A 230686-nucleotide genomic window follows, 5' to 3' on the forward strand; every position below is an offset into this window, starting at 1 on the left:
ACAGATGACGTAGTTATTACAGGGAAAAGTAATGATACGGGTGTCGTACGTGTAGTTGGGGTCTTGAATAAAAAAGAAATTGCCAATTTAAAAGATCACTTTAAAGATAAATACGGTTCTGAACCAAATGTAAGCACCGTTTCACCGACAGTAGGAAAAGAACTGGCGAAAAATGCAATGATGGCGATTGTAATTGCTTCAATCGGAATTATCATTTATGTAACGATTCGATTTGAATTTTACATGGCGCTTGCAGCCGTGCTTGCCCTGTTGCATGATGCGTTCTTTATCGTTACGGTCTTTAGTTTAACGAAGTTAGAGGTTGATTTAACGTTTATTGCTGCTGTCTTGACGATTGTTGGTTACTCAATTAACGATACGATCGTTACGTTTGACCGCATTCGTGAAAATATGCAGAAATTTAAATCCAAATCGTTTGACGATTTGGCGTTTATCGTAAATCTAAGTTTGCGTGAAACGTTTACTCGTTCAATGAACACCGTGTTAACAGTTGTAATTGCAGTTGTAGCACTTCTTCTATTCGGAAGTGAATCGATTCAAAACTTCTCAATTGCCCTGTTAGTAGGCTTAATCCTTGGTGCATATTCATCTGTGTTTATTGCTGCTCAGCTATGGCTTGTGTGGAAAGGAAAACAGTTGAAGCGTGAGGAACAAAAAGAAGTAGAAAGCAAGTAATTCAAAAACGTGCGAAGTGTTCGCACGTTTTTTTGTGCGTTAAAATTCAAGCCGTACTGTCAGAAAAATGTGCTTATTTTCTTTCGTTGCTCCATTTCATCCACTCTAGTATAATAATGTGGGTTAAGGGGTGAAGAGACATGTTACAGTCAAAAAAACGTTGGAATGTTCAAGAATGTGATGAACAACTTGTTAATGAATTTGTAGAAAACCTCAATATTACACCTCTAGTAGCTTCGTTATTACTTAATAGAGGCATGACAACAGTAGAAGCGGCACGTGAGTTTTTACACGTTGATGCACAAACGTTCCACGATCCGTTTTTATTGCACGATATGGACAAAGCAGTAGCTCGCATTCAGCAAGCAATTGATCATAATGAAAAAATTATGATCTATGGAGATTACGATGCTGACGGCGTCAGCAGCACCTCTGTTATGTTATCTGCTTTACAGCAGCTTGGCGCTGATGTTGATTTTTATATTCCTAATCGCTTTACAGAAGGTTATGGGCCGAATAAGGCGGCATTTGATAAAATAAGCGCAGGCGGCTATCAGCTGGTGATTACGGTAGACACAGGTATTTCGGCAGTCGAAGAAACTGCGTATGTACGTGAATTAAACTTTGATTTAATTATTACTGATCACCACGAGCCGGGGCCGGTTTTACCGGATGCTTATGCAATTATTCATCCAAAGCTGCCGGGAAGTACATATCCATTTAAAGAACTGGCAGGTGTAGGAGTGGCTTTTAAACTCGCTCATGCGCTGTTAGGGGAGCTTCCGGAACATTTGTTAGAACTAGCAGTAATTGGGACGATTGCTGACTTAGTTCCTTTAGTCGACGAAAACCGCTTAATTGCTCGCAAAGGTCTTGATTATCTCAAGCTCACGAAGCGCACCGGAATTGAAGCGCTGCTGAGCGTATGTGGAGTAAAACGTGAAGAAATTAATGAGGATACAATTGGATTTGCGATGGCTCCTCGCATTAATGCAGTAGGACGTCTTCAAGATGCCGATCCAGCTGTTCATTTACTTATGACGACAAATGCTGAAGAGGCAAAAGGTTTAGCTAAAGAAATTGATGCGTTAAACAAGGAAAGGCAGCAAATCGTAAACGATATTACAGAAGAAGCCGTTGAATTTGTTGAGAGTATGTATCCTCCGGATGAAAACAGCGTTCTTATTGTAGAGGGAGAAGGATGGAATGCAGGCGTTGTTGGAATTGTCGCTTCTAGGCTCGTAGAAAAATTCTATAGACCAACAATTGTACTAAGTATTGACTCTGAAAACCGTATTGCCAAAGGTTCAGCAAGAAGTATCGAAGGTTTTGACTTATTCGCGAACTTATCTAAGTGCCGTGACATTTTGCCGCATTTTGGAGGGCATCCAATGGCAGCCGGCATGACATTAAACAGCGATGATGTAGAAGAGCTGCGCAGACGTCTTAATGAACAAGCAAGCAACGTGTTAACCGAACAGGATTTTATTCCAATTACATCAGTTGATACAGTATGCACAACAGAGGAAATTACGCTGGAAAACATTGAACAAATGAGTGCGCTTGCTCCATTTGGTATGCATAACCCGAAGCCAAAAGTTCTCATTAAAGATGTTCATACAACATCTATGCGGAAAATTGGTGCTAATAAAAATCATTTAAAACTCGTATTTGAAGACAGCGGTGTATCGGTTGATGCAGTAGGATTTGGGTTAGGCTATATATTAGATGAAGTATCTCCTATAGCTAAAGTATCATTAGTAGGTGAACTATCTATTAATGAGTGGAATAATATGCGCAAGCCGCAGCTGATGGTGGAAGATATTTCTGTAGATGAATGGCAGATGTTTGATTATCGCAGTGCAGTTGATGTCAAACGTTTCTTTCAGCAGGTATTTACGGATCAAATGAAAGTTGTTGCTTTTCATGCTTCAACAATTGATAAATATAAGTCGCTGCTGCCGATGGAGCATGTTGTTCTTATTCAAGATGAAGAACAGGCAAAAGCATGTATGTTTGCAGGGGAACAGATCGTTTTATTAGATTTGCCTCCTTCACGGAAATGGCTTGAATGTTTGTTTGTCCAAGGTATCCCTTCTAGAATATACGCTATTTTCTTAACGGAAGAAGACCATTATTTTGATACAATCCCAACTCGCGATCATTTTAAATGGTTTTACGGCTTTTTAGCGAAAAAGGGTCCATTTGATTTAAAACGCTACAAAGAAGATTTAGCGATTCATAAGGGCTGGTCAAAAGAAACGATTGATTTTATGGCAAAGGTGTTTTTTGAGTTAGAATTTGTTACAATAAACAATGGCTTAATTTCGTTAGTGAAAAATTCTGCGAAACGTGATTTAATAGAATCTGCGACTTATCGCCAAAAGCAGCAGCAGATTGAAATAGAAAAAAACTTTATTTATACGTCATATGTACAGCTTAAAAATCAATTTCAAGATATTTTTAAGCGTTCGATTGAATGAGGAGGCAACATTAGAATGAATTTTAAAGATTATATTACAATTGTACCTGACTGGCCAAAACCAGGTATTACATTTAAAGATATCTCAACATTAATGGACAATGGTGATGCATACCGTGCCGCAACGGATGAGATTGTAAAATATGCGAATGATAAACAAGTTGATATTATTGTAGGGCCAGAAGCTCGCGGATTTATCGTTGGTTGTCCAGTAGCATATGCGTTAGGTATCGGTTTTGCACCTGTTCGTAAAGAAGGAAAATTACCGCGTGAAGTAATCAAAGTAGATTACGGTTTAGAATACGGTAAAGACGTATTAACGATTCACAAAGATGCAATTAAGCCAGGTCAGCGCGTGTTGATTACAGATGATTTATTAGCAACAGGCGGTACAATTGAAGCGACAATTAAGCTTGTCGAAGAATTAGGTGGAATTGTTGTTGGAGCTGCGTTCTTAATTGAACTTTCTTACCTTGACGGCCGTGACAAACTAGACGGTTACGATGTATTCACATTAATGACGTATTAAGAAGAACGATCACATAAAAAAGAGTACCTGATACAGGTGCTCTTTTTTCGTTAAAAAACGTTAATACGTAAAATGGAAATGATGTAAATTTGATAAATTAAACGCAAAGGCTTTACATCCTTGGATTTTTTCAAGATAATAGTTACAATATGAATTAAAAATGCTAGTTGATAAAAGGTGATTTCATGGCAAATGAGCAAGTCCTAACAGCGGAACAGGTCATTGACAATACGAAGCGATATTTAAATGAAGAAGACGTGGCTTTTGTACAAAAAGCATATGATTTTGCAAAAGAAGCTCACAAAGAACAATATCGCAAGTCGGGTGAACCATATATTATCCACCCGATTCAAGTCGCAGGAATTTTAGTTGATCTAGATATGGATCCAGCAACAATTGCAGCTGGATTTCTACATGATGTGGTTGAAGATACAGAGATAACACTAAAAGATTTAGAAAAAGCTTTTAATGAAGAAGTAGCAATGTTAGTAGACGGCGTAACGAAACTGGGAAAAATTAAATATAAGTCTAAAGAAGAGCAGCAGGCTGAAAATCACCGCAAGATGTTTGTAGCAATGGCTCAAGATATTCGAGTCATACTGATCAAACTTGCGGATCGTCTTCATAATATGCGTACGCTAAAGCATTTACCGCAGGAAAAACAGCGACGCATTTCAAATGAAACGCTTGAAATTTTTGCTCCTCTTGCTCATCGTCTTGGTATTTCAAAAATTAAGTGGGAGCTTGAAGATACAGCTTTACGTTACTTAAATCCTCAGCAATATTATCGCATTGTAAATTTGATGAAGAAAAAGCGTGCGGAACGCGAGCAGTATTTGGCTGAAGTTATTGATGAAGTTCGAGAGCAAGTAGATGAAGTGTCGATTAAAGTTGAAATTTCAGGACGTCCAAAACATATTTATTCCATCTATCGTAAAATGGCACTGCAAAACAAGCAGTTTAATGAAATTTACGATTTACTAGCTGTGCGCATTATTGTAAATAGCATTAAAGACTGCTATGCGGTGTTAGGAATTATTCACACGTGCTGGAAGCCAATGCCAGGACGTTTCAAAGATTATATTGCAATGCCAAAACAAAATATGTACCAGTCTCTTCATACGACGGTTATCGGACCAAAAGGTGATCCGTTAGAAGTTCAAATTCGAACGTTTGACATGCACCAAATTGCTGAGTATGGAATTGCTGCTCACTGGGCTTACAAAGAGGGAAAAACAGCTGAGCATGCTTCATTTGAAGAAAAGTTGACGTGGTTTAGAGAAATTTTAGAATTTCAAAATGACGCAAACGATGCAGAAGAGTTTATGGAATCTCTAAAAGTTGATTTGTTTTCTGACATGGTTTACATTTTTACGCCAAAAGGCGACGTCATTGAGCTTCCTTCGGGTTCTGTTCCAATTGATTTTTCCTATCGTATTCATTCTGAAATCGGAAATAAAACCATTGGAGCAAAAGTCAACGGCAAGATGGTTACGCTTGATTACCGTTTGAAAACGGGGGACATTATCGAAATTTTGACGTCTAAGCATTCGTATGGTCCAAGCAAGGACTGGTTAAAGCTTGCTCAAACGTCTCAAGCCAAAAATAAAATTCGCCAATTCTTTAAAAAGCAAAGCCGCGATGAAAATATTGAAAAAGGCAAAGAGCTGGTTGAAAAAGAAATTCGTCAAATGGAGTTTGACTTAAAAGAAGTATTAACAGCTGATAATATCAAACGAGTAGCGGAGAAGTTTAATTTCTCAAACGAAGATGATATGTATGCAGCTATTGGGTATAACGGATTAACTGCGGCTCAAGTAGCTAATCGTTTAACCGAGAAGTGGAGAAAGCAGCGCGATCAAGAACAAGAGATCCAAATTGATGATATTGCACGCGATACTGCGGCTAAGCGTGTTCGCCAGCATAAACGAAAAGATTCCGGGGTTATCGTACCGGGTGTAGAGAACATGCTGATTCGCTTGTCTAAATGCTGTAATCCAGTTCCTGGAGATGAGATTGTTGGTTTTATTACAAAGGGGCGAGGAGTATCTGTTCATAGAGCAGATTGTTTAAACGTTCACACAGATGATGCTGAAAGCCGCCTTATTCCTGTAGAGTGGGAAACACATATTAAAGAAGGCAAAGAGTTTAACGTGGAAATTGAAATTTCCGGATACGACCGCAGAGGCTTACTAAATGAAGTTCTGCAGGTTGTAAACGAGACTAAAACGAATATTTCAGCCGTTTCAGGAAAATCGGACCGAAACAAAATGGCTACGATTCATATGTCAATTTCTATTCATAACATCAGTCACCTTCATAAAGTGGTTGAGCGCATTAAGCAGCTTCGAGACATTTATTCAGTTCGCCGAATTATGCATTAAGAAAGGTCGTTATAGATGAGAGTAGTCGTACAAAGAGCAAAGAATGCAAAAGTAACTGTTGCAGGTGAGACGGTCGGTGAGATTAAGCACGGATATATGCTTTTAGTGGGCATTACCCATGACGATACTGAAGCTGATGCAGAGTATGTAGCGGATAAAATTGTGAATTTGCGAGTATTTGATGATGAGTCTGGCAAAATGAATTTGTCGCTTCTAGATGTAGAAGGAGAAATTTTATCGGTATCTCAATTTACGCTGTACGGAGATTGCCGAAAAGGCAGAAGACCAAACTTTATGGGAGCTGCTAGGCCAGATCATGCTGTAACGCTTTACAACTATTTTAATAAAGTATTATCAGAAAAAAATGTTCGAGTAGAAACCGGCGCATTTGGTGAAATGATGGACGTATCATTTACAAATGACGGACCGGTCACGCTTATTGTAGAAAGCAAAGAAAAAACGCAGGCTCACAGATGAGTCTGCGTTTTTTCTTTGCTTTGAAAGTAGTGATTTAATCCTTCAGCGATAGCGGACGTAATCATTTGCTGATAACTGATGGAATTAATATACGTTTCTTCCCGTTCGTTGCTTAAAAAGCCCAGTTCAATTAATGTACTCGGACGTGTATTTTCGCGAAGAACATAATAGTTTCCAAAACGTTCTCCTTTGTCTTTCAATTTTGCATGATTAATAAGGGACTGATGAATAGAATGTGTGAGTGGACTGTCCTGATGCTGATGGTAATAATACGTCATAAGGCCAGTTAGCTGTGAGCTGTTCGTACTGTTGTAGTGAATGCTTATAAAAGCATCTGCTTTAGTCGATTGCAGCGTGCGCTGTGAAAGTAGAAGGTACTCATCATGGGTGCGGGTTAAAATGACGTGTGCGCCTTCTTTTTGAAGTTTGTTTTGTAAAATAAGTGCTGTTCGGAGAGTGAGGTCTTTTTCATATGTGCCCTGTGTGCCGATGGCTCCTTTGTCTTTTCCTCCATGGCCTGCATCAATAATAATTGTTTTGCCCTTTAGGTGCCGCAAGCTTTTACTCAGCGTATAAACAGGCTCACGCTGCGCTACCTGCATGCTAGGCTGAACGCTGCGAAGCGCTACGGTTTTCGTGAATTTTTTAAATACCCATCCTTGAATATCCGGGCTTTCTACATAATACCAATCTCCTTGACGGTCTGAAACGGATAGTCTTGTATTCTTCGTCAATTTATTTGTAATTGAAAATGAACGTCCTGGACCGCTCCGTACATGAAGAGAGTCAGCTGTTACAATAATGGGTTGATGGACCGGTACATTTGGGCGCTCAAATGAGGAAGAGCACAGTAATAAAAGGATACTTGCAGCCAAAACAGATACAGACTTCATGTTTAGATGGCGAATAGATAGACCTCCTTTTTATAACAAAATAGAGTATTCGATGAAAATAAAAAAAATCCTTTCTCTTATGTAAAAACATCTTTTTTGGGCAATGCTAATAAAAGGATAAGTAAGTGTAGGCAGGGAGGAAGAAACGATGAAGTTTAGTGAAAAAGGTGAACAATCATTTCAGCAGGTAAATCCGGTATTTGGCATTCATTTTCATGATTTTATTGACAGAGAAAGTGAAGCTTCATCCCTTGAATTGGCTTCTGAATTTGGTTTAACGCTTCGAGATATTCAGAAACTAAGAAAACAATTAGACCGCTCTTAACATGAAAGGTGCTTGACAACTGCTCATTTCATTCGTAATATAGAAAGCAATTGCTAAATTAAAATGAATGTATAACATTTTTATATTGATAAGCCAAAGATCGAGAAAAGTAGTAAAGATGACACATGGCTAGAGAGGAAATGTCTTAGGCTGAAAGCATTTCTACATGATGACTTTATGAAAGAACACTCAGGAGGCTTCACTCTGAAAAGGGAAACTTAGTAGGAGATGAACGTGTTCGTGCGTTAACGAAATGAGTGGAAACATGTCATATGTTTCAATTAGGGTGGTACCACGTGAGATTAACTCTCGTCCCTACTATGGAAAAATAGTAGAGGCGAGAGTTTTTTTGTATTGTAAATTTTAAAAATAGGAGGCATATCACGTTATGTCAGTTCAAATACCTAGAGGCACACAAGATATTTTACCGGGCAAAGTAGAATATTGGCAGTTTGTTGAACAGCGAGCAAGAGAAATCTGCCGTGCGTTCAACTACCAAGAAATTCGTACACCAATGTTTGAACACACTGAATTATTTTTGCGCGGAGTGGGAGAAACAACAGATATCGTGCAAAAAGAAATGTACACATTTAAAGATCGAGGTGACCGCAGCTTAACGCTTCGTCCAGAAGGAACAGCTGCAGTTGGACGATCATTTGTTTCAAATAAGATGTTTGGAAATCCAACGCAGCCAACAAAGCTGTTTTATATTGGTCCTATGTTTCGCTATGAACGACCTCAAGCGGGACGTTTCCGTCAATTCGTTCAGTTTGGCGTAGAAGCATTAGGGGTAAATGATCCAGCTATTGATGCTGAAGTTCTTGCCCTGTTAATGAGCTTTTACCAATCGCTTGGATTGAAAAAATTAAAGTTGGTTGTTAACAGTTTAGGAGATACAGAAAGTCGTCAGGCTCACCGTCAAGCGCTTATTGACCACTTTGCACCTCGCATTGGAGAGTTTTGCAGCGACTGCCAAAGCAGATTGGAGAAAAATCCTCTTCGTATTTTAGACTGTAAAAAAGATCGTGACCATGAGCTGATGGCTACAGCGCCGTCTATTCTTGATTATTTAAACGACTATTCAAAAGAATATTTTGAAAAAGTACAGCAGTACTTAACTGATTTAGACATTGACTATGTTGTAGATCCGACGCTAGTACGCGGGTTAGATTATTATAATCACACAGCATTTGAACTAATGAGTGAAGCAGAAGGATTTGGCGCCATTACAACTCTTTGTGGCGGAGGCCGTTATAATGGGCTGATTCAAGAAATCGGCGGACCTGAAACACCGGGTATCGGATTCGCTTTAAGTATCGAACGCTTATTATCTGCATTGGAAGCAGAAGGAATTGAGCTTCCGGTAGAAACAGGCGTAGATTGCTATGTAGTAACCATGGGCGATGAAGCAAAAGAAAAATCCGTTTCAATTGTAAATACGCTTCGACGCGCAGGCTTTGTAGCCGATAAAGATTATCAAGATAAAAAAATGAAAGCTCAGTTCAAAGCAGCTGATCGTGTACAAGCAAAATTTGTTGTTGTTCTAGGTGACGATGAGCTAGCAAAACAAGTTGTAAACGTAAAGAATATGGAATCTGGCGAACAGCAAGAAGTATCAATTGATCAATTGGTCAGCTATTTGCAACAACAAGTATAAGGGGGAACCATGATGACAAAACGTTCATACTACTGTGGAGATGTAACAGAACAAGCAACTGGCGAAACAGTTCTATTAAAAGGATGGGTTCAAAAACGCCGTGATTTAGGGGGATTAATCTTTATTGATTTACGCGACCGCGGCGGAGTTGTACAGGTTGTATTTAATCCTGAAAAATCTGCTGAAGCGCTAAAAATTGCTGAAGATGTACGTAATGAATTCGTACTGGAAGTGCAAGGAACTGTTGTGGCTCGTGAAGAGGGAACCGTTAACCCGAACTTAAAAACAGGTAAAATTGAAGTTCACGCTGAGCAGATTACGGTATTAAACAAAGCCAAAACACCTCCTTTTGCTATTGCGGATCAAACGGAAGTATCAGAAGATGTTCGATTAAAATATCGTTATTTAGACCTTCGACGTTCTGAGATGTTTAACACGCTTAAAATGCGCAATGACATTACAAAAACAATTCGTGACTTCTTAGATCAAAATGACTTTTTAGATGTTGAAACACCTATTCTAACGAAAAGTACGCCAGAAGGCGCGCGTGATTATCTTGTGCCAAGCCGTGTGCACGAAGGGGAGTTTTATGCTCTTCCTCAATCGCCGCAAATCTTTAAGCAGCTGCTAATGGTAAGCGGAGTTGAGCGTTATTATCAAATTGCTCGCTGCTTCCGCGATGAAGACTTGCGTGCAGATCGTCAGCCTGAATTTACTCAAATCGATATTGAGACATCATTTTTATCTCAAGAGGACATCATGACAATGACGGAAGAAATGATGTCTAAAGTAATGAAGCGTGTAAAAGATTTAGATGTAACGACGCCTTTCCCGCGCATGTCATATGATGAAGCGATGAGTCGCTACGGTTCAGATAAGCCGGATACACGTTTTGAAATGGAGCTAGTCAACTTATCAGAGCTTGTGAAAGACTGCGGGTTCAAAGTATTTAGCGCAGCAGTTGAAAACGGCGGAGAAGTAAAAGCAATTAACGTAAAAGGTGCCGCTTCTAGCTATTCACGTAAAGATATCGATGCTCTAACAGAGTTCGTGAAAATTTACGGTGCTAAAGGGTTAGCATGGCTGAAAGTTGAAGCTGACGGCTTAAAAGGACCGATTGCAAAATTCTTCAATGAAGATGAGCAAAAGCAATTTGCTGAAGCTCTTCAAACGGAAGAAGGAGATTTACTTTTATTTGTAGCTGATAAAAAGTCAGTTGTAGCAGATGCACTTGGCGCTCTTCGTCTAAAGCTTGCAAAAGAACAAGGAATTATTGATGAAACGAAATTTAACTTCCTATGGGTAACAGATTGGCCTCTTCTTGAGCATGACGAAGAAGACAACCGTTACTACGCGGCTCATCATCCATTCACAATGCCAGTTCGTGAAGATTTACCAATGTTAGAAAGCGATCCTGGACAAGTCCGTGCACAAGCATATGACTTAGTATTGAATGGTTACGAACTTGGCGGAGGATCTTTACGTATTTACGAGCGTGATATTCAAGAAAAAATGTTTAAAACGCTTGGATTTACATTAGAAGAAGCATATGAGCAGTTCGGTTTCTTACTTGAAGCATTTGAATACGGTACTCCTCCTCACGGCGGAATTGCGTTAGGTCTTGACCGTTTGGTTATGCTTCTAGCAGGACGCACAAACTTGCGTGATACAATTGCCTTCCCTAAAACAGCAAGTGCAAGCTGTCTATTAACAAACGCACCTGGTGAAGTAAGTGAAGCGCAATTAGACGAGCTGCATTTGCAGGTAAAAAAGCAAAAAACAGAAGCGTAATCGATTGAACCGTCCGTTAAATCGAGCCTGTCACTGGAACGTGACAGGCTCGATTTTTTTGTTTTACTTATTAATTGCAAAGTGATTTTTTCTGTGATAAGATACTTTCAAGAACTAAATAGTCCTGATGTGTTCGTCCTTAATCCAGTTTTGACCGAACAATTTTTTGCTTGGGAGCTCGGAGTTTTTAACGAGCGTACATGCCTCATCTCGAGGACTTACAATGGTTAAAGCAGAGCACCCACCTGCCGAGAGCGGGTTCAAAACGAAGGCACTCGAGACGGCACGATCGGGACTAGCATACATATAAGAAATCCTCTATGTAATTATTTGCATAGAGTTTTTTTATGGATAAATAACGAATGCTCATGTTCGTTTTGCTAAAAATATGGTATAGTCAATTTCGTTGTTTATTTGAATTAATCATACACGTTGGTGTATTTAATAGAGGAGTGTTTTAACATGTTGCATCAGTTTTCGCGTAATGAGCTGGCGATAGGAAAAGAAGGGCTAGCTACTTTAAAAGGCAGCACAGTTGCTATTTTAGGGATAGGGGGAGTAGGGTCATTTTCTGCTGAGGCTTTGGCTAGGTCAGGAGTAGGGCGTTTAATTCTTGTAGATAAAGACGATGTTGATATTACCAATGTAAATCGTCAAATTCACGCGCTGCTTTCTACGGTAGGTCAGCCCAAGACAGAATTAATGAAAAAGCGTATTTTAGATATTAACCCAGACTGTGACGTCGTTTCTCTTCAAATGTTTTATACGGAAGAAACATATGAAGAGTTCTTTAGTTACAAACCGGACTTCGTAGTGGATGCATCCGATACGATTTCGTATAAAATTCATTTAATGAAAGAATGTTTAAAACGTGATATTCCAATTATTTCAAGTATGGGTGCTGCGAATAAAATGGATCCAACACGTTTTAAAATTGCAGACATTTCAAAGACACATACAGATCCAATTGCAAAAGTAGTTCGTACTCGTCTGCGTAAAGAAGGAATTCGCAAAGGAATTAACGTCGTTTTTTCTGATGAACGTCCAATCGTTATTCGCGAAGAAGTTCGCAAAGAAGTAGGAAACGATCAAGCGCAAATTCGCAAAGCGAAAATGCCTCCATCTTCTAATGCTTTTGTTCCATCTGTAGCAGGATTAATTATGGGCGGTCATGTTATCAATGAATTATTAAGTGATATTAAGATTCGCCGCGTAGGTGATGAATAAAAAGAAGGCTATCGCAGCCTTCTTTTTTTTATGGAAATATCTGTTCTATTTATGCTTTGAATGGAATCTTCTGTTTGATATGTATAAAAAGTACTAATAAATTGAAAAATATGGCTTGATGGTGAATTTACACTGTATTAAAAAAAGAGATTTATGTAAATTTATTTAACGCTTTATTTACATAAAATTTACGTTTTCGCTTTCTTTCTTTTGTTTCTTCTACAGCAATATTCAGAAAGTCTTATATATCAAGGGTTTTGATAGAAATAAGAAAAAATAAACCCCAAATAAGTAAGTTTACAGTAACTTAAAATTCACTTCATATAAAGACAACAATCTACTCGTATAATGTGTCTTGTACCTGTTGTTCGAGTACAAAGGACTAGTACTAATTACACATATATTTATTGGAGGGTAATGTAATGAAAACAAAGGGTTTTAAAGTAACATTAGCAGCTTTTTTAATGGTAGGAGCACTAGCAGCATGTGGTAAAGACGGAGCAAGCAACGACAGTGGTTCGGGCAGCAAAGAAGAAGTGTCAGGTACGTTAACAGCGGCGGGATCTACAGCTTTACAACCACTTGCAGAAGAAGCAGCGAATGGAATTACTGAAAAATATCCAAACCTTTCAGTAACGGTACAAGGTGGAGGTAGTGGAACTGGTGTTAACCAAGTAGCATCAGGAGCAGTTGACATTGGAAACTCTGACGTTCCAGCAGCCGATAAAATTGAAGATAAATCAAAAGCAGATAAACTTGTAGATACGAAAGTAGCGGGCATCGGGTTCGCACTTGTTGTAAATAAAGATGTAAAAGTAGAATCGTTAACAAAAGAGCAAATTCAAAAGATTTTCTCTGGCGAAATTAAAAACTGGAAAGAAGTTGGCGGAAACGACGAAAAAATTAACGTAATCAACCGTCCAGCATCATCTGGCACACGTGCTACATTCGAGAAAACATTAATGGGTGACGCAAAAGTAAATGACAGCGTTGGTACAGCTCAAGATTCAAACGGAGCGGTTGAGCAATCAGTAAACTCAACGCCAGGAGCAGTAAGTTACCTTGCTATGTCGTATTTAATTGGCGATAAAAAAGAAAGTTTAAAAATGCTTAATATTGACGGTGTAGAGCCAACAACAGAAAACATTGTTTCTAAAAAATATCCGTTTTGGTCTTATGAGTACATGATTACAAACGGTGAGCCAAAAGATGGTGCAAAAGAGTATATTGACTACGTAGCTGGTAAAGACTTTGCTAAGCAAGTAGAAGATATGGGATATATCCCAATGACTGAGTTCAAAAAATAAGAGTGTTTTTAAAAAGAATAGGGCTGACTAACACAGTCAGTCTTATTCTATTTGAATGTTAATAAAGTATATAGCGAATAAAAAGAAAAGCGAATATATACTGAATATGTAAGGAGACAGAGCGATGAAGGGGAAAAAATCCATTAATTATGTAAAAAGCGAATACATTGGCCGTACGCTTTCTACATTTTGCGGTATTTTAATTGTACTTGTTACGTTAGCTATTATCGTATTTATTTGTGAAAAAGGCATACAGTCATTTTTACAAAGTAATATATCAATCGGTGAAATGTTGACTTCAACAAAATGGAGCCCAAACAATAAAGAATACGGGGCACTTGTGTTTATTCTGGGTTCCATGCTTGTATCAATCGGAGCCGTTATTATAAGTGCTCCAATTGGAATTGCTATCGCCATTTTTAACAACTATATTTCGCCTAAATTTGGTTCAACGGTTTTACGACCGGTTTTAGAACTTTTAGTCGGAGTTCCTTCAGTGGTATACGGTCTTTTAGGGGTTACAATTTTAGTGCCGCTTCTTCGCGATAACTTCGGCGGAGTGGGCTTTAGTTTGATTGCCGGAATTATTGTCTTAAGCGTCATGATTCTTCCGACAATTGCAAGTATTGCTGACGATGCAATTCGAAGCGTAGCACCTGAATATTTAGAAGCTTCTTATGGACTAGGTTCAACAAGATGGCAGGCAATTAGCCGAGTCATTATTCCATCTGCTAAAACAGGTATTTTAACAGGTATCGTGTTAGGGCTTGCCCGCGCATTCGGAGAAGCGCTAGCTGTTCAAATGGTTATCGGAAACACGGTTAAGCTTCCTGAAAGCTTATATAGTCCAACGGCAACATTAACAGGTATTTTAACAATGGATATGTCTAATACGTTAAACGGAACGGCATGGAATAACGCATTGTGGACGTTAGCCATGATTTTACTGCTTATTTCTTTCGTGTTCATTTTAATTATCCGAGCAATTGGGAAACGAGGTGCTCATCAATGAGAAACAAAAATGCACGCACAGTAAATAATATATGGACAGGTATCTTTTATGGCATTGCCGCTCTAGTTGTGGCGCTATTAGTGTATTTAGTTGTTGAAATTATCGCTAAAGGCTGGGGATTTTGGGATCCGAACTTTTTATTTGGAAAGCCAAGCAATACGATGGCAGGAGGCGGTATCGGACCCCAGCTGTTTAACTCGTTCTACATGCTTGTTTTAACGCTGATCATTTCTATTCCTCTTGGTTTAGGAGCCGGAATTTACTTAGCGGAGTACGCGAAGCAAGGCCGTTTCTTAAATTTCGTCCGCTTATGTATTGAAACAATGGCGTCATTACCGTCCATTGTAGTTGGTTTATTTGGATTATTAATTTTTGTCACATTTTCCGGCTGGGGCTATACGCTTATCGGTGGAGCACTTGTGATTACAATTTTAAATTTACCGGGTTTAACGCGCGTATGTGAAAGTGCGATTGCATCTGTTCCTGCGAGTGTAAAAGAAGCAAGTTTAGGGTTGGGTGCGACTAAATGGCAAACAATTGTCAAAGTCGTCATTCCATCAGCGATTCAACAAATTATCACAGGTGTTATTTTAACAGCGGGACGAATCTTTGGAGAGGCAGCTGCGCTGATTTATACGGCTGGCTTAACGACGCCGATGTTAAATTCAAATGCTGACTTAACGAGTCCTGTAAACCCGTTTAATATTTTTCGACCAGCAGAGACGCTTGCCGTCCACATTTGGAAATTAAACTCTGAAGGAATTGTACCTGATGCAAGATTGATTGCAACAAAGTCAGCTGCTATTCTAATCATTATGGTTCTGTTGTTTAACATAGTCGCTCGTTTAGTCGCTAAACTTTTAGACAGCTACTTTAAAGGTTCAACAAAAATGAAAAAACGAAAAGACGTTAAAAGTGCAGCTTAATAGATAAAGACAAAAAAGAAAATGGCTTTGAAACTGAGCAACAGTTTCAGCCATTTTCTTTTTTTAATGTCTCTAAACGATTGAAAACTTTTGAAAAGTATTTTTCTTGTCCATTTTGTTTAGGATGAAAATATTGTTTGTTTTTGATGCGATCCGGTAAATACTGTTGAAGGACCCATCCGTTATCAAAATCATGCGGGTATTGATATTCAACGCCTCGGCCAAGGTTCTCTGCTCCTTTGTAATGAGCATCCTTCAAATGAGGGGGAACGTCGCCGGACAGCCCTTTTTTAATATCACTTATCGCTTCATCTAATGCTTTGTAAGCAGCGTTGGACTTCGGTGATAGGCAAAGCTCAATAACGGCGTTTGCAAGCGGGATACGTGCTTCTGGAAGTCCTAATCGCTCAGTTGCTTGAATAGCTGCGAGAGTTCTCATGCCGGCATCCGGATCAGCTAGTCCAATGTCTTCATAGGCAATGACTAAAAGGCGACGATTGATGCTGATCAAGTCTCCTGCTTCAATTAGCCGTCCCAAATAATGAAGAGCGGCATTTACGTCGCTGCCGCGAATCGATTTTTGAAAAGCAGATAATACATCATAGTGAGCGTCACCATTTTTATCATGTGAAAAATATTTTTGCTGCAGACATTCTTCTGCTGTTTGTAAGGTAATAACGATTTTACCATCGCTTTCACCTGTTGATAAAACAGCCAGTTCCAGAGCATTCAAAGCCGAGCGCACGTCGCCGCTACAGCTGTTGGCAAAGTGGTTCATGGCGTCATCTTCTACGATAATTTTTCTATCCCCAAATCCGTTGGATGAGTCGTTGAGTGCTCTTGTTAGCGCCATTTTGATATCATCTGGCGTAAGAGATTTTAATTCGAAGATTTGACATCTGCTTCGAATAGCAGGATTAATCGCGTGATAAGGATTGCTTGTTGTCGCTCCGATTAGAATGATCATGCCATTTTCTAAATAAGGAAGCAAAAAGTCTTGCTTGGCTTTGTCAAGGCGATGAACTTCATCTAACAGCAGAATTACTTTGCCTGACATTTTGGCTTCTTCGGCGACAATTTCCATATCTTTTTTATTGTTTACAACGGCATTCAACTGACGAAACGCCGTGTTGGTTGTTTTTGCAATAGCTGTGGCAATTGTTGTTTTTCCAACGCCTGGAGGTCCATATAAAATCATCGAGCTTAAGTGATTTGCTTTTACCATTCGATAAATCATTTTATCTTTGCCAACTAAATGCTGCTGTCCGATAACGTCATCTAAATGAGTCGGACGCATTCGAAATGCGAGAGGTTTTGTAGCCATGTTTTTCTCCTTTCTTTTCTTTCACTGTATCACAAGAGGTGAATAGGTGGTGGAAATTTATCTTATAGGCATAGTATGTTATAATATCAACAGTTACATTTGCAAGAAAGGCATATAGAGAAGTTCATATAGCTTAGTAAAAAACGACTCATCACAGCATTCAGTGACAACGTGAGGGTCTTATTTTTTTCATAAATAAAAAAAGTGTATTGAAGGAGTGTATCGTATGAAAATTTCAACAAAAGGACGCTACGGTTTAACGATTATGATTGAGCTTGCGAAGCGCTTTGGCGAAGGTCCTATCTCGCTTAAAACTATTGCTCAAACGCATGACTTATCTGAACATTATTTAGAGCAGCTTATTTCACCGCTGCGTAACGCTGGGCTTGTAAAAAGCGTGCGCGGAGCTTATGGAGGTTACATCTTAGCACATGAACCTGCTAACATTACTTCTGGCGATATTATTTCTGTTTTAGAAGGTCCTATTAGTCCTGTAGAAGGAATTGAAGATGAAGAGCCTGCAAAACGCGAGCTGTGGATTCGTATTCGAGATGCAGTTAAAGAAGTGCTAGATAGTACAACGCTTGAAGATTTAGCAAATCATTCTGATGATGATCAAGCGTCTTATATGTTTTATATTTAATAATGAGCTAGGAGGCGCTTATTTTGGAACGTATTTATGTTGATCATGCAGCAACGTCTCCAATACATCCGGCAGTCGTTGAGAAAATGACGACTTTTATGCATGAGTACTTTGGAAATCCATCTAGTATTCATCACTACGGGCGGGAAAGTCGACGCTATTTAGACGAAGCTCGCCAAACGATTGCAGCAAGTATTGGAGCACACGAAAATGAACTGATTTTTACAAGTGGTGGGACAGAAGCAGATAATATGGCACTGATCGGAGTAGCTCTTGCAAACCGCCATAAAGGAAATCATATTATTACCACGCAAATTGAACACCACGCTGTGCTTCATACGTGTGAATATTTAGAAACACAGGGCTTTGAAGTGACTTACTTACCAGTTAACGAGTACGGACAAGTATCTGTGGATGAAATAAAATCAGCCCTAACTGATCAAACAATTCTTGTGTCGGTGATGTTTGGAAATAATGAAGTAGGTGCTATTCAGCCAATTGGAGAAATTGGAGTTCTATTAAAAGAGCATGGAGCATATTTCCACACGGATGCAGTGCAAGCTTATGGATTAATTCCGTTAAATGTGCAACAATTAGGTGTCGATCTTTTATCCGTTTCTGCTCATAAAATTAACGGACCAAAAGGGATGGGCTTTTTATATGCAGCTGCTCACGTTTCACTGTCTCCTTTGCTATTTGGAGGAGAACAAGAGCGCAAACGACGAGCTGGAACTGAGAACATGACAAGTATTGTCGGGTTTGAAGAAGCTGTGAAAATTTCGCAACAAACGCTGCAAACACGTGCAGATGAATATAGAAGATACAAAAAAATAATGGTAGCTGTGTTGAAAGAAGAAGGTATTTCATTTGAAATTAACGGACATCTTGAAAATTCTCTGCCACATGTGTTAAATTTATCATTTCCAAAAACAAATGTTGAATCGATGCTCGTAAATTTAGACTTAGCAGGAATTGCGGCATCGAGCGGTTCAGCTTGCACAGCGGGAGCAATCGATCCTTCTCATGTGCTTGTAGCTATGTTTGGAAAAGGGTCTGAACGTTTAACAACTTCTATTCGATTTAGCTTTGGCTTAGGAAACTCAGCTGAGCAAATTGAAAAAACCGCACGTCAAACAGCAAACATCGTTAAGCGACTAACGATGTAAATAGCAGCCATCAGTAGGGTCTTCATCCCTCACTGATGGTTTGTGTCGTTTCTTTCGCTTTTTAGCGAACAATTTAATTAAAATGAAGAAAACGGAGGTGGCGAAGTTGACAAAATCACCTAAAGATACACGTGTAGTAGTCGGAATGAGCGGAGGCGTTGATTCATCTGTAGCAGCTCTTTTATTAAAACAACAAGGATACGATGTGATCGGAATCTTTATGAAAAACTGGGACGATACGGATGAAAACGGCGTTTGTACTGCGACTGAAGATTATAACGATGTTATTCGCGTATGTAATCAAATTGGTATTCCCTACTATGCAGTCAACTTTGAAAAACAATATTGGGATAAAGTATTTACCTACTTTTTAGATGAATATAAAGCAGGTCGTACACCGAATCCTGATGTAATGTGTAATAAGGAAATTAAATTCAAAGCCTTTTTAGAGCATGCAATGACGCTAGGAGCAGATTATCTAGCGACAGGACATTATGCACGCGTTGCGTACCGTGACGGGGAGTATAAAATGCTTCGAGGCGTAGATGGAAATAAAGATCAAACGTATTTCTTAAATCAATTAGGACAAGATCAGCTTTCCAAAGTAATGTTCCCAATTGGTGAAATTGAGAAATCAAAAGTGCGTGAAATTGCGAAAGAAGCAGGCCTTGCTACAGCAACGAAAAAAGACAGCACAGGTATTTGCTTTATTGGTGAACGCAACTTCAAAGAATTTTTAAGTCAGTATCTTCCTGCTCAGCCAGGTGTAATGCAAACGCTTGACGGCGAAGTGAAAGGCAAGCATGACGGTCTCATGTACTATACAATTGGCCAACGCCATGGTTTAGGTATTGGAGGCAGCGGTGAACCTTGGTTTGTAGTCGGAAAAGATTTAGAAAAAAATGTTTTGTACGTCGATCAAGGCTTTCACAATGAGTTGCTCTATTCTACATCTCTTACAGCAACCAATGTCAGCTGGGTAAGCGAACGTGACTGGTCGTCACCAATGACGTGCACAGCAAAATTCCGCTATCGTCAAACTGATTCAGCAGTAACCGTTGAAAAAGTCGATGATGATACAATTAAGGTTATTTTTGCTGAACCTGTTCGCGCAATTACGCCAGGTCAAGCAGTTGTGTTTTACAAAGATGATGAATGTCTTGGCGGAGCAACAATTGACAAAGTATTTCAAGAAGAAGAGCAAATCTGGTACGTATAATTCATATAAGCAAGAACGAAAAACCTCGGCCGTATATAGCTGAGGTTTTTCTATGATATACTTTACTTATTGGGTAAACTAATAACTTACATATTCTAGATTTTCATGATGTGAAAATCTCTTAAATCATAACTAAAACAGTGGAGTGAACGAAAAAATGACAGATAAAAACCAGCTAGGAATTCAGTATATGCAGGAAGGGAAATTTGAAGAGGCTGCTAAAACATTTTCAGAAGCAATTGAAGATAATCCAAAAGATCCAATTGTGTATGTGAATTTTGGCAATTTGTTAGCGGCTGTTAGTGAGATGGATCGTGCTTTGAAATTTTATGAACGTGCGATTGAATTAGATGAAGAAACGGCAACAGCGTATTACGGAGCAGGAAATATTTATTTTAATGCAGAGCAGCTTGAGCAGGCAAAGCACTACTTTGATTTAGCAATCAAAAAAGGCTTAGATTCATCCGATGCGTACTTTATGCTTGGTTTAACGCTGTTTCATATGGAAGAAATTCGTTTTGCGATGCCTTATCTTCAGCGAGCGGTAGAACTAAACGAACATGATGTAGAAGCAAAATTTCAGTACGGTCTTTGTTTAGCACAGCTCGAAATGGTAGATGAAGCGATTGCTGAATTTCTTAAGGTAGTCAATCAAGAGCCAGAACACGCCGATGCTTTTTATAATTTAGGCGTAGCGTATGCCATGAAAGATGACAAAGATAAGGCGATTGAGATGTTAGATGAAGCTTTAAACGTGCAGCCAGATCACGTAATGGCAGTAAATGCCAAACAAGTTCTGTCTACATTAGAACATTAAGAAAGCGGGTAAAGGAAGGATAACATGAACGAAGAACAAGTGAACCCTTCACAGCCAGAACGTCATTATATAAGCGGCACGTCGATTGTAACGGTCTTTCATAACGAAGAAAACTTATATAACGTTACGCGGATACGGATCAAAAAAACAAATTTAGAGATTGAAGATAAAGAAACGGTCGTTACAGGCTATTTTCCTAAGCTGAATGAAGATGAAGTATACACGTTTTACGGAGACTTCAAAGAGCATCCAAAGTTTGGTCTGCAGTTTCATGTTGAACAGTTTAAAAAAGAACTTCCGCAATCAAGGCAAGGGGTTGTTCAGTACCTGTCTAGCGATTTATTTCACGGAATCGGTAAAAAAACCGCTGAAAACATTGTGGACGCCCTAGGAGAACGCGCTATTTTTCGTATTTTGCAAAATGAGTCTGTGCTAAAAGAGGTTCCGAGGCTTTCAGCCGACAAGGCAGAAGCTTTAGTCACGCAGCTTCGTGAACATCAAGGGTTAGAAGAAGTAATGGTAAAGCTGACAGACCTCGGGTTTGGACCGCAGCTTTCGATGAAGATTTTCCAAGCGTACAAACAAGAAGCGCTTGAAATTGTTCAAAATAATCCTTATCAGCTCGTAGAAGATATTCAAGGTATTGGCTTTAGCAGAGCCGATGAACTTGGAAAGAGGCTTGGTATGGCAACCAATCATCCTGATCGTTTGCGTGCAGGTATTTTATATGTCATTGAGCAAGAATGCAATCAAATGGGACATGTATACGTCACGGCAGATCAGCTGTATGGAAAAACAGCAGAGCTTCTTCGAAAAAGCAGGCATGAGAATCTGTCTGAAATGGATCTTACAAGAGAAGTGGACGCATTAAAAGCAGACAAAAAGCTTATCATTCAAGACGAAAAAATTTATTTTCCTCCCCTTTTCTATGCTGAAAAAGGGCTGGTTAAAGCTATTCAAAAAATTATGGCTCAAACGCAGTACGAAGAGCAGTTTCCAGAATCAGAATTCTTATTGGCACTGGGTGAACTAGAAGAGCGATTAGACGTGCAATATGCACCTTCTCAGCGCAAGGGCATACAAACCGCTTTAATGTCTCCGATGCTTCTCTTAACAGGTGGACCAGGTACAGGGAAAACAACGGTTATTAAAGGAATAGTCGAACTCTATGCAGAACTTCACGGATGTTCGTTAAATCCAGGGGATTATAAAAAAGATGAAGCTTTTCCTGTTTTACTTGTGGCACCTACTGGACGCGCTGCTAAACGAATGAGCGAAGCGACGGGACTTCCGGCAGTTACAATTCACAGATTATTAAAATGGAACGGACAAGAAGGATTTGATCATAATGAGGAGAATCCAATTGACGGAAAATTACTGATTGTGGATGAAGTATCAATGGTAGATTTGTGGCTTGCTCATCAGCTGTTTAAATCTCTTCCTGCTAATTTACAGGTTATTTTAGTTGGAGACGAAGACCAGCTTCCTTCAGTAGGTCCGGGACAGGTGTTAAAAGATTTACTGAGTTCAGAAGTAGTTCCTACCGTCCGTCTGACAGATGTATACCGGCAAGCGGAAGGATCTTCAATTATTGATTTGGCTCATGAAATAAAAAAAGGAAAGCTTCCGGAAGACTTATCCAGGCAGCAAGGAGATCGTTCCTTTATTCGTTGTCAAGGACAGCACATCACGAACGTCGTGCAACAAGTTTGCGGGAATGCGTTAAAAAAAGGCTATACGGCTAAAGATATTCAAGTTCTAGCTCCTATGTATAAAGGTCCTGCAGGTATTGATAAGCTGAATGAAGTTCTTCAGGAATTATTCAACCCGGCTTCTGAGCAAAGAAGAGAGCTTAAGCACGGAGATATTACGTACCGAGTCGGAGATAAAGTGCTGCAGCTTGTAAATCAGCCGGATAGCAACGTATTTAACGGAGACATGGGAGAAATCGTCTCGGTTTTTTTTGCCAAAGAAAATACGGAAAAACAGGATATGCTGGTTATTTCATATGAAGGAAATGAAGTAACTTACACAAAGCAAGACTTTAATCAAATAACTCATGCATACTGCTGTTCCATTCATAAATCACAGGGAAGTGAATTTCCCATTGTTGTGCTTCCAATTGTTAAAAGCTATTACCGGATGCTGCGACGCAATTTACTTTATACCGCCGTTACGCGAAGCAAACAGTTTTTAATTTTATGCGGCGAAGACGAAGCGTTTCAGCTTGGAGTCAGCCGAAATGAAGACAGCGTCCGACAAACGAATTTACAGCCCTTGCTTCGAGAAAGCTTGGATAACGACATAGAAGATCCCGAAATTCCATTTATGAAAGATGCAAATATTGGGATGGAAAACGTTACGCCGTATGATTTCATGTAACCTTTCGCATGCTAACAAAGAGTTAAATAAACTCCTTTGTTGCCATCCTTCTTTGCTAATTGTCAGAAAATAAAGTATGGACATGGAAAGAAGTGGACATAATGCGTTTATATAAGTAGAACGTATAAAGAGGTGTCGACTTTGTTTAAATGTCCAAACTGTAAAAGTATTGACGTTGGCAAAATTGGTGTAAATCAGTATTACTGCTGGAATTGTTTTATTGAAATGACTATTTCAAAAGGACAAATTAATACTCACCAAGTAGAAGAAGATGGAACATTGAGCTCGCTTGATGATTTGTTCTCAGACGACGAGCGCACAATCAATTTCTAATTCTTTTTTACCGGGAGGAAGAGCAATGGGCAGAATCATTCCGTCAGTAGTCGCTTTCGGTCTTGGAGCTTATGCATTTAAAATGGCAGATGATCGAGAGATGTTTACAAAAAGAAATATGAAAAAAATGCGTAAACGTATGATGAAAGCTATTCACTAATAAAAAAAGCACTATTGCACTTAGCTGCAATAGTGCTTTTTTGCAGGCAGAAGAGACAACTGCATGTATAAACTCCTTTCTTTATCAAAAAATAGAAGAGAGGAGGAGTTTACGTTGAAAGATAGTTCATTCAAATGGTTCTATAGATTCGGACTGCTGTTATTAGCGCTGCTGTGCATATTAGTCTTTTTTAAAGTCCAGTTTTTATGGCTTCCTGTTATTTACATGTTTTTAAAAGCACTGCTGCCTTTTTTTATTGCAGCATTCATTACATATTTACTTCATCCGCTTATTGAAAAAACGCATGATAAAGGCGTGCCTCGTCCTCTAGCTATTTTACTGATCTACATCATCTTTTTTGGAGGAATTGGGTTTGGAGCCTATAAGTCGTACCCTATTTTTGTGGAACAAGTAAAAGATTTAAACGAACAGCTGCCGCATTTTACGAATACATATAGACATTGGGTAGAATCGATTCATGATCGTACAACTTCACTTCCAAACGGTGTACATGAGAAAATTGAAGGCAGCATTGATGATGTAGAGGCTACGCTCAACGTGTGGCTTACAAAAGTGGCGGAAGGATTAAAGTCATTGATTACCTCTTTTTTGATTTTAATCATTATTCCATTTATTGTTTTTTATATGCTGAAGGATTTTTCCTCTATTAAGAAAGCAACAGCTTATGTCACACCTAAAAAGTGGCACAAACCAGGCGAACGTTTTTTATCGGATGTGAATGAATCGCTCGGCAATTACATTAGAGGGCAATTTTTTGTTTGTCTCATTATTGGTGTGATTGCCACAGCAGCACTGTGGTTCTTTCATGTACCTTATGCACTTCTTTTAGGCTTCATTATTGGCGTAACGAATATCATTCCTTATTTTGGCCCGATTATTGGTGCGGTTCCAGCGGCTATTATTGCAGCCACAATCTCGATAAAGTTGGTTATTACCATTGTCATTATAATCTTTGTGCTGCAGTTTCTAGAGGGAAATGTGCTGTCTCCGCTTATCGTAGGAAAGAGTCTTCATATTCATCCTTTGTTTATCATGCTTGCGCTCCTTTTAGGAGGAGAATTTGGAGGAGTATTGGGTCTCATTTTGGCTGTGCCAATTTTAGCAGTCATTAAAATATCTATTTTGCATATCCGCTCTTATACGCTCAAACATTGACAAAGAGCGGTTAATTTGTCATAATATCGCCATAAGAAAACGCTACATATTTTAAACACAATGATGGATCGAGTACGTTGCACACTGGTTTTTAGAGAAGGGCTTCCTTGGCTGAAAGAAGCGCTAAACAAAGAGCAGCTGAACGCTAGTCCAGAGTGCAGGCTAAAACCTGCCGTGTCAGCAACGTTAACGCTATGAAGGTGATAAATGCTTTTGGCATTTATAATCAGGGTGGTACCGCGAGTTCAACTCTCGTCCCTGCTACAGGGATGAGAGTTTTTTTGTGTGCAAATAACTAGCAATTGCTTTTGTACACAGAGAAAATAGATGCTTTTATGTCATCATTTTTTTGTCTATAAATAAGAAGAGTATTAAAGGAGGACCAATCATGAAAAAACTGACGTCAGCACAAGTTCGTCAAATGTATTTAGATTTCTTTAAAGAAAAAGGCCATGATGTAGAACCAAGCGCATCTTTAGTTCCGCATGAAGATCCATCTTTATTATGGATTAACAGTGGAGTAGCTACATTAAAAAAATATTTTGATGGTCGTGTTATTCCTCAAAATCCGCGTATTTGTAACGCACAAAAATCCATTCGTACAAACGATATCGAGAACGTAGGTAAAACGGCTCGCCATCATACGTTTTTTGAAATGCTTGGTAATTTCTCTATCGGTGATTATTTCAAAGAAGAAGCCATCCAATGGGCATGGGAATTCTTAACGAGCGATAAATGGATTGGATTCGACGCAGATAAGCTATCTGTAACAGTTCACCCTGAAGATGAAGAAGCATTTAAGATTTGGAATGAAAAAATGGGCGTGCCTAAAGAGCGCATCATTCGTTTAGAAGGTAATTTCTGGGATATAGGAGAAGGTCCGAGTGGTCCAAATACAGAGATCTTTTATGATCGCGGAGAAGCATATGGAAATGACCTAAATGATCCGGAATTATATCCAGGTGGGGAAAATGAGCGTTATTTAGAAATTTGGAACCTTGTATTTTCTCAATTTAATCACAATCCTGATGGCACGTACACGCCGCTTCCAAAGAAAAACATCGATACGGGAATGGGCTTAGAGCGTATGGTTTCTGTTATTCAAGACGTGCAAACAAACTTTGATACAGATTTGTTTATGCCAATTATTGAAGCAACAGAAAACATTTCAGGTGCTAAATATCGTACAAATGATGAGCAAGATACGGCATTTAAAGTTATTGCTGACCATATTCGTACGGTAACATTTGCTGTAGGTGATGGTGCGCTTCCTTCAAATGAAGGCCGTGGGTATGTGCTGCGCCGTTTGTTACGCCGAGCAGTTCGCTATGCTAAAAAGTTAAACATTAATCGTCCGTTCATGTACGAGCTAGTGCCGGTAGTAGGGGAAATCATGGTTGATTTCTATCCGGAAGTAAAGGAAAAAACGGATTTTATCCAGCGCGTAGTAAAAAATGAAGAAGAGCGTTTTCACGAAACGTTAAATGACGGACTAGCTATTTTGGCAACCGTTATTAAAAAAGAAAAAGCGCAAAACAGTGATACGGTACAAGGCGAAGATGTTTTCCGTTTATATGACACGTATGGATTCCCTGTTGAATTAACGGAAGAATATGCAGAAGATGAGAACATGAAAATTGATCATGCAGGTTTTGAACGTGAAATGGAAGCACAGCGTGAGCGTGCGCGTGCTGCTCGTCAAGATTCTAGTTCTATGCAAGTTCAAGGCGGCGTACTTGGTGAAGTAACGGTTGCAAGTGAGTTTGTTGGCTATGATAAAAATGAAGTAGAAACAGTTGTTGAAGCAATTATTGTAGACGGTGAGCTTGTTGACCGCGCTGAAGCTGGAACAGAAGCGCAAGTCATCTTAAGCCACACGCCATTCTATGCAGAAAGCGGCGGTCAAATTGCGGACCAAGGTACGATTCAAAGTGCTGCAGGAACAGCGGAAGTAAAAGACGTTCAAAAAGCGCCAAACGGCCAAAATGTCCAAACGGTAGCTGTAACAAACGGTGAGCTTGTAAAAGGTGAAATATACACGGCGACGCTTGATGAAGAAAACCGCAGTGCGATTGTGAAAAATCATACGGCAACGCATTTATTGCATCAAGCATTAAAAGATACGTTAGGAACGCATGTTAATCAAGCGGGTTCTTTAGTAACAGCGGATCGCTTGCGCTTTGACTTCTCTCACTTTGGTCAAGTGACACAAGAAGAGCTTGAGAAAATTGAACAAATCGTTAATGAAAAGATTTGGGACAGCATCTCTGTACAAATTGAAAACAAAGCAATTGACGAAGCAAAAGCGATGGGTGCAATGGCGCTATTTGGTGAGAAATACGGAGATATCGTGCGCGTAGTACAAGTAGGCGACTACAGCTTAGAATTATGTGGTGGATGTCACGTGCCAAATACGTCTGTTATTGGTTTATTTAAAATTGTATCAGAATCGGGAATCGGTGCAGGTACTCGACGCATTGAAGCTGTAACTGGAAAAGCTGCCTATCAGTTAATGAACGATCAAGTAGGCTTACTAAAAGAAGCTGCGGCAAAAGTAAAATCCAACCCGCGTGATTTAGTAGGGCGCGTTGAAGGATTACTAGAAGAAATTCGTAATCTTCAGCGTGAAAATGATTCACTATCTACAAAGCTTGGCAATATTGAAGCTGGCAATCTCGTTGACCGAGTGCAAAACATTAATGGTGTGAATGTACTAGCAGCGAAAGTGAATGCAACGGATATGAATAACCTTCGCGCAATGGTTGATGATTTAAAACAAAAATTAGAATCCGCTGTGATCGTATTAGCTTCTCCACAAGGTGAAAAGGTAAATATTATTGCAGGTGTAACAAAAGATTTAATTGCTAAAGGCCATCATGCTGGCAAACTTGTTAAAGAAGTAGCGACGATTTGCGGTGGAGGCGGAGGCGGACGCCCTGACATGGCGCAAGCTGGAGGAAAAGACGCTAGCCAAATTGAAAAAGCACTTGGCACTGTAGAAGAATGGGTTAAATCCGTTTAATTCTCCCCTTTCTTGGTGTACAATATAAATAAGACTTAGCATAGTGCACAATGTGTTCACAAATTAAGAGAGTGAGGTGGGACCGTGAGTTCATTTGATAAAACCATGCAATTTAATTTTCAAGATGAGCCAGCTGAAACAAACGTACATGAAGTATTGTTTACGGTTTATGACGCACTGCAAGAAAAAGGCTACAACCCGATCAACCAAATCGTTGGGTATTTGTTATCAGGAGACCCTGCTTACATTCCTCGTCATAACGATGCGAGAAACACAATTCGCCAGTTAGAGCGAGACGAGCTCATTGAAGAACTTGTTAAATCTTATTTACAACAGCATCGAAAGGATTCATAAATGCGCGTATTAGGATTAGATGTAGGAACCAAAACAATTGGTGTGGCAGTTAGTGATGAAATGGGATGGACAGCGCAAGGAATTGAAACAATTAAAATTGCAGATGAGCAGATGGAGCAATCATATCCTCGTTTACAGCAGCTAATTGACGAATATTCCGTAGAGAAAATCGTAGTGGGTCTTCCTAAAAATATGAATGGTACGATTGGCCCTCGAGGCGAAGCGTGCATTGAGTTTGCTGACAACGTCAAAGAAAAACTTAACATTGAAACGATGATGTGGGACGAGCGCTTGTCGACGATGGCAGCAGAGCGAGTACTGCTGTCTGCCGATGTAAGCCGCAAGAAACGCAAAAAAGTAATCGATAAAATGGCAGCTGTTATGATTCTTCAAGGATACTTAGACAGCAAGCAGTAAGAAAAGCAGCAGGCTTTGCCTCAGCTGAAAAGTTATGAATTTCCCTTTTGCATATTCTTTTGTACGTAAAAGGGAAGTGAAATAACTGAACGGCTTGCTTTTCGCTGAAGAAAAAGTTAAGCTAAGAGCTTACAATATAAAATGAGGTGCAAACATGAGCGTAGAAGAAAATAAAATTACAATCGTCGATGAGAATGGAAATGAGCAGCTATGCGAAATTTTATTCACATTTGATTCTGATCAATATAACAAATCATATGTAATTTACTATCCAATCGGAGCAGACCAAGATGATGAAGAGGAAATTGAAATTCATGCATCTGCTTTCACACCAAGTGAAGATGGTCAAGACGGTGAGCTTCAACCGATTGAAACAGAAGAAGAGTGGGACATGGTTGAGGAAATGGTTAATACATTCCTTGACGAAGAAGGCGAATAATTATAGTGAAAAAGCTGATGACAATCGTTATCAGCTTTTTTTTACATAGCGGCTGTTCTTTTTAGATATAAAAAGGTTTTTCCTTGCATTCTTAGAGCAGATTGTATGATAATGACGAAAAATAAGATAAATTGTAGTATAATAATTCCTGCGTGTGAGAGTGCATTTTAATAAAAGAATTCATTGTTTGAACGGATGAAACTAGACTTTGGGCAGACAATAACATAAATCATGGAAAAATTTTAGAAGAGGCGAGAGTTTAAGGAAGCGATACCATCTCACACCTATAGGCGATACGAATGAATCGCAATCTCATGTCTCCTCTCTGTTCATACTTATAAAAAATCAAGAAGAAAAGAGGTGAAACTGGTTGTATCTTCTTTTACAGAAGTAGATTTAACCAGGAAGCTGCTTGTCGCAACAAACATTTTTACCACCTAATCGTTCAAGAAAAAAACGAGTTATTTTTATTACAATTATCGTACTTCTTTTACTAGTTGGCGGTGCATTTTTCTATGCTCAATCCCGCTTAACGCCCGTGGATCGAAACAGCAATAAAAAAGTAAATGTGACCATTCCACAAGGTTCTTCCGTCCAATCGATTGGTACGGTATTGAAAAAAGAAGATTTAATTAAAAGTAAAAGTGCATTTCGCTATTACGTAAAATTAACCCATGTGTCTGGATTTCAAGCTGGAACGTATTTATTTTCTCCTTCCATGAGTCTAGGGGAAATGGTTGAAAAAATGGAAAAAGGCGAGGTTTCAAAACAACCTGATATTCGTGTCACCATTCCAGAAGGACGCCAGCTTGTCGAAATTGCTGATATCATTGCTAAAAATACAAAGTTTACAAAAGACGAAGTCATGAAAAAGCTAGACGATAAGGCATTCGTCAATAAAATGAAAGAAAAATATCCAGATGTAGTAACGGATGAAGTGATGCAAAAAGATATTAAACATCCGCTAGAAGGTTATTTATATCCCGTTACGTATGATTTTTATGATAAAAATGTGTCGTTAGATGAAATATTGGATAAAATGGTAGGGAAAACAAATAATGTATTAGGTCAGTACAGTGGGCAAATGAAGAAGAAAAAATTCAGTGCACATAAATTGTTAACCATGTCTTCTCTCATTGAAGAGGAAGCGACTGCGAAAGTCGACCGAGAAAAAATTGCCAGCGTCTTTTATAATCGCCTTGAAAAAAACATGCCTCTTCAAACGGATCCAACCGTCTTATATGCCTTAGGAGAGCATAAAGACCGCGTGTTCTATAAGCATTTAGAAGTGGACTCTCCTTACAATACGTATAAAGTAAAAGGGTTGCCTCCAGGACCAATTGCCAGCTCTGGTTTAATGTCAATCAAAGCTGCGTTACATCCAGCCAATACAGATTATTTATACTTCTTGGCCACACCTGAAGGAAAAGTTATTTTTACCAAAACGTTAGAAGAACATAACAAAGAAAAAGCCAAGCATATTACAGGTAAAGAAAAGCAAAATACCGAAAAATAAGTGGAAATTTAAAATTGGGGAATCGCGATACTTCGCATTCCCCATCTTTTATGTTAAAATATATCGGGTTTACGTAAAAACGAAAAAAACTTATAATAGACTAGTTGTCTTACTATTTTGCAGTAATGAAACGTTATGAAAACATAATGTAAAATGTACTTCTGAGAACGGAGGAAGTGTTTTGCTTTTACAAAACGTAGAGCAGTATGTGGAAAAGCTTATTCCTAAGCGCCAGGAGCTTATTGAAGAAATGGAAGCTTATGCAAAAGAACATCACGTTCCGATTATGGAATTGATTGGTGTTGAAACGCTATTGCAAATTCTTCGTCTTCATCAGCCAAAACATATATTAGAAATTGGAACAGCGATTGCATATTCATCTATTCGAATGACCCATGCGCTTCCAGAGGCACGAGTGGTTACGGTAGAACGAAATGAAGAGCGTTACCAAAAAGCGCAAGAATTTATTGAACGGGCGGGAAAACAAGATAAAATTGTGTCGTTGTTTGGGGATGCACTAGAGCTTAGAGATGAAATTGAACGTCATGGTCCCTATGATGCAGTTTTTATTGATGCAGCTAAAGGTCAGTATCAGCGTTTTTTTGAACATTATGAGCCGATGCTATCTTCTAAAGGAATGATTATTTCGGATAACGTACTATTTAAAGGTCACGTAGCGACTGATTTGGCCGAAGTAGAAACACGTCGACGCCGTAGCTTAATTAAAAAAATTCAGGCATACAACACGTGGCTGATGAATCATCCCGATTATTATACAACTATTCTCCCTATTGGAGACGGAATCGCGATTAGTATTAAAAGAGGTGACCAAGAATGAAAAAACCAGAACTATTAGTGACACCAACTGCAGTTTCGGAAATCGAATCATTACTACAAGCTGGAGCAACAGCTGTTATGGTTGGTGAACAGCGCTACGGTTTGCGTTTAGCAGGTGAATTCAAACGTGAAGATATCGTAGAAGCTGTAAATATTGCTCATCAGCATAATGCAAAAGTCTACGTAGCGATGAACGGATTATTTCACAATGATAAAATAGCCGAACTAAATGAATATATTTTATTCTTAAAAGAAGCAAGCGTGGATGCGATTGTATTTGGAGATCCTGCTGTATTGATGGCAGTGCGTGAAACAGCTCCAGAAATGAAGATGCACTGGAGTACTGAAACAACGGGCACAAACTGGTATTCATGTAACTACTGGGGGCGTAAAGGAGCTAAGCGCGCAGTTCTTGCTCGTGAGCTAAGCATGGATAGCATCATTGATATCAAAGAAAAAGCCGAAGTAGAAATTGAAGTTCAGGTGCATGGCATGACGTGTATGTTCCAATCAAAACGTTCACTTCTTGGCAACTACTTTGAGTATCAAGGAAAAGTCATGGAAATTGAAAATCGTAAAGTAGAAAAAGATATGTTTTTACTTGATAATGAGCGAAACAATAAGTATCCAATTTTCGAAGATGAAAATGGAACGCACATTATGAGTCCAAATGATATGTGCATTATCGATGAGCTTTCCGAAATGATTGATGCTGAAGTAGATGTGTTCAAAATTGACGGCGTATTAAAGTCACCGCAATATATTTTAGAAGTAACAAAAAAATATCGTCAAGCGATTGATTTATGTGTAGATGACCGTGAAGAATACGAAAACGTTAAAGACGATTTGTTAGAAGAAATTGAAAGCTTGCAGCCAATTAACCGCCCGTTAGACACAGGGTTTTTCTTTAAAGAAACGGTATATTAAAAAGCATGCAAAGAAAGATAAACAAAGGAGGTACAAACGATGGCTGTTCAAATCGATACTGTAGTAGAAGGTAAACGAGTTATTACTAAGAAGCCTGAGTTGTTAGCTCCAGCCGGTAACCTTGAAAAATTAAAAGTTGCCGTACACTATGGAGCAGATGCTGTATTTATCGGAGGAAAAGAGTTTGGCCTTCGTTCAAATGCAGATAACTTTACATTTGAAGAAATGGCAGAAGGTGTTCAGTTTGCAAACAAATACGGCGCACGTATTTATGTTACAACAAACATTTTTGCTCACAATGAAAATATGGACGGACTTGAAGATTATTTAATGGGATTAGAGCGCGCTGGTGTTTCTGGAATCATCGTAGCTGATCCGTTAATTATCGAAACCTGTCGACGCGTTGCACCTAAGCTTGAAGTACATTTAAGTACGCAGCAATCACTTTCAAACTGGAAAGCCGTTCAGTTCTGGAAAGAAGAAGGATTAGAACGTGTTGTACTTGCTCGTGAAACGGGTGCTGAAGAAATGCGCGAAATGAAAGAAAAAGTGGATATTGAAATTGAAGCTTTTATTCACGGAGCGATGTGTATTGCTTATTCAGGCCGCTGCGTGCTAAGTAACCATATGACAGCGCGTGATTCAAACCGCGGAGGCTGCTGTCAATCATGCCGTTGGGACTATGATTTATTTAAAGTAGAAGACGGTAAAACGGAAACAGCTTTATTTGATGAGCAAGACGATCCGTTTGCAATGAGTCCAAAAGACTTAAATTTAATTCAATCTATCCCTCAAATGATTGAGCTGGGTATTGATAGCTTAAAAATTGAAGGACGTATGAAGTCGATTCACTATATCGCAACAGTGGTGAGCGTGTATCGCAAGGTGATTGACGCATACTGTGCAGATCCTGAGAATTTTGTGATTCAAAAAGAATGGCTTGATGAGCTAGACAAATGTGCAAACCGCGATACGGCTCCTGCCTTTTTTGAAGGGGTTCCTGGAGTAGATGAGCAAATGTTTGGCGTACACGGCAAGAAAACAAAATTTGATTTTGCTGGTTTAGTATTGAATTATGATGAAGAAACAAGCATCGTGACATTGCAACAGCGTAACTATTTTAAACCGGGAGAAGAAGTGGAATTTTTCGGTCCGGAAATTAAAAACTTTACGCAAAAAATAGATAAAATTTGGGACGAAGATGGCAATGAACTAGATGCTGCGCGTCATCCGCTGCAAATTGTGAAATTTAAAGTGGACCAACCTCTATTTTCATATAACATGATGCGAAAGGGGATTTAAATATAAAATGGGGAAAAAGCCCGTTGTAATCGGTATCGCTGGTGGATCCGGTTCTGGTAAAACAACTGTAACCAAAGCTATTTATGAGTATTTTAAAGGGCATTCTATTATGCTTCTTGAGCAAGACTATTATTATAAAGATCAAAGCGATGTACCGTTTGAACAGCGTTTGCAAACAAACTACGATCATCCTTTAGCATTTGATAATGATTTGCTGATTGAACACTTGCAAAACTTATTAAATTATGAGAGCATTGACAAACCGGTATATGATTACGCAATTCATACGCGCTCTGAAAAGGTAATTAGAGAAGAACCAAAAGATGTTATTATTTTAGAAGGTATTCTTGTACTAGAAGATCAGCGCTTGCGTAATTTAATGGATATCAAGCTATACGTAGATACAGATGCGGATCTTCGTATCATTCGTCGTATGCTTCGTGATATTAAAGAACGAGAGCGTACGCTTGAGTCAGTTGTTGATCAATACGTATCTGTCGTTCGCCCGATGCATAATCAGTTTGTTGAACCAACAAAACGTTATGCAGATATTATCATTCCTGAAGGCGGTCAAAACCACGTAGCGATTGACTTGATGGTCACTAAAATTCAAACAATTCTTGAACAAAATGCCATTTTATAATAACATAGCATAGATGCAGGAATTTTTTTGAAGACAATGCAGACATATTCTGCTAACTAAACACAAACATTATAAAGAATAGAGAAACGAGCAGCTTCTATTTTGAAGCTGTCATTTCTCTATTAACTGATTTTTCCACAGAGTGGAAAATTTTTTGTACATACAGAAATGGACTGTATACACTAGAGATTTTGAGTTCAAGAAGGAGTGAAGGGATTATGGCACAAGAAAAAGTATTTCCAATGACAGAAGAAGGAAAGCTAAAGCTAGAGCAAGAGCTAGAATATTTAAAAACAGTAAAACGTAAAGAAGTTGTAGAGCGTATCAAAATCGCCCGCAGTTTTGGAGATTTATCGGAGAACTCTGAGTACGATTCTGCAAAAGACGAGCAGGCTTTCGTAGAAGGCCGTATTACAACGCTTGAAAATATGATTCGCAATGCGAAAATTATTGAAGAAGATGTAGAAAACTCTTCTATTGTATCATTAGGTAAATCTGTAACATTTGTAGAGTTGCCAGATGGTGACGAAGAAACGTATACAATTGTAGGTAGTGCAGAAGCAGATCCGTTTGAAGGGAAAATTTCAAATGATTCGCCAATTGCTAAAAGTCTAATGGGCAAACAAATTGGAGATCAAGTAACTGTTCAAACTCCTGGTGGAGATATGTCAGTGAAAATTGTATCTGTTAAGTAAAACATATGGTTGGAAGCGTTCTACTGAATGCTCGTAATTAAAAAAGCTGACACGCGTCAGCTTTTTTTATATGATTTTAAAAAGCGGAGAGAATAGAAAAGATATGTAAGAAAGGAAAGATGAAAATGAAAGATATCGATTTTACTACAACAGCGCTTGTTTTAATTGATTTACAAAAAGGGATTGTTCCAATTGGAGGAGACGAAATTGTGGAGAAATCTGTTCAGCTTGTGAATCGTTTCCGCGAACAAAATGGATTTATTAGCTTTGTACGAGTAGATTTTCAAGATGGAAAAGATGCGTTGACGCCAGAAACGGATCAAAAGCCATCTGCTCCTCAAGAAAGACCTGCAGACTGGGCGGAATTCGATCCAAGACTTAATGTTCAAGAGAATGATTACATTGTGACAAAACGTCAGTGGGGAGCCTTTTTTGGGACAGATTTAGACCTTCAGCTTCGCCGAAGAGGAATTGATACAATTGTCCTTTGCGGAATTGCAACAAATATTGGTGTGGAAAGCACAGCTCGTGAAGCATTTCAGTATGGGTATAACCAAATTTTTATCACGGATGCCATGGCGACATTTACAAAAGAAGAGCATGAAGCAACTCTTTCTTACATCTTTCCGAAAATAGGAAAGCTAAGAACAACTCAACAATTTTTAACAGAAAATTAATAATAAAAACTTGCTGAATCAGCAAGTTTTTTTGTGAAATGAAAAAAAGAATGAATATTTCTTAAGATAATGGTTTTAAAAGTAATGGCAACGTCGACACTTGTAAAGAGTGAGGTGTAGTCATGAAAATAATTCACAAGCGAATTTATATTACTCTTATTTTTATTTTATTATTAATTAGTGGACTGGGAGCACGGCTTGTTCAACTCCAGCTTGTCAGCACAGAATCTTTTACTGACAAAAAGATTAACTTAATTGAAGGAAGCGTAAAACAGCGTACGCAGGAAATGGTGGTAGATGACGGGCGAGGGAAATTTGAAGATAAAAATGGACAGTCTTTAACATCTATCACGCATAATCGCTTAGTCCTGTTTCCATTTTTAGAAAAAATGAAGTGGCCTGTTCAGCAAGTAAGTGAAATCGTGGGAATGCAACCAAAGGAACTAACGAACAGACTAGCGAATGCTAAAACACCGGTTGTTATTACAAAAGAATTATCCCATGCACAAGTCGAAAAAATAAATGCATTAAAGGTACCTGGCGTATTTGGAATTCCTCTAAAAGATGAGCGTCCAGTTCCTCTTGCTGAACATTTAATCGGACTAGAGGCACAAAGCAAACAAATAATTGAAGAGAAGTATAGTGACAAATTGAAAAATGGAGCAATTAAATCAACTACGCCTGTAGGTATCTCAGGGATGCAGAGGGCTTTTGACGAGTTTTTGCTGCCTGAACAGGAGTCTAAGCTCCTTTATCATGTTGATCGCCTAGGTGGGCCTATGTTTGGCATCGATGTAAAATACACGGGTACAGCTAACCCTTATTATCCAGTCAGTGTGCGTACGACGCTTGATTTGTCTGCTCAGGAGCTGGTGGAGAATACATTAAATCATTATAAGTTAAAAGACGGAGGAGCTGTCTTAATTGATATAAAAAATAATAAAGTAATTGCGATGGCCAGCAGGCCTTCGATTAATAAGAAAGATCCATTTAAAAAGCAAAATGGTTCAGACAGCGTAGAAAATCGTTTGCTGACGCCACAAACTCCTGGATCTATATTTAAAACCGTAACAGCTGCTGCAGCGCTTGAACAAAATAAAATTCAGCCTTCTTTGACCTATAACTGCGATAAAAGTATTTATGGCAATAATGTAGAAGAAGATCATCAAAAAGGGCAGCTGACGTTTGAAGAAAGCTTCGCGCAAAGTTGTAATGCAACGTTTGCCCAGCTAGCAAAAGAAATGATAATATCTAATCCGAATATCCTTGAACAATATGCTGATAAGTTAGGGCTTATTCAGCCTGTAGGATGGACAGGTGATGTGTTCCACTTTGAACATTTTAAGCAGTTTTTAGGAGAAAAATCGGGAAGAGTTTGGACAAATACAAGAGAAAAAAAAGTACCAAATGCTGTAGCGCAAACGGCAATTGGGCAGCTTGATGTAAAAGTGACTCCGCTTGCAGTAGCAAATATGATGGCGACAATTGCACGTGGAGGAGAAAAGAAACAGGTAAAAGCTGTAGATGCGCTAGAGTATAAAAACAACACGTCATTGTATACGTTTAAAGAGCATGAGCTAAAAGGAGATACCATTAATAAAGCCACAGCTGCTTCTATGCAGCAGCTTTTAAAAGGTGTCGTACAGAGCGAAAAAGGAACAGGAAGAAGATTTCAAACGCTTCCTTATGAAGTGGCAGGAAAGTCAGGAACTGCTGAAATCAGTGTGAAAGACGATATCGTCAATAAATGGTTTGCCGGTTACTTTCCTGCAGATGATCCAAAATATGCAATGGTAGTAGTGGATTTAAATACAAAAAGTGCGATATCTCCCACAAACAGCGTATTTTATGATATTGTTAAAGGGATGTATGACTTAAATACACGTTAAAACAAGAAGAATTTGTAAAAAATATTACAAATATACTTCAAATAAATTTTGATGCTTCATGTATAAGAAAACACATGTTAGAATAAAGCATTATAAAAGTTGGAGGAAATTGTAGCAATGAATAACAATCGTTCTTCAAGACACGAAAACAAAGAAAAAAAAGTAAACCGATTATATAATCTGTTAATTGCTGTCGTAGCAGTTTTAATTGTATTTGTCGGTGGTACGATGATTCTTGGAAACAAGGATAAATCGGATAACCAAGCGGAAACAACTCAAAACAATCCGCAAACAAATGACCAAAAAACGGACAAGACGGCTAAAAAAGACGATGATTCTTCGAAAGATGATCAAGCAACAGATGATCAAGCAACGGACGATCAAAGTTCTGAAGATGACCAAAGCTCTGAAGATGATCAAGCAACAGATGAAGAATCAAACGAATCAGATTCACAGGCTGAAGTAGAGAAAAATCCAGAGCCTGGCGTGGCAGAACGCAAGGTAGATCCTTCATGGGATTCAGTAGGTACGTCACAAGATGCACCTGCAGCAACATATAAAAAAGGATCAACGGATTGGAACGAAATGCTAAAAGCTGTAGGCGAAGGGTCAGGCATTAGCCCAAGCAACATGACCGTATGGCGTTTAGGGAATAACGGTGGCGTAGGTAAAGCGGTAGCTACGGTTAGTCCTAAAGGCAACTCCTCAACAAAATACCGCGTTCAAATTGAATGGGTAGATGGAGAAGGCTGGAAGCCCGCAGTGGTAGACAAGCTTCAATAAGAAAAGCAGCGCGCTAGCGCTGCTTTTTTAATTTGAAATGAACAACTGCAGAGTACAGTTTTTTACCTTGTTCATAGTCCACAGACATTTGATGAGATACGCTGTGCACCTCAAGCAAAATCGCTTTATTTTGATCAATTTTTTCAGCAATTTGTTTCTCAAGTATTTTAACATCAGGCGCTTCAAAAAATTCTATTTTATCTTCAATCATTTCAAATTCAAAGTTCATCTTACGACCTCCTTACTTCATTACTATAGTATAGCAAATAGAAAGTTAAAAGCTTAAAATAATTTGTAAATGAAGAACAAACGATAGCTAAAAACATACTATATCCATAAGAATTATTAGTTATGAGGAGGCGTTTTTTATGGGTCTAGAGTTTTTAGATATCTTTGAAAAGTGGGCGAATGAGTATGATGCATCGGTAAGCGGGAAAGATGAACAGTATAGAGAAGTGTTTCGCAATTATAATGAAATCTTAGAATATGTAGCAGACCGTTCAATAGGGCATGTGATAGAATTTGGAACAGGGACTGGAAACTTAACAAAAAAACTGTTAGAAAAAGAACTGACTGTAGTAGGAATTGAACCTTCAGTACCAATGAGACAATTGGCACACCAGAAATTAGGGGCAGATGTTTTAGTCACACCAGGAGACTTTTTACAATTTGATACATCATTGTTTCCAGCAGAGAGCTTAGTTAGTACGTATGCTTTTCATCATTTAACAGATAAAGAAAAAGAAGAAGCTGTGATAAACTATGGAAAGTTACTTCAAACCGGTGGTAAAATAGTGTTTGCTGATACAATGTTTGAAACAGCGGATTCATTTGCTGATACCATTGTTCAGGCAAAACAAAAAGGATATACGCAACTAGCAGAAGATCTAGAGAGGGAATACTATACAACGATTCCCGTCTTAAAGCAAATCTTTGAAAGCAATGGTTTTCACATAACCTTTACACAATTTAATCACTTTGTGTGGGTATTGGAGGCAACGAAACAATAGTAGAAAGAGGTTTTAAAATGAAAGTAGCAATCATTGGAGCAATGGAAGAAGAAGTGACGATTTTACGCGATAAAATTGAAAATCGTCAAGAAACAGTAATCGCAGGATGTGAATACTCAACAGGAACAATTAGCGGTGTGGAGGTTGTATTATTAAAATCAGGTATTGGAAAAGTAAATGCTGCGTTATCTACAGCCATCTTACTAGAGAAGTTCAAACCTGATTACGTTATTAACACAGGATCAGCAGGCGGCTTCCATCCAGAGTTAAACGTAGGGGATGCGGTTATTTCAACAGAAGTTCGTCATCATGATGTAGATGTAACGGTATTCAACTATGAATACGGTCAAGTGCCAAACTTGCCTGCAGCTTTTAAAGCAGATGACAAACTAGTTCGTCTTGCTGAAGAAAGTGCTCTTGAAGTAACGGATATGAAAATTGTAAAAGGACTAATTGCTACAGGAGATTCGTTCATGAACGATCCTGTGCGCGTAGAGTTTGTTCGCTCTAAGTTTCCAGACCTGTATGCAGCTGAAATGGAAGCGGCGGCTGTTGCTCAAGTATGCTATCAATTTGGCGTACCGTTTGTTATTCTTCGTGCTCTTTCTGACATCGCCGGCAAAGAATCAAATGTTTCTTTTGAGCAATTTTTAGAAAAAGCAGCTGTTAATTCAACGAAATTAGTATTGAATTTTATTACAAAATTAAAATAAGCTGTTCGTAAAATATAGAGTTTGTTTTCGTCTACACTCTGCATCGTTTATCATAACATGGGGTGTAGACTATATTTTTACCTTAATTCCGACTTTATTTATAGGTTAAGTTATATTATTTGATAGCGAGGTGTTCAAGATTATGAAGGTAGCCAAAAACATTCATGAATTGATTGGAAACACACCTATGATTGAGATTACACAATTTGATTTACCTAGAGAAATCAGGATATTTGCTAAACTGGAATATGTTAATCCAGGAGGAAGTGTAAAAGATCGTTTAGGAAAAGAACTGATGCAAGAAGCTCTTAGCTCTGGAAGACTGAAGCGAGGCGGAACGGTGGTTGAGCCTACTGCTGGAAATACGGGGATTGGGCTGGCTTTAGCTGCTCTTCAGCACGAAATAAACGTCATACTATGTGTTCCAGAAAAATTCAGTATTGAAAAACAGCAGCTTATGAAGGCTTTGGGGGCAACTGTGGTTCAAACACCTACTGAAGCTGGTATGAAAGGTGCTATAAACAAGGCTCAAGAGCTGCTGCGTGAAATACCTGGTTCTTATTGTCCTCAGCAGTTTGCTAATCCGGCCAATCCTATGACTTATTACAAAACCTTAGGGCCAGAAATATATGAACAGCTTGATGGAAAAATCGACGTGTTTGTAGCTGGAGCAGGTACAGGTGGAACATTTATGGGTACAGCAAAATTTTTGAAAGAAAAAAATCCTTCTCTAAAAACAGTCATTGTGGAGCCAGAAGGTTCGATTTTAAACGGAGGGAAATCCGGCCCTCACTTAACTGAAGGAATTGGAATGGAGTTCATCCCTGATTATATGGAGCGGTCTTATTTTAATGCTATTCATACTGTTGAAGATGTTTATGCTTTTCAAAGAGTGAAAGAGCTGGCTTTAAAAGAAGGGTTACTAGTAGGGAGCTCTTCAGGAGCAGCCTTCGAAGCAGCCCTGCTCGAAGCAAAAAATGCAGAAAAAGGCGCTCATATCGTCACCATTTTTCCCGATAGCAGCGAACGGTACTTAAGTAAAAATATTTACAGTGGAGGAAGATAAGATGAAACGTAAAACACAATTAATTCATGGTGGAATTGTTGGCGATGAACAGACGGGTGCTGTCTCTGTTCCTATTTATCAAGTGAGCACTTATAAACAAGAGGGAGCTGGAAAACATACGGGATACGAATATTCGAGAACCGGTAACCCTACACGACACGCCTTAGAAGAACTTATCAAAGAAATTGAAGGAGGATATGCGGGGTTTGCGTTTGGATCTGGTATGGCAGCTACTACTGCTGTATTCATGCTGTTTAACAGCGGAGATCATGTGCTAATTACAGATGACGTATACGGAGGAACGTACCGAGTGATTACAAAAGTGCTGAGCCGTATTGGCATTGAAGCTACTTTTATTGATACAAGCGACATCGAAAATATTAAGAAAGAAATTCGCCCCAACACAAAAGCTATTTATATCGAGACTCCCACGAATCCTCTCCTAAAAATTACTGACTTGCAGCAGGCTTCTTCAGTAGCTAAACAGCATCATTTACTTACCATCGTTGATAACACATTCAGTACCCCGTATTGGCAAAACCCTATCGAAAAAGGTGCGGATATCGTTCTGCACAGTGCAACTAAGTATCTAGGCGGCCACAGTGACGTTGTAGCAGGGCTAGCTGTTGTGAATTCGCCTAAATTGGCAGAAGACCTTCATTTTATTCAAAATGCGACTGGAGGCATTTTAGGACCCCAAGATTCTTGGCTTTTGATGAGGGGGATTAAAACATTAGGAATACGAATGGAAGAACATGAATTCAACACTGGGAAAATAGTAGAATTTTTACTTGCTCATCCTGCTGTTACAAAAGTATATTATCCAGGATTAAAAACCCACCCAAACCACCTTATTGCTAAAAAGCAAGCAAGAGGTTTTGGGGGAATGGTTTCTTTTGATGTGGGAAGCGAAGAGAAAGCGGAACAAGTACTGAGCAAAGTGAAATATTTTACATTAGCAGAAAGTTTAGGAGCCATTGAAAGCCTTATTTCCATTCCTTCTAAAATGACTCATGCTTCTATACCGAGCGACCGACGTAAAGAGCTAGGAATTACAGATGGATTAATTCGTATTTCTGTAGGCCTTGAAGATGTAGAAGATTTAATTGAAGACTTAGAAGAGGCATTGAAATGATTATGGTAAAAATAGGATTTTTATAGACCTATAGATCTATGATAGAGTAGAGTTATAACATTCTACTGAGAAGGTGATTGTATGAAAGCTCAACACATCAAAGCAAAAATTGAAGATTACAGCCGCTTTATTTACGTCCTTCTAGCCGTAAGTACATTCTTGTACATTGGTGTTATGATTGGCCAAGGTGAAAAAAGTGATATACAGCTTGGAATAATGGAAGCGATCGTTATTCTTTTTGCCGCCCTTGCCTTTTATTTTAGTTATCAAACTAAAAAACTGAAAAAAGAACTAATGAAAGAAAAAGAATAATAGATGTAAAAAGGCGATTATACATCGTCTTTTTTTTATGAGGGTTGAAAAAATAAAAAAATTCCCTATTTTTCAAAAAAACAGTTTACTTTTTATGAGTCCGTGGATATAATTACCATTGTAAGGAAAATACTTTATTAAAAGGAGGTCGAGTCATATGTTAAGACGTTTATCAGTTATGGGTCATCCAGTTTCAACTATGTTCAAAAATCGTCTATATACGTATACTATTCGGCCGTGTTCCTGTATCAAGTAACTTTCTTACTTTGATCATTAAAACACGTTAATTCACCACAGGTGCGAATAGTAGCCCTGTGGTTTTTATTATTTTTCAGCCACAGGATGCTTATGCATTACTGTGGCTTTTTTGTGTATAAGGAGGTGATTGTAATGACACTGAACATTTTCTTTTTAACTATTACCATAAAGTCCCGTCAATACTCAGAGGCAGAAATTAAGCATGAACAGTATGTAAGACAATTAGAAGAAGAAATAAAAGACCGCAAGTATGAGTTTTATCGTCATTTCTAATTTGAACAGTGGAAAGGAGTGGATGAATGATGATTAATCAAAAAGGATATATCGTTGTATGGCTGCTTGTGGAGAAAGATTCCACCTAAATGATTAGTAGGGGGAGTAATGATGTGTTTGCTACGGATTATTATTTGGAAATTATTTTAAAAAAAGAGCGGAAAGAAGGATTAATTCTCCTTCTTTCCGCTCTTTTTTTTCTCTTTTTCGGCTCTGTAAAATTCGTGAAACATTTTCATCAGCGCTCGCTTTTCAATTCGCGAAACATAACTTCTTGAAATATTTAATTCTTTTGCAATTTCTCGCTGGGTTTTTTCATCCTGCAGATCCAAACCGAAGCGGCCAACAATTACTTCCTTTTCTCGATCATCGAGAATATCGATGTATTCTTTTATTTTTTCTAATTCCATATTTAGTTGAATCATATCAATTACATCGTCTGATTCTGATTTTAATACATCAATCAAACTGATTTCATTTCCTTCTTTATCCTGGCCAATTGGATCATGGAGCGACACATCTTTTTTTGTTTTTTTGAGCGCTCGCAAGTGCATCAATATTTCATTTTCAATACATCGTGCGGCATAAGTAGCTAATTTTGTTCCTTTTCCTTGCGAATAACTTTCGATTGCTTTAATTAAACCGATTGTCCCAATTGAAATTAAATCTTCCGCATCCTCTCCCGTGTTTTCAAACTTTTTAACAATATGCGCAACGAGCCGGAGATTGTGTTCAATAAGAAGGTTTCGCGCTTCTTGATCTCCTTGTTCCATTAAAGATAAATATCTCTTTTCTTCAGCAGCAGACAAGGGTTGAGGAAACGCATTGTTTTTTACGTAGGAAACAAGGAAAACCAATTCTTTAAAGAAATAGCCTAGTGCGGTAAATAATGCAGACATCTCTTCACCTCCATAAGGGGATATCAACCTGTGAGAGACTAACATTACACTATATGTAAAAAGAAGGATGTCTTTGCCTGTACGTTTAAAATTCCCCCGGGGACAAGAGAGTTTGAAAAAGTCCACAGATTTTTCTTTAGAGATAGTTACCAGCCTATACAGGGGAAAAGTATGTACATACGCTAGTAGTAGTTTATAGTGTAAGGAGGGAGAGTATGTACGGTTACGGAGGCTGCTGTTATCCTAATTATCCAGCTTACCCATGTGGAGGAGGCTTCGGCTGGGGACTTGGATTGTTGATTGTTCTGTTTGTCCTGTTATTAATTTTCGGAAGCTTCTATTGGTTTAGCTGCTGGTATTAAAAAAAACTCATGCATGCGCATGAGTTTTTTTAGATGACATATCCTACCGAATAGAACCATTCATTTTTAAGAATTCTTAAGGAATTTTCGCTTTGTTTCTTAAAGAAGATGATTTATTCTATAATTAAGAAAAGAAGCAAGACGATAATATTCCTCTATAAAAGTAAATAGAGCTCTATACTTTTTTTAGCTTGAAAGTACTAATCATCAAGCAAGCGAGTACGATAATTAAAAACATATAAAAGTGTGAAGGCAAATAAGGGACGCCTAAGTAGCTAAGAGTTAATAAACAACCTGCTGCGGTAATAGGGAGCCCTGTAAAATACCCAGTATTTTCTGTGATGTTAAAGCGGGCAAGACGAAGTGCTCCGCAAGCAATGTAACAGATGGTAACAATTGAACCTGCAGCACCAAAGTGAGATAAAATACTTTGATAAAGTAGTAGAGCTGGAGCGATGCCAAATGATATAATATCGCACATGGAGTCCAGTTGTTTTCCAAGTTCAGATTCAATTTGCAGCTTTCTGGCTACCATGCCGTCGAATCGGTCTGCTAACGCTGCTAAAAAAATTAGTAATAAACTTAAGTTCAATTCATTTTTCATGACAAATAAAATAGCAAAGCTTCCTAAACTTAAATTAACAATCGTTAAGGAGTTTGCCGCTTGGGATCTCAGCTTTTTAATTGTATGATCTAGATAGTCTAATAAAAACAATTTCCTCACTCCTTTAAAGGATGGAATGAACTAAAGGTAAAAATAATGGTAATTTCATTGTAGACGCAAACCTTATTCTAGTAAAGAACTATTCAGTATGTGGAGGTAAAATTATTGTTGCAGCACCTGTATCGAACGTTTATTGAGCTTACGAATCACCAAGGATCATCGAAGCTCATTCGAAAATTCACTTTCTCTAAATGGAGTCGGTTTGTTATACCCTCCTATACAAAAGTTTTTAAAGTAAATAAAGAAGAAATGGACAAGCCTCTGCATCACTATCAAAACTTACATGAGCTATTTATTCGCCGTTTGAAACCTTCTGCCCGTCCGGTCGATCAGCAGAAAGACAGCGTTGTCAGTCCTGTAGATGCAAAGATAGAAGCATATGGAGTCATTACGCCTCAAAAAGAAATGATTGTAAAAAACAAACCTTATTCTATACAGGAAATGGTTTCAAATGATCTCGTTCTTGAAAAATATATAGAGGGACAGTTTATTATCCTCTACCTTAGTCCGAAAGACTATCATCGCATTCACAGCCCTCTTAAAGCCCAAGTGGGGGATACGTGGACCGTTGGACAAAAGTCTTATCCAGTAAATTCATTAGGAATCAAATACGGGAAAGAACCGCTTGTGAAAAATTTCCGGAAGCTCACGGAGTTAACATTTGAAAATGGTCACATGCTGATGGTAAAAGTAGGAGCCATGTTTATCAACAGTATTGAAGCGGTTTCTAAAAAAGAAGTAGTCGAAAAAGGGGAAGAAATGGCTTACTTCACGTTTGGCTCGACTGTCATTTTATTATTTGAGAAGAACTCAATCACTTTTGCTTCTAATGTTTACTCAGGTTCTTACGTAAAATGTGGAGAACCAATTGCTCATTTGAAAAAATAGAGCCTATATAATAAAAGAGTAGATAGATAAATGAAGATGCAGCTTTCTTTTATTAAGAAGGCTCTTTTATTCGTTAAGAAGGAATTTGTATGCTAATCTTTAATGATCTTCTTTCAATTTCCTCTTCAATTAATTTTATAAAATCAGGGCTTAATTGCAGTTCAGTTGCTTTGCTGTATGATTCAATAAGCAGCTCATCTGATAATTTTCTCATAAGATTGCCGCCACCTCCTACTAAAATAAATATCCTAAAAAGTTATATTTAAATGCTAATAAATTCCTTATTTATAATCTAACATGAATCAAATAAAGGAACAATCGTTCTGTTATCCACAGCTTTCGGTGGATAAAATGTGGGTATGTTGTTTATAATTACCATTAATTGCTGAACTATAACAGAGGATAATGTGTATAACCTTATCCACATAATTGGGCTTATCAATTTTTGTCGAAAACTTTTAACGGAATTTGTTTACCACTTACCCTATTTGATAAGTAATAAACGTTTTCTGCACTATTTTTTATTTTAAGTTTGCAGTGGGTGAATATATCGTAAGCTCACGAACAAATGGAGTTTTACTACCTTTTGTCAATAACTTTCTGTATAAAGTTAAAGCATTCACAAGGCATATCCTTTATACTAAGAAAAGACCTGTTTTTGAAGAGAATAAAATTTTAGGTTGGAAAATAACAAGAAGTCGTTATAATGATAGACGGCGTTAATTTTAGTATGTAACTATATATTCGAGGTGCATGATACGTGTTGAAACTTTTTTTACCAAATGAACATGTGAAAAACGTGTTTCAAATTAAGCCAGACGATTTGAAAGAGCGCGGAATAAAAGGAATTATTACCGACTTAGATAACACGTTGGTGGAATGGGATCGCCCTGATGCCACTCCGGAATTAATTGAGTGGTTTCAGTTAATGAAAGATAGTGGAATTAAAATTACGATTGTATCGAATAATGTGGAGAAACGAGTCAAGCTGTTTTCAGATCCAGTTGGACTTCCATTTGTATATAAAGCACGCAAACCGATGCGTAAAGCATTTAGAAGAGCTCTTCGTGATATGGAGCTGCAAAAAGATGAGGTTGTAGTTATTGGTGACCAGCTTTTAACGGATGTATTAGGAGGAAATCGTCTCGGCGTATATACGGTTTTGGTTGTACCAGTTGCGCAAACAGATGGATTTGTAACGAAATTTAACCGTAAAATGGAACGAAGAATTCTAGGTTGGATGAAACGAAAAGGTATGATTAACTGGGAGGATTAAAACGTGAGTGAAGAAAAATTACAGTGCGTAGGATGCGGAGTGGAGATTCAAACAGAACGACCGGATGAACTTGGCTATGCTCCAAAATCAGCACTAGAAAAAGAAGCTATTATTTGCCAGCGATGCTTTCGCTTGAAGCATTATAATGAAGTACAAGATGTTTCCTTAACAGACGATGATTTTTTAAAAATCTTAAATGGAATTGGTCAAACGGACGGTTTAGTTGTAAAAGTTGTAGATATCTTTGACTTTAACGGCAGCTGGTTACCTGGTTTGCATCGATTTGTTGGAAATAACAAGGTTCTTTTAGTGGGAAATAAAGCGGATTTACTGCCAAAGTCTATAAAGAAAAATAAACTAATTCATTGGATGAAGCGAGAAGCGAAAGAGCTTGGGCTAAAATCAGTGGATGTGTTTCTCATGAGCGCGCAAAAAGGACAAGGAATTCGAGAAATTGCCGAAGCCATTGAACATTATCGCGAAGGTAAAGATGTATATGTTGTGGGATGTACAAACGTTGGTAAATCAACATTTATTAATGCCATTATTAAAGAAGTAACGGGAGAAAAAGATATTATTACCACATCTCAATATCCGGGCACAACGCTGGATATGATTGATATCCCGCTTGATAACGGCGCGTCTTTATATGATACGCCTGGTATTATTAATCACCATCAAATGGCTCACTATGTAGATAAACGAGACTTAAAGCTAATTTCTCCTAAAAAAGAAATAAAGCCGAAGGTTTATCAGCTAAATGAAGGGCAAACGTTATACTTTGGAGGACTGGCGCGCTTAGATTATGTACAGGGAGGCCGCAAGTCATTAACATGTTATGTATCGAACGATTTGCATATCCATCGTACGAAGCTTGAAAAAGCAGATGAGCTGTATGAAAAGCAAGCAGGTGAACTGCTTCAGCCGCCGCGCCCAGAGCAAATGGATGAGTTTCCTGAACTGGTTGCACATGAATTTACAATAAAAAATGAAAAAACGGATATTGTTTTTTCAGGGCTTGGCTGGGTGACGGTTAATGAGTCAGGTTCAAAAGTTGTGGCGCATGCACCAAAAGGAGTCGGCGTATTTGTGCGCGATTCTTTAATTTAAACAAAAAGGGGAAAAAATCTTGAGTACATTATATGGGCTAGTTGGTTATCCGCTTGGGCATTCACTATCGCCATTGATGCAAAATGACGCCTTTAAACGTCTGAATATGGATGCTCATTATGAAGCTTTTCCAATTGAACCTGTTCATTTTGAGTCAGCCATTGGAGAGCTAAAAGATAAAAACATTCAAGGATTTAATGTCACGATTCCTTATAAAGTTGATATTATGAAGCATTTGGATGAAGTCGATCCATTAGCAAAGGCAATTGGCGCTGTAAATACAGTTGTTAATCAAGATGGCCGTTATATTGGATACAATACCGACGGAGAGGGGTATGTGACGTCTTTACTCAAAGCAGTAGAAGGCAGCTTATCCCAAAAAAGAATTTTAATTATTGGAGCTGGAGGAGCTGCAAAAGCTATTTTTTATACAATTGCCGCTCAGCATGCTCCCGAGGTAATTGCGATATGCAATCGTACCGTCGAAAAAGCAGCTGTATTAGCTAACGAGCTGCCTTTTTCGACGAAAACGGCGGCGATGTCTATTTCTGATGCGGAAAAACAATTAGATACATTCGATATTATTATTAATACCACTTCAGTGGGAATGTATCCTAACGTTGATGAGCTGCCATTAGCACTTACTTTATTGCAAAAAGAAGCCGTAGTCAGCGATATTATTTACAACCCTTTAAAAACAAAGCTTTTAAAAGAGGCTGAAGCAAAAGGGGCAGGCACTCATAACGGTGTCGGTATGTTTGTACTGCAAGGTGCACTTGCATTTGAAAAGTGGACGAACGTCCGTCCTGACGAAGAGGCAATGGAACACATTGTTCTTTCAACACTAACTAAGAGATAAGATACAACGGAGGTTTTTATGTTAACAGGTAAACAAAAACGTTTTTTACGTTCAAAAGCACATCATTTAAATCCAATTTTCCAAGTAGGAAAAGGTGGAGTCAACGAAAATATGATTGGTCAAATTGCTGATGCATTAGAAGCAAGAGAATTATTAAAAGTAAGCATTCTGCAAAACTGTGACGAAGATCGTGACACGGTTGCTGCTCGATTAACAAAAGGAACAAAAGCAGAGCTTGTACAAGTGATTGGAAATACAATTGTATTATATAAAGAATCACGCGAAAATAAGCAGTTAATGCTTCCAAAAGTGAAATGAAATAGAGCGGGGAAACCCGCTCTATTTAAAAATGAAGTAAATTAAAGGAGTCGGGGATTGTTGAAGAGTATTGGAATTTTAGGTGGAACATTCAATCCGCCTCATTTGGGGCATTTAATGATGGCAAATGAGGTTTTGCATGCCTTGAAATTAGATGAGATATGGTTCATGCCGTCGTATATTCCACCTCATAAAACAATCAAAGAGCCTATTGAGCCATATCATCGTTTACAAATGCTAAAGCTAGCTATTGAAGAACATGATCAATTTACCCTGCAGCCGATTGAATTTGAGCGCAAAGAGCCTTCATATACATATGATACGATGAGAATACTAACGGAGAAGTATCCAACGTATCAGTTTCATTTCATCGTTGGTGCTGATATGGTAGAATATTTGCCGAAGTGGTATGAAATTGATGAATTAGTCAATTTGGTTACATTTGTAGGTGTAAAACGCCCGGGGTATACCATTACGTCCCCTTACCCGATAAAAGAAGTAGAAGTTCCGCAGTTTGATGTCTCCTCTTCCTTTATTCGCGAACGAGTAGTAAAGAAAGAAACCATTCGTTATTTTATACCTGCTGGTGTTAAACAATATATCGAGGAGAATCAATTATATGAATCGAACTGAGGCATTAGAAATCGTAAAGAAACAGTTAACAGAACGTCGTTATATTCATACTGTCGGGGTAATGGAAACAGCAATTGAATTAGCTAAGCGTTTTGAAGCAGACGAAAAAAAAGCAGAACTGGCTGCTATTTTTCATGACTATGCCAAGTTTCGTCCAAAGGAAGAGATGAAGCAAATTATTATTGATCAAAACATGAACCCTTCTTTATTGGAATACAATACCGAATTATGGCATGCTCCAGTAGGCGCGTTTTTAGTGAGAAATGAAGTAGGGATTACGGATAAGGAAGTATTGGATGCGATTGCTTACCATACATCCGGAAGACCTGGCATGACGTTACTTGAAAAAATTGTGTACGTTGCTGATTACATTGAACCCGGAAGGAGATTTCCAGGTGTTGATGAAGTGCGGGAGTTAGCTAAAATCGACTTAAATGCAGCACTTATTCAATCACTGAAAAACACCATTTCTTTTTTAATGACTAAACATCAGGCCGTTTATCCCGATACGATGATGACATATAATGATTTAATCTTAGGAGGTCAAACACATGACTGAACGTGAATTGCTATCTCTTGTTGTAGAAGCAGCAGACGATAAAAAAGCAATCGATATCGTAGCGTTAAATATGGAAGGAATCTCACTTGTGGCAGATTATTTTGTTATTTGTCACGGTAACTCAGATAAACAAGTGCAGGCAATTGCTCGTGAAATTAAAGAAAATGCACACGAACAAGGCATTTCTGTGAAGCGTTTAGAAGGATTTGAGCAGGCTAAGTGGGTTCTTGTTGATCTTGGAGATGTTGTGGTTCACATTTTCCATAAAGATGAGCGCGGATATTATAACTTAGAACGCTTATGGGGAGATGCACCATTTGTAAGTTCAGAAGAGCTACAGCTATGAGCAGGTACGGAGAATTTGCCTACGTATATGATCAGCTAATGGCAGACGTTCCGTATGACGATTGGGCTGAATTTTTTAATCAGCAGGTGGCAAAAGCGAAAACAAAGCCTGACAGTATATTAGACCTTGCCTGCGGCACGGGAGAACTCTCCGTTCGATTTGCACAAGAAGGTTTCTCCGTAGTAGGCGTTGATTTGTCTGATGATATGCTTATGGTAGCCCAGGAAAAGGCGACAGAAGCAGGGGTAACGCTATCTCTTTTTCAGCAAAACATGGCGGAACTTGAGTTATTGAAAGAGTTCGATTGTGTAGTAATCTTTTGTGATTCTTTGAACTATTTGCAAAGTGATAAAGAAGTTCAAGAAACCATTCAACGTGTATATAAGCACTTAAAACCAGGTGGGCTCTTTATATTTGATGTTCATTCAGTGCACAAGATGAAGGACGTATTTGGAAATCAATCTTTTTCTTACGTAGATGAAGACGTGTCATATATTTGGAACTGCACCTATGACGATACAGACATGCGCGTAGAGCATGATATTACGTTTTTTGCTTATGATGAAGAAATGGATGCATATCATCGCTTTGATGAGGTGCATGCTCAGCGCACTTGGTCGATTGACCATTATCAATCATGGCTGAGCGAAGCTGGTTTTATAAATATAGAAGTAAGTGCAGATTTCAAAATGAGTGAGCCTACTTCAAACAGTGAGCGCATCTTTTTCTCTGCGCAAAAAAAAGAAGCCGAGTAGAGGCTTCTTTTTTTGTTTCAAAGCAGGATTTCTACAGAAATTATGGAATAAGACTATCAAACTGATTGTGAACAAGCTCAATGTCTTCGTCAAATTTTTCATGTGTTTTTTGAAATACGTGCACAAACATCTCTCCGAGTTCAGCTTCTAAAACTTTAATACCTTCTCCGGTTACACCGCCTTTTACGCATACTTTATCCTGCAAGGTAGGAAGCGTAAATATTTCTTTTTCCAACAGTTTTCCCATTCCAATAATCATATCACTGGCCATGACGGTAGCTTCTTCTTCAGAAATATTTGTTTCTTGAACTGCTGCATCAATAAAGCGTTGAAGCAAAAAGCTGAAGAATGCAGGACCGCAGCTTACGATATCGGATGATACGCGCGTAATCGTTTGATCAATAGCCACAGGCTTTGACATAGATGAAAATAATTCATGTAAATAATTTTGGTAAAAAGGCGTACATCTTTCTCCAAACGTGAAAAGAGAAACACCTGCTAATGCCCGATTCGTAATGCTAGGGATAATTCTAGCTGCTTGACTCGGAACGAGGCGTTCGATTTGTTCTACGCTAATTGGACTGGTAATGGATACAATGCAGTGATCTTTCGTCAGAAGTGGTTCTAATTTTATTAAAAGGGGGTGAATATCCAATGGCTTAACACAAATAAAAATGACTTTGGATGCGTGAACAACTTCTTCAGCTGTATCAGCAACATGAATTTTTTTATGCTGCTGTTGAATCTTTTTGGCTCTTTTTTTTGTGCGATTCATAATAGTAATTTTAGAAGGACGTACGGCTTTTGATTCAATAAACGCATCAATTAATATTTTCCCCATGTTTCCTGTTCCGATAAACCCTATGTTCACTGATTCATTCCCTCCTTCAAAAGCCTTTTCTTCTAAACACTATGAAGACGTAATGGAATTTATGACGTTACTTCAAAATTCAAAGGAGTGTACAATTTGACTTTTTCAAAAAAACAATGGCTAATTGGGTGTATTTGCTTAGCAGTTAGCTTGGCTTTTTATATCTATCGCACAGGCGGAGAGAAACCGGAAAGTTCTCTTCAAACCTCAGATATGATAAAGGCAGAATCTTCTGCTGCAAAAAAAGAAGGAGAGTCGTCTGATCAAGTAATTTCGAGCCAAGATTCCCCGTTTGTTATGGTGGATATTAAAGGAGCTGTTCAGAAGCCTGGTGTATACCAGCTTCCGAAAGATGCAAGGGTAAAAGATGCTCTAGCACAAGCCGGAGGCGCTACGAAAGAAGCGGACTTAAGACAGCTCAATTTAGCTAGCAAGCTACAAGATGAAATGGCTGTTTACATCCCAGCTGCTGGAGAAGAAATCCCGCCTTCATCTCCAGTTTCTTCAATCTCTTCCTCAGGAACTTCAAATGATCAGCCCCTTGTTAATATCAATACAGCGAACACTGATGAACTACAAACGCTAAATGGTATTGGACCTTCAAAAGCGAGTGCCATCGTTTCATATCGAGAGGAAAATGGCTTGTTTCAAACAGTAGAGGATTTGGGGCAAGTATCAGGTGTTGGCGAGAAGTCGCTAGAAAAAATCAAAGCTCAAATTACGGTACAGTAGAGACTTATTGACGAAAAAGGAAAAGAAACGCTACACTATGAAAGAGACAAGTATAATTATAATTATTCAGTTTTAAATAAAAAGGTAGGGAATGAGATGAACCGGATTTCATGGGATCAATATTTTATGGCACAAAGCCATTTGCTAGCTTTAAGAAGCACTTGTGAACGTCTGGCTGTTGGGGCTACAGTGGTGCGTGATAAACGTATTATAGCTGGAGGATACAACGGCTCGATCAGCGGAGGTGTGCATTGTGCTGACGAAGGCTGTTATGTGATTGATGGACACTGTGTAAGAACTGTCCATGCAGAAGTGAATGCACTCTTGCAGTGTGCTAAGTTTGGTGTAAAAACAGAAGATGCGGAAGTATACGTCACGCATTTTCCTTGTTTAAACTGCTGTAAAGCCCTTATTCAAGCGGGAATTAAAACAGTATATTACGCTAATGATTACAAAAATCATCCGTATGCTGTTGAGTTATTTCAACAGGCGGGAGTGAAAACAGCAAAAGTTGAACTTGATGAAGCAATCATTGACTTAAAAAGTAAAGAGAAGCTTCAATTTGTGACGGATGTTCTCGCTCGTTTAGAAAAAAGCGGAGCGGACGAAGCAGAAGTGATGAATTTACAGCGTGAAGCTCTCGCTTTGTTTACGGAAAATTAAAGGTAAAAGAGGTTTTTTACTTGGTAACAGTAAGGAGCCTCTTTCTTTTAAGAAGAAAGGAGCTAAAGGTGAAAGGATATTATATTTACTGTGCTTTTAGCATGATGATAGCTTTATATGTATATGATAATCATTCCGCTGTAAGCCTGTTTTTGCTAATCGTGCTTTTCATTTTTCAATGGCTACAATGTCCGAGGAAAGTGGTTATTGCTTCTGCACTGTTGAGTGTTTTGTGCGTCTACCTATTAGCTGAGACAAATAAGCATAACAAAACGGTTCTTTTAGCTGAATCTTCTTCTTTTACAGGCGAAATTTCCTCTGTTCCGCATAGTGACGGCGACAAGCTTACTTTTAAGTTTACGGTTCAAAATGAAGAGGTCATGGCTTTTTATAAACTAAAAACGTTGGAAGAGAAACAGCAGCTCGAAAAGCTAACGATTCATCAAGTTTGTCAACTAGGGGGGCAATTAACTTCTCCTTCACCTGCTCGCAACCTTCATGCATTTGATTATCAGCAATATTTGTACCATCAGTCTATTCATTGGCAGCTTAACGTCAAGGGACTTGATTTGGTAAAATGTCAGCTCCCCACTTTAACTCCACTTACGTACCTTACCTTTATTCGTCAAAAAGGAATTAATTATATTCAACAAAATATGTCGGATCCAGGCGCTGGGTTTATGCAGGCACTAATTTATGGCGAGCGCACTGGCATCGAAGAAGAGAGTATCAAGCGCTATCAGCAATTTGGTTTAATCCACTTGCTTGCCATATCAGGTCTTCATGTTGGACTGCTGACAGCGATGTGTTTTTATTTGCTCATTCGGATTGGAATAACGCGCGAGCGAGCCATTACGCTTTTACTTTTGCTTCTTCCTGTATACATGGTTTTGGCCGGTGGCAGCGCTTCAGTTGTCCGAGCTGTTTTTATGAGTATGCTGATGCTTATATCGATAAAAATACAAAGAAAAATTCTTTTGGTTGATAGCATCAGCCTTGCTTTTATGGCCATGCTGCTTTTTAAGCCGTACTATTTATTTGACGTAGGATTTCAGCTTTCTTTTGCCGTTAGTTTTGCATTGATTTTATCGAGTCAGACGATTTTACCTCGTTTTCATTCTTCTTTCAGCCAGCTCATGGTTGTTTCAGCGATTGCACAAATCAGTTCACTTCCTTTATTGTTGTACTATTTTTATGGAGTATCTCTCCTCAGTTTGCCATTAAATATGGTTTTTGTACCGCTGTTTTCTCTTGTTATATTACCTCTTTGTTTGCTCATTCTTTTTGTTCGTATCCTCTTGCCGGGAGTGAGTGAACTGCTGGAGCAAATTCTTCATGTTCTTTTACTTTTTTGTGAAAAATTGCTTGGCTTTTTTGAGTGGATTCCCGCTGATTTTGTAACGGGAAAACCCCACATTGTGCTGTTTTTGGGCATGTACTTATGCATTTATGCTGTATTTGTGGCGGTCGAAGAAGGAGGATTTTTCGTTCGCTATATGTTTCTTCTCGTGGCATTGTTAGCCGCACAATGTATGTATCCTTATTTGAATCCAAAAGGAACGGTCACAATGGTCGATGTAGGACAAGGAGACTGCTTTATCATTGAGCTTCCTTATCGAAAAGGTGTGTATATGATCGATACGGGAGGAACCGTTTCATTTCCAAAAGAACCATGGCAAAAACGTCGTTCTTCTTTTGACGTGGGAGAAGATGTACTTGTTCCCTTTTTGCATTCAAAAGGAATAACAAGGGTAGATAAAATGATTATCACACACGGCGATTATGATCACGCAGGGGCGGCACAGCATTTATTTTCACAAGTGGCTGTCGGGGAGCTGGTGCTTGGGAAAAAAGCTGAATTAAATGACGTAGAGACTGGATTGGTGATCGCTGCTCAAAAACAAAGAGTGCCTGTTCAAATTGTTCAACAAGGAGATAGCTGGCAAGAAGGAGGTGTGTTATTTCAGATTATTTCTCCGACAGGTTTCGAAGAAACGAGCAACAACGGCTCAATTGTAATAGACGCTAAGTTAGGAAATTTAAGATGGCTATTCACCGGAGATTTAGAAAAGGAAGGAGAACAAAGAATATTGAAAGACTCTCTAAACCTTAAAGCAGATGTATTAAAAGTTGGGCATCATGGCAGTAAAACCTCAACTTCAGAAGAGTTTGTTCAACATTTAAATCCTAAAGTAGCGCTTGTTTCAGCGGGACAAAAAAATCGTTATGGTCATCCTCATCAAGAAATATTAGAGCTTCTGAAAAGCTGCGGAGTGTATATTTATCGAACGGATGAAGATGGTGGGGTAATGTATAAATTTACAAAAAAGTCAGGAACGTTTTCGCAGCAACTTCCATAGTCTATAGTAAGAAAAACGAACTAAAAAAGACTGCTAAGAAGCAGCCTTGAAGCAATTTTACGAACCCAAGTAGTGAATCACAGTTGCAATAACAAATAAGGCAGTGAAAAAGCCAAATGAAACACCAAATCCTACGGCAGAATCGACAGCGTCGTTGCGTTTACTTTGGACACTTTCTTCAAATTGGTTCATTAACACCCCTCCTGTTTACAGTATAATCTAACTTTTTTTAAAAATCTAGACAATTTAAAAGCGTTTTCACAAACTGACAACAGTTAACAACTATACTTTATAGACATGAGGAGAAAATAGAGATAAGGGTTTAATCATTAACAAATAAGTAACCTAGGGCTTATATTGTTAATGTTTATCATAAACTGAGGAATTGTCGTTTTAAGGCAATTCCTTTTGTATTGTTGCCAAAAACTCATAACACCTTTACGATAGAAATTGTATTTTGTTTATCAGTAACTATACATAATCAATATAGATGAATAAAAAAGAGGAGCGTATATACGTTGGCAGTTGATAGCTTAAAAAGTATTACCAAAAATAATATAGCCCCCGTTTACTTAATACACGGGGTCAATGCATTTATGAGTAAAAAGATTAGAGATAAAATCGTCGACTATACGTTAAATGAAGAAGATAAAGAATTTAACTTGTCACTATACGATTTAGAAGAAACATCGATTGATCAAGTTCTAGAAGATGCTGAAACGCTTCCTTTTTTAGGAGACAAGCGTGTAGTGGTTGCGAAAAATGCAGCATTTTTAACGGCTGAAAAATCGAAAGATAAAGTAGAGCATGATCTAGCAAAACTGCAGCAATATGTGGAGCAGCCCCCGTCTTTTTCAACGTTAATTCTACTAGCCCCTTATGAAAAGCTGGATGAAAGAAAAAAAATAACAAAATTATTAAAAAAACAAGCAGCTTACATTGAAGCGAACGAATTTGGTGAAAAAGAAATGAAGCAGTGGATTCATAATTTACTTTCAAAAGATGGAGTGAATATGGATGAAGATGCTGTGACGCTGCTTATTCAGCTTGTGGGTCTTAATGTAACACTTGTGACAAATGAAATTGAAAAAATGGTGTTATATGTTGGACAAGACGGAGTCATTACAAAAGAAGTTGTGCTTAAGCTTGTGGCAAAAACGCTTGAACAAAATGTATTTACGCTTATTGACGCTGTTATTCAGCGAAAGGTTTCTACTGCTTTAAATATGTATCAGGATTTACTGCGTAATAACGAAGAGCCTATTAAAATTTTATCTTTGTTAGCGACGCAGTTTCGTTTGATTTATCATACGAAGCAGCTGTCTAGTCAAGGGTACGGTCAGCAGCAAATTGCTCAAACGATTAAGGTTCATCCGTTTCGTGTGAAAATTGCTTTGCAGCAGAGCAGAAGTTTTGAGGAACAGCAGCTTAAAAAAATTTTAAAGGATTTAGCAGAGGCAGATTATGAAATGAAGACGGGGAAAATGGATAAAGCGCTTATTTTACAGCTGTTTTTATTAAAAAGAGCGCAATAAAAAAACGATCCTAATGGGATCGTTTTTGTCTCAATTATGCAGATAAACCGTTAAGTTTTACTGCTAAGCGAGATTTTTGACGAGCTGCAGCATTTTTGTGGATAATACCAGATTGTGCAGCTTTGTCTAATTTTTTAGAAGCAACAGCAAATGCTGCTTTTGCGTTATCTACATCGTTGTTTTCAACTAAAGCTTCAAAGTTTTTGATTGCAGTACGCATAGCTGATTTAGCTTGAATGTTATGAGCACGGCGAGCTTCAGTAGTTTTTACACGTTTGATAGCTGATTTAATGTTTGGCATCCGTTTCACCTCCCGAAATGATAACAATCGAGATTATATAGAACTCGACATTCTTCACAATAAGAACAAAAGATATTTTATCAAACACAAGGACAGAATGCAATAGCCTTGACAAGGAATTTTATATGACAGAGCTCTCTTTAAAAGCTTGTAGCTGATATTGCGCCCTTCCTTCCACTTTTCATTTCTTAAATGCATGAATCTGCCAGTCCTCGGTGACAATAATTTCAACAAAGATTGTCTAGGAGGTTAAGAAATGGAAAAAGAACTTGATTTAAGTCAATATAGCGTGCGCACGGATTTAGCTGTCGAAGCAAAAGACATAGCGTTAGAAAATCAGCCTAAACCGAATAACCAGTCAGAAATCAAAGGCGTAATTGTAAAAGAAAAAGAAGAACAAGGTGTCAAAATCTCAATGGTAGAAATTACGGAAGAGGGCGCAGAAGCAATCGGTAAGAAAAAAGGCCGATATGTAACCCTTGAATCGGTAGGCATTCGCGAGCAGGATACTGAAAAGCAAGAGGCCATGGAAGAAGTATTTGCTAAAGAGCTGAATTTTTTTATTAAAAGCCTCAACATTCCAGATGATGCTAGCTGTCTTGTAGTGGGTCTTGGAAACTTAAGTGTTACACCAGATGCGCTTGGACCAAAGGCAGTAGATAATTTGTTGATTACAAGACATTTGTTTGAGCTACAGCCTGAAAGCGTGCAAGATGGCTTTAGACCCGTTAGCGCCATTGTTCCGGGAGTAATGGGAATGACGGGTATTGAGACAAGTGATATTATCTTTGGCGTTGTAAAGAAAGTGAATCCAGATTTTATCATTGCAATCGATGCGCTTGCCGCTCGTTCGATTGAACGGGTAAATGCTACCATTCAAATTTCAGATTCAGGTATTCATCCGGGGTCTGGGGTTGGAAACAAGCGCAAAGAAATCAGTTATGAAACACTTGGCATTCCAGTTATTGCAATAGGTATTCCAACGGTAGTGGATGCTGTTTCCATTACAAGCGATACAATTGACTTTATCTTAAAACATTTCGGCCGAGAAATGAAAGAGCAGGGAAAGCCGTCTAAGTCGCTGCTTCCATCCGGTATGACGTTTGGAGAAAAAAAGAAGCTCACGGAGGATGACTTACCCAATGAAGAGCAGCGTCAAACGTATCTCGGTATGATTGGCACCCTTCCAGATGAAGAAAAAAGACGTCTTATTCATGAAGTGCTTGCACCTTTAGGCCATAATTTGATGGTTACGCCAAAAGAAGTGGATATGTTTATTGAAGATATGGCTAATGTAGTTGCAGGAGGACTTAACGCTGCTTTGCATCATGAAGTGGATCAAGAGAACTTTGGGGCATATACTCATTAATACGCTTTTAGGTGAATGAGTTCTTCACAATATAGTCATAATGGTTAGTACTACAGAAGATAAAGAAGTAAGGGGCCTAATAATATGATTAAATTTACTTTAAAATCAGTAGTGCTAACCATTTTTTTACTGTGCGTCGTATTTTTAGGGATGCAGACGGCTCAGCAAGGGTTGATTAAAATGAAGGGATATAATGATCCTTCGATTGAACATGTTATTAATGTGTCTAAAACATCAGATGGTCAGGTGGAAGCTGCTGTTTTAGGTTCAAAAAAAGTCGTGAACATTGATGAAAAACAGCAGTTTCTAGAAAAACGAAAGGCTTTTAACTTTTTCTCCTCGCTAGGTCAAAGTCTAGCGGAAGGCGTGAAAAGTACAATAGGAAAAGCTTTTAAGGCTATCCATCATCTTCTTAATTAAAAGCAGAATCTCTTTCTGCTTTTTTGTATGGAAAAATCCCCAATGGAATGCTTATTGAATGTTGACGAATGTGTTGTTATAATTTAATTTAGTGTATTTTGCCGATTTTCAGTAGGAGTGAAAAAAATATGGATAGAGAAGCAAGATTGAAACGACAATCGAAAATCAGAAACTTTTCGATTATTGCTCATATAGACCACGGTAAGTCAACATTAGCAGACCGTATTTTAGAAAAAACAAATGCGTTAACACAGCGAGAAATGAAAGCTCAGCTTTTAGATTCGATGGATTTAGAACGTGAACGTGGAATTACCATTAAATTAAATGCTGTGCAGCTTCAATACAAAGCAAAAGATGGAGAAGAGTATACTTTTCATCTAATTGATACACCGGGACACGTCGATTTTACATATGAAGTGTCGCGAAGTTTAGCCGCGTGTGAAGGTGCTATTCTAGTAGTAGATGCAGCTCAAGGTATTGAAGCTCAAACACTAGCAAACGTATATTTAGCGCTTGATAACAACCTTGAAATTTTACCTGTCATTAATAAGATTGACCTGCCGAGTGCAGAGCCAGAGCGAGTGCGTCAAGAAGTTGAAGACGTAATTGGGTTAGATGCGTCGGAAGCTGTATTAGCTTCAGCTAAAGCAGGAATTGGTATCGAAGAAATTTTAGAACAAATTGTTGAAAAAGTTCCTGCTCCTGAAGGGGATCCAGACGCACCGCTTCAAGCACTAATCTTTGATTCATTTTATGATGCATACCGAGGTGTAGTTGCATCTATTCGTATCGTACAAGGACGAGTAAAAGTAGGCGACAAAATTAAAATGATGGCAACAGGAAAAGAGTTTGAGGTAACGGAGCTAGGTGTGTTAACGCCAAAAGCCGTTGCTAAAGATGAACTTTCTGTTGGCGACGTAGGATTTTTAACAGCAGCTATTAAAAACGTTGGAGATACGCGAGTAGGGGACACGATTACTCTTGCTAAAAATGGAGCCAGTGAACCTCTTCCTGGTTATCGTCGTCTGAATCCAATGGTATACTGCGGACTGTATCCAATTGATACAGCGAAGTATAACGATCTTCGTGAAGCACTAGAAAAGTTAGAGCTAAATGACTCTGCACTTCAGTTTGAACCAGAGACGTCTCAGGCCTTAGGGTTTGGTTTCCGATGTGGATTCTTAGGGTTGCTTCACATGGAAATTATCCAAGAGCGTATTGAGCGCGAATTTAAAATTGATTTAATTACAACAGCTCCAAGCGTTATTTATGACGTGTATTTAACAGACGAGACTCATCTGTCTGTAGATAACCCGTCTAATATGCCGGACCCACAAAAGATTGAACGCGTAGAAGAACCGTATGTGAAAGCAACGATGATGGTACCAAACGATTATGTTGGTGCTGTGATGGAGCTTTGTCAGAAGAAGCGAGGCAACTTTATTGATATGCAGTACTTGGATGCTAATCGCGTGAGTATTGTATACGAAATTCCGCTAGCTGAAATTGTATATGATTTCTTTGATCAATTAAAATCAAATACAAAAGGCTACGCGTCGTTTGATTACGAACTTATCGGATATCAGCCTTCGAAGCTTGTGAAGATGGATATTCTTTTAAACGGCGAAACGGTCGATGCACTGTCCTTTATCGTGCACAGAGATTCAGCTTACGATCGTGGTAAAGTCATTGTAGAAAAGCTTAAAGAGCTTATTCCACGTCAACAGTTCGAAGTGCCGATTCAAGCGGCAATCGGTCAAAAAATTGTCGCGCGTTCAACAATTAAAGCCATTCGTAAAAACGTTTTAGCAAAATGTTACGGAGGAGACATCTCTCGTAAACGTAAACTTCTTGAAAAACAAAAAGAAGGTAAAAAACGTATGAAGCAGGTCGGTTCTGTTGAAGTACCGCAGGAAGCATTCATGGCTGTTCTTCGCATGGATGAAGATTAATAGCTGAAATTCTATTATTTAACATGTCAAATTAGTTTTGAAAATCAAGCTAATCTGATACGATAGTAAAGAGCTTTGAGCGCTGTAAATAAGTGTGAACGAACATAGATAAAAATACCGCAGAGAGACTCTGCGGTATTTTTATCATTTATAAATGTGATTGAGGTGGAAGTCCATGGTGAAGGCAGCATATCTGCACATCCCGTTTTGTCATCATATTTGTCACTATTGTGACTTTAATAAAGTGTTTTTCAAAAATCAGCCCGTTATGCCGTATTTGGAAAGCATGCGAGAAGAAATGAAACAAGCAGTTGAACATTATCCAACGACCAATTTAAACACGATATTCGTTGGGGGTGGGACGCCTACAGCCTTAGATGAACAGCAGCTAGAGTATTTTTTAGAATCCATTCGTATGTACCTCCCTTATGACGAAAAAGGTGAGTTTACATTTGAAGCGAATCCGAATGAATTGACAAAAGAAAAGCTTCAGCTTCTCCATGACTATGGCGTGAATCGTTTAAGCATTGGTGTACAAACGTTTAATGAAAGATTATTGGAGAAAATTGGACGTGTGCATTCAAATAGACAGGTATTTGATTGTGTTGAACAAGCGAGAAAGATTGGAATGTCGAATATAAGCTTAGACTTAATTTATAGCCTGCCGGAACAAACGGTAGCTGATTTTTCTTCTACGCTTCAAACGGCTTTTTCATTAGAGGTAGAGCATATGTCTGCCTATTCGTTGATTATTGAACCTAAAACGGTATTTTATAATTTAATGAATAAAGGAAAGCTACCCCTGCCTGCTCAAGAAGAAGAAGCAGCTATGTATGAGCTGCTTATGAAAGAAATGGACAAACAAGGTTTTCATCAATACGAAATCAGTAATTTCGCAAAGCCAGGCTACGAGAGTATTCATAATCTAACATATTGGAACAACGACGATTATTACGGAATTGGCGCAGGCGCACATAGCTATATAGACGGAATAAGACGAGCAAATATTGGACCATTAAAAAAGTACATTGATTCAGTCGAGCAAAAAGGAAATGCATATCTCAATGAAGTGAGCGTGACCGAGGCTGAAAAAATGGAAGAAGAAATGTTTTTGGGCCTTCGTAAAACGAAAGGAGTCTCAAAAGAGGAGTTTAAGAAAAAATTCAATCGAGAATTAAAAGATGTATTTGGAGAACCTATTCAAGAATACAAAGAGAAAGGACTTTTGGGTGAAGACAATAGCTCAGTCTTTTTAACACACAATGGTCGATTTTTGGGGAATGAAGTTTTTCAAGCCTTTATTGGGATAATCTAATATCAAATCGTTGACATCGCTATAGTGATTTGGTAATTTATTATTAGATTTAGCACTCAAAGTTTTAGAGTGCTAACAGAGGTGATGAAGCGTGCTTACTGATCGACAGTTATTAATTTTACAAGTCATTATTGATGATTTCATTCGATCTGCGCAGCCGGTAGGCTCTCGAACATTATCTAAGAAAGAAGAGTTTAATTTTAGTTCGGCTACGATTCGGAATGAGATGTCAGACCTAGAAGAACTTGGATTTATTGAAAAAACTCATACTTCTTCAGGGCGCGTTCCGTCTGAGAAAGGTTATCGTTATTATGTTGATCATCTAGTGTCCCCGCAGCACTTGAAAGCAAGCGACGTTTCCACGGTACGTTCGGTATTCGCTGAACGCATTGTAGAACTGGAGCAGCTCGTTCAAAAGTCAGCACAAATTTTATCTGATTTAACGAGTTTAACGTCTATTGTGCTAGGACCAAAAGCGGTCAGCCATAAGTTAAAACAGCTGCAGATTTTACCTTTAACGGCTCAATCAGCTGTTGCCATTATTGTGACCGATACAGGACACGTTGAAAGTCGGACGATTACGCTGCCGAGTAGTATTCAACCTTCCGATATTGAAAAAATGGTTAACATTTTAAACGAAAAGCTCATCGGCGTTCGCATTACTGATTTACATGATAAAATGTACAAAGAAGTAGCGACGCTCTTAAAAAGCCATATTCAAGGGTATGAGCAGACGATGGATATACTCAATGATGCATTAAAGCTCAACATGAATGGCAAATTAGTAGTTGGCGGCAAAACGAATATGTTTGCTCAGCCGGAATTTCATGACCTTAATAAAATTCGCGGGCTGTTTAATATTATTGAACATGAACAGCAGTTTTATAAGCTGTTAAGCCCAAATGAGGCTGGCATACATGTGAAAATTGGTCATGAAAATAAATTGAATGAAATGGTAGGGTGCAGCTTAATTACAGCTAGTTATTCCTTTGGTCACGAACAGCTTGGCACAATTGCTATACTGGGACCGACCCGCATGGAATATGCGCGTGTGATTAGTTTGCTTACACTGCTGTCATCAGATATGTCTCAAGTATTAACAAACTTGTATAAAGAATAAAGGAATCGGGTGGAATATATTACTTCCATCCTTTCCCTGTGATAAAATAAAAAACGTTGTTTAAAATGTGAAAATGTGTGTAAACATTTAAGGGAGGTGAATGAATTGTCAAACGAAAAGCAAGTAGAAGAACAAAACGAAGAAGTGGTTGAAGAAGTTCAAACAGACTCTGCTGAAGCAACTGAAGCTGAAGTGTCTGAGGAAGTAAACCCTCTTCAACAAGAAAATGATCAATTAAAGCAACAGCTTGAAGAAGAAGAGAATCGCTACTTACGTCTACAAGCTGATTTCGATAATTTCCGTCGTCGTTCACGTCTCGATGCAGAAGCTGCTCAAAAATACCGTGCTCAATCATTAGTTTCGGATATTTTACCAGCACTTGATAACTTTGAACGTGCATTACAAGTTAACACAGCAGACGAGCAAACTAAATCTGTGCTGCAAGGTGTAGAAATGGTATACCGTCAATTAGTAGAGGCACTTCAAAAAGAAGGTGTTGAAGCAATTGAATCAGTCGGGAAAACATTCGATCCATACGAGCATCAAGCAGTGATGCAAGTAGAAGACGATGAATACGAACCGAACACGGTAGTAGAAGAGCTTCAAAAAGGTTACAAATTAAAAGATAAAATCATCCGCCCTGCGATGGTTAAAGTGAATCAATAACACTACATATTATGAAGGAGGTCATTGTCAATGAGTAAGATCATTGGTATCGATTTAGGTACAACTAACTCTTGTGTCGCTGTATTAGAAGGCGGCGAACCAAAAGTAATTCCAAATCCAGAAGGAAACCGTACAACGCCATCAGTTGTGGCATTCAAAAACGGTGAGCGTCAAGTTGGGGAAGTAGCGAAACGTCAAGCTATTACAAACCCTAACACAATTATTTCAGTTAAACGTCATATGGGTACAGACCATAAGGTTGAAGCTGAAGGCAAGCAATACACGCCTCAAGAAATGTCAGCTATCATTCTTCAACATTTAAAAGGTTATGCTGAAGAGTATTTAGGTGAGCCTGTAACAAAAGCTGTTATCACAGTTCCTGCTTACTTTAATGATGCTGAGCGTCAAGCAACAAAAGATGCTGGTAAAATTGCTGGTTTAGAAGTAGAGCGTATTATTAACGAGCCTACTGCAGCAGCACTTGCATACGGATTAGAAAAAACAGATGAAGATCAAACAGTTTTAGTTTATGACCTTGGTGGCGGTACGTTTGACGTATCTATTCTAGAACTTGGCGACGGCGTATTTGAAGTTCGCGCAACTGCAGGTGACAACCGCCTTGGTGGTGACGACTTTGACCAAGTAATCATCGACTATTTAGTCGCTGAATTCAAAAAAGAAAACGGCGTGGATTTAAGCAAAGATAAAATGGCGCTTCAACGTTTAAAAGATGCGGCTGAAAAAGCGAAAAAAGATTTATCAGGCGTAACATCTACACAAATTTCTTTACCATTTATCACTGCTGGAGAAGCTGGTCCTCTTCACTTAGAGGTATCTTTATCACGTGCTAAATTTGACGAGTTATCAGCAGGCCTTGTAGAGCGTACAATGGCTCCTGTGCGTCAAGCTTTAAAAGATGCAGGCCTTTCTGCAAGCGAACTTGATAAAGTAATCTTAGTTGGTGGTTCAACTCGTATCCCAGCGGTACAAGATGCAATCAAAAAAGAAACTGGTCAAGATCCTCACAAAGGTGTAAACCCTGATGAAGTAGTTGCACTTGGTGCAGCAATTCAAGGTGGCGTATTAACTGGTGATGTAAAAGACGTTGTATTACTAGACGTAACGCCTTTATCACTAGGTATCGAAACAATGGGTGGCGTATTTACAAAGCTAATTGAGCGTAATACGACGATTCCAACAAGTAAATCACAAGTATTCTCAACGGCTGCAGATAGCCAAACAGCTGTAGATATTCATGTTCTTCAAGGTGAGCGTCCAATGTCTGCAGACAACAAAACGCTAGGTCGTTTCCAGTTAACTGATATTCCACCTGCACCACGCGGAGTACCTCAAATCGAAGTGTCATTCGATATTGACAAAAATGGTATCGTAAACGTTCGTGCAAAAGATTTAGGTACAAACAAAGAGCAAGCTATTACAATTAAATCTTCAACAGGTTTATCAGATGATGAAATCGATCGCATGGTAAAAGAAGCGGAAGAAAACGCAGATGCTGATAAGCAACGTAAAGAAGAAGTGGAACTACGCAATGAAGCAGATCAATTAGTGTTTACAACTGAAAAAACATTAAAAGATCTTGAAGGAAAAGTAGAAGAAGCTGAAGTAACAAAAGCTAACGAAGCAAAAGATGCTTTAAAAGCAGCGATTGAAAAGAATGACCTTGAAGAAATCAAAGCGAAAAAAGATGAACTTCAAGAAATCGTTCAAGCGTTAACTGTAAAATTGTATGAGCAAGCTCAACAAGCTCAGCAAGCAGGTGAACAAGGCGCTCAAAATGATGATGTTGTAGATGCAGAGTTTGAAGAAGTAAACGACGACAAAAAATAATGCATCTTGACGACTAACGTGAATGACGCCATGGTGCGATTCACATCTTTTTAAAAAGTCAAAGTCAAGCTTATTTCTTGGCTTTGACTTTTTTAACGTGGAAAAGCGAAAAGGAAAGTTTTTCACTTGGCTCTCTGCGTGCACGAGAGCAATAGAAAGTAACTTTTATGTTGCTATGGAATTATTAATAATGATACAATTACGTTTATGTGAAACGATTCGGGAGTGAGTATTGATGAGTAAGCGAGATTACTATGAAGTACTCGGTATCAGTAAGAGCGCTACAAAAGATGAAATAAAAAAAGCATACCGCAAGCTTTCTAAACAATATCATCCAGATATTAACAAAGCGGAAGATGCTGCTGACAAATTTAAAGAAGTAAAAGAAGCATATGAAGTATTGAGTGATGACCAAAAAAAAGCACAATACGATCAATTTGGTCATACTGATCCAAATCAAGGCTTTGGCGGCTTTGGTGGAGGCGGCTCAGACTTTGGCGGCTTCGGCTTTGAAGATATTTTCAGCTCGATCTTTGGTGGTGGTGGTCGCAGACGTGACCCTAATGCTCCGAGACAAGGTGCCGATTTACAATACACGATGACACTTTCTTTTGAAGAAGCTGTTTTCGGAAAAGAAACAACAATTGAAATTCCACGTGAAGAAACGTGTGAGACATGTCACGGTTCAGGTGCAAAACCTGGAACAAAAGTCGATACATGTTCGCACTGTAATGGTTCAGGTCAGTTAAACGTTGAACAAAACACGCCGTTTGGCCGCGTGGTAAATCGACGTGCGTGTCATCATTGTAATGGTACGGGAAAAATCATTAAAGACAAATGTGCAACGTGCCACGGTGACGGTAAAGTAACAAAACGACGTAAAATTAATGTTAAAATTCCAGCTGGTGTAGATGATGGTCAACAGCTGCGCGTAAGTGCTCAAGGAGAACCAGGGGTAAATGGTGGTCCTCCGGGAGATTTATACGTAGTGTTCCACGTGCGCACTCATGAATTCTTTGAACGTGATGGAGACGATATCTACTGCGAAATGCCTTTAACGTTTGCTCAGGCAGCGCTAGGTGATGAAGTAGAAGTACCAACTCTACACGGCAAGGTGAAGCTGAAGATTCCTGCTGGTACACAAACGGGAACGAAATTCCGTTTAAAAGGAAAAGGTGTGGCAAACGTACGAGGATATGGTCAAGGAGATCAGCATATTCACGTTCGAGTTGTAACTCCAACAAAAATATCAGAAAAACAAAAACAATTATTGCGTGAGTTCGCTGAACTGAGCGGTCAAGAAGCCGTTGATGAGCAGCATGATTCCTTTTTTGCAAAAGTAAAACGAGCAATTAAAGGAGAATAATTGTCTTTCATAGTAAACAGCGACAGGTTGGTAAAGGTACTTTGCCAACCTGTCATCTGTCATGTTCATATTTAAAATCCTATATTACTGAAGGCAGAAAGGATGAAGTTGGTAGCAATGAAATGGTCTGAAATTTGTATTCATACAGCGCAAGAAGCAATTGAACCCATCTCTCATATTTTACATGAATCAGGAGCTAGCGGGGTAGTCATTGAAGACCCTGCTGATTTAGTGAAGGACAGAGATACAACTTTTGGTGAAATCTACGATTTAAACGTAGAAGACTACCCAGAAGAAGGTGTAGTGATTAAAGCATATCTTCCAGTTAACAGCTTTTTAGCAGAAACTGTGGATGGTATCAAAAAAGAAATTAATGGACTGCTTGTTTACGACTTTGATTTAGGAGCTAACAAAGTTACGATCAGTGAAGTGAACGAGGAAGAGTGGGCCACTGCTTGGAAAAAATATTACCATCCCGTGAAAATTTCAGAGCGTTTTACGATTGTACCAACTTGGGAAAACTATGAAAAAGTAAGCACAGATGAATTGATTATCGAGCTTGATCCCGGAATGGCTTTTGGGACAGGTACGCATCCAACGACGGTTATGTCTCTTCAAGCATTGGAAAGAACAGTGAAAGCAGGAGATACTGTTATTGACGTGGGTACAGGTTCAGGAGTGCTAAGCATTGGCGCAGCTCTGTTAGGAGCAAGTAATGTACAAGCTCTAGACCTTGATGAAGTAGCCGTACGTTCTGCTGGCGAAAATATTGAACTGAATCAAGTTGGGAACGTCGTAACAGTAGGTCAAAACAACTTGTTGCAAGGTATAGAAGGACCGGTTGACATTGTTGTGGCGAATATTCTAGCTGAAGTAATCGTACGTTTTGTAGACGATGCTGCAAAGGTATTAAAGCCAGGAGGCATGTTCATTACATCAGGTATTATTAGTGCGAAAAAAGAAGATGTCAAAAAAGCGTTAACGGGAGCGGGCTTTGTTATTCAAGAAGTAACGCTTATGGAAGACTGGGTAGCAATTATTGCGCAAAAACAAGCTTAACAAGTGAGAAGGTGTCAAGATGCAACGTTATTTTCTTCCAAATGATCAATTTCAAGAGCAAAGTGTCATAGTGACCCAGGATGATGCCCATCATATCTCACGCGTCATGAGAATGAATGAAGGATCACAGTTTATTGCCTGTAATGAACAGGGGCAAGCTGCTTTGTGTGAAATTGAAAATATTTCCGCTAACGAAGTGAAAGCATCTATTATAGAATGGATAAGCGAAGAAAAAGAGCTTCCAGTCCATGTTACAATTGTGAACGGTCTGCCTAAAGGGGATAAGCTCGAGCTTATTATCCAAAAAGGGACAGAACTTGGGGCATATAAGTTTATCCCTTTTATTGCGGCTCGTTCAGTTGTTAAATGGGATGATAAAAAGAGTCAAAAAAAATTAGATCGCTGGAACAAGATTGCTAAAGAGGCTGCAGAACAATCTCATCGTACGATTGTACCAGCAGTAGAAGCCCCAATTTCTTTTAAAAAACTAGTAGAAATTAGCGGTGACTATACTCATAAAGTTGTAGCCTATGAAGAAAGAGCAAAGCAAGGAGAAACATCTCATCTGCACGCTGTTCTTTCGGCTTTAAAACCCGGTAATTCCGTGCTTGTGGTTGTAGGTCCAGAGGGTGGTTTGACCGAGCAGGAAGTAGAAGTATTAGAAGAAAATGAATTTACAATAAGCGGATTTGGTCCGCGAATTTTACGGGCAGAAACAGCTCCTTTATATGCGCTGTCTGCTATATCTTATCAAACTGAGTTAATGAGGTGACGATTATGTCAACAGTTGCTTTTCACACGCTAGGGTGTAAAGTAAATCACTATGAAACAGAAGCAATTTGGCAATTGTTCAAAGGCCAAGGCTATGAGCGTGTTGAATATGAACAAACTGCCGATGTATATGTAATTAATACATGTACGGTAACAAATACAGGAGATAAAAAAAGCCGTCAAGTTATTCGCAGAGCTGTGCGAAAAAATCCAGATGCGGTTATTTGTGTAACTGGGTGTTATGCTCAAACTTCGCCAGCTGAAATTATGGCCATTCCTGGTGTTGATATCGTAGTAGGTACACAAGATCGCGTTAAGATGCTTGATTATATTGAACAATTTAAAAAAGAGCGTCAACCGATTAACGGCGTAGGAAACATTATGAAAACACGCGTATATGAAGAGCTAGATGTACCGGCTTTTACAGACCGTACGCGTGCTTCGTTAAAGATTCAAGAAGGCTGTAACAACTTCTGTACATTCTGTATTATTCCATGGGCGCGCGGTTTAATGCGATCTCGTGATCCTAAAGAAGTAGTAGCACAAGCACAGCAGCTAGTAGATGCGGGCTATAAAGAAATCGTGTTAACAGGTATTCACACTGGCGGATACGGAGAAGACATGAAAGATTACAATCTTGCCCAGCTTCTTCGTGATTTAGAGTCTCAAGTAAAAGGATTAAAACGCATTCGTATTTCGTCAATTGAAGCAAGTCAAATTACAGACGAAGTGATTGAGGTACTAGATCAATCAGAAATGGTTGTACGTCATTTGCATATTCCTCTTCAATCAGGTTCAAATACGGTATTGAAGCGCATGCGTCGTAAGTATACAATGGAGTTCTTTGGTGAGCGCTTAAACCGTCTGAAAGAAGCTCTTCCTGGATTAGCGATTACATCAGATGTTATTGTTGGCTTCCCAGGTGAAACAGAAGAAGAGTTTATGGAGACGTACAACTTTATTAAAGAGCACGGTTTTTCAGAGCTTCACGTATTCCCGTATTCTAAACGTACAGGTACGCCAGCAGCTCGTATGACCGACCAAATTGATGAAGAAGTGAAAAATGAACGTGTGCATCGTTTAATCGAACTTTCAAATCAATTGGCAAAAGAATATGCTTCAACGTTTGAAGGAGAAGTACTAGAAGTAATTCCGGAAGAAAAATATAAAGAAGATCCTGAAAGTGGTTTATATGTAGGATATACTGATAACTACTTAAAGGTTGTGTTTAAAGCGTCTGAAGAAATGGTTGGAAAGCTTGTAAAAGTGAAAATTTCAAAAGCTGGATATCCTTATAATGAAGGTGAGTTTGTTCGCGTGCTAGATGAGGTTCATCTTCAAGATCAGGTGAAAATGAGTTCATAACACTTATTGGAAAGCTGCGTGTATACGCAGCTTTTTTCATACGTGTAAAAAAGCTGAACGAGTAATGTTTTATCAAGAAAGTTCATAAAATAAAGGGGGAATAACTGCATTACTTTATGTAAAGCGGTTGACCTTAAGGAATCATTATATTATAATTGCAAAAGACATGTCTAACATGTCATTTCATTATGATGTTAGTGGTTTTGTTCGGAGGGAGGGAATTAGAATGTCAAGAACAGTTGTTCGTAAAAACGAATCGCTTGAAGATGCTCTTCGTCGCTTCAAACGTTCAGTTTCAAAAACTGGTACGTTACAAGAAGCAAGAAAGCGCGAATTCTATGAAAAGCCTAGCGTAAAGCGTAAGAAGAAATCTGAAGCTGCTAGAAAACGCAAGTTCTAATAAGAGGGTGGATTTATGAGTCTTCTCGAGCGTTTAAATAGTGATATGAAACAAGCGATGAAAAACAAAGAGAAAGAGAAGCTTGGGGTCATTCGTATGGTCAAAGCATCTCTTCAAAACGAAGCCATTAAGTTAGGAACCGACCTAACTGAAGCAGACGAGTTGACGGTTATTTCTCGCGAATTCAAACAACGTAAAGACTCCCTCCATGAATTTGAGAAAGCAGGTCGTCAAGATCTTGTTGATAAAATTCATTCTGAATTAGCGGTTTTAGAAGTTTACGCTCCTAAACAGCTAACTGAAGAAGAGTTATCTGAAATTATTAAAACGACGATTGAAGAAACGCAGTCTTCCTCTAAAGCTGATATGGGGAAAGTTATGGGAGCGCTTATGCCGAAAGTAAAAGGCAAAGCGGATGGCTCTCTTGTTAATAAGCTTGTCCTTCAACACTTATCATAAAAAACACCTTACCTTGTGTAAGGTGTTTTTTATATGGATAATAATCGAACGTATGTTTTGTTTTTTCTGGTGCGAAGTATAAAATAGATAAATTTTAAAAAATTTGAAACTATTGTTAAAGTTATTCGTATATACAGATACATGCTCATACTATCTATGGAAGGAGGGAAGTGTATTCGGTGAAAACCTTATTTTCTTTCGTGTGCTTTCTTATCTTAGCCACTGGGTTATTCCCCACTATTAGCACCGCTGACGTGAAGCGCGTACACGTTATTCCTGTAAATAAAACGGTAGAAAATGGACTGCTTTCTTTTCTAAACAGATCCATTGAAGATGCGGAAAATGACGGTGCAGATTTGATTATATTGGACATAGATACTCCTGGAGGAGCTGTAGATGCAGCTTCTGAAATAGCTAAAAGCTTAACCTCAACACCTATTCCTACCGCTGCTTTTGTCGATAAAAAAGCATTATCAGCCGGAGCGTATATTGCACTTAACGCGGATCAAATTTATATGACACCCGGTTCTACAATGGGATCGGCAGCAGTGATTGACCAACACGGAAATGCCGCAGGAAAAAAAGCTCAGTCCTACTGGTTATCGGCTATGAAGAGCGCAGCAGAACAAAATAACCGAAACCCTAAATATGCAGAAGCGATGGCAAATACCAAGATGGTAATACCTGAGCTCAACTTAAAAGGAAACGAATTGTTGACGCTCACTCCGAAGCAAGCCGAGCAAGTTGGTTATTCAGAAGGGACTGTAAAAAATTTAGACGATCTCCTAAGCGTACTTGGCTATGAAGATGCTAAACTGACGTATGCAAAAATGAGTGTAAGTGAACAAATTGCTCGTTTTCTTACCCATCCGCTTGTTGTTCCCATTTTATTATCCATTGGTGCTTTAGGAATTGTAATTGAATTGTTTACGCCTTTATTTGGTATTGCGGGCTCTATTGGAATAGCTTCACTTCTTTTATTTTTCTATGGTCATATGGTAGCAGGATTAGCTGGCATGGAAGCGCTCGTTTTATTTATAGCAGGAATTATAATGCTTCTGTTAGAGATTGTAGTACCAGGCGGAGTTTTAGGACTACTAGGACTTGGAGCTATCATTTTAAGTTTTTTTATGTCAACAGATAATAATGTCGAAATGGGAATTTCTCTTGTAATTGCAATAGTGGTGGCACTGGGAGGTGCGTTTGTGATGATGAAATTTTTTAAAAGAAAGCTTACACCTTTCAAAAAAATGGTGCTTAATGATTCACTTAATACTGAATCTGGCTACGTGTCGAATCAAAATCGTTATGAATTAATAGGAAAACAAGGTAAAACAACAACACCGCTGCGTCCTTCAGGTACCGTGCTCATCGATGAAGAGTATGTGGATGTAGTCACTGAAGGCGGATATTTAGACAAAGATGTGTTAGTAAATATTATAAAAGTAGAGGGATCAAGGGTTGTGGTGCGGAAGCTTACAGAGCCTTTGAAAAAGGAGGACCTTAATTAATGGAAGTAGGTAGCGTATTGTTTTTTGTAGTTATTGGTCTAGCAATTATTGCTTTAGCTGTTTTTTTCACTTTTGTACCGATTATGCTATGGATTTCAGCATTAGCAGCAGGCGTTCGTATTAGTATTTTCACACTGGTCGGAATGAGACTTCGTCGAGTGATACCATCTCGCGTTGTGAACCCGTTAATTAAAGCAAGTAAAGCAGGTTTAGGTATTACCATTAATCAATTAGAAAGCCACTATTTAGCAGGCGGTAACGTTGACCGCGTGGTAAATGCGTTGATTGCAGCGCACAGAGCAAATATTGAGTTAACATTTGAGCGCGGAGCAGCTATCGACTTAGCGGGCCGTGATGTGCTAGAAGCTGTACAAATGAGCGTTAATCCAAAAGTTATTGAAACACCTTTTATTGCAGGGGTGGCTATGGATGGAATCGAAGTCAAAGCAAAAGCTCGAATTACTGTTCGTGCAAACATTGATCGACTAGTAGGGGGAGCTGGAGAAGAAACGATTATTGCCCGTGTTGGCGAGGGGATTGTTTCTACAATCGGTTCGCAAAAAGATCACAAAAAAGTATTGGAAAATCCCGATATGATTTCTCAAACGGTGTTAGGAAAAGGACTGGATTCAGGAACAGCGTTTGAAATCTTATCCATTGATATTGCTGACATCGATATTGGTAAAAATATTGGGGCAGTTCTTCAAACAGACCAAGCGGAAGCAGATAAAAATATTGCACAAGCAAAAGCCGAAGAACGTCGTGCTATGGCCGTTGCTCAAGAACAAGAAATGCGTGCAAAAGTAGAAGAAATGCGCGCAAAAGTAGTAGAAGCAGAAGCAGAAGTACCGTTAGCGATGGCAGAAGCACTGCGCTCTGGCAATATTGGCGTCATGGATTATATGAATATTCAAAACTTGACTGCTGATACGGATATGCGTGATTCAATTGGGAAAATGTCTAAAGAAGACGATGAGAAATAATGAATCAGCTTAACAAGGAGGTTTTCTCCTAATGAATATCGTTGAAACGCTTATTAAACTAATTATTAATAATGCTTTCATTTTTGTCATCATTGGAGGGATTATTTTTAACGTTGTGCAGCGTTTTATGGCTCAGTCAAAAGAGGAAGAACAGCAGCGTTCTAAAAGAGCTCCTATGCCTCCTGTAAACAATCCTTCAAGGCGGGAAAGACCTAGATATCGACCTGTCAAAGAAGAGCCGAAAACAGCTCGTATGGAGCCAGAAACTGTTCCTTCAGCAGAAACAAATCCTTTGCAAGAAAAATTGGAAGAGCTAAAAAATCGTTCGTATCATGAACCGTCTATTCAAAAGAAAATCACAGTTGACAAACCAAAAATTACGGGTGAGAAAAACGTTTTCAAGCCCATTTCTCGTAAAGAAGCTGTTCAAGGAGTGATATGGTCCGAAATTCTAGGGCCGCCAAAATCGAAACAACGTAAATATAAACGATAAATAGATGTGATACATTAACCCCCTTTCTCATAAACATGAGATGAAAGGGGGTTCTTTTTATGAGCAAAAAGTGGAGACACCAAATGAAAAGATGGATGACAAAAACAATGGAACTACCCGCTGATGTATTAATGGATCTTCCCCGTATTACGTTAGTTGGACAAATACACATTTATATTGAAAATCATAAAGGTTTATTAGCCTTTTCTGATACTGAAATACGCGTGTTACTAAAACAGGGACAAATGTTAATTCGAGGTGAAGGACTGGTCATTAAAGTAATACTGCCAGAAGAACTGGTTTTAGAAGGTAAAATCAATCAAGTTCTTTATTTAGAACAATAACACAAGGAGGAAAAAAATGAAGAATGGATGGACAAACTTTGTTATTGGTACCGTACGTATTCGAATTGTTGGAAAAGGAATTGAACGTTTTTTAAATAATTGTGTGAGACAACAGATTATGATTTCGAATGTCCATAAAGTTGACGGTCAGCTAGCGACAGCAACGATATTATTGAAAGATGTAAAGAAAATTCGTATACTAATTCGCAACGCAGACTGTAAAATTTATTTTATAAGAGGCAGAGGTTTTCCTTTTTTAACAAAACGAGTGATCAAAAATAGTGGGTTTGCTTTGGGTTTTCTTTCTTTTTTTATTATTCTTGGTTTGCTTTCCAACATGGTGTGGAAAGTGGAAATTAGCGGTGCAGAACCACAAACAGAACATCAAATGACTAAGCAGCTTGCCAAAATAGGTGTAAAAAGAGGGGAGTTTCAATTTCTGTTAGAGAGTCCTGAAAAAATTCAGCGCTATTTAACGGATAATATGAACAATATTACCTGGGTGGGAGTAGAAGTGCGCGGCACTTCTTATCACTTCCAAGTGGTTGAAAAAAATGAGCCCAAGCCTCAGCAAAAAACACCTTACCAACATTTAATTGCTAAAAAGAAAGCCATTATTACGAATTTGTTTGTCGAAAAAGGACAACCTTTAGTCAAGGTTAATGATTTTGTCAATGAAGGCGAGGTCCTAGTTTCCGGTATTATTGGAAACGAAAAAAATAAAAAAGTAGTAGCTGCTAAAGGGAAAGTCTATGGTGAAACATGGTATAAGTCTGAGGTGGAAGTGCCTTTAAAAACTGATTTTCAGGTATTAACGGGTAATGGATATACGAAGCACTATTTAGATTTTCAAGCTTTTAAAATGCCTCTTTGGGCTTTTAACAAAGAAAAATACGGCTCAAAGGTGACAGAAAAAGTGGAGCATCCACTCTATTTTTTTAAATGGAAATTACCTCTGTCGTATGAGAAAGTTGCTGTACGAGAAGAACAGAACTCGCAGCGCGTCTATTCTAAACAAGAGGCGGTGGAAAAAGCTTTGGAAATTGGTCGAAAAAAATTACTATCGACTTTAGGTGAGGATGCTAAAATAAAAGGTGAAAAAGTTTTGCACCAAGAACAGGACAATGGTAAAGTTAGATTATCAATACATTACCAAGTTATAGAAAATATTGCGAACACTCAACCAATTATTCAAGGAGATTGATGAATGTCAGAACAGCTAGTAACAATTAACGTACAACTTGATGATTCAAACGAAGCCATTTCATTATTTGGCGTACAAGATGCGAATTTAAAGCGAATTGAAGAAGAAATGCAGGTCTCTATCATTTCAAGAGGTGAGACTGTTGTAGTCTCCGGAAGTACAGAAAATGTTCAGCTAGTGGAAGAAATGCTTAAAAAGTTACTGAACATTATCCGAAAAAATATTTCCATATCTGAACGAGATGTTGTGTATGCGGTTCAATTAGCTAAGAAAAATTCTCTCGAGTTTTTTGAAGATGTATATGAAGAAGAGATTGGTAAAAATGTAAAAGGTAAGACTATTCGTGTTAAGACATTAGGACAAAGTCAATACATTTCGGCTATTAAGAAAAATGATTTGGTATTTGGAATTGGGCCTGCTGGTACCGGTAAAACGTATTTAGCCGTTGTCATGGCCGTTAATGCTCTTAAAAATGGTCACGTGCAGCGTATTATTTTAACACGTCCTGCTGTTGAAGCAGGTGAAAGTCTTGGCTTCTTGCCAGGAGATTTGAAAGAAAAAGTAGATCCGTACTTGCGGCCTCTGTACGATGCATTACATGATGTATTAGGAACAGAACATACGCAACGCCTAATCGAACGCGGAGTTATTGAAATAGCACCCCTTGCTTATATGCGAGGTCGTACACTAGATGATGCGTTTGTTATCTTAGACGAAGCGCAAAACACCACGATGGCGCAAATGAAGATGTTTTTAACACGACTAGGATTTGGGTCTAAAATGGTGATTACAGGAGATATTTCACAAATTGATTTACCAAAAGGAGCTCAGTCTGGTCTAGCGGCTGTCTCGAAAATCCTGACCAATGTTAAAGGTATTTCGTTTGTTCACCTAGAACAGTCAGATGTTGTGCGCCATCCACTTGTGGGACGCATCATTCAAGCGTACGAACAAGCTGACCAAAAGACCCTTTCTTAATAGGGTCTATTTTTTGTAAAAGGGGGTACGTTTGTGTCAACGTTTCGGATAATCAAGCAAACAATGGCACAGATCGAGCGATTACGGTTAATTCAAATTGGGTTATATGCCTTGTTAGGTGTAATGATGTTTGCGTCTATGTATAGCAATGTAAAGCCGCAGGAATTAGATCTCAGATTACTATCTATTTCCCCGCAAACCATTTACTCACCCGTTACCATTGAAGATAAAGAGAGCACAGAGAAAAAACGGGCAGAGGCAGAACAAGCCGTTGAAGATGTGTATACACAAAAAACAGAATACGCACAGAACCAAGTCGATCTTGTTGCATCTATTTTTGATGCGATGATGGAAGTTAATACAGAATATGAAAAAGAAGATCATGAAGATGACAGTATCGATGCCGTATTAAAAACCAAACAAAAAATGCTAGAGGACAAGCTTCCTGAAGACATTCAAAAAAACTTGCCAAAGGATACCATTAAGCAGCTGCTTCAGTCTTCTAACAGTGATTTATCGATTGCGAAAGATGCTGTAGTCACGGCCGTTCATCATGTGATGAAAGATCAAGTGAAGATTAGCGATGTAGAAGAGAAAAAAGATCAAGTAGAAAGTCAGCTTGTTTACACCAATGTCAGCAATTCCCTAAAGGATTCAATGAATGCAATTGCTAAATTCGCTATCATTCCAAATGTGATTTATGATCCACAAAAAACAGCTGAAAACCGTCAAGCAGCTGTGGAAAAAGTGGAGCCTGTCCGAATCAAACAAGGCCAGATTATTGTAGAAGAAAATCAGCTTATTAATCCTGATATATATCGTCAGCTCCAGCTCGCGGGATTGTTGAATAATAAAGGATCTATTCAGCCTTTTGCGGGGTTAGCTTTGCTGATTGTAATGATGATAGCGGGCCTCATTTACTATTTGCGTGAATTTCACACCAAGACATATCAGCCCTTGCTGTTGTATGTATTGGTAGCAACCATTACGATTGGCCTCATGAAAATCTTAAGCTTGTTTCAGCAAATTGATTTATCGGAAATTGGTTTCTTAGCTCCTGTTGCGGTGGGAGGTTTGCTGATTCGAATTTTAATGGATGAACGCATTGCTATTTTATCAAGCATTGTATTTGCTATTTGTGGAAGCATTATTTTTAATGGTGAATTGACAACCTCGTTTAATATGAACATTGGGATCTACTTTTTAATTAGCAATATTGCTGCTATTTTATTTTTAAGCAGGCAGCACAGACGTTCACGGATTTTGCAGGCAGGTCTATTTGTGGCTATGGTAAACGTAATTATCAGCTTTGCTATTATTTTTATTAAAAATGGCCAAATCGGCACTGTAGAGCTTGGCTATTACAGCATGATGTCAATTGCATCTGGTGTTATCGCTTCCGTTTTAACTATAGGTTTGCTTCCGTTTTTTGAAAGTGGATTTGGCATTTTATCTACGATGAAGCTGATTGAATTATCGAGTCCTAATCATCCGCTATTACGCAAAATCTTAATCGAAACACCTGGAACATACCATCACAGCGTAATGGTGGCAAACTTATCTGAAGCGGCGTGCGAAACGATAGGAGCTAACGGTTTATTAGCGAGAGTCGGGGCTTATTACCACGATATTGGTAAAACGAAGCGACCGCAGTATTTTATTGAAAATCAAATGAATATTACTAATCCGCATGATAAACTAAGTCCTAAGACTAGTAAAAATATTATAATCGCACATGCTACAGATGGAGCTACCATTTTGCGAAATCACAAGTTTCCAAAAGAGATTGTAGATATTGCAGAGCAGCATCACGGAACGACTCTGCTTAAGTTTTTCTATCATAAGGCACTTGAACAAACAGAAGAAAAAATTGATGAAAAAGAATATCGCTATCCTGGACCAAAGCCTCAGTCGAAAGAAGCAGCGGTTATTTGCATAGCTGATAGTGTAGAAGCAGCCGTAAGGTCAATGTCCAATCCGACTCCTGAAAAAATTGAGAACTTGGTGCGAAATATTATTAAAGATCGCTTGCAGGATGAGCAGCTTAGCGAGTGTAACGTAACGCTCAAGGAGCTAGAGTTAATTCGCCAAGCACTATGTGAAACTTTAAATGGGATTTTTCATTCCCGAATCGAATATCCAGAGATAAAAAAAGAGAAGGTGAAGGTATGAGTTTAGTTATTGATTTTATTGATGAAACAAACGAAGTAAGTGAAGAACAGCAAAAAGAGCTTGAAAAGCTGCTTGAAGCCGCTGCTATATATGAAAATCTGCAAGAGAATGCAGAAGTGTCCGTTACATTTGTGGATAATGATCGAATTCAAGAAATCAATCATCAATACCGCCATAAAAATCAGCCAACGGATGTAATATCGTTTGCGCTAGAAGAAATGGGCGAAGATGAAATGCAAATTATCGGAGATGAGTTGCCAAGAGTCCTAGGGGACATTGTCATTTCGATTCCAAAAGCTCATGAGCAAGCAGAAGAATACAATCACTCGTTTATGAGGGAGCTAGGATTCTTAACGGTTCACGGTTTCTTGCACTTGCTTGGATATGACCATGAAACATCAGAAGATGAAAAAGAGATGTTTACACGTCAAAAAGATATTTTAGAACAATATGGACTCTCGCGATAAAAAGTGGATAGCTAAAGTTGTCAGTAGCTTTGGTTATGCAATAGAAGGGTTTATCTATGTGTGTAAAACACAGAGAAATATGCAAATTCACGTAGTAGCTTCTTTCATCGTCCTTTTCTTAGGCGCCGTGCTGTCAATTACATCTGGTGAATGGATGGTTGTGCTGCTTCTGATTGCAGGCATGTTCAGCTTGGAGTTAATGAATACAGCAGTTGAAAAAGTTGTCGATTTAGTTTCTCCTGAATATCACATACTAGCAAAACACGCAAAAGATGCAGCCGCAGCCGCGGTGTTGGTCTATGCGTGTTTTGCTGTCCTTATAGGAGGAATTATTTTCTTAAAGTATTTGTTTTAAAAAGGATTCTTTTTGGTTCTTTACACCCCCGTGGTATAATAAAAAAGGACAAGTTAAAAGACATGTAGAAGCGCAAAAGGAGAGCGGATAAATGGATAAGACCGGACTGATTGATGAGGCAAAAAAAGCTCGTGAAATGGCTTATGTACCGTATTCAAAATTTAAAGTTGGTGCAGCTTTATTGACGAAAGATGGAAAGGTTTATCGCGGCTGCAATATTGAAAATGCAGCTTATAGCATGTGCAATTGTGCTGAGCGTACGGCTTTATTTAAAGCCTATTCAGAAGGAGATAAAGAGTATGCAGCACTTGCTGTAGTAGCTGATACTGATCGTCCTGTTTCTCCGTGTGGAGCATGCAGACAAGTAATCTCTGAGCTTTGTCCAAAAGAAATGAAAGTTATATTAACCAATTTAAAAAATGACATACAAGAATTAACTGTGGAAGAATTACTTCCAGGAGCATTTTCATCGGAGGATTTACATGAGTAATAATGAATTTAAGTCAGGTTTTGTTTCAATTATTGGAAGACCAAACGTAGGGAAATCAACTTTTTTGAACCGAGTAATTGGTCAAAAAATTGCGATTATGAGTGACAAACCGCAAACAACTAGAAATAAAATTCAGGGTGTGTACACGGAAGATCAGGCGCAGATTGTGTTTATTGATACACCAGGAATTCATAAACCTAAGCATAAATTAGGCGACTTTATGATGAAGGTAGCGCAAAATACGCTTAAAGAAGTAGATTTAATTTTATTTATGATTAACGCAACAGAAGGCTTAGGTCGAGGCGATGAATTTATTATCGAGCGTTTAAAGGATACAAAAACGCCTGTTTTCCTTGTGATTAATAAAATTGATGAAATTCATCCAGACGAATTGTTTTCAATTATCACGAATTATAAAGACTTATATCCTTTTGCTGAAATTGTGCCAATTTCAGCTTTACAAGGAAATAACGTGGAGCGTTTGCTTGATCAAATTAAGCAGCGATTGCCGGAAGGTCCGCAATATTATCCGGCAGATCAAGTAACAGATCACCCAGAGCGCTTTATTATTACGGAATTAATTCGTGAAAAAGTACTGCATGCAACGAGGGAAGAAATACCTCATTCTATTGCCGTTGTGATGGATTCTATGCAAAGACGAGATAATGGTGCTGTTTACGTGGGCGCTACAATTATCGTCGAAAGAGATTCACAAAAAGGCATCGTAATTGGAAAGCAAGGAAAGATGTTAAAAGAGGTAGGAAGAAAAGCAAGAGCAGACATTGAAGCCCTTTTAGGTTCAAAAGTATTTTTAGAACTATGGGTAAAAGTGCAAAAAGATTGGCGAAACCGAGCGTCGCATCTCCGTGACTTTGGATTTAGAGAAGACGAATATTAATCATTTGAGTTCTTGTTTGCGTCGATTTATATCCCTTCATAAAAGAAGGTAATTTGTAAAAAATTGTGTTACATGATTTTACGTCGGAAGGCTATTCTAAACATAAGGAATTGAAATATGTATCTGATCTTTATGGTTAGAAAGGTGGGAGTTCTATGTTGAATTTTACTTGGAACATTTTTTCACAAACAGGTAGCATTGATACTTATCTCATTTTTAAGGAACTTGAAAATGAAGTGAAAGAAAGACCCGAAACATATGAGGACAACAGCGAAAGTCTCAATTCTCCCTTGTCTTAGCCTTCTGTAAGATGGCGGTGATGATGATTGTTTAAAAAGTGTGAAGGAATTGTCATTCGAACGAATGATTACGGTGAATCAAATAAAATTGTCACCATTTATTCACGTGAACTCGGAAAAGTGGGTCTCATGGCAAGAGGGGCAAAAAAGCCCAGTAGTCGCTTAGCTTCCGTCACACAATTATTTACGTATGGATACTTTTTTATACAAGCAGGTTCAGGAATGGGTACTCTCCATCAAGGAGAAGTTATCTCATCTATGAGAAGCATACGCGAAGATATCTTCACAACAGCGTATGCTTCTTATATTCTTGAATTAACAGATAAAGCTACTGAGAACAATAAACCAAATCCATTTCTATTTGAACTGCTGCACCAAACCATTCATTATATGAACGAAGAGTATGATGCAGAGATCTTAACATTTATTTATGAAATGAAAATGTTAAACGTACTAGGTCTTCATCCTACATTAAATGAATGCGCAGTCTGCCACCAAGGTGAAGGAACATTTCATTTTTCCATTCGAGAAGGCGGGTTTATTTGTCATCGATGCTTAGAAAAAGATCCTTATCATTTGAAAATTAGTCCGATGACGGTTAAACTATTAAGGCTATTTTATTACATTGATTTAAAGCGATTAGGTTCTATTTCTGTTAAGCCCGAAACAAAAAAACAATTAAAGTTCGTAATTGATCAATATTACGAAGAATATTCAGGATTGTTTTTAAAAACAAAGCGGTTTTTGAATCAGATGGAGTCTTTAAAACAATCGCTGTCTGATGAGAAATAGAAAAGATAATCAGTGATATGCAAGGAATTGCTGTCGCTAGGGTGCCTCGTAGTGTGTAGGGGACACCCTTTTTACTGTGGAGCGAAGGGGTAGCTTCGCTTATTGTAAGCGTAATGCCTGCTTTTTTTGAGAAGCCGTGGTAAAATAAACGGCATTCTAAAAAGATAAAATGCTAAAATTAATAAGTTATAGCTTTTACTTTTGCTTAAAAAGTATATAATGTTTTATAAATAGTATGTCACATTTAATGATTAGGTGGTGAGTACAATCGAACTGAACAAACGACAAGAACAAATTTTGCAAATTGTCAAAGACGAAGGCCCTATTACAGGCGAGCATATTGCAGATCAGCTTAGCCTTACGCGGGCAACACTAAGACCGGACTTGGCTATTTTAACAATGGCTGGTTATTTAGAAGCGCGACCGCGCGTAGGTTACTTTTACACAGGTAAAACAGGAGCACAGCTTCTTACAGATAAAATAAAAAAAATACAGGTGCAAGAATATCAGTCTATCCCGGTGGTTGTGAACGAAAATGTGTCGGTATATGATGCTATTTGTACAATGTTTCTAGAAGACGTGGGGACCCTTTTTGTAGTGGATGAGAAATCCCAGCTAGTGGGGGTACTGTCGCGTAAAGATTTATTGCGCGCGAGTATCGGAAAGCAAGAGCTCACATCTATTCCTGTTCATATTATCATGACGAGAATGCCCAACATTACATATTGCTATCGCGAAGATTTGTTAATTGATATTGCTAAGATCTTAATTGAAAAACAGATTGATGCTATGCCCGTTATTAAAGAGGGAGACGGCAATTTTGAAGTGGTGGGACGCATTACCAAAACAAATATTACAAAATTACTAGTAGCATTAGCAAATGATGAAGTATTATAAGTGAAAAAGGATTAAAAAGGGGATGCACAAAATATGAACAACCCATGTCTTTATGTCATTTCGGATTCTGTAGGTGAGACAGCTGAACTAGTTGTAAAGGCTGCATCAAGTCAGTTCAATATGACAGACTTTGTAATTAAAAGAGTACCTTACGTAGAGGACATCGCAACACTTTCAGAAGTGGTTTCAGTAGCGAAGATGAACAACGCTATTATTGGCTTTACGCTAGTAAAGCCCGAAATGAGAGAATTTTTAATTCAAGAAGCGTCCAAGAACGGGGTAGAGGTATTTGATATTATTGGACCTTTAATTGATAAAATTCAATCTTCTTATCAACTTTCTCCTCGCTATGAGCCTGGAATGGCTAGAAAATTAGACGAAGATTATTTTAAGAAAGTAGAAGCAATTGAATTTGCAGTGAAATATGATGATGGGCGTGACCCGAGAGGCATTCTTAGAGCGGATATTGTATTAATCGGTGTATCAAGAACATCTAAAACACCTCTTTCTCAATTTTTAGCACACAAGCGTTTGAAAGTAGCCAATGTTCCGATTGTACCTGAGGTAGATCCACCAGAAGAGCTGTTTCACGTATCACCTGAGAAGTGTATAGGACTTACTATTAGTCCTGAAAAGTTAAACGATATTCGTAAAGAGCGTTTAAAGTCTCTTGGGCTAAACGATAAAGCAATTTATGCTAATATTGGCCGTATTAAAGAAGAACTTGAATTTTTCCAAGGGATTGTAGATAAGATTGGCTGTGAAGTGGTGGACGTATCCAACAGAGCCGTAGAAGAAACAGCTGGTATCATTCTCAATACCATCAAAAAGAAATAAACGATGGATCTCCTCTGTGCGTGACATAAAGGAGATTGCTTTCTTATGTTTGTATGCTGTAAGCCTAAGAAAATATCCCAAAGATGAATATGACAGAACTTTTAAAAACAAGTGACTTTGGTATAGAAAATATAGGTTGTTTATATTATAATAAAAAATTGTGATAAAAAAGAATAGTTTTAGGTTTAGACTTTGTTAAGAACGAATAAACTATTTATATAAAAGTCAAGTCAAAATCGAAAAAAGTATTCGACAAATGCCATCTACAGGAAATAACAAATTGTTAGAAGGAATCTCTGGAGGGATGTAGAATACAGAGTTATAGCAAAAGAAAAAGTAAAGTTTTTGTCGATGCTGATGCATGCCCTGTTAAAGCAGAAATCGTTGAACTTACACATACATATGACATCGATCTTGTGTTTGTTGCTTCCTATGCTCACATGCAAACAAATCCTACACCAGGAAAATGGGTCTATGTGGATGCAGAAAAGGAAGCCGCAGATTTATATATTTTAAATCACGCAGTCAAGCAGGATATTGTCGTAACTCAAGATACTGGCTTAGCAAGCATGTTAGTAAGTCGAGGGGTTTACGCACTGTCTCCTCGTGGAAAGTACTATAATGACGACGAAATGAATACGGTGCTTTTCTTTCGTTATGTTTCTGCAAAAGAGCGACGGTCAGGCCGTCATACTAAAGGCCCAAAGGCATTTAGTGAAGAAGATCGCCAGCATTTCATTCAAGCTTTTGAAAAAATGTTGTCGAAACTTGCAGGAATTTAGCACTTAGTGAAGAATATTATATGAAATACGGAGCTGTTACTATGGCAAATCGAATTCCTGATGAAGTAATCGACCGTATTCGGCATTCAGTAGATATTGTCGACGTCATAAGCGATTATGTACAACTAAAAAAACAAGGGCGCAATTATTTTGGACTCTGTCCGTTTCATGGGGAAAGCACACCGTCTTTTTCAGTATCGCCTGATAAACAAATTTATCATTGCTTTGGATGCGGTGCAGGAGGGAATTCATTTTCATTCATAATGGAATTAGAAGGACTGTCCTTCACGGAAGCAGCTCAGCAGCTTGCTGAAAAAGGAGATATTCCTTTCGAACATGAGATACATCCTCATGAAGAAGATAATCAAAAGCCTAGCAATAAAATGATTGAAGCACACGAGCTTTTAAAGAAATTTTACCATCATTTATTGGTAAATACAAAAGAAGGCCAAGATGCTTATGATTATTTAATAAATCGAGGGTTTTCACGAGAAATTATCGATGAATTTGAGATAGGTTTTGCTTTAGATTCGTGGGAATTTGTAAGTAAGTTCTTAACAAAACGTGGGTTTAATCCGCAAGAGATGGAACATGCAGGTTTAATCATTAAACGCAACCAAGATGAAACGTACTTTGATCGTTTTCGTGATCGAATTATGTTTCCTATTGCTGACTTGCAAGGCAAAACAATTGCATTTTCAGGGCGTCTACTAAAAGAGATAAAAGGGCAGCCTAAATATTTAAACAGTCCCGAAACTTCTATTTTTAACAAAAGTCGCACACTCTACAACTTTCACCGCGCTAAAAAACATATACGCAAAAATCAGCAGGTTATTTTATTTGAAGGATTTGCAGATGTTATTTCGGCTGTTAAAGCGGGGTGCCCGAACGCAATTGCAACAATGGGAACTGCCTTAACAGAAGAACAAGCCAAGATTATTCGCCGAAATGTAGAGTCCGTTATCATTTGCTATGATGCAGATTCTGCTGGAATTGAAGCAGCGCACAAAGCAACTGCTATCTTAACAAATGTGGGTTGTACCGTTAAGATTGCTGTGATGCCGGATGGTTATGACCCGGATGATTATATTAAAGAATACGGGGCAGAGAAGTTTCAAAATGATGTTATTAATAGCAGCTTGACCTTTATGGCATTTCAAATGAGGTATCTCCGCCGAAAACGAAATCTACAAAATGAATCTGAACGTATGCAATACATTGAAGACGTTTTGAAAGAAATAAGCCTCCTTACGAAAGCTGTAGAGCGAGATCATTATTTACGCCAATTGGCACAAGAGTTTTCCATTTCATTAGATGCGCTTAAAGAACAGCAGTATCAAGTGTATCGAACTGAAAAAAAGAAAAAGGATAATGATTCTCCAAATCGAAATAATATAAATAGACAACCAGTCGTAAAGAGAAGCTTATTACCGGCTTATCAAAATGCAGAACGTTTTTTGATCGCTCATATGTTGAAAGATAAGGATGTAGCATTTAGAATTCAAGACCGACTTCAAGGTCAGTTCAATGTCGAGGAACATCGTGCGCTTGTTCTATATTTGTATGCTTATTACGAGGAAGGACACGAGCCTAATCCGAGCGGATTTATCGAACGGTTGCCCGAGTCTTCGTTGTCTAGTCTAGCTTCAGAATTGGCGATGATGTCAATCAATGATGAATTGTCGGAGCAAGCTTTGAATGATTATATCCAAACGATATTGATTTACCCACAAAGAGTAGCGATAGAAAAAAAAGAAGCAGAAAAGCAAGAAGCAGAGCGTCAAAAAGATTATTTAAAAGCTGCGACAATAGCAATGGAAATTTTACAGTTAAAAAAAACGTTAAAATAAACGATATTGCGTATTAGTCCCACTTTTAGAAGGTTTTCCTTAAAATTTTGGAAGGAGGGGATCTGATGGCTGAAAAATCAGCTCAATCAAAACAACTTGATTCAGATTTAACAATTGAACAAGTAAAAGATCAATTGACCGAAATCGGAAAAAAACGTGGTGTGCTCACATACGAAGAAATTGCAGAGCGTATGGCGAACTTCGAAATTGAATCCGATCAAATGGATGAATATTATGAATACCTTGGAGAACAAGGTGTTGAAGTAATGAGTGAATCTGAAGCAAATGATGACGATGCCGATCCCGATATTCAAGAACTGTCAAAAGAAGAAGAGTTTGATTTAAATGATTTAAGTGTACCTCCTGGTGTGAAAATTAATGATCCAGTTCGTATGTACTTAAAAGAAATCGGACGCGTTGACTTATTGTCAGCAGAGGAAGAAATCAATTTAGCAAAACGTATTGAAGAAGGCGATGAAGAAGCGAAACGTCGTCTTGCTGAAGCAAACTTACGTCTTGTTGTAAGTATCGCTAAACGCTATGTCGGGCGCGGTATGCTGTTTCTTGATTTAATTCAAGAAGGAAACATGGGTCTTATTAAAGCGGTAGAAAAATTTGATTATCGCAAAGGTTATAAATTCAGTACGTATGCGACATGGTGGATTCGTCAAGCTATTACTCGTGCAATTGCTGACCAAGCAAGAACGATTCGTATTCCCGTTCATATGGTTGAAACGATTAACAAGCTAATTCGTGTTCAACGTCAGCTTCTACAAGATTTAGGTCGCGAACCATCTCCTGAAGAAATTGCAGAAGATATGGACTTAACACCAGAAAAAGTTCGTGAAATCTTAAAAATTGCTCAAGAGCCGGTTTCCCTTGAAACACCAATTGGTGAGGAAGATGATTCACATTTAGGTGACTTCATTGAAGACCAGGATGCAACATCACCTTCTGAACATGCTGCATATGAATTATTAAAAGAGCAGTTAGAAGACGTCCTTGATACGTTAACAGATCGCGAAGAAAATGTTCTTAGACTCCGCTTTGGTCTGGACGATGGACGTACGCGTACGCTTGAAGAAGTAGGGAAAGTATTTGGCGTAACGCGTGAGCGTATTCGTCAAATTGAAGCTAAAGCGCTTCGTAAGCTTCGTCACCCTAGCCGAAGCAAACGTTTAAAAGATTTCTTAGAATAGATAAAAGCGTAAATAACGCTTATGAGATAGCTTCTTTCCTAGAGGAAAGGGGCTATCTATTTTTTATGGAATAAATTTCATAAAAACGCATTTTGAAGAAGTATATTGATTTTTTTACCAACTTTTCTTCTTTCATATATTTTACTGAATTGTCCTTCGTTTTGCAAATGCTCCTTTATATTCTTTTGTTACAGAGCATAAGCTGTTCAAATTCCTTTTAAACATCCGAAAAATGGAATCGCTATCATTTTATTCATGCTTTGATTAGTACTTCTCTATTATAACATGAAAAAATTAAAACGTTTTAAAAGTTGAGAAAATTTACAAAAATGAATTATAATTAAATAATGTAAGCGTATACATTTTTTTTAGGGGGAATAAAAATGAATTTTGAATTAACCAATGAACAAAAGATGATTCAACGGACGCTCAGAGAGTTTTCAGAAGCGGAAGTAGCACCGAATGCACTAGAGCGCGATCGAAGTAAGCAATTTCCGCTTGATGTTTTTAAAAAGTTAAGTGAGCTTGGTGTAATGGGTCTTCCTTTTCCTGAAGAGTATGGAGGCGGAGGAGCAGATACGGTTAGTTTTGCTATTGTCGTAGAGGAATTAAGTAAAGCTTGTGGCTCTACAGGAATTACATACTCAGCTCATGTTTCGCTCGGGGGGGCACCTATTTACTTATTCGGAACAAAAGAGCAAAAAGAACAGTACCTACCTGCTTTATGCTCCGGGCAATCTTTTGGAGCGTTTGGTTTAACCGAACCGAACGCAGGAAGTGACGCGGGAGGAACCGAGACCGAAGCAGTGTTGAAGGATGGAACATTTATGATTAATGGAAGTAAATGCTATATTACGAATGCCAGCTATGCAAAATTTTTAGCTTTAACGGCTGTTACAAATCGTACAGAAGGTAAAAAAGAAATTTCAGCTATTATCGTGCCTACAGAAGCTCGAGGTTTTACTGTAATAGACAATTACGAGAAAATGGGTCTACATGCTTCAAATACAACTGAACTCGTTTTAGAGGATGTTGAAGTGCCTGAAGAGAATTTACTCGGTGTAAGAGGAGAAGGCTTTAAACAATTTCTAATGACGCTTGACGGGGGAAGAATTGGAATTGGCGCAATGGCCGTTGGAATCGCTCAAGCAGCCTATGAAAAAGCACTGTCATATGCGCAGGAAAGAAAGCAATTTGGTAAAGCTATTTCATCGTTTCAAGCGATTCAGTTTAAATTAGCTGATATGGCGATGAAAATTGAGTTAGCAAGAAATATGGTGTATAAAGCAGCGTGGTTAAAAGACCAAGGAAAGCCATTTACGAAAGAAGCTGCTATGTGTAAACTGTATGCTTCTGAAATTTGTATGGAAGTAGCCAGTCAAGCTGTTCAGATTCATGGAGGATACGGCTACATGAAGGAGTATCACGTGGAGCGGTATTTACGAGATGCCAAGCTTTTAGAAATTGGAGAAGGAACTTCAGAAATTCAGCGCTCGGTTATTGCAAGGCAAATTGGCTGTTAAGATACGCAATAAGAAATTAGTTAATTATGTAAATAAAACCCTTTCACTTATGAGCATTTTCAAGTAAAATAAAAGTGCTTATACTATTTTGTTATTTCTAGGGATGGGAATACATAAAGGGGGTATAGTGAGTGAAGCGAAATCCGCTAATACCATTTTTATTAATTGCGGTAATTGGGATTGCTTTAATGTTAACGCTTTCGTTCAACGGATTGAACAATGCAAAAGAAATCGCGGCTGAAAAAGAAGGCGGTGGCGCGGAACAGCAGGCTTCAGCTAAACCAGAAGAAATTTACCAAAAAACTTGTATTGGTTGTCACGGTGATCAGTATCAAGGTGGAGTAGGTCCTTCGTTAAAAGGAATTGGGAAAAAAGTTTCTCAAGACGAAATTGCAGATATTGTTGTAAACGGTAAAGGAAACATGCCGGCCGGGCTGGTTCCTCCGGAAAAAGCGAAGGAAATGGCTAAATGGGTATCAGAAATTAAATAGAGTTCAGAAACATGATTTTCTGGAAAGCCGCTCATTTATAAAGCAGGCTTTTTTTTTATGGTTTTTTATAAGCATTCAGCTAAAAGGAAAACATGAAGAGAAATAGGAATCATGCAGCTATCTATGTTAAAATAATGAACAGTAATCACATAGAGAATAGGTGACAAAATGAATGAATTAAACTTATCAACAAGACTTGAAGAAGTAGTAAAGTCGATTCCTTTGGGAGCAAAGATAGCAGACATTGGCTCAGATCATGCATACTTGCCGTGTTTTGCTTATTTAAATGGATATATTAGCGGTGCCGTAGCAGGAGAAATTACAGAAGGGCCTCTTCAATCTGCTATTCAGCAGGTGAAAAAAACAAGCTTAACAGACGTTATTGACGTTCGAAAAGGAAACGGCCTAGAAGTAATATCACCGAATGAAGTAGACTGTATTACAATCTGCGGAATGGGCGGAACGCTTATTACGATGATTTTAGAAGAAGGAAAGGCGAAACTAGAAGGAGTAAAAAGACTTGTACTTCAGCCGAATATTGGTTCACATCATATTCGCAGCTGGCTGATTCAACACAACTGGGAAATCATTGATGAAAAAATCATCGAAGAAGACGGTCGTATGTATGAAGTCATCGTCGCTGAACCTGGAAACGCCTTAGCTCCTTATAACGGTGAAGTGGAAGCCGGTGTGTTAATGGGCCCTATTTTAAAAGAAAAGCGCTCTTCTGCTTTTACGACAAAGTGGACGTATGAACTAAATCATCTTAAACAAATTGTCAGCCAAATGGAGCAGGCTCAGTCCGAGGAAAGCAAAGCAAAACTTCAAAAACTTACCCAAGACATCTCATTAATTGAGGAGGCGTTAAAATGAGTAAAATCCCTAACGGATTTCAAGTAATTGAAGCATTTGAATCATTTTCTCCCAAGCATTTAGCGGTTGAAGGAGATAAAATTGGTTTACAGATTGGAACGTTAAACAAGCCTGTAAAAAAAGTAATGGTAACGTTAGATGTTCTTGAAACGGTCGTAGACGAAGCGATTGAAAAACAAGTGGATTTAATTATTGCTCATCATCCTCCTATTTTTAGACCTCTAAAACAAGTGGTTACAGATCGTCCTGAAGGGCGTATTTTAGAGAAATGCATCAAACATGATATTGCTGTATATGCTGCTCATACAAACTTAGATATAGCTAAAGGTGGAGTAAATGACTTGTTGGCCGAAGCATTGGGGCTACAAGAGACAAAAGTGCTGGTTCCAACAACGTCTATTCAGCTGAAAAAGCTTGCTGTATTTGTTCCTTCAAATCATGCTGAAGCAGTGCGCACAGCTATTTGTGATGCGGGAGCTGGACATGTGGGTCTTTACAGCGACTGTACGTTTTCAACTGAAGGGGAAGGCACATTTAAACCTTCTTCAGAAGCCAATCCATACATTGGTTCAAAAGGAGAGTTAGAACGTGTAAATGAAACAAAAGTTGAAACTATTTTTGAAGCGGGTCAACAAAATAAAATTATTCGTGCCATGCTCAGTGCTCATCCTTACGAAGAAGTAGCCTATGACATTTATCCAGTGGAACAAACGGGCGAGCCGCTTGGACTTGGACGAATTGGTAAGTTAAAAGAAGAGATGACGTTAAAACAGTTTGCCGCTCATGTTAAACAAGCATTGGATGTGGACGGTGTTAGAGTAGTAGGGGCTATGGATGCCACAGTGAAAAAAGTAGCTGTTCTTGGTGGAGATGGAAACAAATATATTACAAACGCAAAATTTAGCGGAGCAGATGCCTATGTAACAGGTGATTTGTATTTCCACGTTGCGCATGATGCAATGGCAATGGGCTTAAACGTTGTAGATCCTGGTCATCATGTTGAAAAAGTTATGAGACAAGGTGTAACGCGTGTATTAAACAGTCTTTTTGATGCGAAAAACTTTGAGTGTGAAGTATTTGATTCAAAAGTAGACACAAACCCATTTACGTTTATGTAACAAAAAAAGAAGGTGTTGACGAATGTCAACACCTTCTTTTGCGTCTATTAAGACGATTTTTTTGTTCGAACTTTTGGTAAAATCTTTGAAAGAGGCACGCTTTTTTCACGTGTCCATGTTGTTTCATCTTCCGGATCAAACTGATCTAGAAAATTGATGACCTCTTTTGTGATTGGAGTAGGGGTAGATGCGCCTGCCGTAACAGCTACGGTTTTCGCGTTCATCAACCATTCGATCTGAAGTTCTGAGATGTCACCGATACGATATGCCTCAGTGCCGGCAATCTCCATTGATACTTGAGCTAAACGGTTTGAATTGTTACTTTTAGGATCTCCTACTACAATTGTAACATCTGCTTCACCTGCTTGCTCGGCTACAGCTTCTTGGCGAACTTGTGTAGCTAAACAAATTTCCTTGTGAACTTCAGCGTGCGGATATTTTTCTTTTACCTTTTCCATTACTTCTGCAACGTCCCACTGACTCATTGTTGTCTGATTTGTTACAATGATTTTCTCACGTTGAATATTTAAATGGGCTACGTCTTCTGCTTTTTCAATTAAATGAACGATATCTGGCGCGATACCAAGTGCACCTTCTGGCTCAGGATGATTTCGTTTTCCGATATAAATAACGTCATAGCCTTCTTTTTCTTTTTGGCGAATAAGGTCATGGGTTTTTGTAACATCCGGACATGTAGCATCGATTGTTGTTAAGCCTTTTTCTTTTGCTCGTTCTTTTACTTCTGGAGATACTCCGTGCGCAGTAAAAATAACGGTTCCTTCATTTATTTGGTCTAAGATTTCCAGGCGATTAGCACCGTCCAGTGTGATAATGCCGTCCTCTTCAAACGCATCTGTAACGTGTTTATTATGAACAATCATTCCTAAGATATAGATTGGTCGAGGCAATGATTTATCTAAAGCGGCGTTTCGTGCAATGACCATTGCGTCTACTACACCATAACAATAGCCGCGTGGTGCAATTTTAATAACTTTCATTTCAATTTCCTCCTCATCATAATCCTGACGAGCAATTCAACTCGCTTCTATTATATAAAAGAGGAAGGAAGAATACAAAGATATTCTTTTTTTGCTCACTGTATTTCCTTAAGGAATCAGCAGATTTATCAAATATAAAGTTTTGGTTTAGACACCCGATCTCTGGATGAATGTTCAATTTCTTCTTCAAAGAAATCCAGCTCATCATCGGATGAATCCGTGCTTTCTGCGCCTGCTGATAAAACCTTACTGTCTTTACTTTCATCCGTTTCAGAAACCTCTGTTCCTTCTGCTTCGAGTACTTCATCTGTGTCATCACTTGAGCGCAAGGCCTGATAGATTTTCCATAGAGAAGGAGCATTTTTGACAAGAGGTCCGTATTGTTGAATCATAGGTCCCATCGTTTCCGCTGCTTTTAGTACTCGCTGAACATTCCCCATCATGGAGCTCAAGTTAGCAGGGTTCGTTAATCCTTGCAAACCTCCAAGCAGGGAAGAAGAGTTAGTCGCTCCTGCAGCACCTTGGGCTCCTGAAAGTCCAGAAAACAAAGAACCTCGAGGAGCAGCTGCAGCCGCTTGTTGAAATGGTATGTTTCTATTTCCGCCTCTTCGGAATAGGCGAGTTAAGAAGTTACCTCCTCCACGGTTCAGGCCTTGCTGATTCGGGTAAAATGATTGTTGAGCATTTGTTTGCTGGGCAAAGTTACGAAACTGCTGTAATGGATTAAATTGGCCAAAGTTACCAGGTTGTTGCCCAAAGCCGTTTTGTGGTGGCATTCCTGGCATCATTCTTCTTTGCATACCGGGTGGAAATGGTGGTCTTCGCTGTAGCAAAGGACGCACCTCCTTTAGTAAAGTAGATTTTCTTTTACTATCGTATGCAACTCGCGATAAAATGTTTTTGAAACAGGTAATAAGTTTTAGTAATATGAATGAGAAGTAGTCACAGAAGGAAAAATCGATTATAATCATATATTGTGCCTTAAAAGATGAACGTGAATGTAAAAAAGGAGACTATTATGGAAAAAACAAACTTTGAACGTTTTGAGTTTCAACCATTTTTAATAGAAGCAATTAAACAATTAGGTTTTTATCAGCCTACAGAGATTCAGGAGCGCTTAATTCCTTCCGTTTTAAAAGGGGAAAGTGTAATTGGTCAGTCGCAAACAGGGACCGGCAAAACACACGCTTATTTATTGCCTTTACTTGAAAAGGTAGACCCTAAAAAAGAAGAAGTACAAGTTGTGATCACCGCTCCAACTCGTGAGCTTGCTTCTCAAATTTATCAAGAAGTATTAAAGCTAACAAAACACAGTGCTGAAGGAGAAGAAATTTCAGCAAAATGTTTTATCGGCGGTACAGATAAGCAGCGTACAATCGACAAATTAAAGAAGCAGCCTCAAGTTGTTGTAGGAACACCGGCTCGTTTGTTTGATTTAGTAAATGAAAAAGCGTTAGTTGTGTATACAACAAAGGCGTTAGTAGTAGACGAAGCTGATTTAATGCTTGATATGGGATTTTTAGAAGATGTGGACCGTTTGGCAAGCAACATGCCTGAAAAATTACAGATGCTTGTTTTTTCGGCAACTATTCCTGAAAAATTAAAGCCATTCTTAAAAAAATACATGGAAAATCCAAAATTTACGCATGTTTCGCCGAAGCAAGCAGCAGCAGCTAAATTAGAGCATGTATTAGTTCCACTGCGTCATCGTAACAAGTTTAAGCTGCTGCATGATATGCTTATTTCGTATAATCCTTATTTAGCTATCGTCTTTACAAATACAAAGAAAATGGCGGACGAAGTAGCAGATGACCTACTGTCTAAAGGCTTAAAGGTAGGAAGAATTCACGGAGACTTATCTCCTCGTGACCGTAAGAAAATGATGAAGCAAATTAATAATTTAGAATTTCAATACGTAGTAGCGACAGATTTAGCAGCTCGCGGTATTGATATTGAAGGAATTTCACACGTCATTAACTTTGAGCTTCCTTCAGATCTAGATTTCTACATTCACCGCGTAGGACGTACAGCTCGTGCCGGTCATTCTGGCATTGCTGCTACAATCTTCGATGTGGAAGATGAAGATGCAGTAAATAAGCTGGAGAAAATGGGAATCGAGTTTGTAAACAAAGATCTTCAAAAGCAAGAATGGGTTTCCATCGATGACCGTAACCGCCGTAAAAAGCGTGTGAAGAAAGCGGATGAAGTGGGAGAAGAGGCACATCGCTTTATTCAAAAGCCGAAGAAAGTAAAGCCTGGCTACAAGAAAAAACGTGCTCGTGAAATTACAAAGTATGTGCAAAAGAAAAAGCGTAGTGAAAGACGCAACAATCGTTAATCGCAATAGGTTAGAGGTGTAAAAAGGAATGTTGAAAATTGGTTCTCACGTATCGATGAGCGGCAAAAAGATGCTTTTAGGAGCAAGTGAAGAGGCAGCTTCTTACGGAGCAAATACGTTTATGATCTATACAGGCGCTCCACAAAATACTCGTCGCAAAAAGATTGAAGAGCTTAATATTGAAGCTGGTCTTTTGCATATGAAAGAGCATGGAATGACAGATATTGTTGTACATGCTCCCTATATCATTAATCTAGGAAATACAACAAAGCCCGAAACATTTGAGCTTGGAGTAGATTTCTTAACGTCTGAAATTCAGCGCACCCATGCTCTTGGCGCAAAGCAAATTGTTCTTCACCCAGGAGCTCACGTGGGTGCTGGAGCAGATGCCGGTATTCAGCAAATTATCAAAGGTCTAAACGAAGTGTTGACAGCTGATCAAGAAGTTCAAATTGCGCTTGAGACAATGGCTGGAAAAGGAACAGAGTGTGGAAGAAGCTTTGAAGAAATTGCCCAAATTATTGATGGCGTGACGCACAATGAAAAGCTCTCTGTTTGTTTTGACACATGTCACGTACATGATGCTGGTTATGATATCGTTCAAGACTTTGACGGTGTATTAAATGAATTTGACAAAACCGTAGGAATACAGCGAATTAAAGTGCTTCACATCAATGATAGTAAAAATGTATGCGGTGCTCGAAAAGACCGCCATGAAAATATTGGATTTGGTGAAATCGGATTTGGTGCACTGAATTATATTGTTCATCACCCAGCGTTTACAGAAGTTCCTAAAATTCTAGAAACTCCTTATGTAGGAGAAGATAAGAAAAATAAAAAAGCGCCATATCAGTTGGAAATTGATATGATTCGTGCACAAAGCTTTGATTCAGAGGTAAAACAAAAGCTTATGTAATTTCATATGTGGTTGAAAGAGGTCATGTCTATAGACATGACCTCTTCTTTTACATCAACTGCTGAAATAATTCATTCACTCGTCTGGCAGTTTCACGATCTGTTACTTGAGCAATTTGTTTGATTAAATTTCGGCGCTCTTCAAGGTTATAAATATTTACGGGCTGCTGTCTAATGACGGATACAAGGGTATGTGCCTGCTGATCTGTAATGGGGATGTTGTATTGTTTGCTATACTTTAAAAGCTCTTTCGGGGTAATGTTGTTTACTTTCTTATTGACAATCTGCTGTACAATTTTCATATGATTACCTCCTCGTCATATACAGTTTATGAATAAAAAAGAAAGATGTGACTATATTGTGTAATAAAACAACATTTTGAGTCGGATGAACTTACAGAGGCAAGAAAGCGAAGGAGTGAAACGGCTTAGTTTACAAATAAAAGACAATCCTGTATACTACATTAATGACTAAATCGTAATGATTCTGAGAAAGTAAATGGGTAACGGAGTATACGATAGAAACCGTGCCCTCTTTTGTATGGAGAAATATAAAAAAAAGAATGGTGAGGCGCATATGAATACACCTGATATCATTGAAATTGATCATTTATCATTTCAATATGATGGAGTGAATGTATTAGAAGATATAAGTTTTTCAATTCCGAAAGGAGCTTTTTTGGGTCTCGTTGGTCCAAATGGTTCTGGGAAATCAACGCTAATCAAATGTTTGCTTGGTTTGCAAAAACCATCTCAAGGTGCAATTCGTTTATTTGGAAAAGATCAGAGAAGGTTTAAAGAACGAAGTAAAATTGGATATGTATCGCAAAAAGCGAATAGTTTCAACAGCGGCTTTCCTGCTACCGTTTTTGAAGTGGTTTCCACGGGTCTTACTTCAAAATTAGGTTTGTTTCGCTTTATGAATGCTTCTCATAAACAAAAAGTGAAAGAAGCGGTAGAAGCAGTGGGGATGAGCGAATTTTTAAATCGAAACATAGGAGAACTATCCGGTGGTCAGCAGCAGCGAATTTTTATTGCACGCGCGCTTGTAAGTGAACCCGAGCTGTTAATTTTAGATGAGCCAACAGTCGGAGTGGATGCACAAAATGTGTACACTTTTTATGAGCTTCTTGAAAAGTTAAATAAGGAAAAAGGAATTACGCTCGTGCTTGTCACTCACGATATTGGCACTGTCTCAGAAAAAGTAACCCACGTTGCTTGTTTAAATAAATTTCTACACTTTCATGGGAATGCCAAAGAATTCGAACAGCTTTGTGAACATGACGTATCTATGTTTTATGGTCATAATGTTCATGTGTTAACCCATGATCATCATCATGGAGGGCAGCACGTATGATAAGCAGTTTATTTCAATTTGAGTTTTTACGAAATGCATTTTTAACCGGTATGATTATTGGCGTCTTAGCTCCTTTATTGGGCACGTTCATCGTAGTAAGACGTCTTTCTTTAATTGCAGACGCGTTAAGTCACGTGACGCTAGCGGGGATTTCTGCGAGCTTGCTTCTTAGTCAGAAAATAGGGTTTATGCAAGGAGTGAACCCCGTCTATTTAGGGATGGTATCTTCCGTTACAGGCGCTCTTTTCATTGAAAAACTTCGAAGCGTCTACAAGCATTACCAAGAGCTGGCCATTCCGATTATTTTATCGGGCGGAATTGGTATTAGTGCAATTTGTATCTCGCTAGCGGACGGTTTTAATAATGATTTAATGAATTATTTGTTTGGAAGCGTAAGTGCGGTGAGTCGTTCGGATCTTTGGACAGTTGTTGTTATAGCCGTATTTGTTATAGCTATTGTCTTTTTCTTATATAAAGAATTGTTTATTTTATCTTTTGACGAGGAGCACGCTTCTGCTTCTGGGATTAAATCGAAGTGGATGCACTTTTTATTTATTGTGATGGTTGCTCTTGTCATTGCTGTATCGATGCGTATCGTCGGTATCTTATTAGTGTCATCTCTTATGACTCTTCCTGTAGCAGCAAGCATTCGCTTAGCTAGAGGCTTTAAACAAACGATTTTGCTTTCGGTGATTTTTGGTGAAATATCTGTTTTAGGCGGATTATTTTCAGCGTACTACTTGGATTTAGCACCAGGCGGTACAATTGTTGTCATTGCTGTTGTTATTTTAATCATATCTATTATGATTAATAAAGGACGGAAGGGGAAACAAAAATGAATTTAACTGAAGCCATTCATTTATTAAAAGATCAAGGATATAAACATACAGGAAAACGTGAAGAAATGCTTGCCCTGTTTTCAAAATCAAATAAGTACTTAACGGCAAAAGATGTATTAGAATACATGAAGCCTGATTATCCTGGTCTGAGTTTTGATACAATCTACCGTAATTTATCATTGTTTGTGGAGTTAGGCGTACTTGAAATGACAGAGCTTTCGAGCGAAAAGCACTTTCGATTTAAATGTGCAACCGCCCATCATCATCACCACTTCATTTGTTTAGATTGTGGAAAAACAAAAGAAATTGAAGCTTGTCCGATGGAGTATGTAGACGAGGATTTGCGAGGATACAATATTACAGGCCATAAATTTGAAATTTACGGTCAATGTATAGAATGTAATCAATAAAAAAGAGAGGGCGTTATGCACCTCTCTTTTTATTTTTGCTGTTCTTTTAACCAGCTGGCTACCCACTGATCTGCTTCTAGCCAATTGTATACGCGAACCACTCCTTTTGGAACAGGTAAGCGATTATAAGGAGTATCAAATAAGATAACGGGGATATTGCATTCTTCACTGATTTCACAAGCATTATCATGTTTGTCTTCAAAAAAGATATCAACATCATATCGTTTTGCTGTCTCGACTTTAAAATGAGATCCGACTAACTCAATGTGATGAAACGATAGTTCATTTTTTTGAAACCATTCTTCCGTGACGTCCAATAGCTTATCGTGCCTTGCACTAATAAAGAATAATTCGTGCTTTTGATGCCATTTTTGCAAAACCGCTTTTGCATCGTCTGCAAGTGGAGAGGTTTCGTAAATAGAGCGTTCATTTGCTTTAAACCATTTCCCGAGTTCAGCAGGTGATACATTTACAAAAGGGCTGAAATCATATTCTGTAATGTCTTCAAGTGTTAAATTTAAGTTAAAGGCTTTATTTAAATGAGGAACAAAAGTTTCAGGAGAAGTAACAGTTCCATCAATGTCAATTCCAAACTTTTTCGTCAACTACGTGCACTCCTTTAATACGTTTATTCTACTTAGGTGCTTGATTATTCTTGTCTAGTGTAACATAAAGCCCAAACAGAAACAGTAATACTTTTTATACGCCTTTGGCAAAACGTAATGATCACTGCATGGCCTGGTGATTGCGTCTGTACCTATTTCTTGTAAGAGAGTGAGCAGCTGTATAAGATTGACACTTATAATTTTCCCTCGCATTCAGATACTATAAATGCTCCTTATTTACGAAAGCGAGGGATTAAGCATGGAGAATGAAGAACAAAGGCGTAGAAAAGATGTATATGAAGCTGATTTCATGGAAGAAACTGCAGCTGAAGTGGGCGTTCCTTACCGAGTAGGAGAGCCTCATGCAGAGCGTGAAGTTATAGATATTGATCGCAATCGCAATCATGAAGTCGCTGGACGAGGAGAAGGAACGGGATACGGTCGTTTCGCACTCGTGCTTTCGATTCTTTCACTATTCTTTTTACCAATTATTCTTGGTGCCGCTGGGATTATTCTAGGGTTTATCGCACGCAGAAAAGGAGCACTTACGCTAGGAGCATGGGCAATAGGGATCGGAGTTGTATCGATTATTGTCGGTACGTTTATATTACCGTTCTTTTCATAAAAAAAAAGCGAGGCGCATATGCGCCTCGCTTTTTTTGGGGTTATGATTTAGCTGCAGCTTTTTCAGCTTCTTGCTTTGCGTGATATTCAGCAGCAATTTTATCAATTTCTTTTTTTAGTTCCTCAACCATTGTTTCTTCAGGAACTTTGCGTACGATTTCGCCTTTGCGGAATAGTAGACCTTCACCGCGTGCTCCTGCAATCCCGATATCAGCTTCACGAGCTTCACCAGGACCGTTTACAGCGCAGCCAAGTACCGCTACTTTAATCGGTGCTTTTACAGTTGAAATATACTCTTCAACTTCATTAGCAATGCTAATTAAATCAATTTCAATACGTCCGCAAGTTGGGCAAGAAATAAGAGTTGCAGCATTGGAAGCTAAACCGAATGATTTTAGCAATTCGCGCGCAACTTTTACTTCTTCTACAGGATCCGCACTTAAAGAAATACGTAATGTATTTCCGATTCCTTTAGATAAAATAGCGCCAAGACCTGCTGCACTTTTTACAGTTCCTGCAAATAATGTACCCGATTCTGTAATTCCTAAGTGAAGAGGGTAGTCAAATGCTTGAGCAGCTTTTTCATAAGCTTCAATTGCCAAGTTAACATCCGATGCTTTCATTGACACGATGATGTCATGGAAATCAAGGTCTTCTAAAATTTTAATGTGATGAAGTGCACTTTCTACCATGCCATCTGCTGTCGGATAGCCGTATTTATCTAAAATACGTTTTTCAAGTGAACCAGCGTTAACTCCAATACGAATTGGAATATTTTTAGCTTTTGCAGCATTTACAACAGCTTCCACTTTTTCACGGCGACCTATATTACCAGGGTTGATACGGATTTTATCCGCTCCGCCTTCAATTGCTTTTAATGCTAAGCGGTAGTCAAAATGAATATCCACAACTAATGGAATGTTAATGCGTTTTTTAATTTCAGGGATTGCATCTGCTGCGCGCTCGTCTGGACAAGCAACACGAACAACTTGGCATCCTGCTTCTTCTAAACGTTTAATTTCTGCAACCGTTGCTTCAACATCATGTGTCTTAGTGGTTGTCATACTTTGAATAACTAACTCGTTGCTGCCTCCGATTGTTAAATCTCCAACTTTAACCGGGCGTGTTTTTGTACGATGTATAATTTCACTCACGTGATAATCTCTCCTTCAAAATGAAATCAAGAATTTGAATTCATTAATAGAATAACTCTTTATGAACAAAATAACTAGTAGAAAGTACTACCTTAGCTATTTTAACAATGACTATCCCATCTTGACAAGAAGAATGCTGTCATTACTTGTAAATAGGGAACTTATACGTTTTTCCAATTTGAATATCCTCAGGCGCTGTACCGTTATTTAACTTTTTGAAGTCTGTAATCATTTGGTTCATAGAAACCGGTATCGATTTTTTTGTAAGCTCCTCAATGACGGACAAAACTGTATCGCCTGGCTTAATTTTTATTTTTGTATAGGTGGAAGAAGAGCTGGCGGCTTTTGTTTCTGCAGGCTGCGCTTTGCTGACTTGAACTGCTTCAGTAGCAGTGGGAATGGTCCCGTATTTAATGTCGTAGTGACAAATATATCCGATAAAAGCGAAAGCGGCTAATGCACATAGCTTTTTCATTATGCTCCTCCTTCATTCTTTTGCTTATGTGTAAAGTCTATGCTTGTCTTACTTAAATATGATTGGAGAACGAAAATTGAAAGAAAAATTAATGATTGTTTCATTAGGCTTATTGCCTTTAATCATGGTGCTGGGAAATTCCATGCTCATTCCTCTGCTGCCAAGCATTCAAAAGTCACTTCATTTAAACGGAGTTCAAACCAGTTTGATACTGAGTGCATTTTCGATTCCAGCCGCATTGTGTATCCCTGCTGTAGGGATTTTATCAGACCGGTATGGGCGTAAAAAGTTAATCATATATTCACTCGTCATGATGATAATAGGTAGTGTCATCGCTGCTAGTAGTGCTTCATTCTCTTCTGGAAGCTTTGCTGTGTTGATGGCAGGCAGAGTCATTCAAGGGATTGGAGCTGCAGGTACTACAACGTTGGCAATGGCATTAACTGGAGATGTATTTACAGGGGAAAAAAGAGCAAAAGTCCTCGGGATTTTAGAAGTGTATAACGGAGTTGGAAAAGTGGTTGCACCGATAATTGGAGCATCGGCAGCACTCGTCGTATGGTATGCCGCGTTTTTTGTCTATCCTTTAGCTGCAGGTGCTGCTTTAGTAGGTATAGTGATGTATGTGAGAGAAGGGAAAATAGGTTCGGATTCAGTATCTGTTCAAGAATATTTAAAGAAAGCCATTGGGATTGTCTATGATAAAAGAAAATCGCTTTTTCCTTTATTCTTTGTCGGGGGATTAGGGTTGTTTTTATTATTTGGCATTTTATATTACTTATCTTTTCTAATAGAGGAAACGTATCATATAGACGGTTTTTTTAAAGGAACCGCTTTTTTATTTCCTCTTGGTGCGATGACGCTCGTTTCTTACTGAACCGGTCAACGCATCAAAACAGATCTAGAGCTCATGAAAAAATTAATGATAGTAGGGATAACTCTTTTATTCCTGATGTTTGGAGTATTAACGATTATTTATACGCTTCCTGTGCTGATGTTTTGTTTGACAGTCGCCTTTGGCGGCTTAGGATTTGTTCTTCCGTGTATTAATATGATGATTACTTCAGCGGCTTCAGACGAAGAAAGAGGGTTTATTGTATCAATTTATGGAACGGTGAGATTTTTAGGAGTAGCGTTGGGACCTGTTGTTTTTGAAGTGTGGATGCATGCTGAAAGGCTGATGTTTGTTTATAGCTTTATTCTGCTCACAGCAGGAGGTTTGTGGGTTTTGTATCAGTTGAAAATTCTTTCTTCTGCAATGGGAAGAAGAAAAGTTGTACCGAAATAAAGAGGCCGAGACTTAACTAAATCACTCCAACCACCAGCTAGAAGCAGCCGCATACATGAAACCTGCGTTCACCATATCAATAAAAAAATCCGAACGAGTTGGATTCTCTATCAAGAATCTAGATTCCTCGTTTGGATTTTCCTTCAACTAAAATACGTTTGTCCCAGCATCTTTATTAGGTTTTACCTTTTTTCTTATAGGAACCCTTGTGACGAGCAACAAGTAAATGAAGAATGTTCCTATCCAGTAAAGAGAGCTATGTAGTGCTAGAGACAAAGAAAAAGCTTCAAAAAGCGTATAAAGCAGTGTGAAGGCTACCGTACTATAAGCGCTCAGTGCCCATAGCTGCTTGAAAGGAAGCTGCTTTTTAGTAATGAGTCCAATCAGTTTTCCAAGATAAGCAAGGCAGGTAATAGAAAGGAAGTTTAGTCCAGATGTTAATACGTACAGTAAAAGCATAGCGATAGGGACAAGTATGTATAAAGAAAATTTTTGTTCGTGCAGCAAGTTTAGCAGTTCATTTTTATCTTTATGATGCCAGTTTAGCAACTCATATGAATACGTTTGTGTTTGTGAATTAGTCGTGATGTAAATTCCATCCTTTAAAAAACCAATTGCATGAGCAGGGGAATGAAACCGTTCAATAGACTGTGAGGGGTTTAAGATAAAAGCGGTACCGTTTGCTTTTTTTGTGAAAGGTTGACTTGACGTAAGCTGTGAGTTTGAAATAGAAAAAGAAGGAACAGATTTCGGAAGATCTGTAGTAGCGATATGATAGCCGTTTACAATCGTCAAAGTCATAAAGAAAAATGTAGGCAGCAAAGAAATAAATGTTAAAAACAGCACAAAGCCAATTGTTTTATTCGTATGCTCAAAGCGAAGCGACCTTATTTTTTTGAAGGAAGTAAAACTCCATGCCATCTTTTTCAGCATGCTCATTGTAAAGCCTCCTCTTATTGAAGATTCTGATTATACCTTATTTTATAGCGAAAATTTAAGGTTTACAATAGATTTTAGAAACCGTTACCAATTACAATGATGCGGTGGAGCGTTTTGTCACAAGCACATCTTATGCGTATATGTACAGGTTTTGCCGTTATTGTTTTTGGGGATATTACGGGCAGCTTCAGGACCGTGCTGTTAATATTGCAGAGGTACACTCGAAAATCATTATTTGAAGAGGTATTCGAAAGTAAAATAAAGGAAGGACTCGTCGTGCAAGGTCTTTCTTTATAGGAGTGATTATTGTATGATAAATAGTAATAATAAAAAGGATAGGTGCGGGCATGGCTATTTTATGTTGGGCATTAATTATCATTAGCTTTGTTGTATCGTTTGTTGGGTTGGTTTATCCCATCATCCCAAGCGTGCTATTTGTAGCTCTAGGATTTGTTATATACGGTTTATTTTATGATTTTAGCTCCTATAGCTGGTTATTTTGGGTGATACAAGGATTGTTAGTTGTCGCACTTTTTTTAGCAGACTATATAGCTAATATTATTGGTGTGAAAAAATTCGGAGGCACTAAAGCAGGTGTTTGGGGAAGTACAGTTGGGCTGCTTGTGGGTCCGTTTGTTATTCCGGGATTTGGAATTATTTTAGGGCCGTTTATCGGAGCGATTGTAGGAGAACTGATTGTTCATCGGACCACAATTAGCAACGCAGTAAAAATTGGAGTAGGTTCGGTTATTGGCTTTTTTAGTGGCGCTATTTCAAAAGGATTTATTCAACTGCTGATGATTGCCTATTTTTTATACGCTGTTTTAAAATAATCTATTGACTTTAGGCTAGAAACATGTTAAATTTTTAATGTCGCTAGTAAATGTTATATTGTTCCACAGTAGCTCAGTGGTAGAGCTATCGGCTGTTAACCGATCGGTCGTAGGTTCGAGTCCTACCTGTGGAGCCATGGCGGTGTAGCTCAGCTGGCTAGAGCGTACGGTTCATACCCGTGAGGTCGGGGGTTCGATCCCCTCCGCCGCTATTTTCCAATTTGCGTTTGTGACATACATAATTCATATTGTTCCACAGTAGCTCAGTGGTAGAGCTATCGGCTGTTAACCGATCGGTCGTAGGTTCGAGTCCTACCTGTGGAGCCATGTGGACCCTTAGCTCAGCTGGTTAGAGCAGACGGCTCATAACCGTCCGGTCGCAGGTTCGAGTCCTGCAGGGTCCACCATTTATAGGGTTGGAGGAATACCCAAGTCCGGCTGAAGGGATCGGTCTTGAAAACCGACAGGGGTGTTAAAGCCCGCGGGGGTTCGAATCCCTCTTCCTCCGCCATACTATTGTCTATTCAAAGCTTCTTTTGAGAAAAAGAAGCTTTTTTTATGTTTAAAAGAATAGCGAATGGGAATTAGGTAAATATAAATCATGGATTAGGAACTTTTTATTTGAAACAGTAGGGTAAATTTGCTAATCTAAACGTATATGGTGCTTTTGCGCCAAAATGCTTACATATTTTGAAGGAGGAATTATTCATGGCTTACAAATTACCAGAACTACCTTATGCATACGATGCACTGGAACCACATATCGACAAAGAAACAATGAATATTCACCACACAAAACATCACAACACATATGTTACAAATCTAAACGCTGCTGTTGAAGGCAAAGCGGATTTAGAAAGCAAAAGTATTGAAGAGTTAATTTCAAACTTAGATGCTGTTCCTGAAGATATCCGTACAGCAGTACGCAATAACGGTGGCGGTCATGCGAACCACTCATTATTTTGGACAATCCTTTGCCCTAACGGCGGCGGTGCTCCAACTGGTGAATTAGCAGACGCTATCGCTAGCAAATTCGGCAGCTTTGATCAATTCAAAGAAGAATTTGCAAATGCAGCTAAAACTCGCTTCGGTTCTGGCTGGGCTTGGTTAGTTGTAAACAACGGCGAATTAGAAGTAACAAGCACACCAAACCAAGATAGCCCATTAATGGAAGGCAAAACGCCAATTCTTGGTCTAGACGTTTGGGAGCACGCTTACTACTTAAATTACCAAAACCGCCGTCCAGATTACATTTCAGCATTCTTTAATGTTGTAAAATGGGACGAAGTTGCTAAGCGTTACGACGCTGCAAAATAAGCTGAAGACGTATTTAAGAGCCAGTAAAGTAATTATTACCTTTACTGGCTTTTTTGTTTTCCAATTCTTTTACATATCTCCTTTTCTTTTTCACACACTAGGTGTAGAAGAGAAAAGGAGTTTTTTGATATGCCTTTATTAAAAAAAGTAGTTGGAGATGTAGAAGTTAGTAAAGATTTACTTTTGCTTTTAATTATAGGCGGTCTTTATGCCTTGGCTATTTCAATTTCCAATTCGTTTGTTAACATTTATCTGTGGAAACAATCAGGCGAATTTTCGGATCTCGCTATTTATAATTTAGCGGTAGTGGTGCTTCAGCCGCTTACGTTTATTTTAGCAGGTAAATGGGCCAAACGAATTGACCGGGTTGTGGTTTTAAGGTTAGGTGTATCTTTTTTAGCTGTTTTTTATATCGCTGTATTAGTCAGTGGAGCTAACGCAGCCGAGTATTTAGTATTGCTTGGTGGACTGCTGGGTATAGGATACGGCTTTTATTGGCTAGCTTTTAATGTGCTAACTTTTGAAATTACAGAACCTGATACAAGAGACTTTTTCAACGGATTTTTAGGGATCTTAAACTCTTTTGCAGGGATGATTGGTCCTTTAGGAGCGGGCTTTGTTATTTCCGCTTTGTATGAATCACTTGGGTATAAAATTGTGTTTGGTGTATCGCTTCTATTGTTTATCGGTGCCGTTGTGCTTAGTTTTTTTATTACAAGACGCGCAGCGGAAGGAGTATACAAATTTAAAGAAGTATGGGCTGAACGAAAAGTTAATAAAGACTGGAATCGAATATTGCAGGCTCATTTCTTTCAAGGGTTGCGTGAAGGTACGTTCATTTTTGTTGTATCCGTCATGGTATTTATTACGACGGGAAGTGAATTAGCTTTAGGAACATATGGACTGGTGAATTCAGCGGTTGCGTTTGTAGGATACTATGTTGCCTCAAGGTTTATTAAGCAAAAAAATCGCCTTCGGTTTATCTTCACAGGAGGCCTCCTTCTCTATGGAGCAGTCTTTTTGCTTATCTTTAACTTATCGTATCCAAAGTTAATTATATATGCTGTTTGTATTGCCATTGCCTATCCTATTTTGTTGGTTCCATTCATTTCTCTAACATACGATGTGATTGGACGAGCGAAAGACGTTGTTTCAAAAAGAATTGAATACATTGTTGTCAGAGAAGTATTTCTGAATATTGGGCGCGTCGTTTCCATATCTTTGTTTTTAATAGCTGTACTATTTTTTGATGAAGCAAAAAGTATCCCCATTTTATTAGCTATTGTTGGAGCAGGGCATACGATCATTTATTTTTGTGTGAGACATATCTCACAGCCTCTGCACAAAAAAGAAACGACTGTTACTCCTCCGGTATTAAATGAAGGAGACGGAGAGTCTCCAGCTTAGAGTGTTGTCAGCTCCTTCATTTGTACTATGGAAAATGCTTCGCTTTTCTTTTAGAATAAATACGTTGTGTAAATAGGCACCTGCCAGGTGTCTATTTATTTGCTAAATGTCTGATTTTATGGTGTTATGGTATATATGTTTTATAAAGTGTAGGTGTTGGTATGAAAAAGAAAAAAAGAAGAAAAAGTCACGTGCCTTTTCGTGTGAACTTACTTTTCTTGACCGTATTTGCCCTATTTTCCGTATTAATTTTGCGGTTGGGACTTGTTCAAATTGTGTACGGTGAGAATTACGAACGAGAAGTCGAAAAAACACAGGACGTTACGGTCAGTACGCCTGTTCCTCGAGGGAAAATGTACGATCGTTATAACCGCGTAATTGTAGATAATACCTCTTTAAATACGATTACATATACTCGTTTTCAAGGAAATACAGCTGAAGAAAGGCTGCGCATCGCTAAAAAGTTAGCTACTATGATCGATGTTCCTTACACCACAAATGTGATTGATATTCCAGAAAATAAAAAGAATAAAGATGCTAAAAATGTGGTAAAAATTACAGAACGCGATATGAAGGATTATTGGATTATGCTTCACCCTAAAGAAGCGGAACAGAAAATTACGCAAGCTGATCGCAAAAAAGTTCAAGATGGTGAAATGACTGATGACGAACTGTATCAACATCAGTTAGACCGCATCTCTAAAAAAGATTTAGAAAGTCTAAAGAGTGATTTAGAAGTTCTCGCTATTAAGCGCCAAATGGAGGCAGGTTACTCTAACACCCCGCAAATTGTTAAGAGCGGTGTGACAAATGAAGAGTATGCCGTTGTAAGTGAGCACTTAGATGAACTTCCAGGTGTTGATACAACAACGTATTGGGATCGCTCATACCCAGAAAACAGTACTCTCCGTACTTTGCTTGGAAATGTATCATCTGCCAACGAAGGACTGCCCAAAGATAAAGTACAGTATTACTTGTCAAGAGGCTATAGCCGAAATGACCAAGTTGGGACGAGCTATTTAGAGAAGCAATACGAAGCCCAGCTCAGTGGTCAAAAAGAAAAAGTTCAATATGTAACAGATAAAAAAGGAAATCTCCTTGATACAATTCAAGTGTCTAAAGGTGAACGCGGCAGTGATTTGGTTTTAACTATTGATATGGAGCTTCAAAAAGCAGTAGAAAAACAAATTACGGACCAGCTTTTAGCCAAAAAGCAAATGAAAGGAACGCAATTTTTAGACCGTGCTTTTGTTATTATGATGGATCCTCACACAGGAGAAATTTTAACAATGGCAGGTAAAAAATACACCATTGATAAGAAGACTGGAGCGCCTAAAATAGAAGATTTTTCATTGGGAAATATTTCAACATCTTATACAATGGGCTCTGTTGTAAAAGGAGCAACGGTTTTAGCCGGCTTAGATTCAGGAGCTATTAAGCCAAACACAGTGTTCGTTGATGAACCGTTAAAAATTAAAGGAACACCGGTTAAAAAATCAGCTGAGGCTGAAGGGCTAGGACCCTTAACGTATTCATCTGCGTTAAAATATTCATCCAACGTATTTATGTTTAAAACGGTAATGGCTATGGCTGGGTTACAGTATCATAAAAACATGACTTTACCGATTAAACCTGATACATTCAGCGAACTGCGTTCTTACTACAGTCAGTTCGGCTTAGGCGTATCAACAGGCATAGACCTTGATAACGAATCAACAGGTGTCCAAGGTGGAAGCGATGTTCCAGGTACGGCGCTTGATTTAGGAATTGGTCAGTATGATACATACACGCCGCTGCAGCTTGTTCAATATACTTCTGCAATAGCTAATGGAGGGTATCGCATTAAGCCGCAGCTAGTAAAAGAAATCCGAAAACCAACGATTAAAACCGATGAAATTGGCGGTACGCAGCATTCATTTGAGCCTGATGTGTTAAATCGTATCACGATGAAAGAAGAATACATTAAAGATGTTCAAAGTGGCTTTAAGCGCGTTACGCAAGAACAAGGCGGTACAGGGTATGCAGCTTTCCATACAGCGAACTATAATCCTGCTGGTAAATCAGGAACGGCACAAGCCTATGAGAAAAACCCAAGCGGAGGGGACCCTATTAAAGTTAATAATTCAAACTTTGTGGCCTTTGCTCCGGCAAATAATCCTGAAATTGCAGTAGCTGTGGTGGTACCATCGGCATTTGTGCCAAGTGCACCAAATACCATTACAAAAGAGCTTGCTCGTTCTGCGCTCGATACGTATTTTGATTTAAAGAAAAAAGGTGAACAAGAAGTAAAAGACCAAGAAGAGAATCAACAGGCTGTCATTGCAAACGACGCCAATTAAAGAGGCTGGAACAAAAACATATTAATTGAAGTTAAGATCCGAACAAAGTTGGTTAAGAATCAACTTTGTTCGGATTTTTTATTTGTAGGGTGAACGTAGATTTCGTGTATGTAGGTGCTTTTAGCGGTTGATTGGAGGGCAAGGTGAAGACTCCTGCAGGAAAAGCGAAGCGACGAGGAGACTCACCGGCCGTTCGTGGAAAGCGAAGTCTTGCACGAAAATCAACAGTGGTGTCGGAAGTAATTCATAGTGGCTTATTTATCTAATTTATCCATCTTTAGATTGAATTGATTTAGTTATGTCTCTACCCCTTCTTTTTTTTGTTAAAAATCTTTACATATATGGTTTTTTATTGAATTTAAGGGTCGTAAGAACTAGTTTTTTACCTAAAAAATACGCAGATAGACCTTCGTTTACAAAAGCTTTACATTGAGTTAAAACACAATTAATAGTCGGCTATTATTCTGTAAGTGTAAGGATTAATAGAAATGATCAAAATAAGGGGAAGCGTTTCGGCTTCTCGTATTTATTTACACTGATAGTAAACAATAGATATTAAATAGACATAGAGAGACTTTTATTGTGCTCAAAACGGTTAAAGACGATGAAGGAGGATTATCCAATGGCAATAACAATGGAATTGACTAATAAAGAAAAAGTAAATACTCCGCAAACAAAAGAAATTGTATATAAAACAAAAGGTTTGAATTTATGGTATGGCAATACACATGCCTTAAAAAATATTGATTTAGACATTCATGCTAACGAAGTTACCGCGATCATCGGTCCATCAGGCTGCGGAAAATCAACATATATTAAAACGTTAAATCGTATGGTAGAAATGACTCCAATTGTCCGTACATCAGGTGAGATTGAGTATAGAGGGAAAAATATTTTTGATAAATCGTACCACGTGGAAGAGCTGCGCACGCAAGTAGGAATGGTTTTCCAAAAGCCAAATCCGTTCCCGAAATCTATTTATGATAATATTGCGTACGGTCCAAGAATTCATGGCGTTCGCAACAAGAAAAAACTAGATGAAATTGTTGAAAAAAGTTTACGAGGAGCAGCTATTTGGGACGAAGTTAAAGATCGTTTGAATCAAAATGCAAATGGGTTGTCAGGTGGACAACAGCAGCGTATCTGTATTGCGCGCTGCTTGGCAATTGAACCTGACGTTATTTTAATGGATGAGCCTACTTCTGCGCTCGATCCAATTTCAACATTAAAAGTAGAAGAGTTAGTACAAGAATTAAAGAAAGACTTCAGCATTATTATTGTTACCCACAATATGCAGCAAGCGGCACGTATTTCAGATAAAACAGCATTTTTCTTAAATGGAGAAGTGGTAGAGTACGCAGAAACAGATAAAATCTTCTCAATGCCATCTGATAAACGCACAGAAGATTATATTACAGGTCGTTTCGGTTAAGACATACAAGGAGATGGGATGAGTGGTTGTACGCGAAAAGTTTCATGGTGATTTAAAGATATTACGTGAAAAATTATTAGAAATAGGGCGCTTAACGCATGAGGCGCTATCAAAATCAATTGAAGCGTTGCAAACAAGCAACGTTGAGCTGGCGCTAGAAATTATCGACGGCGATTCATACGTGGATGACTTAGAAGAAGAAATTAATGACCTAGCTATCTTACTGATCGCAAAGCAGCAGCCGGTGGCTATCGATTTAAGACGTATCATTGTGGCAATTAAAATTGCTTCGGATGTTGAGCGTATGGCAGATTTTGCGGTTAACGTAGCAAAATCAGCTATACGAATTGGAAACGAAGAATTAATTAAGCCGTTAGAACACGTAAAGAAAATGCACGATATTTCGATTGAAATGTTGAGCCTTTCGTTAAAAGCTTATCACGAGGAAGATCTTGTGCTGGCTAAAAAAGTAGCGGAAATGGACGATCAAGTGGATGAACTTTACGGAATAACAATCAAAGAACTTTTAAGTCTTGCTAAAGAAAAGCAGGAGGCTATGAACCAAATTACGCAGCTTTTATTTGTAGCCCGCTATTTAGAGCGTATGGCTGATCATACCACTAACGTAGCAGAAAGCGTATTTTACCTTGTAAAAGGCAAACGCTACGACTTAAACGAATAGTAGAAAAACCTCTTCTAATAAGCGAAGAGGTTTTTTTGTTAGTAAATTATAATTACTATGTTAACCTGAATTTTTAACACAAATCGACAAATTGCGTTTATTGTGGCAACTTTTTCTGAATGGTAAGATGTTAATAAGTTTATACGGCATTTATATGTAGAAAAAACATTCTAAGAAACGAAGTGATAAAACAGTGGCTGCTAATCTTATTCAAAACTTAAATGTGTGTATAGCTACTCAGCTTGACTCATCTCGTATTTATGTTCACTGGTCGTTTTCTGAGCATATTCGAGAGATGGTAGAAATTATGTTTTCGACACGGTGGGAAGAATTGAATCTAGCTATGTGTACGTATGATATAACAGGTCTTCATTTTAACGGCCATGAATCAAACCGCTATTATATGAAGGGTCTTACTCCTAAGCAAGACTTCATGTTTATGAACAGCTTGGAAAGTGAGCGCACGTATGTAATAGATATTGGTATTCAAGATAAAGAAGGAAGTTTTTTTTCCCTTCTTCGTTCGAATCCAGTTTATTTGATGAAAGAACAACATGAACAAGTGAATGTAACTTCGTTAGGCTGGATGTACGAACCTGTAAAAGTTCACCAGGGTGTTCAAAATGAATTTAGCACATATTCCTTATATTCAAATGACTTGGAGCAGGTGAAGAAGCAATATGAATAGTGATGACTGTATTCTTTTAACTTATATGCATTGTCCGTTGCTACATGTACTTCAAACAGAGAGTGAGTATCCGCTGTTTGAACAAGTAACGAACGAGTTCATCCCTTTTTTAGATCAAATTGAGTCTAAGAAATTGATAGGTGCAACAGCTGTGATGTCTTGTGTGTGTTTGAACGCATTAAACGACGAGGAGTTTAACACTCGTTACGCTCAATATTTACACCAGTTTTCAAGCCGGCAGCATCAGAGAGCACTCACTTTTTTAAAAAAGTGGAACGGGAGCTTGTTCTCAGCCTGCAAATATTTCTTTCAGCATGACATGATGGAATGTATTCCTACTACCGTAACGAACGCGTTCGTTTCCACCCTTAAAACCGAACAAACATTAAATCTCCAAATTACAGAAGCAATACGTGTTTTTCAACAGTTTTTTGAAAAAAGGCCCGTCGGTTTTTTTATACAGCAAGGAGAGTATACTCATCAAGTAGATATGCTCCTAAAATCTCATGAAATGCGCTATACCTTTGTGAAGTCATCAACAGATGAACTAAAAAAGTCGCCTGCTGGCATTATCTTGTTTCCATATCCTAAGCAAGGAAAACAAGTTGAGGAAGGAACAATGAATAAAGCGAGCGCTGTTTTGGATTTGAAGGCTAAGGACACGCTTGGCTTTCAGCGAATGCAAGCAGCAAGCGGTACATTTCAATATCCTTTAGATTACGCGAGGGATATAGAGTTTCATCAAAACGAAACTCTTGCACTCTACGGTGCAACAAAAAGCGCTGAATTTGTTAGTGAGAACAATCAATTGTTTATTTCAACCGTACAGAAGTCAGAGGCGATGCTAGATTTTATCGATTCTAAACATCCTAGCGTGGTGAATGCTATCTACCGACAGTGGCTCCTTTTAAGTAGCAGCGATTGGCTTTATAATTTTGAAAAAGTCAGAGATGAATACGAAAGGCAAGTAAAACTATTTGATTTTCTTTGTCACGAAGAGAATCCAAGGATGGATAGCGAAAACAGTTTTCTTTCAGGAAGTTCTTTTTTATACCCTACAAAAGAGATAGAGCCGGCGGCTTTATCAGTAAATCAATATAAAGGCGGTCTCTCCATTTTAATGCTTGCATGGGAATTCCCTCCTCTAGTTATCGGAGGACTTGCACGACATGTATTTGATTTATCCAGAGCGTTAGCAAAGGCGGGCCATCATGTTAGTGTATTAACAACGTATGTAGAGGGGCTGCCGGAATATGAGCGTTTATACGGTGTTCATGTTTACCGAGTTAAAAGCCTGCAGCCTCATCATCCGGATTTTTTGACATGGGTAAACAGTTTGAACGTGGCTATGGCTCTTAGAGGACTGCAGTTAGGCTACAAGCTGTCTTTTGACGTTATTCATGCTCATGACTGGCTTGTTGCATCCGCTGCAAAATGTTTAGCAGATAAAACGGATAGACCGCTAATTACGACCATTCATGCAACAGAACATGGGCGCAATAATGGTATTCATAATGACATGCAGCAGAAAATTCACTTGCAGGAAGAGGAGCTGATTCGACAATCAAGCTCAATCATTGTCTGCAGCGACTATATGAAGAAAGAATTAATCACTTTATTTCACGTAGAGCAAGATAAAATTGCTATATTTCCAAATGGAATTGACAAGCAGCTGGTAGTCGACGCAGTAAATGAGCGGTTAAAAGAAAGTTTACAAAAGAAATATAATTTTAGAAAGGCCCCTATTATTTTTTCAATTGGACGAATTGTATATGAAAAAGGATTTCAGCTATTTATTGAAGCAGCGGAACTATTTAAGAAAAAACAAATAGATGTTCAATTCGTTGTAGCAGGAAAAGGGCCTTTACTTCATGAGTTTCGAACACAGGTAAGTGAAAAGCAACTAGACAAATACGTGTATTTTATTGGATACATTACCGATAACGAACGAAATCAGCTTCTTCAAGCTTGCAAAATGGTTGTTTTTCCAAGTTTATATGAACCTTTTGGAATTGTGGCTTTAGAGGGGATGGTAGCCAAGAAGCCAACTATCGTTGCCGATACAGGAGGTCTAAGCGATATTGTTTCACATTTCGACACGGGCCTGACGTTTGCCCGAGGAGATACGCTCGAATTAATCAACTGTATTGAATTTTTGTTAAAAAATGAAAAAACGGCTGCAAAAATCAGCGAAAATGGGTATAGAAAAGCAACAACTATGTTTAGCTGGGAAAAAATCGCTATTGATACAAGTAAGCTGTTTCAACATCACATTTGCCAGGATAAAAAAAGGAGGGAGGCAAAAAATTGAAAGCCATTATACTTGCTGGCGGTAAAGGAACAAGACTGCAGCCCTTGACCTATACGATTCCAAAGCCTATGCTGCCGCTTTACGATAAACCTGTGATGGAATATAGCATTGAACTGCTTAAGAAACATGGAATTACAGAGATTGGGATTACGCTGCAGTATAGGCATGAACAAATTATTGAATACTTTGGGGATGGCTCTCAGTGGGGAGTGACGCTTACTTATTTTATCGAAAAAGAGCCTCTTGGAACAGCGGGTGGAATTAAGCGAGCAGAGGCCTTTATTGAGGAAGACTGTATTATTATTAGTGGAGATGCCTTAACAGAAATTAATCTTCAAGACGTTATTCATTTTCATTATGAACAAAAAAGCGAAATGACCATTGTTACAAAAGAAGTAAACGACGTGCGGGGTTATGGAGTGGTGACGATAGATGAAGGGCATCGAGTCACGGGATTTGTAGAGAAACCGACCTACGAACAGGCCAATAGCCGATTGATTAATACGGGAGTGTATGTGATCAAAAAATCCGTTCTTGATTACGTGAATTCTTATGGTCCTACAGATTTTAGCTTTGACATTATCCCGCTTCTTTTGGAATATAATCATACTGTGTGCAGTTTTGTAACGGAAGATTATTGGATTGATATTGGGCAAATCCACCATTATCGTCAAGCACACTATGATTTGTGGAGGAAGTGGTTTGGCAATAGACAGGAAAGTATTGTCTCAGATGACGCGCTTATAGAAGAAGGGGTGACTATTTACGATCCGGTTTACGTAGGAGAAAATGTGGTGATTAGAAAAGGTGCTTCAATTGGTCCTTACACGATTATCGGAACCAATAGTATCATAGAAGCACATGCTGCAATCGATAAAACGATTTTGCTTCAAAACGTAACGGTGGGGGCAGAATCGTTTTTATACAACGCTACGATAGGTCCCTATGTAAATGTTCAAGCAATGACTACGTATGTCCAAGATACAGTAGCTGAAAATCAAGTGCTACCTCAACTTTCTGTAAAACCAGATGTTTCTATCTTCAAAAACGGTCGCCTGTATGTACATTCATCTGTTGATCGAGAAAGACTATACAATGCGTTATTACTTGTATGCAAACACCAAGGGTCGTTCTGTCTAGCAAGCGATGATGAAGGAGAAGCCATTCAACTTCGCAAAGAATGCTTTTCTTTTTTACGAAGTAATCATTCAGCTGTGTATGATATTAAAAAAGAAGCTCTTCCGGTATTTCGATATTACATGATGACTTCACAAGCGAGCATTGGTATTTATATTGGTGTGGATAGCAAAAACAGCGGCCTCTTTTTAGAAATATATGATAAGAAAGGGCAATTAGTTAATCAGCTTATTGAAAAAAAGATTGAGCGGATGTACCTTCAAGCTAAAAAAGCAAACATAACAACTTCTGTTTCACTTAAAGAAACAAGCATAGGAAATATCAGGGAAGAATATTGCGATGCTTTAGTAAAATCAATTAATCAGCATATTTTATTAGAAGACAGTACGAGGATTGGCGTGATTTGTTCGCCGTTTATACAGGAAGTTGTCGAATTATTATGTAAGCGTCTTCGTGTCCACGTTTTATTTTTAAACAAATGGGAGAAAACAGAAGAAATCAAACGAATAATTAAACGAAATAAGCTGTCTTTTTGTATTCAGATTAAAGAAGATGGAGAAACATTTGCTCTATATGATGAAAAAGGCTGCAGCGTAAATGACTCAGAAATTATGTCGCTTTATATTTATAGCGTATACATGACAAAAAAAGTAGCATTCGTTCCTATTCCTATACACTATTCATCCACACTAGAAACATTTGCTCAATCTCTCAATCAATCATTTATGAGGACAAAAGCAAAAAAACGTGATTTGCTTAGTCTTTTGGGGCCCGTTCAATTTCAGTTAGATGCCATGTACGCTTTATGTCAGCTGATCGAATTAATTATGGTGCAACAGCGGAAAATTTCTGAAATGATTCAATATGTCCCGCACGCTTATATGAACTGGCGGTATATTTCATGTCCGCTAGAAATTCAAGAACAAGTGATGAAGAAACTATTAGAAGAAGCAATCGGTAAACAAGTGTATGTCATTGATGGCTTAAAGATTTACCATGATCCCCATGAATGGACGCTTATTTTGCCTGATGGTCACTTGCCTGTATTAAATATTTATTCAGAGGCGTTAAACACTCAGACTGCCAAGAAGCTGTCGGCATATTTTGTAGAAAAAATACAAGAGTATCAAAGAGTGTAAATAATGGCTTTTATTTAAAAGAAAGGAAGTACGCCTCTCATAAAAAGAGTTCTGCTTATTTCAAGAAACTTCATCTATATATAAGGCGTAGCAGAGAAGGAGCTCAGGGCTCTAAGAGGAAAGAAAAAGTGAAGAAATGAAATTAAATGACTTTCTTCAAAAAAACAGACTGGCATTTCCTTTCGAAAAATGATATTATATTAAAGTCTGATTTATGTTTATAATGTTTGGAGGGAAAATAGATGCGCGTAAACGTTACATTAGCTTGCACTGAAACTGGTGACCGTAATTACATTACAACTAAAAACAAGCGTAATAACCCAGATCGTCTTGAGTTAAAAAAATACAGCCCAAGACTTAAAAAAGTTACACTTCATCGTGAAACAAAGTAAGCAGTAGGAGTACAATCCTGCTGTTTTTTTTATAGGGGGAATTAAAATGAAATCTCATCTGCGCAAAGAGATGAAGCGCGTTCTTAATTTAATTTCTGAAGAGCAGCACGAGGCACATTCAACAAGCATAGCAAATGCACTGTATGAAACTTGTTTATGGAAAGAAGCTAGAGTCATTGCAGCTACGGTTTCAAGAAATAAAGAAGTTAATACGAAAGCCATCATTGAACGTGCTTGGAAAGATGGAAAGAAAGTAGCTGTTCCAAAATGCAACCCCACAACATCTCAAATGGTTTTCTACGAGATTACGAATTTTTCACAGCTTGAAACAGTGTACTACGGGTTAGCGGAGCCAATTGTTGAAGAAACTGTTCCCGTTTCAAAATCTTCAATTGATTTACTCCTTGTGCCTGGCGTGGTATATAGCAAAAATGGATATCGTATCGGCTATGGAGGCGGCTATTACGATCGTTATCTAACAGATTATACCGGACAGAAGCTAAGCCTTGCGTTTGATTGTCAAGTCGTTTCAGAGGTCCCACATGAATCTCATGATATTCCCGTTGAATATATTTTGACAGAGAAGGAGCTTATTTGCTGTGAATCCGTTTGATGCTGTCATGATAATTGTAATATTACTCATGGCAGGAGCAGGCTACATAGCAAAAGCACTGACAGTATCGGGAGCCTGCATGTCTTTTATCGTAGGAGCGAGCGTTTATATCGGTTTTTCGCTTCAAGGTTTTTTACTCTTACTCTTATTTTTTAGCACTTCTACGTTGTGTAGTAAGTACAAAAAAGAAAAAAAACGCGCATTAGAAGAAAAGCTAGAGAAGCACGACAGACGAGATTATATTCAAGTCCTTGCTAATGGAGGTGTAGCTGCTGCTTGCGGTTTGTTATATGCAGCAACAGCTTTTCCTGTTTACATGTGGATGTTTATGATCAGTATCTCAGCTGCTAATGCGGACACATGGGCATCTGAAATAGGGTCTCTTAGTAAGAAGCCGCCGTTTTACCTTTGGACATTAAAGAGAGTAGAAGCGGGTACCTCAGGAGCCGTTTCACTTTTAGGTACAGCAGCCGGAGCAGCCGGAGCTTTTCTTATCGCTGCCGCTTGTTATTTTGCTTTTCCATCCGTATCGCTGAGTAGTATATTGCTAGTCGGGTGCTTTGGTTTTAGTGGAAACGCTATAGACACTGTTCTTGGGGCAAGTGTGCAAGTTCGCTTTCGCTGTCAAAGCTGCGGTATTGAAACGGAACGGAAAGACCATTGCCGTAAGCCAACGATAAAAGAGAAAGGAATAACTTTCTTTAACAATGATGTTGTGAATCTTGCCGCTATTTTGCTTGCTGCTTTTACAGGCGGAATCCTTATCCTGCTTTTACCTATATAAGAGCATAAAATGTTCGTCATAGGAGCAAAGTAAACGTAAGGAGGCTTGAAAATGAGACATATTGTATTAGTACTTACGCTTTTAGTTGTTGGAACGCTGGGCTATCAAATGAGATACCGTGTTTTAAATTCGCTGTTTGGAAATTCATTTATCCGCAGTCTAGCTGTTCGTTCATTTTTTAATTTGCCGTTTGTTCGGGATCGTTTAATGAAGCAGGTCTTCCGCTAAGAGCGAAAGATACATAAAAAACACCTTACAGACTTGTAAGGTGTTTTTTTGTAGAAAAAGAAAAAGGGAAAATCGTTGCTTTTTTCCTGGCTTTCTGCCATCTTTACATATAGAGAGTGTGAGGAGGTGACTATTTGTCTAGGCAAGATTTTTATTATTTGCAGCTGGCACAGCAATTGCTTGGCCATTCTTCATACGAGCTGATTTCGATGAAAGCTGATGCTTCAGAGCTATGGTTTCAGTCTTCGCATCGTAAAGATAAGTCAATCGTCCGTATAGTCCGCCGGAATTTTAAATCAGCCGTTGAGCAGCAAAAAGATGTATTGTATGCATTACAAAGAGCTGAGAATGTGCGAAAGCAGAGAGGTAACTCAACGCTTACTCTTAACACGATTTACTTTGCTGATTTTGATCCTTTTTATACAGAGCAGTCCTTAGAAAGTGCGCCAAGTCCCTCTAAAGTGAATAGTTACGTTGAACAACTAACGGCAGAAAAAGCAAGCGCTTATGAACCTCTATTCGAACGGCTGGGTCTTACATTAGAAAGCGCAGACAATTGCTCTTCCGAAGAAGAAGCACAGCGAATAGAGCAGTGGAAACATAAAATTGTGCTTTTTGTACAGAAAAAACAAAGCGAAGAACAGCAAATAGCTGGATACGGGAAGCCTATTTTTACATATATATTTTTAGCGCTGCAAATCTTAATGTTTCTATTTCTGGAGTGGAAGAGCAGTACACAAAATACGCTCACTCTGATTCAATACGGAGCTAAATACAACCCGTTAATTATGGAAGGCGAATGGTGGCGTTTTTTTACACCTATAATTTTGCATATAGGACTCCTGCATTTGCTTATGAATAGTGTAGCCCTGTATTATTTAGGAACGCTTGTAGAGAGGATATATGGCAGCGGGCGTTTTGTCTTTATTTATATATTTGCCGGGTTTGCAGGATCTCTAGGAAGTTTTATATGGAATACGTCCATTTCCGCAGGAGCCTCAGGGGCCATTTTCGGTTGCTTTGGAGCTTTACTGTTTTTAGCAAGAACAAATCCACGCTTCTTTTTTCGAACAATGGGATCGAGTTTCATTGTAATCATTGTGATTAACTTGATTTTTGGATTTGTTGCGCCGAACGTCGATAATGCAGGGCATATTGGCGGTTTGGTTGGCGGATTTTTAGCTGCGAGCATCGTCAGTTTACCGAAACAAAAAAAGCTGTATATTCAGATTCCGGCTTTCATTTGCACGCTTTTATTAGTAGGAAGTCTGCTTTTTTATGGATATCATGAGCGTTCTGTTTATCAAGATGAGCCCTATGCACTCAGCGTAGCTGCTACGTATCTTCAGCAGAAGCAGTATGAAGAAGCAAAAGATGCCATTAAGCTTTTTGTTGAAAAAGGAACAGGAAATAGTAACGTGTATTTCGTCAGTGCTAGCGCAGAATTTTATCTTGAAAATTATAAAGAAGCTAAACAGCAATTGAATCAGGCTGTAAAGTATGATTCAACTTTTCATGAGGCGTATTACGAGTTAGCTCTGGTGAATATGAAACTGAATGATATTCCAGCGGCCACACAAAATATCGATAAAGCAATTGTGCTTGAACCGCAAAATGAAAAATACGAAAAGCTGAAGCAAGAGCTAGGAAATTAAAACTGTTGAATGACGAATTTAATATTTTATACTTTACTATTGTGAGAACGTTTACTAGAATATTAATATGTAGACCTAGCAGTGGGCGTTAAATACGGCCGCTGTTTATGACTGAATGACTGTTGAGTTATCTCAAAATAAATGAATCATATCACCTAGAAAATAGGATAAAGGTGACAGAATGAATACGTTATATGATGTACAACAATTATTAAAGTCCTTCGGCATTTTTATATACGTGGGCGATCGTATTGCTGATTTAGAGCTGATGGAAGCGGAAGTAAAAGAGTTATATCAGTCTAACTTGATTGATGTACGTGATTACCAAATGGCAATTCTTTTGCTTCGTCGAGAGTTAAAACAACAAAAAGAGAAAAAGGATGAATGAACATGGATGACAAATGGTTAGTTGGAGTTGATTTAGGCGGTACAACAATAAAAATGGCCTTTATTAATCATTATGGAGAAATCATTCACAAGTGGGAAATTAATACGGATGTGAGCGAGCAAGGCCGTAAAATTCCAACAGATATTGCAAAAGCAATTGATAAAAAGTTAAACGATCTTGGAGAAGTAAAATCAAGGTTAGTAGGAATTGGTATTGGTGCACCGGGGCCTGTCAACTTTGCAAACGGTTCGATTGAAGTAGCTGTCAATTTAGGTTGGGAAAAATTCCCTATCAAAGATATCTTGGAAGTAGAAACTTCTCTTCCTGTTGTAGTAGACAATGATGCAAACATTGCAGCGATTGGAGAAATGTGGAAGGGTGCTGGAGACGGAGCAAAAGATTTACTTTGCGTTACGCTTGGCACAGGCGTTGGCGGTGGCGTCATTGCAAACGGTGAAATTGTACAAGGCGTAAATGGAGCCGCTGGTGAGATCGGGCACATTACTTCTATTCCTGAAGGCGGGGCACCGTGTAACTGCGGCAAAACCGGCTGTTTAGAAACAATTGCTTCAGCAACTGGAATTGTACGTTTAACAATGGAAGAGTTAACGGAAACGGACAAACCAAGTGAGCTTCGCACAGTGTTAGAACAAAATGGACAAGTTACATCTAAAGATGTATTTGATGCAGCTCGTTCAAAAGACGAGTTAGCTATGCATGTTGTAGATAAAGTTGCCTTTCATTTAGGTCTAGCACTAGCAAACTCTGCTAATGCATTAAACCCTGAGAAGATCGTTCTAGGCGGCGGTGTGTCTCGTGCAGGCGAGGTATTACTTGCACCGGTAAGAGATTATTTCAAACGTTTTGCATTTCCTCGCGTAGCGCAAGGTGCTGAACTAGCAATCGCTACTTTAGGAAACGATGCGGGAATTATTGGAGGAGCTTGGTTAGTTAAATCTTATTTTGAATAATAAGCAAGAATCTAACTGAGATAAAAAAGCGCTTTGACATTTAGTCAAAGCGCTTTTTTATCATGCATCTTTTCAATCTTTACATATACATAGTGTAAAGGAGTGAAGATTATGCAAATTGTAGATATCCAAAAGCCCTACGATTACACACGAACAATACAAGATATCCAAACACTTTTGACGTACTACCCCTATGGTTCTCTTGAATGGATAGGGTGCAGCGTGCTTGGAAAGCCGATTCCTCATATTTTAATTGGAAACGGAGAAAGAAAGGTTCATATTAATGCGTCTTTTCATGCCAATGAATGGATTACGACAAATGTTCTTCTAAAGTTTGTTGAAGATTATTTAGCTGCTCTTCATTACGACCAGGCGTTGAACGGGCAGGAAGCAAGAGCTCTTTTTAATCAAATTACGCTTTCTGCGGTTCCAATTGTTAATCCAGACGGAGTAGATCTGGTCTTAAAAGGTCCTGCTGTAAGTGAACCTTATGCGTCTTTTCTTTCTAAAATAGGAAGAGATTTTCCTGATTTTCAAAGCTGGAAAGCAAATATCCGAGGGGTAGACTTAAACAATCAGTTTCCGGCTTATTGGGAAATTGAAAAAAAGCGCAAAGAACCTAAAGCTCCGCATTATCGGGACTTTCCAGGTTATGAATCTCTGTCTGAACCTGAAGCGCAGGCAATGGTAAAACTCGTTGAGCGTCATAATTTTGATTGTGTGATTGCTTTACATACCCAAGGAGAAGAATTTTACTGGGGGTATATGAATGAAGAGCCGACGGAAGCGGAGGAAATAGCCAGTTATTTTGAAAGGGTAAGCGGTTATAAAGCAGTCAAAACGATTGATAGTCACGCTGGATTTAAGGATTGGTTTATCTTAGAAAAGAAAAAGCTAGGGTTCACCTTAGAACTGGGGAAAGGAATTAATCCGCTGCCTCTATCTCAAATATCACGCGTATATAATCCGACCAAAGCTATTTTAGTTGCGGCAATGGAATATCTATCTATTTGAAAAGCCACGCAAAGCATATGCTTTGCGTGGCTTTTTTAATGATGTACCGCCGGATAACCGTGATGTATAATGGTCATCACGGTAAACCATCCGAACACACCGAATGTTAGTACCGAAAAACCAATGCCTAATATGTTTTTATTTCTAAAAGATGAAATAGCTGCAAATACGCCTAGCAATGTTGTTAGTGCAAAAATAATCATAAGACCCACTCGAAGAAACCTCCTTTAGGCAACTTAAAATTAAAGCGCTATCATTAGCTTATCCCTTTAATTGTAAAACTTTTCTAACCGTTTGTCGAGATGAAAACCAATCTTTCTTTCGCCTTATTAGCTTAGAAAGGTCCTTACTTTCATTTATAAGATGATGTGTGTATGATAATGCATATAACGGAAATAAATTTTACAAGGAGGATACATTATGAACTATCATCGTATACCGCTAGGACCTATTCAAACGAATTGTTATGTCGTTGCTAACGAAAAAAAAGAGTGTTTAGTTTTTGACCCGGGAGCTCAGGGAAAACAGCTCGTTGAATTTCTAGAAAAACAAACGTATAAACCGTTGGCTATTTTGCTGACACACGCTCATTTTGATCACATTGGAGGAGTAGATGAAGTGATGAATCACTACTCTATCCCGCTTTATGTACATAAAAATGAAAAAGAATGGCTTCATAATAGTGATTTAAACGGTTCGAAATTTTTTGATTTAGGAGAAATTACGGCTCCAGATGCAACCGATATTATTTCAGTCGAAGGCAATTTAACAATTGGCTCATTCCAATTTGAGGTGTACGAAACGCCTGGCCATTCTCCTGGCAGCGTTTCATATTATTTCAAATCGGGTAACTTTGTAGTATCTGGTGACGCGCTTTTTGCAGGCGGCATTGGACGCACAGATTTACCTGGAGGCAATCAAGCTCAGCTGTTAGAAAGCATCGAATCGAAATTGCTGTCCCTTCCAGAAGATACGCTTGTGCTAAGCGGTCACGGACCTGAAACAACTGTGGGACACGAAATGGATCAAAATCCTTTCCTAAATGGTTTTTAAGAATACAAAAAGCGATGGAAGCCCATCGCTTTTCTCTTTACTGTCCTGGTGTCATCATAAAAGTTGACCAGTACGTGAACCCCACAAAAAAGACGGTCAAATATGCTCCGAAAACGTAAATGTACATTCTTTCAGACAGCTTTAAATAACTAAGAATTACAAAAAAGCCTGTTTGAGCTAAAAAGAGTAAAGAAGTCTTATGCATGTGACCGAGGTAAAACATTACAGTGAAAATTGCTGTCCAGAACCCCATTACACGGTACATTCGTTCCACGTCCATTTCCTCCTTTATCAAACTTAGTTAGTGTCATGATGAATGTCATCGCTGTGTAAGCACTAGAAAGCACTTATGAAACTATATCGATACTTTTCCATTATAATACATCCTTTCTTTCCTGAAAACGCTATCTTTTCCTTGAAATACGACAGAAGAAAAAAAGTTATACAAAACATGTGCAAAATACTATACAAAAGTTATACAAAACGTGTACAATGTATATAAACAATCTATAACTAAAAAACGGGAGGGTTTCATATGGAAGAAATTAAATTTTATACGTACCCGAGCTGTACATCTTGTCGTAAAACGAAAAAATGGCTAGTGAAGGAAGATGTGAATTTTAAAGAGCGTCATTTATTTAGAGAAACACCTACTCATAAAGAAATGCTTGAACTTCTTTCTATGACAACAGAAGGGATGGATGAACTTCTTGCTAAAAGAAGTCAAGAATATAAAAAGTTAAATGTTGATGTGGATAGCATGACACTATCTGAAGTAGTCAATCTATTAATTGAACATCCTCGTTTGCTTCGCCGACCAATTTTAACAGATGGCAAAAAGCTTGTAGTAGGCTATAACGAATCTGCTCTTAAAAATTTAGTCAAGAAAAAAACAAGTCTTGCTTCTCTAGTTGTGTAAGCGTACATGATGAAGAAGCTCAATTCAGTAAATAACGAATAAAACGACAGCGTAGAGTTTTACATCACGTTGTCGTTTTTTATGTAGTCGTTTAGAGGTGTACAGAAGTTGTACATCGTGTAGAAGGACTGAAGCGAAGAAAAGAAGCGTATACTAAAAAAATTATAAAAAATGAAAAAAGAAGGAGGAAAATCTCGAAAAAGGTCGAAATTACTGTTTCTAGATGTTTTACCAATCATCTTGATTACAAATAAAGGAGTGATGATCGTTTGACCGAAATTGAACAGTTTGCTACTTGCATTATACGAGATGCATGTGAGTGCCGAAGTTCTGATGTGCATATTGTGCCCCGAAAGAAAGATGCTGTGATTCAGCTGCGAATTGACCAGGAGCTTATTTTAAAGAGGGTTATTTCAAAGGAAATGTCTGAACGGCTCATTTCGCATTTTAAATTTTTAGGGGGAATGGATATTGGCGAGCGCAGAAAACCTCAAAATGGTGCATTGACCACTTCCATTGATCACTATCAAGTAAATTTGCGTTTATCAACCCTTCCTACTTCTCATGATGAAAGTCTTGTTATTCGGCTTTTGCCTCATCAACAATCTACATCTCTCAAACATTTATCTCTTTTTCCTGAACACACTAAAAAGCTTATTTCTCTCTTGAAATTCTCTCATGGATTAATTATTTTTACGGGTCCTACAGGGTCAGGTAAAACCACTACTCTATATACTCTTTTACACGAAGTAAAGCACCTTTTTAATCGAAATGTTATTACACTAGAAGATCCTATTGAAAAACCGAGTGAAACCGTGCTTCAAGTACAGGTAAATGAACGGGCGGGGATTACGTACACGACTGGTTTAAAAGCTATATTGCGCCATGACCCAGACATTATCATGGTGGGAGAAATAAGAGATAGTGAGACTGCCAAAATTGCTGTGAGAGCAGCACTTACCGGACACTTGGTTTTGACAACGATGCATACTAAAGATACAAAAGGATCTTTGTACAGGCTGCTTGAATTTGGGGTTAGCTTTCAAGAAATGGAACAGACTCTTGTAGCAGTAGCTGCACAGCGCCTTGTAGAAATTCGCTGTCCGCTGTGTTCCGGAAAATGCCACCCCGCTTGTAAAAAAATGAGAAAGCATCGTCAGTCCAGCATATACGAATTGCTTTATGGCAAGGAGCTTAGTGCAGTGATGAGAGAAGTGAAAGGAGAAAATGCGGATTATGATTATAAGACGCTCCGAGATGTGATTCTAAAAGGAATCGCGCTAGGCTATTTATATCCGCATTCGCTAGACGGATGGGGGTAAAGACAAATAGACAAAAAAGGTGGTCTCTTGCTCAGCAAGCAAAAATTCTTAAGCAGGTCTCTAAGCTTTTGGAAAAAGGCTACACTCTTTCTCAAGCTCTTTCGTTTTTGACGTTTCAAGTATCTAACAAAGAAAAAACGGATATTGAAAAATGTCTTGAGCAGTTAAAACGAGGAGAATCTTTGCACGATGCTTTTGTTAAACTTCAGTTTCACCGCGATATTTTAAGCTATTTATATTTTGCGGAACAGCATGGAAACCTTCAATTTGCTTTAAAAGAAAGCAGCTCAATGATTGAAGAAAAAGTAAGGCATCGTAAAAAATTTCAAAAACTTGTTCAATACCCCGTATTGCTACTGCTGTTTATTCTTTCCATTTTATTTGTTTTAAGTACGGTTTTACTTCCACAGTTTGAAGCTCTGTACTTATCCTTTGGAAACAAGCAGTCTTCGTTTATTCTCTTATTTATGCAGGCGATGTCGTTCTTTCCTTTTGTGTTACCTGCAGTCATCAGTATGCCAATCATTCTTTATTTGTTTTATGTGATTTATATTAAAAAATTGCCTCCAGTAGTTCAAATGCAGCTTTTTATGAGAGTTCCCGTTATCCGAACGTTCACACGGCTATTTAACTCGTACTTTTTTTCTGTTCATATGAGCAATTTACTAAATGGTGGTTTATCTATTTATGAATGCTTTGCTCTTTTTCAAAAGCAAGAGCATCATCCGTTTTTTCAAGTGGAAGCTTTTGCTTTTACAGATCAACTTTCCTCAGGAATGCGATTAGATCATATCGTTTCAGGTAAATCTCATTATGAAAAAGACTTGGCTCAAGTTATTGTGCATGGTCAGCAGAACGGTGAGCTTTCTCAAGAACTGTATGATTACAGTCTATTTATGATGGAAAGAATGGAACAGTTTATTTTTCGTATTTTAAAATATGTACAGCCGCTTACATTCTTATTCATCGGAATTGTCATTCTGCTTATGTATATGTCCGTTATGCTTCCGATGTTAGAAGTGATGTCGAGCTTGTAGAAAGGTGAAAGAATATGATTCTAAAAGGTGATAAAGGATTTACCCTTATTGAAATGCTCATTGTTATGCTCGTTATTACCGTGCTTTTGCTCATTATGATTCCAAATGTATTAAAGCATAATACGGTTATTAACAACAAAGGCTGCTCAGCTCTTGTCAAAACCGTAGAGGCTGAGGTACAAGTATACGAACTTGAAAATGGCGAAAAACCAAGTCTAGAAGAGCTTGAAGCAGGAGGCTACTTAAAAGAAGGCACCGTGTGTCCAAATGGTCAAGCCATTCAAATTGACGGTACCGGAAAGGTTACAGCTAGTGGTTCTTCTTAAGCAAAAAGGATTTACCCTCATTGAGATGCTGATGGTTTTATTTATTGTGCAAGTGATGATGTTTTCCATTATTGTAGCCATTCGTCCGCTTGTGGAATATTACAAAATCACATTATTTTTGCGACAGCTGCAAAGCGACACGTTTTATGTGCAGCAAACAGCAATGAACCGAGAATCTCCAATTAAAATTAACTTCGCACCGAAGGGAACAGAATATATTATTTCTGATTCTCGTGCCGTTCTTTATAAGCGCGCCTATGACTCTACCATTCATATCATGTTTGGAAGCGGCAATTCCACGATACAATACAACAAAAACGGCAATATTTCTCAAGCGAAGACCATTTTTATCAGCAATCAAAAATTTAAATATAAAGTTACTTTTCAAATAGGCAGAGGGCGTTTTTATGTGGACAAGATGTAAGGGTCAGCAGGGCTACACCTTGTTAGAAATGCTTGTTTCATTTAGCATGCTTTTACTCCTAACCGGTACAATTATTCCTTTGTATGTTCAGATGAAAGAAGCAGAAAAGAAGCAATATGTTTCGTATCAAGCTGATGCTATCTTGCATGAAGAGCTATTGAAATATAAATATGAAGCAGGATATAAACGGCGAGAAAAAATCGTAAAAGAAAACGTTGCGTTTTATCTGAAGTGGAACGGAGAAAGTGCTCAAAAGCTTTGTGTAGAATGGACAGATTCCGCTGAGAAAATGAAAAAGAAGTGTGATGTGATGTTGAAGTGAAAAGGGAAAAAGGCTTTACGCTTGTAGAGATGTTAGTCAGTTTTACTCTTTTTTTGATCATTGTTTCATTTTTCCCCATTATCATTCCGCTAGCTAAGCAAACATATAATCCGGATTTTAGTATGAATGAAATGGAGTGGGGAATTTTTGTGAATCAACTTGCTATGGAATATCGAGAAGCAAAAGAAGTGGGAATTAATGCGACTACGCTTACGTTGAAAATGGAAAATAATCAGATCATCACTTATGAACGCTACGAAGACAAGATAAGAAGACGAGTGGATGAAAGCGGTCATGAAGTTGTGCTGCAGCACATTAAGAATATTATGTATGAACAGCAAAAAGAAAGGCTTTTGATTCGTTCAACAGACGGTGTTAACAAAGTTAGAGAAGAAACCATTACGACGTTTTTGATGCTTGCTCATGAAACATAATGAGCAAGGATTTATTCTCCCAGTTGTTTTGGCATTTTGTGCGCTTTTTCTTCTGTTAGTAGCTCAGCAAACCACTTATTTTGTGACGAAAAGTTCATTTTATCAAGAAGTAGAGCAGAAAAATCGTCTGCAGCATCTTTTAGAAAACGCGGTTGTACATGTAAAAAAAGAAATAAAAGAACATAATAAATCTCCATCTGCATCTTTAGTATTAGAAACTGGTACGGTTTCATACGAAGTAGTAAGTGAAGATGAACAGATGATCATCCTAAAAATAAAGTGTCAAACATTGCAAGGAAGAGCATTGACGGAAACGGCATATATTCAAAAAAAGGATCAGCACATTGTGAAGTGGACGGATTAAGTCTCTTTCTCTCCGGATATAATAGTGCTGAGGAGATGATTATATGAAAACGAATGATTATGTAAAATATATGACTCAGCAATTTGTACAATATATGGATCAGCCAAAAGAAGAGAGGAAAACGAAAAAAATTCAAAAAAAAGAAGAGCGAGCACCTTTTGCAAACAGATGGTTTGGAATGATTCCGCTGTCGTTTATGCTGTGGTATCGTAAGAAAAAAGAAAGATGAGCATATCATATGCTCATCTTTTTTTTAACCGGCTTGTGTTTTGTTAAATTGACGAGACATCGTTTCAGGCGATATGTAAAATAAGCCACCGTTTATAAACTTAAACAAGATAGTCGGCTCGTACAGTTCTTGAAGCGCTGTTTTTTCGGTCATATATATTTCTGGCAGCTCTTCTGCTGTTTCGTAAAAATGATCAAGAAGCGCTAAGTCTTCATACCATCTCTCCTGCGCTTTTTCAGCCCATTCAGTTGGCTGAGCTTTAACATAGTCAGTCACATATGATGTGAGTCGTGCGATGGCACTTTTAGGTTTAATAAAAGGTGAGAGAGTAAAGCAATAGTCTGAGATTTTAGATGACAAATTTTGATTAATGATTAATTCATGAAATGATTCAATAATCTGTCCATTGATTAAATTAATGCCAAGCGACAAGAGCTCATCTTTTTTACGATCGCATTTGTACGAGACTTTAATATTTAATGCAAGCCAAGGGTGTAAAGGCTGATTTGTTGGCTGAGCTGATGCAACTTGTTCATACAAGTGAATAAACCCGCCTAGTTTTTGAGTAGAAGCGAAAATTTGGTGCAGCCTAGGTGAACCGAAATGAATTCGTTCTCCTTGAACGGAATCGTCTTCAAATGCTGGATCTGTAATGAAAGTGAGCGAAGCAGGAGTTGCTTCTCCTCCCGTCTTTTCAATATAGTGCCAATAAAATGGACGATTCATCAATTCTTTATCGAGTTCAATCGTTAATTGAACCGTCAGGTAAGAAGATGTTTCTGTGACAATAGAACAATTATTAGCTAGAAAATAACGCTTTAAAAATTGATGAATATCAGTTTGCTGCATGCTGATCCTCCTCGCTGTCTTCGTATTGAATAATAGACGTCAAGTTCTCCATTTTGATTTTTATTTCTCCTTCACTCCGCGAATGAAATAAAATATCCTGAATATGCTCTTCGATATTTTTTAAATCAAGCTTTGTTAAAATATCATCTAGCTCTCCAACAACTCGTTCAAAAAGGTTTATTTTTTCGTATAACAATTTTAAAATATGTTCTTCGACCGTATGTTGAATGGCTAAATTGTAAATGTGAACATCATGTTTTTGACCTAAACGATGGACCCTTCCAATTCGCTGTTCTAGACGCATTGGATTCCACGGAAGATCATAGTTAATGATATGATGACAAAACTGAAGGTTGATTCCTTCTCCGCCTGCTTCAGTGGCAATAAATACTTGCGCGTGGCTTTCAAAAAGCTGCTTCATCCAGTCTTTTTTACCTCGCTTAAATCCGCCTCTAAAAGGTACAGAGGTAATTCCATGCTGTTTTAAATACCACTGTAAATACAGTTGAGTTGCTCTGTACTCAGTAAAAATAATGACTTTATCATCAATTTTCTGAACGAGCTCTAGCACTTTTTCTGCTTTTGCATTTTGCGGCACTTGCTGAAGTAGTTCCATTAACGGAGTGATCATATGTTCCGTTAATGCGCTGTTTTGATCTTCCTGACGTTCGAGCATGTTTTTTAATGTCATATACACCGCTTCACGGCTGCTGCAGGCCTCTCGCTGCAGGGTTAAAATTGAAAAAGCGCTTGAAGGGTGCAGTCCGTTTCCTTTAAAAGACGTAATCGCATCGTACAGCTCGCGTTCTTTTGGCGAGAATTCAACAGGAATGGTTTGAACAATTCGCTTCGTCCATTCGATACCCGTATCGTGGCGGCGATTTCGAATCATAACTTTGTTAACAAGCTCTTTTAAGTGTTCATCGTTTTGCAAAGAGCGTTTTTTAGCGGAAAATAATTCTTCGAAATAGTCTTTATTGCCGAGATGGCCAGGCTTTAAAAGAGAGACTAAGTTAAAAATTTCTTCAATTCGATTTTGAATCGGTGTTGCGGTTAGCAACAGACAAAATTTCTTTTTTAGACTTTGCACAAATTCATAGTTTTTTGTTTTGTTGTTTTTAAGTTTATGAGCTTCATCAATGATGATGAGGTCGTAGTCTTGTTCAAGCACAATTTCTCGATGAGGAGAACGTTTTGCTGTATCAATTGAAGACACAACGATGTCACACTGATCCCACACATATGATTTTCTTTGAGGGACTGCGGGAATATAAAATTTTTGATTCAATTCCATAGCCCACTGTGAAACAAGCGAAGCTGGAACTAAAATGAGAACTTTTTTAACAAGTCCGCGAATCATATATTCCTTCAAAATTAACCCTGCTTCAATCGTTTTCCCCAGTCCTACTTCATCTGCTAAAATGGCTTTCCCATTCATTGTTTCAACTACTTGTTTGGCTACTTCGAGCTGATGAGGAAGCGGCGTTAAATCAGCTAGATGTTTTGGGCTTTGTAGTCCTTCAAATTCTGAGATAAGCGTTTGGTCTTCTATTTCATAGGCAAGTTTATACAAATCCCATGCAGACCAAGGGCCGTCTTGCTCCAATTTAGTTGAGAAGGCTGCTTCCCATGTTTCATCGATGTTTAATTTCACTTTCATGATAAAAATGCTCCTTTGTAAAAAATTTTTATTGAACAAATGATAAGAATCAGGTAGGATAAAAATATATTTAGAAAATTTGAAAAAGAAAATAGATTAGCACTTTACAAATGATTGTGTGAATAAAGATAGATACATCTTTCAGTAGTATGCCCAACTTTACCAACTTTATAGAAGCGAATGACGACACGGGGAGAGACTACTTGAATGTAGCGCCGAAGGAGCAAGCAATAAAATTGTGAATCTCTCAGGCAAAAAGACTCTTGTTTGACGCAGCTCTGGAGAGTGTCTATGCGTTTATAGACCACCCACGAGGCAAACCTATTCGTTTATAGGTAAACTTTCAGGTGAAAAGGACAGAGACTTCCTACTAAATACAGTAGGGGGTTTTCTGTCCTTTTTTGTTTGGATACGTAGTGATCCCCACACTATTTGAAAACTCCCCGTTATGAAAAGTTTCACGTGAAAAAGAGGAGGACATAAATATGACAACAGAATTACACAAAACGCCGCTTTATGATACCTATCAAAAATATGGTGCCAAAACAATTGATTTTGGAGGATGGGCTCTTCCCGTTCAATTTTCTTCTATTAAAGAAGAGCATGAAGCTGTACGTACAAAGGCAGGCCTTTTTGATGTCTCTCATATGGGAGAAATTCTTGTAACAGGAGCTGATAGCTTAGCTTTTCTTCAGCACACGATGACAAATGACGTTTCTACCCTCGTAGATGGAAAAGCACAGTATACGGCTATGTGTTATGAAGACGGAGGCACGGTAGATGATTTGCTGATTTATAAAAAAGCAGATCAAGAGTATTTGCTAGTCGTAAACGCTGCTAATATTCAAAAAGACTATGAGTGGCTGGTGTCTCACAAACAAGGAGATGTAACGCTCGTTAATCAGTCTGATGAAACTGCGCAGCTAGCTTTACAAGGTCCTGTAGCAGAAAAAGTTTTACAAACGTTAACGAACGAAAATTTATCTTTATTAAAGCCATTTACATTTGCTGATGATGTAGAAGTAGCGAATGTAAAAGCTCTCGTTTCACGTACTGGGTACACCGGGGAAGACGGCTTTGAAATTTATTGTTCTTCAGCTGACGCCTCTCACTTGTGGACGGCTATTTTAGAAGCAGGCAGTGATGAAGGTGTGCTGCCTTGCGGATTAGGAGCTCGCGATACGCTTCGTTTTGAAGCTACTTTGGCTTTATATGGCCAAGAGCTTTCAAAAGATATTACGCCCATTGAAGCTCGAATTGGATTTGCAGTAAAAACGAACAAAGACAGCTTTATTGGAAAAGAAGTGTTAAAAGAACAGCGTGAAAGCGGGGCATCTCGTAAACTGGTAGGAATTGAAATGATTGATAAAGGTATACCAAGACACGGTTACGAAGTATTTGCAGATGAAGAACAAATTGGATTTGTGACAACAGGTACACAGTCACCGACATTAAAGAAAAACATCGGTTTAGCGCTATTGTCAGCAGAGTATTCAGAGCTTGGTCGGGAAGTAGAAGTGCAGGTTCGAAAAAAACGCTTAAAAGCAAAAGTGGTTTCAACACCTTTTTATAAACGTTCAAAGTAAGCTTTGGGGAGGAATTTAACATGTTACATCGCTATTTACCAATGACAGAACAAGATCAGCAGCAAATGTTAGCAGCAATTGGTGTTTCATCTGTTGATGATTTATTTTCAGATATTCCGCAGCGCGTTCGTTTTCAAGGAGAATACAATATTAAAAAAGCGGCTTCAGAGCCTCAGCTGTTAAAAGAATTAAATAGTATGGCTGCTAAAAATGCTCATTTAAAAGACTATGCTTCTTTTTTAGGAGCAGGAGTTTACGATCATTACATGCCGGTTATTGTTGATCATGTTATTTCTCGTTCGGAATTTTATACGGCCTATACTCCGTATCAACCAGAAATTTCTCAAGGAGAACTTCAGGCCATCTTTGAATTTCAAACAATGATTTGTGAGTTAACGGGGATGGACGTGGCTAATTCTTCTATGTATGACGGAGGAACTGCTTTAGCAGAAGCCGCTATGCTCAGTGCGGGTCAAACAAAAAAGAAAAAAGTACTTGTCTCTGCGGCTGTTCACCCTGAGTCAAAAGATGTGTTAAAAACGTATGCGAAGGGTCAATACATTGAAGTGGTAGAAATCCCTGCAGCAGACGGAGTAACAGATATGATTGCATTGGAAAAAGAGATGGGGAGTGACGTGGCAGCTGTTATTGTCCAATACCCAAATTTCTACGGACAAATCGAGCCGTTAAAAGAAATTGAAGAAATTACTCATCAAGAAAAGTGCATGTTTGTGGTTTCAAGCAATCCTTTATCATTAGGTTTACTTACGCCCCCTGGAGAATTCGGAGCTGATATTGTCATTGGAGATGCACAGCCATTTGGTATTCCAAGTCAATTTGGAGGACCGCACTGCGGATACTTTGCAACTACGTCTAAGCTTATGCGGAAAATTCCAGGACGATTAGTAGGGCAAACGGTAGATGAAAACGGTAAGCGAGGGTTTGTTTTAACCCTTCAAGCGCGTGAACAGCATATACGCCGCGATAAAGCGACGTCTAACATTTGTTCAAATCAAGCGTTAAATGCTTTAGCGGCATCAGTTGCAATGACAGCTTTAGGCAAGCAAGGTGTAAAAGAAATGGCGCTGCAAAACTTATCAAAAACGCATTATGCATATGAAGCGTTAAAGGCAAAAGGGATAAATGTAGCATTTGAAGGACCGTTTTTTAACGAATTAGTCGTGAAGCTTCCTGTTTCGGTAACAGAAGCAAACAATCATTTATTAGCATCAAAAATAATTGGCGGTTATGATCTTAGCCGTGATAACCAAGCGCTTGAAAATCACATGCTGCTTGCTTTTACAGAGCTCCGTACAAAAGAGGAAATTGACCAACTTGTAAATGAATTGGGGGATCTTCATGCTTAATCAAAATCAATCACTTATTTTTGAAAGCAGTAAAGAAGGGCGAATCGGCTATTCATTGCCAGAGTTAGATGTGCCGCAAGTAAATGCTGAAGAACTGCTTGGAAAAGCGTATGTGCGTACCAAAGCTCCTGAGCTTCCTGAAGTATCAGAACTCGATATTATGCGTCATTACACCGCGCTTTCAAAACGAAATCACGGAGTAGACTCAGGGTTTTATCCGCTTGGTTCATGTACGATGAAATATAATCCAAAAGTGAATGAACAAGCAGCACGCATTGCTGGGTTTGCGCATATTCATCCGCTTCAAGATGAGCAAACGGTTCAAGGTGCTCTCGAACTTTTATATGATTTACAAGAGCATTTAACAGAAATTACAGGAATGGATGAAGTAACACTTCAGCCAGCAGCAGGTGCTCACGGCGAGTGGACCGGGCTTATGATGATTCGTGCTTATCATGAAGCAAATGGTGAGACGCAGCGAACAAAAGTCATTGTTCCAGACTCAGCTCACGGAACGAACCCGGCTTCGGCAACAGTTGCGGGATTTGAAACGGTAACGGTAAAATCAAACGAACATGGTTTAGTGGACTTAGAGGATTTACGCCGCGTAGTAGGAGAAGATACAGCCGCTTTAATGTTAACAAACCCAAATACGCTAGGGTTATTTGAAGAAGATATTTTAGAAATGGCTGAAATTGTTCACGCAGCAGGTGGAAAGCTTTATTATGATGGTGCAAATTTAAACGCAGTATTAAGTAAAGCCCGTCCTGGAGATATGGGGTTTGACGTTGTGCATTTAAACCTTCATAAAACGTTTACAGGCCCTCATGGAGGAGGCGGTCCTGGCTCTGGTCCGGTAGGGGTAAAAGCAGATTTAATTCCGTATTTGCCTAAACCAGTGCTTGTGAAAACAGAACAAGGCTATCACTTTGACTATAACCGTCCTCAGTCAATTGGACGCGTAAAGCCGTTTTACGGCAACTTCGGTATCAACGTTCGCGCTTATACGTATATTCGTTCAATGGGTCCAGACGGCTTAAAAGCCGTGACGGAAAACGCTGTGCTAAATGCCAACTATATGATGCGTCGTTTAGCAGAACACTATGAGCTTCCGTTTGACCGTCACTGTAAGCACGAATTTGTTTTATCAGGAAAACGTCAGAAAAAGCTGGGCGTGCGCACATTGGATATTGCGAAACGACTGCTTGATTTTGGCTATCATCCGCCAACTATCTACTTCCCGCTTATCGTAGAAGAGTGCATGATGATCGAACCAACGGAAACGGAGTCGAAAGAAACGCTAGATGCGTTTATCGATGCGATGATTCAAATTGCAAAAGAAGCAGAAGAAACGCCTGAAGTCGTACAGGAAGCTCCGCATACAACGGTTGTGAAGCGCCTTGATGAAACGCTGGCAGCGAGAAAGCCAGTTCTTCGCTATCAGAAAGAACAGGCTGTTCAAAACGTCTAACAAAAAACCTCGCCCAAAGGCGAGGTTTTTCTATATACATACCATTATTTTTTCTTTTTTACTTTACCGTTCCACATTTTGAAGCCGCCTTTTAAATCATAGATTTCTTGAACACCGTGGCGACGAAGCATTTGTGCTGCACGTCCTGTGCGCATTCCGCTTTGACAATAGATGTAGACAGGCTGATCTGGACGAAATTCTTTAATGCGCATACGGAACTGTGAAAGAGGAATATTTCGTGCGCCTAAAATATGTCCGTTTTCAAATTCATTCGGTTCACGAATATCAACTAGCTGTGCCTTGCGGTAGCCGGTGCGGAATTCTTCTTCAGTTAACGTTTTCATAATGCGACGTTGGTAAAAGAACATAACGACAGAGTATATGATAATTACTCCAAGTAAAATGAGTACTGCTGTAATTGCTGACATGCTGATTCTTCCTTTCTTCGACAAAATCCATACTCTTATTATATAAGTGAATGAAATTAGAAGTAAAGCGATTTTGCCTTGAATCTAGCGGATTTCTTCCCGAAAATGAAAAAACTACCACATTTGAATTCACAGTTTTATGTTGCTCTTTGCTTTTCCTTAGCTCAATCTTTTGGTAGACTAAAAAACGGATTTATTTTTTATATTACATATAGCTGAGGATGAGGTAGATGAAAGCAAAGTGGAGATTTATTGATTCCAACAACCGTTCGCCTTATTACAATATGGCGTTAGATGAAGCGTTATTAGAATGGCATAGTAAAGGAGAAATTCCACCTACGATTCGTTTTTACGGATGGAACCCTCCAACGCTGTCAATCGGTTATTTTCAAAAAGCTGAAAAAGAAATTAACTTTGATAAAGTAAAAGAATTAGGACTAGGCTTTGTAAGACGTCCAACGGGCGGCAGGGGCGTGCTTCACGATGAAGAGCTTACTTACAGCGTAATTGTATCTGAAGAGTATCCTAACATGCCTAAGACAGTTACAGAAGCATATCGCGTAATCTCTGAAGGTTTACTGGAAGGATTTCGTTCGTTAGGGCTCGAGGCTTATTTTGCTATTCCTCGTTCAGAAGAAGAAAAAAATAGCTTAAAAAACCCTCGTTCGTCCGTATGTTTTGATGCTCCTTCTTGGTATGAACTAGTTGTAGAGGGCCGCAAAATTGCTGGAAGTGCCCAAACCAGACAAAAAGGAGTTATTCTACAGCACGGCTCTATTCTGTTAGAGATTGATGAAGATAAATTATTCAGCGTGTTTAATTATCCAAATGATCGCGTGAAAGAAAGAATGCAGCGCGCATTCCGTTCTAAAGCGGTAGCCATCAATGCAATTGCTGGCCGCAAAATCTCTATTGAAGAAGCAAAAAAAGCGTTTTATAAAGGATTTGCTTCGGCTCTTGATATCGATTTAGAACCGTATACACTGTCTGAAGAAGAGGAAGCATACGTAGAAGAACTAGCGCGCACAAAGTACGGATCGGATGAATGGAACTTTAAGCGCTAAACGGATGCCGATGGGAAATAGATAAAAGTGCAACTTCTTATAAGTTGCACTTTTTATTGGAATTTTTAGAAATAATTCTTGGCTGATAGAATACATAGGGAAGAAAAGTCAAACACTTTTTTTACGAAAAAAAAAATATTTCACTTGACACCCTTCTATATGTAGATGTTTGGATAAGTGTCAAATACTATATATTGAATTCGTCCAAGCCCTGTGGTAAGTTATTGATAGTTGATTGAAAAACTCTTTTTCCTTTAAAAGGAAAAAGAGTTAATAAATTTATAGATGTTCGATAGGTAAGGAGTTGTGAGAATGACTGTTTTGTTAAATCAAAAAGTGAATATGAATGTTGAAAAGCTCAATTCAGATATTGAACGCTTTCCGCAAGTACATCCGATTACACCGGATATGAAGTTGACTCATAAAGGTGTTTCAAGATTGGTAATGTTAGACCGCTATGCTTTTAAAGATACGGAAAAATTAACGTTATCAGAAGGAGATTTTGTTGTTCTAACTGTAAAAGAAGATCCAAAATTTCCAGCACGAGGACTTGGCTATGTGGAAAGCATTAATTTTGAGCAAAAGACCGCTGTTGTCAAGGTAGAAGATGAGTTTAGAGGTGCTTTATCGCCCGAAGAAGCAGAAAACGGGTTAATCACTCGTTCGCTGGATGTCATTGAAAAGCCTCTAGAGGTCTTCTACGAGCAAATTGCAAAACGTAATGCAACAGGCTTAGCTTCTGTGGAAAAAACAGAAGAAAAGCGTAAAGAGTGGTTTGAAAAGTTCTATCAAGAGCTTGTTCAGCTAAACTTTGTACCAGCTGGCCGCGTTCTTTACGGTGCAGGTGCTGACACAGACGTAACGTACTTCAACTGTTATGTAATGCCTTATGTAAAAGATTCACGTGAAGGTATTTCAGAACACCGCAAACAAGTAATGGAAATCATGAGCCGCGGAGGCGGTGTTGGAACAAATGGTTCAACTCTTCGCCCGCGCAACACGCTGGCTCGCGGTGTAAACGGCAAATCATCTGGTTCGGTTTCATGGTTAGATGATATTGCTAAACTGACGCATCTTGTTGAGCAAGGTGGGTCACGTCGTGGGGCTCAAATGATCATGCTTGCCGACTGGCATCCTGATATTGTAGAGTTTATCATTTCTAAAATGCAAAACCCTCGCATTTTACGTTTCTTAATTGAAAACACAAATGACGAAATGATTAAAAAGCATGCGCAAGATAAATTGAAGTTCACGCCGCTAACAGAGTCTGAAGAAGCGATGTACCAAGGAATCATTAACTATAAACAAATTCCTGGTCTTGGTGGGTTCAGTGAAAAAATCATTAAAGATGCAGAAGAAAAGCTGCAAACAGGCGGAACGTACAGCGTTCATAACTCAGAGTTTTTAACAGGAGCAAACATTTCTGTATGCTTAACAAAAGATTTTATGGATGCTGTTGAAAACGACGGTGAATATGAACTTCGCTTCCCAGACGTAGAAAGCTATTCAAAAGAAGAAATGGCTAACTACAATGAAAACTGGCACGAAGTAGGCGATGTGCGCGAATGGGCAAAACAAGGAAACAAAGTTCGTACGTACCGTACTATCCGTGCGAAAGAGCTATGGAACTTAATTAATATTTGTGCAACGTACTCAGCTGAACCAGGCATTTTCTTCTTTGACAATGCTAATGATATGACAAATGCTCAAGCATATGGTCAGCACGTTGTTGCAACAAATCCATGTGGTGAATAGTTTGCCTCATGTAAAACATTGCGGAATAAAGCAGGAACCCTGAGATGGGAATCTGAACCGAAGGCTAAACGTAAAGGTTTAGTCAGGGGCAACGCATAGAAGCTGATCCTGTATAACAGACTATAATGCTTCCACGAGGCCGCAACGTTACAATTTTAAAGCTCCGAAAGAGTATTTGAAAGAAATGGCTGAATAATTGTAACGAAAACGTATGCTGAACTTACGTAAATATGAAGCGTAAGAGGTAGAGGATAAAAAGCCTTTACGATAACAAATTTGGAACAACCACTTGCACCATTCTCTGTCTGCAACTTAGCTGCTGTTAACTTAGCGCAAATGGCAGATAAAGAAACGAAAACTGTTAACTTTGAAAAGTTACGTCAAACGGTTGAAACGGGCGTTAGAATGCAAGATAACGTTATTGATGCAACTCCTTATTTCTTAGAAGAAAACCAAAAGCAAGCTCTTGGCGAACGCCGCGTTGGCCTTGGTGTAATGGGTCTTCACGATCTTCTTATTTATTGTGAAACAGAGTACGGCTCAGACAAAGGCAATGAGTTAGTAGATAAAGTGTTTGAAACAATTGCAACGACGGCTTACCGTGCGTCTGTAGAGCTTGGAAAAGAAAAAGGAAGCTTCCCGTTCTTAGTGGGCGAAACAGATGCTGAAACGGCTTCTTTACGTGAAGCATTTACAAATACAGGCTTCATGAAAAAAATGCCTGAAGATATTCGTGAAAACATTAAAGAGAACGGTATCCGAAACTCTCATTTATTAACAGTAGCGCCAACAGGCAGTACTGGAACAATGGTTGGGGTGTCAACGGGTCTTGAACCTTATTTCTCATTCTCATACTTCCGAAGCGGCCGTTTAGGTAAATTTATTGAAGTAAAAGCTGATATCGTTCAAGAGTATTTAGATCAGCATCCAGAAGCAGATCCAAACAACCTTCCTGAATGGTTCATTTCAGCTATGGAACTTGCACCACAAGCTCACGCGGACGTGCAATGTGTGATTCAGCGCTGGATTGACAGTTCAATTAGTAAAACAGTAAACGCTCCTCGCGGTTACACAGTAGAGCAAGTTCAAAAAGTGTACGAGCGTCTGTATAAAGGCGGAGCAAAAGGCGGTACGGTGTACGTAGACGGCAGCCGTGATGCACAAGTCTTAACGCTAAAAGCAGAAGAAAATACGTTTGATGAAGAAATTGAAGCGCCAAAAGAAGAAACGAAACCGCACGTTGTGCTAGTTGATACAATTAATGAAATTCGTTCAACTGATGTAACAATCGGTTCTGAAGTAGGTAATACTTGTCCGGTTTGCCGTCAAGGAACGGTAGAAGAAATGGGCGGATGCAACACATGTACAAACTGTGGTGCACAGCTGAAATGCGGCCTTTAATTTTGAACATGATTGACTAGTAAAAGCTGACTCAAACGAGTCAGCTTTTATTATGTATAAAAATGGGGCATAAATAAGAAGCGGGATCGAACGGTTCTTGTATTTGAATAAGCATTGTAGTATGATTTTAATTGAATGTCTTTTATCCAGTTTTATCTTATGACATCGCTTTATTTACACGTTTTTTTCACATAGATTATCAAACATGAACACGATATCACTATAAGAAACAGACATTTATGACTTATTATTAGCAATACATAATATTAATTGGGGGAGATTTCATGCCTACACCGAGTATGGAAGATTATATTGAACAAATATATATGCTAATTGAAGATAAAGGATACGCTCGAGTGTCTGATATTGCTGATGCATTGGCGGTTCACCCCTCATCTGTAACGAAGATGGTTCAAAAGCTAGACAAAGATGAGTACTTAATTTATGAAAAATATCGAGGCCTTGTTTTAACAGCTAAGGGGCAGAAGATTGGAAAACGTCTTGTTTATCGCCATGAGCTTTTAGAGCAGCTGCTGCGCATCATTGGCGTAGATGAGACAAATATTTATGATGACGTAGAAGGAATTGAACATCATTTAAGCTGGAATTCCATTGATCGAATTGGAGATTTAGTTCAATACTTTGAAGAAAATCATAACCGTATTCAAGAGCTTCGCAATGTACAAAAACGAAATGAAGAAGAGCAAAAATTATAAGAAGAAAGCAGCGGCCAATAGCGTCACTGCTTTTTTCTTTTTATCATAACTTGTTGCTGAGTCGACTACAAATGTAGAGTGGGTAGTTTGGAGGAGAGGCTGTGTACGTCGACGGAGTGTTTTCAGGTGGCGGTATTAAAGGGCTTGCACTGATTGGCGCGTTACAAGCTCTAGAAGAAAAAGGCTTGATCTTTCGGCGGTTAGCCGGAACGAGTGCGGGTTCCATTATTTGTGCATTTGTAGCAGCCGGTTATACAAGTGAAGAAATTGTTGAAATGATGAATGAAATTGAGTTATCGTCTTTTTTAGATCAAAGAATGTCTTTTTTACCATCAAGCTTGACAAAGTGGCTGTTTTTATATTGGAAAATGGGATTGTATAAAGGAGAAAGGCTTGAAAAGTGGATTGCTGAGAAATTGCGGAGCAGAGGAATTCGTACATTTGCTGATTTGCCTGATCAGTCGCTGCGTATTATTGCGTCAGATTTGACCAACAGTACGATGCTTGTTCTTCCAGATGATTTGCCTAAATATCAAATCGACCCGAATCGCTTTTCTGTAGCAAGAGCCGTTCGAATGAGCTGCAGCATTCCATATTTTTTTGAGCCGGTTAAATTAAAATCTACCCCAAGCAGTTTAATAGTCGACGGGGGCGTGTTAAGTAACTTTCCAATTTTTCTGTTTGATGATGATAAAAGTCTCAAGAAGCGACCGGTAATTGGTGTGAAGCTGAGCCCGAAGGACGAAGAAAGGGAACGGAATAAAATTAAAAATGCCGTTGGTTTATTCAGCGCGCTTTTTGAGACGATGAAAGATGCGCACGATGCAAGACATATTTCAAAACGTCACGAAAAAAATATTATCTTTTTACCTGTTAATCAAGTTTTTGCGACAGAATTTACCCTCACAGAAGAACGGAAGGAAGAGCTGATTGCGTTTGGAAAAAAGCGTACAAGGGCATTTTTGAAAAAATGGTGCTATTAAAAAAACAAGGAGGCTTTTCTCCTTGTTTTTTTAAAAGAATGCTCTATTTTTCTTTTTTCCTTTTTTGCCTTCGATGACGGTCAAGTGTGAGTTGTTTTTCTTTTTCTTTAGCGGTTTCGTTGATTTGGATACCGGGCGCTTATTTGAGCTTCGGTACGTATGCATATCAACTTTGTTGCTTCCTCGCTCTTTTTCTTTTTGACGCAGTTTTGATTGTTTTACTGCGCGCACATAGCCTCTATCTTGACCTTTTGTCTGAGAAGGGCGGAGAATAAACCGATAAACTAAGTAAAACAAAATGATAAACAGAAAAATATAACCTGCTTGACGTAATAAAACAGCTGGATCTGTAATCAACGTAAATGCAAAGCCAATGACTCCTAACCCGATTAGACCATATACAAGTGGTTTCACGAATGGACGTCTCATTTTGTTCACCTCCTAAAATAGTAAAAAAGAAAGCAAAACGGTGTGGATTAGACAACTTGTTCGTCAGTGGTAGAAGAAAGTTCATTTTCAACGCGTAAAAGTTCTTTAAATGAAGCAATCGCAACTTCAACTTGATCATCTTTTGGTTCTTTGGTTGTTAAAAGCTGAAGCCATAAACCGGGATAACCTAAAAAGCGAAGAAGAGGGACATGACGAACTTTATTGGTTAACTGTAACACTTCAAATGATAAACCAAGGACAACTGGAATTAATGCAAGGCGATCCACAATTCGTAACCAAAGAGGATCCGTTGGAACGAGTAGGTAGACAAACATTCCTACAACTACGGTAAAGAGGATAAAGCTACTTCCGCAGCGATAATGAAGTCGAGATTGTGCTTGCACGGCTTCTACCGTAAGTTCAGCATTGTTTTCATATGCATTAATGACCTTGTGTTCTGCTCCATGATATTGAAACACCCGTTTAATAAGTGGCGTTTGTGAAATCACATAAATATAGCCAAGGAGCAATAATAGTTTAAATACTCCTTCAATAAAAACCTGAGCTACACTTGAAGTGAAAACAGGACGTGTCAACTGTGCTAAAAACACAGGAATCAATGTAAATAGTACTTTCCCGAAAAGAAAGGATATTACACCAATAGTTGCAACGCCAAATATTAAAGATAGTTTTGATTCTTTTTTCTCTTTTTGTTGTTCTTCTGCTACTTGAGCATCATCTTCTGGATTCACGTCATAGCGTTCAGAGGAAAAGTTCAAGTGCTGCGTACCGTTTGCACTGGCTTCAACAATAGCAGCAATTCCTCGTAAAAAAGGAATTTTTTTTAAAGCAGTGAGTACGGAATTTGATTTTCTTTTTGAATGAAAATAATCAATAGATTGATCTTTGCGGCGAATAGCCGTCACCATCATACGTTTGCCACCGAACATGACACCTTCTATAACGGCTTGACCACCATACGCAGGTTTTTGTAATTTAGACATTTCAGGCACCAACCTAACTTAACTAGACTAGACTTCTTAGTGTTTTATATTCTACAGCAAAATCAAATAAACCTCTAGGCGGATGCATGTTATCTAGTTTAGCCAATATTTTTCATCTCCACACCCTTGTTATGAATTTTTTTCCTTTCACTTATAAAATTTGTTTATGAAACTCTGTGCGAAGTAGTTTTAAAATGTCTCTTTGATATCAGGCTCCCTTCTTGCGTATAGGAAGAGTAATAAACGTAAAAACTTAGAAATGAGTCAGTAGGAAATGAGAAAAAAGTTCATACTACATCAAGAGGTGATTAATATGTCAGAACCTAAAGAACAGCATGAAAAAAAACAGGATAACCACCCTACGCATAAACAGGAAATGTCTTTTTTATTTAAAGCCATCTTTATTTCCTTTTTTGGAGGGATTTTCTGGAGCTTTATTGGCTATTTAAATTATCTGTTCAGCTTTAGTGTTATCAATCCAAATATGCTTTTAGATCCATGGGCATTAGGTGATTGGAAGGATAAAGGAATAGGTGTTATCGTCAGTGTTTTTCTTATAGGGGTATTATCTATTGTTGTCGGGTTGTTATACTACGTCCTATTAAAGAAGTTTAAAACAATTTGGATAGGTTTTGCTTACGGCTTATTATGGTGGGCAATTGTATTCGTTGTTTTGAATCCGCTCTTTCCCAACTTAAAAACAATTGGAGAGCTTCCAGCTAACACGATTATTTCATCCCTCTGTATTTATATTTTATATGGTGTATTCATCGGATATTCCATTTCTTTTGAAGCTGCAGAGCTTCAAACAAAAGATGAATCTACAGATTTTCAAACGGCGAATAAGTAGTGTGAATGTTCCAACGTATGCTAATATATTCTATATAATGATTTAAAAAGAAAAATAAAGTGCAAATTCACATAAGTGAGCTGCATAAAGGGTTCGTAGTAGGGGAGAGTGTTGAATTAAGATGAATAAGATTTTAGTAATAAACGGTCCTAATTTAAATCGTTTAGGCGTACGCGAACCAGCGGTATATGGGACAGATAATCTTCAAAATCTTGAAGAGAAGCTTCAGCGAGCAGGCAGAGACCATGGGGTAGAAGTTGAGTGCGTACAGTCTAATCACGAAGGTGTAATTATCGACTGGATTCATGAAGCGGATGAGAAATTTGATGGGATTATGATCAATCCTGGTGCTTTTACTCACTACAGTTATGCCATTCGAGATGCGATTGCTAGTATATCTGTTCCTGTTATTGAAGTGCATATTTCAAACGTACATAAGCGTGAAGAGTTTCGCCACCATTCGGTGACGGCACCTGTTACACATGGTCAAATTGTCGGGCTAGGTTTATACGGATACGAGCTTGCCCTGCAGGCACTTTTACAATTAAGGGGGAAATAAAATGAAAATCGAAAAACTACGCGAACAGTTTTCAAAGTTGAATGTGGACGGTGTTGTAATTACAAGTGAATATAACAGACGCTATATGACCAATTTCACAGGATCTGCTGGTGTCGTTATCATTTCTGAAGACAAAGCGGCATTTGTAACAGATTTTCGTTATGTTGAACAAGCAACTAGTCAAACAGAAGGTTTTGATATCTTTCAGCACAAGGGTCCTATTGTAGAAGAAGTAGCGAATGTAGTGAAACAATTTGGAATTAAAAAGCTTGGTTTTGAACAGAATTATGTTACATATGGACAGCATCAATTATTTGATAAGCATATCGGCGCGGAACTTGTTCCAATCTCGCACGCAATCGAAAACTTACGCTTGATAAAGAGTGACTCAGAGATTAAGATATTAAAGGAAGCTGCAAAAATAGCAGATGCAGCATATGAACATATTTTAACCTTTGTTCGTCCTGGTTTAACAGAGCTTCAAGTATCTAATGAACTGGAGTTCTTTATGAGAAAACAAGGCGCAACATCTTCATCTTTTGATACAATTGTTGCTTCAGGGCATCGCGGGGCTTTACCGCATGGTGTTGCTTCTGACAAAGTAATTGAAAAAGGCGAACTTGTAACGCTTGATTTTGGCGCATACTATAATGGTTACTGTTCAGATATCACACGAACATTTGCCGTCGGTGAAGTAAGTGATAAGCTAAAAGAAATTTATAATGTCGTACTGCAAGCGCAGCTTAACGGAATGAGCGGCATCAAAGCAGGTATGACGGGTAAAGAAGCAGATGCGCTAACGCGTGATTATATTACAGAACACGGATACGGCCAGTATTTTGGACATTCGACCGGTCACGGCGTAGGGTTAGAAGTACATGAAGGCCCATCACTTTCTGTGAAATCTACAGATGTACTGCAGCCAGGTATGATTGTAACCGTTGAACCAGGTATTTACATACCAGACTTAGGGGGCGTTCGTATTGAAGATGATACGATCGTCACAGCAGAAGGTAATGAGGCATTATCGCACTCATCAAAAGAGTTCATTATTTTATAAAATGTAGGAGGATTTCTTCATGATTTCAGTAAATGATTTTCGTACAGGTTTGACAGTAGAAGTAGACGGAGGTATTTGGCGTGTAATGGATTTCCAACACGTAAAGCCTGGTAAAGGCGCTGCATTCGTTCGCTCAAAACTACGTAACCTTCGTACAGGAGCTGTGCAAGAAAAAACGTTCCGTGCAGGTGAAAAAGTAGGAAAAGCCCAAATTGATAACCGTAAAATGCAATATCTATATGCAAGCGGCGATCAGCACGTATTCATGGACAACCAGTCTTATGAGCAATTAGAGCTTCCGGCAAGTGCAATTGAATATGAGCTAAAATTCTTAAAAGAGAATATGGAAGTAGCAATTATGATGTACCAAGGTGAGACATTAGGTGTTGAACTTCCAAACACAGTTGAGCTTAAAGTAACAGAAACTGAACCTGGTATTAAAGGTGACACAGCTTCTGGCGGTACAAAACCGGCAACTGTTGAAACTGGCTTAACAGTAAACGTTCCGTTCTTCGTAAATGAAGGCGACGTATTAATTATCAACACAACAGATAGCAGCTACGTATCACGCGCGTAATTCGGTCGTGTAAGCAAGCAAACACACAAAAAAGGCAGAGAATCATTCTCTGCCTTTTTTGTGTGTTTTTTTGTGCTAACTCTTCTTTATTTTGCATAGGTTGTACTAAACAACGCAGAGATATAGGAGGGGCTTATGAAGCAGTGGTTGGATCATTTAAACGGTACGGTATTGACGATGGCGTGCCTTCGATTTATTTCTTCATTTATTGAGTTTATTGCCGCTATTTTAATTGTCACAAACAATGATGTGAAAAAAGCGTTAATGATTAATGGAATGTTAGCGCTTGTTGGTCCGATTGTAATGGTGAGTTCTTTTACCATAGGTTTAGTGTCCGTAGCTGATCAATTATCTTTTGGGAAATTAATCATGATTGTAGTAGGAGTGCTCTTTATTTTAATCGGTGTTTTTAAATAAAAGGTAGGCATAAAATGGTCAAGCTTATAATACATTGAAGTGAGTTCAAATATGAGGGGATGAATATGTTAAACGAAATACTTGCAATCTTTCCGCCTAATTTAAAAAAGACTGTTGAATTTTATGTCACAAACCATTCTCATGTACTAGAAGAAATTCGAGTGCGCATAGGAAGACCTGTCGAATTTACAATCAACAATCAGCCATATTTCGAATCGTATCTTCCAAGTGCAGAAGATGCTTTATTTATCTTAAATAAATTAAGCCAGTTTTCGATTTATATGATTGAAGAAGAATTGAAAAAAGGATATGTCACCATTGAAGGCGGGCACCGGGTTGGACTAGCGGGAAAAGTTGTAACGGAAAATGGACAGGTTCGTGTGATTCGAGATGTATCATCCTTTAATATCCGGATTGCTAAACAAAAGATTGGTATTTCGAATCAGCTTATTCCTTTTTTATACAATCGCTATTGGCAAAGTACGGTCATTATAGGACCTCCTCAAACAGGAAAAACAACCATGATTCGCGATTTAGCTAGAGTAATAAGTACTGGCATAGAGCGCTCTAAGATTCCTCCGTTTAAAGTGGGAATTGTAGATGAACGATCAGAAATTGCTGGGGCTGTTAAAGGCGTTCCTCAGCATACATTCGGATCTAGAATGGATTTATTAGACAGCTGTCCGAAAGCTGAAGGCATGATGATGATGATTCGCTCCATGAGCCCCGATGTGCTGATCGTGGATGAAGTTGGAAGTGAAGAAGATTGTAAGGCCGTACTTGAAGCGGTTAATGCTGGCGTTCGTGTCATCATGACTGTTCATGGCTATGACATTGACGATTTAATGAAGCGTCCCACTTTGCAAGCTTTAATGAAACTTCACGTATTCAAACGGTATGTTGTGCTATCGAACAGCCGAGGTCCTGGAACACTTCAGGCTATCTACGATGAGCACTATAATTCCATGAAAACGTCCGCTGAAAAGTCGCTTATTGAAAATAGTAAAGGGTGATGGTGTATGAAACTGTTTGGTGCCATCTTTATCTTATTTGCTTCCACTTACACAGGATTTGAGTTTGCAAAGCAGCTTAGTGCAAGACCTAGGCAGCTCAGGCAATTAAAAACGGCTCTGCGGTCGTTAGAAGCGGAAATTATGTACAGCAATCGGCCTCTTCAAGAAGTTGCCCATTTGTTATCTCTACAGCTTCCTAATCCTTTGGCCTCTTTATTTAATGAGTTTTCAATGAAATTAAAAGAAGGTACTGAAAGTGTCAAGGAAGCTTGGGAAAAGACGTTGGACCAATTTTGGAAACAAACCGCACTTAAAACGGGAGAACTAGAAATCTTAAAACAATTTGGTGAAACGCTTGGTCAGCATGATCGTTATTCGCAGCAAAAGCATATCTTACTGACGCTGAATCATCTTGAACGCGAAGAACAAGATGCAGTTGATAAGCAGAATCGCTATGAAAAAATGGTTAAAAGTTTAGGCTTTCTATCTGGGTTGCTACTGGTCATTCTATTGATGTAGCGATGGAGGAGGATTGAATGTGGGAATTGATATGAACACCATTTTTCAGATTGCTGGGATTGGTATCGTCGTAGCTTTTTTAGTCACCGTACTCGAACAGATGGGAAAAAAAGATTACGCGAACTGGGTTACCCTCATCGGTTTTATTTATATTTTATTTATGGTTGCTTCGATTGTAGAGGACTTATTTCAAAAAATTAAATCGGTTTTTTTATTTCAAGGGTAGAGGGGTGAGTTGCCATTGAAATGCTTCAAATTGTGGGCTTAGGATTAGTAGCTACGTTTTTGGCTCTTATTTTAAAAGAACATAAATCACCTATTGCTTTTTTACTTGTTGTATTCGTGGGATCCGTGATCTTTCTTTTTTTAATTGATCAAATCTACGAGATTATTAAGATGGTCGAGCGGCTGTCGATTAATGCTCACGTTAACATGATTTATGTGGAAACCATTTTGAAAATTATTGGTATCGCCTATATCGCCGAATTTGGTGCTCAAATTACGAAAGATGCAGGGCAAGGTGCCATTGCTTCTAAAATTGAACTAGGTGGAAAAGTGCTGATTCTCTCCATGGCAATTCCTATTTTAACGGTCATTATTGAAACAATTATTTCAATGCTGCCCAATTAATTTTACTTAATATGAGGTGACGAAATGAAGCGGTGGACGTTTAAAGTGAATATACTCGCTCTTCTTTTGTTCCTCTTTTTTTTCTTTCCAGAAAATGTACAAGCTTCCGAACCCCCGAGGCAGCAAGAACTTGTCAATGAACAAATTGATAAGCTCGGTATCGATGAAGTCAAACAGTTTTGGGACGATATTATTACCCAATACGGCGGCTTTTTACCCGAGAGTCAGAAGGGAAGTTTAGTCGATTTTTTAAAAGGAGAAAAAGAGTTCTCTCTTAAAGAATGGCTAGGAGGTCTTGTAAAGTTTTTATTTCACGAAGTATTAGCAAATGGAAAGCTCCTCGGTACGCTCATTATGCTAACGGTTTTTAGCGTGTTTTTGCAAACGCTCCAAAGTGCGTTTAATCAGCAAACTGTAAGTAAAGTAGCGTATGCGCTTGTATATATGGTTTTGATTATCATTGCTCTTAATAGTTTTCAAATTGCTATCTCTTATGCAACGGGAGCGATTGAGACCATGACCAAATTCATTTTAGCTCTGGTGCCGCTGCTGCTTGCCTTAATGGCATCATCAGGAGGAGTTGTATCGGCAGCCTTTTTTCATCCGATGATTTTGTTTTTAATGAACACAAGCGGTTTGCTTATTCAATACGTAGTGATGCCGCTGCTTTTTCTTTCAGCACTGCTTAGCATTGTGAGTACGATTTCAGATGAGCATAAGGTTACACAGCTTGCTCAGCTGTTGAGAAATATAAGCATTGGCGTGCTCGGAATATTCCTAACTGTTTTTTTAGGAGTGCTGTCCGTTCAAGGGGCCACCTCAGCTGTTGCCGACGGTATTACAATTCGAACGGCAAAGTTTGTTACAGGGAACTTTATACCTGTTGTAGGACGTGTATTCACAGATGCGGCTGATACAGTCATCAGTGCCTCGCTTCTATTAAAGAATTCAGTAGGGATTGCTGGAGTAGCAGTCTTACTGTTAATCGTCGCGTTTCCGGCTATTAAAGTGTTAACGCTCGCTTTTATCTATAAGCTAGCAGCAGCTCTTCTTCAACCTATTGGAGGAGGACCAGTTATTTCCTGCTTGAGCATTATCAGCAAAAGCGTCATCTATATTTTCGCGGCGCTTGCGGTTGTCTCGCTTATGTTTTTCTTATGTTTAACGGTCATCATTACAGCGAGCAACGTCACAATGATGGTGAGGTGAAGAAATTGCAGGCCTTAACGACGTGGATTACTAATATCGTTCTTTTTATCTTATTAGCTACCATTATTAATTTACTGTTGCCCAATTCTAGTTTTCAAAAATATACAAAGCTGGTGGTTGGACTTCTTTTAATGCTGATCATTATTACACCCGTTTTTCAAATTTTCAAAGTGGATGTTAATCAAATGCTGAAATCACTTAGCTTATCATCTATTCGATCTGATCAGCAGGTAGAAAATTCAATAGAAAATCAGAAAAAAGAAATACAAGCTTCACAACGTGCATATATTTTAGAACAAATGGCTGTCCAAATGGAGGCAGATGTAAAAGAGGAGTTGATGGATCAGTATGGTGTAGCAATTGATCGAATTCACATTGAAACAAAAAAGCCGAACGACGAACCTACCGCTGACAATATTAAATCCATTTCAGTTGCCGTAAGTAAAAAAGCATCGGATGATTCCGAGGTTGTTTCAGCTGTGAAAGTTATTTCTATTGATACCTCCACACCGATCGAAACAAACAAACCAACAGAATCCAAGAAATTATCCAACTATTTAGCAGCAAAATGGGATGTAAAACAAGGCCAAGTTGTTGTGAATATGGAGGAGGGAGACACGAAATGAGTCAAAAGCCAGAAAAAGGTGACCCATCATTTTTTCAGCGGTTCTTTTCACTTAAACAGTCATCAACTACGAAGAAACCTTCAAAGTTAATGTATATAGGCATTTTACTAGCTGCAGGCGTTATCTTTATGGTATTTAGCAACTCACTCACAACATCTATGAATTCAGGCGGATTATTAAAGAGTGCAAGCAAAGAAACCAGCGCACCACCGGTATCACAGGATGTTCCCGCTTTTAGCTCCAAAAAGACAACAACGATGACAGGTTATGAAGAGCGGTATGAGGAAGAATTGAAAGATATTTTGGATCAAGTTAGAGGCGTAAGTAAGGTAAAAGTAATTGTGAACCTAGATGCAACAGAATCCAAAATATATGAAAAAAACAGCGTCACAAAATCGCAAACGACCAACGAAACGGACCGTGAAGGAGGGACTCGTAAAGTTGAAGATTCCTCAACAGACGAACAGCTGGTCATTGTGAGAAGTGGAGAACAAGAAAAGCCTGTTGTAGTTAAAACCGAAAAGCCAAAAGTAAGAGGCGTGTTAGTTGTCGCTAAAGGAGCTGATAATATCGAGGTAAAGAAATCTATTATTGAAGCCGTGACAAGAGCGCTCGATATACCAAGTCATAGAGTAGCAGTATTAGCGAAAAAAGGATGAGGGGGAAATGAATATGTTATTAAAAAAGCAAACGGTTTGGTTATTAACAATGTTAAGTTTAGTTGTTGTGTTATCGGTATATTATATGACAACGCCAGAAAATCCTCAGAGTAATGTTGCGCTAGTAGACAATGAAAAACAAAGCGAAAAGCAAGCTGATGACAAGGCTCCTGCAGAAGATACAAAACAACAAGCAGATGAGAAATCAGGAACAAAAGAAGATTCAAAAACTGAAGGCTCAGCAGAAGATGTAAAGAAGGAAACGGCTAAAAATGCAAAAGAATCAGCGGTTGTATCAAGCACAGATAGCGATGAGCTATTTACGGCGCTTCGTTTGGAATTAAATGATGAAAGAAGTCAATTAAAAGAAGAGTATCAAGAAGTAGCTGCATCAAAAAATGTGACGCCTGCGGAAGTAAGCAAGGCGATGGATAAAATTGATGAATTATCAAAGCTCGGGGAAAAAGAAGCCACGCTGGAAACATTAATTAAAGCAAAAGGATACAGTGACGCGCTAGTAAGAGCAGACGGAAAGCAAGTACAAATTACGGTTAAGACAGAAAAACACTCAAAAACAAAAGCAAATCAAATCATTCAGCTAGTCAAAAAAGAAATGGGTCCAAAAGAAGTAGCGGTAGAGTTTCAGCCAACTAAATAAAGGGAATAAAAGAAGTGTGAAACAGCCGTAAATTGGGGTTGTTTACACTTCTTTTTTTATGAAATGACTAAAATCTAAGCGATACGGTAAAAATTTTAACATGGCTTTCTTTTTTTACTTCGGTTATAATAGGTTTCATAATCTTATATTAGTACTAGGTGACAAATGTTTTCATAAGTGTTGTCATCTGTAAAGCTATGTTTCCATTTATAAAACGATAACGCTAAAAAGTTATTATAGAGTAAGTGGAACTTCTTTTTAATGTTTGCCAAACGAATTGAATGGCTGTAGCCATCTGTCGTATTATTAACATTGTAGAGAATTCTATTTTCATGAGGTAGGAGTGTTCAATATGTTAAAAATTCAAGAGATCCGTGAGATCATTAAACTAGTTGATCAATCATCAATCGAGGAGTTCACCTATGAGCACGAAGGCTCCAAAATCAAGATGAAGAAAAAAGACGCAATTGTTTCCAAACAAGCGCAGCAAGTAGTGGTTTCGGCACCTGAACAAGCGGCAGCACCTGCACCGCAGGCAGCAGCGGCTCCAGCGCCAGCCCCAGCAGCACAGTCTGCTCAACCAAAAGAAGAACAAGCGGCCCCAGCGGTTGATGAAAGCTTACATAAAATTACATCTCCGATGGTAGGGACATTCTATGCGTCATCATCCCCAGAATCAGATGTATACGTGACTCCTGGAGATAAAGTACAAAAAGATTCGGTTGTATGTATCGTAGAAGCAATGAAATTATTTAATGAAATCGAAGCAGAAGTTAAAGGTGAAATCGTTGACGTATTAGTTGAAAATGGACAACTTGTAGAATACGGTCAACCTCTTTTCTTAGTAAAGCCTGAATAAGGAGCGGTAAATATGATTAAAAAGCTATTAATTGCGAATCGAGGAGAAATTGCGGTTCGAATTATTCGAGCGTGTAAAGAGTTAGGTGTAGAATCAGTAGCTGTTCATTCTCAAGCTGATCGCGATTCTTTGCATGTACAATTAGCAGACGAAGCGTATTGTATTGGACCAACGTCATCTAAAGACAGCTATTTAAACTTTACAAACATTATGAGCGTTGCGATGCTAACGGGCTGTGACGCCATTCACCCTGGATACGGCTTTTTAGCTGAAAACGCTGATTTTGCAGAGCTATGCAGAGAGTGTAACGTTACATTTGTAGGACCAAGTCCTGAAGCCATTAACAAAATGGGGACAAAAGACGTAGCGAGAGAAACGATGCGTGAAGCCGGTGTCCCAATTGTTCCTGGTTCAACTGGAATTGTAGAGTCAGTGGAAGACGGTATGTCGATCGCTAATGATATTGGCTATCCTGTTATTATTAAAGCAACGGCAGGAGGCGGAGGAAAAGGAATCCGCGTTGCGAAAAATGAACAAGAGCTTATTAAAGGTATTGCAATTACACAGCAAGAAGCTGCTACAGCTTTCGGTAACCCTGGTGTGTACATTGAAAAGTTCATTGAGGATTTCCGTCACGTTGAGATCCAAGTGTTGGCTGATTCTCATGGGAATACTGTACATTTAGGAGAGCGTGATTGCTCGATTCAACGCCGTCTTCAAAAATTAATTGAAGAAACGCCTTCTCCAGCATTAGACGAAAAAACGCGTGAATTAATGGGCGATGCTGCTGTTAAAGCCGCTCAAGCCGTTAATTACACAGGAGCCGGAACAGTGGAATTCATTTATGATTACCGTGAAAACAAATTTTACTTCATGGAAATGAATACGCGTATCCAAGTAGAACACCCTGTTACAGAGATGGTGACGGGAGTTGACTTAATTAAAGAACAAATCAAAGTGGCAAATGGTGAAACTTTACCGTTTACGCAAGAAGAAGTGACATTTAACGGATGGGCAATTGAGTGCCGAATCAACGCAGAAAACCCAGAGAAAAACTTTATGCCATCACCAGGTACGATTCAAATGTACTTGCCGCCAGGTGGCTACGGAGTGCGCGTAGACTCTGCTGCATACCCGGGCTATGCAATCCCGCCTTACTATGATTCAATGGTGGCTAAATTGATTGTTCATGCGCCAACTCGTGAGGAAGCTATTGAACGAATGAAGCGCGCGTTAGATGAATTTGTTATCGACGGCGTTGCGACCACTATTCCTTTTCACCAAAAACTATTAAATCATGAAAAATTTGTTAGTGGTGAATTCAACACGAAGTTTCTTGAGCTATATGACGTAATGAATTCTTAGTATAATATAAACTATAGGAGGTGCTGTACATGAATGAAAATCATGTATTAGAAATGGAAGAACACCCAAATTCTCTTGGCAAAGTAGAAATTGCTCCTGAGGTTATTGAAGTCATTGCGGGTATTGCTGCTTCTGAAGTAGAAGGCGTTTCTGCAATGAGAGGAAATTTTGCAGCTGGCGTTGTGGAGAAACTAGGAAAGAAAAACCACGGTAAAGGTGTAAAAGTGGACTTAACAGAAAACGGGATAAAAGTAGACGTATTTTGTATGATGAAGTTTGGGGTGTCTATTCCAAACGTAGCGCAACAAGTACAAGATAACATTCGTCAAGCCCTTAAAAATATGACAGCTATTGATCTCGATGAAGTAAACATTCATATCGTAGGGATTCAGTTTGATACGCAAAAAACTGATATTGAAGAAGTTGAATAAAACAAACGTTTACCTAACGGCTGTTGCTAAAATGGAATAACGTATGATTACTTGTTCCTTTTCAACACAAGCTATGGTAAAGTGAAAAAGACTGTCTCGTCATAAAGACGGTCTTTTTCGTGTTCTACAAACTTCGTATAAGAACAATGAAGTATCGTTTCATAAACTATGCTATTATCTAGGTATACTAGTTGAAGAAGATAAATAAAGGAGCAAAAATAATGAAAAGACATACAGCACGCCAAAAAGCATTACAAGCACTATTTCAGCATGATTTAGGGCAGACCGAGCCAATGGAGGCAATCGGAAATGTTGTACAAAATGAAAAGTCTGATCAATTTTTAGAAAGTCTCGTGCTAGGTGTGGTTGAACATCAGCAAGAAATTGATGAACTTTTACGCAATCATTTAGAAAAATGGACGTTAGATCGTGTAGCCACTGTAGACCGCGTTATCCTACGTATTGCCGTATACGAAATGAAGTATGAAGAAGAAATTCCTACGAGCGTTACGTTAAATGAAGCGATTGAATTAGCGAAAACGTTTGGCGATGATCAATCAAGCAAGTTTATCAATGGCGTATTGTCTAAAGTGTTAACAACTTTATCTAAATAAAGGTTCATCTTGCCAAATCAAGTGACCAAAATGCTTCTCTCCTTTATATAAAGGGGAGAGGGTGACTGCAAAGGAGGCAAAATGATGAGTGAAGTGCGTTATCTAACCGTTACGGCTCTTACACGATACATTAAGCGCAAGTTTGATGTAGACCCTCACATGCAAGATGTATGGATTAAAGGAGAAATTTCTAACTTTAAACGTCATAGTCGGGGACATATGTATTTCACCTTGAAAGATCAAAATGCTCGTATCGCAGCCGTTATGTTTGCTGGGCATAACCGGCAGCTTAATTTTCAGCCTGAAGAAGGAATGAATGTGCTCATTCGAGCTGAAATTTCGGTTTATGAACCAAGCGGAAATTATCAAATGTACGTAAAAGAAATGCAGCCTGACGGCGTTGGAAACTTATACTTGGCCTACGAACAGCTGAAAAAAAAGCTGGAAAAAGAAGGCTTATTTGATCCTGCTAGGAAACGAAAACTGCCGAAGTATCCAACAACAATAGGTGTTATTACATCTCCAACTGGAGCAGCCGTACGTGATATTATTACGACATTAAAGCGCAGATATAACGCGAACATTATTGTTATGCCCGCTCTTGTTCAAGGAGTGAATGCGGCACCGTCTATCATTAAGGCAATTGAAGAAGCAAACCGTCGTAAAGAAGCAGACGTATTAATTGTTGGCCGCGGTGGTGGGTCAATTGAAGAGCTTTGGGCTTTTAACGAAGAAAGCGTTGCTCGTGCAATTTTCACTTCTACTATTCCTGTTATTTCAGCGGTTGGACATGAAACCGATTTTACAATTGCAGATTTTGTAGCAGATCTTCGCGCTCCTACTCCAACGGGTGCTGCGGAATTGGCTGTACCTCATATCAGTGAAATTACAGAAAGATTGACTCAGCGAAATATCCGTCTTCTTCGTTCGATGAAAGAAATGCTTCAGTCTAGTAGCCGCAGGCTTGAACGATCCCAGAAATCATATGCTTTTCGTTATCCTCAAAAGTTGGTCGAGCAAAAAGAGCAGCAGTTAGATCAGTTGATGGAGCGTTTTTATCGTGAAGGCAGAAGGTACATTGAACATAAACGGACGAACTACGAGCAACTAACAGCTGCTTTGTTGCGCAATCACCCCGAGCATCAGTTAACGAAAGCGGCGGAGCGTCAACAGCAGCTGACGAAAATGCTGACCAAAGAGATGCAGCAGCTGCTAAAGCAAAAACAGCTTTTATTTGCAACGGCAACGTCAAAATTACATACGCTTAGTCCATTAAAAACAATGGAAAGAGGCTACAGCTTAGTATACGATAAAGAAAAAGAGTTAATTAAATCAACCAAACAAGTATCCAAAGGCGATGTGGTAAACGTTCGTTTGACCGATGGACAGTTGCAGTGTGAAGTTTCGAAAATAGAGGAGCGATGAAAAATGGCGACAAATAAAGAGTATACGTTTGAAGAGGCGATGGAGCAGTTAGAAACCATCGTAAACAAGCTAGAAGAAGGCGACGTGCCTTTAGAAGAAGCAATTCAACAATTCCAAGAAGGAATGACTCTTTCAAAATTCTGTCACGATCGTCTTCAGCATATTGAAAAGCAAATGGAAACTATTTTACGTGAAGACGGAACGCTTGAGCCATTCTCGGTACAGGAGGAAGAGTGATGGTGAATGAAATGAATTTAAAAGAGTATATTTCTTTTACAAAAGATCGAGTAGAAACACGCTTGCCTGAAGTGGTAAAAGCATTACATGCTCCGGTTAACTTAAAGGAATCCATGCTTTACTCGCTTACTGCAGGAGGAAAGCGACTTCGCCCAGTGCTGTTGTTTGCAACGCTACATGCGTTTGGAAAAGACGAGAGCATGGGATTAGAAACAGCATGTGCAGTGGAAATGATTCATACATATTCTCTCATTCACGATGATTTACCTAGCATGGATGATGACGACTTAAGAAGAGGTAAACCAACGAATCACAAGGTGTACGGCGAAGCAACGGCTATATTAGCTGGAGATGCTCTTTTAACAAATAGCTTTCAGCTCATTTCTGAAGCGGCACATCCTGAGATTACATCACATATGAAGCTTCAGCTCATTACAGAACTGGTAAAAGCAAGCGGAACAGAAGGTATGATCAGCGGACAGGTTGCGGATATGGAAGGGGAAAAAAAGCAGCTCACGCTAGACGAGCTTGAATATATTCACCTTCACAAAACGGGGAAGCTGCTAGGGTTTTGTGTAAAAGCAGGAGCTATTCTTGCAAAAGCTACGCCTCTACAGCAAGAATTATTAGAAGAATTCAGTAAGCATGTAGGGTTAGCGTTTCAAATTCAAGATGATATCTTGGATGTGGAAGGGTCTGAAGAAAAATTAGGAAAGCCAATTGGCAGTGATACAGAAAATGAAAAAACGACATATCCTTCTTTGTTAGGTATGGAAGCGGCCAAAGAAAAGTTACAGTATCATGTTGAACAAGCACTTCTCTCGTTACGTCAAGCTCAAATTAAGCACGGATTACTAGAAGAAATTTGTTTATATATAGCAAAACGTGATAGTTAATGACGATTTCTGTCAGGTTTTTTTGAGTGATACAGTAAAATAAGATTGAGTCCCAATAGGGGCTATGCTATAATAATTTTACTACTGTATAAAAGCGTAGTGCATAGGTTTGAAAGACATATACAATATCTTGGTGGCCGTTATCACATTTGTGTTAGCGGCTATTTTTTCACTGTTTTCCTTTGAATATCACTGGTTTACTGATAGAATATCAAAGGTATTGTAAGTAATAAGGAAATACTAAAAATTGACTATACGTATAAAACAATAGACAATGTATTAAGGTAACTTTATAACAAGTACGAAAGTGAGTGATCCACCTTGGATCTTACAACGATAAAAAATCCTGAGTTTTTAAAGAAAATGTCAGTAACACAATTAGAAGAACTAAGTGAAGAGATTCGTCGTTTTTTAATTACAAAGCTTTCTGCAACTGGTGGTCATATAGGGCCGAATTTGGGGGTTGTTGAGTTAACGCTTGCACTCCATAAAGTGTTCGACAGCCCAAAAGATAAATTTTTATGGGACGTCGGGCATCAGTCGTATGTCCATAAAATTTTAACAGGACGAGCGGGAGAGTTTGATACAATCCGTCAATATAAAGGATTATGCGGTTTTCCAAAGCGTGACGAAAGTGAGCATGACGTATGGGAAACGGGACATAGTTCTACATCTCTTTCAGCCGCAATGGGAATGGCTGCTGCAAGAGATTTGCAAAAAACAAAAGCTCATATTGTTCCTATCATTGGTGACGGAGCTTTAACAGGTGGTATGGCTCTTGAAGCGCTTAACCACATCGGGCACGAGCAAACGGATATGACCGTTATTTTAAATGACAATGAAATGTCTATCGCTCCTAACGTGGGGGCTGTACACAGTATTCTAGGACGTTTGCGCACGGCAGGCAAATACAACTGGGTAAAAGATGAGCTTGAAGTCTTGCTGAAAAAAGTACCTGCAGTAGGCGGTAAGCTTGCGGCAACGGCAGAACGTGTAAAAGATGGCCTAAAGTATATGGTCGTGTCAGGCATGTTCTTTGAAGACCTTGGCTTTACGTATTTAGGCCCGGTTGATGGCCATAGCTATGATGATTTATTGGAAACGTTACAATATGCAAAGAAAACAAAAGGTCCGGTACTGATTCACGTTATTACGAAAAAAGGGAAAGGGTACTTGCCGGCGGAAAGCGATAAAAGCGGAGCATGGCATGGTACAGGCCCTTACAAAATTGAGTCCGGTGACTTTATTAAAGACAAAAATGTTCCGATTGCTTGGAGTAAACTAGTAAGTGATACGGTATTGAAGATGGCTAGGGAAGATGATCGTATTGTAGCCGTAACGCCAGCAATGCCTGTGGGTTCAAAACTCGAAGCATTTCAAAAAGAGTTTCCGCATCGCATGTTTGATGTTGGGATTGCAGAGCAGCATGCAACAACAATGGCAGCGGGTCTTGCAACTCAAAATATGAAGCCCTTTTTAGCTATTTATTCTACGTTTTTACAGCGTGCATACGATCAAGTGGTTCATGATATTTGCCGTCAGAAGCTAAATGTATTTATTGGAATTGATCGCGCTGGGCTAGTAGGTGCTGATGGTGAAACGCATCAAGGCGTGTTTGATATTGCATTCTTACGTCATTTGCCTAACCTTGTTATTATGATGCCAAAAGACGAGAATGAAGGCCAGCACATGGTTCACACTGCTTTGACTTATGAAGAAGGTCCGATTGCTATGCGCTATGCTAGAGGAAACGGATTAGGTGTTGAACTAGATTCAGAACTGAAAAACATTCCGATCGGTACATGGGACGTATTAAAAGAAGGTTCAGATACAACCATTTTAACGTTTGGTACAACGATTTCAATGGCGATGGATGCAGCAGCAGAACTTGAGAAGCAAGGAATCAGCGTCAAAGTGGTAAATGCTCGTTTTATTAAACCGCTGGATGAAAAAATGCTTCATGAGATTTTCCAAACTAGTAAGCCTGTGATTACGGTAGAAGAAGCGGTACTTCAAGGCGGTTTTGGAAGCGCGGTGTTAGAGTTTGCATCAGAGCACGGCTATTATGATACGCGCGTTGAACGTATGGGGATTCCAGATCGCTTTATCGAGCACGGCAGCGTAACAAAACTTTTAGAAGAAATTGGCTTAACCAAAGAAGAGATTATAAATCGAGTTAAAAAACTCGTAACACCAACACAAAAGAGGCTTGAAGTTAAGTGACAAAAAAAGAACGAGTAGATGTATTATTAGTAGAACGAGGTTTGATTGAAACAAGAGAAAAAGCAAAGCGTACAGTGATGGCAGGACTTGTCTATGCGAATGAAGTCCGTTTGGATAAGCCGGGAGAGAAAATTGAACGCGATACGCCGCTGACAATTAAAGGTGCAGTGATGCCTTACGTCAGCAGAGGCGGCTTTAAGCTTGAAAAAGCGATTAAAGAATTTAATGTCCATGTAGCGGATAAAATCATGATTGATATTGGTTCTTCTACTGGAGGCTTTACTGATTGTGCGCTTCAAAATGGAGCGAAGATGTCCTATGCGCTAGACGTAGGCTATAATCAGCTAGCTTGGAAGCTTCGTCAAGATGAACGAGTAGAAGTAATGGAACGAACAAATTTCCGTTATGTGACGCCATCTGATTTATCAAGAGGCTTGCCTGAATTCGCTTCTATTGATGTATCATTTATTTCCTTAAGACTCATTCTTCCTGTGTTAAAAAAACTTCTTGTTCCACACAGCGATGTTGTTGCGCTCGTTAAGCCACAGTTTGAGGCTGGAAGAGAGCAAGTTGGGAAAAAAGGAATCGTGCGTGATTCAAAAGTGCATGAAGAAGTTCTTCAAGGCATGGTGGATTTCTCGCTTCGTCAAGGATACGATGTATATAACATGTCTTATTCACCGATAACGGGAGGAGATGGAAATATCGAATTTCTTCTCCACCTGCGCTGGAAAGGCGAGCGTGAACTTGGTAAAAATCAAGCTCCGCTTACTGTGCGTGAAGTAGTCGAAGAAGCACATAAGACGTTAAAAGAGAAAAAGTAATAATGGCCAATGTTAAGCAAAGACTTAGCATTGGCGATTTGATTATGACTCTTTATACAAAAGGTGCATAATCAAGTTGAACACATTATGATACTTAATTAGTGAAAGACTTATAAACAACAAAACAAAAAGAAGATTACATATTAATGTGAGGTGCCAACATGAATAAAGGGCAAAGACATATTAAAATTCGTGATATTATCACGAATAATGATATTGAAACACAGGATGAATTGGTAGATATTTTAAAAAACCAAGGTTTTAATGTAACACAGGCAACAATTTCTCGTGATATTAAAGAACTGCACTTAGTCAAAGTGCCTTTGATGGACGGTCGATACAAATACAGCTTGCCTGCAGATCAGCGTTTTAATCCCTTACAAAAGTTAAAGCGCTCTCTTATGGACGCATTTGTAAAAATTGATTCAGCTGGGCATATGTTGGTGATGAAAACATTACCGGGAAATGCAAATGCGATTGGCGCATTAATTGATCATTTGGACTGGGATGAAATATTAGGAACAATTTGTGGAGACGATACATGTTTGATTATTTGCCGTACTCCTGAAGATACGCAAATTATATCAGACCGATTCTTAGAAATGTTATAAAGGTGAGTGAAGCAGGTTGTTAGCTGAATTATCCATTAAAAACTTTGCGATTATTGATGAACTTTCTGTTTCATTTGAAAAAGGCTTAACGGTATTAACAGGCGAAACAGGAGCGGGGAAATCGATTATTATTGATGCCATTTCATTGTTAGTAGGTGGAAGAGGCTCTTCCGAGTTTGTACGCCACGGAACAGACAGAGCCGAAATTGAAGGACTTTTCTTATTTGATGAAGAACAGCATCCGAGTCACGAAAAAGCCAAACAAGTCGGTTTGGAAGTGGAAGATGGAATGATTGTGCTTCGCCGAGATATCACTACAAATGGGAAAAGTATTTGTCGCATCAACGGTAAGCTCGTAACGTTAGCTATCCTACGTGAAGTCGGACAGACGTTAATTGATATACATGGACAGCACGAGCACCAAGATTTAATGAATCAAGATCGTCACTTAACTCTTCTTGATCAATATGGAGGAGAAAAAGTAGAAGAGGCTTTGACGGAGTATCGAGAGGTATTTTCTAGGTATACATCGCTAAAAAAGCAGCTCGATCAATTAACTGAAAATGAGCAGCAGATGGCACATCGCCTCGATCTTATTCAATTTCAATTAGATGAAATCAAAGCGGCAAATTTGCAGCTGAACGAAGACGAGGAACTAAATGAAGAGCGTTTGAAGATTTCTAACTTTGAAAAGATCTATACGTCGCTAAACGATGCGTACAATGCGCTGCACGGTGAACATCAAGGTTTAGATTGGGTAGGCGTAGCAATGAATCATACGGAGGATATTTCGTCACTGGAAAAAAACTATGCCGAAATTTCTGAGATCATTTCATCGAGCTTCTATCAGCTAGAAGACGCATCTTATAAAATTCGTCAGCAGCTTGATTTATTAGAATTTGATCCCAAACGCTTAGACTTTATTGAAGCGCGTTTAAATGAAATTAATCACTTAAAGCGTAAATATGGTCAAAGTGTAGATGAAATTCTAGAATATGCAGCGCAAATTGAAGATGAAATTGATCGTATTGAAAATCGAGATACGCATGTGAGCAAGATCAAAGAACAGTTAAACAGTGTAGCACAGGATTTATTAGTAGAAGCTAATAACGTTTCAGCTATTCGAAAAAAACTTGCTCAAGAGTTAACGGACAGCATCCATCATGAGCTTCAAGAACTGTATATGGCTAAGACCGTATTTCAAATTAAATTCTCTGTTGTAAATGCAGGTAAAAATGACGTTGAATTAAATGGAGAAAGAATAAAATTCACCAAAGACGGCATTGACAACGTAGAATTTTATATTTCTACCAATCCTGGTGAACCTTTAAAGCCTCTTGCAAAAGTAGCATCAGGAGGAGAACTGTCAAGAATTATGCTGGCGTTAAAGAGCATCTTCTCTAAGCATCAAGGCGTGACGTCCATTATCTTTGATGAAGTTGATACAGGCGTAAGTGGAAGAGTAGCTCAATCGATCGGTGAAAAAATACATGCTATTTCTGTTGATTCACAAGTTCTCTGTATATCTCATCTGCCTCAGGTAGCAGCGATGGCAGATACTCATCTCTTTATTGCTAAAGAGATAAAAGGTGATCGTACAACGACATCTGTTCTTCCATTAACTCTTGATGAAAAAGTAAAAGAAATTGGTCGAATGATTGCAGGAGCTGAAATTACAAGCTTAACGAAGGAACATGCCAAAGAGCTTTTAGATTTAGCGGATAAGATGAAGCACACCATTTAAAAAAACACCTTTAACACGTAACAGTATGTGTTAAAGGTGTTTTTTTATACAAAATGGAGGAACTGAAAATGTTTCCTTGCACTTCTTTTCATTTTTCTCTGAACTTCTGTTATAAATGCGCTCTAAGAAGGCTAAATTAAATGTGTAGCCATTTAGGCGAGGAAGCGAGGAGAGTGAAAACATGCAAAATCGATACAGACATATAATTGGTGCGATTCTCCTTGTTTCGTTCATCTTTGTAGGGTTTATTCCAGTTGTGCAACAATATATACACATTCCAAAACAAATCGTCTTATTTGAACAGCAAAAAGAAAAAATTAATACGACATTACCGCTTAGCGTAGAAGCTTCATCACCTGTTTACGATGTAACAAGTAACAAGGCGAAGCTGACTGTAGCAGGCAAACAGGTAGGCAAAGAAGAGTTGATGCTTCATTTGGCCGGTATTCCTGTAAAGCGTGTAGACGTGCAGGTATTATCTGATTTTAAAGTCATTCCAGGTGGACAATCAATCGGTGTGAAATTAAATTCAAAAGGTGTTCTTGTTGTAGGCTATCATCAGGTAGATACAGCAAAAGGTAAAAGATCTCCTGGCGAAATTGCGGGTATTCAAGTTGGAGATATGATTACGAAGATTAATGGTAAAACCATTGAAAAAATGAGTGATATTACACCGTTTATTCAGCAGGCAGGAAAAACGGGTGAACCATTAAATCTGCATATTTTAAGAGAAAAAAAGCAGTTTGACACTAAGCTGTATCCGTTAAAAGATAAGCAAGATTATGCGTACAGAATTGGTTTATACATCCGTGATTCAGCTGCGGGAATTGGCACAATGACTTTTTATGATCCAAAATCTAAAAAATACGGCGCTTTAGGCCACGTTATTTCGGATATGGATACAAAAAAGCCAATCGTAGTAGAAGATGGACAAATTGTCCGTTCGACCGTTACATCAATTGAAAGAGGTTCTAACGGCGTTCCTGGTGAAAAGCTAGCAAGGTTTTCTGAAGATAGACAAATCATTGGAAATATTACACGAAATAGTCCTTTTGGTATTTTTGGAAAATTGTCTTCAACGATGGAAAATGGAATAATGGATAAAGCAATGCCAATTGCCCTATCTCATCAAGTAAAAGAAGGACCAGCTAAAATTCTAACGGTAGTAGATGATGATCAAGTGGAAGAATTTGATATTGAAATTATGAGTACTATACCTCAAAAGTTTCCGGCTACTAAAGGAATGGTTATTAAAATTACAGATCCTAAATTGCTAAAGAAAACAGGTGGAATTGTTCAAGGAATGAGCGGGAGCCCGATTATTCAAAACGGTAAAGTCGTTGGAGCGGTTACCCATGTTTTTGTAAATGATCCTACCTCGGGTTATGGTGTCCATATTGAATGGATGCTTAACGAAGCAGGAATTGATATTTATAAAAATAATCGAAAAAAAGCGAGCTAATGTTGTCATTAGTTCGCTTTTTTTGATAAAAATTATTGTCGTAAATGTACGAGAAAAACGTCGAAAAACAAAGAAAATAAGAGAAAACCGAATAAATTCCATTTAAAAGACTTTTTTCTAAAAAAATAAAGGAAATAATGTTGCATTGTCGAATTTGTCCTTTAGAATAAAGAATAGAGACACGTAGGAAACGACGTATAACATAAAGGACTGAGGAGGAAGCTGCATTGAAAAAAATTAAAGTATGCTTGGTTGATGATAATCGGGAACTAATTGGTTTGCTTGAAGATTATATTTCAGAGCAAGAAGACATGGAAGTAATCGGAGTAGCTTACAATGGACAAGAGTGTTTATCCATTTTAAAAGATAAAAATCCGGATGTTCTTGTATTAGACATTATTATGCCGCATCTAGATGGATTAGCAGTTTTAGGTCAGTTAAAAGAAATGAAAAAAGAAAATTATCCAAATGTCATTATGCTAACAGCATTTGGTCAAGAAGACGTAACGAAAAAAGCGGTGGATTTAGGAGCTGCTTATTTTATTCTAAAACCGTTTGATATGGAAAACTTAGTGAATCATATTCGTCAAGTTAGCGGACAAACATCTTCATTTATGCAACGTTCATCTTCTTCCATGCGTTCACATCGCGACAGCAAACCAGCAAATTTAGATGCAAGCATTACGAGCATCATTCACGAAATTGGTGTACCTGCTCATATCAAAGGCTATTTGTATTTGAGAGAAGCCATTTCAATGGTATATAAGGATATTGAGCTGCTTGGGTCGATTACAAAAGTACTGTATCCTGATATTGCAAAAAAATATAATACAACGGCAAGCCGCGTTGAGCGCGCCATTCGTCATGCCATTGAAGTAGCATGGAGCCGAGGAAACATTGATTCCATTTCTTCATTATTCGGATATACTGTCAGCATGTCAAAAGCGAAGCCGACAAATAGTGAATTTATCGCCATGGTTGCGGATAAATTACGCCTTGAACATAAAGCGAGTTGAAAGGGATAGGACTGCTGGAATTACGGGGTTTTGAGTGAGCTGATACCTTTTGTAATACAGAGTACATGCCGATAAACTTTTGGAATTTACACTAGATAGTAAACTGAAAACCAATAAACTTTCTACTGCAGGGCCGATGAATTTTAATCATTCATTGGTCTTTTTATTTTGTTGTAAGAGGTGAAAATATTGAGGTTAATGGAACGTGCATCTTGTTTTTCTTCATATCCATAGTGGTGTATTTTATTGAAATAATTTATTTAATTGTTATGAGGGTTTTGTACTTGAAAAAAGATTTAGAAGATGCATTAAAAAATTTATCTCCATATTTTAAATGGGATATGGATAAGTAAATTATAAAAAAAGCAGCCTTCAGAAAAGGCTGCTTTTTTTAATCCATTAATTTAGCAATCGGTTTTGAAAGGAACAGAACAATAATTCCAAGTACAATTGTTACAGCTCCGATTAAGCTGAAGATATCGAAATAACCTAAAGACTGTGTATAAGATGCAAGAACACCCGCTAGCTTATTAGCGACAGCAGAGCTTGCCATCCATACGCCCATTAAAAGAGAAGCAAGCTTTAATGGAGCTAGTCTACTTACCATAGACAACCCTACTGGCGAAATCATAAGCTCAGCTAGCGTGTGCAGGAAGTAAGTGAAAATCATGAACAGGATATTTACTTTTAAAGCTGGATCATTACCAGTATACATAACGGCCGGAATTAAAATTAAGAATCCTAATCCGACTGTTACAAGTCCCATACCCATTTTTGTTGGCGTTTTGAAATCACCGCGTTTTGAATTTCCTAGCTTGTACCAAACTAGTGACATAATTGGTGCTAAAATCATGATAAACAGCGGATTCAATGATTGGAACCACTCTGTTGGAACCGTGAAACTACCTATTTGACGATTAATTTGATCTTGAGCATATAGCGTTAAAGAACTTCCAGCCTGTTCAAAAGCTGTCCAGAAAGCAATAACAACGAAGGCTAGAATAACGATAGCAACCGTTCTTTTCTTTTCTCGTACTGTCAGCGGAGCAGTTGATGTTTGAGATGCCGCTGCGTGAACTTTTCCTGTAGGCTCTTTCCCGATATCACCTAAGTAGCGATTAGCCAGTAGGTTAAATAAAATTTGTCCAACAACCATTCCAATAGCTGCTGTTAAAAATCCGTATTTGTAACTCATTAATCCAACAACTAACGGTGCGAAAAATGCACCAAAGTTAATACCCATATAAAAAATGGTAAAAGCACCGTCACGGCGAGGATCATTTTCTTCATACAGATCTCCGACCAATGTGGAGATATTTGGTTTGAAAAATCCGTTTCCGATAATTAATAAAGCAAGTCCGATATACAAAGCGGCTACACTTTGATGAATGAAGATGGAAAAATTCCCAAGTGCCATAATCACACCACCGATAGTGATGGCTAACCTTCTTCCGAGGAAGCGGTCTGTTAAATATCCGCCAATCATTGGCGTAATGTAAACAGCACTAGTGAATGTTCCATATAAGCTCAGCGCAGTTGCTTTATCTACCCCGAGTCCACCTTGAGCAGCGGTAGCAGTTAAATAAAGAACCAGAATGGCTCTCATTCCATAATAACTAAACCTTTCCCATGCCTCAGTAGCGAATAATAAGTACAGTCCAGGAGGATGTTTTTTCCTAGACCCATTTGGCTGCTGATTTTCGTGTTGTACAGCTGCTTGCATAATGAAGTCCCCCTAAATTTTTCTCATACTATTTAATTCTTTTTTTTTGAATTGATCAAAAAATCAGAATATAAGTACTGGAATAAATATAATGTATTTTTATTTTAGTAGAAAAACAATAATTTCGTCAATGAAATTATATGGAAAAATCAAAAAATAATTAAATATACACAAAAAAGTATTAAATTACTTATTTAAAAGCATTTTTAAAAATACATTTATATTATTAAATATTCTAATATATGTTATGGGGAATGAAGTGAGAAGGTAATACTATTTTTGGAAATGAAAATTCGAAAGAAAAAAGGATCTGTTATTCAGATCCTTTTTTATCTTCGCTCGCATTTAATTCAGCAAGTTTCTGCAGCAAAATATGCTGAGGCATATGCATTAATTGCTCTAGGGGGATATTTAATTGTTCCGCTAATTTTACGGCTGTATCCGGTGAAATTTGCAGTGGTCTCATACACAACGACCTCCTTTTGCATATAAAGTAATGAAAGTAAAAAAGTATAAACAATAAATTCGTGCTTTCACTATTAAGTAATGCTAAAGTTAATAATAAGTGATAATAGAGGAGTTGAGCAAGTATGTTTGTAATAGGTCATCGCGGCGCAGCTGGAACGTTTCCTGAAAATACGATGATTTCCTTCAAAGAAGCAGCGAGAGTTGGAGCACATGGAATTGAACTTGATGTGCATATGACAAAGGATGGAGAACTTGCTGTAATTCATGATGAAAAAGTAGATCGAACGACGAATGGAAAAGGGTATGTAAAAGATTTTACGTATCAAGATTTACAAAAATTAGATGCGAGCTATAAGTTCAAAAAAAAGTATGGAGTATGTAAAATCCCCACGTTAAATGAAGTAATGGAGTGGGCTTTAAGTGAAGGAATTAGCGTAAATATTGAGTTGAAAAACAATATATTTGACTATCCATACTTGGAAATGAAAGTCTTGGATTTAATTTATTTATACAAGATGAAGGATCGAACGATGATTTCATCTTTTAATCATAACAGCTTAGCCCGAATTGGTTCTCTAGATTCTACGATTGAAACAGCTATTTTATATTCTTATCCGATGTATGAGCCTTGGGTATATGCGCAGCATCTTGGCGCAAAAGCTCTTCACCCTAATCAGCGTACCGTTAATGAAGTAAATGTAGCCGCTTCAAAAGATTGTCAAATTCCAGTGCGACCTTACACAGTAAATGATGTAAAAGTAGCTGAGCAGCTTCGAAAATATGGATGTGAATCCGTTATTACCGATTATCCAGAAAAAATGGTGAAGCAATTTGGAGGGCGCTTTTCGTAAAAAAACATCGCATTAATGCGATGTTTTTTTATCTTTTTGAAATCTGTTTTGAACTTTGTTTCGCTTGCGGTCTCTGTGCAGAATAAAGCCAGCAACAAATCCAAGGCCGATTAAAAATAATAGAAGACCGACTGAAAATTGCAAAAATAAAGAAGGGAACGGGGATTGCAGGATGCCAAAAATCATATCTCTCATAAGTTTAATGCCATAGCCAGCGAGTATACCAGGAATAAGTAAGATTAGCAGTGCGATAATTCGAACCATAACTGCTCCTTTCTCTTCTCTTTTTTTAAAATGAATGCGTTTACATTAACGAACCGTTATACTTGAATCATAAAAGAACTAAATAAATTGTCAAGAGCGTTTCTTTTTTTATATGATAGGTATATGCAATATTTTGCACGGAATATATACATATTAAGTAGAAAAGGTGAAAAAATATGCAAAATGTGTTGATTGTTGGAGGAGGAAAAGGCGGATTAGCTATTCTGAAAATCTTGTTGGAAACAGAATTTATGAAAGTGATTGGTGTAGTAGACGTACGAGCTAACGCGCCGGCTGTTTTGCATGCGCAAGAACAAGATATTTCAACCGGAATGAATTGGGAGCCTTATATGACAAAGCAGCTCGATGTCATTGTTGAAACAACAGGTAAACAAGGCGTCTTTCAACAATTGCAAAGAAGCAAACCCGCTGATGCACTGGTAGTGCCGGGATTGGTTGCTGAAATTATGGCCAATCTGATGGAGGAAAAAGAAGAGTTAATTCAGCGGTTAAAGCAAGAATCGTATAAATATGATCTTATTTTTAACGCGGCTCATGATGCGATGGTCGTGATTGATAGGAATGGATATATTACGCTATTTAATCAAAGTGCTGAGCGTTTGACGAACTTTTCACACAGAGATGTAATTGGTAAGCATCTTCATAAAGTCATTCCAAATAGTAAACTTGTTGATGTTCTTCATACAAAAACGATTGATCAAAATAGTGAATTTGTGTTAGATAGCGGACGCAAGGTAATTACGACTAGAATACCAATACTCGACGAGAATGGAGAGCTGTTTGGGGCCTTTTCGATTTTTAAAGATATTACGGACGTTGTCGGATTGGCAGAAGAAGTTACGAACTTAAAAGAAGTACAAACTATGCTTCAAGCTATTATTCAATCTTCTGAAGAAGCTATTTCCGTTGTAGATGAAGAAGGAAGAGGGATTTTAATTAATCCTGCTTATACGAGAATTACGGGTTTAAAAAAGACGGATATTATTGGTCAGCCCGCGACTGCCGATATCTCTGAAGGAGACAGTATGCACATGAAGGTGCTGCAAACAAGGCGTCCTGTTCGAGGTGTAAGGATGAGGCTCGGTCCGAGTAAAAGAGACGTAGTTGTGAATGTTGCACCCGTTATTGTTGATGGAAAATTAAAAGGCAGCGTTGGCGTTATTCATGATATGTCTGAAATTCAAGAGCTTACAAATGAACTCAAAAGAGCGCGTCAAATTATCCGAACGCTTGAAGCGAAATATTCATTTGCTGATATCATTGGTCAATCTGAAGAGTTTCAGTTAGCAATTGAGCAGGCTAGACTTGCTGCTAAAACACCAGCTACTGTTTTGCTTAGAGGTGAATCTGGGACGGGTAAAGAGTTGTTTGCACATGCTATTCATAATGCGAGCAGCCGAAAGTTTAATAAATTTGTCCGGATTAACTGTGCTGCGCTTTCTGAGTCTTTGCTTGAAAGTGAACTTTTTGGGTACGAAGAAGGAGCTTTTTCCGGGGCAAAAAGAGGCGGGAAACGCGGCGTTTTTGAAGAAGCCAATAACGGTAGCATCTTTTTAGATGAAATCGGGGAGCTCTCAGCTCATATGCAGGCTAAGCTGCTTCGGGTTCTTCAAGAAAAAGAGCTTATTCGCGTTGGAGGAACGACTCCTATTCCGGTGAATGTTCGCGTTATTGCAGCTACGAATGTGAATTTAGAAAAAGGAATGGCTGATGGGAGCATCAGACAGGACTTGTATTATCGGCTAAACAAAATTCCGATTCACATACCTCCACTTCGGAAGAGAAAAGAGGATATTGGTGCGCTTGTTACACACTTAATTACAAAAATTAATCAAGATTACGGCCGACATGTTGAAGGAGTAACAGAGCGGGCTTTACAGTCATTAAGATCATACGACTGGCCAGGAAATGTCAGAGAGCTTGAAAACATATTAGGTAGAGCGATTATTTATATGCACTATACAGAAACAATGATTGATTCTGTTCATCTCCCTTCACTTGAAGGCAAGGGCAATAAAGAAAAAAATCAGGTGAATGAAGAGGTAATGTTCGAAGGGAAGACTTTAGCGCACATGATGGAAAATTACGAAGCGGAACTTATTCAAAAAGTGCTGCTTGCAAACGAGTATAACCGAACGAAAACAGCAAAACAGCTTAATATTTCCCTGCGTTCTTTGTATTATAAGTTGGAAAAATACAATCTTGCAAATAACAGCATGCAATAAAATGCATGGTGTGCAATTTGTTGCATATAAATAAAGAGGTATTCTTTTTTTCTATTTGTTGTTAGAATCAATAAAAAAATTTTTTTGTGCGTAAGAAAGGATATAAGCAGCTATATTATGTAATATATGCAGAGGATGGCACAAATCTTGCATGTATTTTAGGTGACTGCATAAACGCGCAGTATGCTCTTTAAAACGGAGCAAACGAAAGAATGAAAAAGGAGAGGTCGAACATTCCATGACTCTTGCTACCATCTTATCTCGGGTTGCTAAGCAGTCTTCTTTGACTGTTGCTGTTGCTGCAGCTGAAGACTTAGAAACAATTGAGGCAGTGTATGAAGCTGTGTCAAGGGAAGTTTCTGAATTTATTTTGTTTGGCAACGAAACGACAATTAATGAATTATTCAGGCAGTACCGCCCATCCTTACTCACTCATAAGGCTGTGACGGTCGTACATACGGAGTCCGTTTTAGAAGCGGCTCAATTGGCTGTGCGTTCAGTTCAGCAAGGTCAAGCTCATATCGTAATGAAAGGGAATTTATCCACATCGCTTATCTTAAAAGCTGTGTTAAATAAAGAGCATGGTTTGCGTACGGGAAATGTTTTATCACATGTAGCTGTGTTTGACGTTCCTCACTATGACCGTCCGATTCTTGTAACAGACGCAGCTATGAATATTACGCCATCTCTGGAAGAGAAAGTTCAAATCATTCAAAATGCGGTGAACGTTGCCCACTCTATTGGGGTAGAGATGCCAAAGGTAGCTCCTATTGCAGCGGTTGAAGTTGTGAACCCTTTGATGCCTGCAACAGTAGAGGCTGCGCTTCTTACACAGATGAACCGCAGAGGACAAATTAAAGGCTGCGTTATTGATGGACCTTTAGCACTCGACAATGCCATTAACATAGAAGCAGCCAAGCAAAAAGGCATTCAAAGTGAAGTTGCCGGTCAAGCAGATATATTACTCGTTCCAGCAATTGAAACAGGGAACGTCTTATATAAATCCCTCATTTATTTTGCTAAAGCAAAAGTTGGAGCTATTCTAGCAGGAGCAAAAGCTCCGGTCGTCTTAACATCCAGAGCAGATTCATCAGAAAGTAAATTATACTCACTGGCGCTTGCTATCAGCGTCGCCCAACAGAATTCTTAGGAGGCACTAACAATGAAAATTTTTGACTATATGGAAACATACGATTACGAGCAGTTATTATTTTGCCAAGATAAAGATTCAGGCTTAAAAGCCATTATTGCGATTCACGATACAACAATTGGACCAGCTCTAGGCGGTACGAGAATGTGGACATATGAATCAGAAGAGGCTGCAATTGAAGATGCGCTTCGTCTATCACGCGGAATGACTTATAAAAATGCAGCAGCAGGCTTGAATTTAGGAGGAGGGAAAACGGTTATTATCGGAGATCCTCGCAAAGACAAAAATGAAGCGATGTTCCGTGCATTTGGTCGCTTTATTCAAGGGTTAAATGGTCGATATATTACAGCAGAAGATGTGGGCACAACGGTAGAGGATATGGATATTGTATATGAGGAAACGGATTATGTAACGGGTGTATCTCCTGCTTTTGGTTCATCAGGCAATCCATCACCAGTCACAGCCTACGGCGTATACCGAGGAATTAAAGCAGCAGCAAAAGAAGCATTTGGAACAGATATGCTTGAAGGAAAAGTAGTAGCTGTCCAAGGTGTAGGAAACGTAGCGTATAATTTATGCCGCCACCTTCACGAAGAAGGAGCGAAACTTATTGTAACGGATATTAATAAAGAAGCTGTTCAGCGTGCGGTAGAAGAATTTGGTGCGCAAGCAGTAGACCCGAATGATATTTATGGTGTAGAATGTGATATCTATGCTCCTTGTGCACTCGGAGCAACGATTAACGATGAAACGATCCCTCAAATAAAAGCAAAAGTTATTGCAGGGGCAGCTAATAATCAATTGAAAGAAACGCGTCATGGTGATTTAATTCATGAATTAGGCATTGTATATGCACCCGACTATGTTATTAACGCAGGAGGCGTTATTAACGTAGCTGATGAGCTAGTTGGGTATAACCGTGAGCGTGCGCTGAAAAAAGTTGAAGGTATTTATGATAATATTGAAAAGGTAGTTGAAATCTCAAAGCGAGATGGCATTCCAACCTATCTAGCAGCAGATCGCTTAGCTGAAGAAAGAATTGAAAAGCTGCGTCGTTCACGCAGTCAATTTTTACAAAATGGACAGCATATTTTAAGTAGACGTCATACGCGCTAATGTTTGAGCTGAAGGCTAGGCAAAAGGAATAAATGAAATCCTTTCGACCTAGCCTTCGTTTATGAGAATGATAAGGTAGGAGGACATGTGTTGGATATGCACGAATATCGAATGCTGATAATAAATCCGGGTTCAACGTCCACAAAAATTGGCGTGTTTCACAACGATAAACCAATTTTTGATCGAACAATCCGCTACGATTCACAGCAAATGAATCAGTTTGAGACGATATATGCACAGTATGAGTTCCGTAAAAACTCGATTTTAGAGGCACTTGATGAAGAAGGGATTAATTTATCTAAATTAAGTGCAGTATGTGGAAGAGGAGGGCTTTTACGCCCGATTGAAGGCGGCACATATGAAGTAAATCAAGCCATGCTCAAAGATTTAAAAGACGGTTATGCCGGCCATCATGCTTCAAATTTAGGCGGGATTTTAGCGTTTGAGATTGCGTCTGGATTAAATATTCCAGCGTACATTGTTGATCCAGTGGTGGTAGATGAGCTAAGTGACATCGCTCGTATCTCAGGAACTCCTTTTATGGAAAGGAAAAGCATCTTTCACGCGCTGAATCAAAAATCGGTTGCTCGAAAAGTGGCTAAAGAAATGAATAGCACATATGAACAAATGAACGTTATTGTTACCCATATGGGTGGAGGCATTACAGTCGGAGTTCATCAACGCGGAAAAGTAATTGATGTGAACAATGGCCTGCACGGTGACGGTCCTTTTAGTCCAGAGCGCGCTGGCGGTGTACCGGTTGGTGAATTAGTTCGTCTTTGCTTTTCAGGTCAGTATTACCGCGAGGAGATTATGAAAATGCTTGTAGGAAAAGGCGGGCTTGTCGGTTATTTGGGCACATCTGACGTGCAGAAAGTCGAATTGATGGTGAAAAATGGAAACGAAAAAGCTAAGCTTATCTACGAAGCAATGGCTTATCAAATTTCGAAGGAAATTGGAGCTGCCAGTACGGTATTGCATGGAAAAGTAGATGCCATTATTTTAACGGGAGGCATTGCTTATTCAAAAGCGTTTGTTGAGCTGATTATTAATCATGTAAAGTGGATTGCAGATGTCATTGTTTATCCTGGAGAAAATGAGCTTCAAGCGCTAGCTGAAGGGGCTCTACGAGTGCTTACAGGTGAAGAAGAAGTGAAGGAATATAAAGGCGCTTAATAGCGTTTGCAGAAAGGTGTGAAGCAGTGTGGCAAAAGAATATGATTTGGTCATTCTCGGCGGTGGAACCGGAGGGTACGTAGCAGCTATTCGTGCCTCTCAGTTAGGTCTATCGGTAGCGGTTGTGGAAAAAAATAAGTTAGGCGGCACATGCCTGCACGCAGGGTGTATCCCAAGCAAAGCTTTACTAAGAAGTGCAGAAGTCTATCAAACGGCTAAGAAAAGCAGTGAATTTGGCGTAGAAACGTCCAATGTACTATTGAACTATGCACGTGTACAAGAACGAAAGTCAGAAATTGTTTCACAGTTACATAATGGTGTCAAACAGCTAATGAAAAAAGGTAAAATTGAGGTATATGAAGGAATTGGACGTATTTTAGGACCTTCTATTTTTTCTCCTATGCCAGGAACTATCTCCGTCGAATTAAAAAGCGGTGAAGAGAACGAAATGCTTATTCCAAAGAATGTAATTGTCGCAACAGGGTCTCGTCCTAGAACATTACCTGGTTTAACGATTGACGGAGAGAAAGTAATCACTTCAGATGAAGCATTAAAGATGGAAACACTTCCTGCTTCTATTATTATTGTGGGAGGCGGCGTTATCGGAATTGAATGGGCGTCAATGCTCACAGATTTTGATGTTGATGTAACGGTTGTTGAATACAGCGATCGAATTTTACCAACAGAAGATCAAGATATCTCCCGTGAAATGACGAAGCTTTTAAAAGCAAAAGGAGTTAACATTATTACTTCTGCTAAAGTAATGGCTGATACACTGTCTATTGGTGGTCAGGTGAAAATTTCCGCTCAAGTAGGAGGCGATATACAAGAATATGAAGCAGAAAAGCTGCTTGTATCTGTAGGGCGTCAAGCGAATGTCGAAGGAATTGGTCTCGAGAATACCGATATTGTAGTAGAAAACGGTGTGATTGCCACAAATGATTTTTATCAAACGAAAGAATCTCATATCTACGCAATTGGAGATGTGATTGGCGGACTGCAGCTTGCACATGTAGCTTCTCACGAAGGAATTGTAGCTGTTGAGCATTTACATGGTGAAAAGCCTTTGAAGATTGATTATACAACAATCTCTAAATGCGTATACAGCAGCCCGGAGGCAGCAAGTGTAGGATTAACAGAACAAGAAGCAAAACAGCAAGGGTTTCAGCTGAAGGTTGGAAAGTTTCCGTTTAAGGCCGTTGGAAAAGCTCTTGTATATGGAGAGGCAGAGGGATTTGTTAAAATTATTGCTGATGCCGACACAAATGATGTCCTTGGTGTGCATATGATTGGACCTCACGTGACGGATATGATTTCTGAAGCAGGTCTTGCAAAGGTATTGGATGCTACACCATGGGAAATTGCTCATACCATTCATCCTCACCCTAGCCTTTCAGAAGCGATGGGAGAAGCTTCATTAGCTGTAGATGGAAAAGCGATTCATTTTTGATGATTAAAGGAGGTTTAAACATGACAAAAAACCGTCATGAATCATTAGGATTAACTGATGAACAAGTACTTGAAATGTACCGCACTATGCTGCTTGCACGAAAAATTGATGAGCGTATGTGGCTATTAAATCGTGCAGGGAAGGTGCCTTTTGTTATTTCATGTCAAGGTCAAGAAGCCGCTCAAGTTGGCGCAGCTTTTGCCTTAAATAGAGAGAATGATTACATATTACCTTATTACCGCGATCTGGGTGTTGTGCTAGCATTTGGAATGACTGCGCGTGATTTAATGCTTTCTGGGTTTGCTAAAGCAGAAGATCCAAACTCAGGAGGTCGTCAAATGCCAGGTCACTTTGGGCATAAGGAAAAGCGAATTGTAACGGGATCTTCTCCAGTTACAACACAGGTGCCTCATGCAGTAGGAATCGCTTTAGCAGGACGATTGGAGAAAAAAGACTTAGTAACGTTTGTTACGTTTGGAGAAGGATCTTCTAACCAAGGAGATTTCCACGAAGGCGCGAACTTTGCAGGTGTTCATAAGCTTCCTGTTATCTTTATGTGTGAAAATAACAAGTATGCGATTTCTGTTCCGGTTGAAAAGCAGCTAGGATGCGCAAAAGTATCTGATCGTGCGATTGGATATGGCATGCCAGGCTACACAATTGATGGAAACGACGTCCTTGAAGTGTACCGAGTGGTAAAAGAAGCAAGAGATCGTGCATCCAGAGGAGAAGGGCCTACTCTTATTGAAACTGTTTCAGAGCGTTTGACTGCCCATTCAAGTGATGACGATGATCGTGCATATCGCGGAGCAGAAGAATTGTCTGAAGCTAAAAAGAGCGATCCGCTTGCGTACTTTGCGACTTATTTAAAAGAGGTTAACGTGTTAACCGATGAACGAGAAAAACAAATGCTTGATGATATTATGAACATCGTTAATGATGCAACAGATTATGCTGAAAACGCTCCTTATGCAGAAGCGGAATCGGCTTTAAAATACGTGTACGGTGAGTAAGGAGGAGAACATATGCCGGTTATTTCATATATTGATGCAGTAACAATGGCCATTCGTGAAGAAATGGAAAGAGATTCCCGCGTGTTTGTATTAGGAGAAGACGTAGGGAAAAAAGGCGGCGTATTTAAAGCAACCAACGGACTGTACGAACAGTTCGGGGAAGAAAGAGTCATTGACACACCTCTTGCAGAGTCTGCTATTGCAGGCGTAGGAATCGGAGCGGCAATGTACGGCATGCGTCCGATTGCTGAAATGCAATTTGCTGATTTTATTATGCCTGCAGTCAATCAAATTGTGTCAGAAGCAGCGAAAATTCGCTATCGTTCTAATAATGATTGGAGTTGTCCAATTACAATTCGAGCTCCTTACGGCGGCGGAGTTCACGGTGCTCTTTATCATTCTCAATCTGTTGAAGCACTATTTGCCAATACGCCAGGGTTAAAGATTGTGATGCCTTCTACGCCTTATGACGTAAAAGGATTATTAAAAGCAGCTATTCGTGATGATGATCCAGTTCTTTTCTTTGAGCATAAGCGTGCGTACCGTTTGATTAAAGGAGAAGTCCCTGAAGATGATTATGTACTTCCGATTGGCAAAGCAGATATAAAGAGAGAAGGAGACGACATCACGGTTATTACATATGGTCTTTGTGTACACTTTGCTCTTCAAGCTGCTGAAAAACTGGAAGCAGACGGTATTTCAGCACACATCTTAGATTTAAGAACGGTCTATCCGCTTGATAAAGAAGCTATTATTGAAGCGGCATCTAAAACAGGTAAGGTCCTGCTTTTAACGGAAGACAACAAAGAAGGCAGCATCATGAGCGAAGTAGCAGCTATTATTGCTGAACACTGCTTATTCGATTTAGATGCGCCAATTCAGCGCCTTGCTGGCCCTGATGTTCCAGCTATGCCGTATGCACCAACAATGGAAAAATATTTTATGGTGAATCCAGATAAAGTAGAAAAAGCAATGAGAGAATTAGCTCAATTTTAAAAGGAGTTGTATCAATTGGCTATTGAAAAAATTACGATGCCGCAGCTCGGTGAAAGTGTAACAGAAGGTACAATTAGCAAATGGCTCGTTTCTGTTGGAGATCACGTAAATAAGTACGACCCGTTAGCTGAAGTCATGACGGATAAAGTAAATGCTGAAGTGCCTTCTTCTTTTAGTGGAACAATTAAAGAGTTAATTGCAGGTGAAGATGATACTTTGCCTGTAGGAGAAGTGATTTGTTTAATTGAAGTAGAAGGAACTGTACCTCAAAAAGAACAGAAAACGTCTGATAAGACTGTAGAAGAATCAGCGTCAAAAACAGCGGACAGTCAATCCAATAAAAGTCGGTACTCTCCAGCTGTTATGCGTCTGTCACAAGAACATAATATTAATTTAGATACCGTGACAGGAACAGGGGCGGGCGGCCGTATTACGAGAAAAGATATTTTAGCTGTTATCGAAAAAGGCGGAGCTGCTGAAGTGAAAGAAACACCTGCATCAACAGTTCAGCCAGAAGCACCTGTAGCGGCAGCTGCTCCAAAAACGCAGCAGCCCGCGCCGGTTGTGTCTGCAGCAGGAGATCAAGAAATCCCTGTTACAGGCGTGCGTAAAGCTATTGCAGCAAATATGCTTCGCAGCAAGCACGAAATTCCGCATGCATGGACAATGGTTGAAGTTGATGTAACGAACTTAGTTTCTTATCGTGATGCATTAAAGACGGAGTTCAAACAAAAAGAGGGTTTTAACTTAACGTATTTTGCGTTCTTCGTAAAAGCAGTGGCTCAAGCTTTAAAAGAATTCCCTCAAATGAATTCAATGTGGGCAGGAGACCGTATTGTTCAGAAAAAAGACATTAATGTGTCCATTGCTGTTGCAACAGACGATGCTTTGTTTGTGCCGGTTATTAAACAAGCCGATGAAAAGACAATCAAAGGCATTGCGCGTGAAATTACAGAGCTCGCGCAAAAAGTTCGTACGGGTTCATTGAAGTCTGAAGACATGCAGGGCGGAACGTTTACTGTTAACAACACAGGCTCATTTGGTTCCGTGCAATCAATGGGGATTATTAATTACCCGCAAGCGGCTATTTTACAAGTAGAATCTATTGTAAAACGTCCGGTTATTATTGATAACATGATTGCTGTTCGAGATATGGTTAACTTATGTTTATCACTTGATCACCGCGTGTTAGACGGCTTGGTGTGCGGCAGATTCTTGGCAAGAGTTAAAGAGATTTTAGAATCTACTTCTAAAGAGAATACGTCTGTCTATTAAAACAGAGGCTGGCACAAAATATTTTAGCTGAAGGAAGATCCGAACGATGAATTGAGATTCTTGATAGAGAATCCAACTCGTTCGGATTTTTTTATGGTGATGGTAAACGTAGGTTAATTATGTCTCGGCCCCTTTTTATTTTGAAGCAATGATTGAACAATTTGTAAAAGATGTATTAAAATAAAAGAAGAATCATCAAACTTCAAAGTGTAATCATCTCGGTTTAGCAGGCAGCTATTAACTGTAAAGGGGCATGGAAATGAAAACAAATACATTATCATTTCATGAATTTACACGTACACCTAAAGAAGATTGGGCACAGGAAGTTAGCAAAAATACCGCGATCTCTTCAAAAGAAACGTTAGAAAACATCTTTTTGAAACCGCTTTATTTCGAAAGTGATACGGCACATTTAGACTACTTACAGCAGAGTCCGGCGGGAATAGATTGTTTAAGAGGAGCCGGTAAAGAATCATACATACTAGGGGAATGGGAAATCACCCAAAAAATCGACTTACCTTCTATTAAAGAAAGCAATAAACTTCTTTTACACAGTTTGAGAAATGGACAAAATACGGCCGCTTTTACATGCAGTGAAGCAATGAGGCAAGGGAAAGACATTGATGAAGCAACTGAAGCTGAAGTAGCCTCAGGCGCTACAATTTCTACTTTAGAGGATGTTGCTCATTTGTTTCAGCATGTAGCTCTTGAAGCGGTGCCTTTATTTTTAAATACGGGATGTACATCCGTTCCACTTCTTTCGTTTCTAAAAGCATACTGTGTTGATCATAACTTTAATATGAGACAGCTAAAAGGAACGGTTGGAATGGATCCGCTCGGCACCCTTGCTGAATATGGAAGAGTTCCACTTTCTACTCGAGATTTATACGATCATTTAGCATACGCAACGCGTTTGGCTCACAGTAATGTTCCAGAGCTCAAAACGATCATTGTATCAAGCATTCCTTACCATAACAGCGGTGCAAACGCTGTTCAAGAACTAGCTTATATGCTTGCTACAGGGGTGCAGTATATTGATGAATGCATAAAACGCGGTTTGTCCTTACATCAAGTTTTACCTCACATGACCTTTTCTTTTTCAGTTAGCTCACATTTATTTATGGAAATATCAAAACTTCGTGCTTTTCGCATGCTTTGGGCAAATGTGGTTCGTGCTTTTGATGACACGGCCGTTTCAGTGCCGTTTATCCATACGGAAACGTCACATCTTACACAGTCTAAAGAAGACATGTATACAAATGCATTAAGGAGCACGGTTCAAGCATTTGCTTCTATTGTAGGAGGAGCGGATAGTCTGCATATTGAACCATATGATTCCGTCACATCTTCATCTTCTCAGTTCGCTCATCGCCTTGCCCGTAACACTCACTTAATTTTGCAGCACGAAACACATATATCAAAAGTAATGGATCCTGCCGGAGGCTCTTGGTACGTTGAAGCCTACACACATGAATTAATGACAAAAGCTTGGGAGTTATTTGGCAACATTGAAGACCACGGCGGAATGGAAGAAGCTTTAAAACAAGGGCGAATTCAAGATGAAGTTGAACAAATGAAAGTAAAAAGACAAGAGGATATAGAGTGCCGAATTGAGCGCTTGATCGGAGTCACACACTATGCTCCTAAGCAACAGGATGCATCTCAAGAGATAAAAAGCACGCCGTTTAAAAAAGAAGAAATAAAAATGGATAAATACAGTGATCAGAACGCTTCGGAATTTTCATCAAATCTTTCGCTAGAGGACTATACAAAGCTAGCATCTAAAGGGGTAACAGCAGGGTGGATGCTAAAACAAATGGCGAAGCAGACACAGCCTGACAGTGTTGTGCCGCTCACTAAGTGGAGAGCAGCAGAGAAGTTTGAAAAAATACGGGTTTATACAAAGGGAATGAGCATTGGCATTATGGAGCTCACCGATCCTAGCAGCCGTAAAAAAGCTGAGATTGCCCGGTCTTTATTTGAAAGTGCAGGCTTTGCGTGTGAAACAATTAAAAACATAGATTCCTATGTGGAGATAGCAGATTGGATGAATGAACAAAAGCACGAAGCATATGTGATCTGTGGAAGTGATGAACTCGTGGAAAAGCTCTTAACAAAAGCGATGACTTATTTTGAGGAAGATTCTGTTTATGTGTACGTAGTAGGGGAAGAACATGTATCACGCAAAACGCAGTGGCAGCAAAAAGGTGTAATGAGCGTCATACATCCTAAGACGAATGTTATTCAATGCGTTAAGAAGTTATTATGTGCTTTGGAGGTAGAAGTTCATGTATAAAAAGCCTTCTTTTTCTAATATTCCATTATCATTTTCAAAGCAGCAAAGAGAAGATGACGTGACTCAAAGTTCATACACTGCTTTTCAAACAAATGAACAAATTGAATTAAAATCAGTGTATACAAAAAAAGACAGAGATAACCTCGACTTTATTCACTTTGCACCTGGTGTCCCACCGTTTGTGAGAGGACCGTATGCAACGATGTATGTGAATCGGCCTTGGACTATTAGACAGTATGCAGGATACTCAACGGCGGAGGAAAGCAATGCCTTTTACCGCCGAAACCTAGCTGCTGGACAGAAAGGGCTGTCTGTTGCTTTTGACCTCGCTACCCACCGCGGCTATGACTCTGATCATCCAAGAGTTGTTGGAGACGTAGGGAAAGCAGGTGTTGCAATTGATTCAATGATGGATATGAAGCAGCTGTTTGAAGGGATTCCGCTTGACCAAATGTCCGTGTCGATGACGATGAACGGGGCGGTGCTTCCTATTTTAGCTTTCTACATCGTAACAGCTGAAGAACAAGGCGTAAAAAAAGAAAAGCTGGCTGGAACGATTCAAAACGATATTTTAAAAGAATATATGGTGCGCAATACATATATTTATCCTCCTGAGATGTCAATGCGAATCATTGCAGATATTTTTAAATATACAGCGGAGTACATGCCGAAATTTAACAGTATCAGTATATCAGGCTATCATATGCAAGAAGCAGGTGCTCCAGCAGACTTAGAGCTTGCTTATACGCTTGCAGATGGACTTGAATATGTACGAACCGGCTTGAAAGCGGGAATTACAATTGACGCATTTGCTCCGAGGCTATCCTTTTTCTGGGCAATTGGAATGAACTATTTTATGGAAGTAGCGAAAATGAGAGCAGGGAGGCTGCTCTGGGCAAAACTAATGAAGCAGTTTGAGCCGGATAATCCTAAATCTCTAGCTCTTAGAACGCATTCTCAAACGTCCGGATGGAGCTTAACGGAGCAGGATCCATTTAATAATGTTATTAGAACATGCGTCGAAGCTCTGGCTGCAGTATCAGGACATACGCAGTCGCTTCATACAAACGCACTGGATGAAGCGATTGCTCTTCCAACTGATTTTTCAGCTAGAATTGCCCGAAATACGCAGCTTTATTTACAAAATGAAACGGAGATTTGTTCCGTTATTGATCCTTGGGGAGGCTCTTATTATGTGGAATCATTAACGAATGAATTAATGATAAAAGCGTGGAAGCACCTTGAAGAAATAGAGCAGCTCGGCGGAATGACAAAAGCAATAGAAGCAGGCGTACCTAAAATGAAGATAGAAGAAGCCGCTGCGCGCAGACAAGCAAGAATAGACTCGCAGGCAGAAATTATTGTAGGTGTGAATCAGTTTCAGCCGGAGCAAGAAGAACCGCTTGATATTCTTGATATTGATAACACAGCAGTTCGAATGAAGCAGCTGGAAAAGTTAAAGAAAATACACAGTGAGCGTAACGAACAAGCGGTAATCGAAGCGCTTAATCGACTGACCAATTGTGCCAAAACAGGTGAAGGGAATCTCCTTGCTTTTGCGGTTGAAGCTGCGAGAGCTAGAGCTACACTAGGTGAAATTTCAGAAGCTATTGAGAAAGTGGCTGGAAGACATCAGGCTATTTCTAAGTCAGTCAGCGGGGTATACAGTGCAGAGTTTGTGCATCGAGATCAAATCGAAGAAGTTCGAAAGCTCACGGCTGAATTTTTAGAGGAAGAAGGAAGACGCCCAAGAATTTTAGTCGCGAAAATGGGGCAAGACGGTCATGACAGAGGATCGAAAGTTATTTCAACAGCCTTTGCTGACCTTGGCTTTGATGTTGATATTGGTCCTTTATTTCAAACGCCTCAAGAAACAGCAAGGCAAGCTGTAGAAAACGACGTACATGTAATTGGCATAAGCTCTTTGGCAGCCGGGCATAAAACGTTACTGCCGCAGCTTGTTGATGAGTTAAAGAAATTAGAGCGCGACGATATCGTTGTTATTGTCGGAGGCGTTATTCCTAAACAAGACTACTCATTTCTTTTAGAACACGGCGCTTCTGCAATCTTTGGACCTGGAACAGTAATCCCAAAAGCGGCCGTTTCCGTCTTACATGAAATAAAGAAACGGTTAGAAGAATAGTTGGTGAAGACAATTGGTGAAATTAAAAACGGTACAAGATTATACACAAGGGCTGCTTGAAGGGAAAAGAACAGCGTTAGCTCAAGCCATTACTTTAATTGAAAGTAAAGCGCCGAAGCATAAAGTAATAGCACAACAGCTGATTAAAGAAATCTATCCTCATACGGGGCATTCAGTGCGCATTGGTTTTACAGGCGTACCCGGAGCAGGAAAAAGTACGCTGATTGACAAATTTGGGTCGTACCTATGCAAAAATGGCCATTCCGTTGCAGTTTTGGCAGTCGATCCAAGCAGTACCTTGTCTGGAGGAAGTATTTTAGGAGATAAAACGAGAATGGAGCTGCTTACCAAACAAGAGAACGCTTTTGTCCGTCCTTCACCTTCTCAAGGAACGCTTGGAGGTGTTCATCTTAAAACGAGAGAAGCCATTTTTCTTTGTGAAGCGGCTGGGTATAACATCATATTTGTCGAAACGATGGGTGTTGGCCAAGGTGAAATGATTGTAAAAGAGATGGTAGACTTCTTTGTTCTGCTTGCTTTGACCGGAGCAGGAGATGATTTGCAAGGAATTAAAAAAGGGCTGCTTGAATGGGTTAATTTGATTTGTGTAAACAAAGCAGACGGGGATAACCGGCTAAAAGCAGAAGTGACTGCAAAAGAATATGAAAGCGTCATCGGTTTCCTTCACGGTCATTCTGGAGGGTGGAACCCACAGGTCATCACAACTTCTGCTTATGAAGAAGCATCGTTTCAAGACTTGTGGAAGATAATTTGTGACTATAAGGAATGGATGAATAAAAATGATCTGTTTTATACAGTAAGGCGAAAGCAAATGAAGGCATGGTTACAAGCAAGTGTTAATGAATATTTACAAGAATCATTTTATGGACATCCTTTAGTTAAGCAAACGTTAGGGGATGTTGAAAAACAAATGATGACGGGAGATGTCACAATGGCTGAAGCTCTCGAACGCTTGATTAAAACCTACCAGCAGGCGATGAAGGAAATATAAAAAAGGATCCTGCATTTTATGCGGATCCTTCTACACTAGGGAGTTAAGAGTATGGTTTTCTAGCTGTAAAAATAGTATCACCATTTCTTTTCTTGTTTAATCTTGATTACCAAGAAAAAATGAGTCAAAGCAATCGCCTTTTTAGTTTTCGTTTGCTATGATAAAGAATAGATAGCAAAAGGGAGGTATGAAAATGAATATCGATTTTAACTTGTTTATGAACGACGTTGTTCGTCAAGCCCGTAAAGAAATTACAGCTGCTGGTTATACAGAATTAACGACGGCTGAAGCGGTAGATGAAACGTTTAAAAAGCCTGGTACAACGCTTGTAATGGTGAATTCAGTCTGCGGTTGTGCAGGAGGTATTGCAAGACCAGCTGCAGCGCACGCTGTACATTATGATAAACGTCCAACAAACTTGGTTACAGTATTTGCTGGGCAAGATAAAGAAGCAACTGCGCGTGCACGCGAATACTTTGAAGGTTATCCGCCTTCGTCTCCATCTTTCGCCTTATTAAAAGACGGAAAAATTATCACAATGGTAGAACGTCACGAAATTGAAGGCCACGAGCCAATGTCAGTTGTGATGAAGCTGCAAGAAGCATTCGAACAGCATTGTGAAGAAGTGTAAGAGAGAAGCCGTTTTAAACGGCTTCTTTTTTTATGCGTTTTTTTACCTATCTGTATGCAGGCTTTCTAGAGAGTGGAAAATGTTGAGAAAAGGTATTTTCAAATAGTGAAACTTATATTTAAAAAAGATATTGCATATTTATAACATTGTGTTAAAATACATTTATATGAATATATATTTAAATTTCGACATTTACTTGCAATAGTAAAAAACTTATTTCATAATATTATTAATTTTTAAAAAATAATGTAAGGAATAAACTAGGGGGAACGAAGATGAAATTGAAGAAGTGGTTATCGGTAACGGCAATTGGTCTTTTAACAGCAGGCGTTTTAGCTGCATGCGGAGCAGGAGAAGGAACGTCTAATGGCGGAGCAAGCAGCGACGACAAAGATAAAAAAGTACTAGTAATGGGAACATCAGCAGATTACCCACCATTTGAATATATTGATACGGCAAAAGGTGATAGTGAAGCAATCGGATTTGACGTAGATTTAGCAAAAGCAATCGGTAAAAAGTTAGGTTATGACGTACAGGTGAAGGATATGGAATTTGGCGGATTAATTCCAGCTTTACAATCTAATAAAGTCGATTTAGTTTTAGCTGGTATGACGCCAACTGAAAAGCGTAAAAAGAACGTGGACTTCTCAGACGTATATTATGAAGCAAAAAACATGATTGTATCGAAGAAAGATGCGCCAATTAAAAATGCAGAAGAACTAAAAGGGAAAACAGTCGGTGTACAAACTTCTTCTATCCAAGCAGACGAAGCAAAAGAAATTGCAAAAGAAGTTGACGGAGTAAATGTAACAACGCGTGACCGTATTCCAGAACTAATTCAAGAAATGAAATCAAATCGTATCGATGCAGCGATTATTGAAGATACAGTAGCTAAAGGGTATGTGAACAAAGACAAAAGCTTGCAAATGTCTGATACAGGACGTCCAGATTCAAGTAAAGGATCAGCAATCGCATTTCCTAAAGACAGCAAGCTAACGAATGACTTTAACCGTGAATTAAAGAAAATGAAAGAAAACGGTGAATTAGATAAATTAATCGTTAAGTGGTTTGACGACCAAAAATAAGAATGATAGTTAGAGAGGAATGGAACTAGGCATGAATTTGGATTTTTCGCAAATCGTGCCTTCTATGCCTTATATTTTAAAAGGGATAGGGGTAACGATACAGATAGTCCTAGCTTCAGCAATTTTAGGGTTTGTGCTGGGAGTTATTTTATCTTTATGTAAAATCAGCCGCAATAAACCTCTTCAATGGTTTGCGGATGCATATACGTCCGTGTTTCGCGGAACACCGCTAGTACTGCAATTATTATTAATATACTTTGGATTACCTCAGCTGCTCGGTTTTGATATTGCCCCGTTTCCAGCGGCCGTTGCTGCGTTCGGGCTAAACTCTGCAGCATATATATCTGAAATTATTCGCGCTGGTATTTTAGCTGTTGATAAAGGACAGCGTGAAGCGGCATTAGCGTTAGGAATTCCTTATCGCCGCATGATGGGACAAATTATTTTGCCACAGGCACTTAAAAATATTTTACCTGCTTTAATGAATGAGTTCATTACATTAACAAAGGAATCAGCTATCGTTACAGTTATTGGAGCACTCGACATTATGCGCCGTGCTTACATTGTAGGTGGAGAAAAATTCGCCTACCTTGAACCGTTAATTTTTGCAGGGTTGATTTATTATGTAATGGTAATGGGCTTAACGCTCCTTGGTAAAGCAGTCGAGAGGAGAATGAGAAAAGGTGATTAACGTTGAAAATTTACACAAATCATTTGGTAAAAATGAAGTTTTAAAAGGTATTTCAACTACGATTAAAGAAAAAGAAGTCGTAGCTGTTATTGGCCCTTCTGGTTCTGGTAAATCTACTTTTTTACGCTGTATGAACCTGCTTGAAGAACCGACGAGCGGAGTAGTTTCAATTAACGGTCAAGTGATTACAGATAAAAAAACAAACATTATGCGTGTGCGTGAAAACGTAGGAATGGTATTTCAGCATTTTCACTTGTTTCCACATATGACAGTGCTTGAAAATTTGACGTATGCTCCGATGACGGTAAAAGGCGTGTCAAGAGAAACGGCTGTTGCTAAAGGCAAAGAATTACTCCAAAAAGTGGGACTTGCTCAAAAAGCCAACGAGTTTCCAAATCGCTTATCGGGCGGTCAAAAGCAGCGTGTAGCTATTGCCAGAGCACTGGCAATGGAGCCGAAAGTGATGCTGTTTGACGAACCAACCTCAGCATTAGATCCAGAGATGGTAAAAGAAGTACTAGATGTAATGAAGTCGCTAACAGAAACAGGAATGACGATGGTCATTGTAACGCATGAAATGGGATTTGCACGAGAAGTAGCGGATCGTGTGCTGTTTTTAGACGGCGGTGTTCTTGTTGAAGATGCGCCTCCGGCTGAATTTTTCTCAGCGCCTAAAAGCAAGCGTGCTAAAGATTTCTTAGAAAAGATTTTATAATAAAAAAGTGCAGGAAGAGTACGATCTTTTCTGCACTTTTTTTATTGGAATTTATACGGTACAGCAAGATTTAAGGTTGTGTTATTTTTCTATTCGTGTTAATAAAGAATAGAGTATTTTATCACACTAAAAAGAAACCAACATGTAGGAGTCTAGAAAATGAAATTTAAAATTGGGTACCGGACAATTAAAACAGCCGTCGGTACATCACTGGCTATTATTATAGCTCAGTTCTTTCACCTCGAGTTTTTTGTATCAGCTGGAATTATCACCATTTTGTGCATTCAAAATTCAAAGAAAAAATCGTTGCGAAGTGCAAGCGATCGTTTTATTGCTTGTTCTTTATCCATTCTGTTTTCGTTTATATTCTTTGAAGGGATTGCTTATCATCCACTTGTTATAGGACTGATGCTGCTTTTGTTTATCCCGGTTACGGTTATATTCAAAGTTAATGCAGGCATTGTTACAAGCTCCGTTATTTTGCTTCATATTTACTCCAAAGGAAATATGACATGGGGAATCGTCTTTAATGAACTTGGCTTAATTGTAATTGGGATAGGTGTTGCCCTGCTTGTGAATTTATACATGCCAAGTTTAGATCAAGAGCTTCGCACGTATCAGCAAGAAATTGAAGAAAATTTCCGGTCGATGTTAAAAGAAATTGCCCTGTATCTCAGAACCAATGACAGCAGTTGGGACGGTAAGGAAATTGCAGATACGGTAAAAATTTTAGAAAGAGCAAAAAGCCTTGCGTTTCGTGATGTAGAAAATCATTTTGTGCGTGGGGAAAATTATTATTACCGCTATTTTAAAATTCGTGAAAAACAGCTTGAAATCATTGAGCGTACGCTTCCTCTCATTACCGCTATTGATTTGGTGGTAGAACAGCGCTACATGATTGCCGATTTCATTGAAGAATTAAGTCTATCCATCCACCCCGGTAATACAGCAAAATTATTTTTAGCCAAACTTCAGCATTTACGAGAAGCATTTGCAGAGATGCCGCTTCCCAAAACACGGGAAGAGTTTGAAGCGCGTGCCGATTTACTGCACGTAGTCAAAGAAATTGAACAATATTTGGTTATTAAACAAACCTTAAAAATAAGCTAAACAGCATGCATGTTGTTTAGCTTGCTTACGAACACTAAATAAGACAAGAGATATCTCTCTTGTCTTTTACTTAGGACTAACGTAAGGTGGTGGATTACATGCATGTGTTTGCTTTTATCCTTTTACTACTATCTCCAGTTTGGCCATTAGGAGAAAATCCGTTGCCAAATGATCCTTATATTATTATTAATAAACAGAGCAATGAGCTTGCTTATATTCAAAATAAAGAAATTAAACAAATTATTAAAGTAGCAACGGGGAAAACAGTTAATCTGACGCCCGAAGGGGAGTTCACGGTAACAGTAAAAGCTGTTAATCCTTATTATCGGAGAAATAATATTGAAGGAGGCGCTCCTCAAAATCCTCTAGGTGTAAGGTGGATTGGGTTTGATGCAAGAGAGACTGACGGACGTATTTATGGCATTCACGGTACAAATCAGCCGGATTCCATCGGTAAATATGTATCGAATGGCTGTATTCGCGTAGAAAATCGTGAAGTAAGCCATTTATATGATCAAGTCCCGTTAGGTACAAAAGTCTGGATTGTATCTACAGATCAATCTTTTGAAGAGTTAGCCGCTCAAAAAGGCATTGTGAATATACAGCAAAAGACTGGTGACTAGTCACCAGTCTTTTTTATATGTTTGCATTGCACAAAGAAGCAGCAGTGCATCTATGTTTTTAGTCATCAGTCTCGATTAAAACCACATGGCAAGTCCCGCTAAAAGCGTAGATATTAACATGACAAGAAGCATTAAAAACACAATGGTTTTTTGGATTTTCTTATTAGACATACAACCAAAGTCCTCCTACACGTTTTTTTCTTATTTTACATGTCTTCCGCTGCTTAGACAAGCAACTTTCTGTAGATACGCCAGCAGGAGATTTCTTTTGTTTTCAAGAATATGTGTAAATGAAAACGCTTTTTTAAAAGAGGTGAGAAAGTGATAAAAGGAATTGATCACATAGGAATAGCTGTAAAATCAATTGAAGGCAGCCTCTCTTTTTATGAAAAAGTATTAGGGCTGTCTCTATTAAAAGTAGAAGAAGTAGAAGAACAAGGAGTAAAAGTTGCTTTTATTCAGTGCGGCAACGTAAAAATCGAATTATTAGAGCCGCTCTTTGAAGACAGTGCAGTCGGCGCGTTCATCCAAAAGAGAGGTGAAGGTCTTCATCATGTGGCTTTAGGTGTGCGCACGATTGAAGAACGGATTAACGAGTTAAAGGAAAAGGGTGTACAAATGATTGACGATGTTCCGAGAAAAGGCGCAGGGGAAGCATCCATTGCTTTTTTGCATCCAAAGTCAGCAAACGGTGTTCTTTATGAGCTCTGTGAAAAAACACTAGAGGAGGAGAAGAAACATGGTTGACATTTATGATAAATTAAATGAATTGTACGATAAGCGCCGGAAGATCGAGTTAGGCGGTGGGGACGAAAAAATTGAAAAACAGCACCATAAAGGGAAACTAACGGCACGCGAACGAATTGAAATTCTTTTGGATGAACATACATTTGTCGAATTAAATCCATTTATTGAACATCGGTGTGCGGATTTCAGTATGAATAATCAAGTAGGACCAGGAGACGGGGTAGTAACAGGTTACGGCAAGATAAACGGTCGCTCAGTCTATTTGTTTTCGCAAGATTTTACGGTATTCGGAGGCGCGTTAGGTGAAATGCATGCTAAAAAAATTGCGCACGTAATGGACTTAGCTGCTAAAACAGGCGTGCCGTTTATTGGGTTAAATGATTCAGGCGGGGCTCGTATTCAAGAGGGCGTCATGTCTCTTGATGGATACGGTCATATTTTTTATCGAAATGCCATTTATTCGGGTGTCATGCCTCAAATATCTGTTATTATGGGGCCTTGTGCAGGCGGAGCCGTGTACTCACCGGCGATTACGGACTTTGTTTTTATGGTAGAAGAAACAAGTCAAATGTTCATTACAGGACCAAAAGTAATTGAAACGGTAACGGGAGAAAGCATTTCCTCAGAAAATCTTGGAGGAGCAGCTGTTCATAACGAAATTAGCGGTAATGCCCATTTTAGAGGTGCAACAGAACAAGAGGTGCTAGAACAAGTACGAATGCTCTTAAGCTACCTTCCTCAGTCTAGCCAAGAGCAGCCTCCTTTAGCCTCAAAGGCAGAGTGTGATCATTATCGTCCGGATTTATTAGACGTTGTCCCGTTTGATGCCGTGCGCCCTTACGATGTGCGTCAAGTCATTCACCAAGTAGTGGACGAGCACTCATTTTTTGAAGTGCAAAAAGACTTTGCAAGAAATATTGTCATTGGTTTTGCCCGCATAGATGGAAAAGTTGTCGGACTTGTGTGTAACCAGCCTAAAGTAATGGCAGGCAGTTTAGATATTAACTCCTCAGATAAAGCAGCAAGGTTTATTCGATTTTGCGATTCATTTAATATCCCACTTATTACATTTGAAGATGTTACAGGTTTTTTCCCAGGTATCAAGCAGGAACATGGCGGAATTATACGTCATGGTGCTAAAATTTTATATGCATACTCTGAAGCTACCGTTCCGAAAATCACGGTGATTTTGCGAAAGGCGTACGGCGGTGCATACGTAGCTTTAAATAGTAAATCGATTGGAGCGGACCTTGTGTATTCGTGGCCGAATGCCGAAATCGCTGTTATGGGTCCTCAAGGTGCTGCAAATATTATCTTTGCAAACGACATTCGAGGTAGCGAAAACCCAGATGAAACAAGACACGAAAAAATTGAACAGTATCGCGAGAAATTTGCTAATCCTTACGTAGCGGCAAGCGCTGGAATGGTGGATGATGTTATTGATCCTAGGGAAACGCGAATAAAATTAATACAAGCGCTTGAAATGTTGCACAATAAAAAGGAAGAGCGTCCAGCAAAGAAACATGGTAACATACCATTGTAGGTTATTTTTGGAGGGATTACATATTATGATTAATGAACAACGAATCGTTGATTTATTTATTGAATTAGTACAAGTAGACTCAGAAACAAAGCATGAAGAAAAAATTGCTGTTGTACTAAAAGAAAAATTTACCGCATTAGGCGTCGAAGTAGTAGAAGATGATGCCAAAGAAAAAACGGGCCACGGAGCCAACAACTTAATCTGCACACTGCCAGCTACAAAAGAAGGCGTAGACACAATCTACTTTACTTCTCATATGGATACAGTCGTACCTGGAAAGGGTATTAAACCATCTATCGAAGATGGCTATATTAAAAGTGACGGCACGACAATTCTTGGAGCGGATGATAAAGCAGGCTTAGCAGCAATGCTAGAAGCCATCACCGTATTAAAAGAAGAAAACATCGCGCACGGCAAAATTGAATTTATTATTACAGTAGGAGAAGAATCTGGCTTAGTGGGCGCTAAAGCTCTTGATTCTAGTCTCGTAACGGCAAAATTCGGCTATGCTTTAGATAGCGATGGCAAAGTGGGAGACATTATCGTTGCTGCGCCGACGCAAGCAAAAGTAAATGCAACAATTTATGGAAAAACAGCTCATGCAGGTGTAGCTCCTGAACGAGGCGTTTCTGCTATTACGATTGCTTCAAGAGCCATTTCTAAAATGCCGCTTGGACGTATTGATGAAGAGACTACAGCGAATATTGGACGCTTTGAAGGTGGAACGCAAACGAATATCGTGTGTGACCGCGTCGATATTTTAGCAGAAGCTCGTTCATTAATTCCAGAAAAAATGGAAGCACAAGTAGCGAAAATGAAAGAAGCGTTTGAAACAGCTGCACAAGAAATGGGCGGACGTGCAGAAGTTGATATTAAAGTGATGTATCCAGGCTTTAAATTTGGCGATGGAGATCATGTTGTCGAAGTTGCTAAAAAAGCCGTGGCTAATATCGATCGTCCTTCACGCCTGCTTCAAAGCGGAGGCGGAAGCGATGCAAATGTAATCGCAGGCTTTGATATCCCAACAGTAAATTTAGCAGTTGGTTATGAAGACATTCATACAACAAATGAAAAAATTCCGGTAGAAGAACTGGTGAAGACATCTGAACTAGTAGTGTCGATTATTAAAGAAGTAGCAAAATAATAGTTGCAGCCTTGCTTTTATATAAAAGCAAGGCTTTTTACATAGTGAATAGTAAATAGTCTGAATTTTTTAACATAATGTATAATGAAGAAAAGACGGTCGTTTTGTACAATAAAGTTAGTAATACATTTTACCAAAGTAGAAGTTGAAAATAACGTATATAAAAAATATGTAAGCGCTTTCAATTTTAGTTTTATCAACAGATATCCTTGGGAGGTTGATGCAATGCGATCACAGGAAAGTTTGCAGTCCATCATTCAAAACTTTAATGAAGTAGAAAAAGGGTTGTCAAATAGAGAAGCAGTCGAAGAATCTAATCGATGTTTGTACTGTTATGATGCACCCTGTATTCAGGCATGCCCTACAGGAATTGACATCCCGACGTTTATTAAAAAAATTGCATCGGGCAATTTAAAGGGGTCTGCCGAAACGATTATGTCTTCTAATCCCGTAGGAGCAAGCTGTTCAAGAGTTTGTCCAACCGATGAACTATGTGAAGGAGCGTGTGTACTTAACCACTCAACCAAACCAATTATGATTGGGAATTTGCAGCGCTACGCAACGGATTGGGCTATTCAAAATGAACAGGTGCTGTTTGAGAAAGGAAGAGCAAACGGCAAAAAGGTAGCAATTGTTGGTGGAGGTCCGGCGGGTCTCTCTGCAGCAAGAGAACTGGCGCGATTTGGATATGACGTAACCATTTTTGAAGCGGAAAAACAAGCAGGAGGGTTAAATACATATGGAATCGTGTCGTTTCGTCTTCCTCAAGCGATTTCATTCTGGGAAGTTGAACAAGTAAAAAGCTTAGATGTAAAAATTAAAACAAACGTAAGAATTGGAGAAGATATTCTTCCAAGTGAATTGCTGCAGTCGTATGACGCGGTTGTATTAGCTATTGGTATGAGCAAGGTGCCTTCTCTACATGTTGAAGGTGAAGAGCTAGACGGTGTGTATGACGCGATTGATTTTGTGAAAAAAACGAAGTCAGAAGCGTTATCAACAGAATTTGTGGGTAAGCGTGTTGCCGTCATTGGCGCGGGAAATACTGCGATTGATGGTGCTACGTGTTCCGTGCGCTTGGGGGCTGAAAATGTTCAAATTTTATACCGTCGTACACGAGAAGAAATGACGGCTTATGATTTTGAATTTGAATTTGCGAAACAAGATGGTGTTGAATTCCGCTGGTTAACGGCTCCTATACGAATTATTGGAGATGAAAATGGTAAGGTGAGCGGGATTGAATGTGTAAAAATGACCCTAACAGATCCAGATGCAGACGGCCGCAGGAAGCCTGTTCCTGTTGAAGGTTCAACATTTACCATTCCAGTCGATGCTGTTGTTAAAGCAATTGGTCAAGAACGGTACCTGTCTTTGATTCAAAAATTCCAGCTGCATCATGAAGACGGAGTTGTCTTAATTAATCAAGAGACGTTTCAAACTTCAAATCCAAAAGTATTTGCTTGCGGAGACGTTATTTTTGGTAAAGGGCAAGGAGAAGCAATGGTTGTGACCGCTGCTCAGCAAGGAAAACAAACGGCGTTAAATATTCATATGCAGTTAACAAAAGAAACAATGGAAACAGCTTAAAATCAGGAGGAGGAGAAATCTATGGCAGATTTAACAACAAATTTAGCAGGTATTCAATCACCAAATCCGTTTTGGCTGGCATCCGCACCGCCAACCAATTCAGGTTATCAAGTGCAGCGTGCATTTGAAGCAGGATGGGGAGGCGCAGTTTGGAAAACGCTTGGTGATCCGATTTTAAATGTTTCCTCTCGATTTGCTGCCGTTGGCTTCAACGGTCAGCGCGTAGCCGGCTTTAATAATATTGAGTTAATCACCGATCGTCCGCTTGAAGTTAATTTGAAGGAAATCTATGAAACGAAAAAGAAGTTTCCTAACCACGCAATTATTGCCTCTCTTATGGTAGAACCTCAGCAAGAAAAATGGCATGAGATTGTCAAAAAAGTAGAAGACGTAGGAGTGGATGGATTAGAGCTGAATTTTGGCTGTCCGCATGGAATGGCAGAACGAGGGATGGGTGCTGCCTCTGGGCAAGTCCCTGATTTGGTTGAAAAACAAACGCATTGGGCTAAAGAAGTTGCCCAAACGCCGGTTATTGTTAAATTAACCCCAAATATCACAGATATCACCGTTACAGCAGAAGCAGCGGTTCGAGGCGGTGCTGACGCTGTGAGCATGATTAACACTATTAATAGTTTAGCAGGAGTAGACATTCATTCATGGAATACAATTCCACACGTAGCAGGAAAAGGCGCTCACGGAGGTTATTGCGGCCCGGCTGTTAAGCCGATTGCATTAAATATGGTCGCTGAATGTGCAAGAAGTCCGTTTATTAACGTTCCAATATCAGGTATGGGAGGCGTTTCGAACTGGCAGGAAGCCGTCGAATTTATGCTCATGGGTGCTACAGGTGTGCAAGTATGTACAGCTGCTATGCATCACGGGTTCCGCATTGTAGAGGATATGATTCAAGGTCTCAATTATTATTTGGATGAAAGAGGAATCGAAAAAGTAAGTGATATTGTAGGGAAAGCCGTTTCAAAATATTCCGACTGGGGCAACTTAGATCTCAATTATAAAGTAGTGGCTCGCATCGATCCGGATACGTGTATTAACTGCAATAAGTGTCATATTTCTTGTGAAGATACTTCTCACCAATGTATTGATATGCTGAAAGACCCTTCAGGGAAATCTTATTTAAAAGTAAGAGAAGAAGATTGTGTAGGCTGTAATTTATGTTCGATTGTATGTCCGGTGGACGGGGCTATATCCATGGTTGAATTACCGAATGAACAGCCTCCAATGACGTGGAATGAACGCCAAGCTGCTTTACAAGCGACGGCTGCACAGCGATTAGATGTATAAAGACAAAGGGGATGAAGAAATGAAGAAAATCGTTAAAAATGGTGTGGTAGTCACAGCAACAGATACGTATAAAGCCGATATTTTAATTGAAAATGGAGTTATTTCAGCAATTGGCTCGGCATTTGAAGAGCAGGGCTGTGAAGTGATTGATGCAAAAGGCAACTACGTATTTCCAGGAGGCATCGATCCTCATACTCATTTAGATATGCCGTTTGGAGGCACCGTTACAAAAGATGACTTTGAAACAGGTACAAGAGCAGCAGCTTTTGGAGGTACGACAACTGTTATTGATTTTTGCTTAACCAATAAAGGCGAACCGCTGCAAAAAGCGATCGGCACATGGCATGAAAAATCAAAAGGAAAAGCGGCTATCGATTATAGCTTTCATCTAATGATTGGCGAAATCACGGAAGATGTATTAAATGAGCTTCCTACGATTATTGAAAAAGAAGGAATTACTTCTTTTAAAGTGTTCATGGCCTATAAAAATGTTTTTCAAGCAGACGATGCTACCCTTTATCAAACGCTAGTGCAAGCTAAAAAACTAGGGGCGCTTGTGATGGTACATGCTGAAAATGGAGATGTTATTGAGTATTTAACGGCACAAGCACTAGAACAAGGACAAACCGATCCTATCTATCATGCACTGACTCGTCCTCCAGAAATAGAAGGAGAAGCTACGGGAAGAGCCGCGGTGCTAACGGAGCTGGCTGACTCACAGCTCTATGTTGTTCACGTGTCGTGCGCTGAAGCGGTTAAAAAGATTGCTGAAGCAAGGGAAAAAGGCGTAAATATCTGGGGCGAAACGTGTCCGCAGTATTTGACGCTTGACCAAACCTATTTAGAAAAACCGAATTTTGAAGGAGCAAAATACGTATGGTCGCCGCCTTTACGTGAAAAGTGGAACCAAGATGTTTTGTGGAATGCTCTGCGTAACGGCGACTTGCAAACGATTGGATCAGATCAGTGTTCGTTTGATTTTAACGGTCAAAAAGATCTGGGAAAAGGAGATTTTACGAAGATTCCAAACGGAGGTCCTATTATCGAGGATCGCATGAGTATTTTATTTTCAGAAGGAGTAGTGAAGAAACGAATTAATATAAATCAGTTTGTTGATATAACATCAACAAAAATTGCTAAGCTGTTCGGACTGTACCCGAAAAAAGGAACAATAGCGGTTGGCGCAGACGCGGATCTGCTTATATTTGACCCTTCTGTTGAACGTACGGTTTCAGCAAACACGCATCATATGGCAGTCGATTATAGCGCATTTGAGGGAATGAAAGTCACAGGTGAGCCGGTTTCAGTACTTTGCCGCGGGGAATTTGTCGTAAAAGATAAGCAGTTTGTCGGTCAAAAAGGCTACGGACAATTTACAAAACGAGCAAAGTTTAATGAGTTAAACACGGCGAACGAAGCTGAAAAATTAATGTTATAAAAACAGATGAAGAAATAGATCGGGGGCAGGGAAATGTCAAGTTACCATGAATATATGGCAGAACGAGAAAAGATTGATTTTTTGCTGCAAAAAGGATTCAAAATAACAGCCGTAACAGAGAATCTAAGCGGGGCATTTGTGACGTTTGAACGCACCGAAAATAACCAAGCCGAACAAGAAACCCTTCATATATTGACGGCGGATGCTAGAAAATATTTTTCATCCGTACTGATTCAACAAGTATAAAAACGAAGGCTGGGACAAAATTATTTTAGCTGAAGGAAGATCCGAACGATGAATCGTTCGGATTTTTTTATTGGTAGGGTGAACGTAGATTTCATGTATGTAGGTGCTTCTGGCTGTTGATTGGAGTAATTTAATCATGTTTCAATCTCTTTATTTGTTTACTAATACCTATAAGTTTTTTACTATATTGGCTGACAAAAGTGATCCGTTTTTGTGTTTTTTTCGTTTTGGATGTGAAACAAAATAACTAGATATTATCCATTCACTGTATTACAGTTGTTACATTTCGTTTACATCGAAAGAGAAAAGGTTTAGTTATCTAGTAAATTGTAGTAAATATTATAGTAGAACGTTTTCAAACTAAATCTATTAAATACGAAAAGGGTGTGACACGGATGGATCAAGCTACGCAGTGTATGACACAGGAAGAAACAAAAATTATTGATAAATTAAAAATGGAAATGTTAAATGCAGTGTCACTACAAGATTTGCGTTTTTATAAAAAAGAAATTCACCGAATTAAAGAACAAGCGGTTAAACGCCACGGTTTTTTTAATAAATTACAGCAAACAGCTCAGAAGCTGTAACGATCCATTATCGTTACAGCTTTTTTCGTTTCTTTTATTAAATATTTTATTTCTTCTAAATATTTAATATAATGTAAGAAGATATAGCTTTTGTTCTACACATATGCGAAATACGCGTTAATGATCCAGGAGACATGATGTGAAATTCGCTAGGGGCGGTGTTGACTTGAAATCATATTTAACAGTAACAGAGATTTTAACAAGGAAACATTTTGTAAACTGTGAAGTAATAGCTGGAGAGAAAGGGCTTACTAATTCTGTGAAGTGGGTGCACGTGATGGAAGTGACGCGCATTAATGAGCTGCTAAAAGGAAACGAGCTCATTTTATCAACAGGGGTAGGCTGGGGAGAAGATTCTCAATCTTGTTTATCATTTCTTCAGCAATTAATTTCTTGTAAGGCATCAGGACTGTGTATTGAACTTGGCACTTATACTTCTAAGATTCCGCAAATTGTTATTGATAAAGCGAACGAATGTGATTTTCCGATTATTTTATTTCACGAGGAAGTTCCGTTCGTTGAAATTACACAAGATGTTCACTCGCTTTTAATTAATCAGCACTATCAAATGATTTCCGATTTAGAACAGTATTCTCATAGGCTAAATCAGCTGCTGTTAACAGTTAATGACCCAGCCGTCATCTTACAGTGTTTATATGAATCTACGGGGCTTCTTGTCGGCCTTAAAGTTTCAAATGAATTGCTTACCTTTGCTCCGGAGATGGACTTGCTCAAACAGCAGCTTCTACTTCATTATATAAGCAGGGAAAATGAAAGTCCGCATTTTACTGAGCAGCCTATTCATTTATTAGGACAAGATTATGCTCAGCTGTATGTTGCTTCTATAAATGAAGCCTTAACAGAACTTGAAGTGCTCACCGTTGACCGAACGGCGACTGCACTTGCTCAGCATTTTTTGAAGGACCTGTATGTCGAAGAGAAAAAAAGAGTAGATGAAACCGAATGGATGACGAAATGGATGAACGGAGAGTTAACTCTTGAACAAATAAAAGACTCTATGCACGAAGTGTGTTCAGATTCGCCTATTCGCGGAGGTGTCGTTGTTTGCTGTAAGTGGCAAAGGCGGGAGAAGTTTGATCGAACGTATTTTAAGCTGATCTTGCGAAGCATTTTTGAACAAGAAGGCTTTCACTTATTAGTCTCCGAGCGAAATCGCGAAGTATTATTTATTCTTTTGAACAAACGAATGGTTAGCACGTGGAGAGAGAGATTAGAAAACAGCCTTCATCGCTGGATGAATCAATATGAATCGGATGAAAATTCAAAGAGGAACGCCATTAGCTTTATCGGAATTGGCCAATACTGTGAACAGCTTGACTGCATGCATAAAAGCTATGAAACGGCTAAAGAAACAATTTCGATTCAAGAAATGCTGCAAAAACAAACCATTATTCATTTTTATGATGATTTGCATATGTACCGGATTATTTCGCTTTTACATCAGCATGAAGACTTACAGGAAGTGGTGTTTGAATATCTGCAGCCCGTTATTACATATGATGAAACGTATAATGCAAAACTCATGGAAACATTAAAAATTTATTTAGCATGCAACGGTTCTAAACAAGAGACGGCTAAGCGTTTATACATTGTCCGGCAAACGCTGTATCACCGTATTGAAAAACTAGAAAAGCTGCTGGGTGAAGACTTTATGGAGCCGGAAAAACGACTGGCAATTGAGTTTATGATTATGGCATATGAATATTTGTTTATGATGAAAAAGTCGCGCGCGGAATTTATAAACGGATAAGTAAGCAGCTGGAAACAGCTGTTTTTTTATGTTGAGGCTGATTTTACTATATGTTCATTTTAGTTCATGCTTTCTTCGAGTTCACTGCGCAAAATGTGAAACGAGAATCTAGAGTTGTTTCACATTTTGTCTAATGCAACCACCATTTATTTATTCAATAATAAAGGTAGATTTGTCATTTCTTATTTTTTGAGGAGGCCAAGCGATATGTCAGTTGTGAATAATGATACGCAAGTTTTAAAAAATTACGTGGGCGGAAAATGGGTTGATACGGCAGGGGGAAAATTTGGAGAGGTAATTAATCCATCGACGGGCGAAATAATTGCAAAAGTACCGCTTTCTACAAAAGAAGACGTAGCCAATGCGGTGGAAACAGCGCAAAAAACATTTGAAACATGGCGTAACGTTCCTGCTCCAAAACGAGCAAGATTAATGTTTGCGTTTCAGCATTTACTAGTTAAGCATCATGAAGAGTTAGCTAAATTAGTTGTACAAGAAAACGGTAAGGCTTTCAAAGAAGCTTACGGTGAAGTACAGCGCGGTATTGAATGCGTGGAGTTTGCCGCGGGTGCTCCTACTTTATTAATGGGGGAATCATTAAATAACATAGCGGAAGAAATTGATTCTGAGATGTTCCGTTTTCCACTGGGTGTCGTTGGCGGCATCACACCTTTTAACTTTCCGATGATGGTACCGCTTTGGATGTTCCCTCTTGCAATTGTATGTGGAAATGCGTTTGTATTAAAACCGTCTGAGCGAACGCCGCTTTTAGCAACGCGACTTGCTGAACTTTTTACAGAAGCAGGAGCACCGGATGGATTATTAAATATTGTGCACGGGGCACACGATGTCGTGAACGGATTAATAGAGCATGAAAAAGTTAAAGCGATTTCATTCGTCGGATCGCAGCCGGTAGCAAAATATGTTTATGAACAAGCCGCTGCTCAAGGGAAACGAGTTCAGGCTTTATCTGGAGCTAAAAATCATCATGTTGTGATGCCAGACTGCGATATGGATAAAGCGGTATCACATATTATCAGCTCGGCTTATGGAAGTGCCGGCCAGCGATGCATGGCTTGCAGCGCCGTGGTCGTGGTTGGTGAAAAAGGCGATGAATTCGTCGCAAAATTAAAGCAAAAAGCAGATGAATTAATTATGGGAAGCGGCTTTGATGATGAAGTGCTTCTAACGCCTGTGATTCGAAAAGAGCACCGTGATAAAGTGCTGGATTATATTGAACTTGGCATGAAAGAAGGGGCGGAACTCATTCGTGACGGACGTAAAGAAATGGATGAGCATACGGAAGGCAACTTCTTAGGGGCAACAATTTTTGACCGCGTAACTCCTGATATGACCATTGCTAAAGAAGAGATTTTTGCACCTGTACTAAGCTTGCTTCGCGCTGACACATTAGATGAAGCACTTCGCTATATGGAAAAATCCCGTTTTGGAAATGGAGCAACGATTTATACAAAAGATGCAAAAGCGGTGCGTCAATTTAGAGAAGAAGCAGATGCGGGTATGCTCGGTATTAACGTAGGAGTACCTGCTACAATGGCCTTCTTCCCATTCTCCGGTTGGAAAGACTCTTTTTACGGAGATTTGCATGTCAACGGCAAAGACGGTTTGAACTTCTTTACACGTAAAAAGATGGTTACATCACGCTTTGACTTTTAACATATAGATGAATATAGCAAGTGGCTTCGGCATTTTGTCGAAGTCTTTTCATACAGAAAAAAATACCGCGCTAGCGATTTGGGAGTGGATAAGATGGTACAGGTCAGTCAAAATGAAAAAGATCTGCGTGCAAAAGATGAGCAGTATGTATGGCATGGAATGAAACCATACAGTCCAGATGCAACGATGGTAGCTACAAAAGCAAAAGGTGCTTGGATTACAGATGAACAAGGAAATCGCTATTTAGATGCAATGGCAGGGCTTTGGTGTGTAAATACTGGGTATGGACGGGATGAGTTAGCGCTCGCAGCTTATGAGCAGCTAAAAGAACTGGCTTATTTTCCACTCACTCAATCTCACGTACCTGCTATCAAACTGGCAGAGAAGCTAAATGAAATGCTAGGTGATGACTATGTTATCTTCTTTTCAAATAGCGGATCTGAAGCAAATGAAACGGCTTTTAAAATTGTGCGTCAGTATCATCAGCAAAAAGGAGAGCATTCTCGCTACAAATTTATTTCGCGTTATCGAGGGTATCACGGAAATTCAATGGGCGCACTAGCAGCAACGGGCCAAGCTCAGCGTAAATATAAATATGAACCGCTTGCCCCTGGCTTCATTCACGTTGCCCCGCCTGATTCGTACCGAGGGCAAGATGACTACGATGCACCGAAAGAGAAGCTTCAATCTGTAAAAGATATTGACAATGTTATGACGTGGGAGCTAAGTGAAACGATTGCCGCTGTTATTATGGAGCCAATTATTACAGGAGGAGGAATTCTTTTACCGCCTCAAAATTATATGAAAGGCGTAAAAGAAACGTGTGAAAAACACGGTGCACTTTTAATTGCAGATGAAGTTATTTGCGGCTTTGGACGTACAGGGGAAGCCTTTGGTTTTATGAATTACGATGTAAAACCAGATATCATTACCATGGCAAAAGGAATTACAAGCGCATATCTTCCGCTCTCTGCAACTGCTGTTAAAAAAGAAATTTATGAAGCGTTCAAAGATAGCGATCAGTACGAGTATTTTCGCCATGTTAATACATTTGGAGGAAGTCCAGCTGCGTGTGCACTGGCATTAAAGAATTTAGAAATTATGGAGAGAGAAAATCTTTTTGGCCGTTCTAAACAGCTCGGGGCTTACGTATTAAGTGAGCTAACGCCGCTTATTGATAGCCACCCATATGTTGGAGACGTAAGAGGTAAAGGGCTTTTAATTGGAATTGAACTTGTAGCTGATAAACAAACAAAGGAACCGTTAGACGTTAATCTTGTAAATGAAGTGATTGCTAAATGCAAAAGCAAAGGAGTCATTATTGGGAAAAATGGAGCAACGGTGGCCGGCTATAATAATGTTCTCACGCTCTCGCCGCCGCTCAACATTGAGGAAAGTGATATTGAGCTGTTATTAGCTACTATTACGTATGCGCTTGACAGCATCAAATAGGTAAGTTTGCAAAAAGCCTGTATAATATACTTACAGGCTTTTTGTGCGTGTGAAGGAGGAAGTAGAAAATGGAATTGTTATTTTTAGGAACGGGTGCAGGAGTACCGGCGAAACAGCGGAATGTTTCATCTCTTGCGCTCGAACTTTTGCAAGAAAGAGGGGCGGTGTGGCTTTTTGATTGCGGAGAAGCAACGCAGCATCAAATTTTACATACAACCGTTAAACCAAGGCGAATTGAGAAAATTTTTATTACGCACCTTCACGGTGATCATATTTACGGATTGCCTGGATTCCTTGGAAGCCGTTCGTTTCAAGGCGGAGAATCGCTGCTTACTGTATACGGGCCAAAAGGAATTAAAGAATTTATTGAAGTCACGCTGGCTGTAAGTCAAACTCATCTGCAATATCCTCTAGAGATTGTTGAAATAGAAGAGGAAAGTGAAAGTGGAACGATTTTTGAAGATGAAACTTTTTCAGTGGAATTTGGCAAGCTTGAACATGGCATTTTATCTTATGGATATCGAGTTGTCGAAAAAGATTTGCCAGGATCACTGGACGTTCAGCGTTTAAAAGAGATGAATATTCCCCCAGGGCCTCACTATCAGCAGTTAAAAGAAGGGAAAGAAGTAGTATTAAAAGATGGGCGCCTTATTAATGGACAAGAGTTTGTAGGAGAGCCTAAAAAAGGGAAGGTTATCACGGTTTTAGGAGATACAAGAAAGTGCATGCAAAGTGTTCAGCTTGCTATGCATGCGAATGTGTTAGTCCATGAAGCTACTTTTGCAGCGGGAGACGAGGAGCTTGCTTACAACTATTTTCATTCCACTGCAAAAGAAGCCGCTGAAATTGCTAAAACAGCATCGGCCGAGCGTCTTATTTTATCTCATATTAGTTCGCGTTACCAAGGAGACGCAGTCAGCCGGCTAGCAGAAGGAGCAAAAGAAATTTTTCCGAATACCGACATAGCAGAAGACTTGAAACGGTTTACGATTTCATAAAAAAAGACGAGGATATCCTCGTCTTTTTTTACCATCCGCGTTCGTACTGAACGGGTGCTGAAATTGTTTCATTTAGTTCTTTTGCCGCCGTGCGCGGGAAGTACGGATCGCGCAGAAGTTCGCGCGCAACAAAAATTAAATCAGCGCGTTCGCTTTGCAGAATCTCTTCTGCTTGTCGTCCAGTTGTAATTAATCCAACAGCCCCTGTATCAATATTAGCTTGCTGTTTGATTTTGTCTGCAAACGGCACTTGATAGCCAGGGTATACGTTGATTGGAGCGTGTACCAGAGCACCGGAACTAACGTCAATTAAGTCGACGCCTTGTTCTTTCATCCATTTTGCAAATACAACGTGATCATCTACTGTTAATCCGCCTTCTGTATAGTCAGAAGCAGAAACACGGACAAATAAAGGGCCGTCCCACTCTGTTTTCACAACTTCAATAATTTCCTTTAAGAAACGATAGCGGTTTTCAGCGCTGCCGCCATATTCGTCGCTGCGCTTATTGCTTAGCGGCGATAGAAATTGATGTACTAAATAACCGTGTGCCGCATGAAGCTCGATAATATCAAACCCAGCTTCTTTTGAACGTCGAGCGCTTTCTTTAAAGGCAGAAATCGTTTCTTGAATTTGTTCTGTGGTCATTTCCACAGGTTTTTTACTTTTATCATCAAAAGCAATAGCGGAAGGAGCATAAATATCGCCTTCAACAGTTGCTTTACGTCCTGCGTGTGCAAGTTGAATAGCTGTTTTTGCACCGTTTTCTTTTAGCTGTGTCACAAGTTTCGTTAATCCATCTCTTTGTTCATCATTCCAAATTCCCAAGTCTTGAGCTGAAATACGACCTTGTGGCACGACAGCTGAGGCTTCAACCATAATGAGACCTACTTGTCCAACCGCACGGGTTGTGTAGTGAACCATATGAAAGTCGGTTATTACGCCGTCTTCCTTTTCGCATGAATACATGCACATTGGTGACATTACAATTCGGTTTTTTAATGTTACATCTTTCACTGTATAAGGTGAAAATAGTTTTGTTGTCATTTGGTTTAACCTCCAATTATTTCGATACTCTAAACAAAAATTATTATATCACCGCCTTGAATTTTCTTTCACATAATCTGCTTATCCATTTTTAATCATAAAAAAACCTCTTTCTTTTTTTAGAAAGAGGTGAACCTCTACGAACGTTTACTTGAGATTTTTTCGTCAATCGTATCTCCTAAATATTTGGAGCGAATTGTAGCTTGTTCAATACACTGCATCATGGCTTCTTGGAAGTTATGAGAAATAAGCTGTTCAATTCCTGCTTCTGTTGTGCCGCCGGGACTCATCACTTCTTTTCGAAGTACGGCTGGCGTTTTAGGTGACTGTTTTAGCATTTCTGCAGCACCGATAAGAGTTTGAAGAATTAGTTCATTTGACACTGACGTATCCAAGCCTTGTTTTTCAGCTGCTTTTTCCATTGCTTCTACTAGATAGTAAACATACGCTGGGCCGCTTCCAGATAGTCCTGTTACAGCGTGAAGCTGCTCTTCCTCTACAGTTGTAACCGTACCAATCGTTTCAAATAAAGCAGTAGTAACGTTCATATGCTCTGCTGTAGCAAACTTGCCGGGTGCAATGGCTGTAGCCGATAATCCAATAGAGGCCGATGTATTTGGCATAGCTCTTACAACCGCTACTTCTTGGTCAAACAAGTTTACAATTGTGGCAGTCGATACACCTGCTAAAACAGAGAGAACGAGGTGGTGCGGACGAATATAGGACTTAATCGTATCGATGCTTTCCGCTACGTCTTTTGGTTTAATAGCAAGCACGACGATATCGCTTTTTTCGATTAACAAGGCATGATTACGCGTAATGTTAATTTCATAGGCGTTTCGAAGTTCGTGAAGTCTTTTATCGTTGCTATGATTTGTTACGGTGATTTGATTGGGGCGAAGCTTTTTATCTGACAGCAGCCCTGAGATCATTGCTTCAGCCATTGATCCAGCTCCAATAAAGGCGATGTTTAGATCCGTTTTCATTAAAAGTTCCTCCAGTCATTTGCTATCCAATGAAAACAGATACTGAGATTTCAGTATCTGTTAAAGGTTTGTGTTTGTGTATCTCTTCTTTATAAAATGCATAGTTATCTAAAGATATGAATAAAACTTCACTATATTTCTGTCATTATGCAATGAAAAAGAGAAGGATGTCAATGTAATTTTCAGAAAACGAATGCAATTGTATAAATAACAGGAAAAATCGTGTAAACTTAAAAGAAAATGCGATGGTAAAGGAGCAAAAATACAGATGAATGAGCAATTATATAAAATTGTGCTGCCTACTCCTTTTGCGGTAGGAGATGTGAATGTTTTTGTTATAAAAGGTCAGACCGTTACGCTAATCGATGCTGGTATTAAGACGGAGGCAGCGTGGTCTGTATTTAAAGAAAAGCTTAATGAAATAGGATTAAAACCAGATGATATTAAGCAAGTTGTCCTAACTCATCATCATCCTGATCACGTAGGAATGCTTGATTTTTTTGATAAAGATATCGCCATAGTCGGTCATGCGAAAAATCAGCCTTGGATCTCCCAAAATCCAAATTTTTTTGAGTGGTACGATGCGTTTTTTGAAGATCACTTTATGAAAGCCGGCGTAGATGAAAGGTTTCGCCCTTATTTAAAACGTTTAAAAGCATCAATGAAGTATTCATGTCACCGTTCTCTTACAACTTCTGTTCAGGAAGGAGATTACATTCCGGGCCTAGAGAGTTGGAAAGTACTTGAAGTACCCGGTCATGCTCAAAGCCATATTGCATTATACAATGAAAGAACAGCGGTTATGATTGGAGGAGATTTACTGTTAAAGCATATTTCATCTAATCCGCTCATTGAACCTCCTATGAAACCAAGCGGCGAGCGACCTAAAACGCTTCTTCAATATAATCATTCATTAAGACGTCTTCTTGACTTAGAGATAAACTGTATCTATACAGGTCATGGAGATGAAGTGTTACATGTTCGCCAACTTGTACAAGAGAGGTTACAAAAGCAGAGCGACCGAGCGGATAAAGTGCTTAGCATGATAAAAGAACGCCCTCAAACAGCGTTTGATATTTGCAAACAGCTATTTCCTACTATTTATGAAAAAGAACTAGGGCTAACTCTTTCTGAAACAATTGGTCAGCTCGATTTTTTAGAAGATGCAAATAAAATCAGTACACATGAAAAAGAAAGTAAGCTTATTTATTCTGTGTGCTCTTAACTTATAAAAAAGGTGTGTTATATTTGAAATCCTCGTTAAAGAACCAATATGTCGTGATTACAGGCGCTTCAGGAGGTCTTGGAGAACATTTAGCTTATGAAGTGGCCAAAAGAGGGGGCGTCCCCGTTTTGCTTGCACGTACAGAAGAAAAGCTGCACCGAGTGGCCGAGCAAATTAGTCAAAAGTATGGGATTACCTCTTACATATATAAAGCTGACGTAGCGAACGTAGAGGAAGTCAAAAGAGTCGTTCAGAAAATGATGAGTGAAATTAAGCGTGTTGATGTCCTGATTAATAATGCAGGCTTTGGTGTATTTGAAGAAGTGAAAGAAGCATCGATTAAGACAATTGCCTCAATGTTTCAAGTCAATGTTATTGGATTAATTGCATGTACACAAGAAATTTTAGCTTATATGCTAAAAGAAAACAAAGGACATATTATTAACATTGCTTCTCAAGCAGGCAAACTTGCAACGCCTAAATCCAGTGGCTATTCAGCTTCTAAACATGCCGTGCTAGGGTTTACCAACAGCCTGAGAATGGAATTAGCGAAAACAGATATCTATGTCACGGCAGTGAATCCAGGTCCTATTCAAACCAACTTCTTTTCAATAGCAGATCAATCAGGAAACTATGAAAAAAGTGTAGAAAAGTTTATGTTAACCCCTCAATACGTAGCTGAAAAAACGGTCAATATTATTGGGAAACCAAAACGAGAAGTCAACTTGCCTAAGTGGATGAATATAGGTTCGAAGATGTATCAGCTTGCCCCGGGGCTCGTAGAAAAATTGGCAGGGGATGCGTTTAATAGAAAATAACCTGTGCTTTAACCACAGGTTACCAATGTTTTTCGTTAACCGTTTTGTTCAGTAAGGCTGTATTTCTATAAATCTACTGCTCGTCTAAAATTTTTGCAGCGCGCACACAAGAGTCGAATTTTCCTTTATGGTTTCCGTCGCAAAAGGGCATCTTTTGCGACTGGCCACATCGGCATAGTGAAAATGTCGGCTTTGTTTCAAATTTGTTGCCGTCTGCATCAATTAATTCAACGTCTCCAGTGACACGGAAAGAGCCGTTATCCATTACTTTAATTTGTACTTTTGACATAGAAAAACCTCCTTTTTGTACACATCTATATGAAGCGCCAGAGTTTAATGAAAGCGAGATGTGTATTATACTCATTATATAAGCAATTTTCGTTTGTTTATACAATTAGTTTAAAAGGAGTTAAAGGAAAATGAATATTACCTTTACTGATAAAGCGATAGCAAAAGTACAAGAAAAGTACGGGAAAGATTCTTCACTATATTTAAAATTAAAATACGATACGGATGGATGCGGCTGTGTCGTGAGCGGCGTAACGACGCTATGGATTGTTGATGAAAAAGAGAGCGATGATGTAACCATCGAGACGAATTTTGTTCCTGTTCTTGTCGAAAAAACAAAGCAAGTATTTTTAGATGATAATATGACGATTGACTACAATGAAAGTGCATATACGTTTATGCTAAAATGTCCTTCTCAAATTTTAAATCCGCGCATGTCATTTATCGATAAAACAAAAGAAGCGCTTTAAAGCGCTTCTTTTTGTATTTTTTCTAAAAATGATTCAATAACTTGTTCATATTCCTCTGGGTTATCAGCATACGAGCGGGCATGAGTGCCTACAGGTGCTAAATACATCCGTTTTGCTCCCATTTTTTTGGCATGCAGCTGCTCCGTCATTTTAGGAAGAATATAGTCATCTTCTTTACTATGGATAAACAGAACAGGATGTTTGATTTGATCTACGACTGAAATGGGTGATACGTCTTTAAACGAGTAGCCTTCTCGCCATTTTAAAATAATATTAGCTGCTGGCATCACAAGCTGTTTGGGCAGGTGGAAATCTTGTTTTAAGCGATAGGCAAGAAGTTCTTCCAAGTCAGAAAAAGGGCAGTCGACAATATAAAAATCAGCTCCGTCTTCCATTCCAGCATACAAAAGAGTGGTCGCAGCTCCCATAGACTCCCCGTGAATCCCAAGGGAAATAGTTGAACCGAATTGTTCTTTTACCCAATGAACAATGGATTGAAGGTCCAGCTTTTCATAATAGCCGTAGCTCGTTGTTTTCCCTTCAGACTTGCCGTGGCGGCGATGATCATAAAGAACGACGTTCCATCCCAGCTTTAGAAAAAGCCGAGCATACTTCATAGAGTTGAGTGAATGAACTGTAACTCCGTGCGAAAGAATCATAAATCGGTTATTGTCGTGTTGTTTAATAACGGTCCCAGCTATGTTATAGCCTAAAGAAGAAGGAAGCACAAATGCTTCTTTAGGAAGAGTGCTATAGACTTTCTCATCATAAAAGCCATCTTCCGTATCGCGATCAATAATAACTTTGTCGGTCTTTTTACGGATGTACATCATTTGATTTGTAAAAAAGATGCCAAGAGCGGCAAATGCTCCGAAAACACTTCCTATTAATAATAGCCATTTTTTCATGATTAGCGGCTCCTTTTGTTAATATAGCTATTATTTATTATAGCATCGCTCTCATAAAAACCTAATTTTTAACGCTGTGCAAACAAAGAGTATTGCTTGCTTTCAATCGGTCTTGAAATGTGAGGAGCGATAAAATCGACCGCTTCGAGCAGCTTTTCTTCATTAATAGAAGTGGAAATACCCATTTCATGAAGCATAAAGACGAGATCTTCCGTAGCTACGTTTCCCGTTGCTCCCTTAGCGAATGGACATCCACCTACCCCGCCAGCGGATGAATCGAACCTGTTAATACCGGCTTGCAGAGCTGCATAGATATTTGCAATGGCTAATCCTCTCGTATCGTGAAAGTGCGCAGCAAGTAGGGTGTGTGGAAAGTTTTGTTTTAATTTCGAGAAAAGTAAAAATACATCTTTAGGGTTTGCCATGCCAATTGTATCGGCAACGCTTAGTTCATTCACTCCAGCCTCCACAAAGCTTTCGCAAAGAGCCAGCACGTCGCGTTCATGTATTTTTCCTTCATACGGGCAATAAAAGGCGGTGGAAATGCAAGTTCGAATAAAACATTCTTGCTGCTTGAGCTGCTGAATGAGAGGAAGCAGCGTTTGTACAGCTTCTTTGGTGTGTTTGTTAATATTTTTTTGATTAAAGGTATCGCTTACGCCAATAAACAGCGCAACGGAGCGGCAATTAGCTTGCAGTGCTTTTTCCAAGCCTTTTTGATTCGGCACAAGTACAATGTTTCGGCATGTATCAGACTGAAATGTATTTGCAACAGTAGAAGCATCTTTCATTTGAGGAACCCATTTTGGAGAAACAAAGGATGTAATTTCGATTTCGGATAGTCCAGCTTCTTTTAATTTTTTGATAAAATTAATTTTTTTATCAGTTGGAACAAAATTTTTTTCATTTTGAAGTCCATCTCGTGGACCAACTTCTATAATTGTTACTTTTTCAGGAAATCCCATAAACCGCTCTCCTCCTACGTTGTAAACGCTTACTAATATTCATTTTAATTCTAAAAAATTAAAATTCAATAAAAATTATAAATTTTTACAAAAAAAGAGGAATTTCGCAAGCGATGTCGAAATTAATACAGGTGACAGTTAATCACAGTAATCAAACAGTAAGGAGAGGTTTTCGACATGGGTCAAACAGAAGTAGTCATTGTAAGCGCTGTACGTACAGCAATCGGCAGCTTTGGGGGAAGCTTACAAAATGTATCCGCAACAACTTTAGGTGGTACTGTAATTAAAGAAGCTTTAAACAAAGTAGGGGTATCAGCAAACGAAGTAGATGAAGTTATCATGGGAAATGTCCTACAAGCAGGTTTAGGACAAAATCCAGCACGACAAGCAACTTTAGCAGCAGGTTTACCTGAAACTGTTTCAGCATTAACCATCAATAAAGTATGCGGATCAGGACTAAAAGCAGTACATCTCGCTACACAAGCGATTCTTGCTGGGGATGCTGATGTGATTGTTGCTGGTGGAATGGAAAACATGAGCCAAGCACCATACTTATTAAAAAATGCACGCAACGGGTTTAAAATGGGCGACCAAAAAGTAGTTGACAGCATGATTCAAGATGGATTATGGTGTGCATTTAACGACTACCATATGGGCGTTACAGCTGAAAATCTGTGTGATAAATATGAAATTACTCGCGACGAACAAGATGCGTTTGCAGCTTCAAGTCAGCAAAAAGCAGAAGCAGCTATTCAATCTGGTCGTTTCAAAGATGAAATCGTACCGGTAGAAGTGCCTGGAAGAAAAGGTCAAGTAACTATTTTTGAACAAGATGAGTTCCCGCGCGCAGGCACAACGGCTGAAAGTCTAGGGAAACTACGTCCAGCCTTCAAAAAAGACGGTTCTGTAACAGCTGGTAATGCATCTGGTATCAATGACGGTGCAGCGGCAGTAGTGGTAATGAGCCGTAAAAAAGCAGACGAGTTAGGCCTAACACCATTAGTGTCAATTAAAGCTAATGCAACTGCCGGAGTAGACCCAAGCATTATGGGAATCGGTCCTGTAAGCGCAGTGAAAAAGGCTCTGGAAAAAGCTGCTGTTTCATTAGAAGATGTTCAATTAGTAGAAGCAAACGAAGCATTTGCTGCACAGTCAATCGCTGTGGATCGTGAACTTCAATTTAATCATGATATTTTAAATGTGAACGGTGGAGCAATTGCGCTTGGACATCCTATTGGTGCAAGTGGTACACGTGTCCTAGTTTCACTTATTCATGAAATGCAAAAACGCGACGCAAAACTTGGGTTAGCAACGTTATGTATTGGCGGAGGCCAAGGCGTTGCAACAATCGTTGAACGTCCTTAATTTGATATAGTTTTAACAAACATTAAAGCTATATCACAACGCCACAGATTCCAAACATACAGCTTTGGAACTCGTGGCGTTTTTGTTTTTCCTTTAATTTGTCTAGTAATATAACTTTTTTGACAAAAAAATGATTAAATTATAATTTTCAGTTATATATATATTTAAAAAGAAATAAAAATCTTTTATAATAGATTAGAAAGCGTTTTCAAAAATAACGAAGGGGTGGTTATGTATGAAACAAGTACATACGTCGTTTAAAGAAGCGGTGAAAGATATTCACGACGGTGCTACGATTATGGTCGGTGGTTTTGGTTTATGTGGAATTCCGGAGAATTTGATTTTAGCGTTAGTTGAAACAGGGGTAAAAGATTTAACCGTAATTTCAAATAACTGCGGCGTAGACGACTGGGGACTTGGACTGCTTCTGAAAAACAAACAAATTAAAAAGATGATTGGTTCTTACGTGGGAGAAAATAAAGAGTTTGAAAGACAAGTATTGTCAGGAGAAATTGAAGTAGAATTGCTACCTCAAGGCACGCTAGCTGAAAAGATTCGCGCCGGCGGAGCGGGCATACCTGCATTTTATACACCAGCGGGAGTGGGAACACCCATTGCTGAAGGAAAAGAAGTTCGCGTGTTTGATGGAAAAGAATATTTACTAGAAGAGGCGTTAAAAGCTGATTTTAGTTTGGTTAGAGCTTGGAAAGCCGATCATATGGGGAACTTAGTGTATAACAAGACAGCGCGCAATTTCAGCCCAATGATTGCAGCAGCAGGAAAAGTGACGATAGCAGAAGTGGAGGAACTTCACCCAACAGGTTCACTTGATCCAAATATTATCCACACACCTAGTGTATATGTTCAATCGTTAATTATTGGTGAACAAGAAAAACGTATTGAGCGTTTAACCGTTCAAAAATAACAAAAGGGGAGAGATTTTTCATGATTGAAAACGGCGTGAACGTGAGAGAGCGAATTGCAAAACGTGCTGAAAAAGAAATTTTGGACGGATTTTATGTAAACCTTGGAATTGGTATTCCAACGCTTGTGGCTAATCATATCTCAGATAATAAAACGGTGGTGCTTCAGTCCGAAAACGGTCTATTAGGCATTGGACCATATCCGAAAGAAGGAGAAGTAGATCCTGATTTAATTAATGCAGGTAAAGAAACCGTAACGGCGACAAAAGGCGCCTCTTACTTCGATAGTGCTGAATCGTTTGGAATGATTCGCGGAGGGCATATTAACATTGCGATTTTAGGAGGAATGGAAGTCTCAAAAACTGGTGATTTGGCAAACTGGATGATTCCTGGAAAAATGATTAAAGGAATGGGCGGTGCAATGGATTTAGTTCACGGAGCACAGCGCATCATTGTTATTATGGAACACGTGACGAGAAAAGATGAGCCTAAAATCTTAAATGAGTGCAGCCTCCCTCTGACAGGAAAAGAGGTAGTGGATCGTATTATTACAGATCGAGCGGTCATTGATATTACGGCAGAAGGTCTAAAGCTTGTTGAAGTAGCGAAAGGCTATACGGTAGAAGATATTCAGCAATCTACAGAGCCAACTTTAATCATTGATGAACATGTAAAACTAGATGCATTTTGATTTTTGGTAACAAAAGCAAGAATATGATACAATATCTCTCAATTAAAGTAGCGGGGGAATTGTGATGGCTAAAAAAAAGCAAAAACAATCAGCACAAAAACAAAATGATCAGCTCAGTATCAAAGATCAGCTAAATGATAGCTTATTAAAACAGCTTCAAGCTAAAAAACAGGCGCTTTCTTTAAAAGAAGAAGAGCAGAAAGAAACAGAGCGTAAAGAAGCTGCTCGAATTCGAAAAGAAAAAGAAAAAAATAAGTCGTTTGAAGAACTGTTAAATGAAAGTGATTTGAACTGGTCTGAATTTAAAAAATAAAAGCGCCGATAAAGGCGCTTTTATTTTTTAACGGTGAGCTTCGTATTGATTTGCTTTAAAGATCGATTGCAGCTTGCTAATTTCAGTAGGCTGAAGCGGGGAAGCCTCGACAGCTTTGACGTTTTCGCGAAGCTGTGAAGAAGAGCTTGCTCCTGCTACAACCGAGGCTACCGTAGGATTAGCTAAACAGTATTGAAGTGCCGTTGAATTCAGAGAGTGAGTTGGTCGTACGTGACGAAATTCTTCTATCGTTTTTGCTAATTCCGTACCGCTATAATCTAAGTAGCCCTTGCCCTCGAATGCAGCAAGTTTTTGCTCTCCTTTTTCGGTTAGCAGTCCTTTGGCTACTGGACCTCTCGCTACAACGCTAATGCCGTTGTCATGTAAAAGAGGAAGTGCACTTTCTTCAGGTCGTCTGTCTAACAAGCTGTATTGCATCATGACGCTGACAATAGAAGAGTTTTGCACATACTCTCGAATCACATTTGGGCGGATAGATGAAATACCATAGTAGCGAATGACGCCTTCTTGTTTTAATTCTTCAAATGCTTCAATCGTTTCCTCAATATTATCTTCGAGGGTCCCTCCGTGCAGCTGATATAAATCGATGTAATCCGTTTGAAGACGGCGCAGGCTTTCTTTTACTTCATCTTTTATGTAAACCTTTGACGGATCCCACGTCCAGCTGTCTTTTGCATCATTCCAGCGATTCCCCACTTTTGTGGCTAAAATAATATCATTTCTGCGTTTTTTTAGGGCTTGCCCCACAAACTTCTCGTTTAAGCCAAAGTCATATAAATCTGCTGTATCGAAATAATTAATGCCATATTCGAGAGCTTCATCAATCATATTGACAGCGTGTTTTTGTTCCGTTCCAAGAGACATGCATCCTAAACCTAATGTACTGACGAGCAAGTCTGAAGTACCTAAGCGTCTTTTTTCCATATATGTCACTCCTTATTTTTTACTTGTTTCTATCTATTGTAGCGCTATGATAGAGGGAAACTCAAATAAGAAGATTAAAAAACTGCAGCACAATTAGTGTCTGCAGTCTGCTTGTTTGTAAGAATTAAAATTTTGAGAGATAGCGTTCGTCCACTCATCAACATACTGAAATTGTTCGCCGTATTCTTTTAACTTTTGCTTGATTTCCCATGCTTTACCGACCAAAATGATTTGCTTCTCGTGAACATAAACTTTCATTTTTTCTACCTCCCAAGATTCGTATGATAGAATATATGTAAGAGTCAAAAAAATAGAACGAGGTGTAGAAAATGGATCATTTAACAGAAAAAATGCTGTCTTCTGAAAAGCTGTTTGGAGGCAGAGTGATTGATTTGTACTTAGAAGAAGTAGAGCTTCCAAACGGAAAAACGAGTACAAGAGAAGTAGTTAAGCACCCTGGAGCCGTAGCTATCATTGCATTAACAAGCGATCATAAAATGGTTATGGTCAAACAGTATCGCAGACCGATGGATCGTATTTTAGTCGAAATTCCAGCCGGCAAGCTAGAAAAAGGAGAAGAGCCGATTGTGACGGCAAAACGTGAGTTAGAAGAAGAAACGGGCTATACGACAGATTCGCTTAGCCATATTATTTCTTTTTATACATCACCAGGTTTTGCGGATGAGTTGGTGCACCTTTATTTAGCGGAAGATTTAAAAGTGATGACCACCAAAGCGGAATTAGACGAAGATGAATTTGTTGAAGTAATGGAAGTTACGGTAGATGAGGCGCTTACTCTTATTCAAAACAAGGAAATTTATGATGCAAAAACAGCCTATGCTGTGCAGTACTTACAGTTAAAAAGCGGATTAGGAGAGTAAGAGAGTTTTTTCTTTTACATACGAACGGCAATCTAGCAATTTAGAGGTTTACATTGAAACGTCATTTGATGTGAGAAAAAACAGGCATGCGTGTATCTCTAACTTAAAAAAATGTGTGACAACCATATTTTAGTTGAAGGAAAATCCGAACGATGAATAGAGATTCTTGATGGAGAATCAAATTCGTTCGGATTTTTTTAGGTGGTGGTGAATGTAGATTTCATTTATATAGTTGGTTCTAGCGGTTGATTGGAGGGCAAGGCGAAGACTCCTGCGGGAAAAGCGGAATAGGTGAGACCCCTCAGGAGTCTTCGCGACGAGGAGGCTCACCGGCCGCCCGCGGAAAGCGAAGCCTTGCATGGAAATCAACAGCGGTGGCCCAAGCCATCCATACTATCTCATTTGTTCTTATTTAGAATGGATTGATTTCATTATGTCTCATTCTCTTTTTTTATTTGATAGATTCAAAAGATTCTTGGCATAGTTTTTGTACTCTATCATACACTCTATTAAGCGATTAATAGGAGGAAGACGATGAGAAAAAAACAATTGCCATTATCGTATGCAAGACATTTTCAAGAAAACAGTTCTATTTATTTGTTTGTGACCGTGCTGTTTTTAATGGGAATCATTTTTGGGGCTATTGTTGTAAATAGTTTGACGCTTGATCAAAAAGAAGACCTGTACTTCTATTTAAACCGGTTTTTCGGACAGGTAAAGAGTGGAGAAGTAGCAAGCAGCGTTGAAATGTTTCAGCAAAGTTTTTTTCATAATGTTAAATACTTGGGGCTCATTTGGATATTAGGAATTGCCATTATTGGTTTGCCTGTAGTGTTAATTCTGCTGTTTTTAAAAGGAATGGTGATTGGTTTTACCGTAGGCTTTTTAGTCAATCAAATGGGACTCTCTGGGTTTGCGCTATCTTTTGTATCTGTTATGCCGCAAAATATCTTTCTCATACCGGCATTTCTGATCTTGTCTGCAGCTTCAGTTGCCTTTTCTTTGAAGCTTGTGCGGCAGCAATTCTTTAAAAAAGCAGCGGAGCCAATTTCCGCATCCTTTTTACGCTATAGCGGCACGATGATTGCAATGATATGTTTGGTTGCCTGTGCGGCTACAGTTGAAGCCTACGTATCACCTACTTTAATGAAAAGTGTAATGGCTCTATTAAATAAGTAAGAATAAGTATTAAGTAAAAAGAATTCTTTTTTCTTATTAATAATAACTTTATTTTGACACCCTCGACACATCTGATATAATGGATTAGTGAATGGCGAGGGAGGGAATAATTATGGAAAGTCGAATTGAGCGAATTAAGCAGCAGTTGCACTCAGCTAGCTATAAATTGACACCTCAACGTGAGGCGACTGTAAGAGTACTTCTTGAACATGAAGAGGATCATTTAAGTGCCGAAGATGTATATCTCCTCGTCAAGGAAAAGTCTCCGGAAATTGGATTGGCAACTGTTTATCGTACGTTAGAATTGTTAACTGAACTTAAAATTGTTGATAAAATAAACTTTGGCGATGGCGTTTCTCGCTACGATTTAAGACAAGAAGGAGCCGCACACTTTCATCATCACCTTGTGTGTATGGAATGTGGATCTGTGGACGAAATTCAAGAAGATTTGCTTGAAGACGTTGAAGAAATTGTGGAAAAGCAATGGAATTTTAAAATTAAAGACCACCGCTTGACATTTCATGGCATTTGCCATCGCTGTCAGGATAAAGAAGACAAGCAGTAAAAGCCTTTTCCCTAATGGAGAAGGTTTTTTGTCGTACATAAATAGAAAAAAATAACGAGGTTACAAGCTACATGGTTTTATAGAAAGAAAGGAAATGACCAGGAGAGAACTCAGCGTATAAAGGTAAGAAACATGTATAAAACCTGTCCCAATTGGCATATCTTCTAATAGAATCAAAAATTGGAGGAATTGTTTCATGAAATCATGGGCTGAAATGGTATATAATACATGTAAAGTATTTATCTTATTTACCGGGTTTACTCTTTTGTTTTATTTTGGAATGATATGGGTATCTCAAGAGTATCAAAATTATAAACGTTATGATGAGCCGTCGGGTTCAGCAGTTAAGGTCATGCAAGCAAGTGTGAACAAAGATCAGACGTGGCTAGAGCGTTTATTTATGTTTTATCAAAACGGGGAGTAGAGGCTATTGAATGATCAAATTCAAGATTTTATTCATTATTTAGTAGTAGAGCGGGGACTGGCGAAAAATACGATTGATTCGTATGAACGAGATTTAAAAAAGTATGCTCAATATTTAGAACATGTAGAGCAGCTGAAATCATTTAAAGAAGTAACAAGACTCCACATCGTTAATTTTCTGAAATATTTAAGTGATCAGCAAAAGTCATCTAAAACGATTGCGAGACATGTGGCTTCAACTAGATCTTTTCATCAATTCTTACTAAGAGAAAAAGCAGCGGATACAGATCCATCCGTTCATATTGATACCCCGCAGCTTGAGCGCAAGCTGCCAAAAGTGCTAAATGCAGAAGAAGTAGAGGCGCTGTTAAATGTGTTTGATACATCGACGCCTTTTGGCATACGAGACAAAGCGATGCTTGAGTTGCTTTATGCTACTGGAATTCGTGTGTCTGAACTCGTTAACTTAAATATTGATGATGCACATTTGACGATGGGATTTATTCGTTGTATCGGAAAAGGAAATAAAGAAAGAATTGTCCCCATCGGAAGGTTGGCAACGGAGGCGATTGAAGAGTATTTACAGCATAGCCGGAGTGTTTTAACAAAGCAAAAGGAACAGGACAAAGCACTCTTTGTTAATCATCACGGAAGGCGTTTAACAAGGCAGGGGTTTTGGAAAATATTAAAAAAGTTAGCTTCTGAAGCAAAAATTGAAAAAGAATTAACTCCTCATACGTTACGGCATTCGTTTGCTACTCATTTGTTAGAGAACGGCGCGGACTTAAGAGCCGTTCAAGAAATGCTCGGGCATGCGGATATTTCGACCACTCAAATTTATACACATGTTACAAAAGCACGTTTAAAAGATGTATACAATCAGTTTCATCCGCGAGCGTAGGAAGATTCCAATGTCCAATGAGTTCATAGACATTGGTTTTTTTGATTGAAAACACTTTCATTCATGTGTACAAAAAAATAAAAAGCGTCTATACTAATAGAGAGGTCAGACTTCTGACCAATAAGAGAAGATGGTTAAATTATTTCCAAACGGGAATTTTATAGAGAATAAATAAATTGATATTTGGAGGGAATAAAATGGCGCATACATATAAACGCGTATTTTTAATTGTCATGGATTCAGTGGGTATCGGTGAATCACCGGATGCTGAAAAATACAATGATAAAGGTGCTGATACGTTTGGTCATATTGCAGAGCACTGTAACGGTCTTCATATGCCCAATATGGCTAAGCTTGGCCTAAGCAATATCCGTGAAATTAAAGGAATCGGTAAAGCCGAAAAACCGTTGGCTTACTATACAAAAATGCAGGAAGCTTCTGCAGGAAAAGATACAATGACAGGTCATTGGGAAATTATGGGTCTTAATATTGATACGCCTTTTAATGTATTTCCAGATGGATTTCCAGAAGAGCTGATTTCACAATTAGAAGAAAAAACAGGTCGAAAAATCATTGGGAACAAACCAGCGTCTGGTACAGAAATTTTGGATGAGCTAGGAAAACAGCATATGGAAACAGGTGACTTAATTGTCTATACATCAGCGGATTCTGTTTTGCAAATTGCTGCTCATGAAGAAATTGTTCCAATTGATGAATTGTACAAAATTTGTGAGATTGCTCGTGAATTAACGCTTGATGATCCATATATGATTGGACGTGTTATCGCTCGCCCGTTTTTAGGTGAACCAGGTAACTTTACACGTACATCCAATCGTCATGACTATGCATTAAAGCCTTTTGGACGTACAGTAATGAATGAATTAAAAGACAATGACATCGATGTTATTGCTATCGGTAAAATTTCTGATATTTACGACGGAGAAGGGGTAACAAAATCTCTTCGTACCAAATCGAATATGGACGGCATGGATAAGCTAGTTGATACATTAAACATGGACTTTACAGGCTTAAGCTTCTTAAATTTAGTTGATTTTGATGCTCTCTATGGTCATCGCCGCGATCCACAAGGATATGGGCAAGCACTTGAAGAATATGATGCACGCTTAGAAGAAGTATTTGATTTATTAAAAGAAGATGATTTATTAATTATTACAGCGGATCATGGAAATGACCCTGTTCATCATGGGACAGACCATACGCGTGAATACGTGCCGCTTCTTGTGTACAATAAAGGCATGCAAGAAGGAAAAGAACTTTCTATTCGTCAAACGTTTGCGGATATTGGCGCAACGGTAGCAGAAAATTTTGGCGTAGCAATGCCTAAGCATGGAAAGAGTTTTTTAAAAGAGCTGAATTAAGCAGGGGGAATGGAGTATGAAAAAAGAATATATCGAAAAAGCAGCAGCATATATTAAAAATCAATCAACTGTTACACCAACAATTGGGCTTATTTTAGGTTCTGGACTAGGGGTATTAGCTGACGAAATTGAAGGCGCGGTAAAAATTCCGTATAACGACATTCCTGAGTTCCCGGTTTCAACAGTTGAAGGTCATGCAGGTCAATTAGTAATAGGTACTATTCATGACGTACCGGTTGTAGCTATGCAAGGACGTTTTCACTTTTATGAAGGGTACGCCCTTGATAAAGTAACATTTCCAGTGCGCGTAATGAAAGAAATCGGTGTAGAAACGTTGATTGTAACGAATGCAGCGGGCGGAGTAAACGAATCCTTTAATCCAGGAGACTTAATGATTATTTCTGATCATATTAATAACTTTGGAACCAACCCTTTGATTGGACCTAATGACTCTGATTTTGGAGTAAGGTTCCCGGATATGTCAACTGCTTACTGCAAGGATCTTCGTCAATTAGCGAAGAAAGTAGGAGCTGATTTAAATATCGCCTTACAAGAAGGTGTATATGTAGGAAATACAGGTCCAACATATGAAACGCCTGCTGAGGTGCGCATGCTTCGCATTATCGGGGGAGACGCGGTTGGCATGTCTACAGTGCCAGAAGTTATTGTGGCACGCCATGCAGGTATGAAAGTGCTAGGTATTTCTTGTATTTCTAATATGGCAGCTGGTATTTTAGATCAGCCGTTAAATCATGAAGAAGTAATTGAAACGACTGAAAAAGTAAAACAGCAGTTTTTATCGCTTGTAAAAGAAGTAGTAAAGCAGCTTCCAGCTTATCAAAAATAGGAAGAAAATATGACTTCAAGCATCGAGAATTTCTCGATGCTTTTTTTATTTCCCTTAGTATAAATCGATTATACCTTGGAAAAAATAGGTTGTATAAAGAATGGAGGTTTGTGGAGATGAAGCGAACTATTGTAAAGTTACTCGTTGTCATATTTTTATTTCCACTTATGACGCAACCTGTTTTAGCCGCAGAAAAAAAGAATTCTGAGCTTGCTGACAGTGCTAGGTCAGCTATTTTAATTGAACGGGATACAGGAAAAATTCTATACGAAAAAAATAGTAATCAAGAACTTCCCCCTGCCAGTATGACTAAAATTATGACAATGATTTTAATTATGGAGGCTTTGGATAAAGGGAAAATTACCTTAAAAGATAAAGTGCGGGCAAGTGAATATGCCGCTTCAATGGGAGGCTCACAAATCTTTTTAGAGCCCGGAGAAGAAATGACGGTAAATGATTTGCTAAAAGGGATTGCGATAGGTTCTGGTAACGATGCTTCTATGGCAATGGCTGAATATTTAGCTGGATCAGAAGAAAAATTTGTAGCAAAGATGAACCAAAAAGCGAAAGAGCTTGGTTTGACTCATACACAATTTCAAAATCCGACAGGCCTGCCCGTAGAAAATCACTATAGTACAGCTCATGATATGGCCATGATGGGCAGAGAGCTGCTAAAGTATGAAAAAATTATTAACTATACAAGTAAATACGAAGCTTATTTGCGCACGGATACAGATAAGAAGTTTTGGTTAGTAAATACAAATCGCTTAGTGAAGTTTTATCCCGGCGTTGATGGACTCAAAACCGGATTTACAGGTCAAGCTAAGTATTGCCTAACAGCTACCGCTAAAAAGGGAAATATGCGTGTGTTAGCGGTTGTATTCGGTGCAAGCACGCCAAAAGATCGCAATAATCAAGTAACCAAAATGTTAGACTACGCATTCAGTCAATATACAACGAAGCCTTTATACAAAAAAGGAGACGTTATTACCAAGATAGATGTAAACAAGGGTAGCGAAGATCAGGTAACAGCTGTTACGTCCGAGCCTATTTCTGTTTTATTGAAAAAAGGAAATGCAGCCAAAGACGTTAAAACAGAAGTGAAAATGAACGAGAAGCTAAATGCGCCTATTCAAAAAGGCGACAAAATTGGAACGTTGACCATTAAGAAGGATAACAAAGTAGTTAGTTCTTCACCGCTTCTTGCAAAAGAAGATATCGATGCTGCTTCTTGGTGGAAGATATTCAAACGTACATTCTCTATTTTCTCTCAAACATCTTAAACAGCTAAATGTGACGAAATAGAACTAGTTTTGTCGGTGAGAAGGATTCTATTCTGTCGGCAGCGAAAGACTGACTATAAGATTTCCGAGGAGGTTTGTATAGTGAGTCTTTCGATTGAATTGGAATTCAAACAAGATGTCTTGTTGGTTCGATTAACAGGAGAATTAGATCATCATACGGCAGAAGAGCTAAGAAGCAAAATCACCGAAGCGATAGAGAAGGAATCTATCAGCCATTTGATTTTAAATTTACAGCATTTAACCTTTATGGACAGCTCTGGCTTGGGGGTTATTTTAGGGAGATACAAACAGGTTCATAATAACGGCGGGGAAATGGTTGTATGCGCTATTTCTCCTGCCATAGAACGTTTGTTTAATATGTCAGGCTTATTTAAAATTATTCGTTTTGAACCTAATGAAGAAAACGCGCTTCAAAAATTGGGGGTGGCATAATGAAAAATCAAATGAACCTCCAATTTTCCGCGCTTAGTCAAAATGAATCGTTTGCTCGCGTCACGGTAGCATCATTTATTACGCAGTTAGATCCAACAATGGATGAGTTAACAGAAATTAAAACAGTCGTATCTGAAGCAGTAACAAATGCTATTATTCACGGCTACGAAAGCAATTCGGATGGCGTGGTATATATTTCTGTGACGCTTCATGAAGACGGTGTAGTCGAGCTGATGATTCGTGATGAAGGAATTGGTATCGATAACGTGGATGAAGCCAAGCAGCCTTTATACACAACGAAACCAGATCTAGAACGTTCTGGAATGGGTTTCACCATAATGGAAAACTTTATGGACGAAATTCGAGTGGAGTCTACTGTATTAGAAGGTACGACCTTATATTTAAAAAAGCACTTAACAAATAGTAAAGCGCTATGTAATTAAGGAGACTTGCCAATGGATGTGGAGGTCAAAAAAAATAAAAACGAACCGTATTTAAAGGATCATGAAGTTAAAGACCTCATCAAGCGCAGTCAGCAAGGTGATCAAATTGCACGAGATACAATCGTCCAAAAAAATATGCGGCTCGTTTGGTCGGTTGTTCAACGTTTTATTAACCGTGGTTATGAGCCCGATGATTTATTTCAAATTGGATGTATAGGGCTATTAAAGTCCGTTGATAAATTTGACTTATCGTATGATGTTAAATTTTCAACATATGCTGTTCCAATGATTATTGGTGAAATTCAGCGATTTATTCGTGATGATGGCACGGTAAAGGTTAGCCGTTCTCTGAAAGAAATGAGCAATAAAATACGTAAAGCAAAAGACGAGCTTTCCAAATTACTTGGACGCGTCCCTACAGTCGCTGAGGTTGCAGAACATTTGGATCTCACTCCTGAAGAAGTAGTGCTAGCTCAAGAAGCTAATCGTGCTCCTTCGTCTATTCACGAGACCGTCTATGAAAATGATGGAGATCCAATTACCCTTCTTGACCAAATTGCTGATCATACGGAAGCGAAGTGGTTTGATAAAATTGCCTTAAAAGAAGCAATTGAAGAACTTGATGAGCGTGAAAAGCTCATTGTCTATTTGAGGTATTACAAAGATCAAACTCAGTCCGAAGTGGCCGCAAGGCTGGGAATTTCCCAGGTTCAGGTATCGAGGCTTGAGAAGAAAATCTTAAAACAAATGAAGCTGCATATGAATGATACGTAATACTTAAGAAGCAATCCGTTTTGCTATTCAGAAGAATAGTGAAACGGATTGCTTTTTTTATTTGGTAATTAATGGTCTGTTCAGAAACGTGAATTAGAAAATTTAAGAAAATCCATACTACACGTACAGGGAGATAATGAATCGTAAGGTGTGATATGAATGGAAAACGTTCTTTATCTTAAAATGAGACATCGTATTCAAGTAAAACCTGATGAGGCTGTAAATGTTGGACAATTAGCAATGGTTATAGCAGCAGATTCTGTTCAAAAGCAAATTGAAAAGCTAGTTGTATATCAAGTCAGTATGAGTGATCGAAATATTATCATTGTTGATTTAATGAAGGTAATTGAAAAAGTTGCCTCTCGGTATCCGCATTTGGACATTCAGACGATTGGACCCGCTCAAACGATTGTAGAGGTCGTGTATAAAAAGAAACAATATTCCTTTTTGTTTTTTCTAGCTGTTTGGTTTCTTCTTTTCATCGGAGCTGCTTTAGCAATTATGAACTTTCACGAAGATGTGAGTATGAGACAAGTACATCAAAAATTGTTCTACATGCTGACCGGTCTGAGAGATAAGCAGCCTTTGCTGATTCAAGTGCCTTACTCTATCGGTTTAGGCCTGGGAATGATTCTGTTTTTTAACCATGTCTTTAGAAAACGAATTAATGAAGAGCCTAGTCCTCTCGAAGTCGAAATGTTTAATTACCAGCAAGACTTAGATCAATACGTCATTATGCACGAGAATAAAGAAAGTATGAAAAAAATTGATGATCATTAACATTGTGATGACCATTGTAATTGGACTTGCGGGAGGACTGGCTGCAGGTGCTGGGTTTGTAGCATTTTTAACGGTGCTGGGCATTATTCCGCGTTTGATGCAGCTGACCAAAACCATGAAATATATTCAAGCATATGAATGGGGAGTGGTGGGTGGTGCTGTTACAGGCGGGTGGTGCAGTCTTCATCAATACACGTGGCAGTTTCCTGCGGTGCTTATTATGATCATAGGTCTAACGAGCGGTATTTTTATTGGGATGCTGGCAGCAGCGTTAACAGAAGTGCTTAATGTATTGCCGACGTTAACGAAACGGATAGGAATGGAAGGCAAGCTTATTTTATTGTTAATGGCCATTGTACTAGGCAAAGTATGCGGATCATTATTTCATTGGATTTATTTTGTTAATCAATAAGAAAAGGATGTATGTAACATGGCAAATAATCAAAAATTAAAAGATAACTATCAAGAAAGCATTAAACCATTTCAGCCTAAACCTTCATATGTGGCAAATTGCCTAAAAGCCTTTTTGGTAGGGGGAATCATTTGTACATTAGGACAGGCAATTCAAAATTTCTATATTGCATTTTTTGACTTTAATGAAAAAAATGCAGGCAATCCTACCGTTGCAACCCTTATTTTAATATCTGCGCTCTTAACCGGGTTTGGGATATATGATCGTATTGGTCAATTCGCAGGTGCAGGTTCAGCCGTCCCTGTTACGGGTTTTGCTAATTCCATGACGAGTGCAGCGCTCGAACATCGAAGTGAAGGAATTGTTCTCGGGGTTGCGACGAATATGTTCAAGCTAGCTGGAAACGTAATCGTATTTGGAACGGTTTCCGCTTATATTGTAGGAATCATTCGATACCTTTTTAAAACTTATTTGCTATGAAAAGAGGGGGATTATGAGAAAAACTGGAAAGCAAACGTGGGTTTATGAAAATCCTATTTACATTAATGCTACAGGAACAGCAGTAGGACCAAAAGAAGCAGATGGACCGTTAGGAGAAACATTTGATATTACACATAAAGATTTGCACTGTGAAGAAAACAACTGGGAGTTAGCTGAAAGAAGGCTGATGACGGAATCTATTGATTCCTGTTTGCAAAAAGTAAATTTATCCTATGAAGACGTTGATTTGTTTTTGGCTGGAGATTTATTAAATCAAAACGTAACGGCTAATTTTGTAGCTCGGCATAACCAAATTCCATTTCTATGTATGTTTGGCGCTTGCTCCACATCAATGGAAACGTTGGCAACAGGAGCAGCTCTTGTGGATGCGGGATTTGCTAATCGTGTTATTGCATCAGCGAGCAGTCATAACGCAACGGCTGAGCGCCAATTTCGAAATCCTACCGAGTACGGAGGACAAAAACCAGATACAGCAACGGCAACCATTACGGGAGCAGGGGCAGCGCTTGTCTCGAAAGAAAAAGGTATTGTGCGTCTCACGTCTGCAACGATTGGTCGGGTGATGGATTATGGTATTAAAAACGCAAACGATATGGGCTCTGCTATGGCACCAGCTGCTGCAGATACCATTCAAAGGCATTTGGAAGACTTAAACGTCTCTCCAAGCGAGTATGATCTTATTTTAACAGGAGATTTATCTGGCGTAGGAAGTCCAATCTTAAAACAGCTGCTCAAGGACGAAGGCTACGATATATCAACCAATCATAATGATTGCGGATTAATGGTATATCGCCCTGATCAAAATGTATTTGCAGGAGGAAGCGGCTGCGGCTGCTCGGCTATTGTCACGTATGGGCATATTTTAAATGAATTAAAATCAGGAAACTTAAAGAAAGTGTTTATGGTGGCAACAGGAGCTCTTTTAAGTCCAACGATGATTCAGCAAAAAGAGTCAATTCCAACAATTGCTCATGGCGTCGTCTTAGAACATATTGGGGAGGGGGATGATCAATGGAGTATGTAATAGCTTTTGCTGTAGGAGGAATCATTTGCGTTATTGGGCAGCTGCTGCTTGATCTTGCTAAGCTTACTCCGGCGCACGTCATGAGTTCGTTTGTAGTTGCAGGAGCGATTTTAGATGGGTTTGGTCTTTATGATAAGTTAATTGAATTTGCTGGCGCCGGAGCGACGGTTCCAATTACAAGCTTTGGTCATTCTTTGCTGCACGGAGCGATGAAGCAAGCAGATGACCATGGATTTATCGGGATTGGAATTGGGATTTTTGAACTTACCTCGGCTGGAATTTCAGCAGCTATTTTATTTGCTTTTATTATCGCGTTAATCTTTAAACCGAAAGGATAAAAGATTATGAAAAAAAGAAGGGTCATTATTGTAACCGATGGCGATGAATATGCTCGCAAAGCAATTGAGCATGTAGCTAAATCGGTTGGTGGCAGATGCATTTCGAGGTCATATGGAAACCCTACTACGTTAACAGGCAGTCAAACGGTAGAGCTAATCCTTCAAGCACCATATGATCCCGTCTTTGTGATGTTCGACGATAGCGGTTTCTTAGAGGAAGGACCGGGAGAGATCGCTTTGCTGCACGTAGCAAAGCATCCTCAAGTAGAAGTTCTTGGAGTGATCGCCGTTGCATCACGTACTCATCAAAGCGAATGGACAAGAGTGGATGTGACCATCGATCGTTTTGGAGAAATATCGCATTATGGCGTGGATAAAAGCGGAATTCAAGAGTTAGAAGTCGGACGAATTAATGGAGATACAGTTTACTGCTTGGATCAGCTCGATATTCCCTTAGTTGTAGGAATAGGGGATATCGGCAAAATGGCTAGGATGGACGATATTGAAATTGGATGTCCGATTACTGAAAAAGCAGCAAGACTTATTTTAGAAAGGAGCGGTTCGTTTGGGTAAGCCAGCAGAGCAGAAAACAGCTATTTTTTCAAAAGTGCAAAAAAACGATCAGTGGTTCAAAGAAAACGCTAGTATGAACACAAGTTTTGATGTGGGCGTGCGTAAATTACTTATTTTGGATCGAGAAGTTCATGTTTACTATGTAACAGGATTATGCGACAGTTCATTTATTATTGAAATTACAAAAGTGCTCGTTCAAATTAATGATAATGAAGTTGAACGAGCGAAGCTAAAAGATATTGTTGAAAACCGTCTTATTCATCAGCAAGTAAAGCCTTTAAAAACGCTGGATGATGGAATGGTTTCTGTTTTATCAGGACTGTTATTCGTTTTAATTGACGGTGAAGAAGTTGGCTTTGAAGTCGATGTGCGTACGTATCCCGGCAGATCGCCTGAAGAAGCGGATACAGAGAAAGTGATTCGCGGAGCAAGAGATGGATACACTGAAAACATCATTATCAATACAGCGTTAACGAGAAGACGAATCCGTGACGGAAGATTTCGTTTTGAAAT

Annotated in this window: 246 protein-coding genes, 5 tRNA genes, 1 other RNA gene, 2 pseudogenes, 1 riboswitch and 1 other annotated feature (2 of these 256 cut by a window edge); of the genes and pseudogenes, 220 read left to right on the plus strand and 34 right to left on the minus strand. The window is 38.8% G+C overall.

From position 1 onward, the window contains the following. From secDF to dtd, 5 genes are all read left to right on the plus strand, one after another. Positions 1-696, plus strand: the 3' portion of a protein-coding gene (gene secDF / locus AC4NPH_RS12465) for a protein translocase subunit SecDF (RefSeq protein ID WP_013059311.1). It extends 1542 nt beyond the left edge of the window; 696 of the gene's 2238 nt are visible here — the last part of the coding sequence; its start codon lies off the left edge, out of view; it ends in the stop codon at positions 694-696. 140 nt (positions 697-836) lie between these two features. Then, on the plus strand, positions 837-3179 hold the full coding sequence (gene recJ / locus AC4NPH_RS12470) for a single-stranded-DNA-specific exonuclease RecJ (protein ID WP_063672719.1): 2343 nt from the start codon (positions 837-839) through the stop codon (positions 3177-3179). Between the two features lie 15 nt (positions 3180-3194). Then, entirely contained in the window at positions 3195-3707 is a 513-nt protein-coding gene (locus AC4NPH_RS12475) for an adenine phosphoribosyltransferase (RefSeq protein WP_013059309.1), read from the plus strand. 185 nt (positions 3708-3892) lie between these two features. Beyond that, complete coding sequence (locus tag AC4NPH_RS12480; RefSeq protein ID WP_013059308.1) at positions 3893-6091, plus strand: RelA/SpoT family protein; 2199 nt, start codon at positions 3893-3895, stop codon at positions 6089-6091. Positions 6092-6106: 15 nt separating this feature from the next. Continuing rightward, entirely contained in the window at positions 6107-6568 is a 462-nt protein-coding gene (dtd, locus tag AC4NPH_RS12485; protein ID WP_013059307.1) for a D-aminoacyl-tRNA deacylase, read from the plus strand. Here the strand turns inward: dtd and AC4NPH_RS12490 are convergent. Next, positions 6559-7443, minus strand: coding sequence for an N-acetylmuramoyl-L-alanine amidase family protein (locus tag AC4NPH_RS12490; protein ID WP_255293845.1), 885 nt, complete (start codon positions 7441-7443; stop codon positions 6559-6561). The two genes, dtd and AC4NPH_RS12490, sit on opposite strands and share 10 nt — an antisense overlap. A gap of 166 nt (positions 7444-7609) precedes the next feature. Here AC4NPH_RS12490 and AC4NPH_RS12495 point away from each other — a divergent pair, with 166 nt between their 5' ends. From AC4NPH_RS12495 to pstA, 8 genes are all read left to right on the plus strand, one after another. Further along, on the plus strand, positions 7610-7786 hold the full coding sequence (locus AC4NPH_RS12495; protein ID WP_013059305.1) for a hypothetical protein: 177 nt from the start codon (positions 7610-7612) through the stop codon (positions 7784-7786). 87 nt (positions 7787-7873) lie between these two features. Next, positions 7874-8106 (plus strand) — a binding site (T-box leader). Between the two features lie 68 nt (positions 8107-8174). Further along, complete coding sequence (gene hisS, locus AC4NPH_RS12500) at positions 8175-9443, plus strand: histidine--tRNA ligase (RefSeq protein WP_013059304.1); 1269 nt, start codon at positions 8175-8177, stop codon at positions 9441-9443. 12 nt (positions 9444-9455) lie between these two features. After that, a complete protein-coding gene (aspS, locus tag AC4NPH_RS12505; RefSeq protein ID WP_013059303.1) occupies positions 9456-11234 on the plus strand; it encodes an aspartate--tRNA ligase in 1779 nt (592 codons plus the stop codon). Between the two features lie 118 nt (positions 11235-11352). Further along, a non-coding RNA gene (ssrS, locus tag AC4NPH_RS12510) (6S RNA) lies at positions 11353-11534 on the plus strand. Between the two features lie 162 nt (positions 11535-11696). Beyond that, positions 11697-12461 (plus strand): tRNA threonylcarbamoyladenosine dehydratase, encoded by a 765-nt coding sequence (locus AC4NPH_RS12515; protein WP_013059302.1) that lies wholly within the window; start codon positions 11697-11699, stop codon positions 12459-12461. 422 nt (positions 12462-12883) lie between these two features. Beyond that, positions 12884-13768, plus strand: a complete 885-nt coding sequence (locus AC4NPH_RS12520; RefSeq protein ID WP_013059301.1) for a phosphate ABC transporter substrate-binding protein PstS family protein — start codon at positions 12884-12886, stop codon at positions 13766-13768. 124 nt (positions 13769-13892) lie between these two features. Continuing rightward, positions 13893-14780 (plus strand): phosphate ABC transporter permease subunit PstC, encoded by an 888-nt coding sequence (gene pstC, locus AC4NPH_RS12525; protein ID WP_013059300.1) that lies wholly within the window; start codon positions 13893-13895, stop codon positions 14778-14780. After that, positions 14777-15706, plus strand: coding sequence for a phosphate ABC transporter permease PstA (gene pstA / locus AC4NPH_RS12530; RefSeq protein WP_013059299.1), 930 nt, complete (start codon positions 14777-14779; stop codon positions 15704-15706). Before pstC ends, pstA begins: the two co-directional genes overlap by 4 nt. A gap of 46 nt (positions 15707-15752) precedes the next feature. Here pstA and AC4NPH_RS12535 read toward each other — a convergent pair whose 3' ends face one another. Beyond that, a complete protein-coding gene (locus AC4NPH_RS12535) occupies positions 15753-17030 on the minus strand; it encodes a replication-associated recombination protein A (RefSeq protein ID WP_098314699.1) in 1278 nt (425 codons plus the stop codon). A 226-nt stretch (positions 17031-17256) separates the two neighbouring features. Between AC4NPH_RS12535 and cymR the strand changes: the two genes are divergently transcribed. From cymR to AC4NPH_RS12640, 21 genes are all read left to right on the plus strand, one after another. Next, positions 17257-17673: a cysteine metabolism transcriptional regulator CymR gene (gene cymR / locus AC4NPH_RS12540; protein WP_013059297.1), complete on the plus strand. Its 417-nt coding sequence runs from the start codon at positions 17257-17259 to the stop codon at positions 17671-17673. 23 nt (positions 17674-17696) lie between these two features. After that, positions 17697-18839: a cysteine desulfurase family protein gene (locus AC4NPH_RS12545; protein ID WP_013059296.1), complete on the plus strand. Its 1143-nt coding sequence runs from the start codon at positions 17697-17699 to the stop codon at positions 18837-18839. 106 nt (positions 18840-18945) lie between these two features. Beyond that, positions 18946-20058, plus strand: a complete 1113-nt coding sequence (gene mnmA / locus AC4NPH_RS12550; protein ID WP_013059295.1) for a tRNA 2-thiouridine(34) synthase MnmA — start codon at positions 18946-18948, stop codon at positions 20056-20058. 157 nt (positions 20059-20215) lie between these two features. After that, the gene (locus tag AC4NPH_RS12555; protein WP_013059294.1) at positions 20216-20875 is read left to right on the plus strand and encodes a tetratricopeptide repeat protein; all 660 of its coding nucleotides are present in this window, start codon (positions 20216-20218) and stop codon (positions 20873-20875) included. Between the two features lie 24 nt (positions 20876-20899). Next, a complete protein-coding gene (recD2, locus tag AC4NPH_RS12560; protein ID WP_013059293.1) occupies positions 20900-23257 on the plus strand; it encodes an SF1B family DNA helicase RecD2 in 2358 nt (785 codons plus the stop codon). A gap of 141 nt (positions 23258-23398) precedes the next feature. Beyond that, positions 23399-23590 carry a YrzR-like zinc ribbon domain gene (locus AC4NPH_RS12565; RefSeq protein WP_013059292.1) on the plus strand — a complete coding sequence of 64 codons (192 nt, stop codon included), beginning with the start codon at positions 23399-23401 and terminating at the stop codon, positions 23588-23590. 25 nt (positions 23591-23615) lie between these two features. Then, complete coding sequence (locus AC4NPH_RS12570; RefSeq protein WP_013059291.1) at positions 23616-23750, plus strand: YrzQ family protein; 135 nt, start codon at positions 23616-23618, stop codon at positions 23748-23750. Between the two features lie 114 nt (positions 23751-23864). Continuing rightward, positions 23865-24926: an AI-2E family transporter gene (locus tag AC4NPH_RS12575; RefSeq protein WP_013059290.1), complete on the plus strand. Its 1062-nt coding sequence runs from the start codon at positions 23865-23867 to the stop codon at positions 24924-24926. 388 nt (positions 24927-25314) lie between these two features. Beyond that, positions 25315-27948 carry an alanine--tRNA ligase gene (alaS, locus tag AC4NPH_RS12580; protein WP_055992482.1) on the plus strand — a complete coding sequence of 878 codons (2634 nt, stop codon included), beginning with the start codon at positions 25315-25317 and terminating at the stop codon, positions 27946-27948. 84 nt (positions 27949-28032) lie between these two features. Further along, positions 28033-28302: an IreB family regulatory phosphoprotein gene (locus AC4NPH_RS12585; RefSeq protein ID WP_013059287.1), complete on the plus strand. Its 270-nt coding sequence runs from the start codon at positions 28033-28035 to the stop codon at positions 28300-28302. Next, positions 28303-28719 carry a Holliday junction resolvase RuvX gene (gene ruvX, locus AC4NPH_RS12590; protein ID WP_013059286.1) on the plus strand — a complete coding sequence of 139 codons (417 nt, stop codon included), beginning with the start codon at positions 28303-28305 and terminating at the stop codon, positions 28717-28719. Positions 28720-28873: 154 nt separating this feature from the next. Further along, positions 28874-29158, plus strand: a complete 285-nt coding sequence (locus tag AC4NPH_RS12595) for a DUF1292 domain-containing protein (protein WP_013059285.1) — start codon at positions 28874-28876, stop codon at positions 29156-29158. A 412-nt stretch (positions 29159-29570) separates the two neighbouring features. Further along, positions 29571-30674, plus strand: coding sequence for an endolytic transglycosylase MltG (gene mltG / locus AC4NPH_RS12600; protein ID WP_055992485.1), 1104 nt, complete (start codon positions 29571-29573; stop codon positions 30672-30674). A 181-nt stretch (positions 30675-30855) separates the two neighbouring features. Then, the gene (locus AC4NPH_RS12605) at positions 30856-31512 is read left to right on the plus strand and encodes an O-methyltransferase (protein ID WP_013059283.1); all 657 of its coding nucleotides are present in this window, start codon (positions 30856-30858) and stop codon (positions 31510-31512) included. Next, positions 31509-32438, plus strand: a complete 930-nt coding sequence (locus AC4NPH_RS12610) for a peptidase U32 family protein (protein WP_013059282.1) — start codon at positions 31509-31511, stop codon at positions 32436-32438. The genes AC4NPH_RS12605 and AC4NPH_RS12610 overlap by 4 nt, the downstream gene beginning before the upstream one ends. A 39-nt stretch (positions 32439-32477) precedes the next feature. Then, positions 32478-33740, plus strand: a complete 1263-nt coding sequence (locus AC4NPH_RS12615) for a peptidase U32 family protein (protein WP_013059281.1) — start codon at positions 32478-32480, stop codon at positions 33738-33740. Between the two features lie 7 nt (positions 33741-33747). After that, positions 33748-34383 carry a uridine kinase gene (gene udk, locus AC4NPH_RS12620; protein ID WP_013059280.1) on the plus strand — a complete coding sequence of 212 codons (636 nt, stop codon included), beginning with the start codon at positions 33748-33750 and terminating at the stop codon, positions 34381-34383. Positions 34384-34601: 218 nt separating this feature from the next. Continuing rightward, positions 34602-35078 (plus strand): transcription elongation factor GreA, encoded by a 477-nt coding sequence (gene greA, locus AC4NPH_RS12625; RefSeq protein ID WP_013059279.1) that lies wholly within the window; start codon positions 34602-34604, stop codon positions 35076-35078. Between the two features lie 119 nt (positions 35079-35197). Further along, positions 35198-35755: an isochorismatase family protein gene (locus AC4NPH_RS12630; RefSeq protein WP_371400026.1), complete on the plus strand. Its 558-nt coding sequence runs from the start codon at positions 35198-35200 to the stop codon at positions 35753-35755. Between the two features lie 122 nt (positions 35756-35877). Then, complete coding sequence (locus tag AC4NPH_RS12635) at positions 35878-37644, plus strand: peptidoglycan D,D-transpeptidase FtsI family protein (protein ID WP_053487743.1); 1767 nt, start codon at positions 35878-35880, stop codon at positions 37642-37644. Between the two features lie 117 nt (positions 37645-37761). Continuing rightward, positions 37762-38427: a YrrS family protein gene (locus tag AC4NPH_RS12640; protein WP_063672712.1), complete on the plus strand. Its 666-nt coding sequence runs from the start codon at positions 37762-37764 to the stop codon at positions 38425-38427. 13 nt (positions 38428-38440) lie between these two features. Here AC4NPH_RS12640 and AC4NPH_RS12645 read toward each other — a convergent pair whose 3' ends face one another. Then, on the minus strand, positions 38441-38656 hold the full coding sequence (locus AC4NPH_RS12645; RefSeq protein WP_013059275.1) for a DUF2536 family protein: 216 nt from the start codon (positions 38654-38656) through the stop codon (positions 38441-38443). Positions 38657-38795: 139 nt separating this feature from the next. Between AC4NPH_RS12645 and AC4NPH_RS12650 the strand changes: the two genes are divergently transcribed. From AC4NPH_RS12650 to AC4NPH_RS12675, 6 genes are all read left to right on the plus strand, one after another. Beyond that, positions 38796-39437: a class I SAM-dependent methyltransferase gene (locus AC4NPH_RS12650; RefSeq protein WP_013059274.1), complete on the plus strand. Its 642-nt coding sequence runs from the start codon at positions 38796-38798 to the stop codon at positions 39435-39437. Positions 39438-39454: 17 nt separating this feature from the next. After that, on the plus strand, positions 39455-40150 hold the full coding sequence (gene mtnN / locus AC4NPH_RS12655; protein ID WP_013059273.1) for a 5'-methylthioadenosine/S-adenosylhomocysteine nucleosidase: 696 nt from the start codon (positions 39455-39457) through the stop codon (positions 40148-40150). 142 nt (positions 40151-40292) lie between these two features. Further along, positions 40293-41216 carry a PLP-dependent cysteine synthase family protein gene (locus AC4NPH_RS12660; protein ID WP_029320142.1) on the plus strand — a complete coding sequence of 308 codons (924 nt, stop codon included), beginning with the start codon at positions 40293-40295 and terminating at the stop codon, positions 41214-41216. Position 41217: 1 nt separating this feature from the next. After that, positions 41218-42351 carry a bifunctional cystathionine gamma-lyase/homocysteine desulfhydrase gene (locus AC4NPH_RS12665; protein WP_013059271.1) on the plus strand — a complete coding sequence of 378 codons (1134 nt, stop codon included), beginning with the start codon at positions 41218-41220 and terminating at the stop codon, positions 42349-42351. Positions 42352-42432: 81 nt separating this feature from the next. Next, positions 42433-42663, plus strand: a complete 231-nt coding sequence (locus tag AC4NPH_RS12670; RefSeq protein WP_098314700.1) for a YrhC family protein — start codon at positions 42433-42435, stop codon at positions 42661-42663. A gap of 390 nt (positions 42664-43053) precedes the next feature. Then, positions 43054-43194, plus strand: a complete 141-nt coding sequence (locus tag AC4NPH_RS12675) for a YrzI family small protein (protein ID WP_013059269.1) — start codon at positions 43054-43056, stop codon at positions 43192-43194. A 170-nt stretch (positions 43195-43364) separates the two neighbouring features. On the opposite strand, the gene sigK is transcribed toward AC4NPH_RS12675, so the two are convergent. Continuing rightward, entirely contained in the window at positions 43365-44093 is a 729-nt protein-coding gene (gene sigK / locus AC4NPH_RS12680; RefSeq protein ID WP_013059268.1) for an RNA polymerase sporulation sigma factor SigK, read from the minus strand. A gap of 215 nt (positions 44094-44308) precedes the next feature. Here sigK and AC4NPH_RS12685 point away from each other — a divergent pair, with 215 nt between their 5' ends. Next, positions 44309-44455 (plus strand): hypothetical protein, encoded by a 147-nt coding sequence (locus AC4NPH_RS12685; RefSeq protein ID WP_013059267.1) that lies wholly within the window; start codon positions 44309-44311, stop codon positions 44453-44455. A 175-nt stretch (positions 44456-44630) separates the two neighbouring features. Here AC4NPH_RS12685 and pssA read toward each other — a convergent pair whose 3' ends face one another. Further along, positions 44631-45170: a CDP-diacylglycerol--serine O-phosphatidyltransferase gene (gene pssA / locus AC4NPH_RS12690; RefSeq protein ID WP_013059266.1), complete on the minus strand. Its 540-nt coding sequence runs from the start codon at positions 45168-45170 to the stop codon at positions 44631-44633. Positions 45171-45284: 114 nt separating this feature from the next. Here pssA and AC4NPH_RS12695 point away from each other — a divergent pair, with 114 nt between their 5' ends. Beyond that, complete coding sequence (locus tag AC4NPH_RS12695) at positions 45285-46067, plus strand: phosphatidylserine decarboxylase (RefSeq protein ID WP_029320147.1); 783 nt, start codon at positions 45285-45287, stop codon at positions 46065-46067. A 73-nt stretch (positions 46068-46140) separates the two neighbouring features. On the opposite strand, the gene AC4NPH_RS12700 is transcribed toward AC4NPH_RS12695, so the two are convergent. Continuing rightward, positions 46141-46281, minus strand: a complete 141-nt coding sequence (locus AC4NPH_RS12700) for a sporulation histidine kinase inhibitor Sda (protein ID WP_013059264.1) — start codon at positions 46279-46281, stop codon at positions 46141-46143. A gap of 549 nt (positions 46282-46830) precedes the next feature. Here AC4NPH_RS12700 and AC4NPH_RS12705 point away from each other — a divergent pair. Genes AC4NPH_RS12705 through AC4NPH_RS12740 form a run of 8 tightly spaced genes read left to right on the plus strand, consistent with a single transcriptional unit; the run spans position 46831 to position 51923 of the window. Next, a complete protein-coding gene (locus tag AC4NPH_RS12705; protein ID WP_013059263.1) occupies positions 46831-47343 on the plus strand; it encodes a YqeG family HAD IIIA-type phosphatase in 513 nt (170 codons plus the stop codon). A gap of 3 nt (positions 47344-47346) precedes the next feature. Further along, the gene (gene yqeH, locus AC4NPH_RS12710; RefSeq protein ID WP_013059262.1) at positions 47347-48453 is read left to right on the plus strand and encodes a ribosome biogenesis GTPase YqeH; all 1107 of its coding nucleotides are present in this window, start codon (positions 47347-47349) and stop codon (positions 48451-48453) included. Between the two features lie 19 nt (positions 48454-48472). Beyond that, on the plus strand, positions 48473-49312 hold the full coding sequence (gene aroE, locus AC4NPH_RS12715) for a shikimate dehydrogenase (protein ID WP_016765605.1): 840 nt from the start codon (positions 48473-48475) through the stop codon (positions 49310-49312). An 18-nt stretch (positions 49313-49330) separates the two neighbouring features. Next, positions 49331-49630 (plus strand): ribosome assembly RNA-binding protein YhbY, encoded by a 300-nt coding sequence (gene yhbY, locus AC4NPH_RS12720; protein WP_013059260.1) that lies wholly within the window; start codon positions 49331-49333, stop codon positions 49628-49630. A gap of 60 nt (positions 49631-49690) precedes the next feature. Further along, positions 49691-50263 (plus strand): nicotinate-nucleotide adenylyltransferase, encoded by a 573-nt coding sequence (locus AC4NPH_RS12725; RefSeq protein ID WP_013059259.1) that lies wholly within the window; start codon positions 49691-49693, stop codon positions 50261-50263. Then, positions 50250-50822, plus strand: a complete 573-nt coding sequence (gene yqeK / locus AC4NPH_RS12730) for a bis(5'-nucleosyl)-tetraphosphatase (symmetrical) YqeK (RefSeq protein WP_013059258.1) — start codon at positions 50250-50252, stop codon at positions 50820-50822. The genes AC4NPH_RS12725 and yqeK overlap by 14 nt, the downstream gene beginning before the upstream one ends. Next, positions 50815-51168, plus strand: coding sequence for a ribosome silencing factor (gene rsfS, locus AC4NPH_RS12735; protein WP_013059257.1), 354 nt, complete (start codon positions 50815-50817; stop codon positions 51166-51168). Before yqeK ends, rsfS begins: the two co-directional genes overlap by 8 nt. After that, positions 51165-51923 (plus strand): class I SAM-dependent DNA methyltransferase, encoded by a 759-nt coding sequence (locus AC4NPH_RS12740; protein ID WP_013059256.1) that lies wholly within the window; start codon positions 51165-51167, stop codon positions 51921-51923. Before rsfS ends, AC4NPH_RS12740 begins: the two co-directional genes overlap by 4 nt. A gap of 40 nt (positions 51924-51963) precedes the next feature. Here AC4NPH_RS12740 and comER read toward each other — a convergent pair whose 3' ends face one another. Next, positions 51964-52794 carry a late competence protein ComER gene (comER, locus tag AC4NPH_RS12745; RefSeq protein ID WP_098803702.1) on the minus strand — a complete coding sequence of 277 codons (831 nt, stop codon included), beginning with the start codon at positions 52792-52794 and terminating at the stop codon, positions 51964-51966. A gap of 87 nt (positions 52795-52881) precedes the next feature. Here comER and AC4NPH_RS12750 point away from each other — a divergent pair, with 87 nt between their 5' ends. From AC4NPH_RS12750 to AC4NPH_RS12760, 3 genes are all read left to right on the plus strand, one after another. Next, positions 52882-53526 (plus strand): helix-hairpin-helix domain-containing protein, encoded by a 645-nt coding sequence (locus AC4NPH_RS12750; protein WP_335482057.1) that lies wholly within the window; start codon positions 52882-52884, stop codon positions 53524-53526. A 96-nt stretch (positions 53527-53622) separates the two neighbouring features. Then, positions 53623-54189, plus strand: a complete 567-nt coding sequence (locus AC4NPH_RS12755) for a ComE operon protein 2 (RefSeq protein WP_071270564.1) — start codon at positions 53623-53625, stop codon at positions 54187-54189. Between the two features lie 68 nt (positions 54190-54257). Beyond that, positions 54258-56549, plus strand: coding sequence for a DNA internalization-related competence protein ComEC/Rec2 (locus AC4NPH_RS12760; protein WP_013059252.1), 2292 nt, complete (start codon positions 54258-54260; stop codon positions 56547-56549). 57 nt (positions 56550-56606) lie between these two features. On the opposite strand, the gene AC4NPH_RS12765 is transcribed toward AC4NPH_RS12760, so the two are convergent. Then, positions 56607-56741 carry a YqzM family protein gene (locus AC4NPH_RS12765; RefSeq protein WP_013059251.1) on the minus strand — a complete coding sequence of 45 codons (135 nt, stop codon included), beginning with the start codon at positions 56739-56741 and terminating at the stop codon, positions 56607-56609. 326 nt (positions 56742-57067) lie between these two features. On the opposite strand from AC4NPH_RS12765, the gene holA reads away from it, so the two are divergent. After that, the gene (holA, locus tag AC4NPH_RS12770; RefSeq protein WP_098197272.1) at positions 57068-58084 is read left to right on the plus strand and encodes a DNA polymerase III subunit delta; all 1017 of its coding nucleotides are present in this window, start codon (positions 57068-57070) and stop codon (positions 58082-58084) included. Positions 58085-58118: 34 nt separating this feature from the next. Here the strand turns inward: holA and rpsT are convergent, their stop codons facing one another. Next, entirely contained in the window at positions 58119-58385 is a 267-nt protein-coding gene (gene rpsT, locus AC4NPH_RS12775; protein WP_013059249.1) for a 30S ribosomal protein S20, read from the minus strand. A 256-nt stretch (positions 58386-58641) separates the two neighbouring features. Here rpsT and gpr point away from each other — a divergent pair, with 256 nt between their 5' ends. The 35 genes from gpr (at position 58642) to AC4NPH_RS12950 (ending at position 93051) form a co-directional block, all read left to right on the plus strand. Next, complete coding sequence (gpr, locus tag AC4NPH_RS12780) at positions 58642-59754, plus strand: GPR endopeptidase (RefSeq protein ID WP_013059248.1); 1113 nt, start codon at positions 58642-58644, stop codon at positions 59752-59754. Positions 59755-59838: 84 nt separating this feature from the next. After that, positions 59839-60174: a DUF3679 domain-containing protein gene (locus AC4NPH_RS12785; protein ID WP_014458177.1), complete on the plus strand. Its 336-nt coding sequence runs from the start codon at positions 59839-59841 to the stop codon at positions 60172-60174. Positions 60175-60302: 128 nt separating this feature from the next. Further along, positions 60303-62126, plus strand: coding sequence for a translation elongation factor 4 (gene lepA, locus AC4NPH_RS12790; protein WP_013059246.1), 1824 nt, complete (start codon positions 60303-60305; stop codon positions 62124-62126). A 175-nt stretch (positions 62127-62301) separates the two neighbouring features. Further along, positions 62302-63441, plus strand: a complete 1140-nt coding sequence (hemW, locus tag AC4NPH_RS12795; RefSeq protein WP_013059245.1) for a radical SAM family heme chaperone HemW — start codon at positions 62302-62304, stop codon at positions 63439-63441. 91 nt (positions 63442-63532) lie between these two features. Next, positions 63533-64561 (plus strand): heat-inducible transcriptional repressor HrcA, encoded by a 1029-nt coding sequence (gene hrcA / locus AC4NPH_RS12800; RefSeq protein ID WP_013059244.1) that lies wholly within the window; start codon positions 63533-63535, stop codon positions 64559-64561. A 105-nt stretch (positions 64562-64666) separates the two neighbouring features. Continuing rightward, on the plus strand, positions 64667-65227 hold the full coding sequence (gene grpE / locus AC4NPH_RS12805; RefSeq protein ID WP_013059243.1) for a nucleotide exchange factor GrpE: 561 nt from the start codon (positions 64667-64669) through the stop codon (positions 65225-65227). Positions 65228-65257: 30 nt separating this feature from the next. Beyond that, positions 65258-67075 (plus strand): molecular chaperone DnaK, encoded by a 1818-nt coding sequence (gene dnaK, locus AC4NPH_RS12810; protein ID WP_013059242.1) that lies wholly within the window; start codon positions 65258-65260, stop codon positions 67073-67075. A gap of 235 nt (positions 67076-67310) precedes the next feature. Then, positions 67311-68441, plus strand: a complete 1131-nt coding sequence (gene dnaJ, locus AC4NPH_RS12815) for a molecular chaperone DnaJ (protein ID WP_013059241.1) — start codon at positions 67311-67313, stop codon at positions 68439-68441. 117 nt (positions 68442-68558) lie between these two features. Then, the gene (gene prmA, locus AC4NPH_RS12820; RefSeq protein WP_013059240.1) at positions 68559-69500 is read left to right on the plus strand and encodes a 50S ribosomal protein L11 methyltransferase; all 942 of its coding nucleotides are present in this window, start codon (positions 68559-68561) and stop codon (positions 69498-69500) included. 19 nt (positions 69501-69519) lie between these two features. Beyond that, on the plus strand, positions 69520-70272 hold the full coding sequence (locus AC4NPH_RS12825; protein ID WP_029320160.1) for a 16S rRNA (uracil(1498)-N(3))-methyltransferase: 753 nt from the start codon (positions 69520-69522) through the stop codon (positions 70270-70272). 5 nt (positions 70273-70277) lie between these two features. After that, positions 70278-71636 carry a tRNA (N(6)-L-threonylcarbamoyladenosine(37)-C(2))-methylthiotransferase MtaB gene (gene mtaB / locus AC4NPH_RS12830; protein WP_013059238.1) on the plus strand — a complete coding sequence of 453 codons (1359 nt, stop codon included), beginning with the start codon at positions 70278-70280 and terminating at the stop codon, positions 71634-71636. Between the two features lie 226 nt (positions 71637-71862). Then, entirely contained in the window at positions 71863-72036 is a 174-nt protein-coding gene (rpsU, locus tag AC4NPH_RS12835) for a 30S ribosomal protein S21 (protein ID WP_013059237.1), read from the plus strand. A gap of 15 nt (positions 72037-72051) precedes the next feature. Beyond that, complete coding sequence (locus tag AC4NPH_RS12840) at positions 72052-72495, plus strand: GatB/YqeY domain-containing protein (RefSeq protein WP_013059236.1); 444 nt, start codon at positions 72052-72054, stop codon at positions 72493-72495. Between the two features lie 179 nt (positions 72496-72674). Next, positions 72675-74006, plus strand: coding sequence for an NfeD family protein (locus AC4NPH_RS12845; protein ID WP_098197271.1), 1332 nt, complete (start codon positions 72675-72677; stop codon positions 74004-74006). Further along, the gene (gene floA / locus AC4NPH_RS12850; protein WP_013059234.1) at positions 74006-74989 is read left to right on the plus strand and encodes a flotillin-like protein FloA; all 984 of its coding nucleotides are present in this window, start codon (positions 74006-74008) and stop codon (positions 74987-74989) included. The genes AC4NPH_RS12845 and floA overlap by 1 nt, the downstream gene beginning before the upstream one ends. 31 nt (positions 74990-75020) lie before the next feature. Beyond that, complete coding sequence (locus AC4NPH_RS12855; RefSeq protein WP_013059233.1) at positions 75021-75482, plus strand: YqfB family membrane protein; 462 nt, start codon at positions 75021-75023, stop codon at positions 75480-75482. Positions 75483-75541: 59 nt separating this feature from the next. Next, positions 75542-75826, plus strand: coding sequence for a sporulation protein YqfC (gene yqfC / locus AC4NPH_RS12860; RefSeq protein ID WP_013059232.1), 285 nt, complete (start codon positions 75542-75544; stop codon positions 75824-75826). 16 nt (positions 75827-75842) lie between these two features. Further along, on the plus strand, positions 75843-77030 hold the full coding sequence (gene yqfD / locus AC4NPH_RS12865) for a sporulation protein YqfD (protein WP_028411649.1): 1188 nt from the start codon (positions 75843-75845) through the stop codon (positions 77028-77030). A gap of 3 nt (positions 77031-77033) precedes the next feature. Next, complete coding sequence (locus AC4NPH_RS12870; RefSeq protein WP_013059230.1) at positions 77034-78008, plus strand: PhoH family protein; 975 nt, start codon at positions 77034-77036, stop codon at positions 78006-78008. A gap of 63 nt (positions 78009-78071) precedes the next feature. Further along, positions 78072-80180 (plus strand): HD family phosphohydrolase, encoded by a 2109-nt coding sequence (locus AC4NPH_RS12875; RefSeq protein ID WP_371399883.1) that lies wholly within the window; start codon positions 78072-78074, stop codon positions 80178-80180. Further along, the gene (gene ybeY, locus AC4NPH_RS12880; RefSeq protein ID WP_013059228.1) at positions 80177-80647 is read left to right on the plus strand and encodes an rRNA maturation RNase YbeY; all 471 of its coding nucleotides are present in this window, start codon (positions 80177-80179) and stop codon (positions 80645-80647) included. The genes AC4NPH_RS12875 and ybeY overlap by 4 nt, the downstream gene beginning before the upstream one ends. Continuing rightward, the gene (locus AC4NPH_RS12885; protein WP_029320167.1) at positions 80631-81002 is read left to right on the plus strand and encodes a diacylglycerol kinase family protein; all 372 of its coding nucleotides are present in this window, start codon (positions 80631-80633) and stop codon (positions 81000-81002) included. Before ybeY ends, AC4NPH_RS12885 begins: the two co-directional genes overlap by 17 nt. 91 nt (positions 81003-81093) lie before the next feature. Beyond that, the gene (locus tag AC4NPH_RS12890; RefSeq protein WP_013059226.1) at positions 81094-81492 is read left to right on the plus strand and encodes a cytidine deaminase; all 399 of its coding nucleotides are present in this window, start codon (positions 81094-81096) and stop codon (positions 81490-81492) included. Continuing rightward, positions 81485-82390: a GTPase Era gene (gene era / locus AC4NPH_RS12895; RefSeq protein ID WP_013059225.1), complete on the plus strand. Its 906-nt coding sequence runs from the start codon at positions 81485-81487 to the stop codon at positions 82388-82390. Before AC4NPH_RS12890 ends, era begins: the two co-directional genes overlap by 8 nt. Before the next feature lie 155 nt (positions 82391-82545). After that, positions 82546-82689, plus strand: coding sequence for a YqzL family protein (locus tag AC4NPH_RS12900; protein WP_014458193.1), 144 nt, complete (start codon positions 82546-82548; stop codon positions 82687-82689). A 27-nt stretch (positions 82690-82716) separates the two neighbouring features. Continuing rightward, on the plus strand, positions 82717-83481 hold the full coding sequence (recO, locus tag AC4NPH_RS12905; RefSeq protein ID WP_013059224.1) for a DNA repair protein RecO: 765 nt from the start codon (positions 82717-82719) through the stop codon (positions 83479-83481). 258 nt (positions 83482-83739) lie between these two features. Further along, positions 83740-84378, plus strand: a complete 639-nt coding sequence (ccpN, locus tag AC4NPH_RS12910) for a transcriptional regulator CcpN (protein ID WP_025750542.1) — start codon at positions 83740-83742, stop codon at positions 84376-84378. Between the two features lie 33 nt (positions 84379-84411). Next, positions 84412-85215: a pyruvate, water dikinase regulatory protein gene (locus AC4NPH_RS12915; RefSeq protein ID WP_013059222.1), complete on the plus strand. Its 804-nt coding sequence runs from the start codon at positions 84412-84414 to the stop codon at positions 85213-85215. 311 nt (positions 85216-85526) lie between these two features. Next, positions 85527-85997, plus strand: coding sequence for a YaiI/YqxD family protein (locus AC4NPH_RS12920; RefSeq protein WP_026106699.1), 471 nt, complete (start codon positions 85527-85529; stop codon positions 85995-85997). 41 nt (positions 85998-86038) lie between these two features. Then, positions 86039-87847, plus strand: a complete 1809-nt coding sequence (gene dnaG / locus AC4NPH_RS12925; protein ID WP_016765586.1) for a DNA primase — start codon at positions 86039-86041, stop codon at positions 87845-87847. Positions 87848-87912: 65 nt separating this feature from the next. Beyond that, on the plus strand, positions 87913-89046 hold the full coding sequence (rpoD, locus tag AC4NPH_RS12930) for an RNA polymerase sigma factor RpoD (RefSeq protein WP_013059219.1): 1134 nt from the start codon (positions 87913-87915) through the stop codon (positions 89044-89046). A 383-nt stretch (positions 89047-89429) separates the two neighbouring features. Continuing rightward, positions 89430-90569, plus strand: a complete 1140-nt coding sequence (locus AC4NPH_RS12935) for an acyl-CoA dehydrogenase family protein (RefSeq protein ID WP_063672696.1) — start codon at positions 89430-89432, stop codon at positions 90567-90569. 131 nt (positions 90570-90700) lie between these two features. Then, the gene (gene cccA, locus AC4NPH_RS12940; RefSeq protein ID WP_013085044.1) at positions 90701-91060 is read left to right on the plus strand and encodes a cytochrome c550; all 360 of its coding nucleotides are present in this window, start codon (positions 90701-90703) and stop codon (positions 91058-91060) included. Between the two features lie 168 nt (positions 91061-91228). Next, positions 91229-91933, plus strand: a complete 705-nt coding sequence (locus tag AC4NPH_RS12945) for a tRNA (adenine(22)-N(1))-methyltransferase (RefSeq protein WP_098197268.1) — start codon at positions 91229-91231, stop codon at positions 91931-91933. Continuing rightward, on the plus strand, positions 91930-93051 hold the full coding sequence (locus AC4NPH_RS12950; protein ID WP_097812602.1) for a Nif3-like dinuclear metal center hexameric protein: 1122 nt from the start codon (positions 91930-91932) through the stop codon (positions 93049-93051). The genes AC4NPH_RS12945 and AC4NPH_RS12950 overlap by 4 nt, the downstream gene beginning before the upstream one ends. Before the next feature lie 47 nt (positions 93052-93098). Here AC4NPH_RS12950 and AC4NPH_RS12955 read toward each other — a convergent pair whose 3' ends face one another. Further along, the gene (locus AC4NPH_RS12955; protein ID WP_013059214.1) at positions 93099-94049 is read right to left on the minus strand and encodes a 4-hydroxy-3-methylbut-2-enyl diphosphate reductase; all 951 of its coding nucleotides are present in this window, start codon (positions 94047-94049) and stop codon (positions 93099-93101) included. Positions 94050-94177: 128 nt separating this feature from the next. After that, positions 94178-94882 carry a YqfQ family protein gene (locus AC4NPH_RS12960; RefSeq protein WP_013059213.1) on the minus strand — a complete coding sequence of 235 codons (705 nt, stop codon included), beginning with the start codon at positions 94880-94882 and terminating at the stop codon, positions 94178-94180. Positions 94883-95067: 185 nt separating this feature from the next. On the opposite strand from AC4NPH_RS12960, the gene AC4NPH_RS12965 reads away from it, so the two are divergent. Together AC4NPH_RS12965 and AC4NPH_RS12970 are read left to right on the plus strand one after the other, a co-directional pair. Then, positions 95068-96387: a DEAD/DEAH box helicase gene (locus tag AC4NPH_RS12965; protein ID WP_013059212.1), complete on the plus strand. Its 1320-nt coding sequence runs from the start codon at positions 95068-95070 to the stop codon at positions 96385-96387. A gap of 28 nt (positions 96388-96415) precedes the next feature. Then, the gene (locus tag AC4NPH_RS12970) at positions 96416-97303 is read left to right on the plus strand and encodes a deoxyribonuclease IV (protein ID WP_013059211.1); all 888 of its coding nucleotides are present in this window, start codon (positions 96416-96418) and stop codon (positions 97301-97303) included. Between the two features lie 49 nt (positions 97304-97352). Here AC4NPH_RS12970 and AC4NPH_RS12975 read toward each other — a convergent pair whose 3' ends face one another. Then, complete coding sequence (locus tag AC4NPH_RS12975) at positions 97353-97604, minus strand: DUF2624 domain-containing protein (RefSeq protein WP_013059210.1); 252 nt, start codon at positions 97602-97604, stop codon at positions 97353-97355. A 274-nt stretch (positions 97605-97878) separates the two neighbouring features. Between AC4NPH_RS12975 and AC4NPH_RS12980 the strand changes: the two genes are divergently transcribed. From AC4NPH_RS12980 to AC4NPH_RS12990, 3 genes are read left to right on the plus strand one after another with little or no spacing between them, the layout of a single operon-like run. Beyond that, entirely contained in the window at positions 97879-98658 is a 780-nt protein-coding gene (locus AC4NPH_RS12980) for a metal ABC transporter ATP-binding protein (protein ID WP_013059209.1), read from the plus strand. Then, positions 98655-99497 (plus strand): metal ABC transporter permease, encoded by an 843-nt coding sequence (locus AC4NPH_RS12985; protein WP_013059208.1) that lies wholly within the window; start codon positions 98655-98657, stop codon positions 99495-99497. The genes AC4NPH_RS12980 and AC4NPH_RS12985 overlap by 4 nt, the downstream gene beginning before the upstream one ends. After that, positions 99494-99907 (plus strand): Fur family transcriptional regulator, encoded by a 414-nt coding sequence (locus AC4NPH_RS12990; protein ID WP_013059207.1) that lies wholly within the window; start codon positions 99494-99496, stop codon positions 99905-99907. The genes AC4NPH_RS12985 and AC4NPH_RS12990 overlap by 4 nt, the downstream gene beginning before the upstream one ends. 29 nt (positions 99908-99936) lie before the next feature. On the opposite strand, the gene AC4NPH_RS12995 is transcribed toward AC4NPH_RS12990, so the two are convergent. After that, positions 99937-100512 (minus strand): 5' nucleotidase, NT5C type, encoded by a 576-nt coding sequence (locus tag AC4NPH_RS12995; protein WP_013085038.1) that lies wholly within the window; start codon positions 100510-100512, stop codon positions 99937-99939. Between the two features lie 259 nt (positions 100513-100771). On the opposite strand from AC4NPH_RS12995, the gene AC4NPH_RS13000 reads away from it, so the two are divergent. After that, positions 100772-101137: a G protein-coupled receptor family protein gene (locus AC4NPH_RS13000; RefSeq protein WP_013059205.1), complete on the plus strand. Its 366-nt coding sequence runs from the start codon at positions 100772-100774 to the stop codon at positions 101135-101137. A 40-nt stretch (positions 101138-101177) separates the two neighbouring features. Here the strand turns inward: AC4NPH_RS13000 and ispG are convergent, their stop codons facing one another. Next, complete coding sequence (gene ispG, locus AC4NPH_RS13005; RefSeq protein WP_201763664.1) at positions 101178-102281, minus strand: flavodoxin-dependent (E)-4-hydroxy-3-methylbut-2-enyl-diphosphate synthase; 1104 nt, start codon at positions 102279-102281, stop codon at positions 101178-101180. A 151-nt stretch (positions 102282-102432) separates the two neighbouring features. Further along, entirely contained in the window at positions 102433-102765 is a 333-nt protein-coding gene (locus AC4NPH_RS13010; protein ID WP_013059203.1) for a hypothetical protein, read from the minus strand. 76 nt (positions 102766-102841) lie between these two features. On the opposite strand from AC4NPH_RS13010, the gene AC4NPH_RS13015 reads away from it, so the two are divergent. Beyond that, positions 102842-103642: an MFS transporter gene (locus tag AC4NPH_RS13015; RefSeq protein WP_491938783.1), complete on the plus strand. Its 801-nt coding sequence runs from the start codon at positions 102842-102844 to the stop codon at positions 103640-103642. A 33-nt stretch (positions 103643-103675) separates the two neighbouring features. Further along, on the plus strand, positions 103676-104053 hold the full coding sequence (locus tag AC4NPH_RS13020) for a hypothetical protein (protein ID WP_491938784.1): 378 nt from the start codon (positions 103676-103678) through the stop codon (positions 104051-104053). A 147-nt stretch (positions 104054-104200) separates the two neighbouring features. Here the strand turns inward: AC4NPH_RS13020 and AC4NPH_RS13025 are convergent, their stop codons facing one another. Then, entirely contained in the window at positions 104201-104992 is a 792-nt protein-coding gene (locus AC4NPH_RS13025) for a DUF1189 domain-containing protein (protein WP_064472135.1), read from the minus strand. A 347-nt stretch (positions 104993-105339) separates the two neighbouring features. Between AC4NPH_RS13025 and AC4NPH_RS13030 the strand changes: the two genes are divergently transcribed. The 23 genes from AC4NPH_RS13030 (at position 105340) to AC4NPH_RS13140 (ending at position 124322) form a co-directional block, all read left to right on the plus strand. Then, on the plus strand, positions 105340-105825 hold the full coding sequence (locus AC4NPH_RS13030) for a DUF456 domain-containing protein (RefSeq protein WP_013059199.1): 486 nt from the start codon (positions 105340-105342) through the stop codon (positions 105823-105825). Between the two features lie 62 nt (positions 105826-105887). Continuing rightward, positions 105888-105962 (plus strand) — tRNA-Asn (locus AC4NPH_RS13035). A 1-nt stretch (position 105963) separates the two neighbouring features. Then, positions 105964-106037 (plus strand) — tRNA-Met (locus AC4NPH_RS13040). Between the two features lie 40 nt (positions 106038-106077). Further along, positions 106078-106152 (plus strand) — tRNA-Asn (locus AC4NPH_RS13045). Positions 106153-106155: 3 nt separating this feature from the next. Further along, positions 106156-106232 (plus strand) — tRNA-Ile (locus tag AC4NPH_RS13050). A gap of 11 nt (positions 106233-106243) precedes the next feature. Further along, positions 106244-106336, plus strand: a tRNA-Ser gene (locus AC4NPH_RS13055). A gap of 197 nt (positions 106337-106533) precedes the next feature. Next, positions 106534-107142, plus strand: coding sequence for a superoxide dismutase SodA (sodA, locus tag AC4NPH_RS13060; protein ID WP_013059198.1), 609 nt, complete (start codon positions 106534-106536; stop codon positions 107140-107142). Between the two features lie 129 nt (positions 107143-107271). After that, positions 107272-108549, plus strand: coding sequence for an MFS transporter (locus AC4NPH_RS13065; protein ID WP_013059197.1), 1278 nt, complete (start codon positions 107272-107274; stop codon positions 108547-108549). A 161-nt stretch (positions 108550-108710) separates the two neighbouring features. Continuing rightward, positions 108711-110888 (plus strand): peptidoglycan D,D-transpeptidase FtsI family protein, encoded by a 2178-nt coding sequence (locus AC4NPH_RS13070; protein ID WP_025601560.1) that lies wholly within the window; start codon positions 108711-108713, stop codon positions 110886-110888. Positions 110889-111031: 143 nt separating this feature from the next. Further along, a complete protein-coding gene (locus tag AC4NPH_RS13075; protein ID WP_255286092.1) occupies positions 111032-111154 on the plus strand; it encodes a hypothetical protein in 123 nt (40 codons plus the stop codon). A gap of 368 nt (positions 111155-111522) precedes the next feature. Continuing rightward, a complete protein-coding gene (pstB, locus tag AC4NPH_RS13080) occupies positions 111523-112320 on the plus strand; it encodes a phosphate ABC transporter ATP-binding protein PstB (RefSeq protein ID WP_370506071.1) in 798 nt (265 codons plus the stop codon). 22 nt (positions 112321-112342) lie between these two features. Then, positions 112343-113002, plus strand: coding sequence for a phosphate signaling complex protein PhoU (gene phoU / locus AC4NPH_RS13085; RefSeq protein WP_013059193.1), 660 nt, complete (start codon positions 112343-112345; stop codon positions 113000-113002). A gap of 193 nt (positions 113003-113195) precedes the next feature. Beyond that, positions 113196-113690: a DUF4912 domain-containing protein gene (locus AC4NPH_RS13090; protein WP_098197265.1), complete on the plus strand. Its 495-nt coding sequence runs from the start codon at positions 113196-113198 to the stop codon at positions 113688-113690. Then, positions 113683-116001, plus strand: coding sequence for a glycosyltransferase (locus AC4NPH_RS13095; RefSeq protein ID WP_098197264.1), 2319 nt, complete (start codon positions 113683-113685; stop codon positions 115999-116001). The genes AC4NPH_RS13090 and AC4NPH_RS13095 overlap by 8 nt, the downstream gene beginning before the upstream one ends. Then, positions 115998-118277: a sugar phosphate nucleotidyltransferase gene (locus AC4NPH_RS13100; protein ID WP_053487738.1), complete on the plus strand. Its 2280-nt coding sequence runs from the start codon at positions 115998-116000 to the stop codon at positions 118275-118277. The genes AC4NPH_RS13095 and AC4NPH_RS13100 overlap by 4 nt, the downstream gene beginning before the upstream one ends. Positions 118278-118519: 242 nt before the next feature. Continuing rightward, positions 118520-118669: a 50S ribosomal protein L33 gene (rpmG, locus tag AC4NPH_RS13105; RefSeq protein WP_013059189.1), complete on the plus strand. Its 150-nt coding sequence runs from the start codon at positions 118520-118522 to the stop codon at positions 118667-118669. Positions 118670-118715: 46 nt separating this feature from the next. Next, positions 118716-119282 (plus strand): 5-formyltetrahydrofolate cyclo-ligase, encoded by a 567-nt coding sequence (locus AC4NPH_RS13110; RefSeq protein WP_013059188.1) that lies wholly within the window; start codon positions 118716-118718, stop codon positions 119280-119282. Further along, positions 119269-120066 (plus strand): DUF92 domain-containing protein, encoded by a 798-nt coding sequence (locus tag AC4NPH_RS13115; RefSeq protein WP_064472132.1) that lies wholly within the window; start codon positions 119269-119271, stop codon positions 120064-120066. Before AC4NPH_RS13110 ends, AC4NPH_RS13115 begins: the two co-directional genes overlap by 14 nt. A 51-nt stretch (positions 120067-120117) precedes the next feature. After that, positions 120118-120294 carry a protein YqgO gene (yqgO, locus tag AC4NPH_RS13120; RefSeq protein WP_013059186.1) on the plus strand — a complete coding sequence of 59 codons (177 nt, stop codon included), beginning with the start codon at positions 120118-120120 and terminating at the stop codon, positions 120292-120294. A gap of 134 nt (positions 120295-120428) precedes the next feature. Then, positions 120429-121949 carry a rhomboid family intramembrane serine protease gene (locus AC4NPH_RS13125; RefSeq protein ID WP_491938785.1) on the plus strand — a complete coding sequence of 507 codons (1521 nt, stop codon included), beginning with the start codon at positions 120429-120431 and terminating at the stop codon, positions 121947-121949. Positions 121950-122130: 181 nt separating this feature from the next. Continuing rightward, the gene (locus tag AC4NPH_RS13130; RefSeq protein WP_013059184.1) at positions 122131-122337 is read left to right on the plus strand and encodes a YqgQ family protein; all 207 of its coding nucleotides are present in this window, start codon (positions 122131-122133) and stop codon (positions 122335-122337) included. A gap of 2 nt (positions 122338-122339) precedes the next feature. Then, complete coding sequence (locus tag AC4NPH_RS13135) at positions 122340-123308, plus strand: ROK family glucokinase (protein WP_013059183.1); 969 nt, start codon at positions 122340-122342, stop codon at positions 123306-123308. A 111-nt stretch (positions 123309-123419) separates the two neighbouring features. After that, a complete protein-coding gene (locus AC4NPH_RS13140) occupies positions 123420-124322 on the plus strand; it encodes a M14 family metallopeptidase (protein WP_029320197.1) in 903 nt (300 codons plus the stop codon). A 35-nt stretch (positions 124323-124357) separates the two neighbouring features. Here the strand turns inward: AC4NPH_RS13140 and AC4NPH_RS13145 are convergent, their stop codons facing one another. After that, complete coding sequence (locus tag AC4NPH_RS13145) at positions 124358-124534, minus strand: DUF2759 domain-containing protein (RefSeq protein WP_013059181.1); 177 nt, start codon at positions 124532-124534, stop codon at positions 124358-124360. A 208-nt stretch (positions 124535-124742) separates the two neighbouring features. On the opposite strand from AC4NPH_RS13145, the gene AC4NPH_RS13150 reads away from it, so the two are divergent. After that, positions 124743-125375 carry an MBL fold metallo-hydrolase gene (locus AC4NPH_RS13150; protein ID WP_014458225.1) on the plus strand — a complete coding sequence of 211 codons (633 nt, stop codon included), beginning with the start codon at positions 124743-124745 and terminating at the stop codon, positions 125373-125375. A 37-nt stretch (positions 125376-125412) separates the two neighbouring features. On the opposite strand, the gene AC4NPH_RS13155 is transcribed toward AC4NPH_RS13150, so the two are convergent. Beyond that, the gene (locus tag AC4NPH_RS13155) at positions 125413-125649 is read right to left on the minus strand and encodes a DUF2626 domain-containing protein (RefSeq protein WP_013059179.1); all 237 of its coding nucleotides are present in this window, start codon (positions 125647-125649) and stop codon (positions 125413-125415) included. Between the two features lie 261 nt (positions 125650-125910). Here AC4NPH_RS13155 and AC4NPH_RS13160 point away from each other — a divergent pair, with 261 nt between their 5' ends. The 9 genes from AC4NPH_RS13160 to AC4NPH_RS13200 all read left to right on the plus strand — a co-directional run bounded on the left by AC4NPH_RS13160 (position 125911) and on the right by AC4NPH_RS13200 (position 130752). Then, entirely contained in the window at positions 125911-126294 is a 384-nt protein-coding gene (locus tag AC4NPH_RS13160) for a Spx/MgsR family RNA polymerase-binding regulatory protein (RefSeq protein WP_013059178.1), read from the plus strand. A 269-nt stretch (positions 126295-126563) separates the two neighbouring features. Continuing rightward, positions 126564-127616 (plus strand): competence type IV pilus ATPase ComGA, encoded by a 1053-nt coding sequence (comGA, locus tag AC4NPH_RS13165; protein ID WP_078082172.1) that lies wholly within the window; start codon positions 126564-126566, stop codon positions 127614-127616. Continuing rightward, the gene (gene comGB / locus AC4NPH_RS13170) at positions 127607-128653 is read left to right on the plus strand and encodes a competence type IV pilus assembly protein ComGB (RefSeq protein WP_013059176.1); all 1047 of its coding nucleotides are present in this window, start codon (positions 127607-127609) and stop codon (positions 128651-128653) included. Before comGA ends, comGB begins: the two co-directional genes overlap by 10 nt. A gap of 14 nt (positions 128654-128667) precedes the next feature. Then, positions 128668-128979: a competence type IV pilus major pilin ComGC gene (gene comGC, locus AC4NPH_RS13175; RefSeq protein WP_013059175.1), complete on the plus strand. Its 312-nt coding sequence runs from the start codon at positions 128668-128670 to the stop codon at positions 128977-128979. Further along, positions 128921-129403 (plus strand): competence type IV pilus minor pilin ComGD, encoded by a 483-nt coding sequence (comGD, locus tag AC4NPH_RS13180; RefSeq protein ID WP_491938787.1) that lies wholly within the window; start codon positions 128921-128923, stop codon positions 129401-129403. The genes comGC and comGD overlap by 59 nt, the downstream gene beginning before the upstream one ends. Next, on the plus strand, positions 129387-129725 hold the full coding sequence (locus AC4NPH_RS13185; RefSeq protein WP_013059173.1) for a type II secretion system protein: 339 nt from the start codon (positions 129387-129389) through the stop codon (positions 129723-129725). Before comGD ends, AC4NPH_RS13185 begins: the two co-directional genes overlap by 17 nt. Then, positions 129722-130159, plus strand: coding sequence for a competence type IV pilus minor pilin ComGF (gene comGF, locus AC4NPH_RS13190; RefSeq protein ID WP_098197258.1), 438 nt, complete (start codon positions 129722-129724; stop codon positions 130157-130159). The genes AC4NPH_RS13185 and comGF overlap by 4 nt, the downstream gene beginning before the upstream one ends. Continuing rightward, positions 130149-130523 (plus strand): competence type IV pilus minor pilin ComGG, encoded by a 375-nt coding sequence (gene comGG / locus AC4NPH_RS13195; protein WP_013059171.1) that lies wholly within the window; start codon positions 130149-130151, stop codon positions 130521-130523. Before comGF ends, comGG begins: the two co-directional genes overlap by 11 nt. A gap of 43 nt (positions 130524-130566) precedes the next feature. Continuing rightward, positions 130567-130752 carry a YqzE family protein gene (locus tag AC4NPH_RS13200; protein ID WP_013059170.1) on the plus strand — a complete coding sequence of 62 codons (186 nt, stop codon included), beginning with the start codon at positions 130567-130569 and terminating at the stop codon, positions 130750-130752. A gap of 24 nt (positions 130753-130776) precedes the next feature. On the opposite strand, the gene AC4NPH_RS13205 is transcribed toward AC4NPH_RS13200, so the two are convergent. Together AC4NPH_RS13205 and AC4NPH_RS13210 are read right to left on the minus strand one after the other, a co-directional pair. Beyond that, on the minus strand, positions 130777-131601 hold the full coding sequence (locus AC4NPH_RS13205) for a YqhG family protein (RefSeq protein WP_013059169.1): 825 nt from the start codon (positions 131599-131601) through the stop codon (positions 130777-130779). Then, positions 131588-133261, minus strand: coding sequence for a DEAD/DEAH box helicase (locus tag AC4NPH_RS13210; protein ID WP_014458233.1), 1674 nt, complete (start codon positions 133259-133261; stop codon positions 131588-131590). The genes AC4NPH_RS13205 and AC4NPH_RS13210 overlap by 14 nt, the downstream gene beginning before the upstream one ends. A 180-nt stretch (positions 133262-133441) precedes the next feature. After that, positions 133442-133534, plus strand: a riboswitch (glycine riboswitch). 212 nt (positions 133535-133746) lie between these two features. On the opposite strand from AC4NPH_RS13210, the gene gcvT reads away from it, so the two are divergent. Genes gcvT through gcvPB form a run of 3 tightly spaced genes read left to right on the plus strand, consistent with a single transcriptional unit; the run spans position 133747 to position 137685 of the window. Then, a complete protein-coding gene (gene gcvT / locus AC4NPH_RS13215; protein WP_098197257.1) occupies positions 133747-134847 on the plus strand; it encodes a glycine cleavage system aminomethyltransferase GcvT in 1101 nt (366 codons plus the stop codon). Positions 134848-134867: 20 nt separating this feature from the next. Continuing rightward, positions 134868-136214, plus strand: coding sequence for an aminomethyl-transferring glycine dehydrogenase subunit GcvPA (gene gcvPA, locus AC4NPH_RS13220; protein WP_029320219.1), 1347 nt, complete (start codon positions 134868-134870; stop codon positions 136212-136214). After that, positions 136207-137685, plus strand: coding sequence for an aminomethyl-transferring glycine dehydrogenase subunit GcvPB (gcvPB, locus tag AC4NPH_RS13225; RefSeq protein WP_013059165.1), 1479 nt, complete (start codon positions 136207-136209; stop codon positions 137683-137685). Before gcvPA ends, gcvPB begins: the two co-directional genes overlap by 8 nt. A 44-nt stretch (positions 137686-137729) precedes the next feature. Here the strand turns inward: gcvPB and AC4NPH_RS13230 are convergent, their stop codons facing one another. After that, positions 137730-138113 carry a rhodanese-like domain-containing protein gene (locus AC4NPH_RS13230; RefSeq protein ID WP_013059164.1) on the minus strand — a complete coding sequence of 128 codons (384 nt, stop codon included), beginning with the start codon at positions 138111-138113 and terminating at the stop codon, positions 137730-137732. Positions 138114-138343: 230 nt separating this feature from the next. Between AC4NPH_RS13230 and AC4NPH_RS13235 the strand changes: the two genes are divergently transcribed. The 5 genes and pseudogenes from AC4NPH_RS13235 to AC4NPH_RS13255 all read left to right on the plus strand — a co-directional run bounded on the left by AC4NPH_RS13235 (position 138344) and on the right by AC4NPH_RS13255 (position 144032). Then, positions 138344-139177, plus strand: a complete 834-nt coding sequence (locus AC4NPH_RS13235) for a lipoate--protein ligase family protein (RefSeq protein ID WP_013059163.1) — start codon at positions 138344-138346, stop codon at positions 139175-139177. A gap of 312 nt (positions 139178-139489) precedes the next feature. Beyond that, positions 139490-140926: pseudogene (locus tag AC4NPH_RS13240) on the plus strand (vitamin B12-dependent ribonucleotide reductase); the annotation flags it as partial. A 285-nt stretch (positions 140927-141211) separates the two neighbouring features. Beyond that, positions 141212-142333 (plus strand): annotated as a pseudogene (locus AC4NPH_RS13245) (ribonucleotide reductase barrel domain-containing protein); the annotation flags it as partial. A 284-nt stretch (positions 142334-142617) separates the two neighbouring features. Further along, positions 142618-143049: a transcriptional regulator MntR gene (gene mntR / locus AC4NPH_RS13250; RefSeq protein WP_013059162.1), complete on the plus strand. Its 432-nt coding sequence runs from the start codon at positions 142618-142620 to the stop codon at positions 143047-143049. A 101-nt stretch (positions 143050-143150) separates the two neighbouring features. Further along, positions 143151-144032, plus strand: coding sequence for a patatin-like phospholipase family protein (locus tag AC4NPH_RS13255; protein WP_016765549.1), 882 nt, complete (start codon positions 143151-143153; stop codon positions 144030-144032). A 30-nt stretch (positions 144033-144062) separates the two neighbouring features. Here the strand turns inward: AC4NPH_RS13255 and AC4NPH_RS13260 are convergent, their stop codons facing one another. Then, positions 144063-144461: an SA1362 family protein gene (locus tag AC4NPH_RS13260; RefSeq protein ID WP_013059160.1), complete on the minus strand. Its 399-nt coding sequence runs from the start codon at positions 144459-144461 to the stop codon at positions 144063-144065. 47 nt (positions 144462-144508) lie between these two features. Next, positions 144509-145465, minus strand: a complete 957-nt coding sequence (locus tag AC4NPH_RS13265) for a DUF1385 domain-containing protein (protein ID WP_013085002.1) — start codon at positions 145463-145465, stop codon at positions 144509-144511. Positions 145466-145778: 313 nt separating this feature from the next. Here AC4NPH_RS13265 and AC4NPH_RS13270 point away from each other — a divergent pair, with 313 nt between their 5' ends. The 26 genes from AC4NPH_RS13270 (at position 145779) to spo0A (ending at position 167949) form a co-directional block, all read left to right on the plus strand. Further along, complete coding sequence (locus AC4NPH_RS13270; protein WP_029320228.1) at positions 145779-146315, plus strand: YqhR family membrane protein; 537 nt, start codon at positions 145779-145781, stop codon at positions 146313-146315. Positions 146316-146436: 121 nt separating this feature from the next. Continuing rightward, the gene (aroQ, locus tag AC4NPH_RS13275) at positions 146437-146874 is read left to right on the plus strand and encodes a type II 3-dehydroquinate dehydratase (protein ID WP_013059157.1); all 438 of its coding nucleotides are present in this window, start codon (positions 146437-146439) and stop codon (positions 146872-146874) included. Between the two features lies 1 nt (position 146875). Beyond that, positions 146876-147934: a M24 family metallopeptidase gene (locus AC4NPH_RS13280; RefSeq protein WP_013059156.1), complete on the plus strand. Its 1059-nt coding sequence runs from the start codon at positions 146876-146878 to the stop codon at positions 147932-147934. A gap of 19 nt (positions 147935-147953) precedes the next feature. Beyond that, entirely contained in the window at positions 147954-148511 is a 558-nt protein-coding gene (gene efp / locus AC4NPH_RS13285) for an elongation factor P (protein ID WP_013059155.1), read from the plus strand. Between the two features lie 135 nt (positions 148512-148646). Further along, positions 148647-148928, plus strand: coding sequence for a YqhV family protein (locus AC4NPH_RS13290; protein WP_013059154.1), 282 nt, complete (start codon positions 148647-148649; stop codon positions 148926-148928). Positions 148929-148993: 65 nt separating this feature from the next. Beyond that, positions 148994-149941, plus strand: a complete 948-nt coding sequence (gene spoIIIAA, locus AC4NPH_RS13295; protein ID WP_013059153.1) for a stage III sporulation protein AA — start codon at positions 148994-148996, stop codon at positions 149939-149941. A gap of 6 nt (positions 149942-149947) precedes the next feature. After that, complete coding sequence (gene spoIIIAB / locus AC4NPH_RS13300; protein WP_013059152.1) at positions 149948-150460, plus strand: stage III sporulation protein SpoIIIAB; 513 nt, start codon at positions 149948-149950, stop codon at positions 150458-150460. Between the two features lie 19 nt (positions 150461-150479). Continuing rightward, positions 150480-150686, plus strand: coding sequence for a stage III sporulation protein AC (gene spoIIIAC, locus AC4NPH_RS13305; protein ID WP_013059151.1), 207 nt, complete (start codon positions 150480-150482; stop codon positions 150684-150686). A 20-nt stretch (positions 150687-150706) separates the two neighbouring features. Continuing rightward, positions 150707-151090 (plus strand): stage III sporulation protein AD, encoded by a 384-nt coding sequence (gene spoIIIAD / locus AC4NPH_RS13310; RefSeq protein ID WP_013059150.1) that lies wholly within the window; start codon positions 150707-150709, stop codon positions 151088-151090. A 24-nt stretch (positions 151091-151114) separates the two neighbouring features. Beyond that, positions 151115-152299 carry a stage III sporulation protein AE gene (gene spoIIIAE / locus AC4NPH_RS13315; RefSeq protein ID WP_491938788.1) on the plus strand — a complete coding sequence of 395 codons (1185 nt, stop codon included), beginning with the start codon at positions 151115-151117 and terminating at the stop codon, positions 152297-152299. Between the two features lie 5 nt (positions 152300-152304). Beyond that, the gene (spoIIIAF, locus tag AC4NPH_RS13320; protein WP_013059148.1) at positions 152305-152925 is read left to right on the plus strand and encodes a stage III sporulation protein AF; all 621 of its coding nucleotides are present in this window, start codon (positions 152305-152307) and stop codon (positions 152923-152925) included. Further along, positions 152922-153584 (plus strand): stage III sporulation protein AG, encoded by a 663-nt coding sequence (gene spoIIIAG, locus AC4NPH_RS13325; protein ID WP_013084996.1) that lies wholly within the window; start codon positions 152922-152924, stop codon positions 153582-153584. The genes spoIIIAF and spoIIIAG overlap by 4 nt, the downstream gene beginning before the upstream one ends. A 7-nt stretch (positions 153585-153591) precedes the next feature. Then, positions 153592-154242, plus strand: a complete 651-nt coding sequence (locus AC4NPH_RS13330) for a SpoIIIAH-like family protein (protein ID WP_223268967.1) — start codon at positions 153592-153594, stop codon at positions 154240-154242. A gap of 352 nt (positions 154243-154594) precedes the next feature. Then, a complete protein-coding gene (gene accB / locus AC4NPH_RS13335) occupies positions 154595-155101 on the plus strand; it encodes an acetyl-CoA carboxylase biotin carboxyl carrier protein (protein ID WP_013059145.1) in 507 nt (168 codons plus the stop codon). Between the two features lie 12 nt (positions 155102-155113). Continuing rightward, complete coding sequence (gene accC, locus AC4NPH_RS13340; RefSeq protein WP_013059144.1) at positions 155114-156466, plus strand: acetyl-CoA carboxylase biotin carboxylase subunit; 1353 nt, start codon at positions 155114-155116, stop codon at positions 156464-156466. A gap of 29 nt (positions 156467-156495) precedes the next feature. Further along, complete coding sequence (locus AC4NPH_RS13345; protein ID WP_013059143.1) at positions 156496-156897, plus strand: Asp23/Gls24 family envelope stress response protein; 402 nt, start codon at positions 156496-156498, stop codon at positions 156895-156897. 221 nt (positions 156898-157118) lie between these two features. Beyond that, positions 157119-157511 (plus strand): transcription antitermination factor NusB, encoded by a 393-nt coding sequence (nusB, locus tag AC4NPH_RS13350; RefSeq protein WP_013059142.1) that lies wholly within the window; start codon positions 157119-157121, stop codon positions 157509-157511. Between the two features lie 84 nt (positions 157512-157595). Continuing rightward, on the plus strand, positions 157596-158936 hold the full coding sequence (gene xseA, locus AC4NPH_RS13355; protein ID WP_013084992.1) for an exodeoxyribonuclease VII large subunit: 1341 nt from the start codon (positions 157596-157598) through the stop codon (positions 158934-158936). A gap of 3 nt (positions 158937-158939) precedes the next feature. Further along, a complete protein-coding gene (locus tag AC4NPH_RS13360; RefSeq protein ID WP_013059140.1) occupies positions 158940-159173 on the plus strand; it encodes an exodeoxyribonuclease VII small subunit in 234 nt (77 codons plus the stop codon). Further along, positions 159173-160069, plus strand: coding sequence for a polyprenyl synthetase family protein (locus tag AC4NPH_RS13365; protein ID WP_013059139.1), 897 nt, complete (start codon positions 159173-159175; stop codon positions 160067-160069). The genes AC4NPH_RS13360 and AC4NPH_RS13365 overlap by 1 nt, the downstream gene beginning before the upstream one ends. Positions 160070-160390: 321 nt before the next feature. Further along, positions 160391-162292, plus strand: coding sequence for a 1-deoxy-D-xylulose-5-phosphate synthase (dxs, locus tag AC4NPH_RS13370; protein WP_013059138.1), 1902 nt, complete (start codon positions 160391-160393; stop codon positions 162290-162292). Continuing rightward, entirely contained in the window at positions 162289-163116 is an 828-nt protein-coding gene (locus tag AC4NPH_RS13375) for a TlyA family RNA methyltransferase (RefSeq protein ID WP_029320242.1), read from the plus strand. The genes dxs and AC4NPH_RS13375 overlap by 4 nt, the downstream gene beginning before the upstream one ends. A 161-nt stretch (positions 163117-163277) precedes the next feature. Continuing rightward, on the plus strand, positions 163278-163727 hold the full coding sequence (gene ahrC / locus AC4NPH_RS13380; protein WP_013059136.1) for a transcriptional regulator AhrC/ArgR: 450 nt from the start codon (positions 163278-163280) through the stop codon (positions 163725-163727). A 16-nt stretch (positions 163728-163743) separates the two neighbouring features. Further along, positions 163744-165471 (plus strand): DNA repair protein RecN, encoded by a 1728-nt coding sequence (gene recN, locus AC4NPH_RS13385; RefSeq protein ID WP_013059135.1) that lies wholly within the window; start codon positions 163744-163746, stop codon positions 165469-165471. A gap of 181 nt (positions 165472-165652) precedes the next feature. After that, positions 165653-166933, plus strand: coding sequence for a SpoIVB peptidase (spoIVB, locus tag AC4NPH_RS13390; RefSeq protein ID WP_063672666.1), 1281 nt, complete (start codon positions 165653-165655; stop codon positions 166931-166933). Positions 166934-167160: 227 nt separating this feature from the next. Continuing rightward, a complete protein-coding gene (gene spo0A / locus AC4NPH_RS13395) occupies positions 167161-167949 on the plus strand; it encodes a sporulation transcription factor Spo0A (protein WP_013059133.1) in 789 nt (262 codons plus the stop codon). A gap of 391 nt (positions 167950-168340) precedes the next feature. Here spo0A and AC4NPH_RS13400 read toward each other — a convergent pair whose 3' ends face one another. Together AC4NPH_RS13400 and AC4NPH_RS13405 are read right to left on the minus strand one after the other, a co-directional pair. After that, positions 168341-169672: a peptide MFS transporter gene (locus AC4NPH_RS13400; protein WP_013059131.1), complete on the minus strand. Its 1332-nt coding sequence runs from the start codon at positions 169670-169672 to the stop codon at positions 168341-168343. A gap of 313 nt (positions 169673-169985) precedes the next feature. Next, on the minus strand, positions 169986-170138 hold the full coding sequence (locus tag AC4NPH_RS13405) for a YycC family protein (RefSeq protein WP_013059130.1): 153 nt from the start codon (positions 170136-170138) through the stop codon (positions 169986-169988). Between the two features lie 124 nt (positions 170139-170262). Here AC4NPH_RS13405 and AC4NPH_RS13410 point away from each other — a divergent pair, with 124 nt between their 5' ends. Next, on the plus strand, positions 170263-170991 hold the full coding sequence (locus tag AC4NPH_RS13410; RefSeq protein WP_013059129.1) for a glycerophosphodiester phosphodiesterase: 729 nt from the start codon (positions 170263-170265) through the stop codon (positions 170989-170991). Between the two features lie 12 nt (positions 170992-171003). Here the strand turns inward: AC4NPH_RS13410 and AC4NPH_RS13415 are convergent, their stop codons facing one another. After that, the gene (locus AC4NPH_RS13415; RefSeq protein ID WP_013059128.1) at positions 171004-171255 is read right to left on the minus strand and encodes a DUF2627 domain-containing protein; all 252 of its coding nucleotides are present in this window, start codon (positions 171253-171255) and stop codon (positions 171004-171006) included. 176 nt (positions 171256-171431) lie between these two features. Between AC4NPH_RS13415 and AC4NPH_RS13420 the strand changes: the two genes are divergently transcribed. From AC4NPH_RS13420 to AC4NPH_RS13500, 17 genes are all read left to right on the plus strand, one after another. Continuing rightward, on the plus strand, positions 171432-173501 hold the full coding sequence (locus AC4NPH_RS13420; RefSeq protein WP_013059127.1) for a sigma-54 interaction domain-containing protein: 2070 nt from the start codon (positions 171432-171434) through the stop codon (positions 173499-173501). A 238-nt stretch (positions 173502-173739) separates the two neighbouring features. Beyond that, complete coding sequence (yqiS, locus tag AC4NPH_RS13425; protein WP_013059126.1) at positions 173740-174651, plus strand: phosphate butyryltransferase; 912 nt, start codon at positions 173740-173742, stop codon at positions 174649-174651. Positions 174652-174663: 12 nt separating this feature from the next. After that, on the plus strand, positions 174664-175767 hold the full coding sequence (gene bcd / locus AC4NPH_RS13430) for a branched-chain amino acid dehydrogenase (RefSeq protein ID WP_013059125.1): 1104 nt from the start codon (positions 174664-174666) through the stop codon (positions 175765-175767). 96 nt (positions 175768-175863) lie between these two features. Then, positions 175864-176943 (plus strand): butyrate kinase, encoded by a 1080-nt coding sequence (buk, locus tag AC4NPH_RS13435; RefSeq protein WP_371388668.1) that lies wholly within the window; start codon positions 175864-175866, stop codon positions 176941-176943. A 28-nt stretch (positions 176944-176971) separates the two neighbouring features. Next, positions 176972-178393, plus strand: a complete 1422-nt coding sequence (lpdA, locus tag AC4NPH_RS13440; RefSeq protein WP_063672662.1) for a dihydrolipoyl dehydrogenase — start codon at positions 176972-176974, stop codon at positions 178391-178393. Between the two features lie 20 nt (positions 178394-178413). Next, entirely contained in the window at positions 178414-179406 is a 993-nt protein-coding gene (locus AC4NPH_RS13445; RefSeq protein WP_013084976.1) for a thiamine pyrophosphate-dependent dehydrogenase E1 component subunit alpha, read from the plus strand. Between the two features lie 12 nt (positions 179407-179418). Next, positions 179419-180402, plus strand: coding sequence for an alpha-ketoacid dehydrogenase subunit beta (locus tag AC4NPH_RS13450; protein ID WP_013059121.1), 984 nt, complete (start codon positions 179419-179421; stop codon positions 180400-180402). 15 nt (positions 180403-180417) lie between these two features. After that, entirely contained in the window at positions 180418-181677 is a 1260-nt protein-coding gene (locus AC4NPH_RS13455; protein WP_013059120.1) for a dihydrolipoamide acetyltransferase family protein, read from the plus strand. Positions 181678-181936: 259 nt separating this feature from the next. Then, positions 181937-183973 carry a methylmalonyl-CoA mutase family protein gene (locus AC4NPH_RS13460; RefSeq protein ID WP_063672658.1) on the plus strand — a complete coding sequence of 679 codons (2037 nt, stop codon included), beginning with the start codon at positions 181937-181939 and terminating at the stop codon, positions 183971-183973. After that, positions 183966-186116 (plus strand): methylmalonyl-CoA mutase, encoded by a 2151-nt coding sequence (scpA, locus tag AC4NPH_RS13465; protein WP_491938789.1) that lies wholly within the window; start codon positions 183966-183968, stop codon positions 186114-186116. Before AC4NPH_RS13460 ends, scpA begins: the two co-directional genes overlap by 8 nt. Before the next feature lie 16 nt (positions 186117-186132). Further along, positions 186133-187128 carry a methylmalonyl Co-A mutase-associated GTPase MeaB gene (meaB, locus tag AC4NPH_RS13470; RefSeq protein WP_013059117.1) on the plus strand — a complete coding sequence of 332 codons (996 nt, stop codon included), beginning with the start codon at positions 186133-186135 and terminating at the stop codon, positions 187126-187128. Between the two features lie 193 nt (positions 187129-187321). After that, entirely contained in the window at positions 187322-187759 is a 438-nt protein-coding gene (locus AC4NPH_RS13475; protein ID WP_013059116.1) for a BrxA/BrxB family bacilliredoxin, read from the plus strand. 281 nt (positions 187760-188040) lie between these two features. Continuing rightward, positions 188041-188844 carry a transporter substrate-binding domain-containing protein gene (locus tag AC4NPH_RS13480; protein ID WP_029320256.1) on the plus strand — a complete coding sequence of 268 codons (804 nt, stop codon included), beginning with the start codon at positions 188041-188043 and terminating at the stop codon, positions 188842-188844. Positions 188845-188875: 31 nt separating this feature from the next. Continuing rightward, complete coding sequence (locus AC4NPH_RS13485) at positions 188876-189535, plus strand: amino acid ABC transporter permease (RefSeq protein WP_013059114.1); 660 nt, start codon at positions 188876-188878, stop codon at positions 189533-189535. After that, the gene (locus AC4NPH_RS13490) at positions 189528-190250 is read left to right on the plus strand and encodes an amino acid ABC transporter ATP-binding protein (protein WP_013059113.1); all 723 of its coding nucleotides are present in this window, start codon (positions 189528-189530) and stop codon (positions 190248-190250) included. The genes AC4NPH_RS13485 and AC4NPH_RS13490 overlap by 8 nt, the downstream gene beginning before the upstream one ends. Positions 190251-190409: 159 nt before the next feature. Continuing rightward, positions 190410-191360 carry an aromatic acid exporter family protein gene (locus tag AC4NPH_RS13495; protein ID WP_098314829.1) on the plus strand — a complete coding sequence of 317 codons (951 nt, stop codon included), beginning with the start codon at positions 190410-190412 and terminating at the stop codon, positions 191358-191360. 98 nt (positions 191361-191458) lie between these two features. Next, a complete protein-coding gene (locus AC4NPH_RS13500; protein ID WP_013059111.1) occupies positions 191459-191983 on the plus strand; it encodes a L,D-transpeptidase in 525 nt (174 codons plus the stop codon). A gap of 75 nt (positions 191984-192058) precedes the next feature. Here AC4NPH_RS13500 and prli42 read toward each other — a convergent pair whose 3' ends face one another. Then, the gene (gene prli42 / locus AC4NPH_RS13505) at positions 192059-192154 is read right to left on the minus strand and encodes a stressosome-associated protein Prli42 (protein ID WP_149917156.1); all 96 of its coding nucleotides are present in this window, start codon (positions 192152-192154) and stop codon (positions 192059-192061) included. Positions 192155-192304: 150 nt separating this feature from the next. Between prli42 and mce the strand changes: the two genes are divergently transcribed. From mce to rnz, 12 genes are all read left to right on the plus strand, one after another. Next, positions 192305-192730, plus strand: coding sequence for a methylmalonyl-CoA epimerase (mce, locus tag AC4NPH_RS13510; protein ID WP_013059110.1), 426 nt, complete (start codon positions 192305-192307; stop codon positions 192728-192730). After that, positions 192723-194273, plus strand: coding sequence for an acyl-CoA carboxylase subunit beta (locus AC4NPH_RS13515; protein ID WP_013059109.1), 1551 nt, complete (start codon positions 192723-192725; stop codon positions 194271-194273). The genes mce and AC4NPH_RS13515 overlap by 8 nt, the downstream gene beginning before the upstream one ends. A gap of 25 nt (positions 194274-194298) precedes the next feature. Beyond that, complete coding sequence (locus tag AC4NPH_RS13520) at positions 194299-195417, plus strand: tripeptidase T (RefSeq protein WP_013059108.1); 1119 nt, start codon at positions 194299-194301, stop codon at positions 195415-195417. Positions 195418-195642: 225 nt separating this feature from the next. After that, positions 195643-197004, plus strand: coding sequence for an NAD(P)-dependent oxidoreductase (locus tag AC4NPH_RS13525; protein WP_013059107.1), 1362 nt, complete (start codon positions 195643-195645; stop codon positions 197002-197004). 21 nt (positions 197005-197025) lie between these two features. Then, positions 197026-198306 (plus strand): NAD-dependent dihydropyrimidine dehydrogenase subunit PreA, encoded by a 1281-nt coding sequence (gene preA / locus AC4NPH_RS13530; RefSeq protein WP_013059106.1) that lies wholly within the window; start codon positions 197026-197028, stop codon positions 198304-198306. Positions 198307-198325: 19 nt separating this feature from the next. Further along, positions 198326-199744: a dihydropyrimidinase gene (gene hydA / locus AC4NPH_RS13535; protein ID WP_013059105.1), complete on the plus strand. Its 1419-nt coding sequence runs from the start codon at positions 198326-198328 to the stop codon at positions 199742-199744. A gap of 33 nt (positions 199745-199777) precedes the next feature. Further along, positions 199778-199990 (plus strand): hypothetical protein, encoded by a 213-nt coding sequence (locus AC4NPH_RS13540; protein ID WP_013059104.1) that lies wholly within the window; start codon positions 199778-199780, stop codon positions 199988-199990. A gap of 395 nt (positions 199991-200385) precedes the next feature. After that, positions 200386-200577, plus strand: a complete 192-nt coding sequence (locus tag AC4NPH_RS13545) for a hypothetical protein (RefSeq protein WP_013059103.1) — start codon at positions 200386-200388, stop codon at positions 200575-200577. Positions 200578-200716: 139 nt separating this feature from the next. Beyond that, entirely contained in the window at positions 200717-202348 is a 1632-nt protein-coding gene (locus AC4NPH_RS13550) for a PucR family transcriptional regulator (protein WP_013059102.1), read from the plus strand. Between the two features lie 207 nt (positions 202349-202555). Further along, positions 202556-204025, plus strand: coding sequence for a CoA-acylating methylmalonate-semialdehyde dehydrogenase (locus AC4NPH_RS13555; protein ID WP_013059101.1), 1470 nt, complete (start codon positions 202556-202558; stop codon positions 204023-204025). A 93-nt stretch (positions 204026-204118) separates the two neighbouring features. Continuing rightward, positions 204119-205477, plus strand: a complete 1359-nt coding sequence (locus AC4NPH_RS13560) for an aspartate aminotransferase family protein (RefSeq protein WP_013059100.1) — start codon at positions 204119-204121, stop codon at positions 205475-205477. A 68-nt stretch (positions 205478-205545) separates the two neighbouring features. Then, positions 205546-206475 (plus strand): ribonuclease Z, encoded by a 930-nt coding sequence (gene rnz, locus AC4NPH_RS13565; RefSeq protein ID WP_078082163.1) that lies wholly within the window; start codon positions 205546-205548, stop codon positions 206473-206475. A gap of 28 nt (positions 206476-206503) precedes the next feature. Here the strand turns inward: rnz and namA are convergent, their stop codons facing one another. Beyond that, positions 206504-207520 carry an NADPH dehydrogenase NamA gene (namA, locus tag AC4NPH_RS13570; protein WP_097812615.1) on the minus strand — a complete coding sequence of 339 codons (1017 nt, stop codon included), beginning with the start codon at positions 207518-207520 and terminating at the stop codon, positions 206504-206506. 137 nt (positions 207521-207657) lie between these two features. Then, on the minus strand, positions 207658-208506 hold the full coding sequence (gene proI, locus AC4NPH_RS13575; protein WP_013059097.1) for a pyrroline-5-carboxylate reductase ProI: 849 nt from the start codon (positions 208504-208506) through the stop codon (positions 207658-207660). 268 nt (positions 208507-208774) lie between these two features. Between proI and AC4NPH_RS13580 the strand changes: the two genes are divergently transcribed. Next, positions 208775-209731, plus strand: a complete 957-nt coding sequence (locus AC4NPH_RS13580) for an MBL fold metallo-hydrolase (protein ID WP_013059096.1) — start codon at positions 208775-208777, stop codon at positions 209729-209731. A gap of 23 nt (positions 209732-209754) precedes the next feature. Then, positions 209755-210549, plus strand: coding sequence for an SDR family NAD(P)-dependent oxidoreductase (locus AC4NPH_RS13585; RefSeq protein ID WP_013059095.1), 795 nt, complete (start codon positions 209755-209757; stop codon positions 210547-210549). A 73-nt stretch (positions 210550-210622) separates the two neighbouring features. Here AC4NPH_RS13585 and AC4NPH_RS13590 read toward each other — a convergent pair whose 3' ends face one another. Then, positions 210623-210838: a CDGSH iron-sulfur domain-containing protein gene (locus AC4NPH_RS13590; RefSeq protein ID WP_013059094.1), complete on the minus strand. Its 216-nt coding sequence runs from the start codon at positions 210836-210838 to the stop codon at positions 210623-210625. Between the two features lie 130 nt (positions 210839-210968). Here AC4NPH_RS13590 and AC4NPH_RS13595 point away from each other — a divergent pair, with 130 nt between their 5' ends. Continuing rightward, entirely contained in the window at positions 210969-211307 is a 339-nt protein-coding gene (locus AC4NPH_RS13595; protein ID WP_013059093.1) for an iron-sulfur cluster biosynthesis family protein, read from the plus strand. On the opposite strand, the gene AC4NPH_RS13600 is transcribed toward AC4NPH_RS13595, so the two are convergent. Together AC4NPH_RS13600 and AC4NPH_RS13605 are read right to left on the minus strand one after the other, a co-directional pair. After that, complete coding sequence (locus AC4NPH_RS13600; protein WP_064472112.1) at positions 211304-212215, minus strand: alpha/beta hydrolase; 912 nt, start codon at positions 212213-212215, stop codon at positions 211304-211306. The genes AC4NPH_RS13595 and AC4NPH_RS13600 overlap by 4 nt on opposite strands. A gap of 68 nt (positions 212216-212283) precedes the next feature. Continuing rightward, positions 212284-213180: a hydroxymethylglutaryl-CoA lyase gene (locus AC4NPH_RS13605; RefSeq protein ID WP_098239141.1), complete on the minus strand. Its 897-nt coding sequence runs from the start codon at positions 213178-213180 to the stop codon at positions 212284-212286. A 177-nt stretch (positions 213181-213357) separates the two neighbouring features. Between AC4NPH_RS13605 and AC4NPH_RS13610 the strand changes: the two genes are divergently transcribed. From AC4NPH_RS13610 to AC4NPH_RS13625, 4 genes are all read left to right on the plus strand, one after another. Further along, positions 213358-214545, plus strand: a complete 1188-nt coding sequence (locus tag AC4NPH_RS13610) for an acetyl-CoA C-acetyltransferase (protein ID WP_013059090.1) — start codon at positions 213358-213360, stop codon at positions 214543-214545. A 235-nt stretch (positions 214546-214780) separates the two neighbouring features. Continuing rightward, complete coding sequence (locus tag AC4NPH_RS13615; RefSeq protein WP_013059089.1) at positions 214781-215470, plus strand: CoA transferase subunit A; 690 nt, start codon at positions 214781-214783, stop codon at positions 215468-215470. 20 nt (positions 215471-215490) lie between these two features. Beyond that, positions 215491-216159, plus strand: a complete 669-nt coding sequence (locus tag AC4NPH_RS13620; protein WP_016765510.1) for a 3-oxoacid CoA-transferase subunit B — start codon at positions 215491-215493, stop codon at positions 216157-216159. 64 nt (positions 216160-216223) lie between these two features. Further along, positions 216224-216472 carry a YqkE family protein gene (locus AC4NPH_RS13625; RefSeq protein ID WP_016765509.1) on the plus strand — a complete coding sequence of 83 codons (249 nt, stop codon included), beginning with the start codon at positions 216224-216226 and terminating at the stop codon, positions 216470-216472. A 27-nt stretch (positions 216473-216499) separates the two neighbouring features. On the opposite strand, the gene AC4NPH_RS13630 is transcribed toward AC4NPH_RS13625, so the two are convergent. After that, entirely contained in the window at positions 216500-217417 is a 918-nt protein-coding gene (locus tag AC4NPH_RS13630; protein ID WP_029320304.1) for an aldo/keto reductase, read from the minus strand. A gap of 93 nt (positions 217418-217510) precedes the next feature. After that, positions 217511-217675: a Z-ring formation inhibitor MciZ gene (gene mciZ, locus AC4NPH_RS13635; RefSeq protein ID WP_013059085.1), complete on the minus strand. Its 165-nt coding sequence runs from the start codon at positions 217673-217675 to the stop codon at positions 217511-217513. A gap of 71 nt (positions 217676-217746) precedes the next feature. Here mciZ and AC4NPH_RS13640 point away from each other — a divergent pair, with 71 nt between their 5' ends. The 19 genes from AC4NPH_RS13640 to AC4NPH_RS13730 form a co-directional block, all read left to right on the plus strand. Next, positions 217747-218298 carry an NUDIX hydrolase gene (locus tag AC4NPH_RS13640; protein WP_057274000.1) on the plus strand — a complete coding sequence of 184 codons (552 nt, stop codon included), beginning with the start codon at positions 217747-217749 and terminating at the stop codon, positions 218296-218298. Positions 218299-218543: 245 nt separating this feature from the next. After that, positions 218544-218714: a hypothetical protein gene (locus AC4NPH_RS13645; RefSeq protein WP_170959582.1), complete on the plus strand. Its 171-nt coding sequence runs from the start codon at positions 218544-218546 to the stop codon at positions 218712-218714. A 118-nt stretch (positions 218715-218832) separates the two neighbouring features. Next, complete coding sequence (gene spoIIM / locus AC4NPH_RS13650) at positions 218833-219477, plus strand: stage II sporulation protein M (RefSeq protein WP_025750451.1); 645 nt, start codon at positions 218833-218835, stop codon at positions 219475-219477. A gap of 112 nt (positions 219478-219589) precedes the next feature. Then, on the plus strand, positions 219590-220042 hold the full coding sequence (gene fur / locus AC4NPH_RS13655; protein ID WP_013059082.1) for a ferric iron uptake transcriptional regulator: 453 nt from the start codon (positions 219590-219592) through the stop codon (positions 220040-220042). A 196-nt stretch (positions 220043-220238) separates the two neighbouring features. Further along, entirely contained in the window at positions 220239-220466 is a 228-nt protein-coding gene (locus AC4NPH_RS13660) for a YqzK family protein (protein ID WP_013059081.1), read from the plus strand. A gap of 6 nt (positions 220467-220472) precedes the next feature. After that, on the plus strand, positions 220473-221366 hold the full coding sequence (gene xerD, locus AC4NPH_RS13665; protein WP_097812616.1) for a site-specific tyrosine recombinase XerD: 894 nt from the start codon (positions 220473-220475) through the stop codon (positions 221364-221366). A 197-nt stretch (positions 221367-221563) separates the two neighbouring features. Continuing rightward, positions 221564-222745: a phosphopentomutase gene (gene deoB, locus AC4NPH_RS13670; protein ID WP_013059079.1), complete on the plus strand. Its 1182-nt coding sequence runs from the start codon at positions 221564-221566 to the stop codon at positions 222743-222745. 16 nt (positions 222746-222761) lie between these two features. Beyond that, the gene (locus tag AC4NPH_RS13675) at positions 222762-223592 is read left to right on the plus strand and encodes a purine-nucleoside phosphorylase (protein ID WP_013059078.1); all 831 of its coding nucleotides are present in this window, start codon (positions 222762-222764) and stop codon (positions 223590-223592) included. 116 nt (positions 223593-223708) lie between these two features. Next, positions 223709-224875, plus strand: a complete 1167-nt coding sequence (locus AC4NPH_RS13680; RefSeq protein ID WP_013059077.1) for a D-alanyl-D-alanine carboxypeptidase family protein — start codon at positions 223709-223711, stop codon at positions 224873-224875. A gap of 102 nt (positions 224876-224977) precedes the next feature. Continuing rightward, positions 224978-225328: an anti-sigma F factor antagonist gene (gene spoIIAA, locus AC4NPH_RS13685; protein ID WP_013059076.1), complete on the plus strand. Its 351-nt coding sequence runs from the start codon at positions 224978-224980 to the stop codon at positions 225326-225328. Next, positions 225328-225771 carry an anti-sigma F factor gene (gene spoIIAB, locus AC4NPH_RS13690; protein ID WP_013059075.1) on the plus strand — a complete coding sequence of 148 codons (444 nt, stop codon included), beginning with the start codon at positions 225328-225330 and terminating at the stop codon, positions 225769-225771. The genes spoIIAA and spoIIAB overlap by 1 nt, the downstream gene beginning before the upstream one ends. A 12-nt stretch (positions 225772-225783) precedes the next feature. After that, a complete protein-coding gene (gene sigF / locus AC4NPH_RS13695; RefSeq protein WP_013059074.1) occupies positions 225784-226545 on the plus strand; it encodes an RNA polymerase sporulation sigma factor SigF in 762 nt (253 codons plus the stop codon). 159 nt (positions 226546-226704) lie between these two features. After that, the gene (locus AC4NPH_RS13700; protein WP_013059073.1) at positions 226705-227325 is read left to right on the plus strand and encodes a stage V sporulation protein AA; all 621 of its coding nucleotides are present in this window, start codon (positions 226705-226707) and stop codon (positions 227323-227325) included. After that, on the plus strand, positions 227315-227737 hold the full coding sequence (locus AC4NPH_RS13705) for a stage V sporulation protein AB (RefSeq protein ID WP_014458301.1): 423 nt from the start codon (positions 227315-227317) through the stop codon (positions 227735-227737). Before AC4NPH_RS13700 ends, AC4NPH_RS13705 begins: the two co-directional genes overlap by 11 nt. An 18-nt stretch (positions 227738-227755) precedes the next feature. Further along, the gene (spoVAC, locus tag AC4NPH_RS13710) at positions 227756-228217 is read left to right on the plus strand and encodes a stage V sporulation protein AC (RefSeq protein WP_013059071.1); all 462 of its coding nucleotides are present in this window, start codon (positions 227756-227758) and stop codon (positions 228215-228217) included. 13 nt (positions 228218-228230) lie between these two features. Beyond that, positions 228231-229262: a stage V sporulation protein AD gene (spoVAD, locus tag AC4NPH_RS13715; RefSeq protein ID WP_013059070.1), complete on the plus strand. Its 1032-nt coding sequence runs from the start codon at positions 228231-228233 to the stop codon at positions 229260-229262. Next, complete coding sequence (spoVAE, locus tag AC4NPH_RS13720; RefSeq protein WP_013059069.1) at positions 229250-229600, plus strand: stage V sporulation protein AE; 351 nt, start codon at positions 229250-229252, stop codon at positions 229598-229600. The genes spoVAD and spoVAE overlap by 13 nt, the downstream gene beginning before the upstream one ends. A gap of 6 nt (positions 229601-229606) precedes the next feature. Beyond that, complete coding sequence (spoVAEA, locus tag AC4NPH_RS13725) at positions 229607-230173, plus strand: stage V sporulation protein SpoVABEA (protein WP_013059068.1); 567 nt, start codon at positions 229607-229609, stop codon at positions 230171-230173. Next, positions 230166-230686, plus strand: partial view of a spore germination protein gene (locus AC4NPH_RS13730; protein WP_013059067.1) — the start only. The gene runs 961 nt beyond the window's last position; only the first 521 of its 1482 coding nucleotides appear in the window; the start codon lies at positions 230166-230168; its stop codon lies off the right edge, out of view. Before spoVAEA ends, AC4NPH_RS13730 begins: the two co-directional genes overlap by 8 nt.

The organism is Priestia sp. MDV22-iso46 (assembly GCF_058629175.1).

What these genes read in the sequence shown, in the direction of transcription:
- spoVAEA (WP_013059068.1), top strand. Translation starts at nt 229,607, where the DNA reads ATGAAAAAAAGAAGGGTCATTATTGTAACCGATGGCGATGAATATGCT.
- ahrC (WP_013059136.1), top strand. Translation starts at nt 163,278, where the DNA reads ATGAATAAAGGGCAAAGACATATTAAAATTCGTGATATTATCACGAAT.
- AC4NPH_RS13525 (WP_013059107.1), top strand. Translation starts at nt 195,643, where the DNA reads ATGCGATCACAGGAAAGTTTGCAGTCCATCATTCAAAACTTTAATGAA.
- AC4NPH_RS13580 (WP_013059096.1), top strand. Translation starts at nt 208,775, where the DNA reads ATGAATGAGCAATTATATAAAATTGTGCTGCCTACTCCTTTTGCGGTA.
- AC4NPH_RS12950 (WP_097812602.1), top strand. Translation starts at nt 91,930, where the DNA reads ATGAGTAAAATCCCTAACGGATTTCAAGTAATTGAAGCATTTGAATCA.
- era (WP_013059225.1), top strand. Translation starts at nt 81,485, where the DNA reads ATGAGTAATAATGAATTTAAGTCAGGTTTTGTTTCAATTATTGGAAGA.
- pstB (WP_370506071.1), top strand. Translation starts at nt 111,523, where the DNA reads ATGGAATTGACTAATAAAGAAAAAGTAAATACTCCGCAAACAAAAGAA.
- AC4NPH_RS13445 (WP_013084976.1), top strand. Translation starts at nt 178,414, where the DNA reads ATGACAAAAAACCGTCATGAATCATTAGGATTAACTGATGAACAAGTA.
- spoIIIAE (WP_491938788.1), top strand. Translation starts at nt 151,115, where the DNA reads ATGAAGCGGTGGACGTTTAAAGTGAATATACTCGCTCTTCTTTTGTTC.
- hydA (WP_013059105.1), top strand. Translation starts at nt 198,326, where the DNA reads ATGAAGAAAATCGTTAAAAATGGTGTGGTAGTCACAGCAACAGATACG.
- prmA (WP_013059240.1), top strand. Translation starts at nt 68,559, where the DNA reads ATGAAATGGTCTGAAATTTGTATTCATACAGCGCAAGAAGCAATTGAA.
- spoIVB (WP_063672666.1), top strand. Translation starts at nt 165,653, where the DNA reads ATGCAAAATCGATACAGACATATAATTGGTGCGATTCTCCTTGTTTCG.
- AC4NPH_RS12665 (WP_013059271.1), top strand. Translation starts at nt 41,218, where the DNA reads ATGAAACGTAAAACACAATTAATTCATGGTGGAATTGTTGGCGATGAA.
- gcvT (WP_098197257.1), top strand. Translation starts at nt 133,747, where the DNA reads ATGACAACAGAATTACACAAAACGCCGCTTTATGATACCTATCAAAAA.
- AC4NPH_RS13210 (WP_014458233.1), bottom strand. Translation starts at nt 133,261, where the DNA reads ATGAAAGTGAAATTAAACATCGATGAAACATGGGAAGCAGCCTTCTCA.
- AC4NPH_RS12970 (WP_013059211.1), top strand. Translation starts at nt 96,416, where the DNA reads ATGTTGAAAATTGGTTCTCACGTATCGATGAGCGGCAAAAAGATGCTT.
- AC4NPH_RS12520 (WP_013059301.1), top strand. Translation starts at nt 12,884, where the DNA reads ATGAAAACAAAGGGTTTTAAAGTAACATTAGCAGCTTTTTTAATGGTA.
- AC4NPH_RS13615 (WP_013059089.1), top strand. Translation starts at nt 214,781, where the DNA reads ATGAAACAAGTACATACGTCGTTTAAAGAAGCGGTGAAAGATATTCAC.
- mtaB (WP_013059238.1), top strand. Translation starts at nt 70,278, where the DNA reads ATGTCAACAGTTGCTTTTCACACGCTAGGGTGTAAAGTAAATCACTAT.
- AC4NPH_RS12875 (WP_371399883.1), top strand. Translation starts at nt 78,072, where the DNA reads ATGGCACAGATCGAGCGATTACGGTTAATTCAAATTGGGTTATATGCC.
- AC4NPH_RS13290 (WP_013059154.1), top strand. Translation starts at nt 148,647, where the DNA reads ATGAAGCAGTGGTTGGATCATTTAAACGGTACGGTATTGACGATGGCG.
- hemW (WP_013059245.1), top strand. Translation starts at nt 62,302, where the DNA reads ATGGTGAAGGCAGCATATCTGCACATCCCGTTTTGTCATCATATTTGT.
- AC4NPH_RS13065 (WP_013059197.1), top strand. Translation starts at nt 107,272, where the DNA reads ATGCCTTTATTAAAAAAAGTAGTTGGAGATGTAGAAGTTAGTAAAGAT.
- spoIIIAA (WP_013059153.1), top strand. Translation starts at nt 148,994, where the DNA reads ATGTTAAACGAAATACTTGCAATCTTTCCGCCTAATTTAAAAAAGACT.
- AC4NPH_RS12645 (WP_013059275.1), bottom strand. Translation starts at nt 38,656, where the DNA reads ATGAACTTTGAATTTGAAATGATTGAAGATAAAATAGAATTTTTTGAA.
- dnaJ (WP_013059241.1), top strand. Translation starts at nt 67,311, where the DNA reads ATGAGTAAGCGAGATTACTATGAAGTACTCGGTATCAGTAAGAGCGCT.
- spoVAE (WP_013059069.1), top strand. Translation starts at nt 229,250, where the DNA reads ATGGAGTATGTAATAGCTTTTGCTGTAGGAGGAATCATTTGCGTTATT.
- hisS (WP_013059304.1), top strand. Translation starts at nt 8,175, where the DNA reads ATGTCAGTTCAAATACCTAGAGGCACACAAGATATTTTACCGGGCAAA.
- AC4NPH_RS13630 (WP_029320304.1), bottom strand. Translation starts at nt 217,417, where the DNA reads ATGGAAAAAAGACGCTTAGGTACTTCAGACTTGCTCGTCAGTACATTA.
- AC4NPH_RS12675 (WP_013059269.1), top strand. Translation starts at nt 43,054, where the DNA reads ATGACACTGAACATTTTCTTTTTAACTATTACCATAAAGTCCCGTCAA.
- AC4NPH_RS12955 (WP_013059214.1), bottom strand. Translation starts at nt 94,049, where the DNA reads ATGAAAGTTATTAAAATTGCACCACGCGGCTATTGTTATGGTGTAGTA.
- AC4NPH_RS12755 (WP_071270564.1), top strand. Translation starts at nt 53,623, where the DNA reads ATGAACCGGATTTCATGGGATCAATATTTTATGGCACAAAGCCATTTG.
- AC4NPH_RS13500 (WP_013059111.1), top strand. Translation starts at nt 191,459, where the DNA reads ATGCATGTGTTTGCTTTTATCCTTTTACTACTATCTCCAGTTTGGCCA.
- AC4NPH_RS12945 (WP_098197268.1), top strand. Translation starts at nt 91,229, where the DNA reads ATGAATGAATTAAACTTATCAACAAGACTTGAAGAAGTAGTAAAGTCG.
- deoB (WP_013059079.1), top strand. Translation starts at nt 221,564, where the DNA reads ATGGCGCATACATATAAACGCGTATTTTTAATTGTCATGGATTCAGTG.
- AC4NPH_RS13450 (WP_013059121.1), top strand. Translation starts at nt 179,419, where the DNA reads ATGCCGGTTATTTCATATATTGATGCAGTAACAATGGCCATTCGTGAA.
- preA (WP_013059106.1), top strand. Translation starts at nt 197,026, where the DNA reads ATGGCAGATTTAACAACAAATTTAGCAGGTATTCAATCACCAAATCCG.
- AC4NPH_RS13400 (WP_013059131.1), bottom strand. Translation starts at nt 169,672, where the DNA reads ATGCAAGCAGCTGTACAACACGAAAATCAGCAGCCAAATGGGTCTAGG.
- AC4NPH_RS13160 (WP_013059178.1), top strand. Translation starts at nt 125,911, where the DNA reads ATGGAAGAAATTAAATTTTATACGTACCCGAGCTGTACATCTTGTCGT.
- AC4NPH_RS13675 (WP_013059078.1), top strand. Translation starts at nt 222,762, where the DNA reads ATGAAAAAAGAATATATCGAAAAAGCAGCAGCATATATTAAAAATCAA.
- AC4NPH_RS13365 (WP_013059139.1), top strand. Translation starts at nt 159,173, where the DNA reads ATGGTGAATGAAATGAATTTAAAAGAGTATATTTCTTTTACAAAAGAT.
- spoIIIAB (WP_013059152.1), top strand. Translation starts at nt 149,948, where the DNA reads ATGAAACTGTTTGGTGCCATCTTTATCTTATTTGCTTCCACTTACACA.
- AC4NPH_RS13475 (WP_013059116.1), top strand. Translation starts at nt 187,322, where the DNA reads ATGAATATCGATTTTAACTTGTTTATGAACGACGTTGTTCGTCAAGCC.
- AC4NPH_RS12985 (WP_013059208.1), top strand. Translation starts at nt 98,655, where the DNA reads ATGATAAGCAGTTTATTTCAATTTGAGTTTTTACGAAATGCATTTTTA.
- ybeY (WP_013059228.1), top strand. Translation starts at nt 80,177, where the DNA reads ATGAGTTTAGTTATTGATTTTATTGATGAAACAAACGAAGTAAGTGAA.
- AC4NPH_RS13705 (WP_014458301.1), top strand. Translation starts at nt 227,315, where the DNA reads ATGATCATTAACATTGTGATGACCATTGTAATTGGACTTGCGGGAGGA.
- AC4NPH_RS13605 (WP_098239141.1), bottom strand. Translation starts at nt 213,180, where the DNA reads ATGGGATTTCCTGAAAAAGTAACAATTATAGAAGTTGGTCCACGAGAT.
- AC4NPH_RS13030 (WP_013059199.1), top strand. Translation starts at nt 105,340, where the DNA reads ATGGCTATTTTATGTTGGGCATTAATTATCATTAGCTTTGTTGTATCG.
- udk (WP_013059280.1), top strand. Translation starts at nt 33,748, where the DNA reads ATGGGGAAAAAGCCCGTTGTAATCGGTATCGCTGGTGGATCCGGTTCT.
- AC4NPH_RS13345 (WP_013059143.1), top strand. Translation starts at nt 156,496, where the DNA reads ATGAATGAAAATCATGTATTAGAAATGGAAGAACACCCAAATTCTCTT.
- aspS (WP_013059303.1), top strand. Translation starts at nt 9,456, where the DNA reads ATGACAAAACGTTCATACTACTGTGGAGATGTAACAGAACAAGCAACT.
- AC4NPH_RS13545 (WP_013059103.1), top strand. Translation starts at nt 200,386, where the DNA reads ATGGATCAAGCTACGCAGTGTATGACACAGGAAGAAACAAAAATTATT.
- AC4NPH_RS12685 (WP_013059267.1), top strand. Translation starts at nt 44,309, where the DNA reads ATGTACGGTTACGGAGGCTGCTGTTATCCTAATTATCCAGCTTACCCA.
- AC4NPH_RS13265 (WP_013085002.1), bottom strand. Translation starts at nt 145,465, where the DNA reads ATGTCTAAATTACAAAAACCTGCGTATGGTGGTCAAGCCGTTATAGAA.
- AC4NPH_RS12595 (WP_013059285.1), top strand. Translation starts at nt 28,874, where the DNA reads ATGAGCGTAGAAGAAAATAAAATTACAATCGTCGATGAGAATGGAAAT.
- AC4NPH_RS12965 (WP_013059212.1), top strand. Translation starts at nt 95,068, where the DNA reads ATGGAAAAAACAAACTTTGAACGTTTTGAGTTTCAACCATTTTTAATA.
- AC4NPH_RS12495 (WP_013059305.1), top strand. Translation starts at nt 7,610, where the DNA reads ATGAAGTTTAGTGAAAAAGGTGAACAATCATTTCAGCAGGTAAATCCG.
- AC4NPH_RS12615 (WP_013059281.1), top strand. Translation starts at nt 32,478, where the DNA reads ATGGCTGTTCAAATCGATACTGTAGTAGAAGGTAAACGAGTTATTACT.
- yqfC (WP_013059232.1), top strand. Translation starts at nt 75,542, where the DNA reads ATGAGCAAAAAGTGGAGACACCAAATGAAAAGATGGATGACAAAAACA.
- comGG (WP_013059171.1), top strand. Translation starts at nt 130,149, where the DNA reads ATGAAACATAATGAGCAAGGATTTATTCTCCCAGTTGTTTTGGCATTT.
- AC4NPH_RS12890 (WP_013059226.1), top strand. Translation starts at nt 81,094, where the DNA reads ATGGATAAGACCGGACTGATTGATGAGGCAAAAAAAGCTCGTGAAATG.
- rpsU (WP_013059237.1), top strand. Translation starts at nt 71,863, where the DNA reads ATGTCAAGAACAGTTGTTCGTAAAAACGAATCGCTTGAAGATGCTCTT.
- rpsT (WP_013059249.1), bottom strand. Translation starts at nt 58,385, where the DNA reads ATGCCAAACATTAAATCAGCTATCAAACGTGTAAAAACTACTGAAGCT.
- sigK (WP_013059268.1), bottom strand. Translation starts at nt 44,093, where the DNA reads ATGTCTGCATTATTTACCGCACTAGGCTATTTCTTTAAAGAATTGGTT.
- mciZ (WP_013059085.1), bottom strand. Translation starts at nt 217,675, where the DNA reads ATGAAAGTTTATGTTCACGAGAAGCAAATCATTTTGGTCGGTAAAGCA.
- AC4NPH_RS12475 (WP_013059309.1), top strand. Translation starts at nt 3,195, where the DNA reads ATGAATTTTAAAGATTATATTACAATTGTACCTGACTGGCCAAAACCA.
- accB (WP_013059145.1), top strand. Translation starts at nt 154,595, where the DNA reads ATGTTAAAAATTCAAGAGATCCGTGAGATCATTAAACTAGTTGATCAA.
- sigF (WP_013059074.1), top strand. Translation starts at nt 225,784, where the DNA reads ATGGATGTGGAGGTCAAAAAAAATAAAAACGAACCGTATTTAAAGGAT.
- AC4NPH_RS13140 (WP_029320197.1), top strand. Translation starts at nt 123,420, where the DNA reads ATGCAAATTGTAGATATCCAAAAGCCCTACGATTACACACGAACAATA.
- AC4NPH_RS13205 (WP_013059169.1), bottom strand. Translation starts at nt 131,601, where the DNA reads ATGCAGCAAACTGATATTCATCAATTTTTAAAGCGTTATTTTCTAGCT.
- AC4NPH_RS13405 (WP_013059130.1), bottom strand. Translation starts at nt 170,138, where the DNA reads ATGAGACCACTGCAAATTTCACCGGATACAGCCGTAAAATTAGCGGAA.
- AC4NPH_RS13660 (WP_013059081.1), top strand. Translation starts at nt 220,239, where the DNA reads ATGAAATCATGGGCTGAAATGGTATATAATACATGTAAAGTATTTATC.
- spoVAC (WP_013059071.1), top strand. Translation starts at nt 227,756, where the DNA reads ATGGCAAATAATCAAAAATTAAAAGATAACTATCAAGAAAGCATTAAA.
- AC4NPH_RS12555 (WP_013059294.1), top strand. Translation starts at nt 20,216, where the DNA reads ATGACAGATAAAAACCAGCTAGGAATTCAGTATATGCAGGAAGGGAAA.
- AC4NPH_RS12785 (WP_014458177.1), top strand. Translation starts at nt 59,839, where the DNA reads ATGATTAAATTTACTTTAAAATCAGTAGTGCTAACCATTTTTTTACTG.
- AC4NPH_RS13625 (WP_016765509.1), top strand. Translation starts at nt 216,224, where the DNA reads ATGGCTAAAAAAAAGCAAAAACAATCAGCACAAAAACAAAATGATCAG.
- dnaG (WP_016765586.1), top strand. Translation starts at nt 86,039, where the DNA reads ATGGCAAATCGAATTCCTGATGAAGTAATCGACCGTATTCGGCATTCA.
- AC4NPH_RS12650 (WP_013059274.1), top strand. Translation starts at nt 38,796, where the DNA reads ATGGGTCTAGAGTTTTTAGATATCTTTGAAAAGTGGGCGAATGAGTAT.
- AC4NPH_RS12900 (WP_014458193.1), top strand. Translation starts at nt 82,546, where the DNA reads ATGTTGAATTTTACTTGGAACATTTTTTCACAAACAGGTAGCATTGAT.
- spoIIIAD (WP_013059150.1), top strand. Translation starts at nt 150,707, where the DNA reads ATGCTTCAAATTGTGGGCTTAGGATTAGTAGCTACGTTTTTGGCTCTT.
- alaS (WP_055992482.1), top strand. Translation starts at nt 25,315, where the DNA reads ATGAAAAAACTGACGTCAGCACAAGTTCGTCAAATGTATTTAGATTTC.
- AC4NPH_RS13460 (WP_063672658.1), top strand. Translation starts at nt 181,937, where the DNA reads ATGAAAACAAATACATTATCATTTCATGAATTTACACGTACACCTAAA.
- AC4NPH_RS13495 (WP_098314829.1), top strand. Translation starts at nt 190,410, where the DNA reads ATGAAATTTAAAATTGGGTACCGGACAATTAAAACAGCCGTCGGTACA.
- AC4NPH_RS13485 (WP_013059114.1), top strand. Translation starts at nt 188,876, where the DNA reads ATGAATTTGGATTTTTCGCAAATCGTGCCTTCTATGCCTTATATTTTA.
- AC4NPH_RS13280 (WP_013059156.1), top strand. Translation starts at nt 146,876, where the DNA reads ATGAAAATCGAAAAACTACGCGAACAGTTTTCAAAGTTGAATGTGGAC.
- AC4NPH_RS13230 (WP_013059164.1), bottom strand. Translation starts at nt 138,113, where the DNA reads ATGTCAGCAATTACAGCAGTACTCATTTTACTTGGAGTAATTATCATA.
- sodA (WP_013059198.1), top strand. Translation starts at nt 106,534, where the DNA reads ATGGCTTACAAATTACCAGAACTACCTTATGCATACGATGCACTGGAA.
- AC4NPH_RS13520 (WP_013059108.1), top strand. Translation starts at nt 194,299, where the DNA reads ATGATTAATGAACAACGAATCGTTGATTTATTTATTGAATTAGTACAA.
- yqgO (WP_013059186.1), top strand. Translation starts at nt 120,118, where the DNA reads ATGAGACATATTGTATTAGTACTTACGCTTTTAGTTGTTGGAACGCTG.
- AC4NPH_RS13200 (WP_013059170.1), top strand. Translation starts at nt 130,567, where the DNA reads ATGAAAACGAATGATTATGTAAAATATATGACTCAGCAATTTGTACAA.
- AC4NPH_RS12660 (WP_029320142.1), top strand. Translation starts at nt 40,293, where the DNA reads ATGAAGGTAGCCAAAAACATTCATGAATTGATTGGAAACACACCTATG.
- comGB (WP_013059176.1), top strand. Translation starts at nt 127,607, where the DNA reads ATGGGGGTAAAGACAAATAGACAAAAAAGGTGGTCTCTTGCTCAGCAA.
- spoVAD (WP_013059070.1), top strand. Translation starts at nt 228,231, where the DNA reads ATGAGAAAAACTGGAAAGCAAACGTGGGTTTATGAAAATCCTATTTAC.
- AC4NPH_RS13515 (WP_013059109.1), top strand. Translation starts at nt 192,723, where the DNA reads ATGGTTGACATTTATGATAAATTAAATGAATTGTACGATAAGCGCCGG.
- yqeK (WP_013059258.1), top strand. Translation starts at nt 50,250, where the DNA reads ATGAATCGAACTGAGGCATTAGAAATCGTAAAGAAACAGTTAACAGAA.
- AC4NPH_RS13560 (WP_013059100.1), top strand. Translation starts at nt 204,119, where the DNA reads ATGGTACAGGTCAGTCAAAATGAAAAAGATCTGCGTGCAAAAGATGAG.
- AC4NPH_RS13185 (WP_013059173.1), top strand. Translation starts at nt 129,387, where the DNA reads ATGTGGACAAGATGTAAGGGTCAGCAGGGCTACACCTTGTTAGAAATG.
- AC4NPH_RS12980 (WP_013059209.1), top strand. Translation starts at nt 97,879, where the DNA reads ATGAATACACCTGATATCATTGAAATTGATCATTTATCATTTCAATAT.
- AC4NPH_RS12740 (WP_013059256.1), top strand. Translation starts at nt 51,165, where the DNA reads ATGAGCAGGTACGGAGAATTTGCCTACGTATATGATCAGCTAATGGCA.
- rsfS (WP_013059257.1), top strand. Translation starts at nt 50,815, where the DNA reads ATGACTGAACGTGAATTGCTATCTCTTGTTGTAGAAGCAGCAGACGAT.
- AC4NPH_RS12885 (WP_029320167.1), top strand. Translation starts at nt 80,631, where the DNA reads ATGGACTCTCGCGATAAAAAGTGGATAGCTAAAGTTGTCAGTAGCTTT.
- efp (WP_013059155.1), top strand. Translation starts at nt 147,954, where the DNA reads ATGATTTCAGTAAATGATTTTCGTACAGGTTTGACAGTAGAAGTAGAC.
- yqfD (WP_028411649.1), top strand. Translation starts at nt 75,843, where the DNA reads ATGAAGAATGGATGGACAAACTTTGTTATTGGTACCGTACGTATTCGA.
- AC4NPH_RS12570 (WP_013059291.1), top strand. Translation starts at nt 23,616, where the DNA reads ATGGGCAGAATCATTCCGTCAGTAGTCGCTTTCGGTCTTGGAGCTTAT.
- AC4NPH_RS12825 (WP_029320160.1), top strand. Translation starts at nt 69,520, where the DNA reads ATGCAACGTTATTTTCTTCCAAATGATCAATTTCAAGAGCAAAGTGTC.
- spoIIM (WP_025750451.1), top strand. Translation starts at nt 218,833, where the DNA reads ATGAGAAAAAAACAATTGCCATTATCGTATGCAAGACATTTTCAAGAA.
- recD2 (WP_013059293.1), top strand. Translation starts at nt 20,900, where the DNA reads ATGAACGAAGAACAAGTGAACCCTTCACAGCCAGAACGTCATTATATA.
- AC4NPH_RS13600 (WP_064472112.1), bottom strand. Translation starts at nt 212,215, where the DNA reads ATGAAAAAATGGCTATTATTAATAGGAAGTGTTTTCGGAGCATTTGCC.
- prli42 (WP_149917156.1), bottom strand. Translation starts at nt 192,154, where the DNA reads ATGTCTAATAAGAAAATCCAAAAAACCATTGTGTTTTTAATGCTTCTT.
- gpr (WP_013059248.1), top strand. Translation starts at nt 58,642, where the DNA reads ATGGAAAAAGAACTTGATTTAAGTCAATATAGCGTGCGCACGGATTTA.
- AC4NPH_RS13150 (WP_014458225.1), top strand. Translation starts at nt 124,743, where the DNA reads ATGAACTATCATCGTATACCGCTAGGACCTATTCAAACGAATTGTTAT.
- accC (WP_013059144.1), top strand. Translation starts at nt 155,114, where the DNA reads ATGATTAAAAAGCTATTAATTGCGAATCGAGGAGAAATTGCGGTTCGA.
- AC4NPH_RS13095 (WP_098197264.1), top strand. Translation starts at nt 113,683, where the DNA reads ATGAATAGTGATGACTGTATTCTTTTAACTTATATGCATTGTCCGTTG.
- AC4NPH_RS12855 (WP_013059233.1), top strand. Translation starts at nt 75,021, where the DNA reads ATGAATATCGTTGAAACGCTTATTAAACTAATTATTAATAATGCTTTC.
- AC4NPH_RS13010 (WP_013059203.1), bottom strand. Translation starts at nt 102,765, where the DNA reads ATGAAAAAGCTATGTGCATTAGCCGCTTTCGCTTTTATCGGATATATT.
- AC4NPH_RS13235 (WP_013059163.1), top strand. Translation starts at nt 138,344, where the DNA reads ATGAAAGCAAAGTGGAGATTTATTGATTCCAACAACCGTTCGCCTTAT.
- spoIIIAG (WP_013084996.1), top strand. Translation starts at nt 152,922, where the DNA reads ATGAGTCAAAAGCCAGAAAAAGGTGACCCATCATTTTTTCAGCGGTTC.
- AC4NPH_RS12765 (WP_013059251.1), bottom strand. Translation starts at nt 56,741, where the DNA reads ATGAACCAATTTGAAGAAAGTGTCCAAAGTAAACGCAACGACGCTGTC.
- AC4NPH_RS12640 (WP_063672712.1), top strand. Translation starts at nt 37,762, where the DNA reads ATGAATAACAATCGTTCTTCAAGACACGAAAACAAAGAAAAAAAAGTA.
- bcd (WP_013059125.1), top strand. Translation starts at nt 174,664, where the DNA reads ATGAAAATTTTTGACTATATGGAAACATACGATTACGAGCAGTTATTA.
- AC4NPH_RS12935 (WP_063672696.1), top strand. Translation starts at nt 89,430, where the DNA reads ATGAATTTTGAATTAACCAATGAACAAAAGATGATTCAACGGACGCTC.
- AC4NPH_RS12700 (WP_013059264.1), bottom strand. Translation starts at nt 46,281, where the DNA reads ATGAGAAAATTATCAGATGAGCTGCTTATTGAATCATACAGCAAAGCA.
- AC4NPH_RS12535 (WP_098314699.1), bottom strand. Translation starts at nt 17,030, where the DNA reads ATGGCTACAAAACCTCTCGCATTTCGAATGCGTCCGACTCATTTAGAT.
- xseA (WP_013084992.1), top strand. Translation starts at nt 157,596, where the DNA reads ATGAGTGAAGTGCGTTATCTAACCGTTACGGCTCTTACACGATACATT.
- AC4NPH_RS13330 (WP_223268967.1), top strand. Translation starts at nt 153,592, where the DNA reads ATGAATATGTTATTAAAAAAGCAAACGGTTTGGTTATTAACAATGTTA.
- comGD (WP_491938787.1), top strand. Translation starts at nt 128,921, where the DNA reads ATGGTCAAGCCATTCAAATTGACGGTACCGGAAAGGTTACAGCTAGTG.
- scpA (WP_491938789.1), top strand. Translation starts at nt 183,966, where the DNA reads ATGTATAAAAAGCCTTCTTTTTCTAATATTCCATTATCATTTTCAAAG.
- AC4NPH_RS13680 (WP_013059077.1), top strand. Translation starts at nt 223,709, where the DNA reads ATGAAGCGAACTATTGTAAAGTTACTCGTTGTCATATTTTTATTTCCA.
- aroQ (WP_013059157.1), top strand. Translation starts at nt 146,437, where the DNA reads ATGAATAAGATTTTAGTAATAAACGGTCCTAATTTAAATCGTTTAGGC.
- ruvX (WP_013059286.1), top strand. Translation starts at nt 28,303, where the DNA reads ATGCGCGTATTAGGATTAGATGTAGGAACCAAAACAATTGGTGTGGCA.
- AC4NPH_RS13420 (WP_013059127.1), top strand. Translation starts at nt 171,432, where the DNA reads ATGCAAAATGTGTTGATTGTTGGAGGAGGAAAAGGCGGATTAGCTATT.
- AC4NPH_RS13415 (WP_013059128.1), bottom strand. Translation starts at nt 171,255, where the DNA reads ATGGTTCGAATTATCGCACTGCTAATCTTACTTATTCCTGGTATACTC.
- AC4NPH_RS12670 (WP_098314700.1), top strand. Translation starts at nt 42,433, where the DNA reads ATGAAAGCTCAACACATCAAAGCAAAAATTGAAGATTACAGCCGCTTT.
- AC4NPH_RS12610 (WP_013059282.1), top strand. Translation starts at nt 31,509, where the DNA reads ATGAAAAAACCAGAACTATTAGTGACACCAACTGCAGTTTCGGAAATC.
- buk (WP_371388668.1), top strand. Translation starts at nt 175,864, where the DNA reads ATGCACGAATATCGAATGCTGATAATAAATCCGGGTTCAACGTCCACA.
- floA (WP_013059234.1), top strand. Translation starts at nt 74,006, where the DNA reads ATGGAAGTAGGTAGCGTATTGTTTTTTGTAGTTATTGGTCTAGCAATT.
- AC4NPH_RS13595 (WP_013059093.1), top strand. Translation starts at nt 210,969, where the DNA reads ATGAATATTACCTTTACTGATAAAGCGATAGCAAAAGTACAAGAAAAG.
- pstA (WP_013059299.1), top strand. Translation starts at nt 14,777, where the DNA reads ATGAGAAACAAAAATGCACGCACAGTAAATAATATATGGACAGGTATC.
- AC4NPH_RS13360 (WP_013059140.1), top strand. Translation starts at nt 158,940, where the DNA reads ATGGCGACAAATAAAGAGTATACGTTTGAAGAGGCGATGGAGCAGTTA.
- dnaK (WP_013059242.1), top strand. Translation starts at nt 65,258, where the DNA reads ATGAGTAAGATCATTGGTATCGATTTAGGTACAACTAACTCTTGTGTC.
- AC4NPH_RS13070 (WP_025601560.1), top strand. Translation starts at nt 108,711, where the DNA reads ATGAAAAAGAAAAAAAGAAGAAAAAGTCACGTGCCTTTTCGTGTGAAC.
- pstC (WP_013059300.1), top strand. Translation starts at nt 13,893, where the DNA reads ATGAAGGGGAAAAAATCCATTAATTATGTAAAAAGCGAATACATTGGC.
- namA (WP_097812615.1), bottom strand. Translation starts at nt 207,520, where the DNA reads ATGACAACAAAACTATTTTCACCTTATACAGTGAAAGATGTAACATTA.
- gcvPB (WP_013059165.1), top strand. Translation starts at nt 136,207, where the DNA reads ATGCTTAATCAAAATCAATCACTTATTTTTGAAAGCAGTAAAGAAGGG.
- yhbY (WP_013059260.1), top strand. Translation starts at nt 49,331, where the DNA reads ATGTTAACAGGTAAACAAAAACGTTTTTTACGTTCAAAAGCACATCAT.
- AC4NPH_RS12840 (WP_013059236.1), top strand. Translation starts at nt 72,052, where the DNA reads ATGAGTCTTCTCGAGCGTTTAAATAGTGATATGAAACAAGCGATGAAA.
- spoIIAB (WP_013059075.1), top strand. Translation starts at nt 225,328, where the DNA reads ATGAAAAATCAAATGAACCTCCAATTTTCCGCGCTTAGTCAAAATGAA.
- gcvPA (WP_029320219.1), top strand. Translation starts at nt 134,868, where the DNA reads ATGTTACATCGCTATTTACCAATGACAGAACAAGATCAGCAGCAAATG.
- AC4NPH_RS13020 (WP_491938784.1), top strand. Translation starts at nt 103,676, where the DNA reads ATGAAAAAATTAATGATAGTAGGGATAACTCTTTTATTCCTGATGTTT.
- cymR (WP_013059297.1), top strand. Translation starts at nt 17,257, where the DNA reads ATGAAAATTTCAACAAAAGGACGCTACGGTTTAACGATTATGATTGAG.
- yqiS (WP_013059126.1), top strand. Translation starts at nt 173,740, where the DNA reads ATGACTCTTGCTACCATCTTATCTCGGGTTGCTAAGCAGTCTTCTTTG.
- AC4NPH_RS13110 (WP_013059188.1), top strand. Translation starts at nt 118,716, where the DNA reads ATGAAATCTCATCTGCGCAAAGAGATGAAGCGCGTTCTTAATTTAATT.
- fur (WP_013059082.1), top strand. Translation starts at nt 219,590, where the DNA reads ATGGAAAGTCGAATTGAGCGAATTAAGCAGCAGTTGCACTCAGCTAGC.
- AC4NPH_RS13410 (WP_013059129.1), top strand. Translation starts at nt 170,263, where the DNA reads ATGTTTGTAATAGGTCATCGCGGCGCAGCTGGAACGTTTCCTGAAAAT.
- AC4NPH_RS13135 (WP_013059183.1), top strand. Translation starts at nt 122,340, where the DNA reads ATGGATGACAAATGGTTAGTTGGAGTTGATTTAGGCGGTACAACAATA.
- nusB (WP_013059142.1), top strand. Translation starts at nt 157,119, where the DNA reads ATGAAAAGACATACAGCACGCCAAAAAGCATTACAAGCACTATTTCAG.
- AC4NPH_RS12515 (WP_013059302.1), top strand. Translation starts at nt 11,697, where the DNA reads ATGTTGCATCAGTTTTCGCGTAATGAGCTGGCGATAGGAAAAGAAGGG.
- AC4NPH_RS13700 (WP_013059073.1), top strand. Translation starts at nt 226,705, where the DNA reads ATGGAAAACGTTCTTTATCTTAAAATGAGACATCGTATTCAAGTAAAA.
- AC4NPH_RS13025 (WP_064472135.1), bottom strand. Translation starts at nt 104,992, where the DNA reads ATGAGCATGCTGAAAAAGATGGCATGGAGTTTTACTTCCTTCAAAAAA.
- AC4NPH_RS13590 (WP_013059094.1), bottom strand. Translation starts at nt 210,838, where the DNA reads ATGTCAAAAGTACAAATTAAAGTAATGGATAACGGCTCTTTCCGTGTC.
- AC4NPH_RS12975 (WP_013059210.1), bottom strand. Translation starts at nt 97,604, where the DNA reads ATGAAAATTGTACAGCAGATTGTCAATAAGAAAGTAAACAACATTACC.
- AC4NPH_RS12990 (WP_013059207.1), top strand. Translation starts at nt 99,494, where the DNA reads ATGAATTTAACTGAAGCCATTCATTTATTAAAAGATCAAGGATATAAA.
- AC4NPH_RS13610 (WP_013059090.1), top strand. Translation starts at nt 213,358, where the DNA reads ATGGGTCAAACAGAAGTAGTCATTGTAAGCGCTGTACGTACAGCAATC.
- recJ (WP_063672719.1), top strand. Translation starts at nt 837, where the DNA reads ATGTTACAGTCAAAAAAACGTTGGAATGTTCAAGAATGTGATGAACAA.
- AC4NPH_RS13640 (WP_057274000.1), top strand. Translation starts at nt 217,747, where the DNA reads ATGGATCATTTAACAGAAAAAATGCTGTCTTCTGAAAAGCTGTTTGGA.
- AC4NPH_RS12870 (WP_013059230.1), top strand. Translation starts at nt 77,034, where the DNA reads ATGTCAGAACAGCTAGTAACAATTAACGTACAACTTGATGATTCAAAC.
- AC4NPH_RS13540 (WP_013059104.1), top strand. Translation starts at nt 199,778, where the DNA reads ATGTCAAGTTACCATGAATATATGGCAGAACGAGAAAAGATTGATTTT.
- AC4NPH_RS12635 (WP_053487743.1), top strand. Translation starts at nt 35,878, where the DNA reads ATGAAAATAATTCACAAGCGAATTTATATTACTCTTATTTTTATTTTA.
- proI (WP_013059097.1), bottom strand. Translation starts at nt 208,506, where the DNA reads ATGAAAACGGATCTAAACATCGCCTTTATTGGAGCTGGATCAATGGCT.
- lepA (WP_013059246.1), top strand. Translation starts at nt 60,303, where the DNA reads ATGGATAGAGAAGCAAGATTGAAACGACAATCGAAAATCAGAAACTTT.
- AC4NPH_RS12630 (WP_371400026.1), top strand. Translation starts at nt 35,198, where the DNA reads ATGAAAATGAAAGATATCGATTTTACTACAACAGCGCTTGTTTTAATT.
- rnz (WP_078082163.1), top strand. Translation starts at nt 205,546, where the DNA reads ATGGAATTGTTATTTTTAGGAACGGGTGCAGGAGTACCGGCGAAACAG.
- AC4NPH_RS13000 (WP_013059205.1), top strand. Translation starts at nt 100,772, where the DNA reads ATGGAGAATGAAGAACAAAGGCGTAGAAAAGATGTATATGAAGCTGAT.
- rpmG (WP_013059189.1), top strand. Translation starts at nt 118,520, where the DNA reads ATGCGCGTAAACGTTACATTAGCTTGCACTGAAACTGGTGACCGTAAT.
- AC4NPH_RS12915 (WP_013059222.1), top strand. Translation starts at nt 84,412, where the DNA reads ATGAACAACCCATGTCTTTATGTCATTTCGGATTCTGTAGGTGAGACA.
- AC4NPH_RS13260 (WP_013059160.1), bottom strand. Translation starts at nt 144,461, where the DNA reads ATGAGACGTCCATTCGTGAAACCACTTGTATATGGTCTAATCGGGTTA.
- rpoD (WP_013059219.1), top strand. Translation starts at nt 87,913, where the DNA reads ATGGCTGAAAAATCAGCTCAATCAAAACAACTTGATTCAGATTTAACA.
- AC4NPH_RS13620 (WP_016765510.1), top strand. Translation starts at nt 215,491, where the DNA reads ATGATTGAAAACGGCGTGAACGTGAGAGAGCGAATTGCAAAACGTGCT.
- AC4NPH_RS13555 (WP_013059101.1), top strand. Translation starts at nt 202,556, where the DNA reads ATGTCAGTTGTGAATAATGATACGCAAGTTTTAAAAAATTACGTGGGC.
- AC4NPH_RS13270 (WP_029320228.1), top strand. Translation starts at nt 145,779, where the DNA reads ATGTCAGAACCTAAAGAACAGCATGAAAAAAAACAGGATAACCACCCT.
- dtd (WP_013059307.1), top strand. Translation starts at nt 6,107, where the DNA reads ATGAGAGTAGTCGTACAAAGAGCAAAGAATGCAAAAGTAACTGTTGCA.
- AC4NPH_RS12480 (WP_013059308.1), top strand. Translation starts at nt 3,893, where the DNA reads ATGGCAAATGAGCAAGTCCTAACAGCGGAACAGGTCATTGACAATACG.
- mntR (WP_013059162.1), top strand. Translation starts at nt 142,618, where the DNA reads ATGCCTACACCGAGTATGGAAGATTATATTGAACAAATATATATGCTA.
- greA (WP_013059279.1), top strand. Translation starts at nt 34,602, where the DNA reads ATGGCACAAGAAAAAGTATTTCCAATGACAGAAGAAGGAAAGCTAAAG.
- mtnN (WP_013059273.1), top strand. Translation starts at nt 39,455, where the DNA reads ATGAAAGTAGCAATCATTGGAGCAATGGAAGAAGAAGTGACGATTTTA.
- comGC (WP_013059175.1), top strand. Translation starts at nt 128,668, where the DNA reads ATGATTCTAAAAGGTGATAAAGGATTTACCCTTATTGAAATGCTCATT.
- AC4NPH_RS13130 (WP_013059184.1), top strand. Translation starts at nt 122,131, where the DNA reads ATGAATACGTTATATGATGTACAACAATTATTAAAGTCCTTCGGCATT.